The organism is Aquimarina megaterium XH134 (genome assembly GCF_000520975.1).
Lineage (GTDB): Bacteria > Bacteroidota > Bacteroidia > Flavobacteriales > Flavobacteriaceae > Aquimarina > Aquimarina megaterium.
In genome coordinates, this window is the sequence record NZ_JACB01000005.1 from 1 (window position 1) to 194,494 (window position 194,494).

The 194,494-nt window shown below is 33.5% G+C and carries 149 protein-coding genes and 1 riboswitch; of the genes, 90 read left to right on the top strand and 59 right to left on the bottom strand.

Translation table 11 applies throughout. From position 1 onward, the window contains the following. The first annotated feature begins 291 nt into the window (after positions 1-291). The 18 genes from Z053_RS0106060 (at position 292) to argH (ending at position 24,822) form a co-directional block, all read left to right on the top strand. Positions 292-942, top strand: a complete 651-nt coding sequence (locus Z053_RS0106060) for a response regulator transcription factor (protein ID WP_025664145.1) — start codon at positions 292-294, stop codon at positions 940-942. 801 nt (positions 943-1,743) lie between these two features. Further along, positions 1,744-1,965, top strand: coding sequence for a hypothetical protein (locus Z053_RS0106065; protein WP_025664146.1), 222 nt, complete (start codon positions 1,744-1,746; stop codon positions 1,963-1,965). Positions 1,966-2,402: 437 nt separating this feature from the next. After that, positions 2,403-6,632: a GEVED domain-containing protein gene (locus Z053_RS29890; RefSeq protein WP_025664147.1), complete on the top strand. Its 4,230-nt coding sequence runs from the start codon at positions 2,403-2,405 to the stop codon at positions 6,630-6,632. A 714-nt stretch (positions 6,633-7,346) separates the two neighbouring features. Next, a complete protein-coding gene (gene ilvD / locus Z053_RS0106075) occupies positions 7,347-9,023 on the top strand; it encodes a dihydroxy-acid dehydratase (protein ID WP_025664148.1) in 1,677 nt (558 codons plus the stop codon). 159 nt (positions 9,024-9,182) lie between these two features. Beyond that, complete coding sequence (gene ilvB, locus Z053_RS0106080) at positions 9,183-10,916, top strand: biosynthetic-type acetolactate synthase large subunit (protein WP_025664149.1); 1,734 nt, start codon at positions 9,183-9,185, stop codon at positions 10,914-10,916. 78 nt (positions 10,917-10,994) lie between these two features. Beyond that, on the top strand, positions 10,995-11,528 hold the full coding sequence (gene ilvN / locus Z053_RS0106085; protein ID WP_025664150.1) for an acetolactate synthase small subunit: 534 nt from the start codon (positions 10,995-10,997) through the stop codon (positions 11,526-11,528). Between the two features lie 168 nt (positions 11,529-11,696). Next, positions 11,697-13,172 (top strand): ketol-acid reductoisomerase, encoded by a 1,476-nt coding sequence (gene ilvC, locus Z053_RS0106090; RefSeq protein ID WP_025664151.1) that lies wholly within the window; start codon positions 11,697-11,699, stop codon positions 13,170-13,172. Between the two features lie 115 nt (positions 13,173-13,287). Further along, entirely contained in the window at positions 13,288-14,553 is a 1,266-nt protein-coding gene (gene ilvA, locus Z053_RS0106095; RefSeq protein WP_025664152.1) for a threonine ammonia-lyase IlvA, read from the top strand. Positions 14,554-14,732: 179 nt separating this feature from the next. Continuing rightward, positions 14,733-15,287 carry a hypothetical protein gene (locus tag Z053_RS0106100; protein ID WP_025664153.1) on the top strand — a complete coding sequence of 185 codons (555 nt, stop codon included), beginning with the start codon at positions 14,733-14,735 and terminating at the stop codon, positions 15,285-15,287. Between the two features lie 556 nt (positions 15,288-15,843). Then, positions 15,844-16,485: a GNAT family N-acetyltransferase gene (locus Z053_RS0106105; RefSeq protein ID WP_025664154.1), complete on the top strand. Its 642-nt coding sequence runs from the start codon at positions 15,844-15,846 to the stop codon at positions 16,483-16,485. Beyond that, positions 16,473-17,663 carry an argininosuccinate synthase gene (locus Z053_RS0106110; RefSeq protein WP_025664155.1) on the top strand — a complete coding sequence of 397 codons (1,191 nt, stop codon included), beginning with the start codon at positions 16,473-16,475 and terminating at the stop codon, positions 17,661-17,663. Before Z053_RS0106105 ends, Z053_RS0106110 begins: the two co-directional genes overlap by 13 nt. Then, positions 17,660-18,637 carry an N-acetyl-gamma-glutamyl-phosphate reductase gene (gene argC / locus Z053_RS0106115; RefSeq protein ID WP_025664156.1) on the top strand — a complete coding sequence of 326 codons (978 nt, stop codon included), beginning with the start codon at positions 17,660-17,662 and terminating at the stop codon, positions 18,635-18,637. Before Z053_RS0106110 ends, argC begins: the two co-directional genes overlap by 4 nt. A gap of 41 nt (positions 18,638-18,678) precedes the next feature. Next, complete coding sequence (proC, locus tag Z053_RS0106120) at positions 18,679-19,473, top strand: pyrroline-5-carboxylate reductase (protein ID WP_025664157.1); 795 nt, start codon at positions 18,679-18,681, stop codon at positions 19,471-19,473. 13 nt (positions 19,474-19,486) lie between these two features. Next, a complete protein-coding gene (locus Z053_RS0106125) occupies positions 19,487-20,629 on the top strand; it encodes an aspartate aminotransferase family protein (RefSeq protein WP_025664158.1) in 1,143 nt (380 codons plus the stop codon). 9 nt (positions 20,630-20,638) lie between these two features. Then, on the top strand, positions 20,639-21,586 hold the full coding sequence (locus Z053_RS0106130) for an N-acetylornithine carbamoyltransferase (RefSeq protein ID WP_025664159.1): 948 nt from the start codon (positions 20,639-20,641) through the stop codon (positions 21,584-21,586). A gap of 4 nt (positions 21,587-21,590) precedes the next feature. Next, entirely contained in the window at positions 21,591-22,382 is a 792-nt protein-coding gene (gene argB / locus Z053_RS0106135) for an acetylglutamate kinase (protein ID WP_035095280.1), read from the top strand. Between the two features lie 6 nt (positions 22,383-22,388). Continuing rightward, positions 22,389-23,450 (top strand): M20 family metallo-hydrolase, encoded by a 1,062-nt coding sequence (locus Z053_RS0106140; protein WP_035095283.1) that lies wholly within the window; start codon positions 22,389-22,391, stop codon positions 23,448-23,450. 94 nt (positions 23,451-23,544) lie between these two features. After that, positions 23,545-24,822: an argininosuccinate lyase gene (gene argH, locus Z053_RS0106145; protein ID WP_025664162.1), complete on the top strand. Its 1,278-nt coding sequence runs from the start codon at positions 23,545-23,547 to the stop codon at positions 24,820-24,822. 373 nt (positions 24,823-25,195) lie between these two features. On the opposite strand, the gene Z053_RS0106150 is transcribed toward argH, so the two are convergent. Both Z053_RS0106150 and Z053_RS0106155 read right to left on the bottom strand, forming a co-directional pair. Next, entirely contained in the window at positions 25,196-25,417 is a 222-nt protein-coding gene (locus tag Z053_RS0106150) for a hypothetical protein (RefSeq protein ID WP_025664163.1), read from the bottom strand. Positions 25,418-25,531: 114 nt separating this feature from the next. Then, positions 25,532-25,888 carry a hypothetical protein gene (locus tag Z053_RS0106155; RefSeq protein ID WP_025664164.1) on the bottom strand — a complete coding sequence of 119 codons (357 nt, stop codon included), beginning with the start codon at positions 25,886-25,888 and terminating at the stop codon, positions 25,532-25,534. Positions 25,889-26,259: 371 nt separating this feature from the next. On the opposite strand from Z053_RS0106155, the gene Z053_RS0106165 reads away from it, so the two are divergent. Both Z053_RS0106165 and Z053_RS0106170 read left to right on the top strand, forming a co-directional pair. Further along, a complete protein-coding gene (locus Z053_RS0106165) occupies positions 26,260-29,835 on the top strand; it encodes a CHAT domain-containing protein (protein WP_035095286.1) in 3,576 nt (1,191 codons plus the stop codon). Positions 29,836-29,913: 78 nt separating this feature from the next. Next, complete coding sequence (locus Z053_RS0106170) at positions 29,914-30,216, top strand: GIY-YIG nuclease family protein (protein WP_025664166.1); 303 nt, start codon at positions 29,914-29,916, stop codon at positions 30,214-30,216. 1,176 nt (positions 30,217-31,392) lie between these two features. On the opposite strand, the gene Z053_RS0106180 is transcribed toward Z053_RS0106170, so the two are convergent. From Z053_RS0106180 to Z053_RS0106195, 4 genes are all read right to left on the bottom strand, one after another. Then, the gene (locus tag Z053_RS0106180) at positions 31,393-34,194 is read right to left on the bottom strand and encodes an SdiA-regulated domain-containing protein (RefSeq protein WP_035095288.1); all 2,802 of its coding nucleotides are present in this window, start codon (positions 34,192-34,194) and stop codon (positions 31,393-31,395) included. A 367-nt stretch (positions 34,195-34,561) separates the two neighbouring features. Then, positions 34,562-36,103, bottom strand: a complete 1,542-nt coding sequence (locus Z053_RS0106185) for an acyl-CoA carboxylase subunit beta (RefSeq protein ID WP_025664168.1) — start codon at positions 36,101-36,103, stop codon at positions 34,562-34,564. Positions 36,104-36,107: 4 nt separating this feature from the next. Then, complete coding sequence (accC, locus tag Z053_RS0106190) at positions 36,108-37,550, bottom strand: acetyl-CoA carboxylase biotin carboxylase subunit (protein WP_025664169.1); 1,443 nt, start codon at positions 37,548-37,550, stop codon at positions 36,108-36,110. A gap of 47 nt (positions 37,551-37,597) precedes the next feature. Next, positions 37,598-38,083, bottom strand: coding sequence for an acetyl-CoA carboxylase biotin carboxyl carrier protein subunit (locus Z053_RS0106195; protein WP_025664170.1), 486 nt, complete (start codon positions 38,081-38,083; stop codon positions 37,598-37,600). Between the two features lie 208 nt (positions 38,084-38,291). On the opposite strand from Z053_RS0106195, the gene Z053_RS0106200 reads away from it, so the two are divergent. The 3 genes from Z053_RS0106200 to Z053_RS0106210 are packed head-to-tail and all read left to right on the top strand — an operon-like array spanning position 38,292 to position 40,370. After that, a complete protein-coding gene (locus tag Z053_RS0106200) occupies positions 38,292-39,089 on the top strand; it encodes a YHYH protein (RefSeq protein ID WP_025664171.1) in 798 nt (265 codons plus the stop codon). Between the two features lie 50 nt (positions 39,090-39,139). Continuing rightward, positions 39,140-39,706 (top strand): toxin-antitoxin system YwqK family antitoxin, encoded by a 567-nt coding sequence (locus tag Z053_RS0106205; RefSeq protein WP_025664172.1) that lies wholly within the window; start codon positions 39,140-39,142, stop codon positions 39,704-39,706. A gap of 4 nt (positions 39,707-39,710) precedes the next feature. Beyond that, positions 39,711-40,370: an SCO family protein gene (locus tag Z053_RS0106210; protein WP_035095291.1), complete on the top strand. Its 660-nt coding sequence runs from the start codon at positions 39,711-39,713 to the stop codon at positions 40,368-40,370. A gap of 89 nt (positions 40,371-40,459) precedes the next feature. On the opposite strand, the gene Z053_RS0106215 is transcribed toward Z053_RS0106210, so the two are convergent. Continuing rightward, the gene (locus Z053_RS0106215) at positions 40,460-41,473 is read right to left on the bottom strand and encodes a metal-dependent hydrolase (RefSeq protein ID WP_025664174.1); all 1,014 of its coding nucleotides are present in this window, start codon (positions 41,471-41,473) and stop codon (positions 40,460-40,462) included. A 396-nt stretch (positions 41,474-41,869) separates the two neighbouring features. On the opposite strand from Z053_RS0106215, the gene Z053_RS0106220 reads away from it, so the two are divergent. The 11 genes from Z053_RS0106220 (at position 41,870) to Z053_RS28010 (ending at position 71,601) form a co-directional block, all read left to right on the top strand. After that, entirely contained in the window at positions 41,870-42,274 is a 405-nt protein-coding gene (locus Z053_RS0106220) for a response regulator (protein ID WP_025664175.1), read from the top strand. Positions 42,275-42,276: 2 nt separating this feature from the next. Further along, entirely contained in the window at positions 42,277-42,711 is a 435-nt protein-coding gene (locus Z053_RS0106225; protein WP_051475996.1) for a response regulator, read from the top strand. 133 nt (positions 42,712-42,844) lie between these two features. Beyond that, complete coding sequence (locus tag Z053_RS0106230) at positions 42,845-45,553, top strand: TonB-dependent receptor (RefSeq protein ID WP_025664177.1); 2,709 nt, start codon at positions 42,845-42,847, stop codon at positions 45,551-45,553. Then, positions 45,550-47,379: a YfiR/HmsC family protein gene (locus Z053_RS0106235; protein WP_081748221.1), complete on the top strand. Its 1,830-nt coding sequence runs from the start codon at positions 45,550-45,552 to the stop codon at positions 47,377-47,379. Before Z053_RS0106230 ends, Z053_RS0106235 begins: the two co-directional genes overlap by 4 nt. Before the next feature lie 303 nt (positions 47,380-47,682). Next, on the top strand, positions 47,683-50,223 hold the full coding sequence (locus Z053_RS29895) for a TonB-dependent receptor (RefSeq protein WP_025664179.1): 2,541 nt from the start codon (positions 47,683-47,685) through the stop codon (positions 50,221-50,223). A 3-nt stretch (positions 50,224-50,226) separates the two neighbouring features. Continuing rightward, positions 50,227-55,905: a fibronectin type III domain-containing protein gene (locus tag Z053_RS0106245; protein WP_025664180.1), complete on the top strand. Its 5,679-nt coding sequence runs from the start codon at positions 50,227-50,229 to the stop codon at positions 55,903-55,905. Next, positions 55,906-56,379 carry a hypothetical protein gene (locus tag Z053_RS0106250; protein ID WP_025664181.1) on the top strand — a complete coding sequence of 158 codons (474 nt, stop codon included), beginning with the start codon at positions 55,906-55,908 and terminating at the stop codon, positions 56,377-56,379. Between the two features lie 322 nt (positions 56,380-56,701). Beyond that, positions 56,702-61,495 (top strand): hypothetical protein, encoded by a 4,794-nt coding sequence (locus tag Z053_RS0106260; protein ID WP_035095295.1) that lies wholly within the window; start codon positions 56,702-56,704, stop codon positions 61,493-61,495. Next, complete coding sequence (locus tag Z053_RS0106265; protein ID WP_025664183.1) at positions 61,482-63,590, top strand: fibronectin type III domain-containing protein; 2,109 nt, start codon at positions 61,482-61,484, stop codon at positions 63,588-63,590. Before Z053_RS0106260 ends, Z053_RS0106265 begins: the two co-directional genes overlap by 14 nt. Positions 63,591-63,599: 9 nt before the next feature. After that, positions 63,600-69,962: a T9SS type A sorting domain-containing protein gene (locus tag Z053_RS0106270; RefSeq protein WP_035095299.1), complete on the top strand. Its 6,363-nt coding sequence runs from the start codon at positions 63,600-63,602 to the stop codon at positions 69,960-69,962. 178 nt (positions 69,963-70,140) lie between these two features. Then, positions 70,141-71,601, top strand: coding sequence for an AAA family ATPase (locus Z053_RS28010; protein ID WP_025664185.1), 1,461 nt, complete (start codon positions 70,141-70,143; stop codon positions 71,599-71,601). 59 nt (positions 71,602-71,660) lie between these two features. On the opposite strand, the gene Z053_RS0106280 is transcribed toward Z053_RS28010, so the two are convergent. Further along, positions 71,661-74,597 (bottom strand): DUF4132 domain-containing protein, encoded by a 2,937-nt coding sequence (locus Z053_RS0106280; RefSeq protein WP_025664186.1) that lies wholly within the window; start codon positions 74,595-74,597, stop codon positions 71,661-71,663. 456 nt (positions 74,598-75,053) lie between these two features. Here Z053_RS0106280 and Z053_RS0106285 point away from each other — a divergent pair, with 456 nt between their 5' ends. The 5 genes from Z053_RS0106285 to Z053_RS0106305 all read left to right on the top strand — a co-directional run bounded on the left by Z053_RS0106285 (position 75,054) and on the right by Z053_RS0106305 (position 80,411). After that, positions 75,054-75,737: a hypothetical protein gene (locus Z053_RS0106285; RefSeq protein WP_025664187.1), complete on the top strand. Its 684-nt coding sequence runs from the start codon at positions 75,054-75,056 to the stop codon at positions 75,735-75,737. Positions 75,738-75,748: 11 nt separating this feature from the next. Next, entirely contained in the window at positions 75,749-76,867 is a 1,119-nt protein-coding gene (locus Z053_RS0106290) for a TMEM70/TMEM186/TMEM223 family protein (protein WP_025664188.1), read from the top strand. A 35-nt stretch (positions 76,868-76,902) separates the two neighbouring features. Further along, positions 76,903-78,717 carry an OmpA family protein gene (locus Z053_RS29900; RefSeq protein WP_025664189.1) on the top strand — a complete coding sequence of 605 codons (1,815 nt, stop codon included), beginning with the start codon at positions 76,903-76,905 and terminating at the stop codon, positions 78,715-78,717. A gap of 90 nt (positions 78,718-78,807) precedes the next feature. After that, positions 78,808-79,578 carry an ABC transporter permease gene (locus Z053_RS0106300; protein ID WP_025664190.1) on the top strand — a complete coding sequence of 257 codons (771 nt, stop codon included), beginning with the start codon at positions 78,808-78,810 and terminating at the stop codon, positions 79,576-79,578. A 5-nt stretch (positions 79,579-79,583) separates the two neighbouring features. Further along, positions 79,584-80,411 (top strand): ATP-binding cassette domain-containing protein, encoded by an 828-nt coding sequence (locus tag Z053_RS0106305; RefSeq protein ID WP_025664191.1) that lies wholly within the window; start codon positions 79,584-79,586, stop codon positions 80,409-80,411. Between the two features lie 100 nt (positions 80,412-80,511). Here Z053_RS0106305 and Z053_RS0106310 read toward each other — a convergent pair whose 3' ends face one another. Continuing rightward, positions 80,512-81,015, bottom strand: coding sequence for a hypothetical protein (locus Z053_RS0106310; protein ID WP_025664192.1), 504 nt, complete (start codon positions 81,013-81,015; stop codon positions 80,512-80,514). 251 nt (positions 81,016-81,266) lie between these two features. Between Z053_RS0106310 and Z053_RS0106315 the strand changes: the two genes are divergently transcribed. Further along, a complete protein-coding gene (locus Z053_RS0106315; protein WP_025664193.1) occupies positions 81,267-81,677 on the top strand; it encodes a hypothetical protein in 411 nt (136 codons plus the stop codon). Between the two features lie 98 nt (positions 81,678-81,775). Here the strand turns inward: Z053_RS0106315 and Z053_RS0106320 are convergent, their stop codons facing one another. From Z053_RS0106320 to Z053_RS0106335, 4 genes are all read right to left on the bottom strand, one after another. Then, positions 81,776-82,882, bottom strand: a complete 1,107-nt coding sequence (locus Z053_RS0106320; protein WP_025664194.1) for an imelysin family protein — start codon at positions 82,880-82,882, stop codon at positions 81,776-81,778. 2 nt (positions 82,883-82,884) lie between these two features. Further along, a complete protein-coding gene (locus tag Z053_RS0106325) occupies positions 82,885-84,303 on the bottom strand; it encodes a di-heme oxidoreductase family protein (protein ID WP_025664195.1) in 1,419 nt (472 codons plus the stop codon). A 99-nt stretch (positions 84,304-84,402) separates the two neighbouring features. Then, complete coding sequence (locus Z053_RS0106330; RefSeq protein ID WP_025664196.1) at positions 84,403-85,602, bottom strand: imelysin family protein; 1,200 nt, start codon at positions 85,600-85,602, stop codon at positions 84,403-84,405. A 147-nt stretch (positions 85,603-85,749) separates the two neighbouring features. Next, a complete protein-coding gene (locus Z053_RS0106335) occupies positions 85,750-86,109 on the bottom strand; it encodes a winged helix-turn-helix transcriptional regulator (protein WP_035095304.1) in 360 nt (119 codons plus the stop codon). Between the two features lie 109 nt (positions 86,110-86,218). On the opposite strand from Z053_RS0106335, the gene Z053_RS0106340 reads away from it, so the two are divergent. Together Z053_RS0106340 and Z053_RS0106345 are read left to right on the top strand one after the other, a co-directional pair. Then, complete coding sequence (locus tag Z053_RS0106340) at positions 86,219-86,605, top strand: hypothetical protein (protein ID WP_025664198.1); 387 nt, start codon at positions 86,219-86,221, stop codon at positions 86,603-86,605. Positions 86,606-86,621: 16 nt separating this feature from the next. After that, positions 86,622-86,933 (top strand): monooxygenase, encoded by a 312-nt coding sequence (locus Z053_RS0106345; RefSeq protein WP_051475997.1) that lies wholly within the window; start codon positions 86,622-86,624, stop codon positions 86,931-86,933. Positions 86,934-86,984: 51 nt separating this feature from the next. On the opposite strand, the gene Z053_RS0106350 is transcribed toward Z053_RS0106345, so the two are convergent. The 3 genes from Z053_RS0106350 to Z053_RS0106355 all read right to left on the bottom strand — a co-directional run bounded on the left by Z053_RS0106350 (position 86,985) and on the right by Z053_RS0106355 (position 87,986). Beyond that, on the bottom strand, positions 86,985-87,344 hold the full coding sequence (locus Z053_RS0106350) for a nuclear transport factor 2 family protein (RefSeq protein ID WP_025664200.1): 360 nt from the start codon (positions 87,342-87,344) through the stop codon (positions 86,985-86,987). A 17-nt stretch (positions 87,345-87,361) separates the two neighbouring features. Further along, positions 87,362-87,523, bottom strand: a complete 162-nt coding sequence (locus tag Z053_RS31365; protein WP_160170056.1) for a hypothetical protein — start codon at positions 87,521-87,523, stop codon at positions 87,362-87,364. A gap of 85 nt (positions 87,524-87,608) precedes the next feature. After that, positions 87,609-87,986, bottom strand: a complete 378-nt coding sequence (locus Z053_RS0106355) for a winged helix-turn-helix transcriptional regulator (RefSeq protein ID WP_025664201.1) — start codon at positions 87,984-87,986, stop codon at positions 87,609-87,611. Between the two features lie 88 nt (positions 87,987-88,074). Between Z053_RS0106355 and Z053_RS0106360 the strand changes: the two genes are divergently transcribed. Both Z053_RS0106360 and Z053_RS28020 read left to right on the top strand, forming a co-directional pair. Beyond that, positions 88,075-88,872: a hypothetical protein gene (locus Z053_RS0106360; protein ID WP_025664202.1), complete on the top strand. Its 798-nt coding sequence runs from the start codon at positions 88,075-88,077 to the stop codon at positions 88,870-88,872. 64 nt (positions 88,873-88,936) lie between these two features. After that, a complete protein-coding gene (locus tag Z053_RS28020) occupies positions 88,937-89,464 on the top strand; it encodes a TlpA family protein disulfide reductase (RefSeq protein WP_025664203.1) in 528 nt (175 codons plus the stop codon). A 68-nt stretch (positions 89,465-89,532) separates the two neighbouring features. Here Z053_RS28020 and Z053_RS0106370 read toward each other — a convergent pair whose 3' ends face one another. The 3 genes from Z053_RS0106370 to Z053_RS29905 all read right to left on the bottom strand — a co-directional run bounded on the left by Z053_RS0106370 (position 89,533) and on the right by Z053_RS29905 (position 92,835). Continuing rightward, complete coding sequence (locus tag Z053_RS0106370; RefSeq protein ID WP_025664204.1) at positions 89,533-90,288, bottom strand: DJ-1/PfpI family protein; 756 nt, start codon at positions 90,286-90,288, stop codon at positions 89,533-89,535. Between the two features lie 314 nt (positions 90,289-90,602). After that, positions 90,603-91,613: a S1C family serine protease gene (locus Z053_RS0106375; protein WP_025664205.1), complete on the bottom strand. Its 1,011-nt coding sequence runs from the start codon at positions 91,611-91,613 to the stop codon at positions 90,603-90,605. A 169-nt stretch (positions 91,614-91,782) separates the two neighbouring features. Next, positions 91,783-92,835: an adenylate/guanylate cyclase domain-containing protein gene (locus tag Z053_RS29905; protein WP_025664206.1), complete on the bottom strand. Its 1,053-nt coding sequence runs from the start codon at positions 92,833-92,835 to the stop codon at positions 91,783-91,785. A gap of 204 nt (positions 92,836-93,039) precedes the next feature. Here Z053_RS29905 and Z053_RS29910 point away from each other — a divergent pair, with 204 nt between their 5' ends. From Z053_RS29910 to Z053_RS0106445, 14 genes are all read left to right on the top strand, one after another. Next, a complete protein-coding gene (locus Z053_RS29910; RefSeq protein ID WP_025664207.1) occupies positions 93,040-93,693 on the top strand; it encodes a DUF6515 family protein in 654 nt (217 codons plus the stop codon). Positions 93,694-93,720: 27 nt separating this feature from the next. Then, entirely contained in the window at positions 93,721-94,455 is a 735-nt protein-coding gene (locus tag Z053_RS0106390; RefSeq protein WP_025664208.1) for a hypothetical protein, read from the top strand. 275 nt (positions 94,456-94,730) lie between these two features. Next, positions 94,731-94,952 (top strand): hypothetical protein, encoded by a 222-nt coding sequence (locus Z053_RS0106395; protein WP_025664209.1) that lies wholly within the window; start codon positions 94,731-94,733, stop codon positions 94,950-94,952. Between the two features lie 266 nt (positions 94,953-95,218). Next, positions 95,219-95,407, top strand: coding sequence for a hypothetical protein (locus Z053_RS0106400; protein ID WP_025664210.1), 189 nt, complete (start codon positions 95,219-95,221; stop codon positions 95,405-95,407). A gap of 44 nt (positions 95,408-95,451) precedes the next feature. Beyond that, entirely contained in the window at positions 95,452-95,589 is a 138-nt protein-coding gene (locus tag Z053_RS31370) for a hypothetical protein (RefSeq protein ID WP_160170057.1), read from the top strand. Positions 95,590-95,618: 29 nt separating this feature from the next. Further along, positions 95,619-96,275, top strand: coding sequence for a hypothetical protein (locus Z053_RS0106405; protein WP_025664211.1), 657 nt, complete (start codon positions 95,619-95,621; stop codon positions 96,273-96,275). Between the two features lie 22 nt (positions 96,276-96,297). After that, positions 96,298-96,609: a hypothetical protein gene (locus Z053_RS0106410; protein WP_025664212.1), complete on the top strand. Its 312-nt coding sequence runs from the start codon at positions 96,298-96,300 to the stop codon at positions 96,607-96,609. 99 nt (positions 96,610-96,708) lie between these two features. Next, positions 96,709-97,815 (top strand): sensor histidine kinase, encoded by a 1,107-nt coding sequence (locus Z053_RS0106415; RefSeq protein ID WP_025664214.1) that lies wholly within the window; start codon positions 96,709-96,711, stop codon positions 97,813-97,815. Between the two features lie 5 nt (positions 97,816-97,820). Then, a complete protein-coding gene (locus tag Z053_RS0106420; RefSeq protein ID WP_025664215.1) occupies positions 97,821-98,582 on the top strand; it encodes a LytR/AlgR family response regulator transcription factor in 762 nt (253 codons plus the stop codon). Positions 98,583-98,781: 199 nt separating this feature from the next. Next, entirely contained in the window at positions 98,782-99,192 is a 411-nt protein-coding gene (locus Z053_RS0106425; protein ID WP_025664216.1) for a hypothetical protein, read from the top strand. 29 nt (positions 99,193-99,221) lie between these two features. Continuing rightward, on the top strand, positions 99,222-101,597 hold the full coding sequence (locus Z053_RS0106430) for a TolC family protein (RefSeq protein ID WP_081748222.1): 2,376 nt from the start codon (positions 99,222-99,224) through the stop codon (positions 101,595-101,597). A 35-nt stretch (positions 101,598-101,632) separates the two neighbouring features. Continuing rightward, positions 101,633-102,724, top strand: coding sequence for an efflux RND transporter periplasmic adaptor subunit (locus tag Z053_RS0106435; RefSeq protein ID WP_025664218.1), 1,092 nt, complete (start codon positions 101,633-101,635; stop codon positions 102,722-102,724). Positions 102,725-102,745: 21 nt separating this feature from the next. After that, a complete protein-coding gene (locus Z053_RS0106440) occupies positions 102,746-105,856 on the top strand; it encodes an efflux RND transporter permease subunit (RefSeq protein ID WP_025664219.1) in 3,111 nt (1,036 codons plus the stop codon). A 3-nt stretch (positions 105,857-105,859) separates the two neighbouring features. Continuing rightward, the gene (locus Z053_RS0106445; RefSeq protein ID WP_025664220.1) at positions 105,860-106,537 is read left to right on the top strand and encodes a potassium channel family protein; all 678 of its coding nucleotides are present in this window, start codon (positions 105,860-105,862) and stop codon (positions 106,535-106,537) included. A 13-nt stretch (positions 106,538-106,550) separates the two neighbouring features. Here Z053_RS0106445 and Z053_RS0106450 read toward each other — a convergent pair whose 3' ends face one another. The 6 genes from Z053_RS0106450 to Z053_RS0106475 all read right to left on the bottom strand — a co-directional run bounded on the left by Z053_RS0106450 (position 106,551) and on the right by Z053_RS0106475 (position 112,833). Next, on the bottom strand, positions 106,551-107,813 hold the full coding sequence (locus tag Z053_RS0106450) for an NAD(P)/FAD-dependent oxidoreductase (RefSeq protein WP_025664221.1): 1,263 nt from the start codon (positions 107,811-107,813) through the stop codon (positions 106,551-106,553). A gap of 120 nt (positions 107,814-107,933) precedes the next feature. After that, complete coding sequence (locus Z053_RS0106455) at positions 107,934-108,296, bottom strand: rhodanese-like domain-containing protein (protein ID WP_316930163.1); 363 nt, start codon at positions 108,294-108,296, stop codon at positions 107,934-107,936. A 143-nt stretch (positions 108,297-108,439) separates the two neighbouring features. After that, positions 108,440-109,855 (bottom strand): MBL fold metallo-hydrolase, encoded by a 1,416-nt coding sequence (locus Z053_RS0106460; RefSeq protein WP_025664223.1) that lies wholly within the window; start codon positions 109,853-109,855, stop codon positions 108,440-108,442. A gap of 65 nt (positions 109,856-109,920) precedes the next feature. Beyond that, positions 109,921-111,660 (bottom strand): SulP family inorganic anion transporter, encoded by a 1,740-nt coding sequence (locus tag Z053_RS0106465; RefSeq protein ID WP_025664224.1) that lies wholly within the window; start codon positions 111,658-111,660, stop codon positions 109,921-109,923. 70 nt (positions 111,661-111,730) lie between these two features. Then, positions 111,731-112,363: a Crp/Fnr family transcriptional regulator gene (locus Z053_RS0106470; RefSeq protein WP_025664225.1), complete on the bottom strand. Its 633-nt coding sequence runs from the start codon at positions 112,361-112,363 to the stop codon at positions 111,731-111,733. Further along, positions 112,360-112,833: a DUF983 domain-containing protein gene (locus Z053_RS0106475; RefSeq protein ID WP_316930164.1), complete on the bottom strand. Its 474-nt coding sequence runs from the start codon at positions 112,831-112,833 to the stop codon at positions 112,360-112,362. The genes Z053_RS0106470 and Z053_RS0106475 overlap by 4 nt, the downstream gene beginning before the upstream one ends. A 602-nt stretch (positions 112,834-113,435) precedes the next feature. On the opposite strand from Z053_RS0106475, the gene Z053_RS0106480 reads away from it, so the two are divergent. The 11 genes from Z053_RS0106480 (at position 113,436) to Z053_RS0106530 (ending at position 126,363) form a co-directional block, all read left to right on the top strand. Further along, positions 113,436-115,076 (top strand): TldD/PmbA family protein, encoded by a 1,641-nt coding sequence (locus tag Z053_RS0106480; RefSeq protein WP_025664227.1) that lies wholly within the window; start codon positions 113,436-113,438, stop codon positions 115,074-115,076. Positions 115,077-115,108: 32 nt separating this feature from the next. Continuing rightward, positions 115,109-116,425 (top strand): TldD/PmbA family protein, encoded by a 1,317-nt coding sequence (locus Z053_RS0106485; RefSeq protein ID WP_025664228.1) that lies wholly within the window; start codon positions 115,109-115,111, stop codon positions 116,423-116,425. Positions 116,426-116,560: 135 nt separating this feature from the next. Then, entirely contained in the window at positions 116,561-117,181 is a 621-nt protein-coding gene (locus Z053_RS0106490; RefSeq protein WP_025664229.1) for a DUF4159 domain-containing protein, read from the top strand. Between the two features lie 10 nt (positions 117,182-117,191). Then, positions 117,192-118,193, top strand: coding sequence for an AAA family ATPase (locus tag Z053_RS0106495; protein ID WP_025664230.1), 1,002 nt, complete (start codon positions 117,192-117,194; stop codon positions 118,191-118,193). A 27-nt stretch (positions 118,194-118,220) separates the two neighbouring features. Continuing rightward, positions 118,221-119,117, top strand: coding sequence for a DUF58 domain-containing protein (locus tag Z053_RS0106500; protein ID WP_025664231.1), 897 nt, complete (start codon positions 118,221-118,223; stop codon positions 119,115-119,117). A 1-nt stretch (position 119,118) separates the two neighbouring features. Beyond that, positions 119,119-120,420 carry a BatA domain-containing protein gene (locus Z053_RS0106505; RefSeq protein WP_025664232.1) on the top strand — a complete coding sequence of 434 codons (1,302 nt, stop codon included), beginning with the start codon at positions 119,119-119,121 and terminating at the stop codon, positions 120,418-120,420. After that, positions 120,417-122,654, top strand: coding sequence for a hypothetical protein (locus Z053_RS0106510; protein ID WP_025664233.1), 2,238 nt, complete (start codon positions 120,417-120,419; stop codon positions 122,652-122,654). Before Z053_RS0106505 ends, Z053_RS0106510 begins: the two co-directional genes overlap by 4 nt. Further along, on the top strand, positions 122,647-124,410 hold the full coding sequence (locus Z053_RS0106515; RefSeq protein WP_025664234.1) for a hypothetical protein: 1,764 nt from the start codon (positions 122,647-122,649) through the stop codon (positions 124,408-124,410). The genes Z053_RS0106510 and Z053_RS0106515 overlap by 8 nt, the downstream gene beginning before the upstream one ends. A gap of 118 nt (positions 124,411-124,528) precedes the next feature. After that, entirely contained in the window at positions 124,529-124,987 is a 459-nt protein-coding gene (locus tag Z053_RS0106520; protein ID WP_025664235.1) for a COG2426 family protein, read from the top strand. A 133-nt stretch (positions 124,988-125,120) separates the two neighbouring features. After that, positions 125,121-125,621, top strand: coding sequence for a hypothetical protein (locus Z053_RS0106525; RefSeq protein ID WP_025664236.1), 501 nt, complete (start codon positions 125,121-125,123; stop codon positions 125,619-125,621). A 124-nt stretch (positions 125,622-125,745) separates the two neighbouring features. Then, positions 125,746-126,363, top strand: coding sequence for a hypothetical protein (locus tag Z053_RS0106530; RefSeq protein WP_152538271.1), 618 nt, complete (start codon positions 125,746-125,748; stop codon positions 126,361-126,363). A 675-nt stretch (positions 126,364-127,038) separates the two neighbouring features. On the opposite strand, the gene Z053_RS0106535 is transcribed toward Z053_RS0106530, so the two are convergent. The 3 genes from Z053_RS0106535 to mnmE all read right to left on the bottom strand — a co-directional run bounded on the left by Z053_RS0106535 (position 127,039) and on the right by mnmE (position 130,902). Then, complete coding sequence (locus Z053_RS0106535) at positions 127,039-128,190, bottom strand: pyridoxal phosphate-dependent aminotransferase (protein WP_025664238.1); 1,152 nt, start codon at positions 128,188-128,190, stop codon at positions 127,039-127,041. Between the two features lie 86 nt (positions 128,191-128,276). Further along, positions 128,277-129,302 carry an AraC family transcriptional regulator gene (locus tag Z053_RS0106540; protein ID WP_025664239.1) on the bottom strand — a complete coding sequence of 342 codons (1,026 nt, stop codon included), beginning with the start codon at positions 129,300-129,302 and terminating at the stop codon, positions 128,277-128,279. A gap of 208 nt (positions 129,303-129,510) precedes the next feature. Then, entirely contained in the window at positions 129,511-130,902 is a 1,392-nt protein-coding gene (gene mnmE, locus Z053_RS0106545; protein ID WP_025664240.1) for a tRNA uridine-5-carboxymethylaminomethyl(34) synthesis GTPase MnmE, read from the bottom strand. 450 nt (positions 130,903-131,352) lie between these two features. On the opposite strand from mnmE, the gene Z053_RS0106550 reads away from it, so the two are divergent. Then, the gene (locus Z053_RS0106550; protein WP_160170058.1) at positions 131,353-132,984 is read left to right on the top strand and encodes a T9SS type A sorting domain-containing protein; all 1,632 of its coding nucleotides are present in this window, start codon (positions 131,353-131,355) and stop codon (positions 132,982-132,984) included. A gap of 616 nt (positions 132,985-133,600) precedes the next feature. Further along, positions 133,601-135,874, top strand: a complete 2,274-nt coding sequence (locus tag Z053_RS0106555) for a trypsin-like peptidase domain-containing protein (protein ID WP_035095321.1) — start codon at positions 133,601-133,603, stop codon at positions 135,872-135,874. A gap of 226 nt (positions 135,875-136,100) precedes the next feature. Here the strand turns inward: Z053_RS0106555 and Z053_RS0106560 are convergent, their stop codons facing one another. Continuing rightward, complete coding sequence (locus Z053_RS0106560; RefSeq protein WP_025664243.1) at positions 136,101-137,408, bottom strand: leucine-rich repeat domain-containing protein; 1,308 nt, start codon at positions 137,406-137,408, stop codon at positions 136,101-136,103. A 261-nt stretch (positions 137,409-137,669) separates the two neighbouring features. On the opposite strand from Z053_RS0106560, the gene Z053_RS0106565 reads away from it, so the two are divergent. Further along, positions 137,670-138,008 carry a DUF4870 domain-containing protein gene (locus Z053_RS0106565; RefSeq protein ID WP_025664244.1) on the top strand — a complete coding sequence of 113 codons (339 nt, stop codon included), beginning with the start codon at positions 137,670-137,672 and terminating at the stop codon, positions 138,006-138,008. Positions 138,009-138,223: 215 nt separating this feature from the next. Then, the gene (locus Z053_RS0106570) at positions 138,224-140,449 is read left to right on the top strand and encodes an ATP-binding response regulator (protein ID WP_025664245.1); all 2,226 of its coding nucleotides are present in this window, start codon (positions 138,224-138,226) and stop codon (positions 140,447-140,449) included. Positions 140,450-140,516: 67 nt separating this feature from the next. On the opposite strand, the gene Z053_RS0106575 is transcribed toward Z053_RS0106570, so the two are convergent. Both Z053_RS0106575 and Z053_RS0106580 read right to left on the bottom strand, forming a co-directional pair. Next, on the bottom strand, positions 140,517-141,767 hold the full coding sequence (locus tag Z053_RS0106575; protein ID WP_025664246.1) for an ammonium transporter: 1,251 nt from the start codon (positions 141,765-141,767) through the stop codon (positions 140,517-140,519). 66 nt (positions 141,768-141,833) lie between these two features. Then, positions 141,834-142,172, bottom strand: coding sequence for a P-II family nitrogen regulator (locus tag Z053_RS0106580; protein ID WP_025664247.1), 339 nt, complete (start codon positions 142,170-142,172; stop codon positions 141,834-141,836). A 447-nt stretch (positions 142,173-142,619) separates the two neighbouring features. Between Z053_RS0106580 and gltB the strand changes: the two genes are divergently transcribed. From gltB to Z053_RS0106595, 3 genes are all read left to right on the top strand, one after another. Further along, positions 142,620-147,122 carry a glutamate synthase large subunit gene (gene gltB, locus Z053_RS0106585; protein ID WP_025664248.1) on the top strand — a complete coding sequence of 1,501 codons (4,503 nt, stop codon included), beginning with the start codon at positions 142,620-142,622 and terminating at the stop codon, positions 147,120-147,122. Positions 147,123-147,135: 13 nt separating this feature from the next. Then, a complete protein-coding gene (locus Z053_RS0106590) occupies positions 147,136-148,599 on the top strand; it encodes a glutamate synthase subunit beta (protein WP_025664249.1) in 1,464 nt (487 codons plus the stop codon). A gap of 187 nt (positions 148,600-148,786) precedes the next feature. Next, positions 148,787-149,608: a zinc metalloprotease gene (locus tag Z053_RS0106595; protein ID WP_025664250.1), complete on the top strand. Its 822-nt coding sequence runs from the start codon at positions 148,787-148,789 to the stop codon at positions 149,606-149,608. 363 nt (positions 149,609-149,971) lie between these two features. Here the strand turns inward: Z053_RS0106595 and Z053_RS0106600 are convergent, their stop codons facing one another. From Z053_RS0106600 to Z053_RS0106670, 14 genes are all read right to left on the bottom strand, one after another. Continuing rightward, on the bottom strand, positions 149,972-151,651 hold the full coding sequence (locus Z053_RS0106600) for a serine hydrolase domain-containing protein (protein WP_025664251.1): 1,680 nt from the start codon (positions 151,649-151,651) through the stop codon (positions 149,972-149,974). A gap of 388 nt (positions 151,652-152,039) precedes the next feature. Continuing rightward, on the bottom strand, positions 152,040-153,503 hold the full coding sequence (locus tag Z053_RS0106605) for a S41 family peptidase (RefSeq protein WP_081748226.1): 1,464 nt from the start codon (positions 153,501-153,503) through the stop codon (positions 152,040-152,042). A 144-nt stretch (positions 153,504-153,647) separates the two neighbouring features. After that, a complete protein-coding gene (locus Z053_RS0106610) occupies positions 153,648-156,320 on the bottom strand; it encodes a M56 family metallopeptidase (RefSeq protein ID WP_025664253.1) in 2,673 nt (890 codons plus the stop codon). Next, on the bottom strand, positions 156,320-156,679 hold the full coding sequence (locus tag Z053_RS0106615) for a BlaI/MecI/CopY family transcriptional regulator (RefSeq protein ID WP_025664254.1): 360 nt from the start codon (positions 156,677-156,679) through the stop codon (positions 156,320-156,322). Before Z053_RS0106615 ends, Z053_RS0106610 begins: the two co-directional genes overlap by 1 nt. A gap of 229 nt (positions 156,680-156,908) precedes the next feature. Next, the gene (locus Z053_RS0106620; RefSeq protein ID WP_025664255.1) at positions 156,909-157,451 is read right to left on the bottom strand and encodes a hypothetical protein; all 543 of its coding nucleotides are present in this window, start codon (positions 157,449-157,451) and stop codon (positions 156,909-156,911) included. Positions 157,452-157,730: 279 nt separating this feature from the next. Further along, a complete protein-coding gene (locus Z053_RS0106625) occupies positions 157,731-158,387 on the bottom strand; it encodes a fused MFS/spermidine synthase (RefSeq protein WP_025664256.1) in 657 nt (218 codons plus the stop codon). Positions 158,388-158,440: 53 nt separating this feature from the next. Next, complete coding sequence (locus tag Z053_RS0106630; protein ID WP_025664257.1) at positions 158,441-158,851, bottom strand: GlcG/HbpS family heme-binding protein; 411 nt, start codon at positions 158,849-158,851, stop codon at positions 158,441-158,443. 1,093 nt (positions 158,852-159,944) lie between these two features. Beyond that, positions 159,945-160,793, bottom strand: a complete 849-nt coding sequence (locus Z053_RS0106640; protein ID WP_025664259.1) for an alpha/beta hydrolase family protein — start codon at positions 160,791-160,793, stop codon at positions 159,945-159,947. Between the two features lie 25 nt (positions 160,794-160,818). After that, positions 160,819-162,342 (bottom strand): M20/M25/M40 family metallo-hydrolase, encoded by a 1,524-nt coding sequence (locus Z053_RS0106645; protein WP_025664260.1) that lies wholly within the window; start codon positions 162,340-162,342, stop codon positions 160,819-160,821. Positions 162,343-162,568: 226 nt separating this feature from the next. Next, positions 162,569-163,339: a hypothetical protein gene (locus tag Z053_RS0106650; RefSeq protein WP_025664261.1), complete on the bottom strand. Its 771-nt coding sequence runs from the start codon at positions 163,337-163,339 to the stop codon at positions 162,569-162,571. Positions 163,340-163,359: 20 nt separating this feature from the next. Continuing rightward, complete coding sequence (gene gwsS / locus Z053_RS0106655; protein ID WP_025664262.1) at positions 163,360-164,454, bottom strand: grasp-with-spasm system SPASM domain peptide maturase; 1,095 nt, start codon at positions 164,452-164,454, stop codon at positions 163,360-163,362. After that, positions 164,447-164,671, bottom strand: coding sequence for a hypothetical protein (locus Z053_RS0106660; RefSeq protein WP_025664263.1), 225 nt, complete (start codon positions 164,669-164,671; stop codon positions 164,447-164,449). Before Z053_RS0106660 ends, gwsS begins: the two co-directional genes overlap by 8 nt. Next, positions 164,659-165,648 carry a grasp-with-spasm system ATP-grasp peptide maturase gene (gene gwsG / locus Z053_RS0106665; RefSeq protein WP_025664264.1) on the bottom strand — a complete coding sequence of 330 codons (990 nt, stop codon included), beginning with the start codon at positions 165,646-165,648 and terminating at the stop codon, positions 164,659-164,661. The genes Z053_RS0106660 and gwsG overlap by 13 nt, the downstream gene beginning before the upstream one ends. 61 nt (positions 165,649-165,709) lie before the next feature. Then, positions 165,710-165,889, bottom strand: coding sequence for a hypothetical protein (locus Z053_RS0106670; protein ID WP_025664265.1), 180 nt, complete (start codon positions 165,887-165,889; stop codon positions 165,710-165,712). Between the two features lie 314 nt (positions 165,890-166,203). Here Z053_RS0106670 and Z053_RS0106675 point away from each other — a divergent pair, with 314 nt between their 5' ends. After that, entirely contained in the window at positions 166,204-167,139 is a 936-nt protein-coding gene (locus tag Z053_RS0106675; protein ID WP_025664266.1) for a tol-pal system YbgF family protein, read from the top strand. A 34-nt stretch (positions 167,140-167,173) separates the two neighbouring features. On the opposite strand, the gene Z053_RS0106680 is transcribed toward Z053_RS0106675, so the two are convergent. The 3 genes from Z053_RS0106680 to Z053_RS0106690 all read right to left on the bottom strand — a co-directional run bounded on the left by Z053_RS0106680 (position 167,174) and on the right by Z053_RS0106690 (position 170,152). Continuing rightward, the gene (locus Z053_RS0106680) at positions 167,174-168,082 is read right to left on the bottom strand and encodes a TolB-like translocation protein (RefSeq protein WP_035095329.1); all 909 of its coding nucleotides are present in this window, start codon (positions 168,080-168,082) and stop codon (positions 167,174-167,176) included. A gap of 109 nt (positions 168,083-168,191) precedes the next feature. Continuing rightward, positions 168,192-169,310 (bottom strand): DNA polymerase III subunit beta, encoded by a 1,119-nt coding sequence (dnaN, locus tag Z053_RS0106685; RefSeq protein ID WP_025664268.1) that lies wholly within the window; start codon positions 169,308-169,310, stop codon positions 168,192-168,194. A gap of 266 nt (positions 169,311-169,576) precedes the next feature. Beyond that, positions 169,577-170,152 (bottom strand): DUF1572 family protein, encoded by a 576-nt coding sequence (locus Z053_RS0106690; protein ID WP_025664269.1) that lies wholly within the window; start codon positions 170,150-170,152, stop codon positions 169,577-169,579. A gap of 308 nt (positions 170,153-170,460) precedes the next feature. Here Z053_RS0106690 and Z053_RS0106695 point away from each other — a divergent pair, with 308 nt between their 5' ends. Continuing rightward, positions 170,461-172,401 (top strand): tetratricopeptide repeat-containing sensor histidine kinase, encoded by a 1,941-nt coding sequence (locus tag Z053_RS0106695; RefSeq protein WP_035095331.1) that lies wholly within the window; start codon positions 170,461-170,463, stop codon positions 172,399-172,401. A 53-nt stretch (positions 172,402-172,454) separates the two neighbouring features. On the opposite strand, the gene Z053_RS0106700 is transcribed toward Z053_RS0106695, so the two are convergent. The 7 genes from Z053_RS0106700 to Z053_RS0106730 all read right to left on the bottom strand — a co-directional run bounded on the left by Z053_RS0106700 (position 172,455) and on the right by Z053_RS0106730 (position 178,006). Then, a complete protein-coding gene (locus Z053_RS0106700) occupies positions 172,455-173,486 on the bottom strand; it encodes a FecCD family ABC transporter permease (RefSeq protein WP_025664271.1) in 1,032 nt (343 codons plus the stop codon). Continuing rightward, entirely contained in the window at positions 173,487-174,626 is a 1,140-nt protein-coding gene (locus Z053_RS0106705; protein WP_025664272.1) for an ABC transporter substrate-binding protein, read from the bottom strand. Between the two features lie 141 nt (positions 174,627-174,767). Continuing rightward, on the bottom strand, positions 174,768-175,286 hold the full coding sequence (gene cobC, locus Z053_RS28035) for an alpha-ribazole phosphatase (protein WP_035095333.1): 519 nt from the start codon (positions 175,284-175,286) through the stop codon (positions 174,768-174,770). Continuing rightward, a complete protein-coding gene (locus Z053_RS0106715; protein ID WP_025664273.1) occupies positions 175,268-176,032 on the bottom strand; it encodes an adenosylcobinamide-GDP ribazoletransferase in 765 nt (254 codons plus the stop codon). Before Z053_RS0106715 ends, cobC begins: the two co-directional genes overlap by 19 nt. After that, a complete protein-coding gene (locus Z053_RS0106720; RefSeq protein WP_035095335.1) occupies positions 176,029-176,406 on the bottom strand; it encodes a hypothetical protein in 378 nt (125 codons plus the stop codon). Before Z053_RS0106720 ends, Z053_RS0106715 begins: the two co-directional genes overlap by 4 nt. Positions 176,407-176,443: 37 nt before the next feature. Continuing rightward, a complete protein-coding gene (gene cobT, locus Z053_RS0106725) occupies positions 176,444-177,481 on the bottom strand; it encodes a nicotinate-nucleotide--dimethylbenzimidazole phosphoribosyltransferase (RefSeq protein ID WP_035095337.1) in 1,038 nt (345 codons plus the stop codon). 12 nt (positions 177,482-177,493) lie between these two features. Beyond that, a complete protein-coding gene (locus Z053_RS0106730) occupies positions 177,494-178,006 on the bottom strand; it encodes a bifunctional adenosylcobinamide kinase/adenosylcobinamide-phosphate guanylyltransferase (RefSeq protein ID WP_025664276.1) in 513 nt (170 codons plus the stop codon). A gap of 81 nt (positions 178,007-178,087) precedes the next feature. After that, a riboswitch (cobalamin riboswitch) is annotated at positions 178,088-178,388 on the top strand. A 78-nt stretch (positions 178,389-178,466) separates the two neighbouring features. Between Z053_RS0106730 and Z053_RS0106735 the strand changes: the two genes are divergently transcribed. Continuing rightward, positions 178,467-180,410: a TonB-dependent receptor plug domain-containing protein gene (locus tag Z053_RS0106735; protein ID WP_025664277.1), complete on the top strand. Its 1,944-nt coding sequence runs from the start codon at positions 178,467-178,469 to the stop codon at positions 180,408-180,410. A gap of 97 nt (positions 180,411-180,507) precedes the next feature. Here Z053_RS0106735 and Z053_RS0106740 read toward each other — a convergent pair whose 3' ends face one another. Further along, the gene (locus tag Z053_RS0106740) at positions 180,508-181,932 is read right to left on the bottom strand and encodes a S41 family peptidase (protein WP_025664278.1); all 1,425 of its coding nucleotides are present in this window, start codon (positions 181,930-181,932) and stop codon (positions 180,508-180,510) included. A 228-nt stretch (positions 181,933-182,160) separates the two neighbouring features. On the opposite strand from Z053_RS0106740, the gene Z053_RS0106745 reads away from it, so the two are divergent. From Z053_RS0106745 to Z053_RS0106760, 4 genes are all read left to right on the top strand, one after another. Beyond that, entirely contained in the window at positions 182,161-182,670 is a 510-nt protein-coding gene (locus Z053_RS0106745) for an RNA polymerase sigma factor (RefSeq protein WP_025664279.1), read from the top strand. After that, positions 182,657-183,097 (top strand): hypothetical protein, encoded by a 441-nt coding sequence (locus tag Z053_RS0106750; RefSeq protein ID WP_025664280.1) that lies wholly within the window; start codon positions 182,657-182,659, stop codon positions 183,095-183,097. The genes Z053_RS0106745 and Z053_RS0106750 overlap by 14 nt, the downstream gene beginning before the upstream one ends. Positions 183,098-183,168: 71 nt before the next feature. Then, positions 183,169-183,708 (top strand): DUF4252 domain-containing protein, encoded by a 540-nt coding sequence (locus Z053_RS0106755; RefSeq protein WP_025664281.1) that lies wholly within the window; start codon positions 183,169-183,171, stop codon positions 183,706-183,708. Between the two features lie 128 nt (positions 183,709-183,836). Further along, complete coding sequence (locus Z053_RS0106760; RefSeq protein ID WP_025664282.1) at positions 183,837-184,382, top strand: DUF4252 domain-containing protein; 546 nt, start codon at positions 183,837-183,839, stop codon at positions 184,380-184,382. Between the two features lie 72 nt (positions 184,383-184,454). Here the strand turns inward: Z053_RS0106760 and purB are convergent, their stop codons facing one another. Next, the gene (gene purB, locus Z053_RS0106765) at positions 184,455-185,798 is read right to left on the bottom strand and encodes an adenylosuccinate lyase (RefSeq protein ID WP_025664283.1); all 1,344 of its coding nucleotides are present in this window, start codon (positions 185,796-185,798) and stop codon (positions 184,455-184,457) included. Between the two features lie 169 nt (positions 185,799-185,967). Next, positions 185,968-186,522, bottom strand: coding sequence for a hypothetical protein (locus Z053_RS0106770; RefSeq protein WP_025664284.1), 555 nt, complete (start codon positions 186,520-186,522; stop codon positions 185,968-185,970). 462 nt (positions 186,523-186,984) lie between these two features. Between Z053_RS0106770 and Z053_RS0106775 the strand changes: the two genes are divergently transcribed. Then, positions 186,985-187,509 (top strand): heme-binding domain-containing protein, encoded by a 525-nt coding sequence (locus Z053_RS0106775; RefSeq protein ID WP_025664285.1) that lies wholly within the window; start codon positions 186,985-186,987, stop codon positions 187,507-187,509. A gap of 27 nt (positions 187,510-187,536) precedes the next feature. On the opposite strand, the gene Z053_RS0106780 is transcribed toward Z053_RS0106775, so the two are convergent. Further along, complete coding sequence (locus tag Z053_RS0106780) at positions 187,537-188,214, bottom strand: SIR2 family NAD-dependent protein deacylase (protein WP_025664286.1); 678 nt, start codon at positions 188,212-188,214, stop codon at positions 187,537-187,539. A gap of 677 nt (positions 188,215-188,891) precedes the next feature. Between Z053_RS0106780 and Z053_RS0106785 the strand changes: the two genes are divergently transcribed. From Z053_RS0106785 to Z053_RS31385, 6 genes are all read left to right on the top strand, one after another. Continuing rightward, positions 188,892-189,629, top strand: a complete 738-nt coding sequence (locus Z053_RS0106785) for a LytR/AlgR family response regulator transcription factor (RefSeq protein WP_025664287.1) — start codon at positions 188,892-188,894, stop codon at positions 189,627-189,629. A 407-nt stretch (positions 189,630-190,036) separates the two neighbouring features. After that, positions 190,037-190,195 carry a hypothetical protein gene (locus Z053_RS31375; RefSeq protein ID WP_160170059.1) on the top strand — a complete coding sequence of 53 codons (159 nt, stop codon included), beginning with the start codon at positions 190,037-190,039 and terminating at the stop codon, positions 190,193-190,195. A gap of 64 nt (positions 190,196-190,259) precedes the next feature. Further along, the gene (locus Z053_RS31380; protein ID WP_160170060.1) at positions 190,260-190,427 is read left to right on the top strand and encodes a hypothetical protein; all 168 of its coding nucleotides are present in this window, start codon (positions 190,260-190,262) and stop codon (positions 190,425-190,427) included. Positions 190,428-190,553: 126 nt separating this feature from the next. After that, positions 190,554-192,620, top strand: a complete 2,067-nt coding sequence (locus Z053_RS0106800; protein ID WP_081748227.1) for a tetratricopeptide repeat-containing sensor histidine kinase — start codon at positions 190,554-190,556, stop codon at positions 192,618-192,620. Between the two features lie 90 nt (positions 192,621-192,710). Further along, positions 192,711-193,382: a response regulator gene (locus tag Z053_RS0106805; protein WP_025664289.1), complete on the top strand. Its 672-nt coding sequence runs from the start codon at positions 192,711-192,713 to the stop codon at positions 193,380-193,382. An 845-nt stretch (positions 193,383-194,227) separates the two neighbouring features. Next, entirely contained in the window at positions 194,228-194,380 is a 153-nt protein-coding gene (locus Z053_RS31385) for a hypothetical protein (RefSeq protein ID WP_160170061.1), read from the top strand. Positions 194,381-194,494 lie beyond the last annotated feature (114 nt).

Consider the following 194,494-nt stretch of genomic DNA (forward strand, 5'->3'; position numbering starts at 1 on the left):
CCATAATGAAGTTATTTTTTTCAGCATAGCCTTAGCTACGTTGAAAAAAATTAGCAAAATTAGGGTAGAAAATGTGAATTTTGTAGGCTAAAACATTACTTAAGATGAGTTCTTAAATAAGAAGCAATGCTTCGATGTAGATACTTGTAAAATTTAAATATTTAAAAAAAGAGATAATTAATACAAAAAGTAATACAGGTAAAAGGAGCCATTCTTAACTAATATCTATACCATCCAAAATATATAATGGCGAATTTGATCTGACAATTAATAAACAATAAAAAAAAACAGATGAAGAAGAAGACTATAGTTATTGTCGATGATCATCTTTTATTTGCACAATCACTAGAGAGTTTAATATCTAAACTTGAGGAATATGAGGTGTTGGCTATTCTAAAAAATGGAAAAGAGCTTACACAATATTACTTACATAAAAGAAAGACACCAGATCTTATTCTTTTGGATGTAAAAATGCCTGTGATGGATGGTGTGCAAACGATGCAATGGCTTAAAGAAAATCGACCGGATCAAAAAGTGCTGGCACTAACAATGGAGGATGACGAAGAAACCATTATTAGAATGCTTAGGGCAGGAGCCAAAGGATATTTGCTAAAAGATATACATCCCGAAAATTTTGAATTTGCTATGAAGATGGTGATAGAACAAGGATTTTATTATTCGGGTAAAATAGAAACAGCGCTACGTAATTCTGAAGAAGCCGGAAGCAGTAAAAACCTACAGGAGAAATTAACCGATAAGGAACGAGTATTTTTAAAATACGCATGTTCAGAACTTACCTATAGGAGTATCGCCGGAGAAATGGGGTTGAGCCCTAAAACAATAGAGAATTATAGAGAAACGGTTTTTAAGAAGTTAGAAGTAAAAACCAGAGTAGGCTTGGTGATCTATTGCATGAAAAATAAACTTTTTAAGATTGAGTGAAACCCTATTTTGAAAAGCTTGTAAAGCGCATTCAAAATGGCTGGTTGAACCAATCCCAGTGTAGACTGGGATCCATTTGTGGAGAAGAAGGTATCTCTGTTATGAAAAGCTTGTAAAGTGTATCTAATTACATGATGAAAAATCTATATCATAGTATAAGTTATTTGTTTTTAGTGAATTATATGTGTATTCGTTATTTTTTTGTCATTCCAGCAACCTGTCATCCCGTTGGAGAACGGGACTGGAACCCATTTTGGCATAGCGTTATTAATAAGTGGATTCCGTTCTTCAACGGAATGACACATCAACTCACCTCTATGTTGTGTGAATTTTTGTCATGTACTTGCAAAGCGCATTCAAAATAGTAGGTTGAACCAATCCCGGTATAGGCGGGGATATTCATCTTATAGTTAACGTGGGGTCTATATAAGAAAATTTACGTCAGTCAGATTTCTATGACGTTACCAAACGATTTCGCAAAAAAAAAATTGTCTTCCTGGGCTTCACCGAGTGTTTTGGTTGCAAAAAGTATATTTCATTCCGAATACTTTGTGTAGGTATTGATGAATATAGAAAGAAATCTAATTTTTGTATAATGTTAATTATTAAATCAATTAACATTTATATTGATAAAAATGCTTTAAAACATTGTTTTGTTTAGAGGATATTGAATTTTAAATGTTAAAATATTGAAATAAATGCTATTCTGGGTAAGATAGTATTAAGTGTTGCTAGTATAGTATATTTCAGAGGGTTAGAATAGCATTAATTTTGTGAACTAACACAAAACTTAACTATCTAATGAAAACAACAAACACGTTTTTATCGATTCTAATGGGGTTGATAATTTGGCCGATTATGGGTCAACACCAAAAAGAAAAGAGTTGCTCATTCGAGGAAACTCAGCAAGAATACTACAAACAGAACCCAGAGGCTTTTGAAAAAGCTAAAGAATTTGAAAAAATACTTCAAAAACAAGCCTTACTAAAAAAAACAAAACCCTGGCAAAGCAGTAGAGTTTAGTACATCAAAAGAAGCAAACCAAAACAGTTCAGTTTAATGCAAATCAATTAAATATGGGACTGTATTTGGTAACAGTTACGCTAGGAAAATGAACAGATTCAGTAAGAATTATAGTCGAATAATCATTAACTGAAATAGACTGTTTATTTTCGACCTTAGCAGTAAGGTGTAGAACATAACGAGTGGTTTTAATCTAATACAATCCCTCTTGAAATCAAATCAAGAGAGGTTGTTTAAATTCTTCAATTTTTTTAATCACTATTAAGCTTAGGTTATGAATTCACAAAAATTATTAGTAAAGAATGGCAGTATGTGTGCTATTCAACGAAAGTATTGTTGCTAAAAGCTACAGTGAGTTTTCCAATTCATTGCTTGCTTTTGCAAAAGATGTTGATTCTCATTTATCAACAACTTGATTAACTATTAAAAATTAAATCATGAAAAATCAACTTGTCTTATTTATAGGCTTATTTGTTTTCCAATTTGGATTTTCACAAACCCATAATTTTTGGAAAAAAAATAGTAGCCCAATTGAAAACGAAAACATTTCTTCCATAAAGAATAATACAGAAACTTCACACCAAAACACATATCATCTTAGTGTTGAAAAACTAAAAAAAGTTTTGTCTCACTGTCCAAAAAGATTTAATTCATTTGGAAAATCAAATGTCATTATCATACTTCCTACTGAAGACGGAAGATTTAAAAAATACCGTGTAAAGGAAACCAATGTTTTGCATCCGGATTTAGCCAAAAAGTTCCCAGATATTAAATCGTATGTTGGTACATCTGTTAATGGAGAAAACGAAGTAGTACATTTTAGTTTGGCGTATAATAGCTTTAGAGCTATGATTATGAAACCTGATGCTACAATAACGAATATCAAACCTTCTACTAGTACTAGTAAAACGTATATGGTTACTTCAAAAACGGATGGATCAGAACCAATTAACTGTCAAATAATTAATAATGCAGCCGAAACTTTTTCAGAAAAAAGTACAAAGCAAGCTGAAAAATCAAACAAAGCAAGAAAAGACGCTAATGATGGTCGTGTTAGAGTCTACCGAATGGCTATAGCAGTAACAGGAGAATTGTCTAAAATTTATACTGATAAGGCAGGCGTTACAAATGGTTCAACTCAACAAAGGAAAGCAGCAGTACTTGCCGAGTTGAATGCACTGATGACGAGAGTGAATGCGGTTTATGAAAGAGATCTTGGAACTACATTTGAATTAGTACCTAATATTGAGAATTCCATTTTTCTTGATGGAGCAACTGATGGTATTACACATGGTAATACTTCAATATCGGTAAATGAAGGTCAAGGTGTTCTTGATGCCGCAATTGGTAACGCTAACTATGATATTGGCCATGTTTTAGATTCAGATGGGACTGGACGTGGAGCTTTAAGAGCTGTGTGTGATGATAGTAAAAAAGCCCAGGGAGCTACTGGTGCACATCCTTTTACATCTGTCGCAGATTATTTCTATCGCACATTCGTTCATGAAATAGGCCATCAATTCGGTGCTAACCATTCGTTTAACAACTCCTGTGGGGGTAATCGTCTTGACGAAGGTGCCGTTGAACCAGGAGGGGGTAATACTATCATGGCATATACAGGTTGTGCTCCTAATACAGAAAATACGCAATATGTTTTTTTTCATGCGAAACAAATAGATGAAATGTGGAATCATATTTTAAGCATTGAAAGTTGTGCTACCCTAAGATCAATAGGTAATAGTGCGCCAGTAGCTAGTATAGGAGGTAATTATACGATTCCAAGATCTACTCCATTTATATTAGAAGGATCAGCTACTGATCCTAATACAGCCTCCAACCAACTAACATATACCTGGAACCAAATGGATAAAGAAATAGCTCCGATGCCTCCTCGTGCTACGTCAACTAACGGTCCTTTATTCCGTTATAAACCTCCTTCATCCTCTCCAAATCGTTATATGCCTGACCTTTCTACCATAAAAGCTGGAAATGCTTCTTCTGAATGGGAGGTAACACCTTCTGTTGCTAGAACTATGAATTTTAGATTCACAGTAAGGGATAATCATCCGGGAGGAGGTAATACAGATTCTAAGGATGCTGTTATTACGGTAAGTGGAACTGCTGGTCCTTTTGTGATTACTTCTCAAAACACTAGATTTAATGCGCCCGTAGGCTCTACACAAACGGTAACCTGGAACGTAGCAGGAACTACAGGAAATGGGATAAATGCAGCAACTGTTGATATTTTGTTATCTACAGATGGTGGAAATACATACCCAATAACATTAGCTTCGGCAGTACCTAATGATGGTTCTCAACAAATTACTATACCTAACAATGAAGGAGGTGTAAATAGAATTATGGTAAGAGGTACCAATCATATCTTTTTCGATGTTACCAATGCTAATTTTAGTATAACAGATGGAAATCCTGATCCTATGCCTACAAATTATTGTGCTGCGGGTTATCAGGGTAATAACTATATAGCCGAAGTGATCTTTGGGGATATCATTAATAAAAGTGAAAATAGTTCGTATTCTGATTTTACGAATCTGGGAACCAATCTTGTTAAAGGAGGGTCTTATACTTTAACCGTTAATCCGGGAATCGATTTTTGGGACCCTAATTATTTTGGAGCTTGGATTGATTGGAATAAAGATGGAGATTTTGAAGATGCAGGTGAAGAAGTTTTACTGGCAACCAATGGTGCCGGTGGTATAACAAAAACAGTTGTAGTTCCGAATACTGCAAAAAGTGGCGCGACCAGATTAAGAGTACGTTATAAAATACATACTGCCCCTGAGCCTTGTGGAACAGCAAGAACCAATGGTGATGAAGTAGAAGATTATTTTGTGTTTATTAAAGGTGATGGAACTCCCGATACACAGGCTCCAAGTACACCTACTAATTTGGTAGCCTCGGGTGTAGGGAATACTTTTTTAACCCTTAACTGGAACGCTTCTACCGATAATGTAGGGGTAACTGGATATGATGTATATCAAGGAAGTACGAACATAGGTACCGTTACAGGAACTACTTATAATGTTACTGGTTTAACCGCTGGAACTGCTTATAATTTCTCTGTTAGAGCTAAGGATGTTGCGGGTAATGTCTCCAGGTCAAGTAATGTAGTTAATGTGACTACTACTAATAACCCTAATGATACCCAAGCACCAACGGCACCAAGTAATTTGACAGCTTCTAATGTAGCACAAACAACGTTGAGCTTAAGTTGGACTGCTTCTACCGATAATGTTGGAGTGACAGGATATGATGTATATCGAGGTACTACTAGGTTAACAACAGTAACAGGAACATCGTACAATGTTTCCGGGTTAACAGCCAATACAGCGTATTCATTCTCGGTAAAAGCTAAAGATGCGGCCGGAAATGAATCGGCATCGAGTAATACAGTAAATGTGACGACCCAGAACCCAAACGATATCGTCTATTGTAATGCATCTACCACCGGTAATAGTACATTACATATTACTAACGTAACGTTTGGAAGTATTAACAATACTTCGACAAACACAGCATATTCGGATTACACCGGTATCTCTACCAATCTTACCAGTGGTCAAGCTACCTCATTAACCGTGACTTTAAACAATAATACATGGACGTACAATGCAGTAGGGGTTTGGATCGATTGGAATCGTAATGGTGATTTTACCGATGCAGGAGAACTCGTTTATTCAAGATATGCAGGAGGACCCTATACAGCTAGTATTACACCTCCGTCAGGGGCAGTATCAAATACTTCTTTACGTATGAGAGTTAGAGTAGGATATGGATCGCAAGCAAAAATAACACCTTGTGGTACTGATACTTATTTAGGAGAAGTAGAAGATTATACTGTAACAGTAGGAGAAACTACAAGTCCTACTTGTAACGATGGTATCCAGAATGGGGATGAGACTGGCGTAGATTGTGGAGGTTCTTGTAGTCCTTGTGCTACTAATGGAACTGTGGTCTATGTAGATATGAGTGATGAAACAACAAACTCTTCAAGTACCTGGAATTTCTTTAGAATAGAAGTTGGTGATGATAATGATTTTGGAGGATGGTTTACCAATAACTCACTTCGACTAGTGACTTATGGAAAAGATGTTGTTTGTGAAGGAACAACTAATAATGCTACATTTATAGGAGAAGGCATAGAGATTGGTGCAGCCAGTAATTTTGTAGCCAATTCTAATAGTTTTGTTATAAGTTCTTCTTCCTATACAGATTGGAGAGGTAAATCGGGGTATATAGGGTTTACCTTCAAAATAGGGGGAAATACACATTATGGATGGTTTTATGCTACAGTAGCTAATGATGGATTGTCATATACGATCAAGGATTATGCATACAATACTACTGCTGGTCAAGGTTTACTTACAAAAAGGCTAACCAGACAAAAAGAAAGAACTTCAGAAAATAAGGTTAGTATATACCCTAATCCATTTGAAGAAACCGTTACTATAGACGTATCGAGATTAGAAAGTGATACATTTACAATAACCGTATATAATTTGTTAGGAAAAGAATTGATCCATAAAAAATATAGTAAAAACCCAGGTACAATACGATTAGGAGATCAAATAAAATCATCTGGGAATTATTTTGTGAAAATACAAGCTAATAAGCATACAGAAACCTTAAGACTTGTTAAGTTTTAATATAAAATTGAATTCTAAGTAGTCAAAAATCAGAATTTAAAATTGGGCCTTTCATTTTGATGAAAGGTCTTGTTTTTAATGAAATCAAGAAGAGTTTACTTAAAAAATAATTTAGTATTTGTATTTCAAAAAAATATTTTCCTATATTTGACCATATAAATGAATACAAGAAACATAAATATTAATACAGTCATTATTATTGAGGTGATTATTTCACCTCGATAAGGGATGTATTAATACTATACTATAAGATATTAAAATCCCTTTACTCGAGTAAAGGGATTTTTTTTATATAAAAGATTTAAGATTATAATCTAAAATAAAGTATATACAATAGAAATGAGAATATTTAGCAACATAATTAGTAATGTCATTGTCATTATTGTGATTATTTCACCATGATGAAGGGACATTATTGTATATAAATAAATACAGACTCCCTTCAGAAATGAAGGGAGTTTTTTTTGATGTATAAAGAATATTTAAATAAAATTATCAAATAGTGATTGTAAATTATAAAAACATAAAATGCTGTAAATCAACTGTTAGTATGTGTAAAGAGGCTATTGGATATTGTAAGGATATTGAATAATGTACACATGTTTAGCTACAACAAAATAATTTTATACTGTGGTTTATTCAATCTAATGCATACATCATAGGGTAAAAGTTAAAATTTTAAATAATTCGTAAAAACTGATATTCAAAAAAGAAATGAGCATCAATAAGTATAGTAAACAAGTCACTCAAGATGACACGCAACCTGCCGCACAGGCAATGCTTCACGCAATTGGTTTAACCGATGAGGATTTTAATAAACCATTAGTCGGAATCGCCAGTACAGGTTATGAAGGGAATCCATGTAACATGCACCTTAATGATCTTGCTAAATTGGTAAAACAAGGAACAGTAGAAGAGGATGTCGTCGGGCTCATATTTAATACTATCGGAGTAAGTGATGGGATTTCTATGGGAACACCAGGAATGCGTTTTTCATTACCATCTCGTGATGTAATTGCAGATTCGATGGAGACCGTGGTACAGGCAATGTCTTATGATGGTATGGTAACTGTTGTTGGTTGCGATAAAAATATGCCAGGGGCATTAATGGCAATGCTTCGATTAAATCGCCCTTCGGTTTTAGTTTACGGAGGAACTATAGCATCTGGATGTCATGAAGGTAAAAAATTAGATGTAGTTTCTGCTTTTGAAGCCTGGGGAGAAAAAGTAGCCGGTACAATATCCCAATCAGAATATAAAAGTGTCATAGAAAAAGCATGTCCGGGAGCAGGAGCTTGTGGAGGAATGTATACCGCCAATACTATGGCTTCTGCAATCGAAGCATTAGGAATGTCTTTACCCTACAACTCTTCGAATCCAGCAATAAGTAAGCATAAAGAAGAAGAAAGTATCCAGGCAGGTCGTGCTATGCGAACGCTATTAGAAAAGGATATCAAACCTAAAGATATAGTGACCAGAAAGTCACTCGAAAATGCAATACGTTTAGTTACTGTACTTGGTGGTTCTACGAATGCTGTATTACACTTTTTGGCAATTGCCAGAGCAGCCGATGTAGAGTTTACATTAGCAGATTTTCAGAGAATTAGTGACGAAACACCGTTTTTGGCAGACCTTAAACCAAGCGGTAAATATCTTATGGAAGATGTGCATGAAGTTGGAGGAATTCCTGCGGTATTAAAATACCTTCTAAAGAAAGGATTACTACACGGAGATTGTTTAACCGTTACCGGAAAAACAATTGCAGAAAATCTATTAGATGTCCCTGATCTTTCAGAAGGACAGGACGTTATTAAACCAATAGAAAATCCAATTAAACCAACAGGACACCTTAGAATTATGTTTGGTAACCTGTCTGAAGACGGATGTGTTGCAAAAATTACTGGTAAAGAAGGATTGCGTTTTCAAGGGAAAGCCAAAGTTTTTGATGGAGAATATGATGCTAATGATGGTATTAGAGATGGAAAAGTAGAAAAAGGCGATGTAGTCGTCATAAGATACGAAGGTCCAAAAGGAGGACCGGGAATGCCAGAAATGTTAAAACCTACTGCCGCTATTATGGGAGCTGGTTTAGGTAAGGACGTAGCCTTAATTACAGATGGAAGATTTTCTGGAGGAACGCATGGATTTGTTGTTGGACATATCACACCAGAAGCACAAGAAGGAGGTTTGATTGCTTTAGTACAAGATGGAGATATCATTACTATTGATGCAGAGACCAACTCGATTACTGTAGATATTAGTGAAGCTGAGATCGAAAAAAGAAAAGCTTCCTGGGTTCAACCAGCATTAAAGTTTGATAAAGGAGTACTGTACAAATACGCACATACAGTATCCTCTGCATCACAAGGATGTGTAACCGATGAATTCTAATTCTGGCAATATGTAATCCTGTTGAAGAACGGGATCAGAATCTAAAAAAGAACAGCATTTGATGCTGATAAAAGATAAATTATCATTCTGATGAAGATCAGAATCTAAAAAAAGTCTAGACTCTAGTTTCTAAAGGTCTAGCCTCTAAAATAAGAGTGTATGGAAACACAAACGCAAACGTTAAAAAAAGAAACCAAAATATCAACAGAGCGTATGACAGGCGCAGAGGCAGTAATTCGGTGTCTGTTGGCAGAAGGAGTAGATTTAATTTATGGATACCCTGGCGGAGCCATAATGCCAGTCTATGATGAGTTATACAAATATAGGGATCAGTTACATCATGTATTAACCAGGCATGAACAAGGAGCAACTCATGCAGCACAAGGATATGCCAGAACAAGTGGTAAAGTTGGGGTTGCGATAGCTACTTCTGGACCGGGGGCTACTAATTTTGTAACGGGAATCGCAGATGCACAAATAGATTCTACACCCATGGTATGTATTACAGGCCAGGTAGGATCGCACTTGCTGGGATCAGATGCGTTTCAGGAAACAGACATTATAGGAATCTCTACACCAATCACCAAATGGAATCACCAAGTTACCAAAGCCGAAGATATTCCTGCAGTATTGGCAAAAGCTTTTTATGTTGCTCGTTCTGGTCGACCAGGCCCGGTGTTAATCGATATTACAAAAGATGCACAGTTTGGTGAACTAGACTTTGCATACTCAACATGTAAAGGCGTACGTAGTTACAAACCTGTACCCGAAACAGATCTAAAAAGCCTAGAACAGGCAGCTAAGCTTATAAATAAAGCAAAAAAGCCGATGGTTGTTTTTGGCCAGGGGGTAATCCTTGGAGAAGCAGAAGAGGAGTTAAAAAACTTTATAGAGAAATCAGGAACACCATCTGCATGGACTATTTTGGGACTTTCTGCTTTGCCAACTTCACATCCGTTAAACGTAGGAATGGTAGGTATGCATGGTAACTACGGGCCCAATAAGCTAACTAACGAATGTGATTTACTACTAGCAATCGGAATGCGCTTTGATGATAGAGTTACCGGTAATTTAGAGACTTATGCCAAGCAGGCCAAAATCGTACATTTTGAGATTGATCCGGCAGAGATAAATAAAAATGTAAAAGTTGATGTTGCGGTAATGGGTGATGTTAAAGATACGCTGTCACAGATACTTCCAATGATACAGTCAAATTCTCATGATTCTTGGTTACAGGAGTTTAGAGATTATGATGCAATAGAATATGATAAAGTAATTAAAGAAGAATTGTTCCCTAGCCAGGAAGGGCTTTCTATGGGCGAAGTACTTAGAGGAATTAATAAAGAAACCAAAGGCGATGCAGTTATTGTATCCGATGTTGGTCAACATCAAATGATTGCTTGTAGATATGCAGAGTTTAATAAATCTAAGAGTAATATTACTTCTGGTGGTTTAGGTACAATGGGGTTTGCATTACCAGCAGCGATTGGAGCAAAAATGGGAGTTCCGGATAGAGAAGTCGTAGCAATTATAGGAGATGGCGGATACCAAATGACAATACAGGAATTAGGTACGATTTTCCAGACCAAAGTACCGGTAAAGATCGTAGTGCTAAACAATGATTTTCTGGGAATGGTACGCCAATGGCAGCAACTGTTTTTTGATAAGCGATATGCGTCTACAGAGATGGTAAATCCAGATTTTATAAAAATAGCAGAAGGGTATCATATCAAATCTACAAGAGTTACCAAAAGAGAAAATTTGCAAGAAGCAATCGCAGAGATGATAGCAAGCAAAGAACCATATTTTTTAGAAGTATGTGTAGAGAAAGAAAATAATGTATTTCCGATGATTCCTACAGGAGCATCAGTTTCGGATATAAGATTAGAGTAATACGATTTTGTTGTTCTGGTTTGTCTAAATCAGTATAGACTTCGGCCAGGATGTATACAATCATACAATATACTAACAATGAAAAAAGAAAATTATACCATATCGGTGTATACCGAAAATAATATAGGATTGTTGAACAGGATTTCGGCAATATTTTTAAGACGACATATCAATCTTGAGAGTTTTACTGCTTCGGTATCAGAGATTAAGGATGTATTTCGTTTTACAATAGTGGTAAGCATAACCGAAGAACAGGTAAAAAAGATTATCGGACAGATTGAAAAACAAATAGAGGTGATTAAAGCTTTTTATCATAAAGATGATGAGACCATTTATCAGGAAACCGCTTTGTTTAAGATTGCTTCGAAACTGTTATTCGAGGAACGTAAAATCCAGAATGTAATAAAGGATAGTAATGCTAATATCGTTACCGTAACTCCAGAGTTTTTTGTATTAGAAAAAACAGGACGACGTAGAGATGTCGAGGCATTATATGATCAATTAGAACCATATGGTTTAATGCAATTTGTACGTTCTGGAAGAATTTCAATAACCAAAGAAAAGATGCATATTTCTAAAATATTAGAAAATTTTGGAATGGAAGCTGTGTAAGGGATAGTAGTGACATCCTTTTTGGTTGATCGAAGGAGACAAACAAAAAGATATAACGAATAGCCCGACCCTGAACTTGACTCAGGGATACACCATAAAAATTGAAACAACTAAAAATCAAAATTAAATCAAATTTCCTAACGGAAATCACAACAAATTAAGAAAGAAATGGCAAATTACTTTAATACGCTATCATTAAGAGATCAACTAACACAACTAGGAAAGTGCAGATTTATGGATGCTGAAGAGTTTTCGGCAGGTGTAGATGCATTAAAAGGGAAAAAAATGGTTATCGTAGGGTGTGGAGCCCAGGGACTTAACCAAGGGTTAAACATGAGAGACTCTGGTTTGGATATTTCGTATGCGCTTCGTGAAGCAGCGATCAAAGAAAAAAGACAATCTTTCAAAAATGCATCTGATAACGGATTCAATGTAGGAACCTATGAAGAATTGATTCCTAATGCAGATGTGGTTATTAATTTAACACCAGATAAACAACATACTCAAGTGGTAAATACAGTAATGCCACTAATGAAAAAAGGAGCAACTTTATCATACTCACACGGGTTTAATATTGTAGAGGAAGGTATGGAAGTAAGAGATGATCTTACGGTGATTATGGTAGCACCAAAATGTCCGGGATCAGAAGTGAGAGAAGAGTATAAAAGAGGGTTTGGAGTACCTACATTAATAGCGGTACATCCAGAAAATGACCCTCAGGGACATGGTTTGGATCAGGCAAAAGCCTATGCAGCAGGAACAGGTGGTCATAGAGCAGGAGTGTTAGAATCTTCTTTTGTAGCCGAAGTAAAATCAGATCTCATGGGAGAGCAGACCATTCTTTGTGGATTACTGCAAACCGGGTCTATTTTATGTTTTGACAAAATGATAGAAAAAGGAATCGATCCAGGATATGCTTCTAAATTAATCCAATACGGTTGGGAAACCATTACCGAAGGGATGAAGTATGGAGGAATCACAAATATGATGGATCGATTATCAAATTTATCAAAGATTAAGGCATTTGAACTTTCTGAAGAATTAAAAGATATTATGCGTCCATTATTTCGAAAACATATGGATGATATCATGCAAGGACATTTTTCTAAAACTATGATGGAAGACTGGGCTAATGATGATAAGAATTTATTATCCTGGAGAGCAGAAACAGGAGAGACTGCATTCGAGAAAACGCCTGCAGGAGATATTGAACTTTCTGAACAAGAATTCTATGATAATGGTGTGTTAATGGTAGCTATGGTAAGAGCTGGTGTTGAACTGGCTTTTGAAGCAATGACAGATTCTGGAATTATTGAAGAGTCTGCATATTATGAATCGTTACACGAGACTCCACTTATTGCCAATACGATTGCACGTAAGAAATTGTTCGAAATGAATCGTGTGATTTCTGACACAGCAGAATACGGTTGTTATTTATTTGATCATGCTTGTAAGCCTTTACTAGCAGATTTTATGAAAAAAATAGATACCGATGTTATCGGAAAAGCATACGATGAAGGAAAAGAGAATGGAGTAGATAATGCTAAGCTAATAGAAGTAAATGCAATTATAAGAAATCACCCTATAGAAGTTGTTGGTTCTCGATTAAGAGCATCGATGACGGCAATGAAGCCTATAGTATAATACATTTAATTTTGTCAGGCCAGATCTGTTGGAGTTTTGAGATGTGTATTGTGTAACCTTTGATGGATCTGAGCCGGCAAGAATAGTAAGTAAAAGACCAGCGTAAACTTAAATTATGAGCACCATAACCACAACCTATTTTCCTGAATTAGAGGATATCCAAAAGGCAGCTTCAACGATAAAAGAAGTGGCTATGGTTACTCCTCTTATGAATAGTATTCGGTATTCTCGCAGATACGATGCTAATATTTTATTGAAACGAGAAGATCTTCAACGTGTTCGTTCCTATAAGATAAGAGGTGCTTTTAATAAAATAAGTTCGCTTACTCAAGAAGAACTAGAAAAGGGAGTTGTTTGTGCCAGTGCAGGTAATCATGCACAAGGGGTCGCATTTGCCTGCCATCATTTGGGAATAGAAGGCACAGTTTATATGCCTTCGGTAACCCCAAAACAAAAGGTAGCACAGACGCAAATGTTTGGTGGTGATCATGTAAAAATTGTTCTCGAAGGCGATACTTTTGATGATTCGTATAAAGCAGCGATGGAAACCTGTACCTCTGAAGGGAAAACCTTTGTGCATCCTTTTGAGGATCCAAAAACTATAGAAGGACAAGGAACAATCGGACTTGAGATTTTTAAGCAGACCGATGTACCTATTGATTACATTTTTGTGGCTATTGGTGGCGGTGGTTTGGCCTCGGGATTATGCGGAGCAATGAAGGCTTTATCGCCAAAGACAAAAATTATTGGTGTCGAACCAGAAGGAGCACCTTCTATGTTATCATCTATCCAAAATAATAAGAATACAGAGATTTTTAATATTGATAAATTTATCGATGGTGCAGCAGTTCAGAAAGTAGGAGATCTTAACTTTGATATTTGTAAAGAATACCTCTCTGATATGTATACAGTTCCCGAAGGGTTGGTGTGCCAGACTATTTTAGATTTATATAATAGAGATGCTATTGTAGTCGAACCGGCAGGAGCGCTAACTCTGGCAGCTCTAGAATTTTATAAAGATAAAATCAAAGGTAAAAATGTAGTATGTATTGTAAGTGGTAGTAATAATGATATTACCCGTACTGCAGAGATTAAAGAAAGAGCTTTGTTATATGCAGATTTAAAACACTATTTCATTGTTCGTTTTCCGCAACGAGCAGGCGCATTAAAACAATTTGTAGGAGAAGTGCTAGGCCCAAATGATGATATCACTCATTTTGAATATTCGAAAAAATCTAGTAGAGAAAATGGCCCCGCAGTGGTTGGGATTGAACTAAAAGATAAGAAAGATCTGGAACCTTTGGTCTCCAGGATGAAGGCTCTTAATTTCTTTGGAGATTACCTTAATGATAAACCCGATCTTTTTCAGTTTTTAATATGATTTGATCAAACTAACATTGCATAGTATTATCTATCCTTAATCATCAAGTTTTTTATGACCTTCAACAGATTTGTTGTCAATAGGTTATAGTTTTTCTTAGCTTTTTTTGATGAAAATGTGCAATATTTGGCTCTTTATCGATATATTCACGCACTTAAACGATAAAAACTAAATCTATTATGAAAAAACTTTTACTTTTTGCTGTAGTTGCTTTACTAGGATTAACAACAAATGCGCAGGTTAAACTTGGTTTTGGTGTTGGTTATGCTATTCCTTCTGGAGATATTGCCGATATCACAGATGGAGGGTTTTCTGGGCACCTTGAACTGGGATACGGAATAACAGAAGATATTGATGTTTCTGTTTTTGTACATGGAGATTTTTTAACTGGAGCAGATGCAGGTCTATTATCTTATGATACCGTTGCTTTTGGGAGTTATATGGTAAATGGGCGTTACTACTTTAAAAAAGAAGGATTTAGACCTTATGGTAGTCTTGCTATAGGAATTACTGATATCGCACAGATCGAGGCAGCAACAAACGGAACAAGAGTTGCAGCCACGGCAAGAACTTCTAATTTTTCGTTTCGCCCGGCACTTGGTTTTAAATATGGTATTCTTAATGTTAATGCTGCTTATCTAAATGCAGGAGAAATAGGAGAAGGTGATGGAAAGGCTACAGTAAGTGATTTTACATTTAATGTAGGGCTTTTGTTTACTTTTGGAGGAAAATAAAAACAACTCAAGATAAAAATTTAAAAAAGGCGATCTGAAAAGATCGTCTTTTTTGTTAGAGATTCACAATATAGAATATCAATTTAACAGTCAAAACTTTAGAATTTTATAAAAATGATAAAAGTTAATCAGTTTTGTGACTAATTTGTTTCCTGTATTAATTTTTTACGTAATATTGTACCATCTAGTTAACGAAAGGGGCTGCGGCCGACGATTTAGAGTTACTATTATGAAAACGGCAAATTACATATCTACAGAGAGTAAAGTTCAATATTTGAACAATTTTGGTAATACATTTATTCCCACACGCCGCTTTCGTCGCCCCTTGGGGGTCTAATATTCTTTTGAAGTAGGTGCGCCCTACTTCCCCTAGAGACATCGAATCCATTTTAGAAAAACTGAATTTTTAGATAGTTATGTAAATAACCTATTTAAAGTATTTAGTAAGAATTCTTATCACGCCAAATAGCGGGATATGATTCGCATACCAACCTGGGTTCAGAAAAATCAACACTAATTTTAATAGAAAAGCTTCTTTAATAAGCGGGATTCGTTTATGGAAAAAGTAAAAATAATAATTGCTAACGAAAATCATTTTCGTCATGCAAAGGAAATATGCGAAGTAATATCCGACTCTGCCAAAGTAAGAGGAACCGGTATAGCTAAACGTACTCCAGAGTATATACAAACAAAGATGCAAAATAGGAATGCAGTTATAGCCATATCAGGCAATCAATTTGCAGGGTTTTGTTATATCGAAATCTGGGGTCATGAAAAATATGTAGCACATTCTGGTTTAATAGTACATCCCAATTTTAGAAATCAAGGTCTGGCAAAAAAAATCAAAGAATTTACATTCAATTATTCTTTGAAGAAATATCCAATGGCCAAAGTATTTGGTATCACAACAGGATTAGCTGTAATGAAAATCAATTCTGATTTGGGGTATAAACCCGTTACATTCTCCGAATTAACAGATGATCCTAAGTTTTGGGCAGGGTGTAAAACATGTACAAATTATGATATTCTAACTTCCAAAGAGCATAAAATGTGCTTGTGTACCGGCATGCTATACGATCCTTTAAAAGAAGTAAAGAAAAAAGAAAAATGGTACGATAAAAAAGTACTAAAACGATTAAAAAATATTAAACAAACAATGCTTACAAGCAATAAACAATTGTTGTTATGGAAAAAGTAGTATTAGCATATAGCGGAGGACTGGATACCTCATATTGTGTAAAATATCTTATTCATGAAAAAAATCTGGATGTACATACCATTTTGGTTAACACAGGTGGTTTTTCTGAAAAAGAGTTAAAGGAGACAGAAAAAAGAGCATATGAACTGGGAAGTTCATCTCATGTAAATAAGACTATTCTAAACGAGTTTTATGATAAAGCGATTAAGTATCTGATTTATGGTAATGTATTAAAAAATAATACATACCCACTTTCTGTAAGTGCAGAACGAATTTTTCAGGCCATAGAGGTGATTAAATATGCCAAGAAAGTAGGAGCAAAGTATATCGCACACGGAAGCACGGGAGCAGGAAACGACCAAATAAGATTTGATGTGATTTTCCAAACATTAGCGCCGGAGATCGAAATTATTACTCCGATTAGAGATTTAAAACTGTCTCGTCAGGCCGAAGTAGAATATCTGGAAAAACACGAGGTGTACTACAGCTGGGAAAAAGCACAGTACTCAATCAATAAAGGTATTTGGGGAACCAGTGTAGGAGGAAAAGAAACCCTTTCTTCGCATCGTGCATTACCAGATACGGCATACCCAAGTCAACTTCAAAAAGAAAATGAAGAAGTTATCACCTTAAATTTCGAAAAAGGAGAACTCGTAGGATTAGATGGAGTTAAAGATATCCCGGTGAATAACATTCAGAAATTAGAAGAACTCGCAAGTGCTTTTGCCATTGGTAGGGATACCCATGTAGGAGATACAATTATTGGTATTAAAGGGAGAGTTGGTTTTGAAGCAGCTGCACCAATGGTAATCATTAAAGCTCACCACCTTTTAGAAAAACACGTTTTAACCAAGTGGCAACAATATTGGAAAGAGCAACTAGCTAACTGGTATGGTATGTTGTTACATGAAGGAAACTATCTGGATCCGGTAATGAGAAATATAGAAGTGTTTATGGAAGACTCTCAAAAATCAGTAACAGGAGACGTAAAAGTAAAATTGAAACCCTATCACTTTACGCTGGAAGGAATCGAATCAGATTTCGATATGATGAAATCAGACTTCGGGCAATATGGTGAGATGAATAATTCCTGGACATCTGATGATGCTAAAGGTTTTATAAAAATCTACGGTAATGCTAATAAGATATATCATAATGTAAACCCAAGTGAGGCATGATACAAGTAGGAATAATAGGAGGATCTGGATATACAGCAGGAGAACTCTTAAGGTTATTGGTACATCACCCAGAAGTAAAACTGGATTTTGTGTATAGCACAACAAATGCAGGTGTACCAATTCATAAACAACATCCAGATTTGATAGGAGAAATAGATCTTAAGTTCACAGATACCATAAACTCAAATGTAGATGTATTGTTTTTGTGTCTGGGGCATGGTAGGTCAAGATCGTTTTTAGAAACCAATACGTTTTCAAAAATGACCAAAGTAATTGATTTGGGAAATGATTTTAGATTAAACGAGGATCATGAGTTTCTGGGAAGAGATTTTGTATATGGTTTGCCAGAGTTAGAAAAAGAAAAGATTAGGTCAGCAAAAAATATTGCAAATCCGGGTTGTTTCGCTACTGCCATTCAGTTAGGGTTATTACCATTAGCTTTTGCAGGAAAACTTAAAGATACTGTACATATTAATGCTACAACAGGAAGTACAGGAGCTGGTGTGATGCCAGGAGAAACCACTCATTTTAGCTGGAGAGATAATAATTTTTCTAGTTATAAAGTATTCTCGCACCAACACCTGGGAGAGATTAAACAAAGCCTTAAACAGGAGCAACATGATTTTGAAGCCCCGGTTTTCTTTATTCCTAATAGAGGAAATTTTAGTAAAGGAATTTATGCTACGATATACACAAAATATGAGGGTAGCGAAGAAGAGGCAAAAGAACTGTATGCATCCTACTATAAAAAGGCTGAGTTTACCGTGATTTCTGATGAAGAAATTCATTTAAAACAAGTGGTAAATACGAATAAATGTATACTACACATTAGTAAGAAAAATGGAATGTTACTCATCACTTCTGTAATCGATAACCTAATCAAAGGAGCATCCGGACAAGCTATTCATAATATGAATTTAATGTTGGGATTAAAAGAAAAAACAGGGTTAGAATTAAAAGCAAGTGCGTTTTAGTAAAAGAATTTCATATTGAAATAAACGTATAAAAAAATAATATGAACACAATAACAATTATAGGAGGAGGAAACTTAGGCAAATCAATAATTTCTGGATTGGTCAATAGTGATTTGTTTGAAGCTACTGATATTACAGTAGTAGATAAATCAAAATATAACCTAAAAGAAGTTGAAGAAAAACTAGGCGTATCTACCTCACAAAATATAGTAGCCTCTATAAAAAATGCAAAATGGGTAATTCTTTGCGTACAACCAAGACAGTTGGATGCTGTTTTACAGGAAATAAAAAATACAGTAACAACAGAGCAAATATTGATTTCTACGGTAACAGGTACATCCATTGCCGAAATCAATGCAGTAGTTTCTAATAATAAAGTAGTACGGGTAATGCCAAATACGGGAGCTGCCAAAAAACTATCAATGACTTGTATTGCAGCTAATGAGGATGTAAAAGAAGAATTAGCTATAGTACAAAAGATGTTTGATACCATTGGTAAAACGCTAATTATAGAAGAGCGTCTAATGCAAGCTGCTACGGTATTAGGAGCTAGCGGAATAGCATTTTTTCTTAGATTTTTAAGAGCTATGATACAAGGAGGGATTCAAATGGGATTTCACCCACATGAAGCCCAAATCATTGCTGTACAAACCGCGATAGGAGCTGCAACATTGGTAGCAGAGAATGGAACTCATCCCGAACGCGAAATCGATAAGGTGACAACACCTCAGGGATGTACCATAGAAGGTCTAAATGAAATGGAGCACCAAGGATTAAGCTCATCGGTAATAAAAGGAGTGATGGCTTCTTATGAAAAAATAAATACAATTAAATAGAACAACCAATACTATGAAATTATTTGATGTGTACCCTTTATATGATGTAGAGCCTGTAAAAGCTTATGACACTACCGTAGTGGATAAAAATGGAATAGAATATTTGGATATGTACGGAGGACATGCGGTGATTTCAATAGGTCATTCTCATCCTCACTATGTGCAAAACATAAAAAAACAGGTAGAGAAAATAGGCTTTTATTCTAATGCTGTTCAAAATAGTCTACAAACCAAATTAGCAAAAAAACTTGGAGCATTATCGGGATATGATGACTATCAATTGTTTTTGTGTAACTCTGGAGCCGAAGCCAATGAAAATGCATTAAAATTAGCTTCTTTTTATACAGGGAAATCAAGGGTGATAGCATTTCATAATGGTTTTCACGGGCGAACATCTGCAGCAGTAGCTGCAACAGATAATGCTAAAATCAATGCACCACTAAATACTCAGCAAAACGTCACTTTTTTGCCGTTAAACCAAATTGAGCTCGTAAGAATTGAATTAGAAAAAGGTGACGTGTGTGCTGTGATTGTAGAACCTATACAGGGAGTAGGAGGGTTAGATGAGGGTACGACTCCTTTTTTTACAACCTTAGAAACCTTATGTCATGAGTTTGGTGTTGTTTTAATAGCAGATGAAGTGCAATCGGGTTATGGCAGGAGCGGTAATTTTTTTGCACATCAATATCATGAGATTACACCAGATATTATTTCTATAGCAAAAGGTATGGGTAACGGTTTTCCGATAGGAGGTATATTAATTGCCCCACATATAAAACCCAATTATGGGATGCTGGGGACCACTTTTGGAGGTAATCACCTGGCTTGCGTTGCAGCATTATCTGTTCTTGAAGTGATTGAAGCAGAACATCTCATTGATAATGCAAGAATAGCAGGAGCATATTTTGAATCTAAAGCATATCAAATTCCCGGAGTACAAAAGGTAAAAGGAAAAGGATTAATGCTAGGATTAGAGTTTGATTTTGAGGTTAGTGAACTAAGAAAAAGACTCATCTATGAAGAACATATTTTTACAGGAGGAGCAATGAATAAAAAGCTATTGCGAATTCTTCCTCCGCTAACCATTGGGAAAAAGCAGATAGATCAATTTATAAACGCATTACAAAGTGTATTGGTAGAAAAACCAATGATTTAAGAGATAAGAATGAACAACTACTTTTCAATACAAGATATAGACTCTTTACCCGGTTGGGTAGAGGAAGCAATTGCAATAAAGAAAAACCCTTTATCCCATAAGACTTTGGGAAAAGATAAAACGATAGGATTGTTATTTTTTAATCCAAGTCTTCGTACCCGTTTGAGTACTCAGAAAGCAGCCTTAAACCTGGGGATGAATGTTATGGTCATGAATTTTACAGGAGAAGGCTGGTCGCTCGAGTATGGAGACGGCACCATAATGGATCAGGGAAATTCTGAACATATAAGAGAAGCTGCCCAGGTAGTTTCTCAATATTGTGATGTATTAGGAGTACGAGCTTTTGCAAAGCTGGAAGATAGAGATGATGACTACAGCGAAAAAGTACTTCATGGGTTTATAAACCATGCTTCTATACCGGTTATCAATATGGAAAGTGCGACCAGACATCCATTACAAGCATTAACAGATGCTATAACAATTTCAGAATATAAAAAAACAGATAAGCCAAAGGTTGTATTATCATGGGCACCGCATCCAAAAGCCTTACCACAGGCAGTTGCTAATTCTTTTGTAGAGATGATGCAGCGTATGGACGCAGATTTTGTAATAACCCATCCTGTGGGATTTGAGTTAGCCAGTCAGATTACTAAACAGGTGCCCATTGATTACAACCAGGAAAATGCATTAAAAGATGCCGATTTTGTGTATGTCAAAAACTGGAGTGCTTATCAAGAGTACGGTAAGGTCATAGATAATGATCTTTCCTGGAAAATTACAAACAAAAAAATGAAGTTAACCAATGACGCAAAATTTATGCATTGCTTACCAGTACGAAGAAATGTAGTTGTAGATGATGCAGTACTGGATAGTAAAAATTCTATTGTTATAGAACAGGCAAATAACAGAACATATGCTGCACAATTGGTTTTAAAGAAAATACTTGAAAAATCTTAATGTGATGAGAGAACATGTGAAAAAGAGATTATTGGTAGCCAAGATTGGTGGAAATATAATAGAAGATCCAGAAGCATTGACTTCTTTCTTAGAAGATTTTTCTAAAGTAGAAGGCCCAAAGATTTTGGTTCATGGCGGAGGAAAATCTGCTACTCGACTTGCAGCTCAGTTAGGAGTAAAGACCGAAATGATTGATGGTCGAAGAATTACTTCTGCAGAGAACCTGGATATCGTTGTAATGACTTATGCAGGCTTATTAAATAAGACGATTGTTGCAGGTTTACAGCATCGCCATTGTAATGCTCTGGGATTAACTGGGGCAGATGCCAATGTGATTCTGGCAAAGAAAAGACCTGTGCAATTTGTTGATTACGGATATGTTGGTGATGTTGTTAAGGTAAATGGCGATATCATAAAAGCATTTTTGAATCAGGAAATTACACCAGTTTTTTGCGCCGTTACCCACGATGGTCAAGGGCAATTGTTTAATACGAATGCAGATACAATAGCTTCAGAAATAGCTTCTGAAATGAGTGCTGATTATGAGGTATCGTTATTTTATTGTTTCGAATTAAAAGGGGTTCTTGAAAATATAGAAGATAAAGATTCTGTAATCGAACATATTGATTTAGAAAAATATACAGCATTAAGAGAGGCAGAAGTGATTACAGAAGGAATGCTTCCAAAGCTTCAAAATTGCTTTGATGCTTTACAAAAAAGAGTAAATAAGGTACATATTGCAAATGCAGATTTTATAAAGGATAACACAACTAAACATACGACTTTAAGTCTATAACTAATAATGGAAAAACTAACACGTGAAGCGATTGAGCTTTTACATCATCTAATAGAAACACCATCGTTCTCGTCTGAAGAGGAAAAAACGGCTCAATTGATCGAGAATTGGTTCATCCAAAATCATATTCCTTTTGAGAGAGAGAATAATAATATATGGGCATACAATATGTATTTTGACGAATCTAAACCCACTATTTTATTAAACTCTCATCATGATACGGTAAAACCGAATGGAAACTATACAAATGATCCTTTTAACGCTTTTGTAGAAGAAGGGAAACTATATGGCCTGGGAAGTAATGATGCAGGCGGTTGCCTGGTGGCTTTATTAGCTGCATTTACCTATTTCTACAATAGAGAAGGACTACAATACAATTTTGTGATTGTCGCTTCTGCAGAAGAAGAGAGTAGTGGTCCTTTGGGACTAAAAAGTGTATTAAAATATCTTAAGAATGTAGCATTTGGCATTGTAGGAGAACCAACACTAATGCAATTGGCCGTTGCAGAAAAAGGCTTATTGGTATTAGATATATCGGTAAAAGGAACAGCTAGTCATGCTGCTCACCCTAATGAAGATAACGCAATTTATAATGCTTTGCAGGTGATCGAATGGTTTAAAACATATGAATTTAAAAAAATATCAGAAAACCTGGGCAAAGTAAAAGCTACAGTGACACAGATCAATGCTGGGAAACAACACAATGTGGTACCGGCAAGTTGTGATCTGGTGGTAGATATACGAGTGAATGATAGTTATACAAATAAAGAGGTTCTGGATATTGTAAAACAACACATGCCTCAATATGTTGAGGTCATGCCCAGATCCCTGGATTTGGGATCCTCGTCGATTGCTGTAGATCATCCTATTGTAAAATCCGGAATTGCATTGGGAAGAAGCACGTATGGATCACCAACCTTATCGGATCAATCGGTATTGAGTTGTCCTTCATTAAAACTGGGACCGGGAGATTCGACCAGGTCGCATTCTGCAAATGAATTTATTTATGTAGATGAGATAAAAGAAGGAATCGAACTGTATATCAAAATTTTAGAAGGTATAGTATAAATAAGAGACCGTCTGAAAAGGTAAATCTAGGACTTGAATTGTCAGTCTGACATTGAAAATTCTACTTTCCAGACAGTCTTATAAAAAAAATAGAATGAAACTTTGGGATAAAGGGTTACCAACAGATCAAAAAATAGATAGGTTTACCGTAGGTAATGACAGGCAATTGGATATGGTAATTGCCAGGTATGACGTGCAAGCAACACTGGTTCATGCTAAGATGCTGCATAAGATTAATTTACTTTCTGATAAAGAAATTTCTGAAATTGAAAAAGAATTGAATATATTGGGGCGGGAAATAGAAAAAGGAGTTTTTGTGATAGAAGACCAGTTCGAGGATATACATTCTAAAATTGAGTTTGAATTAACTCAACGAATAGGAGATGCAGGTAAGCGAATACATACTGCCAGGTCACGTAATGACCAGGTATTGGTGGCGATGCATCTATATATGAAGGAAGAACTACTTCAAATTAAATCTCTTGTTAACGAATTATCTCAGAATTTACTAACCCTTGCAGAAACGTATAAGGATGTATTACTTCCTGGGTATACCCATATGCAGATAGCAATGCCATCTTCTTTTGGACTTTGGTTTTCTGCCTATGCAGAAAGTTTTATTGATGATCTGTATTTTGTAAATGCTGCTTTAAAAGTTGTGGATCAAAACCCATTGGGAAGCGCTGCGGGGTATGGTAGTTCATTTCCGATAGATAGAGAGTTTACCACAAGAGAATTAGGCTTCGAAACTCTTAAGTATAATGTAGTTGCTGCACAGATGAGTAGAGGTAAATCAGAAAAATCTACCGCTTTTGCCATGAGTAGTGTAGCCGCGACTTTATCTAAACTGGCAATGGATGTATGTTTGTATATGAGTCAGAATTTTGATTTTATGAGTATTCCATCAGAATTTACTACAGGATCCAGTATTATGCCACATAAGAAAAATCCAGACGTCTTTGAGTTAATAAGAGGGAAATGTAATAAAATTCAGGCACTGCCTTACGAATTAAATTTGCTAATCAATAATTTGCCGAGTGGTTACCACAGGGATTTACAATTGCTTAAAGAAGGAGTTGTACCCGCTATTCAGGATTTAAAAGCATCTCTTGAGATGACTATGTATGCACTTAAGAATATAAAGGTGAACAAAAATATATTGGATGATGATAAGTACGATTACCTGTTTAGTGTAGATACATTAAACGAATTAGTAATGCAAGGTATGTCTTTTAGAGATGCCTATGTAAAAATAGGGGTGGATATTGAGAATGGATGTTATACCCCTGAAAAGAATACAAAACATAGCCATAGTGGCAGTATTAATAATTTATGTCTTAACAAAATAAAAAAGAAATTAGAGGAAGTTTGAGGGAACAATACTTTCGAAAAACAGGTGAATTATGTTAGAATACAAGTTACTCTATAGAATTGATTTGTAGTTCTTGAATAAAAAATTGAAAATGTTAATAAAAAGGCATATCTTAATGATATAGAAGAGAAGCTGAAGTATATTTAATTGAGTGTAAGTTGAGTTAGTTTGATTTTTTCGCTTCAGCCTAGACCCCCAGAGGAGTTGTTAACCACTGGGGGTTGTCTTTTTATAATTAGAGATATAGTATGCCTTAGAATTAATAGGAGAGGAAGGTGATGTACTATGGATGGTAAGATTGCATACCAAAAAACTCTACATTAAAAATGCAGAGTAATGTAGTGTTTTGGAAAGAAATTTGATTGAACCCGGATTATGCTATATGTGCTTCACACGAAATCCATTCTTCGTTCCCATCAGAGTCTTCAGATACTCCACAATCCATCATTACAGAACCTTCTGGGTAATATTGCACAAATGTGCAATTATTAACCTGCTCTGCAGTACATTGATCTCTTCTGCCACCACCTATTAATATTAGCTCTTCTCGGGATAAAACTTTGAATTTTTTAAATACTTCTAAAGAATTTTTCATGAGTAAATAATTTATATTGATTAATGTATATACTAAAATACAGTATTAACCAAAGCATAACAAGGTAATAAATGTTATAATTTACTTATTAACGATTAAAAAAATAGATAATGATTACGAAATCAAAGCTTTTAGATCATTGATTACATTGATATTATGTCTAAGATTTGCATAAAGGATAAACAAAATAATAATAGCAACTATAAACCCTAGCAGGATCCCATTATTTCTGCTCGACAATTTTTTAGAAGTCTTAAGATACGCCTTAGAAATCTTCTTTGCGTAATTGGTCACCAGGGCAAAAGCAGGTGCAAAAATTAAAACGATAACCAGCATATCTATTAATACCAGAAGATATCCCTGTTGATGGATATGTTTCTTTACATATTTTAAGATATACTCATTGATTAATGCAGCAGATAAAACGGCTACAGTGTAGATCGCATATTTGGTGGTTTGTCGATTACTCATAGTAGGGCAACTATTCTTAATTTGGGTTCAATACAATTAATTCTGGGGGTAAGGTAAAATCTATAATTTGATATTCAAAATAAAGATGGTTTTTTGATAAAGAGTAATCGGGTAATACAGCATACGAATTAAATAGTTTTTTGAAAATAAGAACACTATACGACATAAGACCTCACAGGTTTTCAAAACCTGTGAGGTCTACCTTACTACTAATTATTTATTAACAAATCATTTATTTAAGTATAACTCGGGGGAATCTAAAATGGTAACATTTTTACGTTCTTTGTTATTAACAAATATAATTGCAATGTCACATCGAGTGCTACGCTTTTGGGCGTAGTGTATCGAGATGTTTTTGAAAAACAAACCTAATGATCATCACTATACAATCAATACTATACAAAAATGCACTTTTATACTGTGTTATTGGTATGTGTTTTTTATACACCACCCTTGGTTATACCCAAGCCGTAACCGACACTACAGTTGCCTCACAACATTTTACCAAAGCAGATGTATTATTAACCGATAGCAAACTAGATAGTGCTGTAGTATATTTTAAGAAAGCCTTACTCATCTACCAAAAGGCCAACGCCTGGGAACGTGTTGCCCGATGTTATAATAAAATTGCTGAAAGCCAATGGCGAGACGGAAAGTATGATAAATCCTATAAAAATGCACAAAAAGTACTAGAAATAAGTAAAAAACATTTGTCAGAACATAATGAAGAAAAGGCTAGTGCTTATGATAATATAGGTAAATATTATGAATCTAATAATTTAGACTATAAAACTGCCTTAGACTATTATGAAAAAGGGTTGAAAATTAAATTAAAAAATTACCCAAAAAACCATCCTGCCATTGCAAATTCATATTCTCGAATAGGAAATATATATTATCTAAAAGGTGATTATGATAAAGCATTGATATATCAGAAAAAAGCTTTTGATATGCGAATTAAAGCTTTTGGTGAACATCATCTTGATGTTGCGATTTCTTATATAAATATGGGTAATACTCTTTTTATGCAACGTAAATATGATAAAGCATTATTGTATTATCAAAAGTCCTTAACTATTCGAGAAGAACAATTAGGATCATATAATCTAAGAACATGTATTTCTTATTTCAATATAGGACTTATATACTATAAGAAAGAAGAATATGATCAAGCATTACAATACTTAGATTTGGTGTTGTCTAATAGGATTCAAATACTTCAAAAAAATCATAAGAGAGTTGCTATATGTTATAGAGTTATTGGGGATATATACCGAAAAAAAGGAGAGTATAACAAAGCTCTTTTTTATTATAAAAATAACTTAACCATTTTGATGTATCTGTATGGAAAAAATCATCATATCCTAATTACAGCTCTCGATCAAGTTGGTGTGTGTTATAAAAAAAGAGGAGAATATGATAAAGCGTTGTATTATTATAATCAAGCTATTAATATTGAAAAAAAATTATCAAGACAAGGCAAAAAAATATACTTTTCGGTTTATAACAATATAGGTGTGGTATATAAGTATAAAGGAGCCTATGATAAAGCACTAACTTATCTTAAAAAAGGACTAACCATTAACATTGAAGCTAAAGGAGAAGATCATCATTCTGTTGCTACTATCAATAATAATATAGGAAATATCTATAGATTAAAAGGAGAGTATGATCAATCTCTATTGTATTATAAAAAGGCTTTAGCCATACGAACACAACTATTTGATCAAAAGAATTCTGACATAGCAGAATCTTATTACGATATTGGGCAGTTGTATACCTTAAAAAAAGAGTATGATAAAGCGTTATACTATACTAATAAAGCTTTAACAATCAGAATTGCTGTTTTCGGTAAAAACCACCCTGGTGTTGCAGATTCTTATGAAAGTATTGGGAACAACATCTATCATGCCCAAACAGATTATAACACAGCTTTAGAATATTATCAAAAAGCCTTGACCATACGACAACAAATATTCGGTGAGCATCATCCCAAAGTTGCACAGTCCTATACTAAAATTGCAAAAGTATATGCTACACAAAAAGAGTTTGCAAGCAGTTTAACGTATTATAATAAAGCTATAGCTGCTAATATTAAGCCTGATACCCAAACCAAGGCAACTTTTACTCCAGAGCACTACTTAAACTTAGATGTTTTGTTAAGCTCTTTATTAGGCAAAGCCAAAACCTATACTGCTTTGTATACAGAAAGTAACAATATTAATGATCTTAACGGTGCAATCCAAACGTACCAAAAAGCAGATGCCCTTATCCATACGATCAGGGAAACTTATACCAATTACCAGGACAAGGTGCGTTTCGCTCAAAAAGCAGCAGCAGTATACCAGGGTGCTATAGCTACACAATTACTAGTATACGATACGAAAAAAGAGCAATCCTCTTTAGAACAGGCGTTTTACTATGCCGAGAAAAGTAAAGCCAATACCTTAAAAGAACTACTTACCGATGCCAATGCTAAGACCTATACAGGATTACCAGCAGATCTTGTGGCATTAGAAAAAGAACTAAGGATTGATAAAGCGTTTTATCAATCTAAAATCACAGAGCTCTACAGTGGATCCAGGATGAGTACTAAAGATTCTCTAAAAATGGTTCGTTATGAGAATACACTATTTGACATTAGCAATAGGCAAGATTCACTAATAGCAGTATTAGAGCAGAACTACCCAAAATATTACCAGCTTAAACATGAAAATGCTATTGTTACGGTTCGTGATATTCAGCATCATCTAAACGATAATACTACAGTACTCGAGTTTTTTACTTCAGAGCGTATTACCTATGCTTTTACGATTTCAAAAGATAAGATCGCAGTACAAGAATTAGCGACTCCCAATCTTACGACTACTATAGAACAGCTACGAAAAGCCATTACGTCACAAAACCTGGCAGCCTATAAAACAACGGCACATGCTTTATATAACCAATTAATGGCCCCGATTGCCAATACTCTTCGACAGGCTCAGAGTGACACGTTTGCTGGTGATGAATTGATTATCATTCCCGATGGACCACTGTGGCATTTAAATTTTGAGTTATTGCTGACTCAAAAAGATACAACAAATAACCCTGCAGACCTATCATATTTGCTTAAAGAATACGCGATTACCTATGCCAATGCGGCTAACCTGTTATTTGCCAAAGATAAAAGTGAACAGCTCACACAACAACGGCAGGAGTGCCTGGCATTTTCGTTTTCAGATAGTACGATAACGACCAATACAATGAGTTTGGCCACGCTAAGAAATACCGGTATTGATCTTCCGGGGACGCGAAAAGAGATCAAAGCGATCTCTAATATTATCGATGGACAATATTACTATGGATCACAAGCTATAGAAGCTAATTTTAAGAAAAATGCAGGTAGGTATGCGATACTTCACCTGGCGTTGCATGGGGATGTAGACAATGAGCGACCAGAGAATTCAAGACTCTATTTTACCAAAAGTAAAGATACGATAGAGGATAACCTGTTGTATAGCCACGAATTATTTGCTTTGGATATTCCGGCAGAACTTACTGTACTTAGCGCCTGTTATACAGGTACCGGTAAGATTGCTAAGGGAGAAGGGATTATGAGTTTAGGAAGTGCTTTTCAATATGCGGGTACTAAAAGTTTGCTCTTAAGCAGTTGGGAAGTATCGGATCAAACCACTCCAGAATTGATGCAATACTTCTATACCAACCTTAAAGCAGGGATGAATAAGGCAAAAGCATTACAACAGGCCAAATTGCAATACTTGGCTACGGCAAATGTCAATCGTACACAACCGTTCTATTGGGGAGGGTTTTACCTGGTAGGAGATTCGTCACCAATTGCTTTTGAGAGTAATACCCTGTGGTATTGGGTAACATTGGTATTACTTGTATTGATCGTAGTAGGTTTGTTTTGGTATAGGAGAAGGGTAAAGAATGTGAAATTTTAATATTGAAGTACCATTGTTTATACTAATAATTATTAGCCTTGTCATCCCAGCGTAGGCTGGGATCCAAAACACACTAATATGCTTAAACCAAAACATCAATATGCCGTATATATAATTACCAATAAGAAAAACGGAACGCTCTATATTGGTATGACCAATAATTTAGAAAGAAGAGTCTTTGAACATAAAAATAAATTGATTGATGGTTTTACTAAAAAGTATGAACTGGATATGCTAGTATATTTTGAAATATATAAATATGTAAATGATGCTATAACTAGAGAAAAAAGATTAAAATCATGGAATCGACAATGGAAAATTAATCTCATAGAAGAAGATAATCCTAATTGGAAGGATTTGGCATGTGACTGGTACGATTAAATGGATCCCAGCCTACGCTGGGATGACAAATTGCTGGGAAGAAAAAAGATAAGAAAACAATAACTTACCTTGCCATCCCAGACTTGATTCGGGATCCATTATCGTGTTATCCAAAGTGGATTCCTGTCTACGCTGGAATGACAGGCGAATTTAGATTTAAAATGTGTTACCCTAAGCCCTTCGATAAACTTATGTAGCGTCAAAGGGTTGTTTTGGACTCCTCACAGACTATTTACCGATCATCGGTACGTGTATAGTAATCCTCGCAATACGAATACCTTTCTGCGCATTCCTTTTATCGGTCATCGGTATAGGTATATCGATCAGCGCAATAGGGATACCCTTCCCCGCATTCTTTTTATCGACCAGCGGTATACCGGCACCTTCCCCCGCAAAGGGGAAACCAATCCCCGCAATAGGGTAAGGCTCCCTCGCTGCGCGGAGATCTCAACCCTGTGCGCGGGCCAGTAATAGCAATAGATTGCTAATAACCTGAGTCCGATTATCTGAAATGCGTCAGCTTGAGACATCCAATAAAAAATTTATCCAGTGTTAAAACTGACGTTCCAAAGCAGAGCTTTGAAATCTTTTTTCACCAGTATAAGATTTGTTTTGCGTTAAAAAATCTTGAAACCTTGGAAAGATTTTAGCACAATAAATCTGGTTTTCAGTGAAATTGAAAAATACCTTGAAAAAAGTGCCTTTTCTTTTGGTTCGTTTTCTTTGGGCAAGCAAAGAAAATGAACAGAAAGCCAAAACAAAGGAAATTAGATGAAATTTAGAAGTATATAAGTTTATGAAAAACAAATCATTATAAAATACGTCAATGGTAGTGAAATTCTATTAAGAATTTTATATCGACCTTTCGATAAATTCAAGGTGGTAAGCATTTCAATGCTAAAAAGCTATTCGAGAAAGCCCTGTTACTGATGTTTTTTTTAGATGTGTATTTAAAACCTGAGTTCGACTTAAGAAAATTTACGTCAGTCAGAGTGATTTTCGGTAGAAAATTGTACTTCGACCTAGCTCAGCAGAACTATCGAAGACAAGTAAATTTTCAAGTAAAAGCCTAATTTCGATACAATTTTTCTCCGTTTCACTATGAAAAATCACTCAATTTGACGGCTTTTTAAAACTAAATCTAGACCGAACTCAGATTTAAAGTGTCTACCTACATTACTTCTTGATAAAACTTTTAACGATATCTTCTTTAGGGTATTTGATTTTTATGAAATAACAGCCTTTAGAAAATCGACTAACATTGATTTGTAATGTATTATCTACAATATCAACAGAGGACTGTCTCAATATTTCTTTTCCCGAAATATCATACATGAAAACTTGTATGTTTTCTGGAAGCTCATCAAAATCAAATGAAACACTAAGGAAGGTGTCTGCCGGATTAGGAAAAACCTGGATAGTATTGGTAGTTTCTACAGGCAATGGTGGCAGAGGTGGAGGCGGATTTTCATTATCCCCTGTCGTAAACGAAAAATAAGATGTCCAATCCCCGGTATCATTGTCTTTTATCCTCCAGCAATATTCTGTATTTATAGTAAGTGTATTTTCTGGAACCACAAACGATTCTTCAGATATATTAGACGCTGTAAATATAGGGGCCATTTTGGTGGCATTAGCAGATGCTGGCTTAGAAAATTTATAAAAAGTATTAGGCTCACTTACGATATAGATAGTCCCCTGATTATCTACCGTTACTCCTTCTGCCTGGCGAATTCTATCGGGTAAGGTACCATTTGCACCGTTAGGACCAAGATCTAAACGACTATATTCTTTTCCGGTGATATCGGTTTCTACTAATGCTCTGGATTCATGACTTAATACAAGAAAATGAGTATTATGACCTATTGTATTGTTTCCTAAATGATGTAAACCAGACAAATCTCTAAATCCAAAATTATTTGTAGCAATATCGAATGGATTGGTAACAGTAGGAGGAGTTGATAGATCTGCGGGTACTTCTAAAGAATATATAGTCAACGGACTTTTTTCTTTCACCAGGATTAATTCGTTTGTATCTGCGGTGTAGCCTACTCCTTCCAGTCCATTATTTGCTCCCCAATTACCGGGAAGTTGAATGTAATCTGTTGGATAAGAAATGGTTGTTGTTGTGTTTTCTACTGTAATTTTAACTGCTCGTCCTCTTTTTTCTTCAATAACAAAAAAATCGGTACCATTTACCCATACCAAACCTTCTGTATCATTAAAACCTTGTAGCGGAATACTTCTTATAACATCACCATCTAAGTTCAATTCATACAGTCGGGGAGGATCGTTGATCACAGCAAAAATTGTATTAGTAGTGCTGTTGTAAGTTAATCCGGATAGATCATCAGGAATTTGCGTAATCGTTTTTGGACCCTCGATAAGATTAAATTGATCCAGACCCAAACCGATTGTAGGATTTGGAGGGGGAGGGGGGTCTATGGGGCTACAATCGGTTATTTCTAAAGTATAAGAACTTGCGGAGCCTGACCATTCTAAAGTAGGAGTAATGGAAATATTTTCTGAAGCATTATCTGGTCGAATTAATGCTAATTCATTATTTTCTACAGCACCTGGTGCTACTGCACCGATATCGGCATTTACCCTTAGCCTGCCTAAAATATCATCTGCAGGAAGCTGATCTGCTCTTGCCATATTAATAGCAGGACTATTGGTCCCGGGTGTTCCATACGTGTTTACTAAACGCTCGAATGCTTCTCTAATGGTAACCGAACCATCTTTAAATTGGTTTAAAGAAGAATTATAATGGGGAATGATTAGATTGTTTTGATCTCCTAACAGTGGATTAGCCGTTATACCATTTGCATCATCTGCACTATTAATTTTATCACTGCTATCTTGAGGTATAGGAGTACCATTATTCCAATATAAGTTAGTGTCTAAAGTATAGGTGTCGGTATGAGATATAGGGCAATCTGAAAAATCATTCATAGTCCCTGTAGGGTCAGACCATATATTATTGTAAATATTAATATTGTTGATAATAGGATTTGTAGGTTCTCTGTTAAATCTAAAAGCAAATGCATTAGCTGGTAAATCTCCTGTTACTGTATTGTTTCTGAATGTAATATCTCTACAGCCCTTAATACCAAAAGGGGCTCGCATAGGATTACTACTATTTCCCAGCATTAGGTTATTTTCGATCATGACATCAAAGGCCTGGTAATGCGGTTCACTGTCTTCTCCTATAAGAACAAAGTTTGTAGCTACTGTTCCTTCCCAATTTAGGAATACATTTCTACGAATCTTAACATTTCTCGAACCAGTATAGATATCATTACTACCACCACTATCTTTAATAACAATAAAACTACTGGTAGCATTGTTATTTGTACGACCACTACTCGAAAAATCGTTTAAGAAAATATTATCCTGTATAACTAAGTTTTCTACACTGTTACCATCGATGTGTTCATCAGATCCGGCTTGATTAAAAAATAGGTTTCCCTGAAAAGTGATATTGTAAGAGGCAGCATTTACTTTTACAAGATCATTATTGTAGCTATCATGTATAATACAATTCTGAAATGTGATATCATGTACATCGCCATTCCCATCTCCATCAATATGAATAACTAAGGGAGCAGCACCAGGAGCATCATGAGCTATATCAAAACCATCAAAAGTAATACCGTGGCAACCATTAGGGTTTTTATACGCGGTAATCACAGTAGTATTGTTGCGTAATTTTGCCATATATGACACTTGTGATTTTACCAAAACACCAGTAGTAAAACTTCCTCGAACTCTAACCCGCCCATTGTATGTACCGGGTTTTACCAAGATTGTACTGCCATCTGTAACCGTATTAAGAGCATGTTGGATGGTTGCCCAGGGAGTATCGTTAGAACCATCGCCACTAGAATCATTTCCTTTTGTAGCTACGTAGTAGGTGGTTTGGCCTGTTAAAGAAATAGAGATAATAAGTAGTAAGAATAATAGTGTTTTTTTCATTTGACTTTTCATTTAATGTTGGGATATGTCACTAAATCAGTAGAAGTCAACTTCTTCTATAGATTTGTTTACAAAAAATAAAGGGACAAAGTGTAAAATTAAATGAATTAATGCATAAAATACCCCCTGTTTTCAGTGAAAAAAAGCTTGATAATTTGAGGATTTCTATTAAAATTAGAGCAGGTAAAGTGTAGTTTTTAGTATAGAAAAGTGTAAAAATCTATATAAGGAAGGAATGCTTTATAATTTTATTTTTTCTGATTTCGGATATGGGGTAATCAGGACGATATTGCTGCATATTCGAAACATACCAGAAAAAATAAACCCTTCAAAAGTTCTTGAACTTGTGAAGGGTTTGTATATACATCTACAAAGGAATATTCCCATGTTTTCGATCAGGACGCTCGACAATTTTATTTTCGAGCATGCTAAATCCTTTAATTAGTTTTCTTCGGGTATTTTTAGGCAAGATAACTTCATCTACAAAACCACGTTGTGCAGCTCTGTATGGATTAGCGAATTTCTCTGCATACTCAGCTTCTTTTTCGGCAAGTTTGGCTGCCGGATCATCTGATGCTTTGATTTCTTTTCTAAAAATAATCTCACTGGCACCTTTGGCACCCATCACTGCAATTTCTGCAGAAGGCCAGGCAAAGTTAAGATCTGCACCAATATGCTTAGAATTCATCACATCATATGCACCACCATAGGCTTTACGTGTAATTACTGTTACCTTAGGTACGGTAGCTTCACTTAAGGCATATAACAATTTAGCTCCGTGTACAATAATACCATTCCATTCCTGATCAGTTCCCGGTAAGAACCCAGGAACATCTACCAATACTAACAAAGGGATATTAAAGCAATCACAGAAACGTGTAAATCGCGCAGCTTTTTTAGAACTATTTACATCCAAAACTCCAGCCAGAAATTGAGGTTGATTGGCTACAATCCCAATACTTCTTCCGCCCAGACGAGCAAAACCTACAATGATATTCTCTGCATAGTCTTTATGAATTTCATAGAAGGAGTCTGTATCAATAATCCCGCTAATTACCTCGTGCATGTCATAAGGTTTGTTGGGATTATCAGGAACAATAGAAGAGAGGTTGTCTCTTACTTCGTCGCTTAAGGTATATTCTAATTTTTTAGGTTGCTCTTTATTACTTTGTGGTAGGTAACTTAATAGCTTTTTTACATCTTCGAGGCATTCTATATCATTAGAAGATGTAATGTGTGCTACTCCTGATTTTGTAGAATGAGTACTGGCACCACCTAATTCTTCAGAAGTAACTTCTTCGTTGGTTACTGTTTTTACCACATTAGGCCCGGTAACAAACATATAGCTGGTATCTTCTACCATCATTGTAAAATCTGTCATTGCAGGAGAATATACAGCACCACCTGCGCAGGGTCCCATAATAGCAGAGATCTGGGGGATTACCCCAGAGGCTTGTACATTTTTATAAAAAATATCGGCGTACCCACCCAGAGAGCGAACTCCTTCCTGGATTCTGGCACCACCAGAATCATTAAGCCCTATAATCGGTGCTCCCATTTTTACAGCCATATCCATAACTTTACAGATTTTCTCGGCATGAGTTTCGGATAAAGCACCACCAAAAACGGTAAAGTCTTGTGCGAAAATATAGATTAATCGTCCGTTTACGGTTCCGTATCCTGTAACAACGCCATCGCCATAATAGATCTCTTTATCCATTCCAAAATCGGTAGTACGGTGTGTTACCAGGATACCAATTTCTTCAAAAGAGCCTTCATCAAGTAGATATGCTACACGTTCACGGGCAGTTAATTTTTTCTTTTGATGCTGTTTTTCAATACGTTGCTCACCACCACCTAATTTTGCCTGAGCAATTTTATCTTGTAATGTTTTTATTTTTGAATCCATAATATTAGAGTGTTGGTATGCGTAACGTTTTTTGATCTTCGATGTATTGTTTCATAGCAATTAAGGCAGCAATTTTGGCTTCTTCTTCCATTGCCGATTGTATGGTGTCCGGGATAAAATATTTCTTTACAAAATGTGTGTCGAAATCACCAGATTTAAAGGCATCATGTTCAAACACGAATTTACCAAACGATAATGTCGTTTGTACTCCTTTAATAGTATAATTGTCAATTGCTTTTATCATTAACTGTATCGCTTCTTCACGAGTTTTTCCGTAGGTAATTAGCTTCGAGAGCATGGGATCGTAGTAAATAGGAATATCCATTCCTTCTTCAAAACCATTATCTACTCTAATGCCTTTTCCAACAGGTAATTGATAGGTTTCTAAGTTTCCTACACTGGGTAAGAAATCGTTAAGCGGGTCTTCTGCATAAACTCTTAACTCGAGAGCGTGCCCTTGTATACTTAGATCTTCTTGTTGTATGGGTAGTTTTTCGCCTCTGGCTACTTTTATTTGTAGTGCTACAAGGTCTGTTCCCGTAATAAGTTCGGTAACAGGGTGCTCTACTTGTAGTCTGGTATTCATTTCGAGGAAGTAGAAATTATGATTTTCATCTAAAAGAAATTCTACAGTCCCGGCACCGAGGTAGTCACAGGCTTTGGCTACTTTTACGGCTGCTTCTCCCATTTCGGATCGTAATTCTGGAGAAAGCACTGCAGAGGGAGCTTCTTCAACTACTTTTTGATGTCGTCGTTGTACACTACATTCTCTTTCGAATAAGTGTACTACGTTGCCATGGCTATCTGCCATTACTTGTATTTCGATGTGTCTTGGCGAGGCAACATATTTTTCGATAAATACAGAACCATCTCCAAATGCCGAGGTAGCTTCGCTAATGGCACGATTCATTTGTGATTCGAGGTCTTTTTCTTCTTCTACCACACGCATCCCTTTTCCACCACCACCTGCAGAGGCTTTAATTAAAATAGGAAAACCTATTTCTGAAGCGATAGCTTTTGCTTTGGCAACATCGGTAATAGCTTCGTCTATACCTGGTACCATAGGAATATCATAAGCCTTAACAGCATCTTTGGCTGCTAATTTACTTCCCATCACCTTAATGGCTTTTGATTTAGGGCCTATAAAGATGATATTGTTTTTTTCTACTTCTTCTGCAAAATCTGCATTTTCACTAAGGAATCCATATCCGGGATGTATCGCATCTACATGTAGTTGTTTAGCAACTTCAATGATTTTGGATCCTAATAAGTAAGATTGGTTAGAAGGAGCTTCACCAATACAGACGGCTTCATCTGCAAATTTTACGTGTGGAGCGTTTCTGTCTACGGTAGAGTAGATTGCTACGGTTTTGATTCCCATTTTGCGAGCTGTCGTCATCACTCTAATTGCAATCTCACCTCTGTTTGCTACTAATATTTTTTTCATATTAAACTATATTAGAACATATTGTTCTGTTTAATGCCTGTGATAGGCTAAGCGAATTCGATTAATAATTGTCCTTTATCTACTGCATCACCTGTAGTGGCCGAAATGGATTTAATAACACCGTCTCTGGGAGATAGAATAATATTTTCCATTTTCATAGCTTCCAAAATAAGTAAAGGATCATCTTCTTTTACTTCCTGGCCTATTTCAACCTGAACATCGAGAAGTAGTCCGGGCATAGGGGCTTTAATCGCATTTACCTGTTTAGAAGATCCAATAGAGAATCCCATTGCTGCAATCCGGGTATCTAATTCATTGGTAATGTCAACCTGGTAGCTGTTGTTATTAACCTTTACAGTATATTTTTTAGTATCGAAATCTGATTGTACAATTTCTGTATGAAAAGATTTATTGTTTTGAAGAATGTGATGGGTTGATTTAGAATTACTTACCATATCTATTTTTGAAATGTCTTCTTCGGTAAATTCAAAATCAAAAATAGTATTTACACTAACTTTATATGTACTACTCATAAATGTGAATATTTGACTTGCAATATAAAAATAGATATTAAAAAGAACCAGATAATAATTAGAAGTTTATTCCTTCAGCTTTTATGGGTTTCCACAACAATTCAATTTGATATGAACTTATCTTTATGTATTCAATATATTATGATTAAACCATTTGTAATTATAAAAGTCTAAAGAAGAAATACAATGAACTAAAAACTAAATATTTATGAAAAAGCCCCAATCAATTTCAATTTTTTTTACTTTCTTTTCCTTTTTTATATTCGCATGTATTGCATGCTCTAACGATGATGATACAACAGCAGGTAGTGATAGTGATGGCGGGACAATAACTTCTACAGATTATGACATAAGTCCGATATTAGCCAAATTTAATGCAGCAGGATTGTCGTATGAGATTAGTGGAGATAACGTAATTTTTACTACGAATAACCTACCGGATCATAAATCTCCGTATTACCTGGGTACCGAATGGGAAGCAGAGTTATACGAGCCTTATACAGGTAGTAATACAAACTTTACTTTAAACCCTAATAGAATTGCAGAGCAAAATATCACGATCACCATCCCGATACGTCCGGCAGAAGCTACTACAAAAGAAGCAACAGCATTAGGTGCCATGGGTATTGCAATTAACGGAGTGGTTTTTTACAATCAATATGCAGGCCCTAATAACCAACCTTTAACTTCAGAGATTAATTCTTTTGATCAATATCTTGGGCATCCTCAACAGCAAGGAGGATATCATTATCATCAGGAACCAGAATATCTTACCAATACGTATGGAGAGGACACGTTTCTTGGCCTATTGGCCGATGGTTTTCCTGTGTATGGTCCCATAGAAAATGGTGAGGAAATTATCAATACGGATCTAGATGAGTATCATGGTCATACGAGTGCTACTACTGATTTTCCTGATGGGATTTACCATTATCATATTACTTCTGAAGATCCATACATTAATGGAAATGGATTTTTTGGTACTCCCGGAAATATTACAAATTAGCAGATGAAACAAGTATTAAGAAATTTCAACAATTACTAAAATTTAAATACGTGAAAAAGCTATTGAGTTTTATCATAATACTAACAATCCTGGTTAGCTGTATTTCTGAAGATACTGATCGTATTGTTGTGACAACAGATACTAATTTGCATCTTGATAATGGTGAGTTGTTTTATAAAACCAAACTGTTTTCGGGAATGTTGATCGATTATTATAAAAATGATCAGATAAAATCAAAAGTAATTTATGTTGATGGAAGAAAAGAAGGAGAAGAACAGTCTTTTTATAAAAATGGAGAGCTTAGAACAAAACGTTTTTATAAAAAAGGAATAAAAGTGGGTATTCATAAAGGATGGTGGCCCGATAACCATCATAAATTCGTGTATCATTTTAATGAAGAAGGAAAATATCATGGTAGTGTAATGGAATGGTATGCCAACGGACAGCTTTTAAAATCTTTTCGGTTTAACCACGGAAAAGAAGAAGGCAAACAACAATTGTTTAGATCCGATGGTAATATTAGAGCAAACTACGAAGTGATTAAAGGCGAACGATTTGGTCTTGTTGGATTAAAAAAATGCTACACCATAAAGAAGGATTCTACAAAAATTTATTAAAAAAATGAGATTATTTTTATCATTATTCATAAGTGCGATTCTTGTATGTTCATGTAAAAGACAAGAAGATAAGGCTATTGTGAAACCTACATTAGATAAGTTGCCATATTTTATTGCTTCTGATTTTACACCACAGTGGCTTACTGCATCTGAGCTTGAAGGAAAACATAAAATATCTCCATTTTCATTTATCAACCAAAATGGGGATACTATTACTAATGATACCTATAAAGGTAAGATATATGTTGCTGATTTTTTCTTTACCATCTGCCCTGGAATTTGTCCCAAGCTGACTAAAAACATGAATTTGATTCAGGAAACGTATAAAAATGATAGTGATATTAAATTATTGTCACATACAGTAATGCCGTGGCATGATTCGGTTCCTGTTTTAAAAGAGTATGCAATAAAGAATACTATAGATGATAGAAAATGGAATTTGGTAACCGGGGATAAAGATGAGATCTATACCATTGCTCGCGAAGGGTATTTTGCAGATGAAGATTTTATAAAGACTCAGGATGAGAATAGCTTTATACATACAGAAAATTTTATACTAGTCGATACACAAGGATATATTAGGGGAGTATATAATGGAACTATACCCTTAGATGTAAAGCGATTAATGCGTCATATAGAAATTTTGAAAAAAGAAAGACTATAATGCCTATCATTTAAGAGAATTTAATAATCATAGGTATTCACATATCGTTTATCGAAAGCTTTACAATAGGATGTTTTAATACGCTCTTTTTATGATTTATTTCCTAATACTCTGCTAAATAATTTTTTAAGAAGGGGAGAAGCATCATCCATATTTCTTTCTCTTTCTTTGGCGGTTAGAATACCATTATCATCATAAAACAGTTCATAGCTAAATACAAATCTATTAGCTTCTTGACCTACTCCCATTTGCCCAAACCTAAGGTCATTAAAAAATAATTTGCCATTCATTTTTTCGATAGTATACCAACCTTCTGATAATTTAATTAATCTGGGAATAAGAGGATCATCTTTCATTTTACCCAACAAATGATGGTTTTTAGGAAATTCTGAAAAAGTAATAATATCTTCTTTTTCTAATAAAGAATAATATGCTATTAAAAAAGAATCTTCGGTTTCTACATTAGCAGTCCATAAAATACTATTGAGAGGAGTTGGTTTTGTTTGAATCTCTTTATATCGAATATGTTGATTTTCTAGATTGGTCTGAAACACCCCATACGTATACCATTTTAATCCCAGTGTTATAAACATATAAATACTACTAATGTATAATCCAAGGGTATTGAACTTTCTTCTTTTGGGATGTGTACGTTTATAGAACATTGCCAGAATCACAAAAATCAAAAATGGTATAGTATACAATGGGTCTACAACAAAAATATTTTTAAAAGAAACTTTATAATCAAAAGGCCAGAATAGCTGAGTTCCCCATGTGGTAAATGCATCTAATATAGGATGTGTGAGAAGACCCAGAAACATAAGTCTTGACCAATCTTTCCAGTCTGCTTCATTATTGCGATGGATTTTAGAAATCATCCAGCCAAATAATGGAGCGACTAGTATACTAAAGAGTATGGAGTGTGAAAACCCACGATGTAATTCATTTGCTGTAATAGGATCAACAAAAAGTTTGGATAGTACATCCAGATCAGGAATAGTTCCTGCAATGGCACCCCAAAGCATAGCTTTGTTACCTACTTTTCTACCCAGAACAGCTTCTCCTACAGCAGCCCCTAACACGATTTGGGTTAATGAATCCATTAATCTAATTGAAGTTTATAAAGAGTTTCTGATTTCATATTTATTGGGAGAAATCAATTTGTTTAAAGGTTTTAAAAGTCTATTTAGAATCAGGTTGGTACGTCTTACATATAATTTTATTCTCATATAGGTTTGACATCTAAAACCATCAACTGAATGCATTTCAAATTTACATCTATTTTTAATAGTCTTTATTAAAAGTATGTCAAAACTAATATTGGATAAGATAATTAAGATTTTTTAAGTTATAAATTGCTTTATTTCAGAAAAGTAATTTTAGAAAATACATTTTACCGTTAAATTTGTGTTGTTAAACGAAAACTATTTCATAAAATTTAGTTTTGTTATGGTCATATCAAATAAGTTTATTTCCTTTGAGCGTAATTGGAAAAGTAAATGAATACATTGGTGAATTGTGTCTTGTTAATAGATGATGACAAGGCTACAAACTTCTTTAACGAAAGGGTTGTTACCAAACACGAAGACTTTTATCAGGTTAATACTGTGCAAAGTGGTATGGCGGCTCTAGATTATCTTAATGCTGTAGAGAATAATACAGCAACAAAACCTGACCTTATTTTTTTGGATATCAATATGCCTGCAATGAATGGATGGGAGTTTTTGACCGAGTTTTCTAAACTGGATCAAAAAGTAACAGCTGATATTAAAGTGATTTTATTATCAACATCTTCTAACCCAGATGATGTAAGAGCATCTGCCAAAAATCATTCGGTCGATGATTTTATCAATAAACCATTATCTATGGATTTGTTGGATGATGTGTTAAAAAACCATTTTTGATAATGAAAAAATTAAAACGTTTTCTTCTCATTGATGATAGTAAAGCAACTAACTTTTTTAATAAAACAATTATTGAAAAAGTACAATGTGTAGAAGAGGTTTTTATTGCCGAAAATGGACAACAAGCACTAGATCATATTCAATCCGAAATTGTTCCTGAAATTATTTTTTTGGATATTAATATGCCTGTCATGGATGGTTGGAAGTTTATTGCCGAATACCAGAAATTAGATGATAAATATAAGGGATCTATTATAATACTTATGCTGGGAACAGAGTTAAGTAAAGAAGATCAGGAAAAAGCAGAGCGTATTTTGGAAATAAAAGAATATGCACAAAAAATGTTAACTAAAGAGATTGTTTGCAAGATTGTGACAAAATATTTTAAATCGTCAGAGTTGGATTCTTGCTCAGAATCATATAAAAAGATACTATAACTTCAGATATTGCCCCCATATATATTTGTATTTTGAATGAACTTATGATAGTTTTGAATGCGCACAAAGCAATCTATTTAAAATCTAAATAAGTAAACATATTAAGACACAGATTAAAAAAACTCCTTCTATTTTGTTAGTTCAGTATAGGTTATGCCTTACTGGGATACTATTTCTTTGTTTTATTTCTGGGGCATTTTCTCAATCGAGAGCAGTAATATCAGGTAATGTCTCTGATCAATTTGGTAATCTGCCAGGAGCAAGAGTCGTTATAGAAGGTACAGATAAAAATACTACAACAGATGTTAATGGTAATTATAGTTTTGATGTTGATGAGGGAGAGTATATAGTTACTTCAGAATTTGTGATGTACACTTCGGTTTCTAAAACAATACTAGTTAAGGTTGGAGATACTGCAAAGGTAGATTTTATCTTAGAAACGGGATTCTCGATCGATCAACCAGTTTCTTTGGGATCAAGGGCTAAACCAAAATCAATCTTAAAAAATACAGCGGCTGTAGATATTATTTCACCGCAACAATTAACGAATTCGTCCCAGGTAGAATTGAGTCACATTCTTCATTATCTGATTCCTTCTTTTCATTCTACACATCAAACAATAGCAGATGGTACAGACCATATAGACCCAGCTACACTTAGGGGATTAGGGCCAGATCAGGTACTTGTGTTGGTTAATGGGAAACGCAGGCATAATAGTTCTTTGTTAAATGTTAATGGTACTGTGGGTAGAGGGTCGGTAGGTACCGATTTTAATGCGATACCCATAGCATCTATAGAACGCATTGAAATATTACGAGATGGAGCGACCTCTCAATATGGTTCTGATGCTATTGCGGGAGTAATTAATATTATCTTAAAAAAGCAAACAGAAATTATTCAACTCGATAATAGAGTAGCAATAAACACCGAAGGAGATGGACTTAATATATATTCTTCTGCAAATTTTGGATTAAAAATAGGAAAAGAAGGGTATATAAATGTTACAGCAGAATATAGAGATAGAGAGTCTATTAATAGATCTGGAGACTATACGGGTACAGTATATTCTAATGATAGTACAACCGATCAAACACTAATCGAGGAAAACAATTTTTTTGCACAGACAGGATATTCTGGTAAACGAGTAATGGAGATCGGAAGTGCAGAAACCCAAAATCTTGCATTATCATTTAATGGAGAAATAATAATGTCTGACTATGCAACATTTTATATGCATGGAGGGAGAAATTACAGAGAAGGAACCTCAAAAGGATTCTATCGTTTTCCTAAAGATGAGAATAGGGTAGTTTTAGAGTTGTTCCCAAATGGTTTTTCTCCAGAAATTCTTACTGATATTCAGGATGATGCAATTACAGGAGGAATACGAGGAATTAAAAACGAATGGAATGTAGATTTTAGCCATTCTATTGGAGTTAATAGGTTAGATTATACTGTAAATAATTCTAATAATGCCTCCTTAGGAGTAACATCGCCCAGAACATTTCATGCAGGAGGGTTTATCTACAAGCAAAATACGACAAACCTTGATATTTCAAGAACATTTGATTGGCTAAGTGGTGTAAACGTAGCCTTTGGAGCAGAACTGCGAGTAGAGAATTATGAGATCGTTGCAGGAGAAGAAGCTTCTTATGTTGATGGAGGAAGTACCTATACCGATACTTCTGGAGTAGAATTGCCTAGAATTGTTGGGGCGCAGGTTTTTCCTGGTTTTCAGCCAGAAAATGCATTAAACCGTTTTAGAACAAATAGTTCTGGATACCTGGATATCGAAGCTAATATAACAGACAAACTTTTAATTAGAGGAGCCGCCAGATATGAAGCATATAATGATTTTGGAGGTCAGGCAATCTGGAAACTATCAGGTAGATATAGGGTTAGGGATGAAATTAGTATTAGAGCAGGATTTTCTACCGGGTTTAGAGCACCTTCTCTTCATCAGGTATTTTTCCAGAATATAAGTACCCAGTTTATTAATGGGGAAAGTGTACAAGTAGGTACCTTTAATAATGAAAGTGCTGTTGCTACAGAGGCTTTTGATATCGGCAACTTAAAACCTGAATTATCAAGTCATTTTAATACTGGTTTCAGCGGAAAACTAAACGATAACATTACGTTTAGCTTCGATTATTACTTAATTAATATACAGGATAGAATTGTTCTTTCGGGAAGATTCGCAGAAGGATATGAGGAAATATTAGAACCTTTTAATGTTGGTGCCGCTCAATTTTTTACGAATGCGATAGATTCTAGAACAACTGGTGCTGATCTATCACTGTTTTTTAAAACAACTCTTGGGACAGGAGAATTTAATGCCTCTCTGGGAGGCAACTTTACAAAGACCAAAGTAAAAGGGCCAATTAACGTTTCGCAAGCATTAGTAGGGCAAGAAGAAGTATTGTTTAATAGAGAAGAAATTGCCAGAGTAGAATTTGCACAACCTAATTATAAAATAAATTCACTGCTTTCTTATGATTTTGAGGAGTTTGGATTTCAGGTGGTAAATACACTTTTTGGTAAGGTTAAATTTATTCATCCAAATGATGGCAATTCTCTAAATTGGGTAGTAAATGATTTTACAGGAAATATAGAATCCAGAGATCAGGTATTCTCTCCTAAACTTGTAACAGATATGGCTATATCATATCAGGTTAGTGATTATATAAAATGTACCCTTGGAGGGAATAATGTTTTTAATGTCTATCCAGATAAACATAAACATGCCGCTAATACAGAAGATGGAAATTTTATGTATAGCAGGAGAGTGCAACAGTTTGGTCTTAACGGATCGAATTATTATGTAAGACTATTACTTAAATTATGATGTGTAAGCGTCAATATATATCGACAGCATATACTAATGTAATAGCTATACTTTTATGCATTTTTACCACGAGTTTTTCTGCAAGAATAAAGGCTCAGGAAACAAGTAATGAAGAAGTAAAAAGATTACAGCGCGCCATATTTGTTTTTAACTTTGCACAACAAATAGGTTGGCCAACTATAGAAGAACAATCAAATTTTAAAATAGGTGTACTTGGACCTGATCGAACAATACTAGATTTAAAGGCAATGTCTCTAAGGCGTAAGATCCATGGTAAACCAGTAGAGATTGTTCGATTTCAATTTGTTAAGAATGTAAAAGATATTCAGTTACTGTATGTAAATCATAAGTATAACTATGATATACATTATATCCTTAGTAAGATTTCAGGAAAAAACATAATGCTTGTCGGAGAGGATTATAACTTTAATGCTTCTATGATTAATATGGTTAATGTAGGAGATTCTTTTGAATATGAGATTAATGAAAGTCGAATAGCAAAAGAAGGGTTTACTATTGTTCCTACATTAGGAAAACACGCTATTACTTCTTCAGAAAAATGGAAACGTTTATACCGAAAAACAGAAAGAACTCTAAACAAGGTACAAGAAGATAAAGATAAGCAAGAGGCGATATTAAAAGACAAAGAAAAACAAATACAATTTCAGGAAGAAAAAATAACAGATCAATTAGAAAAAATTGATAGTAAGGAGGGAGAAATTAACAGAAGAAATAAAAAGATAGAAAGTCTTTATTCTGAGAGTGAAATACAACAAAAAAAATATAAAGAAAAGGTTGTAATCGAAAGAGAGCTCGAAAAAAATATCCAGGAACAAGTTGCTTTTATAAAAAGTCAGGAAGAAAAAATTATACAAAGCAACCGGGAAATTAGTAAGCAAAATGAGTTTCTTAAAGAGCAGAAAGAAAAGATCAAAGAACAGGAGAACGTATTAAACCAACAAGCTTCAGAACTTTATACTCATAAAAAAGTAAATATATTGCTTATTGTCTTGGTACTCCTTACTCTTATTATTAGCTTTTTTATATATAGGAATTATCGAGCTAAGAAAAAATATAATCAAGAGCTGAAGCATAAAAACCAGGAAATATACAAGCAATCTGTAGAGCTAGAGGCAAAAAATAAAGAATTAGAACAATTTGCATACATAGCAAGTCATGATCTTCAGGAGCCTCTAAATACAATATCGAGTTTTATTGGATTATTGGCCGAAGATTATGGAGAAAACTTCGATGAAGCCGGAAAAGAGAGTATGATTTTTATTCAGGATGCCAGTGTGCGAATGAAAAAATTGATTGATGCATTATTAGAATATTCTAGATTAGGAAGAAGTAAAGAATACGATACTGTTGATTGTAATACTCTTATAGAAGAGTTAAAAAAGGATTTAAAGGTTGTTCTCGAAAAAACAGGAACAAAAATTAAGGTAAAGGACCTACCTGTAGTTAAAGGCTCAGAAATAGAACTTCGATTATTGTTTCAAAACCTTATTAGCAACGGTATTAAATTTAGTGCTCCCGATACCATTCCTAAGATAGATATTGCATGTGTCGAAAAAAATGACCCAGAAGACGCATCAAAAGGTTTCTGGCAATTCTCTATAAAAGATAATGGTATCGGGATACCAGAAGAACACCAGGAACGAATATTTGCAATTTTTCAAAGATTACACTCCAGAGATAAGTATGAAGGTACAGGAATCGGTTTGGCGCATTGCAAAAAAATAGTAGAAGCTCACGGTGGTAAGATCTGGCTTACCTCTAACGAAAATAGCGGAAGTACTTTCTATTTCACAATTCCGTATTAAAAATACAACTACAGATCTTTTTATATTCATTTGGTTAGGGTGTTATATCGTTTAAATATAAAAACCCCTGAAAACCGTGAGTTTTTCTTAAACATTCCAAAGTATTTTTGAACCTTATAAATAATATGGTAAACCATCATTTACAATATTGACATGCTAATAAGGTATATGTTTACACAGTTGAGTAATATGACTAATCAAGGAAATTGTTGTGTGTAATTATTTGACTATAAGTTAATTGTTTGGTGGTGTGCTAAGGATATGAATAGTTTTAAGAAGTTTTACTAAAAGTGTTTTAGTTTTTTGGATACCCCATTGAAAAAGGATAATGTCGTAGGTTTTTTATTAGGAAAATATTGTTATTTGGTCCCAAAAATACTCTGTTTTGCTTTTTTATTTTGCTTCTCAACTATTGCATTTGGCCAGGATTTAGGTCAAATAGGAAAAGCAAAATTATTTAAATTAACCGGAGGCGTGGCAGCAAATTCAATCTTTTATGATGGACAATCTAGTAGGGAACCATTTACATACTTCCTTACAGGTAATGTTAATTTAAATATTAGCGGAGTATACAATATTCCTTTCTCATTTTCATATTCTAATCAAAAATTTCAAAGCAGTAACCCTTTTTCCTTTAACAGATTAAGTATACACCCATCATACAAATGGGTGACCACACATATTGGGGATGTAAGTATGACATTTTCACCATATACTTTAAGTGGACATCAATTTACAGGTTTGGGAGTAGATCTTACTCCAGAAGGGCCTTTTAAGATTAGTGCAATGTATGGACGATTGCTTAAAGAATCAGAATATAATCTTAATGATCCACAATCCCAGCCTGCGTATAAAAGAATGGGATATGGAGTAAAAGCGTCTTATGATTTTGAAAAATTTTCTATTGGAGCAATCTTTTTCAAAGCTTCTGATGATAAAAATTCTATTGAGAATCCTGTGCCGGTAGAATACGAGTTGCAACCCAAAGATAACGTAGTTGTAAGTTTAGAAGGAAAAGTAAAGCTTTTTGGTAAAGGAGAGATTCGTGCAGAAGTAGCTTCATCTGCAATAACTGAAGATATAAATGCAAAAGGGGAAGAAGGAACCCCATTTGTGTTATCTGCATTAATAGATAATAACATTACTACCCAGCATTATAAAGCTTATAACGCCAATTTCTCTTACCCGGTAGGACATGGTACAGTAGGTATAGGATATGAATATATAGACCCTGAATATAAAACATTGGGAGCTTATTTTTTTAATAATGATCTCGAAAATATTACACTTAATGCTACCCAGAATTTATTCGGAAATAAGGTTAATATCGCTTTTAATGCAGGCCTTCAAAGAGATGATCTTGATAATACGAAGAATACACAATTGCAGAGAGTAGTTAGTGCTGTTACTATTGGGTACACTGCTTCAGAAAAACTAAGTATAACAGGAGGATATTCTAATTTTCAATCCTATACTAATATTAAAAATCAGTTTGATTATATCAACGAAGTCTCCCAAACCGATAACCTGGATACATTAGATTTTCAGCAAATTTCACAAAATGCAAATCTTAATGTGAATTATCTTTTAAAGGATACCGAAGACCAAAAACGAAATATTAATGTTGGACTATCTTTTCAAAATGCTACAAACAAGCAGGGTGGTCATACTGTAGAAAATGGAGATTCTAATTTCTATAACGGAAATGCATCGTATACCCTGGGATACCCTAATACTGATTTAAATATTTCAGCTGCTGTTAATGTTAGTTATAATACTATAGGTGTGGATAACAGCCTTACTTATGGCCCTACATTATCAGCAACCAAAAAATACTTTGACAAAAAACTAAGAACGACAGCTTCGGCAAGTTATAATCAGAGTAATAGTAACGGAGAAAAACAAGGAGAAGTTATCAATATAAGAATAGGAGGAAATTATACCTACATAAAGAGACATAATTTTAACCTTAACATCTTAACTCAGTTTAGAAATGCCGCAACATCGGGCAGAGATTTTACAGTAACCTTTGGTTACAATTATACTTTTGGCAAGTTTAACCCTCAAATAAAATTACCTAAAAGAAAAAGAAAACAAAAAGCCAGTAAGTTAAAAAGGCGCAGAAAATCCAGAGGACAGGAGATACTTGATTTTAGATATAGAGACTCTTTATATCATGGTACTATGGATGAGATAGACGTCCTTTTAGAGAATGTTCAAAATCATCCTCATTTTAACCATATCCCCGAATATAAGAAAGAAGAACTTACGATGTTACGATTGGTAGTGGCCGATGTAAGAAAAGCAAAAGAGTATAAGCCAGAAGCAATTAATTTCCTAAAAGAATTATACAAATACGAAGATTTTCTCGCAGGGTATAATCAATTGGTTTTTGAAATCCTTACAGAATTAAGAAAGGACATGCTACGTCTTGATTATGCATTTGAAAAAGCTTTTGTAAGGGCAAAAATCGCAGTGGATAACCATAGCATGCACAAGAGAACAGAAGAACAACGCCAGAAATCTTCACCAGAATTAAAAAGTAGATACAAAGAATTTCAACAAAATTCTGAAACCGCTCTGGCCCGATTGATAGGACATCGATGGACATTGCCTATCATAAAAAGTTACAATACTATAGAAAAAGTAGAGTACCCTGATGCGTTCCTCAAAGAAGTAATGGAGCAGGAAAAAGATAATATATTCCGTATGGTAGATAAAGAGGAAGATGATCAGAAAATAAAATTATATATGATCACCCAGATCATTGATTTTTACCTGAAAAAGTCTCTGAATTATACCGACCCGGATAAGTTTGATTTAAAATATATAGAAAAGAACTAACCTATGAGAAAACTGATACTTACCCTGTTTATTATATTGTATGGTTTTGGTCAAATGATGGCACAACGATTTCCTATCACTGTTGTTCCACAAATTAATCCGCCAGCTCCCGTAAATTTTTATAATTACGCAGATCAGGCTACGATCAATAGTCCGTTGCGAGTGCAATTGCTACTTAGCGATATTACCATTTCTAATGAGCAAATTCGATTAAAAGTATATTTTGAAGGTAATGGTATTGCTTTCGAAAGCAGGGATGTTGTTATAGGTGCTTCCTCATTATTTATTGATGGTGGAGTTCCTTTAGTGCTAACCAATACGACATTAGCGCCCTATTTCGAATTTCAAAATATACAAGGTATAAATTCGAATATCTATGGTAGCACTATTCCCGAAGGTAGCTATCAATTTTGTTTTGAAGTTTTTGATTTTTCTACAGGTAACCGTTTATCATCAAAGACGTGTGCAAGTGCTTTTTTATATAATAATGAACCTCCGTTATTAAACCTTCCTTTTAAAGGAGCTAATATAGAGCCAACCGAAACAGAGAATATTGTTTTTCAATGGACTCCAAGACATATTAATGTTAGTAATGTAGAGTATGAACTTAGTATCGTAGAGATTTGGGATGACCAGGTAGATCCACAAACTGCATTTTTATCTCAGGTTCCTGTTTTTGAAACTACTACCAAATCTACCTCATTTGTATATGGCCCCGCACAACCGCAATTGTTACCAGAAAAGCGATATGCATGGCGTGTAAAAGCAAAAGCGTTACAAGGTATTGAAGAGGTTGGTCTCTTTAAAAATGAAGGAAATAGCGAGATTTTTTGGTTTTCTAAAACGTCACCATGTAGTATGCTAGATAATGTAACTGCAGCGCCCAAAGGGATTTCAAAAATCAATGTTTTTTGGGGGGAAGACCCTTCAGAATATAGCGAATATACTATTGCGTATAGAGAAGCCAACAGACCTAATGCCTACTGGTTTACCAAACGTACCAATAGTGGTTGGACAACCATATGGGACCTTAAGCCAGGGACCACATATGAATATAAAGTAAAAGCAAAATGTAAATATCAGTACGGAAAATATTCTGATATACAAGAGGTTACTACCGATACAACACAGGATGAAACTGCAAATTATGATTGCGGGATTACACCAGACCCTATTGCTATTGCTAATCAAGAAGGACATCCAGGTCTAAAGATTGGAGACAGAATTACTGCTGGAGATTTTATCGTTCGAATAGTAGAAATTGATAATCAGGCTGATGGTCGTATTACCGGAAGAGGTTATGTAGGGATACCATATTTGAGGTCAACCCACTATGGAGTAAAATTTAATAATATTCTGATCAATACCGAAAATCAATTGGCAGAAGGGGAGATCGTAACCTTATATGATCCGGTGTATGGAGAAAGTGAAACCATGACTGTAGATATCAATACAGATGTAGTAGAAATTATTACCGGTGATGAAGGAGAAACCAGCCAGGTAGAGGTTGGATTTATTATAGAGAGTATCACTGTCGATGAGAATGGAGCAGTAATTATTACAGGAACCAATGGTGAGGAAGCTCTGGTACCCGGAGGGAGAGATTTACAGATTTCAGGTAGCGATGGTAAGGTCTGGAAAGTAGAGGAAAACGGTACAGTAAGAGCACTAGATGGCGTGATGGCAGAAGATGGGCCAGCTACAGATGATAATACAGAAGGAGTAGAAGACAATAAGGTTATACAGATTTCAGAAACGGGAGTCTTGATTACATTTATAGAATCGGGATACTATAATTTTGATGCACTACCAGACAGCGCCAAGGACAAATTAGGTACAGAAGAATTCTATCCTTCTATTCCTGTAGTGGGAGGAGGAACTTACACTCCGGCCTTTAAAGCAATATCTAATATAAGCGGAAATGATTTTGTTAAAGCCGTAGCAGATTTTAGTGACGATTCGATTGCTAACGAAGATATTGTATTTAAAACAAAAAGCGGAGTAGAAGTTCCAGCTAGCTGGGATAAAAATGTAGCGACATTAACTCTTAAAAAATCTTATGATTATGCAATAACCAAAATATTGGCAACGGTAAAAAAAGGAAAAGGTGAAAAAAGTACGATTGCAGGAGTTCTTAATGTAGTGCATTTGGGTAGCAAAGCATTTACCAATGTTAATATCGTACTGATCCCAGTAAATAAAGCTAAGGTAAACCGTGTCGAAGGAGAAATTAAAAAGATCTATAGTAAAGTTGGTGTTAATTTTAATATTACCGTTGGGCAACGATTTCAGGTGCCAGAAAGTATTTGGGATAAAGAAGAACCGTATGGTGTACTTAATGCCGGAGATAGTGGGGTATTATCTCACTACAGCGCAGAGGAAGCAGCGATCAATGCTTATTTTAAAACGACTAGTGAGTACAAGCAAGACGCATACTATGTTTTTGTCACAGACCTTAAAGGAGTAAACTCTAATGAAAACAGAGAGATAGAAGGATTTATGCCACTCAAAAGTCAGTTTGGGTATATATTTCAAAGTTCTACAGATGATGCCAGAACTATAGCTCACGAACTGGGGCATGGGGTATTTGGGCTCGAACACCCGTTCGAAGAATATGGTACTACAGAAGCAACTACCCATTTTATGATGGATTATAAAGGAGGTACAGCCTTTAACCATATGGACTGGAAAAACATCTTTGCTCCAGGATTTAAATTGTATTGGTTTCAAGGAGATGAAGAGGGGGAGAGTAGTAATAATATCGCCAAAAGAAAAAAAGAAAGAACAGAAGCCATGCTAAAACATATCCAGAACAGATATCATGGAGTTAATGATGTTTTAACCTGGAAACCCTTTTTAAAAAATAGAGCTTCTATTAATATCGTAAACCTTAGCGGTGAGCGTAATTTTAATTTTTCAGGAAATGTATTAAATTTTAACCTTGTAAATTACCCAATTTCGCATAAAACTGATATTAAAATTAGTGTCTCTCCTGGAAAAGAAAAACTCGAAATTAAAAAACATGATACGGGAGGATTATATTATCAATTAACTTTAAGAACAAATTTAGAAGGACAAAATTTTATATTTCAATTTGATCATCATGATCAATTAGAATCATTTTGTAATGATTTTAAAATAGGTCGTAAGGAAAGCTTTAAATCACCTAATCTTTCAAAGTATTCTAAGCATATTATAGCTTATCTGGAGAAGTATTTTTTCCCTGAAAGAGGTATCACTAGAAATACTGATTGTGATAATATTGACACCTATTTTTCTGAAATACCAGCAGGTTATTTAGTAGAGGCTAATAAATTGGATTTTGATCGTGAGAGACTATGGCAAACTTTAAAAATACTGCTAAGTTGTTCGGTTAATGATAAAGGAGTTTCTGAAGAAGATGCAGTGATAACTATTATAAAAGCTATAGCGAAAGATAAAGAAAGTATGTTTCTTTCGGATTTAAAATCTAGGAAGATCAATGATAATAATGCTTTTAGAGAGCTTTATAGCAAGATAGATGATTGGGGTGGTAAGGATAATTTTACAAGATTTATAAATGTTATTTATAAAGCTTGGAAAAACTCTAAATACAATTCAGACATAGTATATGACATACCGTATGAAAGTAGTAAATCTGGAGTTTTTTATTTAAGTGATTATGAAGTTGAGTTCAAAAATGAGAATACTGATGTCGAATTTATAGAAAAAGTTCAGACTTACAGATATGATGATTATGGAAATGTACGGAAAGGAAAAAAAGAGCCTGTTGTTAGAGGAATATATGATATTTATGACCCTATACGATTAACAAAATATGATAAGATTGTCAGTTCGGGTATTAATGTTAAATCGACAAAAGTACCAATGTTCATTCTTAAAGCTATTGACGAAAAGTATAGTACTAATAACATAGAACAAGGAGTACAACTTGCTTTTGAAGTTGCGCTTACAGCTACAGGGGTAGGTAACCTTACCAAGTTAAGGCATATAAAAACATTGGGTAAGTTAGAGCAATTTTTTGAAGGACTGAAATATGCAGAGACAATGGTAAGTGTAACCAATATGGTGCTTAAATACTCTGATTACTGTGCTCCTAGTCAGACTTCAGCAGTACCACCGACTACAAACACAGGAATGAATTTTTGCCAAAAATTTGCTCTTGTGGGAGATATTTTGGGGTCGATAAACGGGATTGCTGATTTTGCCAAAAGAATGGATGAATTGGATGATTTATCCAAACAACTTCGTAATGACGTAGATAATAATCCAGGTCTTCTACCAGATAATATAAGTAAAACTGATTTTAATCGTGTGATGAAAAGGTTGCATGAAAAGATAACGAATGAAAGGCTAAGTATACTTTGGAAATTGAAGGAACAAAGTGCTTTAAAAACTGCCCTTAAGGATTTTCAAAATTATCAGTTTTTATTGTCTAGTACAGAGACCTTATTAAAGTATTCTAAAACCTGTGATGCAGATGAAACGTGTAAGGAAATAAGAACTTATTTAGGACATATTCAAACAGCTATAAAAGTACAAGGTTTAGGAGGTACTATTATAAATAAGGCAAAAGCATTATCAAAGAGACTAAAAGAGGATCCTAATACCCTAAACAAATTACCAGAAGGCGGAAAAAAAGTGACAAACGATCTGGATGTTGTTGGAACTGGTGTGACCCCTTCGTTAAGAACAGTTTTACTAGATGCTAAGTATACAAATACAAAAGTAAAACAAATGTATGATGAGGCATCGCCTACAAGAAAGTCAGAACTCGAACAATCATGGAAAGTTCTTGAATCTTTTGAAAATATTCGATTGGGTAACGATGGTAAAAATTTAGAAATTCTAGCTAAAACCCATAGTCGATTTACGTATGGTGATCAAAACTCTTTTCAAGGATTTGATCAACTTATAAATAATGGTTCATCAGTAAGTAAGAATAACCTGTTTCGTGGACTAGAACAGGCGAACGAACTTTTTAATCTTGATTGGAATTTACCGGTTAAGTTTTCGGGAATCAAAAAAGGAGATGTTATTATTACAACTGTAATAGATGGAAAAAACCAAGAAATAGCACGTATCAATAAAGAAGGAAACCTAATTAAGAAAAAATTTCTGGATGAAGCAGATGGAGCAGAATTTGCTGGTAAATATAAAGAAGATGTCATCTTAAGAAAAGGAAAAGAAGTTGGGTTTAAATTGATTAACAAAGGAAATGTTTTTAAAATTGGAGATGAAATTGAAGGTGTTGCTATACAGAGAGTTAGGCGAGGAAAGAACAATAAGATTATTGTTATAGGAAGAAAAATGGAAGGTCATGTTTTAAAGGTGGCCGAGAAATTAAAATCAGAAGGAAAAAATGTAGAAGTATTAAATGACTTATATTTGAAACCTCTATATGATGATGGTTTTGAGTTTATAATTAATGGCAAAAAGTGGACGGTGGACTCAGCTTGGGAAGATATGGTTAAAAACCCAAAATGGGATCAATTTAAGAATGAAAATGGCCATATTAAACCTGAGCATATAGTCAAAACTCCAATGTATGAAATTAATAAAATGTGGATCGAAAAGGTAGAACTAGATGATGTAACCGTAATAGATATTGGGTATCCAAAAGGAGAAGATACTTCAAGTTCTTTTTATGAAATGGAGGTTAATACTATAAACTGGGATTAAATGAACAAAGAACGAATTGTACTTTTTAAAAATATTGAAAAACTTTTCATACAATTTTTTCAGTTTTATATTGAAGATTTTTCGGATACTTTTAATTCTAAAATTGTAGAAGATTCTAAAGATTTAGGTTGGTTAGAGATAATCGTATTAAATAATACTTTTGATAAACAATTAAAGTTTTTAATCTCTGATGGAATAAATGATAATAAAGATAAATTTAATGGATTAAAGTTTTTTATTGAATGTAATTCTTCCGAATGTCAAAGATCATCATTTTCAATTATTGATTATTGCTCTATGAAGAACATAGAATATTTTAATAAAGACTTCTTTATTAACGAACAAAAATTAAATGAAAATGTAGAAAAATACCTAGCTGAGATAGTAAAAATTCTTGAGTTCGATGAAATTAAAGAACTATTATTCTCTAAGAAATGGTTAGAAGTTCCTCCAGATTACTCACCATATAAATAAATTGATACTATTAAAATAGTATAGATTTTGAACGATATACAAATTCTAGTTTGAAGTACCTTTTTGACTTCTCATAAATAATGACTTCACCTCAACAAAAAGCTCTATATAAGAGCTTTTTTGCTTTAATATAGGAATATGCCATTCCTAAGTTCTACCATTTTTTTAAAGCCGAAATGTTTTTTGTGTTGATAATTAGGGTTTTAACTGTGTTTTTTTACAAAAAAAGTAAGGCAAAAACGTAAAACCCCTGAAAACCGTGATATTTTCTATGAGGCTTATTAATAAACTTGCATAATGTTAATCAACTTATAAAATAACTATGTTTTTTAACAATGGGTTAGAAATAGAAAAACCTGTAAACATACATTTTTTAAAAGATAATTTTGCCCCAGAGCCTATGAATAAAGTACTACGATTCGCATTAGTATTATGTCTTTGTTTATCTACAACAAGTTTGTTGGCAAATGACATGTTATATGCTACAGAGAAAAAAACAGAAGATACAAAAAAGGAAAAGGCAGAACCGGTTAAGGATAGTTTGCATAACAATGCCACGGTTACCAATACCAAAATAGCACCAGCACAACCAGTTAAAACCTTTAGAGAATTTAAATCTCTCGAGAAATTTGATACCCCTATAGTAAAGGAAAAAATATCTGATTTTGAGGTTACAGAAGGTTTTCAGTTTAATGGACCTAATGCCGAACAGGACAAGAATTGGCTTGAGATAGCCAATGGTGTGTTTGAAACCATAGATAATACAAAGAAATATATTGAAGAACTTACTAATGATGAGTTAAAAGAACTACCTGTTGCGATAAAACCGGTAACTATTAGTAATGTAACCTATACCGTTGGGATCGCCAAAGCCGTTTTTAAGCCAGCACATACAGAACTTACAGTTTTTCTTAGGGTAGAATTACCAGAAACAACAACTACATCGACGACCACAGCAGAAGGAACAACCACCACAACAAAAAATAAAAAAGATGTATTGATTTTAGGAGCATCTAATATCAAACTATCTCATGATGGTGGGATAGATGGCGATGCCAGATTACATCTAATTTCGCAATATACCATGAATCTTAATAGTGGTGCCATTCTACTTACTTTAAAAGGAAGTTTCGAAGAACCAGGTACTTATGCGTTGATTGACTGTTTTGGTTTTAAAGAATTTGGAATAGATGCCAATATCAAATTCACCGATGGATTATTATTTCCTGTAGATGAAAACGGTAAAAAGAAAACAGGCTATGTTGATAGTGATTTTAAAATAGTAGCAGAAGATTGGAATGATATGGTAGTCAACATTTCATTACCCGAGTTTGGGATCACAGGAGCAGCAAAGGGCACTACCTTTAAACTAAAAAATGCAGTACTGGATTTTAGTGATCTACGTAATGACGAGTCGATGCCATCGGGATATCTAAATACATATTACGTTGAGAACCCCAATTTGTGGAGAGGAGTATATGTACAAGATTTAGAAGTTGTTTTACCCAAAGCATTCGAGAAACAAAATAATGATAAAAGAGTTGCTTTTGGAGCGCATAACCTGATTATTGATGGTCAGGGAGTAACTGGCAAGTTTACAGGAGATAATATTCTCACGCTAGACGAAGGATCAGCTTCGGGATGGGCATTTTCATTAGATCACTTTTTACTGGATATTGAAGTAAATAAGCTGAAAGGAGGAGAGTTTGAGGGACAGATCATATTACCTGTATCCGAAGTCGATAAGGTAAATTATACTGCAATGATCCAACCCGATGAATATACTCTTAGTGTATCTAATACCGAAGATATTAATTTTGATGTATGGAATGCTGAAGTAACCTTAACTCCTGAATCTTATATAGAACTTAAAGTTAAAGATGATAAGTTTCGGCCTAAAGCAAGCTTAAATGGATCCATAAATATTGCATCCGGGTTAAAAAAAGAAGAAAGCACATCAACAGATACTAAAAAAGATAAGACTGTCGATTTTAAAGGGATTGTATTTGAAGAAATGGTCATACAAACCGAATCTCCAAAATTTTCGGTTGGTTATTTTGGGTATAAAGGAGAAATGAAAATTGCTAATTTCCCTTTAACGGTTAATGAAATAGGATTAGAAACCCCTTCTGATAATAAAGCAGCACTTGTTTTTGATTTTAATATCAACCTTACCTCAGAAGGAGACGGAGCTAATGGTGGAGGAGCCAAACTAAAAATTAATGCGCTCTTAGATCAAAGTGAAGGACGAGATCGCTGGAAATATGATGGCATAGACCTCGAACGAATTTTCTTGCAAATGTCTGTGGCAGGAATGGAGCTAAAAGGAGCCATCTTTATTTTTGAAGATGACCCAACTTATGGTACTGGTTTTGCCGGGGCGGTAGGAGCCAAGTTTACTACAGGAATGAAACTAGAGGTAGAAGCCAAAGCTTTGTTTGGTAAGACCGATAGTTTTAGATATTGGTACGCAGATGCTAGTGTGACTTTACCGCAAGGGATTCCTATTTTTCCCGGGTTTGAGATTAATGCGTTTGGAGGAGGTTTCTATAACCGTATGAAGATGGCCGGGACTACAAATCAGAAAGATGCACAATACACTCAGATAGGAGCATCTAGCTCTGGAGTAATTTATGAACCCTATAATGAGAATGGTTTTGGAATGAAAGCCTCGGTAGGGATTATCACAGCAGGATCACCAGATCTTTTTAATGCAACGGTAGAGTTCGGGATGGCATTTTTACGATCAGGAGGGTTACAGGAAATATATATGAAAGGCCATGGCAGGCTTATTGCTTCGTTACCATCTGATTTTTATGATGCAATTAATGATCAGTTAAGTGATATTGCCAGTAATGTAGGATATGATGGAGAACCACCATTTACTCCCGACGGAGCAATTACAGCGGATGTATTTATCGGTTATGATTTTGTAAATGATGTTTTTCATTCTACGTCAGAGGTATATGTGAACCTTTTCGGAATCCTCGAAGGTGTTGGAGACAATGGACGAGCAGGGTGGATGGACTTTTATGTAGATCCAAACGAGTGGCATATTTTGATAGGAACTCCTAATGACCCTATAGGAGTAGCACTAAATCTGGGGTTTGTTAAAATGAAAACAAAAAGCTACTTCATGTCGGGAGATAATATCCCAGGTAGCCCGCCACCACCTGATATTGTAGCCAACCTTTTAGGAGTAGATGCGTCAAAATTAGATTATACACGTGACCTTAACTCCCTTAAGGCAGGTAAAGGGCTAGCGTTTGGATCTAGCGTAAGTGTGAGTACAGGAGATCTTAGGTTTTTGATTTTCTATGCACGATTTGATGCGGGAATAGGATTTGATCTTATGCTTAAAGACTATGGAGAAGCACATTGTAAAGGCTCTTCAGAACAAATAGGAATGAATGGCTGGTATGCTAATGGGCAATCCTATGCATATATGCAAGGAAAAGTAGGATTGAAAATAAAAGTATTTGGATTTAAAAAGAAAGTATCCATTTTTAATGGAGGAGGAGCTATACTAATGCAATCCCGATTCCCAAATCCGGCATGGTTTAAAGGATATTTAGCAGGTCGTTATCGTATTCTAGGAGGCCTGGTCAAAGGAAGTTTCAGATTTAAAATAGAACTTGGAGATAAATGTGAAATTGAACAAGGAGGTGTACTTGATGGTATGGTAGTTATAGGGGATATGACCCCAGAAGAGAGTTCGGTAGATGTAGATGTTTTTGCTGCACCACAAGTCGTATTTAATATGCCAATAAACAAAGTATTTGAAATCCCAGATGATTCTGGAGATCAAAAGTACCGTATTCTTATGGATAAGTTTGAAGTAAGCAAAGAAGGGCAATTACTTCAGGGAGAAATAAAATGGGGCAACAATAATGATATGGCCGTATTCTATTCTCATGAAATATTACCGCCAAATACCCAACTCAAAGCATTTGTACAGTTACATTTTGAAGAATATAAAAATGGGCAATGGCAGATCATCAAAGAAAATGGAAGTGTTTCTACAGAAACCAAAGAAGTTAGTTTTACTACAGGAGAAGCACCAAAAACAATTCCATTACATAATATCGAATATATGTATCCTGTACTTGGGCAAAAGAATTTCTTTGCCAAAGAATACAACATTGGATATATCAACCTAAAACGAGGACAATCATACCTATTCGATCCTGTACCTAATTGGAATAAAAATATGACAATGAGTGCTGATTCTGGAGAAGATTTGGTTGAAAACTTCGCATATAATACAGGCAAAAAACAACTTACTTATGCTATTCCGGAAACGATAAGTACTCAAACAGCATATCATGTGGAGATTAAATTGATTCCTCCTAAAGAGGATAACTCGGGTAATATAACTGAATCCTATACTAAAACAGAATTAGGGGATGAGGAATCTGGAAATGATGTTGAAATAAGAACCCGAAAAGCTGAAGGAGTGGTTACCCAGGGAGAGGAACGAGAGTTATTGACCTATGATTTTGGAACAAGTGAGTATACCACTTTTAAGAAAAAGATGAAAGCAATGAATACACATCAGGACTTGTATGACCTTATTACAAAACCTTATGGGATGGTTCTTGTATCACAAATAGATCCAATAGAGCCTTTTGATATGGTAGAATTAGCTGGGAATCAGTATTCGGGCGGTACTTCTTTAATTAAGGCAATAGCCACTCATAATGATACATACTATAAAAAAGAGATTAGACCTTTGCTTTATGAAAATTATCCGATAGGGAATAGCATTACGGTAAAAAGAGATGTCACCAAAGTAGGTGTTCCTCCTATAGAAGGTGTGGAGCCACAGTCATGGTATTTGACATACCTGGAGAACGATCTTAATGACAGAATTAGAACATATAATCCATATCGTTATGACTTAACTCTATATTACTATCGAGACTATGTTGACTTAGGATATCAATTAACAAATTCGAATCTTCCCTGGGAAACTATGCAGCAATATAGAGATCTGGTAGTAGGGCCATTTCCGATAATGAAAAAAGAGACTTACAAAACCAAATTGCAATATGTATTACCCGGGCAAATACATAGAGGTAGTGATATAATATCATACAAGTATGGAGATAAGTAAAACCAAAACGATGCAAAAGGTATTCCTGGGGATAGTATTGCTGTTATCGTTCCCGATATGGTGTCAAAAACCTATTGGAGATGAACCTCCATCGGTACAGGTGATTAGTAGGGTGACCAAAGAAGCCATTATGTTGCGATGGGCAGTTACCACCCCTACAGCGTGGAAATATGCTAACAAATACGGATTCACAATAGAACGTAAAACTATTGTGAGAGCGGGAGAAATTCTTAGAGAACCAGAAATAAAAAAAATCACAACAAGACCAATACTGCCTAAACCACTAGCAGCATGGGAAGAATTTGCCAGTAAGAATGATTATGCAGCTATTGCAGCACAAGCTATTTATGGAGATGACTTTGATGCAGAACTGGAAGAAGGAGGTAATGATATGATGAGTATTGTGAACCTGTCTGACGCTATGGAGCAACGCTTCTCTTTTGCATTGTATGCAGCAGATCAAGACTTTGAAGTAGCAAAGTATTCTGGATTGGCCTATATAGATACAGATGTAAAACCCGATGAGCGATATCTTTACAATATTAAGACAGCTATCCCTGAAGAAAAAATGAGTGTAGCACATGGGGGAGTATACCTTGGACTATCAGATTATATCGAATTACCACAACCAATAGATCTTGTTGGAATATTTAAGGATAAAAGTGTGCTACTAAGTTGGAATTCTACATCATTGGCAGACTATTATAATAATTATATTATAGAACGATCAGAAGATAATGGTACTACGTATATACCTGTAAGTGATGTACCCATAATTAATATGGGTGAAAAAGAGGAAAAGACTACAGATCGTATGTTTTATATTGATAGTTTACCACAAAATGATAAGGAATATCGGTATAGGATAAAAGGAATATCGCCCTTTGGGCAAATAAGCCCTCCTTCTAAGACCGTTGCTGGAGTTGGTAAAAAAGCTTTAGAATATAATCCGGCAATACAAGAGGCAAAGTTACAATCTGATAATACCACGGCAATAATCACCTGGGAATTCCCCGAAGAAGGATTAGAATCCCTGAGTCATTTCGAATTAAACAGATCAGATGCTATCAAAGATAACTACCAGATAGTGATTCCTGATATTGCTAAGACCACAAGAAGTCTAGAGTTCAAAAATTTAAGTGTAATTAATTACTTTACAATAACTGCAGTTGGAGTAGACGGTACAAAACGAGTATCGTTTCCAAAGATGGTACAGCCTGTCGATGATACACCACCAGCTAATCCTTTTGGACTTACTGGTGTTATTGACTCTACAGGAATAGTACGATTACAATGGAATGCTAATACCGAACCCGATTTTTTGGGATATCGTGTGTTTAGAGCAAATCTCGAAAATGAAGAGTTTACACAGATTACTTTTCGTACGATACCCCAAAATAACATTGTAGATACGATAAACATAAAAACCCTGAACAATAAAATCTATTATAAAGTTCAGGCTTTTGATAAACGATATAATCCTTCGGGGTTTTCTGAAGTAGTGGCGCTTAAAAAACCTGATATCATACCACCTACAAAACCAGTTTTTAAATCATTTAGTGCAGATAAAGGAGTAATAGAATTACATTGGATAACCAGTAGTAGTATTGATGCTTCAAAAACCCTGGTGTATCGTAAAGAAAAAGGAAAAGAATCCCCCTGGCAGTTGGTGTCAGAAACCGATATCCCCCAGAATCAGTATAAAGATGTCACTGCAATACCTGCGTTAACCTATCTATATACCCTGGTAACCATGGATGAATCTGGATTAGAGTCAGAACCGGTAACTCCTTTAACGATTAGCTTACCGGATAATAAATCCAAACCAGAAATAGATAAGTTTGTCGCAGTTGTAAACCGTGAAGAAAGACAAATAGGGATAAACTGGAGATATACTGCAAAAGGAGTTAAAGAGTTTTTATTATACAAAGCAGAAGAAGGAAAACAACCTACACGATATAAAATATTTTCGAATACAGATACCAAATTTACAGATCACCAACTCACCGTAAATACAAAATACACCTATTTATTACAGGCAGTATTTGATTCGAGGGCGAAATCCCCAATTAAAAAAATTGAAGTAGAATATTAAAGAAAAGATATGAAAAGGATAGTACTAGTTTTAGCACTTTTGATTTCTGCACCCATGATACATGCACAAGATTTTGTGATGAATATTAATGGATATATTGGCTTGGCAGGAAAGGATTGTGGTTCTCCAGGGATACAAAAGGTAACTTTAATATATGCTAATGGAAGTCGAGAGGTAATCCCTTTTGATTATAACAATTTTTATAAAAGATATTATAATCATAAGAAGGAATTTACAGCAAGTAATAAAATTGTTGCAATACAGTTTGATACTAAGAAAAATAAAAAACCAGAATTTAGCGGTTGTAAAATAACTGGTAGATTACAAGAAAGAGTAATTAATATTCGAGAATATTGTGCGAATAAAAAGCGATACGAGAATATTCCGAGAGAAAAGAAAGATGAAATTTATCATCCAGATTTCCCTGGTTTTGTTACTATATCAATAACTCCCAAAATAAGTTTGTCGTATAAAGATGGTAAAGATGTTACAACCAACTATCACATATGCAAGAGTAGTGCTGTAGATATTCAGGCTACTACCGGTTTTGGTATAGGAAATAGTATTTATAAGTGGGAATTTTTTGATATTGTGGGTAAAAGGACTGTACCTCATAGTACTCTTGTTCGGCTACAGGGAGAATTACAAGAAGCACAAGAACTTTTGGATGAATGTATAGCTACAGAAGGCAATGTGAAATGGTGTAGACCACAACTTAGAAGAAGAAATCAAGCTCAACAAAACTTAGACAATTATATGGCTACAGGTCCGTTAACCGAAGAGGTGGATTATGGATGGCGACCTATACGAAATACTAGTAAAATCGGGCAACCTAATATTGCCTTAGCCCTAAGTGATCTGTACCCCAATGCAGCAGATCGTAATCAAGTGGTAAGAAAAAATATGAGGGTAAGGATTAATCCAGATTGTGGAAATGGAAGTGCCTCTAATCAACTTACTATTGTGTATTTGCCAGATTTACCAAAGGTAGTTTCAATACAAGAAAAACACCCTTCGTGCTCAGGTAGTAAAGATGGTGGTTTTACGATTACTTTTGATCGGGCATTGAAAGCGAATGAAACGATGGATTTTGCTTTACGATTAGACGGTATTCCCGATAAAAATAAAACTATTGAGAGTAAAGATTTTTCTGGTAAACAATATACCTGGACACCGACAGATTTGGAAGCAGGTGATTATACTCTGGTCGTTACGGGTGGGACTCTTGATGGAGAATTAATTGAAAATTGCAATACAGGAGCCGATAAGACTTTTGAATTAAAAACCCCTCCTGCAATTAATTTTACAGCATCTCCAACTCATAAAAGATGTTATAGTGATAAAGGTGGTAAAATACAAATAAATGTAACTTCAGGTAGTGCTAATCAATATTCTTTAAATGGAACAGACTGGATTGGTTTTACGGGGTCTGGTGTTCTTATAGAGGATTTACCTCCTGCTACTTACACGGTGTGGGTAAGTAAAAATGGTAATTGTGTAGTTTCTAAACCTAATATTACAATAAATGAGGCTACACAAATCCAGCATGAAGAAGGTGTCATTGTGCCTCCTGGAAAACCTGAAGCCGAAGATGCAAGTATTCGTGTAAAAAAAGTATGGGGAGGTACGCCCAAAACAGATGGTAGTGGTGCGTATTATGATGCTACCATTTTTATTAATGGGTCATCTACTAATACAAAGACACAAAGAGCTGGTGCCAATGGTTTTGATATTCTGAGTTTACCAAAAGGGACGCATGAGATCGAATATAAAGACGCCAATGGTTGTGAACAACGATATACGTTTACAAAAATAGAAGATCCCTTACCGATACAATTCAAAATAAAAAAACAAGATCCGAGTTGTTCAGAAGCAATCGACGGAATACTAGAAGTGATTGATTTGGTAGGAGGGCATCCACCTTATACCATTTCATGGAAGAAAGATGGTAATGCTTATGGAGTAGGTGCTTCTATTGAAGGAGGTCAGGGTAATTATGATGTGGTGATTACCGATAACCGATCTGGTAGGGCAGAGCAAACAGGAATTAAATTTGATAATGTCCCTTTACCGATTACTATTACCAATATCAATATTCAACCCATATTATGTAATGGTGATAAAGCCAAAGTAACCATTACAGCTGCGGGTGGAGGTTCTGGATCCTATCAATATGCGTTATGGACAGGAGCAACAACTTCAGTGTGGCAAGACAGTAATGTATTTGCATTAGACGCCAATACAATATCAGGATATCGTTTTAGAGTAAGGGATCGAAATGAAACTGGCTGTGATTCAGATATATCTGGTAGGCAGCTTATAGATGAGCCCGCTAAGATCGATATCGAGACTGTTAAAGTGGTTCATAATAAAGTTTTTAATGATAACAAGGGAGCAATAGAGATTAATGTAACAGGAGGGAAGCCAAATTACACTATAACATGGGAGAAAGACGGAACTCCTGTTTCTAATACAGGCACATCTATTTCAGGTTTGAAAGCAGGTGATTATATAGCTATTGCAAAAGATGATAATGGTTGTGAGGTAAGATCATTAGCTATATCAGTTGAAGAACCGGGAGAACTTATTGTTACCATAGAAGAAACAGTTCCTATACCATGTTATGATGGAGTAGGAACATTGACAGCGGATGTTAAGGGAGGATCTTTAAGTTATACCTATCAATGGTATAAGGATGGTAGACCAATAGCAGGAGAAGAGTCTAATACGCTTTCAGATATCAAAGCAGGCAATTATAATGTTCATGTAGAGGATGGGTATACCGCTACAGATACTTCTAAAGAATTTGGAGAACCAGAAGAATTAATTTTGATAATAGATAAAACAGAAAATGTTTCATGTTTTTCGGGTAAGGATGGAAAAATCTTTACTAAACCTCAGGGAGGTACTCGTCCTTATTATTTTTCTATAGATGATAAAAAGACGTATATCTCAGAGGATGATTTGACCAATCTAACCATAGAAGGATTAGAAGCAATATCATATACTATTTGGTTAAAAGATGCTAATGGTTGTGAAATTTCAACTCCTCAAACCGTTACATTAACATCACCTAATGAAATTATTGTTACGGCAAAATCAATTGTACATGCAACGACAGTAAACGGTACTAATGGTAGTATTACTCTGGATGATGTTATCGGTGGAGTAGGAACATATACCTATAGCTGGAGTAAACAAGGAGACGTAAGCTTTATCAAAACAACCAGAGATATAGATAATTTATCATATGGTATATATACAATTTCTGTACAAGACACAAATAGTTGTGTGGTCGAAAAAACTTTTGAAGTAAAACAACCTCTTCCTATGTTTGTAAAGATAGAGATAAAAAACCCTATCCTATGTCATGATGATGCTTTGGGAGAACTTGTAGCTACCGTAGAGGGAGGATATCCTATAGAATCAACCCCTGCAGATTTTGAATATCGATGGTATAAAATAGAAAGTAGCGGAGATGTTCCTATCAATACAGATCTTACGCTTGATCGGTTAGAGAGGTTAAAAGCAGGAAAATATAAAGTAGTAACCAATGATTCTCAAGGAGCTACTGCAGAGGCTACTATCGATCTTACTCAACCAGAAGATCTTGTCGTTAAACTTAGCAGTGCTTCTACAAAAATTCTTTGTTATGGAGATACAACAGGAGCTATTGATATCACAGTAGAAGGAGGTCCAAAAGATCCAGGAACAGGAGCTTACCTGCCTTATACTTATAGATGGACAAAAGTTGAGGATCCGGATTTTGAAGCTACTACAGAAGACTTGCAAAACATGCCAGCAGGTACTTATGAAGTAGTCGTTATAGACGATAATCTATGTACAACATCCCTTAGTGAAGCTGTTACTATCGAACAGCCCGATGCTGCATTAGAAATTTATGATGTTGTGGCCGTTAATTTAACAGGTTTTAAAGCGGGAGATGGAAGCATATCCTTAGAGGTAAAAGGAGGAACAACTCCGTATAGTTATGCATGGAAAAACTTGGATGACCCTTCATACACAGCTTCGAGTCAGGATATTAATGCACTTCAGATTGGAAGATACGAATTAGTGGTTACCGATGCTAATGCCTGTAGTATATCAATAACCCGGGAAATCACAGAACCTAATCAATTGATAGTTGCTATTGTGCCATTATCAGAAGATGAAGGAGTTCAATGTTATGGAGAAGATACAGTAGTACCTTTATCTACAACTACGCAGGGTGGTATAGGAGATTATACATATCAATGGTATGAGCAAAAAGATCCAACAGATATTCTTTTTACAACACCACAAACCACAGTCGTTGGTGCCGGAACCTATACAGTTATTGTAACCGATGCCAATGGAAATACACATGATGATACTTATACCGTAGAAGAGCCCGAAGCTCTAGATATTGATCAAGAAGTAACTCATTTGTTATGTAGAGGAGATGCTAATGGAAGTATAGACATAACGGTTAAAGGTGGGGTAGAACCATATTCATATAGATGGAGCACAGGAGAGAATAGCGAAGACTTATCTTCATTACAGGCTGGTAATTATGTACTAACAGTTACCGATGCTAATAACTGTATGATAACAAAAACAATTGAGATTAATCAACCCCCAGGATTATTTGTTAATGGAGATATTATTAGAGTGAATCCTTCATCAAGCGGAGCACGAGATGGGAGTATAACAGTACATATAGCAGGAGGAACCCCTTCTTATCGTTACGAATGGAGAGATTCTGGTAATGTATTGCAAAGTTCTACAACAAATGTGCTTAGTAACATTGGATCAGAAAAGTACTCTTTAACGGTTATCGATGCTAATGGATGTAGTTTGCATATCCCAGATGTTGATGTATATGATCCTCCGATCTTAAAAGTAGAAATAAAACAGGTAAATGTGATTTTATGTAATGGAGATGCTACAGGTAGTTTAAATGCCAGAGCAGAAGGAGGTACACCATTTAGCGGAACAAAACAATATATCTATCAATGGTTTGATGCCGATGAGAATAGCGTTGTTGGTTCTGATAGTTTTTTATTAGAAGGCATTACATCAGGAAACTACAATGTTATTGTTACCGATGCCATGGGAGTCAGAGTAACTAGTGCAGATTTTTCACTAACAGAACCCAAAGAATTAGGATTAAAATTAGATGTAGATTTTAAAAATTGTGGAGATGGAGAAGATTGGACAATTATAGCACAGGTAGAAGGAGGAACAGGGCCTTATACCTATTTATGGAATACAGGAAATACTAGCGATAGAATAGAAAATGTTGTAGGAGGTACATATAGCGTCGAGGTTACAGATAAACGAGGATGTTATGTTACAAACCAAGTTATTACGATTGCCCCAGAAGCATTAAATGTAAATCATTCACAAACAATTCCTACATGCTATGAAGGATGTGATGGTACTATTATCTTAGAAACGTTAGGAGGAACTGCTCCATATAGTTACCAGTGGAGTAATGGGCAGACAGGAAAGAATCTAACCAATATCTGTGCTGGTACATATTCTGCTAGTATTACAGATGCTAAAGGATGTCGGATCACAAGAGAATATGTTCTGGATAACCCGACCCCGTTACTAGTTGATATAGGAGAAGATGTTACATTATGTAAAGACCAAAGTATTGTATTAGATGCAACGATAACAGACCCCGATGCAACGTATCTATGGACTTCAGAAAATGGATATAGCAGCACAGATGCTGTTATTGAAGTAAGTGAGTCAAGTATTTACCAGGTAGTTGTTACCGATTCTAAAGGATGTGTTGGGTCTGATAGCATTTTTATAGATAGTTCTACAGAAGATATCACAGCTAACTTTTTTGCTTCTACTCAGGTGTTTGTAGGAGAGAAATTTGTTATTGTAGATAACAGTGATCCAATACCAGATAATGTAGATTGGATATTCCCAGAAGAAGCCGTTGTAACTTATGAAGATGATAATTATGCAGAGGCGATTTTTGAGACTCCAGGAGAATATGAGATTACACTACAAACTTATCGTGGGTTATGTACTGCTATGACTACAAAAACAGTTATTGTTGTAGAAAAAGAAATTGAAAACGAAGGTGAAGGAGAAGGAAATCCGGATATCCAGAGTTTTATTGACTATCTGGTATATCCAAACCCTACTACAGACGGAAGGTTTAAAGTAGAAGTAGATTTACAAAAATCACAACCTATTAGCGTTAAGATTTTTAATATGATTAATAATACCCTTATCGATTCGAAATCGGGAGAAGGCAATGATACTTATACATTCGACTATGATATGTCGATATTACCATCAGGAATATATTTTGTTCTATTAGAAACTTCATCTGCGAGCCAGGTGAGAAAATTGGTCATAGAATAACAAAGAAAAAACATAATTAGGTTTGAACAGAGCTGTTTGTTTCATCGAAATAAGCGGCTTTGTTTTTTATGATATAAATTACCGGGTATATATTACACATTAGTTATTAAATGAGTTCATTATCTTTGGTGAAAAGATTGAAAACAATAGTATACATTTATTTAAAAAACCAGGGGTATTGGAAATTTCTTCAGCATATCTTGACATCCTTAAAAAAGAAGGAAATAAAGCATTGGCAATTTGCCAAAATTTAAATACAAATAATGAATTTAGAAATACAATCACCTCTATTGTAGATGATAGTTTTCAGAGTGTGGATTATAAAGCAGAACATATACTTTTGCATGATATTGTTAGGGTAGTTGATGATTTTATAGAGATACATGCTGATGCTGCTAAAGTATCAGCAAAAGTGAAATTTATTCTGGTGTATTTTTATGAAAAACTACAAGGAAATGATTTAAGTAAGACTTATGACCTAAAAAAGCTAAATGAACTTCCTTTATCATCTCAGTTTAGTAAAAATGTAGCTACGATCAGAAACACCTCTTTTTTTGAATCTATTGATGAGGTTAAGACCGAATTTGCCTTACCAGTTATTTTGGCAAAATTCAAAAATAACCATTCAATGGGTATAAGTTCATTTTTAAGTCGAATAGCCTCACTGGTCGTTAATGCAGATGGAATAATTACAGAGAAAGAACGAGATTTTTTAAAACGAGTATCACATAAGGCAAATCACCCCAAAATAGTTGTAAAAGAAGCCAGATATAATGAAGTGCCAGAAAATGATACCCTCGAGATTGTACTTCAGGAACTCAATGAACTTATAGGTCTTAATGAGATCAAAAAGAATATTGATGATCTTACTAATTTTCTAAAGGTTCAAAAGATAAGAAAAGAAAAAGGGTTGAAGACTTCTTCTAATTCATTGCATGCAGTTTTTATGGGGCCTCCTGGTACTGGTAAGACTACAATTGCGCGTATGCTAGGAAGAATATATAAACATCTCGGTTATCTGGAGAAAGGACATTTGGTAGAAACAGATAGAGCAGGTATGGTGGCTGGCTACGTAGGGCAAACAGCAATCAAAGCAGATGAGATTATAAAATCGGCTATTGGCGGTGTTTTGTTTATTGATGAAGCATATTCACTTACTTCTGGAGGATTTAATGATTTTGGAAACGAAGCAATAGAAGTTCTGCTAAAACGAATGGAAGATCAACGGGATGATTTAGTTATTGTTGTAGCAGGATACCCAGACGAAATGCAGGAATTTATACAAGCTAATCCAGGGCTTCAATCTCGATTTAACCGATATTTTGAGTTTGATCATTTTACTGCAGAAGCACTGTTAAGCATTTTCAAACTTTTTGCAAAAAAAGCTGATTTTATCCTTACTGAAGATGCAGAAGAAAAACTAATGGAAATTCTGGATAGAATATATGAAAAGAGGCATAGAGGTTTTGGAAATGCAAGAACAATACGAAATCTGTTTGAAAAAATTATAGAACGCCAGGCTAATAGGATTGTTTCGATAACTCCAATTACAGAAAAAATATTGATGATGTTAACCGAAGAAGATATCCCAGAAATATTAAAAACGGTAAAAGAAATTATTCTTTTTGAAGAAGAATAGAAGTACTCATCTTATTATTTTCAAAGTTTTTAAACTTTTCTTTTTGTTTTGATTTTTCTTTACGAGCCGTCATTCATGATTTTTTCGAGATCATTCATTGCTTCAGAATAAATAATCTTGGGAACATCCTGTAATGTGATAAGGCGATGATCTGCTTCATTTCGCGGTTCTGAAAAACAAAAACTATCAGTTTGAACAAACCCCAAGGGAGTGAAAAAGCATTTTCCTAAAATCATCTCTTTATCAAACATCCCTTGGATTTGTAAATTATAAGTTTCTACAAAAACTTCTATTCTACCCTCCTTAAAAGCTTTTTTATATGATAATATACTTCCGCCATCTCCAATACTTCCTCTTCTCCAGCCTCTTTTTTGTGCTCTGGCCTTAAACTTTCCTGCTGTTAAGGTTCTGCCTTTAAAATTTGTGGATAATGTTACCCTATATAACTTCCTGGGAAGTTGTATTATATTTCTATCTAATTGTTGAATAACTGGAGTTATTTTTTGATTCTCTAAATATTTTTTCCATTTCGTTTTTATTTTAGACTTCAGGAAAATAGGGTGTGCTAGTCGTATCTGGTCGTCATGATTAATATTCACAGGTTCCTGCTTATAGTTTTTTAATTTACCACTTGCAGCTACGATGAAGGTGTCTTCATTGTTTTGTTGCCAAATCAGAGTTTGGCCACAGGCAAAAGCAATGGGGTGATTGAGAAATAATTTTTTCCAATCTTTTGTTTTCCAAAACTTCTGTATAACCAGGTAATTCTCTAAGCTATGCTTAAAATGTTGTATGGTATGTTTACGTATAACATTTAAGTTTTTTAACGTTGTTTTGATATCTTCAGATGTTTTGATGATTGATTTCACCTGCTTTCCCCGTTGATTTTTAAAACTATACTTAAGCTGTGGGCCTATACATATTACATACCCGTTACTCAATACTTTTTTCTGATTTATAAAATTGAAATCAGGAATCATACTATCTTTCAATTCAAAATAGGTTAGTCCCAATTGCTCTGCTATAGATTCAAACGCTTCTTCTGCTGCATAGCGAACATTGGGGTGTTTCACATAAAAGTGCTGAATGATTTGATCTAATGCTAATGCAGCTCTACGTGTTCCTATAATCCCCAGAATAATACAGGCGTTTATATTTTTATCATGTATAGCAATATTTTGCAGAGGCACGGCCAATCGGTGATCTCCCAACTTTCCTAAAATAGCAAAACCTGGTTTTGCAGCTACTTTCATACCCGTGTTTTTTACCATATTTTGAAACAAGTCATAAGCAAAGTCAGCACCTTTTTTCTGATCTAGTAGAGCATACATGGGTTCTGCTTCTATATCTACATCAATTTTTTTAGAGCTTATTTGTCTGTAAAACAGGTAGTTTGTTTCGGTTTTTGATAGCGTAGTACCGTCCTGCCATTGTAATTCGGGTAATGTCCCGGTCCATTTAGGGATAGGGTTATCTAGTTTCCCTCTTTGCAATGCTAGGTGAATACGTTTTTTGATATCTTCAATAGATATTTTACTCTGATTCTTGTGATTATAAAATGTACACACAGCAATATTACGTACATCTTCTAAAATCTCTTTTTCGACTATAGGTTGTAATGAAGCGATTGCTTCTTCACATCTTATTTTACTTAAAACAAAAACTCCAGCTCTTTTTTCCTCTTTTTTTTCTGACAAGGTTAGTTCTTTTGCTTTGTGAAAAATATCGTTTGTTGGATATCTAGATAATAAAGAAGCAGCTATATCTGCCAGGTCCTGATATTCAGAACATGCGATATCCCATATCAGATCATAATATTTTGAGAAATCTAACCCTTCGAGCAGTGCAAAAGCTTGCCTGTAATGTGCAATAGTAGTATTATCTTTTATGTTTGTTTTTAATGCTTCTATTGCAATTTCTATAGCATCTTGTTTGTAACAATCAACAATATGCTGAACAACCTCTAGATTTAGTTGTTTTGTATCTTTTGCAAATGAAAACAATTCGGTTTTTGTTTCTTTTCTAAAATGTTTGCATACCCAACCAATAAATTTGGGGATGTCATCCTGAAATAATCCTGTAGTAGAAGGCCAATTAGAAGTACAATTATTTTGACTTAAATTTTTGCGTTCAGAAATATAGGGAAGCACTTTTTTTATATGCGCTACAGTTGGTTTCCTGTACTTTTTTCTGGCACGGGTAAATAAAATCCTGTGACATTGCATCACAGAACAAATACAATCAGAACCTTCCATTTTTTCTACTACGAAGGATTCGAATTTTTTTAGATCAATTTTACACAATTCTTCTAACCAACTAAAGCGAATATGTTTTTGAGCTTCTTTTCCTGTATAGTATAGAGGAAGCTTTTCTAAAAGTGTGTCGAGTAAACTTTGCTCTGTAGTACCTAGTAATGACAATAATGGTTTTATGTAATTTTCGTTTTCTAATAATTGTATGATTCTTATCTCATCTTCTTTGACGAGTTCGAGTATTACTTCTCCCACAGAATTAACAGTTTTATCTTCTCTTAAAAAGGAAACTTGTTCTGTTGCATTTAAATACGCAGAAAGAGAAGTCCACGTATCTATATTAAAAAGACCCAAAACTTTTAGAGTTAAACCAAAGAGATCTTCTTCTTTTTTTTCGACTTTTAGTTGAGGCAGAAACCATTCTTTAAAAAAAACCTTATAATATCCTTCAGCATTGGTATCTTTTACATAAAAAAATGTATCATTACATATAAATGCAAGAAGACGTTGATCGATAAAACTCCATTCTTGTATCGGACTAAATAAGGTAGCTAAACGATCAAAAGTATCTATTTTTGACCTTGTTATTTGTGGTAACTCATCAGATTCTCCAAAAATAAACTTTAAGATATTTTCAAAATTTTCTCTGTCATGGTCATTGTACATTTTTTTACGAAAATCATGAAGTACGTTAACCCATTGTTTTTTTCTTTGAGCAACCAGTTCAATTATATCTTCATTCATTTTTTTTACAAAGGTCAATCTAAATTATAAGGTATCATTTGATCTATATCAAATTCGGTTTTAGGACTTTCGTATCCTGTTTAATATTTAAAATCAGTTGTTTGGCTTTAATGTTTTAGGCCTGTTTAGAAGTGAATATCGTATTGTTTAAAATACATTTTTGGAAATAGATTAAGACATTTGTAATCCTTTTTATTGTAATAATAATGTAAAAAGACGTATTTTAGAATTTTAAGAGTATCGTATATGAGTTGTAACAAATTGTGTTCTTATTACACTAATATAATGAAGTCTATAAATCAATAAGGAAATCATACAAGATCATTTGTTTTGTTAAATGCTTTTAATCCATGGCTTGGTAAGGTTAAAAAAAACAATAATATTTATAAGAATTTATATAAATTTACCTCCTGGATCAGTATTTTAGCAATAATGAGCTCATCAAAAATATTTTAAATGGCTAAAGAAAAATTTAACTGGAAAGGTCTTTTTATTAACGACGAAACTTCAGAAGGAGAAAAACCAATAGAAACAACTTCAACACCACCTAGTTCTAATTCTTTTCCAGAATCGGGGAAATCAGTTTCTAAATTTCCAGTACACCCTCCAAAAGCAACTTTGGTAAGTGATAGTGTGCTTACTACAATTATAGAGATGTACGAATCCGGCTTTGAGTCTCTTAATAAGCCGGGATATGATTTTTATGAATTTTTTAAAGCGATCAAAGCAGTTGGATCTAATGATCCATCTGTATATAAGATGGCTTTTACAATGGCTCAGGGAGTAGACTCGAATGTGTCTAAAAATTCACTTCTTACACAAGCTGATTTTTACATTAAAGAAATCGAGAAAGTACATAAGCAGTACCAGAATCAAGGGAACTCTAAGAAATCTAAGATTTTGAGTACTCAAAAAAATAGAAAAGATACCCTTAATACTGAAATTTCTGATTTAGAAAAAAAATTAATTGAGATTCAGAATCAAATCAGCGTAAAAAAAGACTTACTTCAGTCGGTTGATGCAGATATGATTTCTGAAGTATCAGAGATAGACCAAAAAATTGTTGCTAACGATAAAGCAAGATCAAAAATTTTGGAAACAATATCAGCAGTTGTAGAGGGGATTAAAAATAATATATAAGCAATACATTAATGGATCAAGAATCAAAAAGCCACTTATTAGACTTACCTATTTTAAAACATTTTGATGATGAAAAAGGGGAAATTTCTTTAAACCCTAATAATTGGAGAAATGGAGAAAAGGGACTAAATGCTTTTCTTAAAATAGCATTGTTTGCTGGTTTAGGGTACGCTGCATGGGTGTATGTATTACCACCTTTGTTTACAGCATTAGGGCAGGTAATAGCACTTGCAGGAGTAGCCGTATTTGTGATATTTTTTATCATGATGTTACCAGTAATTTTAAAATTCTTACGCAGAGTAACAAGAGGAATCCATAAATCCTTAATAAAACATGATCCTTTTGGAGAATTACAGGAGCAAAAACAAAAAATGCTCATGAATAGAAAAGTCTTTAAAGATTCTAAGGCTAAGATAAAAGCATTGAAAAGTAAAATGGAACTAGAAGCTTCTAAGGCAGAAAAAGAGTCTAAAGAGTTTCAGGACCATGTGGTAACATTGCAAAAACAGGCAGAAAAGATTAGAAATAAAATGCAAGTTATAGTATCCGAAAAAGGTAATGCAGGTAAGGATACTGATGAATATGTAGAATTGCATAGTGCTTTAGCAAAAAAACTATCACAATCTCAGCAAGTTGCTCATCAATTAAAACAGAGTAAAAGTTTTATCCAAAAATATGGTAGTAGAGCCAATGTTATGGGGAAACTGGATAGAAAACTAACGCTTGCCGGTACGGCAATAGATATTAAGATTTCTGATTTTGAAGTAACGATCAAAATGCTCGAAAAAGAATATCAGTTTGCAAAGTCAGCAAAAGCAGCAACAGATGGAGCAAAATCAGCTATGTTATTTACCAAAGATTGGGAGTTAGAATATGCACTAGATGTGATCACAGAAACCATTGCTATGGATATAGCAAAGACTCAGGAAAACCTAACAGATATCGATATGCTAACATCTAAATATGATATGGATAGTGATGAACTGTACTCGCAATTAGATACTTTGGCAGATAATATTAAAACAGGGAAAGACTATATTCCTGATTCTGAAAAATATAAAAATCCTAACTACAAACTAACCGCTGAAGATAAAGAGGCAAGTGGTGGTTTTGGGAATATGTTTGACTAACTAACCGAAATAAAAACTATAATAAAAATTAAAAAATGGGTAAAATTTTAAGAACAAAAAAACTCACTACATTATCCGAGCTTATCATTGTAATTATTTTACTTGGAGCTATCTTAGGTGCAGTGTATTATTTTGCTCCAGGTTTGCGAGTAGGAGAAGCAAAACAATTAGATGAGTTAAATATAAATAAAGATGAAGTAGATAATGTTACTACATCAGAAAAATTAGAATTGCCTTCTAACAGCCTTTCAAATAGTGTGAAGAATAAACCTCTTGTTAGAATGGCGGCATATGCATGGAATGCTCAGTCGGGTATTATCGTTTCTAACGGAGGACCAAAAACAACCAAAGGTTCTTTGATGGAGCAAAATGGAGTGAATTTAGAGATAATCCGTCAGGATTGGCTTTCTGAATTGAGAAATATGCAAATGAAATTCATTGAAGAATTTGATAGAGGAGAAGAGTTCCCAGACGCAGATAAAAGTGCATTTGCAATTATGATGATGGGAGATGGTGCTCCTTTTTATATCAGTACCATGCAACAGGCTTTAGATGATAAATTTGGGAAAGATAAATACCATGTGCAGGTAGTTGGTGCAGTAGGACTTAGTTATGGTGAAGATAAACTTATTGGCCCGCCAAGCTGGAAAGTTGATCCAAAAAGTATGAAAGGAGCTTTGATATCTGCCGTATTAGGTGATGGAGATTGGGTAACCGCTCTAAACTATGCCTTTGCTAATGGTTTAAAGGTAAATCCTGATGTTACTACTTATGATCCTGATGCTGTGAATTTTTATCCTTCACAGGATGATGATTATATTAAATCTGCAGAAGAGCTTATTAAATCTCAAAAAGCAGGATGGACAGTTCCTCTTAAAGAAGTGAGAAACGGAAAATTAACAGGAAAAACAATTAATAAAAAAGTTGATGGATGTGCTACCTGGACTCCAGGAGATAAAATGGTTTTTGATGAGTTAAACGGTTTCACAGATATTATATCTACACGAGAATTTAACAACCAAATGGCAACTACAGTTATTGCTGTAAAAGAATGGTCTGTAAAACATCCCGAAATTGTTAGTAATATTTTAAAATCGGCGCTAACAGCTTCTAATCAAATGAAGCAATATGACGAATGGAGAGTTAGAGCATCTGAAGCAGTTGCCAAAACATATGATTTAGAAACTCCAAAGTATTGGTATGATATGTTTAAAGGCCAAAAAGGAAGTAAAAATGGTATCGATTATAACATGGGAGGATCACGAGTATTTAACTATGCAGATGTAATGCAATATTATGGTATTACAGATGGAACCAATCGATATAAAGCTGTTTATAATCAGGTATCTTCTTATCTAAATGAACTTAATCCGTTTGGGTTTAATGAATCTGTTAAAAGGATTGTACCTTATGACGAAGCAGTTAATCTTTATTTTATTAAAAATATAAATGATATTGATGCTGGTTCTGCTTACAAACCAGATTACACCAAAGAAGCCGAAGAAGTTTTAGCTTCTGGAGAATGGAATATTAATTTTGATACCGGAAGTGCAAATATTTCGGGATCATCTGCAAATACTTTAGAAACAATTTATAACCTTCTTATTCAGGCAGAGGATACAAAACTTAGATTAGAAGGACATACCGATGATACAGGTTCTGCAGAATCTAATTATGATTTATCACAAAGACGTGCACAATCTGTAGTTAATTTTTTAAGAAGTAAAGGAATCCCTCAATCCCGTTTCCAATCTGTAATCGGAAAAGGTGAAGATGAACCAATTGAAACAAATACTACCAGTAGCGGTAGAGCCAAAAACAGACGAGTAGTTATTACATTATTGAAATAACATGGCATCCAATTAATAAGAGCCGTCTTATGTTTGTAAAATATTGATTTTACATATTAGACGGCTTTCTTTTTTATTAACCAGTGTATTATGAAGTATTTATTTAAACCGTTCGAAAAGGTTAGCAAAAATAGCCGATTACTTATTATAGGTATATGGGTAGCATTAGTGTTGATTTTCTGGTTCGTTTCTAGTATGGGAGAGAGACATTTGTTCCCTTCTCCACAGCAAGTACTAACAGGATTTACAGAGCTTTATAATGAAGGACTGGTGGTACATATTGGCAGCTCACTATTACTTTGTATAAAAGCAATACTTATAGCAGTTATTATTTCTTTAATCGTTACTTATTTATCTACGATTCCTGTAGTAACACCAATAGCAAAAACATTAAGTAAGCTACGTTATCTTCCACTTACGGGTATATCTTTTTACCTGGCGATCCTTATTAGTGATGCCAGAACCATGCAGGTTTGGGTATTGGTGGTATTTATGACCACATATCTTACCACATCATTATTAAGTATGATTAGCTCGATACCACAAGAAGAATTCGATCATGCACGTTCTTTACAATGTAATCGATGGGAAGTACTATGGGAAGTTGTTGTAAAAGGAAGAATAGATCATGTTATAGAAGTAATCAGGCAAAATCTGGCTATCGTTTGGATGATGTTGGTAACCGTAGAATCAATCCTTGTAGCGGCCGGTGGTTTAGGGTTTTTGATTAAAAATTCTGATAAATTCATGAATCACGGTAGAATTATAGCATTACAAATAGTAATATTATTAGTAGGCCTGTCGATAGATTTTGTTTTAGATTACTTGAGAAAAGCTTTTTTTAGATACTCCAAAATATAAGTAGAATGAACTATAGTACGCATAATACATTATTATATGTAGAAAACTTAAGTGTCGCCTATGGTGATAAAACTGTAATAAAGGATATTAATTTTGTAGAAAAAGATGTTATTCGGGAAAACAATATTACGGGTCAGGTTATTGCTTTTGTAGGGCGTTCTGGTCGAGGTAAGTCTACATTGTTTAGAGCGATGACAGGCTTGATCAAGCCAACTACAGGAAAAATACTAATTGCCGATACAGAAACAGATTCAGAAAATGATGCCAAAGAAGTACATGAAGGAGATATTGGTTTTGTAGATCAAAAATATACCTTGTTTAGAAATAAAACCGTGTATCAGGCATTACTGTTTGCACTTCGTAAAAAAGATATTTCTAAAGAAGAAAAGCATACCAAAATAATGAGTTACCTGTCTGATTGGGGTTTGGAAAAAGTAAAAGACCAGTACCCTTGCGAGTTATCCGGGGGACAAAGGCAGCGTACGGCAATAATCGAACAGATACTATGTTCTGGCCATTATATGGTTCTGGATGAACCTTTTTCGGGGCTTGATGTAGGAAATATTGAAGATGTTAAAAACGCATTTAATCTAATTACGTCTACACACGAATTTAATACGATTATTTATTCTACACATGATATAGAATTAGCGGTAGAACTGGCAGATAGTATTTATGTAATTGGCTATCCTACCGTAGATGGAAAACGTGCTGATTATGGTACTATTGTTAAACATTTTGATATGAAAGAATTAAATCTTGCCTGGAAAGATTTTGGACTAGATCATATCGAAATTGTTAAGCAAATAAAGGCGACTATGCTTAATTCGTAATAATCTAGTAATCTACACCTTGTGCTAAACTTGTTTTAGCATCTGGCAGTATATAATCAAATACTTAGAAATTTGCTTGTGGATGAGATGCTAAGATCCTTTATTTTATAATTTTTTTCCAGGCGATTCTTAGAATCAGAAGTAATGCAAGAAAGAATAGTATTAAATATTGAAATCTACCAACAAAAAAGACTCCAAAAAACATACGTTGCAATATATAGGTAATGATAAAAGTTATCGCAACAATGATAAATAAGCCAGAAAGTTTTTCAAAACCTGGAATTCTAGACATAGGTACCGTTTTATTAATAATAAATAAGGTAACAAACATAGAAACGACAGGAACAAAATAGGCCAATATATTGACCTGAAGCAGGTTAATCTTTAAGAAGAAAAAACTGTACAAAACAATAATTAAGGCCAATAATCCAGGAATAGTTACCGCATAGACTAAGATTCCATAAAAATAATTTATCGGAGATCGAAAATTTTTTTGATTTACAAACATTAACCCTAGTAAAGATATACCAATAATAACAGCAAAATACCCAAGTACAAGATTTGGATTATTTGCAAACCAGTTGATAATATCTTGTATCGTCATAGATCTTAATTTATAGAGGGGTGTTATGTTGTAAGATTATAAATGTATAATATATACAGTTAATATAAAAGAAGAGATTAAAAGTTCTGTTTCTTCTTATCTCATCACCCATTTATGATTGCTATTTGAATACCCTGTTTTCAGGGTGTTCTTTTTTCACTGAAAAGGGTGTTTGGCAACCTTTCTAAATGCATCAAATTTGTGGTATCAATATGAATAAAAATCATAAATAATTAACACATAAATAAATCATGAAAAAAGTAATCTTAAATCTTTCATTAGTAATAGCGATACTAGCAGTATCATGTAAGAGTGAAACTAAATCAGATACATCAGATTCTAGAGACGAAGTAGAAAAAGTTGAAGAAAAAACAGAAGAGAATACTTCTTCACAATCTGCTAACGGAGTGCCTAATTTTAGCGACAAAAAAGTTCAGGAATATGTGAACTCTTATGAAGCTTATATCGAAGAGTATAAAAAAGCAGTAGAAAGTAAGGATATGACAGCTTTCGCTTCTCTTGGAGAACAAGGACAAAAATTAGGAACAAAAGCTCAGGAAGTAATGGGGAATCTTTCTGCAGATGATGTAAAAAAACTAAGTGATTATATGCAGAAAAAATCTGCACAGTTACAAGAACTGTCCAAAAAAATGATGCAATAACAAGTTTAGTTATCTATTAGTTTAGTTAGTGGGTTGAGTTTGGCAGGCCTTATTCTATACGTAGAATAGGGCCTGCCTATTTATATATTCGGTATGAATTAATCTCCATCATTATCTGTAGGTGTAATGATAATAGATAATGTACTTCCTACATCGTTATTTAACAATACAACCAAGGTTTTGATTTCGTTATAAACTTCTTCTACGGATTGTTTTTGTTGATCTATAGCAAGATGTAAAGGCATTGTAATTTTGTTTATGGCAGTATAAATTAGATTAAACTGAGTTCTGATACGATCATTAATAGTCGAATTCTTGGTAATAAATTCTACATTATCAGAAATTCCTAATCCAGAAGAGGTAAAATATACACTTTCGATAGTTTTAATATTATTTTCTATCAAATCAAGAGAAATTTCACTTCTAAAAGCCTGTAGAATCTGAGGGTTGGTACTTGATGTGTTTTCAAGGCCTGCGGGTTTTCCTAATTTTGCTTTTTTAATAGTTTCAGCAACATTAAACATGCCATTAAATATCATATTTAATGAGCCATTTAATCCAGTTTCTGTATTTGTTATAAAGGTATTCGAGTAATTTTCTCCATTTTCATTCCATATCTCTGAAAGTAAAATTGCTTTTTCTTTAAAATTGGTTGTAATACTTGTTAGGTATTCAGTTCTTCTTGGGGTAGCGGTAAAAAGAGATACTATATCGGCATTAGATGTACCTCTATTTGCAAATAATAAATATTCAATCCCTGTAAGTCCTTTGGCTCTAGTACTAATTGATTCTGCAATTATTTCGGTATTTTGTGCTATCGAATTATCTATATCTTCTGTAAATGTAGGCCAATTAAATAACAGTTCGTGCATGAATAGATCTTTGGGCCTTCCGATATTAAAGACATATATATTTGCATAAGATTTTGCAGCTTCTTTCCATTTGTTTTGCGCAATTAGTAGCTTTTCTTCAGATTGATCTGAAGCAAAATTGGATACACTTTCTTCTAGTTCTATTGCTTTATCTTTAAATGATGATATAGAAGGCAGAATACTACTCGAAGTGATGTCGGATAACATTTGTGAAGTATTAAATTTACGATCAGGATCCTCATTCGTATTCTTATCATCACTATTGCAAGAGAAGGTAATAAGAACTGAAAGAATAATAATGATGGTGTTAGCTATTTTTAGATATGTTTTCATTGTTATAGTGAGTTTATAAATGCAATAAGTTCTTGCCTTTGTGACTTAGGCAATTTTTTAAATTCATTAAGACTATTTTCAGCTTCTCCACCATGCCATAAAATGGCCTCTTCAATGTTTCTTGCACGACCGTCATGAAGAAAAAAAGTATGGTTGTTTATAGTTTCAATTAGACCTATACCCCAGAGAGGTTGTGTTCTCCATTCTCTTCCATCTGCTTTAAAATCTGGTCTATTATCTGCCAAAGCTTCTCCCATATCATGTAATAAAAAATCTGAATATGGATTGAATACAACACCTTCGATTAATGGGGTAGAAGGTGAATTACCTGCTGTGTATTTGGTTTGATGGCACGATATACATTGCAAATCATTAAAGAGTACTTTACCTTTTAATACATTTTCATCTTCAAAATTTCTACGTATGGGAACTCCTAAAGTTCTTTGGTAAAATAGAACTCTTTCTAATTGTAAATCTGTTACTTCTGGCTCTCCACCATTAGCAGCATCTATACAATCTACCTGGGGAGTTGGACAATTATTTACTGGTAAAAAAGAAGTTGTAAGTCCCATATCACCGTGAAATGCACTAAAAACTTGTTGTTCTAAAGAAGGCTGATTTGCTTTCCAGCCATATTTGCCAAGTCTTAATTGATTTTCTTTTACATCCCATACATAGTTAGGTTTACCAGAGATTCCGTCGTTGTTGGTATCATTTTCATCGGCATGTGCCAAAATAGAGGCTTCTGGTAAAGCATCAATTAATCCCATTCCAATAGTTTGAGTACCTACTCTAGGAGAGGTTAATACACCTTGTAGTGATCCAAACTGCTCATCATAGATTTCATATATAGGTTTTTGAAGCGTATATGTTTCTCCATCTGGATATGACCCTTCTATAATTTCATAGGTTGCTCTTATTTTTGCCTCATGCAAAATACCACTATTGGCTTTATCCTGTATTTGAGTTCCATAATTGGTAACAGGATTGGGGCCTCCATTTTCATCTGCTCCTGGCATGCTTATTCGCATTAAAAAACCATTTGAACCTAAAAAATTATCTGTAATAGGAAGCCCTCGACCATCTTTGCTATGACAACTGGTACATGCTCTGCTATTAAATGTGGGGCCAAGGCCATCTCTGGCTGTAGTAGATGCAGGAGAAGATACCCATGCTTGATTAAATAAAGAATTGCCTATACCAAAAGCGATTTGTTCTTCGTCAGAAAGGCCAGGGATTGCTCTCCCAAAAGCATTACTGGTTTGTGAGTTAATAGTAAGTCTACCAGCCAAGAGTTCTTCTCCGTCCTCATAAACAGCTCGGTTGGTTGGAGTAGGGTCTGTGTATTCATCATCACTACATCCAAAAATTGATAGTAAAGAAGAACTGAAAAGGATATAATATAAAAACTTTTTTTTCATAAAAGTAATAGTGTGGTTTTTTTAACAAGAAAAGCCCCATGCATACGCATGGGGGACTTTTCCACTTTTCAAAACAATAGCATTAATATTGAGTGGCTCTTATAATGTAATGTTTAATTTAGATGCCGAAGCACTTATTTCTTTAGCTTGATCTCTTAATGCAAGAACAGCTTGAATAACAATACCACCAGAAGTTAGAGTTTCTTCTTCTATAAGTTGATCAAACTTTTTGGTGGTGCTAATATTGTTAAGAATTGTATTTATTCTTGATATCGATAATGCCGCAGCAACTTTAAGTTTTTCTGCTTGACCAGAATCAGCTTGTTTAACCAGGTCATATAGAGATGGACCACTAATGTTACCATATTCTCCAAATAACACATTATTTACACCTTTGGCATTGGTATAAATATCTCTATGTGTATTATCAGAAAAACAAGAGTGTTCATCTTCCTGATTTTGTTCTACAGCAACAGCCATTCTTTCTGTAGATAATTCTTCTCCTGTCATAAAAAAGATACCAGACATCATATTTTTTAAGGCTTCATCTTCTGGTAATGCCAGGAACGTATTTCTATATGTACCACCTTCTACCCATGTATCAACAAGAGATTTAAGATCTTTAACCAAAATACTTGTCACTATTTTAAGGTAAGTACCTCTTCGGTCTTGATTTTGATTAGTGCCAGAACTACCTGTTACATAATCGGTATAAGCTCTTTGTCCAGGTAACCCGTTAGACGGATCTGCAAAATCCTGACCCCAAAGCAAAAATTCTATAGCATGATAACCGGTACTGATATTTTTATCAAGCACACCATTACCACCAGCTCCTTCATTTAAACCAATTAGGGCAGTTTCACCTATTGTTATAGAAGTATTGTTTATAATTCCCTCTGAAGTAACACCTCCAGAATTATCACGAACATAGTCTATGTAATTTTCATCAAGAGGCCATGCGTTAAGTTGGCCTTCAGTTTTTCCTTCATCTATTGGTCCGTTAGACTCTCGATAGGCCTCAGTTTGACCATAAGGTTCTCTTGCTGCAAGCCAGGCGTTTTTGGTAGTCTGAAATCCATTCTCTGTAGGGTTATCTACAAAAGCATTAATAGCGGTTTGCATTTCTAAAGCTTTGTCGTATGAATCTTTATACGATTGATATACGATATCAGCATAGTTTTTTATTACAGCAGATTTTGATACAGTTTCGTTAGCTGGAGCATCATCATCACTACTACAACTTACAATACTTAGGATAGCACCTGTAATTAAAGCTATCACTTGAATGTTAAATTTCATTCTACATTAATTTAGACTGGTTATAAATAAGGGGCAAATCTAAATGTTAGAAATTAAGTAAACAAGTTTATTTAGATTAAATTTAAATAAAATATTGTAAACCAAAACGAATTATTATAATAGTACACATTGTGACTACAGAGTATTCTATTTTTTAATAATCTCTTTTCTGTGATTAAGCCCCCAATCTATAATTTCGACTATCAAATTATCTAACGTTTTTCCGTGTTCTGTTAAGGAGTATTCAACGGTAATTGGTTTAGTATCTTTTACTGTTCGGGTGATTAGCTTATTTAATTCGAGTTCTTGTAAATCATTTGATAATTTTTTTGGAGCTATTCCATTTAAGGTTCTTTTTAACTCCATAAATCGCATAGTTCCACCTCGAAGTAATGTACCCATTATTTGTATTTTCCATTTGCCAGACAGTAATTCCATAGTGTCTTTAATAGCTCTTAATTGCTGTATACATTCTTTTGATAATGGTTCTTCCTGCTGTATTTTCATTGTCAAATAATTTAATAGTTTCCTAAAGGAAATTAGTATCTTTTTGTAAATAAGTATCAAAAATAAACTATATACTTTAATTTTGCAGTGTAAAACAAAAAAATACCATATGAGTACTAAAACATTTTTAACAATTCACGGGGTGATTTATACGGTCTTCGGATTGGGGTTGTTTTTTATTCCTAACCTATTATGGCCAAATTATGGACTTGAACTAAACGATAAATACTCGGTTTTTTTATCACAACACACTACTATTTTCCTGGGAGGAATTGCAATTATTAGCCTTCTATTTAGAGATGTAGAAGAAAAGAGTGTGTATGCCAGAAAAATTTTAACGAGTTTATTGTGGACAAACATTTTGGGAGTACTTATAACACTCTATGCAATTTACACCGGTGTTTTCTACGGTTTTGGTTGGTCAGACCCTGCATTTTTTACTTTACTATCCATACTAAGCTATGTAAAGTTGAAGCATAATCAATACAAACAATAATTAAAACTTAGGAACAATGAGTATACTAAAGATTTGGGATCTCCATTTAAAATATGATGGTCCTGTAACACAAGAGTTTATGGAAGGCAATACAAGTTTAGCAAAAAGTATTACTGAAGAAGAAGGTATTATTTGGAAAATATGGACTCATGAAGAAGGAACGTCTCATTTTGGCTCGACTTATTTATTCAAAAATGAAGAGTATTTAATGAAGTATAGAGAAATGCATATTAAAAGACTTAATAGAATTGGTATCACCGAAATAACAGACCATATCTTTGATGTGTTAGAAGATTTAAGTAAAATTAATAACGCTCCTTTAAGTTAAAAAGTAATGAATAGTAATTTAACTTTATTATGGTTTATTTGTTTTTATGATTTATTCGGTCGGAATCGGAAGGTTGTGCATTTTTAAAAATGATAATTTATCCCAATACCCACGTTGGAATTTGATTTTTTCATCAATTACTTGAAAAAATCCACACCCTCTTAACCCCAAAGGATCTTTCCATTCCAGAATAACACAATCTCCATCAGAAAATATATTTTCAGGAATACAAGTCATATCTGCTGTGCTGAATTCGGCAGCAAACATTTCTCTAATGGCTTTTTTTCCTTTAATAGGAGTATTAGCTACTTGATGATTAATTGCATCTGTATGATACAATTCTGCTATTTTGTCTGCATTTCCTTCGTTGAATATTTCAACCCATTTTTCTATTAATATTCGTGGTTTCATTATTTTTGTAATATGTTTTATGATACAACAATCGAGTAATCTAACGGGATAGATTTCTTCATCATATGAGTCTGAGCATCCAATATTCTTCGCTCTACAACAGGAAATACATTCTCATAGAGTTTCCAGGCCTGTTGGAAATAATTATCTGAAATATTTTTAAGTCTTATCAGATTCATTGTGTGACTTGCTACTAACGGTTTGTGTAAGAAACGTAGTATGTAAAAAGATGCTAACTTTTTGGATTAACACAAAGCCGAATTTTTATATTTTGTTTTTTACTTCTTCCAATCTGGTAATATCTCTCACCTTACTTCCCCATTTACATAACATGTTTAAGACGGGAACTAATTGATTGCCAGCTTCAGATAAGTAATATTCTACGTGTGGAGGAATTGTTTTAAAGTCTTTTCTAATAATCAATCCATCCGTTTCCATATCACGAAGTCTTTGAGTTAGCATTTTTTCTGATATTCCCGGAATACTTTTTTTTAATTGCCCATAACGGTTTACTCCTCTATTAAGATTCCAAAGAATGTTTACTTTCCATCGTCCTGTTATTAACTCAACAGCATATGAAAGACCACATGACATTTCTAAAATTTTTTGATTCTCAAAATTTGTTGATGTTTCTTTTCTCATTACACGAACTTATTTGTATGTACCTGTGTTTTTGTGCTGTATACAAACATAAAATATATTTGTGTAATAAATAAATAAAATTATAAAAATGAAGAATTTGAAAAAAAAGAAAATGGTAGCTATAGGCTTAGCTTTATGTATAGGTTTTACTGTTTTAGCTAAAGATAAAGAGTTTAAAGTTAGAACCATGACAAGTGATAAAATAGAAAATAATATAAAAGAAGCTAATATTCTTTTAAAAGCCGGAAAAGTGATTGAAATAGCTTATGCCACTGTAGAAGGAGGTAAAGAAGCACACCTTAACAAAGAATATTTTTCTAAAATCTTACCAATTGCTGCAAAATATGAAGGAAAGATGCTTGGAAGTTTACAAGTTACAGCCGTAGTAGGAGGAGAAGTAGTCCCACAAATGGTGGCTATTTTTGAATGGCCAAATATTGAAGCGCGAGATAAGTTATTAGCAGATCGTAAAGCTCAAAAACTATTTCCTGTAAGAGATGCAATTTTAACGTCTATTAAATTAGCGTATTATACTGTAGATAAAGATGTGATGATTACTTTTAGAGAAGACAAAACATATGAATTTTTTAATGCTTGGTTAACACCAGAAGCAGAAAAATTATTGCCCGAGTATTTCAAAAAATCCGATGATGTCAAAAAAAAATATGGATCACCAGCTTTCCTAGCAAACCTAAAGCCTTTAAAGGGGTTATCGACAGCAGATTATCTTTTACAGCCTCATATGGCAGGTATTGTTGAGTGGAATAATACGAATGCTTATTACGGATTAATTGCAGACCCAGAATTTAAGAAAGTAGCACCATTATTAGTGAAATCTCTTACGAGGATTGATGGAATACATGCTAAATTTAATTTCCCACAATAATTACAAAACATAAGGATTGATACTTTAGGTTGTCAATCCTCATTTTTTATAAAAATTTAAAAAGATGAAAAAAATTATATCAATAGGTATCGTTGCCTTATTTGCAATAAGTATAAGCGCATTTTCAACTACTAAAATAAAGAATCATAAAAAATCAGAAACAAGCATTAAAATGCCATCAGTTTTAATTAAAACACTTAATGGAGAATCTATCAATTCTCAGAATATAATTAGTAATGAAAAACCAACACTACTCATATTTTGGGCCACCTGTTGTGCTCCTTGCAAAAAGGAACTTTCTACAATCTCTAATGTTTATAAGCAATGGAAAAATGAAACTGGAATTAATATAGTAGCTATTTCTGTAGATATACCACGATATGCAAATGGAGTAGCTCCTTTTGTTAAAAACAATAAGTGGGACTTTGATGTATATTTAGATGTCGAAAGAAATTTAATGCATAAAATGAATGCTACTAGTACGCCACACTCTTTCTTAATTAGTAAAACTGGAGAAATAGTATGGGAAAAACAAGGTTTTACATCTGGAGATGAATTGGATATCATTAAAAAGATAAAAGAATTAATTTGATGATATCAAATACTGAATTCAAATTACCTATATCTTTAAATATATACACGTCTTATGGCTCGCAGTACTTAGTTGCTCCAATCTTGAAGCCGATCAAGATATAAATAACTTATGACAAACTCTTTATGTTCTCGGCTAGTCATTTTTTCTAATAAGTTCAAAGCGGAAACATAACTAGCTAAATTTCCGTTTGAGGAGCTGAATTTTCCGTCCTCGACAAAAGTTACTAAACTATCATTCTGTACTTTTAAATTTGGATAATCTTTTTGTAATTGTTTACCACCACCAATCCATGTTACGATTTTGTGTCCGTCTGCAATTCCAGACTTTCCGATTAGTTGAGCTCCAGCGCAATTGCTCACGATATATTTAGTTTCGTTATTTTTCTCTTTTATAAAATCCACAATTTTGTCATTATGAACCTGTGCGTACATGTCATAGGCACTCGGTATAAACAGGGCTGTTAGTTTAGGACAATTCTCGAAAGAGTAATCAGGCACAATTCTAATTCCTTCTTCTGTTATTATTGGATTTTCAGTTTCTGCTATTGTAATGACATTGAAAATTTGTTCTTTATCTATAGTCGGTTTTGCAAAAACATCAGATGTCGCAATAACTTCACCTTGAAGTACACCATTATACATTAAAAGTCCAATTGTAGGCAAATCCGTTTTGAAAGGTTTTAGGTATTTGGCCTGGGGATCTGTTTTTTTTTCGGTGTAATTTGTTTCTTGATTTTCGGCCTTAGGTTTTGATTTATCCGTATTGCAACTCATCAGTATAGTCACAAGAATTATTGTTGTTACAATTCCAATTTTTTTCATTTATCTCGGTTTTTCTTGTAGTGTTGGTAGATTACTATCTATTACTTCTTTTTCGCTTTGTATAACGAATATTTATTAACTCAATATTAGATGCTATTGTCTCTATTTTAAATTAATTTAAAGCAAAGGTATGAGGACACTAGTAGATATTTCTTAATCTTGATTAAGAAATTGAATTATTTTCCTTTGTTTATTGTTTTTTAGGATTATGAATATTGATAAAACAATGACAATTATATGACCTATTATCAATAAAGTCAATAAATAAGGATGTGTTGCGTTGCATTACTTTTAGTAATGAAAATAATCAGCAATTACCTTTTTAATTCTATAATCTTTCCGTTTCGTAATACTTTTAGTGTAAAAGAGCTATTGGGTGTTAAATTTTTGGCAAATTCCCCTAGCCTAACCAAAGCCTCATCGGTAAGATCAAATTCTATAGTATCGAATGCCAAAATAATATCTCCACCTATGATTAATTTTTGACCATCTATACTAACTTCTGTATCACCTCCCTGTAAGCCCATTTTATATAAGATAGATCCAAACACAACCCGTTGTACTAGCAGTCCACTGTTTTGAGGGACATTTAGCAATCGTTTTGTTTTTCCTGTTAATGGATATGCATCTAATCCCAACCAGGGAGTTTTATTATTCATCATTAGGTTTTTGGTAATATTGGCAGTTGCTGCGAATCCAATACCTTCGAAACCACCAGATTTGGTTAGTATCTGACTTACAACACCGATAACCTCACCTTTCATATTAAACATAGGCCCACCAGAATTACCGGTGTTAATAGCCGCATCGGTCTGAATAAACTCGGAACTGGTAAATGGATTAGTACCTAATTTATTTTTTATAATTCCGCTTACATAACCAGAAGATAAAGAATGGCCGTATCCAAAAGGAGCACCTACAATAAACACCTGTTCTCCTATTTTTACTTGATCAGAATCTCCAAAAGTTACGGTAACAGCATTTCTTTTGGGAGTATCTAATTTAATTAAAGCGACATCTGCCGATTTGAATGTAGAAATCACTTTTGCAGCTATGATTTGGCCATCCAGGAACCTAACTCTCAACTGTTCTGCAGCATCAACCACATGTGCAGCAGTAATGATATCGGTTTCAGAAATCATAAAGCCAGAACCTAACCCCTCTGAAGTAACAGTTTTGGTGATACTACCGATTGATTCTAATTTTGCTTCTTGAGTAAAAATTACAACTACTGCCGGATTTACTGTTTCATAGATCTTAGAAAGATCTTGTGCAGTGCTTATGATCGTAAAAAATAGTGTAATGATGGTTGTAATAGGCTTCATAATGTTGATTTATAAGTAAATATAACAAAAATGAAGAGGCTAAGATAGGAACTAAAGCTGTAAATCTACTTCAAAGATATTTGCAAAAAAACTAGCAGCGCAAATGATTAATGATAAGGTAGTAAAATCTAAAAAGAGAACATCAGTTATAGTTTAATTTTATTCGTTTTTACTTTTTTGATACACTAAAAATAGAAGTCGAATTCTCTTTGCCTCTTAATGTGGTTTCTTTCATCTTTTCATATTTGTACTTCGGTATTTGATGTACATATTCATGAATAGCACCAGAAATCAAGATTGCTTTATCAAAGACTTTGCATTGTTCCTGGATTCTGGCAGCAATATTTAGTGTATCCCCATGATATGCTATTTCTCTTTTTAATGTACCCACCTCGACCACAGTTACCATACCAAGGTCCGTTCCTGCTTTAAAAAAAGGGATGCAATTATAGGTAGATTGATAATAATCAGATCTTATTTTTAATTGATTGGTGTATGCGAAGAAAGCATCCAGGCAGTAATCAATAGAATGATTTTTTTTTATTTTCCAGGTCAAGACGACTTCATCACCTACGTATTGATACACTTCGGCTTTATATTTTTCGATAACCGATAAATCAAAAAAACAATCTTGTATAAATCTACTATATTTTATATGCCCTAATTTTTCGGCAATAGAGGTAGATGATTTTAAATCCAGAAACATAAATACTCTAAACTCTTCACGAGGAGTATAAAACTTTCCGGTTATTAACTTTAGCAAATTACCATTACCTAATAATTTGTTGATTTGTAAAACAATTACAATAACACTATTTGTAAGTATCGAATAGATTAAATTGACAATAATGATAGGGTTATCCAAAAAATCGATAAATAATAGGTCAGGACTTAGCCCGGTAATTCTTAGAGATATGTAAATAAACAAATAGATAATTACCATAATTAGAACATGAATAATAAGCCCTTTGAGAAGAGTGGCTCTAAAAGACATTATTTTCCTAATAGATTGATCACTAAAGTATTGTACGCTGCCAAATGTAACTCCGGCGAATAATGAAACAAAGAGTAATATGGGAAGAATAGTTAAGAATGGAAAATCAATATTTATTTTGGAGAGAAGAGGTTCGAAACTGAACCCTCTTGTTATTTCCCAGATAAGGGAAGAAGCTATCCACCCAATTGTAAATTTAGAGACAGTGCTTAGCCATTTAGGATTCATTCATATACTATTTTGATAGTATCACGAAAATACAAAAAGATTAGGTATAATTTTTAGCACTATAAAGTTCACTTCGAGATTAGTTCGTTTCACCTTCAAATTTATCCGTTTCAGTATATAATCGGTATAAAACCGTATGAATTGCAAATACATTTGTACAAAGAAACCTAAGAGATTTAGAGTATTAACTATAAAACAAATCATATGAAAACTATATACAGAATTACAGGAATTATTTTGATCCTTGTTTCATTTCTCGGTACAGATACGATTCAGGCACAAAGAAATGAAGGTAAAAGAAGCAGAGGGACTAATACACATCGTAATTATAATACCAAAGCATCTGTAGGAACGAATCATTACAGAGGAGATCGATACAGAACACAACCCATTTACAGGAATCCACATTACAGATACCCAAGACACCATAGGGTTATCAGAACATTACCCAGACACCATGTACGTGTAGTATATCGTGGTTTACCATATTTCTATTATGCTGGTATCTACTATACGGTGTATAATGATGCATATGTAACAGTATTACCTCCGGTTGGGTTTAGAATAACCGTTTTACCTGCAGGTTATACACGAGTGACGGTAGGACCTTCGATATATTATTATCACTCTGGAGTATATTATGTAGATACTAATGAATCTTCTTCTGAAGAACAAAAATATGAAGTGACCCAACCTCCTGTAGGAACACTTTTAACCACTATTCATGAAGATGCAGAAGAAGTAGTAATCGATGGTAAAATATTCTATGACTACAATAATATTTTATACAAAAGAGTGTCCACTTTTGATGGTAATACTGCTTATGAAGTAGTTCATGTACATAAAGAAAATAAATAAATATAACTTTTAAATCTTATAAAACCGATGAAAGCGATTAACAATCTAATACTAGTCTTATTACTTATAAGTAGTAGTGTGAATGCGCAAAATGCAAAAGAAGCTATCCAAAATACAAGACAAATTGCTGAAGGAAAAAGAAACCTGGAAAGAGATATTAAAGAATTGAAAGCTTTACAGCTAAAAATAGCAACATTTAAAAAAGCGTTTGCTATCCATGATCTATCAAAAACTAATATGCTGAAACAAGATATTATTACCGATATGATAAGAGAGGTAAAGCAAAGTGAGGCCAAGGCAAAACAAGCAAGAATAGAGATTGCTCAAAGCTCGGCAGAAATTAGATCAGACAGAAGAGAGATTAGAAAAGATAGAGATGACAGCAATATAGGTAGATATGATCGACGTGATGATCAAAAAGATTTGGCAAGAGATCAAGCCAATAAACGGGATGATAAAAGAGATAGGAGGGACGACATACGTGATTTTAAAGCACAAATAGCACGGGCAGAATACCAGGCATCATTACTGAAAAAACTAAAAACATTTAACTTTTCATTTGATCCCAAAATGATAGAGAAATCAATTGCAAATAAAAAACTGATTCAGGAATTTGTACAATCTCTTAATGAAGATATTATGGCCACAAAAAGAGAACTGGCAGAAGATAATCGTGAAAGACGAGAAGATAGAAGAGAGCGTTATGACGATAGAAACGAACGTAATGAATATGATTTTGGCAAGAAAAGACGGTTGAGGTAAGATGTTTAGGTATAGTTTTTTATTAAAAACGTCCTTTGTTGATTTTAACAAAGGGCGTTTTGTATGACATGTAATTTAAACCTAAAAGTAGTTTTTGATCACGAATAGAGGTCATAGGTTTTAAAGAACTCTCTTTTTCATGAATACTTCAAATAAGAATATAGAAGCTTCATAGTTGATTATGGTTACTTCACTTATAAACAGCAGATAAAGACTAGAAATACGCATTAGCTTTGATTGTATAACCCGAATTGATAATCTAAAACTTAGAAAATATGAGAACGATAAGCATATACATTATAACCGGTATTTTAATAAGCTTTTTTTTAAGAACAAGTATAAAAGATGATTTAGAAATATATACTCATTTTGAAGTAACAACTGATGCATATGAAACAATAGTAAATAATATAAATGATGATATATATACAGAACCCAATAGAGGTACCCAGATATCATCAATCACTAATGAAAGTGATTTTAAAACTGAAGAATAGTAAAAAAATGTATTCCTTATGTGTAAGATCCTTAACTAACTGTTAAGGATCTTTTTATTAGATAGATATATTAAAATTATATAGTAACAAGAAACTTAAATACCTTGTTTTTGTGCTTTAAACACCTCACCGTACGATTAGGTTACTTCACTTTTGATTTTGGATGCTTCACCCAAAAAACCAATAATTCTGGCTCTATCTCGAGATACATTTGTATAAGAAAATAAAAATAAACTCTAATTATAAACAAAATAAAAAAGATAATCATGGAGACAACAAACCTAAGAGTAGTATACAATCATAAAAGAGGATATACAGCAAACACATTAACAAATAAGAATAGAACCACTCAGTTTTTGATAACATTAACCAAGAGATATAAAGTATGGATAAAGAGTATGTATAGTACACTAGAAGAATTCGGTACTGCAGCAGGTATGGCTATTAGAAATTAAACAAACCAGAAAAGGATTAATCACAGCATAATAAGATATAAAAGATGAAAACGATACAAGCAATTTTAGGAAATATTTCAAAAAAGATATGGAATAGCATATTACGAAATGGAGGGTATATAAATCATAAAGATTTTCTTTCTAGCTATGAGAATGATGAAAACACCTTTTTGTTCATTTAATAAAACAGCAACCTTAAAATTAATAAATCATGAAAACAATAAATAAAATATTAGGAATCACGATGGGGATGACACTCTTGTTTAGTTGTTCTGCCGTGAAAGTAACAGACTCATGGAAAGATGTAAAAACATCAGATATCAAAGAAAAAAATATTATGGTAGTTAGTAAAACAGATAACGAAGTTGTAAGAACCAGATTTGAAAAAGATATGGTATCGACTCTTAATCATAAAGGATATCAATCTGTAGAAAGTTTTGTGGTCTTTCCTGCGTCTAGATCTACAAAAGAGATGAGTAAAGATCAAGTAAAAGAAATAAAAGAAAAGTTAAAGAAAAGTGGAATAGATGTGGTAATAATGACCGTATTAAGAGATTGCCAGGAATATACAGAAACCATTACAACGGGTACTACATATCAATTAAATACTTACCCAACATTTTATAGACGAGGATATTACGGAGGGTTTTATAGGTATTATGGTACTGTATATATACAATCAGATCCAATTACGACAGTGACCTCTTTAGGGAAAAAGTACATACTAGAAACAGTGGTGTATGACCTTTCTCTACCCGAAGAAAAACAATTGCTTTCTGTGATTACAACTGTTTTAGATAACCCAGAAACCTTGAGTACCACATCTGAGGATTTTTCTAAAAAAATAGTAAAAGAGCTTATTCAATAAATAATAATTAAAAATAATAGATATGAAAGTATCCAATATAATAACAATGGCCATGCTTATAGGAGGATTAATTGTATTAACCTCTGGAAAACAAAAAGTAGAAAGCTATATATCTTTTAATAAAGAAATTAAAACAGAAACTATTCTTGAAGAGGAATTAAACAAGGAAATCGACGAGTTGGTAAAAAAAGAGCTAGAACCTGTGATGAGTTTTGAAGATGTATTTGAAACAACCAAAGAAAAGCTAATAGAACCCATTGATATACACGATGTAAAGGAGGAAGAAGTGATTGTGTATGATGTAAGTGAAGGCATATATACCTCAGGATCTTGATCCGTATAGTAGTTAATCACCCCAGACCTTCACTTCGTTTGAAGAAGTCTCTAACCCCCATACAGAGGCTTCTTCTTTAATTATTGAGAACTAAATATTATGTTTCAGAAATTAGAATATTCTTTCAGCTTAATTTTCCGTAAATTTAAGAATCAAAAATTAGGAACTTTACTATTTATCTTGGGCTTAAAAAAGGTTAAATACACTGTAATTTTAAAGATAGCACTGCTTGTCTCTGTACTTGTTAACCTGCCAAGGACGTTGTCATTATTTAAGTTGACAGATAAATTAATAGAGTCTTTTACCGAGGTATCTATAAAAGACATTATCATACGTGTACTTTTTATTTTTATACTTTCGTTTTTAATACTTCAATTAAATGCCAATTGGAAAAATAAGTATGCAGAGTATTCTATCCTATTAAGAAGTAGTATAACAATAGTTCTTAATGCAATTATTTTTTTAGGAGTTGTTCAGTTATTTTTTATTGTATATCCTCTATTTGTAGGAGAATTACTGTCTGGACCCGAGAAAGGATTGATCTATTTTATTTATTTTGTAGTCTTATTAATAACCCTTTTTATTGCTAGAATTCTTAGATATCAGATCCTTCATCAAGAAGATCTTTTAGAAAATGAAAGACTAAAACAACAAAACCTTCAAAAGGAATTAACAGCATTAAAAAATCAAATCAACCCTCATTTTCTTTTTAATTCTTTAAATTCTTTAAACTCAATTATTCGCGATAATAAAGAGGCCACAACTTTTGTAAACAAGTTATCTTATATGTACAGATATATTTTGCAAAGTGGGGACAAAGATCTGGTTTCCTTAAAAGAAGAGTTGAAATTTTTGAGCAGCTATATTCATTTAATAAAAGCCAGGTATAGAGATCGATTTATGATTGATATTGCTATAGATGATATGTATTTGCAACAAGAAGTACCTCCATTAGCGTTACAGTTATTGGTAGAAAATGCAGTAAAACACAATGAAATTTCAGAAGAAAACCCTTTGAAAGTTAGGGTTTTTTCTAAAGAAGAAGCGATTTGTGTCGAAAACATAATAAAACCAAGAACCTCTTTTGTAGATAGTACTGGTAACGGACTAATGAATTTGGATAAGCGATATTTTTTGCTGAAAAAACAACACATTAGTATTAGTAATGCTAATAATGCATTTAGAGTAACACTACCTTTAAGTTAAACCATATGAAAGTAGTACTAGTAGAAGACGAAATAGCAGCAAGTGATCATCTTACTTTTTTGCTCAACTCTATCAATTCTGATATTGAAATTTTAAAAGTATTAGACTCTGTAAAATCGGTAATTGACTATTTTTCTGAACCCAATCGGGCAGAATTAATTTTTATGGATATTCATCTGGCAGATGGAATTTCTTTTGAAATTTTTGATGAAATAGATATAAAAATCCCCATCATTTTTACAACAGCTTATGATCAATATGCTATCAAAGCATTTAAAGTAAATAGCATAGATTATTTGCTTAAACCTATAGATGAGGATGAATTAGCAGAAGCGTTGAAAAAGTTTAAAACTAAATCCGGAGAAAATGATGCTATGAATGCTCAAATGAGTGGAATGTTACAACTACTCCAAGCAAAAACAAAATCATATAAAACTACCTATTTGGTGCATCAAAGAGATGAATTAATTCCTGTTAATACAGAAAGAATAGCCTATTTCTATATTGATACAGGTGTAGTTAAAGCAATCACTATCGAAAATAAAACGTATATTATAGACAAGAAACTTGAGGATATAGAAGAGGAATTAAATCCCGAGAATTTTAATAGAGTTAATCGTCAATTTATAATTCAAAAAAATGCAATCTCGAATATTAAGCATTATTTCAATGGGAAGTTGATTATAAATATAAGCCCAGTATCAAAAGAACGTATAGTTGTAAGTAAAGCCAAAGCCACAGAGTTTAAGAAATGGGTAAACTCATAGTTATAAAATCAGAGATTCTTTTAAATCAAAATTTATAAATAAGAAACGAAATTATAATAGATACACCTGCTTTAGCGCTATCAAACCCCAAAATCAAAACATTGCTGTATTCATTAGAATAGTTCTTAAAAAAACCTAAATTTATAAATCTGAAAATCTTTTTTCAGAGAATATAACATTAACCAACAAAACACAAATCATGAGAATTACTATCACCGCAATACTTTTATTAATGTTTATATCTGTATCTGCACAAACACAAAAAGAGAAAGAGCAACCTGGAGAAAAAAATAAAACAGAAATATTTACCTCTGGCGAAAAAGACAACCTACAATTTTTCTTTAAAGAACAAGTAGATAAAATGAAGCTTTCAGAAGATTTAAGCAATGACTATTATGGTATTATCCTGTATTATTCTAATAAAATGGGACGTATAGGAAATAAGGATAAAGGATATACCGAAGCAGAGAAAAAAACAAAATTTGATGCTATGGTAATCCAACTCAATGATGAGGTTAAAGAGATCCTGACCAAGGAGCAATACCAAATGCATAAAGAAAACTATGGAAAAATCATCACCAGCGTATATAACAGAAAAGGCTGGAAATAAGAATACATTAAGCTTGTAAATATGAGCTTATGTCAACTATAATTACACATCATCTTATGTATATGAAAAAACTAAAGTTAGTATTTCTACTTGTTTTCATAAACCTATTAGGGTATTCTCAAATCTCGAAAACAGTCACTATTGGTATTCTTGCAGATAAATCATCAGAAGAGACCCAGCCGTTATTAGCAAAACTACAGAATGAAATAAAATCAGTAGTGGGGCGTGATGCAACTGTTGTTTTTAAAGAGGTGTTAGAAAACAGGTTTAATGTTGCCACAGCAAAAACCAACTATCAAACACTCCTAGATACTGATACCGATCTTATTCTGGCTTTCGGAGTTGTTAATACTATTGTACTATATCAGGAAAAAAATTACCCAAAACCTACTATTGTTTTTGGATCTGTAAATGGTGATTTTTATGACTTACCAGAAGGTCAGCAAACTTCAGAGATAGATAATATAACGTACCTTATCACTCCTTTTTCATATACAAAAGATCTGGATGTCTTTAAATCACTATATGATTATAAAAAAGTAGGTATTGTAATCGATGAGGTGATTACAGATGTATTACCTGTTAAAGCATTGTTTGATGATTATTTTTCTAAAAAGGAATCTTCTTACACATTAATTCCGCTTAAAGATAAGGGAAATATTGAAGCAGATTTAGATGGTGTAGATGCTGTATATATAGCAGCGGGATTTTATTTAAGTGATGATGAGTTTTCTAAATTAGTTACTACTGTTAATTTAAAAAAACTACCATCTTTCTCTGCCTATAATCAAGAGGATGTCGAGAAAGGAATTTTGGCTTCTAATCAGCCAGAAACCAATATAGATCAGTTTTTTAGGCGTATTGCTCTTAATGTAGAAGCAATAATAAATGGTACAAACCCCTCTAAGTTACCGATGTATGTAGAGTACAAAAATAAACTTTCGATAAATACCAATACAGCAAAACAGATTGGATTCCCATTGCGATATAGTCTTATAGCAAAAGCAGATTTTATAGGGGAAGAAAAAAGAGTAACGTCAGATATTTCCTATTCGATTCTTGATATTATGAAAGGAGTGGTAGAGGAAAACCTTTCACTTGATGCAGAACGAAAAAATATTGAGTTAAGCACGCAGGATGTAAAAACGGCAAAAAGCAGTTATTTACCAAATGTAACTGCCAATGCTACTGGTGTATATCTCGATCCTAAAGTAGCAGAGATTTCTAATGGTTCGAACCCAGAGTTTTCGACCTCAGGAAATATAGCTCTAGAGCAAGTGATTTATTCTGAAAGTGCAGGAGCCAATATTACGATTCAGGAAAATTTGCAAAAAGCACAACAAGAAACCTATAATGCAGCCGAATTAGACGCCATCCTTAATGCTGCTGTAGCATATTTTAATGCCTTAATCCTGAAAACTAATTTACAGATTCAGAATCAAAACCTGCAAGTAACCAAAAAGAATCTGGAGCTTGCAGATCAAAACTTTACGGCAGGTGAGTCAGGAAAATCAGATGTGTTACGTTTTAGAAGTCAGTTAGCACAAAATACTCAGAGTTTGATTGATGCAGGTAATCAAATGCAACAGGCGTTTAATGCCATAAACCAATTAATGAATAATTCTATTTCAACAGAAATTGACATTGATGATGCAGAAATTTCACAAGGGTTATTTAAGAATTATAAGTATGAAGACTTTTTAGAGATTCTTGATGACCCAAAACTAAGGCCTGCATTGATCGACTTTTTGGTTGAAGAAGCTAAGAGAAATGCTCCCGAATTAAAAAATATCAATTATAATGTTGAAGCTACCCAAAGAAACTATAGGCTAAATAATACAGGACGATTTATTCCTACGGTAGCATTGCAAGGTAAATATAGCCTTGCTATTTCAGAATCAGGGAAGGGTTCTACAGTACCTGTAGGAATCCCTACTGTACCAGACGGCACATACAATGTAGGGGTAAATGTATCACTACCTATTTTTAAGCAAAACCAACGAAATATCAATAGGCAAACTGCAAGAATTCAGGAAGATCAGTTACTGATACAAAAAGGGAATGTGGAGTTGACTATTGAAAAAAACGTAAATGATATTTTATTAGATATGATCAATCAAATTGCCAATATCGAAATATCCAAGGTTTCAGAAGAAGCTGCAAGAGAGAGCCTGGATCTCACGCAAAATGCATATGCAGAAGGAGCTGTACCACTTATTCAGTTGATTGACGCACAAACCAATTACTTACAAACACAATTAGCTAGTGCAACAGCTAATTACAATTATTTATTAACTTCTATGCAGTTAGAAAGAGCCATTGGTTATTTTTTTCTAATGAATACAGAGGCGAGTAATCAGGATTTTATTCGAAGAATTAATGAATTTATATTAAGTAGGGAATAACTATAAAACGATAACTGACTAATACACCATCAAGTATGAAACTCACTAAATACATAATACTAGCAGTACTTACATCTCTGATGTTAAATGCCTGCAAAGATAAAGAAGTCGTAAAAGAAGAAATACTGCGCCCTGTACAATTTCAAGTTGTAGGTAGTTCTGATGCCCAGAAAATCAGAACTTTTAGTGGTATTGCCAAAGCAGGTGATGAGATCGAATTAAGTTTTAGGAGTAATGGGATAATTACAGCACTAAATATCAAAGTTGGACAGAAGGTAAATAAAGGGGATCTTATTGCGAAATTAGACAATGTACAGGCTAACCTGGCGTATGAACAATCGGTTTCTGCACTAAACAGTGCGAAGTCTGCAATGAATACCGCAAAATCTAGTTTAGACCGTATCAAGTCTTTGTATGAAAAAGGAAGTAATTCTTTGAGTGATTATGAAGCAGCAAAAAATTCATATCAAAACGCATTGGATCAATACGAGTCTGCAAAACGTAATAAAAGCATACAGCAATCACAGATTAGTTACGGATATATCAAAGCCCCGAAAGCAGGTATTATTGCAGCAAAGAATAGTCAACTTAATGAAAATGTAAGTGCTGGACAGGTAATTGCAATACTAAATGCGGGGGATCAAACTAATATTGAGGTTGGATTACCCGAAAATGTGATTAATAAAGTGCAATTAGGAATGAACCCGGAGATTTCTTTCTCTGCTCTAACAGGAAAAATTTTTAGAGGCACTATTATCGAAATTTCACCTATTGTAAATGAGGACTCTGCAACATATCCTGTAAAAATAGATATTGCCGATGCAACAGAAGATATTAAACCTGGGATGACAGCAAATGTGACTTTTAATTTTGTAGATCCTCAAAGCAAAAATGATGCGGCGCTGGTTATTCCTGTAAAATCTGTTGGTGAAGATGGCGACGGTAATTTTGTATTTCTTATTGAATCTGAAGACGGAACCACAGGAATAGCAAAGAAACATCGTATAGAAATAGGAGAACTTACAACAAGTGGTTTTAAAATCAAAAACGGACTTACTGAAGGGCAAAAAATTGCTACAGCAGGACTACAAACCTTGTTGGATGGTCAAAAGGTAAAATTACAATAATCGATATCAAAAGAATCAACTATGAATTTTGCTAAATTTTCTATAGAGAAAAACCGGGTTGCGTTAAGTATTCTTGCGGTAGTGATGATTATGGGGATGGTATTTTATGCCTCTCTTTCTCGGGATAGTATGCCTCCTTATACCATACGTATTGCTTCTATTGTTTCTTCATTTCCCGGGGCAAGCCCAGAGCGGGTAGAAGAATTGGTAACCGATAAAATTGAAAAAATAGCTCAGGAACTTCCAGAGTTAAAAAAGGTGACAAGTACTTCGCGTACAGGACTGTCGGTAGTGAGTGTAGAATTAAAAATGGAAGTTACTCCAGAAGAGTTACAGCCTGTTTGGGATAGATTACGTCGAAAATTAGACGCTATTCAGGGATTGCCCAATAATGTAATTCCACAACTTAATGATGATGGAATAGGAGAGGTATTTGGAATTGCGGTTGGGATTACCAGTGATGGATATTCGTATGCAGCAATGAAAGAAAAAGCAGACGATCTTCGTGATGATTTGATTAAACTCGAAGATGCTGCAAAAGTAGAAATTAATGGAGCCCAGGAAGAACGCGTTTTTGTGAAATTTGACAATGCAAAACTTAAAGCATATGGGCTAACCTCAAGCAGTTTGCAAGGAATTATAAGTAGCACTAATATTTTAAATTCTGGAGGAGAAGTTAATATCGAAGAAGAGCGTATCATATTAGAACCCACGGGTAATTTTAATGCTATTGCAGATATCAGAAATATGTTGATTCCTATTGGTCAAAATGGTCAGGTAGTTACCTTAGGAGATATTACGACTATAGAAAAAGGATATATCAATCCTCCAAAACAAAAAGTACGAATTAATGGTAAAGATGCCATTTCTCTTCATATATCTTTAAAAGAAGGAAGAAATATTATCAAACTAGGAGAAGAAATAGATGTACTGTTGACCAAATGGCAAGAAAAACTTCCTGTAGGATTAGAAGTAGCCAGATTGGCATCAATTGATGAGTATATTGATCTTAAAATCAATGATTTTCTTGGGAACCTGTTACAATCTATTGCAATAGTACTTGCAGTGATGTTAATCTTTTTAGGGTTTCGTACCGGGATGGTGATTGCCAGTTTGATTCCTATTGTAACCATTACGACTTTAATGGTTATGGGGCTTATCGATGTAGGACTTAACCAAATTACCCTGGCGGCCTTAATTATGGCATTAGGGATGATGGTCGATAATGCTATTGTGGTTGCAGAATCCATTATGGTAAAAATGGAAGACGGTATCGATGTAAAAAAAGCTGCTATTGATTCTTGTGCAGAGTTATTTATGCCGCTACTAATTTCTACATTAACAACGTCGGCGGCATTTCTTGCTTTCTTTATGGCAGAATCTGTAATGGGGGATATTATGGGACCTATTTTTGTGGTTATTACCATTGCACTATTATCCTCGTGGATAATTTCCTTAAGTATCATCACTTTGTTTTGTGTGTTCTTTCTTAAAATCAAAAAGAGAGAAGATGGAAAAGCTGGGTTTTTAGACAGAATGATCAATAGTCTAAAAACCAAATATAAAGATCTTATTTTATTAGCATTATCCTGGAAAAGATCCGTTTTAATAAGTATAGTCGCTTTATTCTTTTTATCGATCTATGGGTTTACAAAACTAGCATTTGTATTTTTTCCCGATAGTGATCGTAATATGATTACAATTGATATCAATTTACCTCAAGGAACTAAAATCGAAAGCACTACAGCAACAGTATTGACCATCGAGGATTATATAACCAAAGCATTAAAAGTAACTTCAGAAAGGCCAGACGGGATCGTTGATTGGTCATCCTATATTGGCGAAGGCCCATCATCCTATGATCTTGGGTATAATGCAGATGAGCCTAATTCTAATTATGCTCATATTCTGGTAAACACCTCATCTTTTTTAGTGAATTCTGATATGGTAAAACAAATTGACGCATTTTGTTTCGATACCTTTCCTAATGCCGATATTAAAGTAGGGTTTTTAGGATCAGGAGGAGGAGGTACTCCAATTGAAATAAAAGTATCTGGTGATAATCCGGATAAACTCGCTAGTATATCAGAAGAAATAAAAGCCAAACTGTTTAGCATTACAGGAACCAAAAATATCAAGGACGATTGGGGCCCAAAGGGCAAGAAGTTTGTAATTGATATTGATCAAAACAAGGCACAAGCAGCAGGAATTACAAATCAAGATGTGGCTGTATCATTACAAACCGTTTTAGATGGTTTTCGAGCAGGAGAGTTTAGAGAAAAAGATAAATCGATTCCTATAATAATGACCAGTAATCAAGGAAAACAGCAATCACTGGCTTCTTTAGAAACATTAAATATATACGGGCAAAACTCGGGAAAAAGTGTTCCTTTATTACAGGTAGCTAATATTATTCCGCAATGGCAATATTCTAAAATCAAAAGATTAGATCTCACCCGTACTATTAACGTATCTAGTGAATTAACAGAAGATGGAAATGCTTCTGAGGTTACTAAAATTATGAAACCTTGGCTTGTCGAGGAACAATTAAAGTGGGGAGAGGAGTATACATATCAACTTGGTGGTGATGCAGAGAATAGTGCCGAGAATATGGGAGCTGTTGCTAATTATTTACCACTATCTGCATTCATTATTGTAATGCTGTTAATTATTCAGTTCAATTCTTTTAGAAAAATGACAATGATTGTTACAACAATTCCTTTAGGAGTGATCGGTATGGTGATAGGGTTATTGATATTTGGTGTTCCTTTTGGATTTATGGCATTCCTGGGTGTAATATCATTGGCCGGAATTGTAATCAATAATGCAATCGTATTGATTGATAGGATAGAGATCGAAGAAAATGAACTTCGCCGAAAACCACAAGATGCCATCATAGCAGCATGTTTACAACGTTTTAGGCCAATTTTGCTAGCAACATTTACAACAGTATTAGGATTGATACCATTATATCTGGGCGGAGGAGAAATGTGGGAACCTATGGCAGTTACCATTATGATAGGATTGCTATTTGGTACAATAATCACATTGTTATTTATTCCTGCGTTTTATAGCGTGTTGTATAAAATAGAGTATAAAGAGTATACCTTTAACGAAGAACTCCTTAAATAAAGTATGATAGAAAAGTTATACCCATATCGTTTTGAGATCTTCTTTTTTAGTCAGGTCACAATTCTTTTTGGATCATTAATAGTTCCATCTGCTATATTCGAAAATATTGTATCTCCCATTTTGTTTTTGATTAACCTTTTAGCTGGTATTTTACTACTGTCGACAAAGAAAAACCTGATGTGGTTTTTTGTAGTATTACTACTTGTTTCAGGTGTTGTTTTTGGTTCGAGCCTATTCGAAAACAGGAATGAGAAGTTTTTTAATTTTATAAGAATGATCACCTATTTTTTGTTTTATGTGGTGGTTACTTTCGAAATTATAATGCAAGTTTGGAAAGCTGAATTTGTCAATAAAAATGTGATCTTAGGCCTGATAAGTGGTTATGTCTCATTAGGACTTATTGGTTTTTTTATTTGTATAAGTATAGAAATGGCAGATCATGGTTCGTTTAAAGGATTGATGCTTGACAGTTCTAACCGTGGTGAGATGATTACAGAAGAACTAATGTATTACAGTTATATCACGATGTTAACTATTGGTTATGGGGATATAGTTCCGGTAACGAGTTTATCTAAAAAAGCAGCCATACTTATTGGATTAATTGGACAGTTTTATTTAGTGATTGTTACTGCCATTGTTGTAGGGAAATATATCAACCAGTTACACCGTAAAAAGGACTAGTTTATACAGATTGTTATACATCTTTTCCTTTTAACATCTTATTCCAATATAAATACGGTAACATGACTTTTTTGAATATGTATAACCTACGGTGTTCTTTAGCACTATTAAAGACCAACATTCGTTTTAATTTTGGATCAGGAGTAAAATTACCATCATAATCAAATTCTGCTAATGTCATTTTTCCATACCCTGTAACCAAAGGACAAGAAGAGTACCCGTTATATGCTTTATTATTGGCTTCTTGATGTTTCATTAGTTTTAAAATATTATCAGCTACAACTGGTGCTTGTTTTCGTATGGCAGCACCAGTTTTTGCTGTAGGAAGTGCAGCCACATCTCCTAATCCAAATATGTTGGGATATGTATTATGCTGTAGTGAATGATGATCTACATCAAGCCACCCAGCATCATTCACTAAAGAAGAAGTTCTTACAAATTTTGGTGCTGCTTGTGGAGGAGCGATATGCAACATATCGAACGGAAGTTTAATAATATTATCATCTGTAGAAATTTCTCCAATTGTAGTATCTTCATTGATAACACATTTGTTTTCTTCGGGAGCTACATGTCTGAAATAGATAAACTTATTTTCTGCATCTATTTTATGAGGTGCATAGAAAGGTTTAAAATGAATACCATATCTGCCTATAACCTTCATTAAAGTTTCTCGAATGGGCTTTACTCCAAAAATAACAGAACCAGGAGTTGCAAAAACTACGTTTGATGTATGTGCAAGCCTCTTTTTTCTTAAATAATCTGCAGCCAGGTAAGCAATTTTTTGAGGAGCACCTCCACACTTAATAGGAGTTGTTGGTTGTGTAAAAATAGCATTTCCTCCTTTAAAATTTTTAAGAACTTCCCAGGTGTGTTTAGGGTTTGTATAATTACTACAAACAACACCTTTGTCTAATGCTTCCTGAAGACCTTCTATCATCGATGGTTCCATAACTAGCCCAGTTGCAACGACCAGATATTTATATGTTATATTTCCACTTGATTTTGTAGATACAGTATTATTTTCAGGATCAAAAGCAATAGCAAAATCCTTAATCCAATTTACTTTTTTAGGCATTATAGATGCCATGGACTTTGCAGTTTTTTTATAGGAATACGCTCCTGCACCTACCAAAGTCCAGGCGGGTTGATAGTAATGTGTATCAGCAGGTTCTATAATTGCAATATCTAATCGACTATCTTTTTTGAGTAGACGAGCCGCTGTCATAATTCCTGCAGTACCCCCTCCTATAACGACAATTTGATAATGTGATTTCATTTATGTCTTCTTTGTATTAGGAAATTAAAAGTACCTTCAATAATTTATTATTACGGTAACTTTGGTTACACAAACAAAAAAATCGATGGTTTTATACTTTTAATTCAATGTTTTGGTGTGTTAGTTTTTGCACTTTTCCCAAGCGATATACCCACCTTTTAGGTCTATAATATTTTTAAACCCTGTTTTGGCTAATAGTATTGCTGCTTTCTTACTTCGATTTCCACTTCGGCAGTATACATATAAGGGTTCATCTTTATCAAATTTATTGAACGAAGATTTGAATGTTGTTTGTTTAAAAAAATCAATATTAATAGCACCATTAATATGTTTGGTATTATATTCATGCGATGTTCTTACATCGACTAATTGTAGATCTTTTTTTTGTGAGATGGCTTCTTTGAAAGCAAGAGCATCAATTTTGGTGATGGCATCCGTTTGTTGGTTTTGTATTTTAAAAAGAGTCTTAAAAATTGACATCATAGCTGGAGTATATTAAAGTAGTCATTTTACAATAACTTTTGTTTTATATGAATAGTAACTTAAATGCAAACAATACATTTAAAAATAAACACCCAAATCTGTTCATTTTTAAATTCAGGTGTTTTACTTCTAATTTCTATATATTAAAGCATTGTAGTTGGGCAGATATATTCTGATTTTGGAATATCAGTTTTTGCAATTTCTGCAAATCCACCAATCACATCAACAAATTGATGCCAACCTCTTTGTTTTAAAATAGAGGATGCTATCATGCTTCTGTATCCTCCCGCACAGTATAGTACAAAAGATTTGTCTTTTGGAAACTTTGCCAAATGCTTATTAATTTCGTTTAAAGGAATATTTATCGCATCAATAATGTGTTCTGAGTCGTACTCACTTTTTTTACGAATATCAAAAACCAAAGGCTTTTCTTTGGTATAGGATTTTTCAAATTCATTGGCGGTAATTCTTTTCGAGGTTTCGAACTCTTTTTTAGCATTTTTCCATGAATCAAACCCGGCATCAAGATATCCTATGGTATTATCATATCCTACTCTTGATAATCTGGTGATTGCTTCTTTTTCCTTTCCTGGATAGGTGATTAGTAATATTTTTTGTTTCACATCGGGAATCATTTCTCCCACCCATTGAGCAAAACTTCCTTCCAGACCGATATTAATACTATTAGGAATGAACCCTTTAGTAAAATCTTCTGCATTTCGGGTATCAAGCATTAGTGCATCTGTTTCGGTGGCCACTACTTCGAAAGTATCAGGAAGCAAAGGTCGTATTGCTCGATCCATTACTTCATCAAGGCTGTCATATCCTTTGATATTCATTAAAACATTTTGAGGAAAATATCCGGGAGGAGCGGTTAACCCAGTAAGTAAAGCATCAATAAACTCTTCTTTTGTCATGTCTTCGCGTAAAGCATAATTTACTTTTTTCTGATGCCCAAGAGTGTCAGTAGTTTCTGTACTCATCATTTTACCACAGGCAGAACCAGCCCCATGATTAGGATACACTATCAAATCATCACTTAGAGGCATAATTTTATTGCGAAGAGAATCATACAAATGACCAGCCAATTTTTCTTCGGTTAACTCAGATACAACATGCTGAGCTAGGTCGGGTCGTCCTACATCACCTATAAATAAGGTATCTCCGGTAATAATCCCATGCTCTTTTCCCTGATCATCGATAAGCAAGTATGTAGTACTTTCCATAGTATGACCCGGAGTATGAATCACTTTTATTTTATACTCTCCGATTTCAAAAACCTGTCCATCTTCTGCAATGGTAGCATGATATCCAGGTTTTGCACTGGGGCCAAAAACAATTTCTGCTCCTGTTTTTTTACTTAAGTCAAGATGCCCACTTACAAAATCTGCATGAAAATGGGTCTCGAATACATATTTTATTGTTGCGTTATCCTCTTTTGCACGATCGATATAGGGGTGTACTTCTCTAAGGGGGTCAAAAACTGCAGCTTCTCCGTTATTCTCAATATAATAAGCAGCGTGGGCTAAACAGCCCGTATAAATCTGTTCTATTTTCATAAGTATTTACTTTTAAAAGGTTTAATAGTATAAAGGTAGTATGGATGTTATTCTTCTACAGTTACTTATGTTACAGAAGGTGTTTTTTTTGTTTGAAGAGAAATCTTTTCTTGTATAGCAGTTTTTTTACTTGCATTATTGCAGTGATCATATGCTTCATAAACTTTTACAAAAAGATTTTCTGGACCTATAGTATTGATAAGACCACTGCTAAATATAATATCCCTTGTAGGTCCTATGGCTCCGGCAATAATAAACTGAATGCCTTTACTTTTGAGATCTTTAACGAGCTGTTTGAGTACATGGGCGGCACTGCTGTCGATATAATTTATGGCTTCTGCATTAAGTATAATGGTGTTAAGCTCTTTTCCTTTTAAATCAACCTGTTTATAGAGTTCTTTTTTGAAATAATCTTTATTTCCGAAGTATAGTTGAGCATCAAAACGAATAATCAAAATATATGGTTGTATTTCAATATCATTACTAAAACGAGTAATGTTTTTGAAGTAATTGGTTCCTTTTATTTTCCCCAAAACTGCAATGTGAGGTTTTGAAGTTCTATAAACTAATATCAATAAAGAAAACAATACTCCTGATAATATTCCTTCTTTAATACCAATAATAAGAGTAATCAAAAAGGTAAGAAGGAGAAGGCCAAATTCATCTTTTCTGTTTTTAAAAAGTACAATGGGATATTTTATATCGATCAATCCAAATACCGCTACCATAATTATGGCTGCCAGAATCGCGTTGGGCAAAAAATAAAAAAGAGGAGTAAGGAATAATAAAGTTAATCCAACTACGACTGCGCTTATGATTGGGGCTATGCCTGTTTTTGCACCAGCCTGATCATTAACTGCTGTTCTGGAAAAGCCACCTGTTGTTGGATAAGATTGAAATAAGGAACCGACAATATTAGACGTTCCCAAAGCAATTAATTCCTGATTAGGATCAACCTCATACTCTGTATGTTTTTCTTCTACTGCTTTGGCTACAGAAATAGCTTCCATAAAGGCAATAAGAGCTAAAGTAAGAGCAATGGGAACAAGCTCCGAAATTCTGGAATACTCAACAATAGGTACCTCAAATTCGGGTAACCCCTTTGGTATTGCACCTACAATTTTTACTCCCAGATCATCTATACCAGAGGCATAAACACTAACGATTCCAAGAATAACTACAATTAATGCTGCAGGAATTTTTGGATTTATTTTTTTTATGGTTTTGATAAATACAATGGCAAGAATTCCAATACCTAGAGTTAAAAAGTTAGTTTGATCTATGGTTTTGAATGCATTGTGTAACAAGATATGTACTTGATTACTACGCTCGATTTCTGTTCCTAATACATGTTTTAATTGGCTAAGTCCAATAATAATTGCAGCAGCAGACGTAAAACCACTTATAACAGGTTTGGATAAGAAGTTTACCAAAAACCCCATCTTTAATATCCCCAAAATAAGCTGAATGCTTCCCATGAATAGAGAGAGAAAGATTGCCATCGTTATATATTCTTCAATACCCGAAAGTGATAGTGCTCCCAATCCCGATGCTACAAGAAGAGAATCCATTGCTACGGGGCCTACTGCCAATTGTCGCGAGGTACCCATAATAGCATAGACTACTTGTGGGATCAATGCGGCGTATAGCCCAAATACAGGAGGAAGACCTGCAATCATGGCGTATGCCATTCCTTGCGGAATTAACATTATCCCTACAGTTAAACCTGCTGCAATATCTCCCGATAAAAACTTTTTTTTATAATCAGGAAGCCATTGAAAAACAGGGAAATATCGCTTTAGCATGTATGCGTGAATTTATAACCAAAAGTAGTAGAACATAAATCTATAATCAGTAACATTGGTTACATAGCTTTTATAAATCAAGAATTTTGATATAATTCCTATGTAATTCTATTTTATCAATTTGTTCCAGTTTTTTTAACAAGCGGGATATCACTACTCTAGAACTATGTAATTCCTGTGCGATTTCCTGATGTGTATTACGAATAATATATTCGTTATTAACTCGAGCTTTTTCCTTCAGGTAATTTACCAGGCGTTCATCCATTCTATCAAAAGCTATACTATCTAAAGTAATAAGAAGTTCATTTAATCGGTTATGATAACTTTCAAAAACAAAATTCCTCCAGGATTTGTATTTGGCGGTCCATTCTTCCATTTTTCGAATAGGAATCATGATAAGTTTCGTATCTACTTCTGCGATTGCTCTAATTTCACTGCGAGTTTGGCCAATACAACAAGTCATTGTCATCGAACAGGTATCTCCTTGTTCTAAATAATATAATAGCAATTCGTCTCCTTCTTTATCTTCTCTAAGTACTTTTATTGCTCCCGATACGAGTAATGGCATTCCTTTGATATAATCTCCAATTTCAATCAGCTTATATCCAGTAGGAACTTCTCTAAAAGTTCCGACTTGTAGTATATCGTTTATCAAAGCATTTTCAAACTGGCGTCCGTAACTGTTTTTTAGCTCCTGAATCATTTAGAATCTTGTTTAGCTTTGGCGATAGATGCATCGTAGGTAAAGAAGAGGTTGGCCCAAATCAATTTTGAAATCGCTCCAATGTATGGCATTAAAAGTATAAGGGTAATAACAATACTGATAAAGATGTGTATTGGGGTTAGATTTAACCCAAACAGTTGTATCAAGGTAAAAACAGCTGCACTTATCGCTATACCAACTGCATATGAAACATACATTGAACCATAATAAAAACTGGGCTCTATACTATATTTTAATTGACATGAAGGGCATCTTTTTTTTACTTTATTAAAACGTTTTAGGTCATATGGGTTAGCTTCTAAAAATGCTCCATCATGACACCGTGGACATTTTAAAAACAATATGCTATATAGTTTTGAACCTCTACCAAACATGTTGTTGAATTTTGGATAAAAGTAATGCACTACAAAATATTTATCAGTAACAAAGGTTACATATGCAAAGATCATTTTTTGCTCTATAAGGTAGAATGAGACTATAACTTCTTAGATATGTCGATAGACACTGTTTTAAGTTGTAAAAGAGCAATTTTGCTAAAGGTATTTTATGATTTTGATAACAGTTGCGTTAAAAATATAAAAGTTTAACAAAATTTTAAATACGCTCAAATCTAGGGATTCAGGCATTTTATTGATAATTTTTTGATTGTATATTAGATCAGCTTTGTTTTTGTAAATATCTGTATGTTAGGCGTTTATGTTCTTTCTTAAGTTTTAAACCTCTCTGTATACGAAAATTCTTACTCTTTTTTTAACATTTTTGGGCACTATTGTTATTTGACATAAATTTTCTACTTTTAGTGCTGTACTAAAAATAAAAAGTAGGCATAATAAGCTTCTTTTTGGTATGATATGATTTTAACTTGGGGGATCTTAAAAGAATGAAAAAACTCATATGTTTTTTAAGTTTTTTAGATAAAAACAATCATATTTCCTCACGAAAAAATGATATATACTATAGCGTTATGTTTCTAAATTTAGCATTAGTATACATTAAAAACTAAAACACCATAACTAAATAAATATTCATTCAATCAAAAAAGGAGGTTTATATGAAACGAAGAGATTTTGTTAAATACGCTGGATTAGGATCTGGCGCATTAATGATGCCATCCATGCTTATGGGAAATAATATTTCCGCAGAAGCTTTGCTAAATCCTGGGATGGACGTCGCAATCAAGAAAAGCCTTGCAGACATAGCATTAAATACTGCCAAAACTTTGGGAGCATCTTATGCCGATGCAAGAATAGGAAGATATCTAAATCAATATGTATTTACCAGAGAAGATAAGGTTCAGAATGTAGTAAATACAGAATCTTTTGGAATTGGTATACGAGTTATTACCAATGGAACCTGGGGGTTTGCTTCTACCAATAACGTAACAGAAAAAGGAATTAAAAAAGCAACAGAACAAGCGGTTGCAATAGCAAAAGCAAATTCAAAAATTCAGAAGGTGCCTGTGAAACTGGCTCCGGTAAAATCTTATGGAGAAGTAACCTGGAAGACACCTATTAAAAAAGATTTCAAAAAAGTACCTATTTCAGAAAAAGTAGATCTATTGCTTAGTGCTAATGCAGCTGCAATGAAAAATGGAGCTAATTTTGTGAATTCTGGTCTTTTTATGGTAAATGAGCAAAAATATTTTGCATCTACCGATGGGTCGTATATAGATCAGGATGTTCACCGTATATGGCCAACATTTACGGTTACGGCAATTGATCGTGCTAATAATAAATTTAAATCACGCCAGGCAATGAGTGCTCCTATGGGAATGGGATATGAATATATGGATGGTTTGGATTCAGAAAAATTAGATGGGCCAGCAGGAATGAAGTTATATAGAGGAAGCTACGATATGGTAGAAGACGCTATTATGGCAGCCAAGCAGGCCAAAGAAAGACTTAGCGCCAAATCGGTAGAGGCAGGTAAGTATGATTTGGTATTAGAACCAAATCACCTGGGATTAACTATTCATGAATCGGTAGGGCACCCTCTCGAGTTGGATCGTGTACTGGGATATGAAGCCAATTATGCAGGAACAAGTTTTGCTACTCTTGATAAATGGAAAACCAAAAACTTCAAGTATGGTAGTGATATTGTTAATCTGGTAGCAGATAAAACGCAAGTAGGATCTCTAGGAGCTGTTGGGTATGATGACGAAGGAGTAAAGACAAAACAATGGGATCTTGTACGTAATGGTGTATTAACCAATTATCAGGCAATAAGAGATCAGGTTCATATGATAGATCAGAATGAATCACATGGTTGTTGTTATTCTCAGAGTTGGAACGATGTGCAATTTCAGCGTATGCCTAATGTTTCGTTAGAACCAGGTAAAGAAAAATATAATGTTAATGACATGATAAAAGATGTAGAAAAAGGAATTTATATTGCGGGTAGAGGTTCGTACTCTATCGACCAGCAACGATATAATTTCCAGTTTGGCGGTACTGCTTTCTACGAAATTAAAAACGGAGCGATTGTGGGTATGTTAGATGATGTTGCTTATCAATCTAATACACAGGAGTTTTGGAATTCTTGTGCCAAAATATGTGACAAAGATGACTATAGGTTATTCGGATCGTTCTTTGATGGTAAAGGACAGCCTTCTCAGATAAGTGCTGTATCACACGGAAGTTCTACTACTAGGTTTAATAATGTAAATGTGATCAATACAGGTAGAACTATTTAAAACATCTTTTTCCAACAAATAATAAAAATATCATGGCAATATATACAAAAGAAGAAGCAAAGCAAATTATGGAAAAAGCACTGAGCTTTTCTACTGCTGATGCTTGTGAAATAAATATGAGTGGAAGCGAAAGCGGAAATATCCGCTATGCGCGTAATACGGTTTCTACTGCGGGTCATCGATCTAATCAAAATCTGGTTGTACAATCTAATTTTGGAAAAAAATCGGGTACAGCTACGATTGATGAGTTTGATGATGAATCCTTAAAGAAAGTAGTCAAAAGAGCAGAAGAGTTAGCAAAACTTTCGCCAGAGAATCCAGAGTTTATGGGGCCTTTGGGACCTCAAACCTATGATAAATCAATAACCTATAACAAAGCATCGGCCAATATCTCACCAGAGTATCGTGCTACTGTAGCAAGTAGTAGTATTGAGCCAGCTGCAGCAAAAGATGTTACCGCTGCGGGATTCTTTAACGATTCTTATGGGTTTAGTGCAATGATGAATTCTAATGGTCTTTTTGCCTACAATCAATCTACAGATTCTAATTTCACGGTTACAATGAGAACTAATGACGGTACCGGATCAGGATGGGTATCTCGTGATTTTAATGATATCAGCAAGTTTGATGCGGCAAAAGCTTCTAATATAGCGATAGATAAGGCAGTAACATCAAGAGAAGCTAAAGCTATAGAACCAGGAAAATATACTGTAATTCTTGAACCTGCAGCGTCGGTTGGATTACTACAAAATATTGGTAGTGCCCTTAGCGCACGAACTGCAGATGAAGGACGAAGCTTTATGTCTAAAGAAGGCGGAGGCACTAAACTAGGAGAGAAGATTGTAGACGAACGTGTAAACATTTGGTCCGATCCTTTAAATCCAGATGTACCTACAAGTACATGGAATGGAGCAGGACAGGCTCTAAAGAAGATGAGCTGGATAGAGAATGGAGTAGTGAAAAATTTAGCATATAGCCGTTATTGGGCAGAAAAGAAAGGAGTCGATCCAGTACCTTTTCCATCTAATTTCATTATGCAAGGAGGAGATGCCTCTTTAGAAGATCTTATTAAAGGAACCAAAAAAGGGATTTTGGTTACCAGATTATGGTATATCAGAAATGTAGATCCTCAAACTCTTTTATATACTGGTCTTACCCGAGATGGAACGTTCTATATCGAAAATGGAAAAATAAAGCATCCGGTAAAGAACTTTAGGTTTAATGAGAGTCCGATTATTATGCTTAATAATCTCGAAACACTCGGTAAACAAGTTAGGATAAATGGTAATTTGGTACCTTATATGAAGGTAAGAGATTTTACCTTTACCAGCTTGTCTGATGCGGTCTAAGTATAATTCATAATATAAACTGGTCATTTTGATTAGCTTCATTATGGCCAGTTTTTTCTTTCAATACTATTTTAACCATTAATCGTAACAGTTTTGTGGGGCAATATGTTTTTGAAAGCTAAAATAATAACTGCATTGAGTAACAAGTTTTTCTTTACAAGATTGCAATATGAGTCAGGAGATTGGGATGTAGATCAAAGAATGCCTTCAAACCTTTTAAATTCTCTAGTGGAGTATACTACCCTAAAAGTAGATACACAGGAAAGAATTATAGCCCTTAGTAGCGATGAAATATTTAAAAGTCCATTTTGCTATATATCCGGACATAAACTAGTACAATTTACAAAGAAAGAAAGAGAGAATTTTGAGAAATATGTCAGGAACGGAGGCTTTGTCTTTGCAGATGATTGTAATCACGATATAGATGGCTTGTTTTCAAAATCATTTGAACGACAAATGGAGGATATCTTTGGCCCTAGGCAGTTAAAAAAAATCCCTAATACTCATGAGATATATAACGTTTTCTTCGAATTTGAAGATGGTCCACCCACGACTTCACAAGAACTTAACGGATGGGGAGATGATATTGTACATGATTACCTAAAAGCTATTGAAATTAATGGTAGAATAGGGGTCTTATTTAGCAACAAAGATTATGGTTGCGAATGGGATTATGATTTTAGAAATAAGCGATGGTATAAAATAGATAATACCCGTTTTGGAGTAAATATAGTGATGTATGCTTTAACATCATAAAAGAAGATGTATGGATAAAAATTTAGCAAGTATTGAACAAGAGGTGAATGTACTTACCGAGAAACTTACCAAGTTAAAGAAAGAAATTGGCAAGGTAATCACAGGACAGGAGGAAACCGTAGAACAATTACTGATTACTTTTCTGGCAGGAGGACATGCATTATTAGAAGGAGTTCCCGGGTTGGCAAAAACGTTAATGATACGAACATTAGCGCAGGCTATTGATCTAAAGTTTAAAAGAATACAATTTACTCCCGATCTAATGCCTTCTGATATTATTGGTACCGAAATACTTGAAGAAGATTATAGCACCGGAAAGAAGTTTTTTAAATTTAATAAAGGACCCATCTTTGCTAATATTATATTGGCAGATGAGATTAACCGAACGCCACCAAAGACTCAGGCAGCGCTGTTAGAAGCCATGCAGGAGTTTGAAGTAACATACTCTGGTAAAACCTATACTCTGGATAGACCATTTTTTATTCTCGCTACCCAAAATCCCATTGAGCAATCGGGTACGTTTATGTTGCCAGAAGCACAACAAGATCGTTTTCTGTTATATATAAAAATTGGATATCCCAGCGAATTAGAAGAGACCACCATTTTAAAAAATACAACAGGTACCAAAAAAGAAACACTTCATAAAGTGATTACCGGTGATGATATATTAAGATTACAGAATCTGGTAAGAGAAGTGCCTATAAGCGATGATCTTATCACATTTGTAAGTAAGTTAATACGAGCGACAAGGCCAGAAACTACTACAAACGCATATGTAAAAGAGTGGGTAAATTGGGGAGCAGGACCAAGAGCGGGTCAGGCAATGATATTAACAGCCAAAGCTCGTGCTTTGATGAAAGGACGTTTATCGGTTACATTAGAAGATATACAGCATGTCGCTATACCAGTATTGCGCCATAGAGTTATTGTAAATTTTAGAGCAGAATCCGAAGGGATAACATCTGATGATGTTACTCATCAACTGTTAAGCGCTATTCGGGTAAAGAACTGATATGCGATATTTTAAAGTTAAATTGGTATGAAACAGGACTATCATCAATTATTAAAACCAGAACTTGTAAAAAATGTATCTGGATTAGCACTCATCGCACGTGTAATAGTTGATGGATATTTGTCTGGACATAATCACAGTAGAAGTGTAGGTCCAGGGATGGAGTTTAGTCAATTTCGTAATTATGAACCGGGTGATGATTTAAGACTACTGGATTGGAAAATGCTTGCCAGATCAGGTAGATACTATATTAGACAATCAGATATAAAAAGTAATATTGCGGTAAAATTTATTGTCGATGCTAGTATGTCAATGCTTCATAAGGAAGAAGATCTGTCTAAAATGGATTACACTAGAGTGTTGGTCGCCTCATTAGCATACTTATCCCAAAATCAAGGAGATGCCGTGGGTCTTTTTGCACTTAATGATCACCAATTACACAGTGTATATCCCAAAATTCAGAAAAAACATTATAATCGTCTGTTGTTAGAATTGATTAATATTAAGAATGAAGGAAAATGGCCAGAGGACCCTGGAGCGTCAAAAAACCTTCATGATCGTAACCATAAAGAATTGATTTTCTTTATTACCGATTTATATGAACACAGTGAAGAACTAACTTCTTTTGTTAAGCGGTTGAAAACACCTAAAAATGAAGTTGTAGTATTTCATTTGATGGGTAAAAACGAACTGGAATTTGATTATAAAGGTACCATTACATTTGAAGATTTGGAAACAGGAGCAAGGCGTAAAATAGATGCTAAGACAGCAAAAAAACAATACCTCATTGCATTAGAAGAAATGATAAAAAATACAAAAAACACCCTGCTTGCTAATGATATTGGTTATCATTTGTTTAAGCTAAATGAGAATATCGGAGAGGCTTTACAGGTGTTTTTGAAGAAACGAAATAGATTGATTTAGTATGTTTTTTCTTACTCCCACATATTTATGGGCTTTATTAGGAGGTATTGTTCCTATTGCAATACATCTGTGGAGTAAAAAAGAAGGGAAAACAATTAAGATAGGAAGTATTCAGCTACTTGATGAATCTGATTCTAAACAAACGAGTAGTGTTCAAATCAATGAGTTGTGGTTATTACTTTTACGATTGTTATTGATTACTACACTTGTTATGATCATAGCAGAACCACAGATAAAAAGAAAAGTTACTGCAGTACCCATTACTTATATCGTAGAACCTTCTCTACTCGAATATGAAGAGGTAAATGCAATTCTGGATACTATAGAAACCGAAGCACCAATACGGCTTTTGCAACTTGGTTTTCCAGAGTATCAAAACGATCCAGCATATGAAATTCCTACTGTAACTCCGGGGTATTGGCAATTGGCCAAAGAAATGGAAACATTAGAAACCGATAGTATTGTTGTTTTAACGAATGCATTTGTATCGGGTATAAAGGGGAAGAGACCACAGGTTCATAAAAATATATCATGGGTAATTCTAGATCCCGGAAAACCAACTAAGAATATGCTTAGTGCTACTAAAAAAGAAGATGCAATACAGTTGCTTTCTGTATCAAGTGATGCTCAACATGTATTTTTTGAGAAAGAACTTGTTGCTACGAGTAGTAATCGAATCGAATTTAATAAAGAGAAGGATAGTATAGTTTTTTCTGTAAACGGAAATCAAGAGCAGCATCCTCTTATTACCGAATCACCCGTTAGCGTATTAGTATTTTATGACGATAGTTTATCTACAGAAAAGAGATATATTGAAGCTGCTTATCGCGCAATATCAAAACATCTTAACGCACCTGTTAATGTTCGTGCCGTACAGAATATAGATACGATACACCTTGATGCTTTTAATACAGTAATATGGTTAAGTAAAGATGAAACTCCGCAAACTTCTTCGACATTACTCCTGTATAAACCAGATGATTTATCCCATAATATCATAGAAAAAGGATCTTCAAAAGAAATCTTCTATCTTACAAAACCTCTTAGTACAGAACGTGTCGTAAATGAGTATTTTGCAGAACATCTCCTGGCAATACTCAATCATAATGAAGATCTCGAAGAAAAAATGAAACCGTATGATAAACGAGTTACACATGTAGGAGAATTACTTCCGATAGTAGCTACAGATGTTAAGAAAAACAAAGAAAATTCTGCTACTTTAGAGTTATCTAAATGGTTATGGTTTTTATGTATATTATTCCTCATCACAGAGCGTGTCGTAGCAAAATATAGAAAACAATGATAGCGTCTGGAGATAAAATATTGATTCGGTTTAAAAAGCGTTGGCAACTCATGCTTTGGATAGAGATTTTGCTCTATGCACTAGGCCCCGCTATTCTTATATATTTTTTGTTCTTTAACCTTATTTTTTCAATTGCTACTTTGATATCTGCTGCTTTATTGATTGTAATTTTTGTGAAACCCTGGAAACCCGGTTTAAAAATGGTGAGTAGTTATATTGATCAACACCTCGATGTTGCAGAATATAGCACAGGTCTTTTGCTACTACCTAAAGAACAATTATCTGATCTCGCAAAATTGCAACAATATAGAATAACAAAAGAACTTGTCGAAAAATTAAAAACGATCAAACCTCCTAATCATTTATTTAGAGCCTGTATCGTAATGAGTTTATGTACACTGGTTGGCTTTATCGGATATAGATATCATATTCTTGATCATTTACAATGGCCACAGCATAGGGAAGTACATCCAGATGCAATAATCTTTAACCCCATTGATTCTACAATGACTACCCAACAACCTAAATTAAAAAGTCAATTGTTAACCATACAGTATCCTTCTTATACAAGAAAACCTTCTATTGAAACTTCAAAAATGGAAATAAAAGCAGTAGAAGGATCGCGATTATCGTGGCAAATAACATTTGATAAAGAAGTTAAAAGTGTATCTATGGAAAGTATGGGAAATAGCTACCCTATGAAATTGACTGATAACGGATATGTAAGAACTTCGATTTTAAATACATCGGGATTCTACAATTTCAAATTTACAGATATACTGGGCACATCATATACTTCTGAATTATATTCGATTGAAGTTATAAAAGATAAAAGGCCGGATATAAAAATTACTGATTTAAAACAGTTTACTTCCTTTTCTTATGATGAAAACAAAAGAATAGCATTTACAACCTCTGTTACCGATGATTTTGGTATTGCAGAAGCATATATTATAGCAACGGTAAGTAAAGGATCTGGTGAATCTGTTAAGTTTAGAGAGGAAAAATTAAGTTTTGATAATAAAGTAGATAGAGGATACAAAAACCTAAGCTTATCAAAAAATATAGACCTGGATCAAATGAATATGGAACCGGGAGATGAGCTTTATTTTTATATTGAAGCACTGGATCTTAAGCAACCCAAACCTAATACTTCTAGAAGTGAAACCTTTTTTGCCGTTATAAAAGATACTATTTCTGATGCATTTGCCGTAGAGGGAACAATGGGAGTAGATTTAATGCCAGATTATTTCAGAAGTCAACGCCAGTTGATTATTGATACAGAAAAATTGATTAAGGATAAGCCAAAATTATCAGAAAAAGACTTCAAATTTAAAAGTAATGAATTAGGGTTCGATCAAAAAGTACTACGCCTTAAGTATGGTGAATTTATGGGAGACGAATCAGAGTTTGGACCGGCAACACAAGAAAATACGGCAATTCCCGAGGAGGAAGATGAACATGACGATGAAGATCATGAGAAAGAAAAAGATCCATTAGCAGCGTATACTCATGACCATGATCATGAAAATGAACATAACCTGGTACCTCACGAAGAAGAAGAGGATGATGAAAAAGCAAATGACCCTTTGCATGAGTACTTACATAATCATGATGATCCCGAAGAGTCAACGCTTTTTACGCAATCTTTAAAAAGTAAGTTACGACAAGCTTTAAATGAAATGTGGGATGCCGAGTTATATTTACGGTTGTATACTCCAGAAAAGTCCTTACCGTATCAATATAAAGCACTTAAATTGATTCAGGAAATTAAAAATAGTGCCCGAGTCTATGTACACCGTATTGGGTTTGATCCTCCACCGATTAAAGAAGATAAAAGACTTACGGGTAAAATTGACGAAGTGTCTAATTTCAGAAAAAAAGAAGAACTACAACTCCCAGAACTATATCCGTCTATATATAAAACTGTTTTAAGGCTTGAGCAATTGATATCTAATAAAACGATACTTACCGATGAAGATAGACTCCTTTTTAAACAGGCAGGAAATGAACTGGCAGTCAAAGCTATTGAAAGCCCTGGGGAATATTTAAAAACCTTACAACAGTTAAAACAGATTACAGATGGTAGGGCTATATCACCTTCAATTTTGATCGAGGTACAGAGAGGTTTGTTTTATGCGCTTCCCGAGCTGCAACCCAATCCATTTAAAAAGAAAGTATTAACAAGTGAGATTAATGAATTACTACTAAAAGAGCTTCAAATTCATGATTGATCAAATAACTTTTTTGAATGATAACTGGATATTGCAAATCGGTATTGGCGGGATAATACTATGGACTGTTTTTATATGGAAAGAATGGCCAGAGTTTGGGAAACGTAGATTTTGGATAAAAATAACAATATCCTTTTTGGCAATTACCTCACTTGCTATCATAGCATTAAAACCTGCAATTTCTACTGCCAATACTATAACTACTAAAATGGTTTTGCTTACCGAGGGCTATGATAAAGAACAATTAGATAGCCTGGCGAGAATTCATAAAAAACTAAAAAAACATCTGTACAAAGCTAATCACCCTATTTTTGATGGCGTAGACACTCCAGATTCTGTTTTTGTACTTGGGTATGGTGTGAAACCTTATGACCTCTGGAAATTAGATAATTATAACGTTAGCTACCTGGGAAGAAAGACTCCTTCTGGGGTAATTAGATTTAAATATGATTATAAAAATACAGTTGGTAAACGACAGGTGTTTACAGGATTATATGCTAATCCACAAAAAGGGAATAGACTTATATTAGAAGGACCGGGAGGAGCAGGTTTAGATTCTGTTTCTTTACTTGTTGGAGAACAACAAAAATTTGAATTCACAACTAACCTTAATGTAAAAGGAAACTATCTCTTTTCATTAGTCGAAAAAGATACTTTAGGGAAAATTTTGTCTACAGACCCTATCCCTCTAATTGTAGAGGATTCTATTCCGTTAAAAATAGTAGTGATAAATGGTTTTCCCACTTTTGAAACCAAGTACCTTAAAAACTACCTGGCAGAAATGGGGCATCAAGTACTAGTTAGGAGTCAGATCACCAAAGGAAGATATAAGTTCGAGTATTTTAATATGGAAAGAATACCTATGGGAACTTTCTCTAAAAAGAATTTAGAACCTTTTGATCTTGTCATTATTGATGCCAACTCATTCAAAAATCTGGGAAGAGCATCACGTATTGCTTTAGAGAATTCGGTAAAAGAAAATGGCCTGGGTATTTTTATCCAGCCAGACTCTAATTTTTTTAGAGCTTCAAACGGATTAGGAGCTTTTAATTTTGTTTCAGAAAAAAATACAGAAACCCGATTGGATAGTGAGACAAAAATTAAACTTTCTAAACATGCTTTTGTTTTTGAAGACGAATTTCTGCTGCAGCATATTCATACTAAACCTAATACCAAAATCATATCTGGATACAAATACATCGGAAAAGGTAGAATTGGAACTACAGTGTTAGAAAATACATACGAACTAGTATTAGATGGTCATACCACTGCTTATCAACAAATATGGTCTAAACTCATTACTAGTTTAAGTCGTAAAGAAACTTCACTGGTAGAATGGGGGGCAACTTCAATAATTGCGTATAAAGATCATCCTTTTGCATTCGAGGTAAGAACATCAATACCAAAACCAATAGTCAAAACCAATAAGAAACACAGTATTTCGATGCGTAGTGATATTGATATAGCAAACCTTTGGAAAGGAGTTATTTATCCAAGAGATTTTGGATGGAATACTCAATGTATAGAACAGGATACAACAAAAGTGTTTGAGTATTTTGTAGCAGATACCTCTCATTGGAGATCACAGATGTTGTATAAAACAATTGAAGAAAATAAAAGGCGTTATAAAAAATCGTTGAAGAATGAAATAATCCAGAATTATACGATACGACCGATACCACTTTTAGGTTTTTATCTTCTGTTTTTATTGTGCGCAGGATATTTATGGCTGGAACCCAAGCTGTTGAAACCATAAAAAGAGCTTTATTGTTAAAATAAGAGCTATAAAGCTAATTTAGAGCTTTTTTAAGATTTAAAATTATGGTACAAACCATTTAGAACGTTACCTTTGCAAACTGTAAGAAAAATTGTTTGTGATTAAGGATATTATTATAGCTGTTTTGTGGAGTATTTCCCCTTTTGGTGAAGCTAAGGTTGGGATTCCTTATGGTATGCTTAGTGGATTAAATATCTATTTGGTATTTGTTTTATGTTTTTTATCTAATGTATTGGTGTTTCCTCTAATGATGTTTTTTTTGGAAAGGATGAATACCTATTTACTAAGATGGACATTTTATAAAAAAGCTGCGATATATGTAGCACGAAGAGCAAAGTTAGGATCAGGGAGTAAAATTCAAAAACATGGGTTTTGGGGACTTCTTTTATTTGTTATGATTCCAATTCCTGGAACAGGTGTGTATGCAGGAAGTATTGCTACATATTTATTTAAGGTTAAAAAACGAAAAGCTTTTATCGCGAATAGCGTGGGTATATTTTTCTCTTCTGTTATTGTGTGGGTAACCACATTACTCACTATGAAAGGAATCTCCTAAACCATTATGTTATAATCATACGATCTTCATTTTATAGTATAGTTCTAATAGATTCATATTGAGTTTTCTAAAACTGATAAAAATCAGTAATAAGAATTAAAAAATATAGTAACATTGATGCTTAAATGCATCTATGGAAGTCTCAAATGATATTGTTTTACGTCCCCGGTTTTTTCAGGATTTAGATATACCATCAGAAAAAGCGCTTGAAGCTTTTGAAAAAACGAGTGAGACTTGTCAGGATTTTAAAGTAAGCCGGATAGACCATCATGTTTTTATACGTATTCCTAAAAAAGAACAACACTTCTGGTCACCACAACTTCATCTCGAGATTTATGAAGTTGATGAAAACCAACCAAAACTTAAAGGGCTTTTTGGTCCCAGTCCTACGGTATGGACACTTTTTATGTTTCTGCATTTTGTAGTAGCAACATTATTTATAGGTGCTCTGGTCTGGATGTATGTAAACATACGCCTGGATAAATCGTATTTATTTTCTATACTTACTATGTTTTTCCTTCTCATTACCTGGTTTGTACTCTACTTTGCTGGTCGTTTGGGAAGACAAGCTGGTAAAAAGGAAATGCAAAAGCTATATTCCTTCATGAAGAGCACTTTAAATTCTGTGGCATGATATATGTTATGTTAAAAATAGCAGCCCTATTAAGCCAAATTTTAAAATAATAACAAATCAATATTGTTAGAGTTTTGAAAACAGCTTATGAAATTATAAATTTGAACACCTAAAATAATTTGCCATGATCTACAGAATAAACATACAGAACCTAAAGAAAATAGTACTTATGCTAGTGATGTCTTGCTTTTTTATGCAAGTAAATGCACAAAATGAGCTTGTTTCTATTCAACCTATTAGTGATCAGGAGTTTGAGGTAAGAAGTCTTAATGGTATTCCTTTTACGATAGTTCTGGAAGAAAGTAACAATGATGGACAATTTCATTTAGGGATTAATAATAGTCTTATTTTTAAGACTGGGGATATGATCGGTAAAAGAAGTACACTTAGGATTGTATTTGAAGATGAATTATATCACTCTTTAGAGAATAAATTGATTAAGCAATACCAAACAGATTTGCAATGGATCGAAAACTTACTCGGGGTTAAAGAAGGAGAATTTAAAAAACTGCCTTCTCGTCCTGTCTTTACCGATAATGGTTTAGAGAAACTAAAAGGGACAGTATTTGAATATGTTAACACCGATCAAAAAGAAGAAGACTTCTATAAATGGATAGAAAAAATAAACTATTCTGTTGGCGCAGTGAAATACTTTAGAGATTTATATGCTGCATCTAATGGTGAAAATAATGAGCAAAGACGTCATTTTTTACCAATTAATATATACGATGCACTTCAGTAAAATAGATAGAATAATCATACTTATCTAAAAGAGAATCGATACTTTATAACAAATAAAGTATCGATTTTTTTTGCCTTTTAGTGAACTCTACATCAATCCAAAAGGAGAAATTTGGTTAGAAAGCGAAATAGGAAAGAGCACCACATTCTATTTTATGATTAGTAAATAGATAATCTATTAAAAAAGTGGATCATATCCAGGCCATTTGTAGGTAAAATAGTATTACAAACCATCGCGATTTCCTTTAATCAAACACATGACATCTATTAAGATATTTTTAACAAAAAGGAGAGGTATTAACTTCATAAGTACTCAAGACCCACTTGTTATAGTGGGAGGGGGGTACTTATATAAGTACCCTATCCGATGGTTGATGTCGAGTAGGGGTACTTAGTGTAGTGGGGGTATTATAGTAAATACCTTGCTTGGGGTACTTCAAATGTAGGTCAGGGGTACTTCAAACAGAGGTGGTACCTGTGTTAAACAGAAGTGTGCCCTATGTTAAACACAAGAGTTGCTTGTCTTTGTACTGGGGGGAGGGTACTTCTGAAGTAGGGAGGGGGGTACTTCGTAAGTACCCTTCCGAGAATCAAAATGTGTTAATTTTTTAACAAATAAGATATGTTTACAGTTAGATATGATCTAGAAAAATAAAATAAGAAAGGAAAGAAATGATTATAACCATTTCTTTCCTTTCATTTTATCAAGTAAGAAACTTATATCAGCCTCAGACCCCATAGTTACTCGTGCCCAATTCGATTTCGTTGGCCAACCACCAGCAAGTAAAATTTTGTTTTTCAACATAAGCTCTTTGTAAGCTTTAAAGTTTTTAACATCAAAATAGACGAAGTTGGCTTCACTGCGAATGTAATTGAAGCCAAGTTTTTCAAGTTCATTGTAAAATGTATTTCGTGTATCGATATTGTTATTCTTTGATGTTTTTAAGAAGACATCATCTTTTAATGCAGTAATTGCAGATGCAACGCTAAGCGAATTAGGCATGTTGCCAGGAAATCCTAAAGTGAATTTTTTCTCCATTTCTGCTATAAGTGATTCTGGTCCCAGCATAAAACCAATCCGTAAACCCGCCAAACCGTATATCTTAGAGAAAGTACGAGTAACAAGAACATTTTTTCCTTCTGCAATGAGAGGTGCCATTGATTTGTTTCGCCAGGAATTCATAAAATGAATATACGCCTCATCAACAAGTACGGTAGTCTTATCAGACACAAGCCTGCAAAACGATTTTAATTTTTCAGTTTCTATGACAGTCCCTGTTGGGTTATTAGGATTGCAGAGTGTTAAAAGACTAGTTTCAGAACTAATTCTGGATTCCATTTCTGTTAAATTCATTTTGAAATCTGAATCTACTTCAACCGGTGTGACTTTTGCTCCAATCTTTCTGGCAAAAAGTCCAATTACATCAAATGTTGGACTGGGAACAATTATTTGTTCTCCTTTACTTCCAAAATGAGTTGCTGTCCATATTAAAGGTTCAAAAGATCCATGACCCAGTAGCACATTCTCGGGCTTCAATCCCTCTTGCTTTGCTATCAATTGTTTTAAGGCTTTTGCATCATATTCATGAAAAGTTGAGTATCGATTGCTACGAAATATAACTTCCTTAATTATATTTTCTACACTTTTACTCGGACCAAGATGGTTTTCATTGTAAAGTAATCTTCTTATATCACTTTTGTTAGTATTGTAATCTTTTCTATAATGATCTCCGTTATTTTCAGAAAAAGCATTCAGGGGAAATAGACTTAAACCTGCAGATGTTGCCAAAGAGTTTTTTAACCATTGTCTTCTATTTATTGTATCCATAATTTTAAAGTTTTTTCTAAATCAACTAAAAATTAGGCGTACTGTCTATCGAATTCATGAATCCAATAGAGATTTAATAGTAAATATTAAGAAACTATTCTGGTAATATTTTTTAATCGGTATTCAGATGGTGTAGATTTTGTAAATGACTTGAACGCTACATTAAAGGATGAAAGACTGTTGAAACCTGAATCTAAAGCAATAGCTAAAATTTTTGTATCCGGATGACTGGTACTTAGGAACTCCTTTGCCTTTTTTATTCTATATTCATTAATGAAACTTGAAAAATTCTTGTTGGCGTGTTTATTGACTATCATAGAAATATCTCTAGAAGATAAATTAAGTCTGGAAGATAAAGATGCTAATTTTAAATTAGGATCTAAATAAAGATTTTCTTCCTCGATTAATTTTCTTATCCGGTTTAAATGAACCTCACCATCTTCTATGGTAATATTAGAATTAAGATATTTTTCTTTATAGGTATTATCAAATATTCCTTTTCTATCAAAAGCTAAAAACAGGATGATAAACATTAGAATTGAGAATGCAACTATACCAGCAGAGTAGACAGGGATTAACTTAATAAATATTAAAGTATAAACTATCCACACTAGACAAAGAGCCAAAACCAATAGAATATACCACTCTCTTACTTTTTTGTCAATTGTAATTTGTCGTTTCTGAGAGATAAACAGACTTGCTATTACATAAGAAAATGAATGCACTAAAATGAAACTATAACTCAATTTCCAAAAAACACTATTAATTTCATTAGGGATACTATTGCAAAAAATTAAATAAATAGAACTAGGGATAAAATGAAATAGTACAAACTTCAGTTGAGTCTTTGTTTTTATAAAGAGTGAACGCCCATAAATATATAATAAAGGACCTACTGCTAAATTAGCTGCTAGCCCTAGATTCTTAATAAAAACAGGAAGTTCTATATAATTATAGAAAACAGATTTGGTAATCCTTAACGTTAGCACGATAAGTAATACTCCTAATATTGTGTTCTGAACTTTTTTAAGTCTAAGTAAATAAATTCCAAAGAATAAACTTATTCCAAGTCCAATACCACTTATAATTGCTATTAATAATTTGATTATCATTTTTTTCAAAAACTATCCATAAAGATAAACTTATCAAACTGCAAAATTGAATTTCACTGTTGTTTTTTACCTTTTGTTAACTATCTGTAATAAACATAGTTCTTTTGAAGGATAGGGACTTTCCTAACATAGTTATAATACTTCGGAAGGTTCAAACCTGAAGAATTTCATCTCTACTTTATTTTATAAAAGTCAGACAAACGAAAACCTACTTCCCAATACAGAAATTAGCAAAGATGTTTCCGAGTAAGTCATCACTGGTAATTTCTCCTGTAATTTCTCCAAAATGATATAACGCCTGGCGAATATCTATAGCCATTAGATCTCCAGAAAGCCCGGTATCTAATCCATATTGTACTTTCTGTATTTCTTCTAAGGCTTTTAATAAGGCATCATAGTGACGAGAATTGGTAACAATAGTCTCATTACTACGTAAAGCGCCGGTGTTTACATACTCAAGAAGTTTATTTTGTAAGGCCTCGACACCCGTATTTTGTTTTGCAGAAAGCAAATGGATATTTTCGATTTCAGATGTTAGCGTCAAAATTTGATCATTATCAAGCTTATCTACTTTATTAGCAACAATAATTAATGGTTTTTGCGGGTACTTATTTTTTATTTTTCCTATTTCGGTTTTTAGCTCCTGTAAACTATCAGCAGTCAATAGAGAACTATCTACCAAATAGATAACTACCTGTGCTTGTTCAATTTTTTCAAACGTCTTTTGGATGCCTATACTTTCTACAACATCTTTGGTTTCTCGTATCCCGGCAGTGTCTATAAACCTAAAACCGATTCCACCAATAGTAATTTCATCTTCTATAGTATCACGAGTTGTTCCTGCGATATCCGATACGATGGCTCTTTCTTCGTTTAGTAATGCATTAAGCAACGTAGATTTTCCAACATTAGGCTCTCCGACAATAGCTACCGGAATTCCGTTTTTGATAACATTACCCACTGCAAAAGAATCAATAAGGCGTTTTAATACATTTGTAATTCTGGCGATTAGATCTTTAAACTGAGTGCGATCTGCAAATTCTACATCTTCTTCGGCAAAATCTAACTCTAGCTCTATCAAAGAAGCAAAATTAAGGAGTTCATCTCTCAGTTTTTGAATTTCATTAGAAAAACCACCCCGCATTTGTTGCATTGCAATTTGATGAGAAGCTTCAGAATCAGATGCAATAAGATCGGCTACAGCTTCGGCTTGAGAAAGATCTAGTTTCCCATTAATAAATGCACGTAGTGTAAACTCTCCGGCATTAGCCATTCTACATCCTTTCCGTAGTAATAATTGAATAATCTCTTGTTGTATGTATACAGAACCGTGGCAAGAAATCTCTATAGTAGGCTCCCCGGTATACGAATTAGTGCCTTTAAAAATAGAGACCAAAACTTCATCAAGCATTCTGTTTTCATCAACAATATGTCCCAGGTGGATGGTATGACTTTTTTGAGCACTTAATTCTTTTCCGCTAACAGATCGAAATAAAGGAGAGCAGATCGTAATAGCTTCTTTTCCAGAGATGCGAATGACCGCTATAGCCCCGGCTCCTGATGGGGTTGCTAATGCTACTATGGTATCTTGTGCGATCATATATTTTATCTATAAAAAAGCAAAAATAGGTATTAATACATGTATTTTAAATTTTGATAGCCAAACTTTTTTGAGGAGTTGTTTTTCTTTTCTAACTTGCAGTAGGAAGAAGAAAAAATACTTCAGTATTAACCAACTTATTTCCTTCGGAAAAAAAAGAATAAGAGAAAATCGCTGGTTTTTGATTGATTAAAAATTAGATGACCAGTTAGTGGAATACAATTTTGTAGCAATTAAAGGTGCTACAAGAGTTTTTGTACTAACTAAATTTAATATCTAACCTAACATTTTAATCTTATTCCTATGAATTCAAACATCACAAACTCAGTTCACACTAATTATCGGTACTCGATACATCGAATATGTATGCTATTATGCATCATTTTTATGTTGATACCCTATATTAATTTTGCTCAGGATGAGCTGCCACGACATTATACAGCGTATAATATGAAAATAAAACCTGATGGTAATCAAAGTAAAAGTAACTCACAAATTATTACAGAAACTATATCAGAAAAAGGAGCTACGTGGTTACGTTTGTTCCTTAAAGATGTAAACCTTGGAAACAAGAGTACACTAACCATTACATCGACGTTAGACGGGGCTACACAAACACTAACATCAACGACTATTAAAGAGTGGAAGAATACCACAGCATATTTTAATGGTGATAAAGTAATTCTAAAACTAATTGTAGCGCCGGGAGAATCAGCTATAGGTTTTACTATTCATGAAGTAGGAGTTGGTGAAAATGATCCGGGATCAAAATCTCAATGTGGTTCGACTGATGATAGAGTTGATTCTACTGATAATGCAATCGGACGAATAGTACCTATTGGTTGTACAGGTTGGATTATTACTAATGGTAGATTGGTTACTGCAGGGCATTGCGTAGGGAGCAGAGCGCAACTTATAGAATTTAATGTGCCTAAATCTAATCCAGATCGTACCATTGTACACCCAGGGCCAGAAGATCAGTATCCAATAGGTAATTTTGTTACCAATTATGTTAGAGGGAGACCCGAAACAGACTGGGCAGTATTTACGGCAAGCGCAAATTCGCAAACAGGTCAAACACCTATACAGGCACAGGGTAAATCATTTAATGTAGTGCAAAGTGCTCCCGGAAATAATATAACCATAACGGGATTTGGTACAGATACAGGTGTTGATAACCAAACACAGCAAACCCATACAGGGCCATTATCATCTGTTAATAATACATTTGTTAGATATAGAACAGATACAACAGGAGGAAACTCAGGAAGTCCTATTATTGACACCGCAACAGGAAATGCAGTTGGAGTTCATGCCTATGGAGGATGTTTTGGGTCTGGAGGTTCTAACTTTGGAGAAAGAGCTACAATACCTGCTTTTTGGAATGCAATGGGGTTAGGAGGGACCTCACAAACTGGTCCATTTTATATTCAAAGCCCTGATGTGGGTAGAAGATTGCAAGCCACTGCAACTGTTCTAAGACACAGGCCTACTACAAATGCTGGTAATTGGGTGCAATGGTATAAAATTGATGCAGGTAATAATAGATATTACTTAAAAAATAAAAAAAATAGTAAGTATATTCAGAGAACTTCTAGTAACGCACTAAATATGGTTACTAACCAAAGTAACGCTACTAAATTCTTTACAACCAATGTAAGCAATGGTTTTAGTAACATAAGAGTAGATGGCTCTAACCAAAATATTAGAAGAAACAATAGAAACGGACAGAATAATGACATAAGCTGTTCTACTGTAACTACAGTAGGTAGCTTTACTAAATGGAAGTTTATAAATGTTAGTTCTTCAATAATAGCAGAATCTGGGCAATCAGAAGCTGCTGAAAATACTAATACTTTCGGTATGTATCCTAACCCAACGAATGATATTGTTACTCTAAAAGGAATTTCTGACGGATCTAGTATAAGTATTTATTCACTTGCTGGTCAAAAAATTAAAGAAATTGTTTCTACTGGTACAAATCTAGATATCAATGTTAGCAAATTAAGCAGAGGTATCTATATGGTTAGAATAGTAGATTCTAATGAAATAGTTAGATCACAAAAATTAGTCATTAAGTAAACAAAAGAATAATAGACTAATCAATAAAACAAACAATAGATATTAAATTTAGTTTTTAAAGTAAAGCATCTCAGAATCTTTTCTGGGATGCTTTTATGATAATATATCTTATTAGATAGCTCCTGATAGGATTGCTGATGCTACTATGGTACCTTATGCGATCATATATTTTATCTATAAAAAAGCAAAAATAGATATTAATACATGTATTTTAAATTTTGATTGCCAAACTTTTTTGAGGAGTTGATTTTCTTTTCTATCTTGTAGCAGGAAGAAGAAGAAATACTTCAGTATTAACCAACTTATTTCCTTCGGAAAAAAAAGAATAGGAAAAAACCACTGGTTTTTGATTAATTAAAAATTAGATGACCAGTTAGTGGAATACAATTTTGTGGCAATTAAAGGTGCTGCAAGAGTTTTTGTACTAACTAAATTTAATGTCTAACCTAATAATTTTTTTAATCTTATTCTTATGAACTCAAACAACACAAACTCAATTCACATTTACAGGTATCCTGTACATCGAACATGTATGCTGTTATGCATCATTTTTATGTTGATACCCTATATTAATTTTGCTCAGGATGAGCTGCCACGACATTATACAAAGTATAATATGGAGATAAAACCTGATGGCAATCAGAGCAAAAATAGTTCACAAATTGTTACAGAAACCATATCAGAAAAAGGAGCTACTTGGTTACGTTTATTTCTTAAAGATGTAAATCTTGGAAATAAGAGTACACTAACCATTACATCGGCGTTAGACGGGGCTACGCAAACATTAACATCAAAGACCATCAAGGAGTGGAAGAATAGCACAGCTTATTTTAATGGTGATAGAATAATTCTAAAACTAACTGTAGCGCCGGGAGAATCAGCTATAGGTTTTACTATTCATGAAGTAGGAGTTGGTGAAAATGATCCGGGATCAAAATCTCAATGTGGTTCGACTGATGATAGAGTTGATTCTACTGATAATGCAATCGGACGAATAGTTCCTATCGGTTGTACAGGTTGGATTATTACTAATGGTAGATTGGTTACTGCAGGGCATTGTGTAGGGAGCAGAGCACAACTTATAGAATTTAATGTACCTAAGTCTAATCCAGATCGTACCATTGTACACCCAGGGCCAGAAGATCAGTATCCAATAGGTAATTTTGTTACCAATTATGTTAGAGGGAGACCCGAAACAGACTGGGCAGTATTTACGGCAAGCGCAAATTCGCAAACAGGTCAAACACCTATACAGGCACAGGGTAAATCATTTAATGTAGTACAAAGCGCTCCCGGAAATAATATAACTATAACGGGATTTGGTACAGATACTGGTATTGATAATCAAACGCAGCAAACACATACTGGGCCATTATCATCTGTTGATAATACGTTTGTAAGATATAGAACAGATACGACCGGAGGAAACTCTGGAAGTCCTATAATAGATGCTGCAACAGGAAATGCAGTTGGGGTTCATGCCTATGGTGGATGCTCGGGATCGGGAGGTTCTAACTTTGGAGAAAGAGCAACCATACCCGATTTTTGGGATGCTATGGGACTAGATGGAAACCCACCACCAACCGATGAATGTACAGGTGATGTTGCTTCTTTCCCTTACAGTGAAAGTTTTGAAGGTAATATAGGAGATTGGAAACAAGCTAGCGGAGATGATTTAGATTGGACTGTAAATTCTAATGGTACTCCTTCTACTGGTACCGGACCAAGTGGTGCTATAGATGGCAATTCATATATTTATGTAGAAGCATCTGGAAACGGAACAGGATTCCCTTCTAAAAGAGCGATCTTAAATTCCCCTTGTTTAAATTTTACAAGTCTTACAACGCCTAAACTAAGTTTTCAATATCATATGATAGGTAACGCAGTAGGAACATTGACTGTAGAAGCCAGAACAAATAATACAGGAAGTTGGTCTAGTGTGTTTACCAAAACAGGAGCACAGGGAACAGATTGGAATGCGGCAGATATAGACCTCTCTGCGTATGCCGGTAATGCAAGCGTACAGTTAAGATTAAATGTAGTGACAGGAAGCAGTTGGCAAGGAGATATTACTATCGATGCATTAAATATATCTAATGGTACAGTAACACCTCCTGTATGTACGGCTTTAGATTTTAATGATTTTACAATCACAGCATTCTCTAATCAGGATACTGCAGGTAATTTCTCAATCCAAAACGGGGGAGCTGCACTTTCTTTACAAAATAATACATGGAAATATATTGCTATGAATTATACAGTAACTGCTAATACGGTAATAGAATTTGATTTTAGCAGTACTTCTGAAGGAGAAATTCACGCAGTTGGTTTTGAAAATGATAATACATTAACCTCTACCAGATATTTTAAAGTTCATGGTACTCAAAATTATGGAGTAACTAACTTTGATGATTATTCTAGTGGTACAAAAAAGTATGTCATTCCGGTAGGGAATTTCTATACTGGTAGTATGGATAGATTGGTTTTTATAAATGATAATGATGCTGGTAGTGGTAATACCTCTGTTTTTAGTAATGTGAAAATATATGAAGGTTCTTGTGGGCGATCAGCAACTTCAGAAAGTTTAATAGCTCAGTTAGAATCAGTTTCACCAATTATCGGAGACGAGAATGAAGGTGATCTTGCAGGATTAAGTATCAAGCCAAACCCTGCAAAAGATATCTTTTCGTTACATCTAAGCCAATATATAAAAGGAAATGTAACTGCAACCATTTATACGATTCTGGGGAGTAAAAAAGCTAGAATAAGTATGCAACCAGGTATCAATACAATTTCGGCCCGAAGCCTATCGTTGGGAAGAGGAATTTATCTGATTAAAATTGATAGTAGTACTGGGGAATCTGCTACCAAGAAACTAATCGTGAATTAACATCTTACATAGAAGACATTAAATTTAGTAATTAGTAAACACCTCGGCTTTGTGTCGAGGTGTTTTTTTAGCTAAAATATATCGTATTAGATGTGTTATTGTAACAAATTCCTATTTTTCAATCATATACATTGCTAATGCTATATTTAAGCAAATCATTGTGAAAAAAATAGAATTGGGTATGGTGGTTATAAAACTTATTGAACTTAAGTTTCTACATTATTTTTTAATAAATCTTAAACTTTGCTTTTTCCTTTATTTCTTTCAGATTAGATATTTCTTCATTTCCACGACTAATTATCACTCTTTTTAAATTTGGTAATTTTAAAAGAGTCAAAGGGATTTTACCAGAGATTTTGTTAGTATTAAGGTCAATTTCTTTTAACTCTTTATTGTTCCCCAGGTTTTTAGGAAATACATTAATTAGAGAATTGGATATCCTGAAATATTTCAGATTTTTAAGTTTAAATATTGAAGCAGGAACATCTTTTAAGCTAGTGTACTCTATAGATAAATGAGTGATATTTGCCAAGTTATCTAAACCTTCTATAGATTTTAATTTATTGCCAGAGATAAATAGCTTAGTAAGTTTTTCAGATGTATTAGCCTTAAAACTAATGAATTCATCTGTATAAAGATAAATAAGTATAGATGACAAATCCGACATGCCAGAAATGTCTAATTGGTTGTTTTTTATACCCGATAAGGAAAGATCAAGTTTTTTTAACTTTTTAAGTTTATCTATACCAGAAAATGTACCTATCAATTGTGGACTGTGAATGCGAAGGGCTTTAAGATTTGTCAAATTAAATAAATTAGTGGGTAGCTTACTGAATTTACCATATAAATTTAAGTCAATAAGAGCCGTTAATTCAGATAATCCTTCAGGAATCGAATTCAATTCACTAGAGTATACTTTGAGCTTTTTAAGTTTTTTTAAGTTCTTGATACTTTCTGGTAAGGCTATTAAATCATTTGTTAGCGAAACGGGATCGAGTATAAGTGACTCCAGGTTTGATAAATTTCCGATTTCCTCAGGAATACTTTTTAGAGCAAAAGAACCTACATGCAGAGATTTTAAACTTTTTAATTGACAAATTTCCTTGGGTAGAGTTTCAAGGGAATGAGAACTATCGATATGTAACGATTCTAGCTTTTTAAGATTTTCAATTTCTTTAGGTATTTTTTCAAATTTTCTACCTCTGATTTTTAATCGTTTAAGATTAGTGGCTAAACCTATAGCAGGAGGAAGAGAGTTCGTTGTAGCTTTAACTCCAAAACCCAAAATAGTTAAACTCTCAAGAGAATTATGTAGAAGAAGTTTAAAATCAACATCACTTAAGTGCTCATACCCACTAACTCTTATTATTTGATATTGATTAATATCTGTGGGTAATTTTTTTGATGCTTTAAGATTAATTGTAATGCTTTTAGCTATTTTTTCTTTTTCCTTTGGTGGAGCAACTTCTTCAACAATAAGTTGACCATAAGATTGGAAGAAAGATATTATAAATACCAATGTAAATAATCGCATTGAGATAAAATTTTAGACGAGTTAAAAGTTTTCTAAAATAGCAATAAATTATGCTATTTTAAAAGAAAAAATTATAAACACAAGATTTTAAGCTGCTAATATCTAGGTCTTTCTTCATGAAAACGTCTTTGTCTTAGTGATAGGTAAAATACATGTTTTTATATATACACTGTAACAAATTGCTATTTTTATCGTCATATAAATATAGATTGCTAATATTTTTAGCAATTTCATCAATCATCAACCAAAAACGTAGAAATCATGAGACAGGACAGATCATTATTAGTTATTACCCATTTATCACAATTATTAGACCTTATCACAGGGTTTGGAGGATTTATAGTACCTCTAATATTATGGTTAACCCAGAGAGAAAGAGTTTCTGCTATGGATGAACATGGAAAATCAATTATGAATTTTCAGATAAGTATGTTTATTTATGCAATCGTATGTGTTCCTTTAATATTATTATTTGGACTGGGATTATTAGGTTTAGCCCTTATTGCACTATTATGCTTTATATTTCCTATTATTAATGCAATAAAAGCAAATAATGGAGAAGAACCCTCATATCCGTTATCTATGCAGATTATAAAATAAAATGTTAAACTTTTATATAACCATCATTGTGTAAAACAATGGTGGTTTTTTTGTTGATTATGAAAAGATTATACTTGATTTCTATTTGATTTTTGTTAAAAAAAACACCTGTTTCATGTATTCATGGCTTGTTATGCGTAGCTCTTCCTAATATGAATAGATATATAATCGTTATCTTAGTAGAAGGGAAAACAAAAGAGTAAGAGAAGGAGTTCATGAGAATATGGGATATACATATAAGAGTAATTGCTATTATGTTACTTCTAAGTAATGTAGGTTTTAGCCAAAAAAACACCACCACAGATAGCTCTATATATGATATTGAAAAAACAATTTCCGGTTTAATAAAGAATGATAGTATTATAGAAGCCAGAATCTTATTAGATAGTGCTTTTAATATACGTCAAGATACTACTGACAATAATTTCTTGGTAATGTATCATTATAATTATGGAGTACTTTTTAACAGCTCTGGAAAATTTAGTGAAGCTCTGAAATACTTGACAAGAGCGCAAAAGTATTCGGATAAAACACCAGATAAATTGTACAAAACAAGAATTTCTACTATGAAGCTGAGAATTTATAGAGAAATTAATATGTATAAAGAACTGGATAGTTTATATGCAAAAAACATTTCCGAAAATAAAAAAAACGGTAATCTAGCTATTTTTTTAAATTATAACGATTATGCAATTAGTTGCATGAATAGAAAGCAGTATAAAAAAGTAATTCATACTACACGCCAGGCTATCTCAGAACTTGATGAAGTAGACTTTAGTAATAGGAGTCAACGTATTACTAATTCTGTGAATAAAGGAGTTCGTAATGAGCTTAAATTATATTTGGCCTTAGCTCTTATCGAAGAAAAAAAAGAATACGAGAAATCTTATCAGTTACTCAATGAAACAGGAAGAGATTCCCTCTTTTTTGTAAAAAGAGAACGGGATGAATATTTGAGACTTATAAAGCAATATAAAGCACGTTATTTTTATGAGTATGATAAGAATATGGATTCGGTATCTTATTATCAATCTTTATCAAATAAATACCATGAGATCTATATAAGGAAATTAAGAGAACGTGCTTCTAATGCTGATATATTCATTTATGAAATTGCTAAAAATAAAAACGATTTCGAGAAGCTTTCTATTATCAATGAGAAAAATATTCAGATTCAAAAAAGTTATTTTCAAATTAGTTTTTTAATTGGATTTTTGTTGTTGTTGGCGATTATTTTTAGCATCTATGTATATAGGTCTAACCGCCATAAGAATAGGATTAATGAGGAGTTGAAAGAAAAAAATGCTGAGTTGTTAGCTGTTGACGAGGAACGTAATCAATTTTTTTCTATGATAAGCCATGAATTGAGAACGCCTATCTATACAATACAGGGATTGGTAGAAATTATAGAAAACACAAAAAACCAAAAACAGAGGGAAGAATTTCTAAATACACTAAAGTTTTCGAATAATCATTTATCAGGACTGGTAAATAATGCTCTAGAATATTCTAAGTTCCGTCTGGGAAATGTTAGACTAAATAAAGATGCTTTTTCCTTAGATGAAATGTTAACGAATATTTGTAATTCGTTTTCGTATCAATCACATAAGAGTAATACAGAATTGCATATCAATATAGCAGAAAATGTAGAAACAAATGTTTTAGGAGATCGTTTAAGACTTTCTCAAATTTTTATTAACCTTATTTCTAATGCTATTAAGTTTACTACAAATGGAAATATCTGGATAGAGGTTACACAGGTTACAAGTTTCGAAAATATGATCAGGCATCGCTTTGTAGTGAAAGATGATGGGATCGGAATTAAAAAAGAATTGATATCAGATGTGTTTGATGGATTTAAAGGAATACACCATATAGATAAACACAAAGGAGGCTCGGGCTTAGGATTGTATATAGTAAAACGGTTTATAGAAGATTTATATAAATCCTCAATAGTCGTAGAATCTGAAGAAGGTAAAGGAACTTCATTTTCTTTTGAGATTGAAATGGAACGAAATCTAAAAAATACAAAGGTACCGATTGTAAATGATGAAGATTATAATAATGTATTAGAAGGATATAATATGTTGGTTGTAGATGATAATACAATTAACCTAATGATTACAAAAAAGATTCTAGAAAGTGCAGGAGCAGCATGTACAACTGTGGATAATGGTTTTGATGCAATACTATTAATACAAAAAAATGACTATGATGTGGTGTTTATGGATATTCATATGCCAGAACAAGATGGTTTTGAAACGACTCAAAAAGTAAGAAGTTTTAATAAAAACGTTATCATTATGGCATTAACAGCTGTTGATTTAGAAAAGGTAATTACAAAGGTTCATGAATCTGGGATGAATGGTATTGTTACTAAACCTTATAAACGAAGTGATTTGTTTCAAAAAATCTTGTCCTTTTCTCTAAAGAAAGACTAAAAAATGAGCTTCCTAAATACTATAAGAAAGCTCATTAATTAAAAACAGTTTGGATCTTTATTATTTTTTAATGTTGATTAATTCTAAAATCAGGATAAGCATCCATGCCGTGCTCGTGATTGTCTAATCCGTCAATTTCTTCTTTTTCCGAAACTCGGATTCCTATAGTTTTTTTAAGTATGAATATGATAACAAAAGCAGTTGTTGAACAAAAAGCTCCTACAATAAGAACGCCAAGCCCTTGAACTAAGAATTGATCAAATCCAGCTTTCGACCCAAAAAATCCTACAGCCATAGTTCCCCAGATACCACAGATTAAATGAACAGCTATTGCACCTACAGGGTCGTCTAGTTTAAATTTATCTACCAGTGCTACACCAAATACGATGATTATACCTGCACATAAACCAATAATTACAGCTTCATTCGGAGACATGAGATCAGCTCCGGCTGTTATCCCTACCAATCCCCCTAGAATACCATTTAGAAACATGGTAAGATCATAGTTTTTATGTAAGACAGTAGAAAGTACAAATGCTCCAACACCACCTGCTGCTGCTGCAAGGCAGGTAGTTACTAATACTAATGAGGTGCCGGCAGGATCTGCAGAGAGTACAGACCCACCATTAAAACCAAACCATCCTAACCAAAGAATGAGTACGCCAGCTGCAGCTATAGGTATATTGTGCCCGGGAATCGCTTGTGGTTTTCCTTCAGAATTAAACTTTCCAATTCTTGCACCTAATAAGATAATCGCTATCATAGCAGCCCACCCACCAACAGAATGTACAAGTGTAGAGCCTGCAAAGTCATAAAAACCTTCAGCTTCACCAATTTTTAAAGTAGATAAAAATCCGCTTCCCCATTGCCAGGACCCTACTATAGGGTATACTAAACCTACATAGAGTATAGTAAATATCATAAATGCTTCTAACTTAATACGTTCTGCTACGGCACCAGAAACTATAGTAGCAGCAGTTGCGGCAAACATTCCCTGAAATAAGAAATCTGTCCACCAGGTGTACCCTCCGCTGGCATATTCTGGGGTCATTCCATTTTCGGGAGCAGAAATACCAAATCCCGCAAATTTTAAAAAACCAACGTCTCCATCCTCAAATCCTGGATACATAAGATTAAAACCACCGATGTAGTATAATAATAAACCTATACAGATGATAAATACGTTTTTGAATAATATATTAATTGTGTTTTTTTGACGAGTTAATCCTATTTCTAAAAAGGAAAACCCTAAGTGCATGAAAAATACAAGTGCTGTACACACCATCATCCATACATTGTTTGTGGTTAAAAGTTCCATAGTTTAATTACTATTAAAATTGTTTTTAGTTTTTGATTGGTTAATTTTTATGAGCAGTGAGACCTATTAGTTTAATGTTTCACCACCCTTTTCCGAAGTACGAATTCTATAGGCCTCTTTGATGTCGGAAACAAAGATTTTTCCGTCACCAACTTCTCCGGTTTTTGCAGCTTCTAGAATTGCAGAGATTGCAACTTCTTCAAAATCATCATTTACAACAATAGATAAATACCTTCTTTGGATATCTGTAGTACTATAAGAAATTCCTCTATAGACACTTCCTTTTTGTTCATGTCCAACTCCAGTTACATCCCAATACGAGAAAAACATAACACCTTTGTTGTGTAAAGCCTCTTTTACAACCCGGTATTTTGATCTCCTGATAATTGCTTCTATTTTCTTCATAAAGAATAAAAAGTTAAAATTAATATTGAATTACATTCAAAAGTATATTTTTTTAAAATATACTGTCAAATAAATAGGGTATATGTGTATATTTTTATCATTTTATGTTTTTTAACCCTATCAAAATTGGGGTTAAATATTTTTTTGTGTAAAAAAATAATAATTTAATACTAGAGGTATTCAAAATATTATCGAAAACGTTTTCGTTAAAATTGGCTGATAATCAATTGTCTGTGATTTGTTTTTAATTCTTGATTTATTTAGGTTTTTTATCAAAAAACGCATTGTCAAATTCATAATTTGAAGCTCTTATTTTGTGATTATTTTATTCTGGAAGGTCTTTTTTTATGTAGCTCAGAAAAGTGATTGCGAAAGCAGTTTTTTTCTTCCTCTATACTTAATGATTTGTTAATTTCATCTGCTTGAAACACTTTTAGATCAGAAAATATGATGAAGAAACAAGGAATGTATCTACCAGAATTTGAGCATGACGCATGTGGTGCAGGATTCATTTGTAGCTTAGAAGGAAAGAAATCAAACGACATTATTCATAAAGCATTAGAGATTCTTGAAAAACTAGAACATCGAGGTGCTGTAAGTGCAGATGGAAAGACAGGAGATGGAGCAGGGATTCTAATTGATATACCACATGATTTTTTTACCGAGCATTGTGATTTTAATTTACCAGCTGCCGGAGAATATGCAGTAAGTAATGTTTTCTTGCCTAAGAAAGAAAATCAAAGACAGTTTTGTATAGATACCTTCGAACAAAATATTATTGATCAAGGACTTACTTTATTGGGATGGAGAGATGTTCCTGTGGATCATATTCATATTGGTGAGATTGCAGCAACGACAGAGCCATTTATAAAACAAATATTTATTGGTAAAGAAAATGAAGATCAAAGTTATTTTGACTTTAATTTAAAACTATTTATAGCGAGAAAAGTAACAGAGCATACTATATATAAATCTAAATTATCAGAAAGCAAGTTTTTCTATCTGCCTAGTTTGTCTACAAAAACCTTGATATTTAAAGGTTTATTGATGCCAGAAGATATTAAGTTGTATTATAAAGATTTATTGAATCCAAAAGTAGTCACACGATTGGCTTTGGTACATCAACGCTTCTCGACCAATACATTCCCAACCTGGGATCTAGCACAACCTTTTCGATATATGTGTCATAATGGAGAGATTAATACTTTAAGAGGGAATGTAACCAGAATGCGATCTAGAGAAGAGTTATTAGAGAGCAACTGGTTTGGTGAGGATATCAAAAAAATACTTCCGGTGATATTAAAAGGTAAATCAGATTCGGCTTCAATGGATATGGTTGTAGAGCTGTTATTAATGACAGGAAGATCATTACCAGAAGTAATGATGATGATGGTACCAGAAGCCTGGGAGAAAAATCCTGAAATGTCTGAGGCTAAGAAAGCATTTTATGAATATAATTCTTGTTCTATGGAGCCATGGGATGGCCCAGCTTCAATTCCTTTTACAGATGGTAATTATATAGGAGCAGTGTTAGATAGAAATGGATTAAGACCTTCTCGTTATAGTGTAACCAAAGACGGTTATGTAATCATGTCTTCAGAAACGGGAGTGGTGGATATTAAACCAAATAATATCGAATATCACGGAAGGCTCGAACCTGGAAAAATGTTCTTGGTTAATATGGATGAAGGTAGAATTGTAAATGATGAAGAAATTAAAGAAGAAATTGCAGCAAAACACCCTTATCGAGAGTGGTTGGATGATAATCTGGTACATTTAAAAGATATACCTTATAATGATTGTCCTTTGTTTTTAGGCGAAGAAACAGTTGCCAAACGAAAAGAAATATTTGGATATACTCAAGAAGATATAGACACTATTATTTCTCCTATGGGGCAATTAGGAAAAGAACCCATTGGTTCTATGGGATCTGATACGCCAATTGCAATACTTTCTAAGCGTCCGCAATTGATCTATAACTATTTTAAACAATTATTCGCACAGGTGACAAATCCACCATTAGATGGTATTCGCGAAGAATTGATTACTGATATTAGTTTAACGCTGGGGTCTGATTATAATATATTTGATATTAATGAGAAGCATTGTAATAAACTAAAGATCCAAAACCCCGTAATATCAAAAGAAGATCTGGATAAGATCAAAACCTACACAGGTAAAGGGTTTAAATCTACTTCTGTATCGATGTTGTACAACATTAATAGAGGGTTAAATGGTCTTGAAGATGCATTAGAGATACTACTCAAAAATGTATCAGAAGCTATTGACGAAGGAACAAATATCATTATACTTTCTGATAGAAATGTGAGTAAACACAGAGCGCCAATTCCTGCGTTATTAGCATGTTCTTATGTTAATAGTGGATTACAAAAGTTAGGAAAACGATCCAAAATCAGTACTATTATTGAATCTGCAGAACCAAGAGAAGTACATCACTTTGCTTTGTTGTTTGGGTATGGAGCTAGTGCCATTAATCCATATATGGTAAATGAAATTATAGGAGAAGAAATTAAAGAAAATAATATTTCGGGACTCACTTTTGAAGATGCCATATATAACTATAATAAAGCAGTAGGTAAAGGAGTATTGAAAGTGATGAATAAAATCGGGATTTCTACCTTAAACTCTTACAGAAGTTCTCAACTGTTCGAATGTATAGGTATTCATACCAAAGTTGTTGATCAGTATTTTCCAAATACCGCCACACGTATAGAAGGAATAGGGTTATATGAAATCGAAAAAGAAATATCCAAGCGTCATAAAAGAGCTTATATAGGGCAAGAAGTAGATGCTAATTTAAGCTTAGAGATAGGAGGGCAGTACCGATGGAGACGTAATGGAGAAAAACATCAGTTTAACCCTTTATCAGTAGCGAAACTACAAAAATCGGTTAGAGATAATGATCCCGAAACCTATGCAGAATATGCCAAATTAATCAACGAACAATCAAAAGCTCTGATGACCATTAGAGGAATGCTGGAGTTTTCTAATTATGACCCTATTTCGATAGATGAGGTAGAACCATGGACAGAGATCGTAAAACGTTTTAAAACGGGAGCTATGTCATATGGGTCTATTAGTCAAGAGGCACATGAAAACCTTGCTGTAGCAATGAACCGTATCGGAGGGAAAAGTAACTCTGGAGAAGGAGGAGAAAATCCACTTCGCTTCTATAAAGATGTAAATGGTGATTGGAAAAACAGTGCAATTAAGCAAGTGGCTTCTGGTCGATTCGGAGTATCTTCAAACTATTTAACGAATGCTGCCGAGATTCAAATAAAAATGGCTCAGGGAGCCAAACCGGGAGAAGGAGGGCAATTACCAGGACCAAAAGTAAATCCCGAAATAGCCAAAACCCGTAATTCTACACCTTATGTAGGATTAATTTCACCACCACCACATCATGATATTTATTCTATCGAAGATTTATCACAGTTAATTTATGATCTAAAATCTGCAAATAGGAACGCCAGGATAAATGTAAAACTAGTGTCAGAAGTTGGTGTAGGAACTGTTGCAGCAGGAGTGGCTAAAGCAAAGGCAGATGTAGTACTAATTTCTGGATTTGACGGAGGTACCGGAGCATCACCATTAACATCGTTAAAACATGCCGGACTTCCATGGGAACTTGGTATTGCAGAAGCACAGCAAACATTGGTGGGTAATAACCTGCGTAGTCGTATTGTACTAGAGTGTGATGGACAGTTAAAAACTGGTCGGGATGTTGCGATAGCGTGCCTTTTGGGGGCAGAAGAATTTGGTTTTGCAACAGCGCCTCTGGTAGCATCAGGATGTGTAATGATGCGTGTATGTCACTTAAATACCTGTCCGGTTGGTATTGCCACACAAAACCCAGAACTACGTAAAAAATTTAAAGGAAAACCAGAACATGTCGTAAATTATATGTATTTCGTAGCTCAGGAATTGCGAGAGATTATGGCACAACTAGGGTTTCGTACTATCAACGAAATGATAGGGCAAGTGAGTAAGTTAAATCATAAAAAAGCCATTGATCATTATAAAGCTGCAGGGGTAGATCTTACACCAATTCTTCATCAAGTAGAAACACCTTCTGGAGTAGATATCTATAATACCGAAAGTCAGGATCATGGTTTAGAGAAATCTATAGATTTTGAAATTATAGAACAAGCACATCCAGCACTCTTCCGTAAAGAAAAAACAGCATTAGATTTTGATATTTGTAATACCGATCGAGCAGTAGGCGCTATCTTAAGCAATGAAATATCAAAAATATATGGCGCACAAGGATTGCCCGATAATACCTTGAAATTAAACTTTACAGGGGCAGCCGGACAAAGCTTCGGAGCATTTGCTACCAAAGGATTGACTATGGTGGTTAATGGGAATACCAATGATTATCTCGGAAAAGGGCTTTCGGGAGCAAAACTTATTATTAAAGTACCCGAAGAAGCTACGATAATTCCCGAAAATAATGTGATTACAGGTAATGTAACTCTATATGGAGCTACAGCGGGAGAAGTATATATTAATGGTAAAGCAGGAGAACGATTTTGTGTACGTAACTCTGGAGCAAAAGCTGTAGTTGAAGGCATTGGCGATCATGGATGTGAGTATATGACTGGGGGTATTGCAGTGATTCTGGGAGAAGTAGGAAGGAATTTTGGAGCCGGAATGTCTGGTGGAATAGCGTATATCTATGATGAAAAAAAGACATTTGAAGCACATTGCAATAAAGAAGCGCTAAACCTGGACCCCGTGGTAGAGAAAAAAGATATTGAAGAGTTAAAAACACTAATCGAGAATCATTACAATACTACCTTAAGTCCTTTGGCTCAAAGAATTTTGGAAAATTGGGGAAGTGAATTACCAAAGTTTATCAAAATCTTCCCTGAAGAATACAAACAAGCATTACAGCGATTAAAAGAAGAAAAATTAGCACAAGTATAAAACGATATTGAACATGGGAAAGATAACTGGATTTTTAGAATTTGAAAGAGAGATAGAAGAGTACCAACCGGTAAAAGATCGTATCAAAGGGTATAAAGAGTTTACCGTGGAAATGCCCGAGGGAAAACTCAAAAATCAAGGAGCACGTTGTATGGATTGTGGGATACCATTTTGTCATAGCGGATGTCCATTAGGTAACCTGATTCCTGACTTTAATGATGCTGTGTATCGTGGTAGATGGAAAAAAGCAGCAGAAATCCTGCATTCAACCAATAATTTCCCTGAGTTTACAGGAAGGTTATGTCCTGCACCATGCGAAGAAGCTTGTGTGTTAGGTATAAATGAAAATCCGGTAACTATTGAGAATATAGAAAAAAATATCGTAGAGCAAGCTTTTGAAAATGATTGGATTAAACCTAATCCTCCAACAGAAAGAACAGGCAAGACCGTGGCTGTAATTGGATCTGGCCCTGCTGGATTAGCCACTGCTCAACAATTAAACCGTGTAGGGCATTTGGTGACCGTTTTTGAAAGAGATGAAAAAGTAGGTGGTCTATTACGTTATGGTATTCCTGATTTTAAGATGGAAAAATATGTGATTGATCGTCGTGTCGCCATTTTAGAAAAAGAAGGTATTGTTTTTAAAACAAATACTCATATTGGAAAAGAGATCAAAGCAGATGAGTTAAAGGCCGATTTTGATGCTGTAGTATTGTGTACAGGAGCTACAGTTCGTCGTAATTTACCAGTTAAGGGAGCTAATCTTAATGGAGTAGTGCAGGCAATGGATTTTTTACCCCAAAATAATAGAAGAGTCGATGGGGTAAAAGATTTAGGAGAGGAAATCCTGGCTACAGAAAAAGATGTGATCGTAATTGGAGGAGGAGATACGGGGTCAGATTGTATTGGTACTTCTGTGCGTCAGGGAGCAACTTCTGTAACTAATTTTGAGATTATGGGCAAGGGAACTATAGAACGTCCTGCGCATCAACCCTGGCCATTTTGGCCAATGCGTTTGCGCACAAGCTCATCTCATCAAGAAGGAGTAGATCGTAATTGGAGTATCTCTACCAAGGAGTTTTTGGGGGATAAAAACGGAAATCTAAAAGGTTTAATCACGACCGAAGTAGAATGGGTAAAAGAAAATGGTCGTTTTGCACTAAAAGAAATTCTGGGTACAGAGAAAGAATGGAAATGTGAATTAGCGTTGTTGGCTTTGGGATTTACGGGCTCAGAACCTACTATTGCAGAACAACTAGGGGTAGATATGGATGCAAGAACCAATATTAAAACGAATGAACAAAATTATGCAACCAATGTAAAAGGAGTTTTTGCGGCAGGTGATACTCGTAGAGGGCAATCTTTAATTGTTTGGGCAATTGCAGAAGGTAGGCAAGCTGCATATCATATTGATACCTATTTGATGGGAAGTTCTAATCTGCCACTTAAAGGGGAAGGAGATTTGCCTAGAGTATAAAAAGTATAGGGTGTTTTTTATTTTGCTATAATGAGTGTTGTTAAAAATATCTAATAAGTTAACTTTATTGTTTTTTAACATTATAAATAAAATATTAGCAAGTTTTGTATTGAGATATGGTAATATAATGTAATTTTTAAGTTAAATAATTGTATAATTTTCAATAGTAATTTTAAACTATATAATTATGTTAACACACAAATTCAAACTCAGTATTTTTTTGACTACTATTTTCTTATGTGTCAGTTGTCAAAATGATGGTTTAGATCAGGAAGATTTAAATCAAGAACGACCATTATCTAAAGAGGCTACGGCAACTTTGGATTATTTGATTGAAAAAGGGTTTTCTAAAGAAGATCTTAAACCAAATTTTGAGGACGAAGCTTTTATGCACGGAGACATGATGATTCCTTTTGCATTAAAAAGTAATAGAGACGCAAACCCACCCAAAAAGGGAAGCATTCAGGAAAAAAACAGATGGTTTTTTGGTGGAGTTGGGGTATACTACAGTAACTCTAGAGATGTTAGATATTATGTTGAAAATAACTATCCAAGAAATTTAGAGTACGCACTTTCCTGGGCTGCTTGGCATTGGAGTGTTTCTAGTCGTAATATTAATATAAGTAGAACGTATAATAGATCGAGTGCAGATATTTTGGTAGGGTCTTGGTATAATTCTAATGAAGGTGCATGGGCGAGAGCACTGTTGCCTGATGGTAGAGGAAATGTTGGCTCTTGGATGAGAGTAAATACAGCTAAACCTCACCCAGGTGATGAATCTACAATGGCGTTACTGATACATGAATTAGGACATAATCTAGGTTACCACCATTCTGATCAAACTTATGGAGGTCATATACCTGGTACTAATGGCGTAGCTTATCATCAAAGCAATAATTGTGGTTCTGTCATGAAAAGCTCTATATATACATGTAATTGGAGATTCAGTTCAACACCAGGATGGTCGAGAGATGATAGAACGGCTATCACTTGGGCCTATGGAAACTAATGATCTAACCTGTAATGTATTCATTATTTAAATGCCTGCATCACTTTAATTAAGATGGCTCTATGACCATAATCATAGAGAGTATAAATATAACCTTGTCTGAATACTAAAAGATTAATTTATACAGTATTCAGATACGGTTGTATTTACATTCATTCTTGTTAATAGTGGAGCAGCATCTGTAATGGTTTTTAAATCTATAGAATTTGCTTTTTATGAGCTCTTTTACTTCAATATAAAGATCTTGAAAACCTTATCGTAATACGAAAAGAAATAAAAAAAGCCTCTTATTAGAGGCTTAAAAACGACTCGTTTTTATAACAAATTATAAATTTGTATAACGATTACCCATGTTACCGCATATTATTTCTTTTGAAATTTCAAATTTGTTACTCTTCCGGTGTCCAATCTAAAATCTGAAACTTTACCATAACTGTCCCTTTTAAAATGAAAAACTCCATATTCTTCATTAGAGAAAAGGTTCGTCATAATCGAATTGAGAGGTGAAATTTCGATTTCATTTATATAAAGTACCAACAATTTATTTTTTATTTTTAATGTGTAATTAATATCTAATTCTTTGCTATAATAAGTACCTACAAAATCAATTAATTCCTCATTAGTATAATTTTTGGGGTGATACTCTTTTGAAATTATCGGCTTTCCTCCGTTTGCACTAAAAACCATAGTGTAATTTCCTTGTTCATTTTTGTCAAATTTCACCAGTACATCAGATCCAACATTAATCATTTTGAACTCATGCTTACTGATAGGGATTAAGTCACTTTCATTAGCCTCAGATCTATAATATCTTAGAGTGTCATTCTTTACATAAATCTTTCTAGTATATGAACCCTCGTCGTTCCAATAATGTCCAGAGAAATTTTCAAGATCGTTAGTTTTTAAATGAATAAATTCTTGCTTAATATTGACTTTTTTGTCTTGGTTTTCAACTTCAGCATTTATAAAATTTTCTTTAAGAAACATATCAGTGATTTGAAAGGATTTACGCGTTGGGTTTGCATCATTTCTGTTAGCTAATATAATTACAGAAAACTTCTGTTTAGGAAATCGTATTAATTGTGCTTGATAACCAGCGAGGGCCCCACCATGGCTCACAGTTTTTAATCCTTTATAAATTCCGTTATTCAATGCAAAAGCATATCCACTACTTTTTCCATTATTTAAAAGCCCTTCTTCATGCATTCTTTCAATAATTTCTTGTCCTCCTTTTCCAAGTTTATTATTATAAAAATTCTGATCCCATAAAAACAAGTCCTCTATGTTTGAATATATTCCACCAGAGCCAACAAGGTCAAATCTCATAATTAAATTATTAAATCCCTCTCCATTACTTTTTCTGTTATAACTGAAAACACGATTTTTAATCAGGTCAGTATTATCATCATAGAAAAGTGTGTTTTTCATACCTAGAGGCTGGAAAATATTCTCATGCGCAAATAATTTTAGGGATTGACCAGCCACTTTTTCTACAATCATCGCCAGCATGAAATAGCAAGAATTGCTGTATAAATGTTTTTCTCCTGACAAAAAATTTAACTCTTCCTGTTTCTTTATAAGGCCATAGATCTCATCTGCATTTGTATCGTCAAGATAGTTTCTGCCTTTTAAATACATAAGGGTAAAATAGTCTCTAACACCACTCGTATGATGTATAAAATGTCTAATAGTCAAAGGAGTATCGTATTCTGGAAAATCAGGAAGGTATTTTTGAATTCTATCATCTAAGTTTAGTTTCCCTTGTTCTTCAAGAAGTAAAATACTAAATGTTACAAACTGTTTAGAAACAGAACCAATATAAAAAACAGATGAAGGAGTTATTTCTATGTTGTGTTCCAAGTCACCAATTCCATATCCATTGGAATAAATCAGCTTACCATTTTTAATAATTCCTATGGCACCGCCTGGAACATCAGGTTTATTCCATTCCGAAAAGAGGTTGTCTATTGCTAGGTTTTCTTTAGGCTGTCCAAATGAGCAAATAGAAAAAGAAAGAAGGAATAATAATAAAATTTTTTTCATAGTCTGTTTTTATTAATTGTTGTTAATGATTAGTATAAAAATTTTTGAAATTACTAGGAGGTGCAAATTTTCTATAGGAAAATGAGCCTTAGCAAACAGGTAAATAATTGAGATGAAAAATCAGCAATTGTTTATGTACTTTGCAGCCAGACGGTATATTTTTTGGCTTAGTTTTTAGCGCGATTTAGGTCTTAATTTTTCAATTTAGTTTTATCATGTCAGTTTTATCTTCAATAGAGTTCATCCATTGTCAAATATTTTAGCATGGGTAATGGTCATAGAACCATCTCGTTTTTTGATTGATTGAATTTTGGCTAGTGTATCATTTATGAATATTCAATTTTAGATGTTAAGAAAGAAGTTACTAAAAACCGTTTTAATAATTTTTTTACATTTTTGGTAATAGTTTTTTCAATGCAAATTCCAGAACAGCGTCATTACCCTCTAGAATATCATATATAGAGTTTGATACATTGTAATCCGGGACAACACTTCTTTTCTGGATATGTTCATCTATAGTATACTCTGCATGTAGTAAAGGTAAATAGATTGCTGTTTCAGTATGATCTCCTTTGATAGAAATTTGACGCACACCGTTACTAATACCTGCATATCCATAGGTTTCTGTTCCAACTAAGTCTGCATTTGTATATTCTTTTAGTAAGCCAGCAGCAATACCAGCAGCTGAAGTGGTACCACCATTGATCAGAACGATCAGCCTTCCTTTATAACGATACTCTTCAATTGGATCATAACTCATCAAATCACGTAATAATTCATGTTTTGTTACTTTGAAAGTACCGTCTTTTTTTCTCTTTAATCCAAAGGATTCATTCAAATTAAGTGTATTGCCAGTTATTTCTACAAGGTATTTATCATCCACCAAAGTCATTATTTCTTTTGCAGGAATGATAGGTTGATCAATAAAATATTGAAGCAAGTAAGCTGCATTACTTGCTTTTCCACCTCCATTATTTCTTAAATCGATTATTAAGTTTTTAATATTTTTATCAGAAATTTTTTTGAAACATTGCTTATAAAAATCAGGATAAGTATTTTCGGGTTCATCGTAACCATCTTTTATAAACTGGTTTATTTTCAGATAAGCATAATTTTCCTTATTTATCTCAAAGTTAAAAGCTTTTTCAGGCGCTGTTTCTGGCAGATATTTCTTAGATGCTCTAGTTTCATAAACCTCTTTTGAAATTGCTTCAATTTTTGTCTTTATAATTTTCTTGGTTTTATAGTCTCTATACACAAGGTTATATGTAGGTTGTTCTCCAAATATCTCGGGATAGAGTCTGTAAAACGATTTGTATGGCCCTCCTAACCAATGTTGCATACCACTTTGACTTTCACCATCAGAAGAATAATGTGCTAAAATGTTAACAATAATCTCATTACTCAAGTTGCTATCAATAGATAGGATTTCGGATCCTTCGGGAATTTCTATAGAGCTAAGATTTTTCACTATAAAAATACGTTCATCCTTAATATATACTTGAAAGGGGAGTCTTTTTTGATTATTGATAACACTTCCGAGTTTGCCGAATGTATATGCTTGTGTATGTCCATCATGTATATTCGCTATCAATTGAAGAACAATTCTATAAAATATCTTGGCTTCCATTGGTTTGGAAGTTTGCAACATCAAATCGTTCATCATTTGATTAAACTCTTCGTGGTTTTGATGTGTATAAGTTCCAGGGTGAATTTTAATGAGCGCCGTTTTAAATTTTTCTAAGTCAGCCTGCATTTGTTCAGGTTGATAAACTATGGACTCTTGTGCTCTTCCTGTAACCATATACATGCTCAAGAAGCTTATTAGTACTACCCAGTACATCCTATTCATTTTTATTGTTTTAATAATAATTGAAAACTCCTGAAATAGTTTAATGTTATGGTTGATTATTAGTTCATTGAAAAAACGGGAATGGAATTAATAACCATTCCCGTTTTTTGATTGATTGAATTTTGGCTAGTGTATCATATATATTTAAAAATAAATTTTGATTCTAATAGCTTGCTCTAACGAAATATCTTTATCCTGTTCTTTTAAGGATTTTATAAATTCTGGTGTAACATTATGGATTTTAAGACTCTTGGCTTGGTCAGCTGTTATATTTTTAAACCCTATATCTTTAAAAGATTGTACAAACTCTGGGGTAACTCTGTGAATTTTAAAACTCATGATATCATCTAGAGGAAGGTCACCGAATTGTGTCTTTTTGAATTCCTTAATATACTCTGGAGATACATTATGAATTTTAAGAGATATTAATTTGCTTATAGAGATATTAGAATATCCTATTTTTACATATTCTGAAGCGGAATTAGGAGATACGTTATGTATTTTTAATGATTTTGCATCATCTAAAGAGATATTTTTATATCCAGCTTTTTTAAACGAATCAATAAAATCTGGAGTTACATTATGAATTTTTAAAGCAACTACATCATTTAGAGGAATGTTGTTGTAACCAGCTTTATTGAACATTTTAACAAATTCTGGTGTAACATTGTGTATTTTTAATTTGATAATATCATCAACAGGTACATTGTCATAACCAAGTTGTTTAAATTGTTTTATAAAATCATTTGGTGTTTGTTGATTATCCTGTGAGGCACCACGGCTATTGGTAGAACTGGATAAGGTATTTTGATCTCTTTTGCTCTTAGAGGAAGAAAAACCTTTAGCTGTTTTTACCTGACCTGGTGTGATATCATGAATCTTTAGTTTTATAGCTTCTTGTAATGAAATATTATTTTGCCCCGCTTTTTTATAAGCCTGTATAAGTTCTGGAGTTACTCCATGAATTTTTAATTTTTTAGCTTCCTGTAAAGTAATATTAGGATATCCAGCTTTCTTGAAATTATTTATGTATACCGGAGTAACGTTATGAATTTTAAGATTTTTAGCTTCTCGTACAGTGATATTAGTATGCCCAGCCTTTTTAAATGACTCAATAAAATCTGGAGTCACATCATGAATCTTTAATTTCATATAATCATCAAGAGACAGGTTCCCGTAACCATTATTTCGATACGATGTAACAAATTCAGAGGATACATTATGGATTTTAGCTTTTGTAATCTTTTTTAAAGACGTTTTATTACCATTTAAAGTATTGATAAATGAAATATAGGCAACATCAACGTCAAATAAATTAAGCTTACTTACCTCTTCCATTGTATAATTCTCATAACCTAATCGTGCAAGTTCTTTTCTATACATTTTTAGTTTATCAAGAGGAAGCGATTTATGAATAATATCTTCAAAATCATCTTGATCTATTTTTAGATTTTCACGCTTTAAATAACTAAGGTAATTGTTGTCAAAACCAGTAAGGAAACAATGTACCAAATCTTTGTTGTCTACATGTAAACCATAAGCTTTGAGCGATTTAATAAACGATTCATTAGGAGTAAATTCATATCTTCCGTCACCTATTTTGTTGTCAAACCGCCCCACATAAGTTATAGTTCCGGCATCTTTGGTGATTTTAAATTGTTGTCGATCTCCACTGGGGAAATCTTTAAAATATATGGGGTCATAGCATCTGGTCATAGACCAGAAATTTCGTTTAAGAGGCTCTGCACTTCTGTACATAATGCATAATTTACCTCCACCAACTTCGGCATCCCATACTCCTTTGGTAAAGTTGTTCTGAGCACTAGATGATATAGATTCTTTTCTCGAATCTATAGTCGTATCTATAGAGTCTTTATCATGATCGGCTAATGTTTCATTGGGTTTTACCGGATTAAAAGAAAATACGGTGATAGCTAGTAGTGGAATAATGATTAGGTATTTCCACCCTGATTTTGATGTTGATTTTTTAGAATTCATCATAAGGATTCGTTTTTTGAGAAATGATTGATTGTAACTTGTTGCCAAACCTGTTGGCATATTTGGGGTGGAGACTTTTAAGAGATTCATTTGATAAATTTCTCTGTCTTCACCTATATTAAGCATATTATTGTCGGTTAGGTATTCTAGATTGTTATCGATAGCTCTGCGATATAACCAGGCAAAAGGATTAAACCATTGCATCATCACTAATAACTCTACTAATAACATATCGATACTATGTCTACCTTTGATATGTACTTGTTCGTGTTTTAAGATTTGTAAATACGTATCAGGGTTATATTGACTGGGATTCATAAAAATTCTATTCCAGAACGAGTAGGGGGCATGTTTTTTATCGGTTTCTACAATTTTATAGTCATCAACTTCTATGGTTGGATATTTAGAAATACGATATAATAAAACTCCTAATTGGATGATAAAATGAATACCAAATACCAATATACCTAGTATATAGATGTATAGTATAACCGATTTCCAATCTAAAAATTTGCTAACAGAAGTAGTACTGATGCCAGAAGTATCTGTGGTCGATATATTTTCAATTTTTGTGGTTGTTTCTGGTATTTTATAATCTGTAACAACAGAATTTGAAGGTTGTACTTCTACTTCTTGAAATAGAGCACTTTTAAATGATAAACTTTCAGGGATCGTAATAAAAGGTAAAGTAAATGAAAGTATAACTAATGATATCAATACCCATCTGTTTAAATGGTAAAAGGTCTCTTTGGAAAGAAAAAATCTATAAATAATATAAGATAATCCTATTAATGCCGAGCTATGTATGATATAGTCCATTATTTCTTGTTTTTTATCAGTTGAATTATTTCTTCTAATTCGTCGGTATTTATCTTTTCTTCCTTAGCAAAGAATTTAACCAAAGCCAAAGGAGAATTGTCAAAATAATTGTGTACTACCTCACCTAATACTTCTTTTTGATACTCATCTTTTGATACTAGAGGATAATACTGAAAACTGTTTCCGTAGGCTACATGACTGATAAATCCTTTTTCTTCTAAAATTTTTACAATCGTAGCAGTAGTATTGTAATGCGGTTTAGGGTCAGAAAGCTCTTCAATGATTTCTTTTATAAATGCCTTTTCCAATTTCCACAGACTTTGCATAATCTGTTCTTCTCTTTTGGCTAATTTTTGCATAGTATCAATTTTATGAAGCAAACTTACTACTAATCTTTTAGTTTTGCAACTAATTAATTAGTAGTACAACTAATTAATTAGTAGTTTTGCTGTGTTAAGTACCGATTTTAAAAGGTTTTTAGAGGATGTTAAAAAAATGATAATGTATTTTAGAAAAGTAAATTTCTAAGAAAGGTATTACGGTTTTAAAAATAATTATTGTTTTTTTTAGAGTATAAGAGGTACATATCTATTCTAACAATAACTGTAAATCATCACGATTGAGTAGTTCGGGGGTATATTCTGTTACAACCCCATAATTAAAAAATGCACTTTTCATCTTTGTGCTATCTTCAATTAGGTCAAATATATTGGTGTAAAAACGTTCTACTTTATCACCTTTGGTATGCATGATAAGCGATGAAGCAGTAGTGATATATTCATCTTCTTGATATTCTTTTAACTTTAATAGTTTAAAATCGATCTTGGGTGCAATTGATGTGATATTGGCTAACTTAATTGATTTAGAATATGATGTACAATCAAAACAAACTATTAATTTTTTCTGATTTGATTTTAACCGATAGGTAATGGTGATTTCTTTATTAACTAATTTTTCAAAACCATTCATATCTATAAATGCCAAGGTATCCTTAGTATTTGTTTTAACTGTTAGAACTGTGGTGAGGTAATCATCGGGCATGATTAATGTTTCTTCAACCGATAAAACTGTTGCTTTTATAGTATTAATTTTGTCATCCTGACTATGAGTCGTAACTATCTGGTTGGTCATTTTTGATTGGCTACTACTTTCTTTTGAGTTTTTATTAGTGTTACAAGAGAAGCAACAAATCAGGATAATAGATAAAAAGCATGTATTTATTTTCACGACATTGTTTTATATAACATATAATTTGTTATAAATGTAATACATAAATGCTATACGAGAATACCCTGTTTTCTGGGAAAATGTTGTTATCGTATTTTAAGAGTAGGAAAACAGAATATTTCTAAGATCTGTACCGTTTCAGATTAAGAATATATCGAATTCGTAAAAAGTATACCGTAGTTTTTAATCTTTATCTCTTGATTTTTTCTTCCCGATTAACAGTGTGTTGGTTCCTTGAACTTGATTGTGTTGTGAAAATTCTATATCGGGCTTAACCATAGATGTAAGAGAATCGATTTTGATGTTTTCCTTCAAATTAATTCCAGCATTAAACACGATTTGTCCTTCAGGTTTTAATAAGGGAATAAGGTTTTTCCAGAATTGATTTTCATAAAACTGCTGAGGGACTTGATTATCGATAAAAATATCGATGATTATAATTTCAAATTGTGATGCACAACGACCAACATAGAAAAAAGCATCTTCACAAATGATTTCGAGATTGTGATTATTGGTTATATTAAATTCATTTTTAGCAATTTCGATAACTACTTCATCAATTTCTACAGCGGTAATTTTTCCTTGATGGTCAAATGTATTTCTAAGAGGTTCTATTACACTCCCACCGCCAAGTCCTAGTAAAAGAATTTCGCTATTAGCAGAAATATCTATTAGTGAAAGTCCGTAACTAAGTAATTTTTGTAGCGATCCGTAGGAGTAATTTGCATTTTGACTATCCAGTACTTTTTTACCATTTATCCATGTGAGTTCTAATGTTCCATTAATTTGTGAGGAAACCTCTTTGGTGAATGGCCATAGATAACTTAATAATCTCTTCATGTATTTCTGTACGTAAAACCTGGTTATTTAATGCCTCGCGATCGATATTGTCTTTAAGCATACATACCTAGTGCTGTAATACCAGCTTCGGCTACCGCATGATCGTTTTCTATGCTACTACCACTTACTCCAATAGCTCCTATTATAGTTCCCGAATTGTTTTTAATAGGAACACCCCCAGGAAAAGTAATTAGCCCGCCATTAGAATGTTCTATATTATATAAAGGACCTCCAGGTTGTGAAAGCTCCCCGATAACACCAGTATTTTTACCAAAAAGACAAGCCGTTCTTGCTTTTTTAATTGAAATATCAATAGAACCTATCCAGGCCTGATCCATACGTGCAAAGGCAATAAGATTTGCACCAGAATCTACTATTGCAATATTCATTTGTGTATGTATAGCGATCGCTTTTTCCTTTGCAATGGTAATGATTTTTTCTGCTTGTTCTAGAGTGATGTTCATTATTGTTTTGTTTGTAAAATTGCGATTCAAAAATAAAGCTAAATGTTTAATTTTATGATCTAGAAAAGAAAAGATTATTAGATTTAAATCTAATTAGTATTGTTTAGGAGTTTTGCCCATTTTTTTGTTTTTACGGTACCCATACATAATAATACCTCACACTTTTGAATAGGTTGAAAATCAACTATAAATCATTTAATCAAGCCGAAAACCTTAGTTTATTTGCTTGATCTTAATGGGTGTATACTGTTGATTTACATTAATTTAGGTTTGTATTAATTTAAAAATATTTACACGATGAAAAAAATTCTTAATGTAACAGGAGTTACAAAACTTAGTAAAGAACAACAACAAGATATTATAGGATCTAGTACAAGACAGGGTTGGTGTTGCCCAAGTGGAAAAGGTTGTCGCATTCCAGGATTAAATTTTTGTGAACCAGGCTTTTGCCTTCCTACTGGTGTCTGTATATTTCATTAGTAAATGAAAAATAATAAATGAGAAAAGGATAAACATATGCTTATCCTTTTCTCATTTATTATCTAAGGGTAATCTGCTTTTTTAGTGAACATTTCGTTTACTTTTCCTATATGAAACATAACAATGTTTTTTTTGATACTGTTATCGGCTTTTTAAGAGTGTATACTGTTGTTTTAGAAAGTTTTAACCCTATGTAAATCATGCAAAACCTCAATTTGTTTGTGTAATTCACGTATTTGGTTATCAGTAATTTACATTAAATTTAGGTGATATAAATTTAAATATATACACAATGAAAAGCATTCTTAATTTAGCTGGAGTCACAAAACTCAGCAAAGAACAACAACAAACTATCACAGGGTCGAGTATGAGATGGGCTAGATGCTGCCCAACTGGAAGAGGTTGTCGGGTAGGTCCTCCCGGAGGAGGGTTCTGCGAACCGGGCTACTGTCGTCCTAATGGCTACTGTATCTTTGCATAGTACATATAAAGAGAACGAACATCATTGTTCGTTCTCTTTTTTTAATATTTGATTTATCCTTTTAGAATTAATAGTAAGACTATATCATCTGTAAAGAGAAGTCGATATAAGAATTATGTAGAATGGGTTGACTTATATGGCATCAAACCAGATTAAAGTTTTTGCCCAGAGGGTATGTTTAAATTTCCTACTAAAAAAACCAAAATGTCCTATTTTATCTGTCGGAATCTCATGTAGTTGTATCATTTTGATTTCTTTATCAGACTTCTCAAATAGATCATGTATTCTGGTAATGGCAGGTCTTGTCCCGATAGGATCATCTTCTACACCTAGAGTAAGAAGTTTTGATGTGCAGGTATCATAATAAAAAGTAATACCAATAGCTTCCATTTGTTTTTTCATATCGGCATGTCGTCTTCGATTGTTCCATTGTTCGATTACACCTTTAGGAACGTCTTCTAGTAATCCCAACTTTTTTCCGGGGAAATAACCAAATAGATTTGTAATCATGGGAAAAACAATATGCCATAAAAAATAAATTTTGGTTCTCTGTTTCTTAGACCAATCTTTATAATATGCTGTCTGCGCTCCAATATTAATAATTCCACTAATTTCAGTACTCTTTTCGGTCATCCCAATAATTGTTCCTCCAATGCTATGGCCAAGAGTTACTATTTTGTGATTTGGAAACTTTTTTTTAGCATAATCGATTACTCCAGAAAAATCTTTTTGCCCCCAATCTGTAAAAGAAGCTTTAAAACCACTAAGTTTTTTAGGTCTAGAACTTGCAATTCCTCTATAGTCATAGGTAATTACCTGATATCCATTTTTTGCCATGTAAGCAGCATAGTGATGATATAATTTTTTATCTACAGCTGTAGCAGAATTAATAATCAGTACTTTGTTTTTATTGATGATCCCTTCGCATGGGTATACCTTTCCTGATAAGGAATAATTATCTATGGCAGGAATACTAATCATATATGAGTATTTGGTTAATGTAGTATTACAGTTTTTGTGTTAATATTGCTGTAATCGTTTTAATACCTTCAATATAATTGCCAAGCCTAATATTTTCATTAGGGCTATGTTGGTTGTTATCCTTGTTTACGGTAGGGACAATAACAGCGGGAATATTTAAAGTATTTACAAAAGGTGAAATGGGAATAGAGCCTCCGCCAGTACGAATTTGTATAGGAGGTTTGCCAAAAGCTCTTGTCAATGCCTTTCTTAACCATTTCCCTATTTCAGTATTAAAATCGGTTCTAAAAGCATCATAGGCAATTTGATAATTAAAACGAATAATTTTTGAATATTTCATCCGCTCATCTTCAGTAGGGATACTATCTATAATATGATATCCCTGATCCAAAATATGTTGTCTCACCATATCAACCATATGTTGTGCATTGGTTTCTTTAACAAGTCTTATATTCATTTCGGCGATAGCACTAGAGGGGATTATTGTTCTTGTTTTATTGCCTACCCAACCCGATTGTAATCCAAGAATTCCTAAAGAAGGGTATTGTATAGATTCTTGATATGTATTTGCTATGTTATCTATTGAAGCTATCCCAAGCTTTTTTCTAATCATTTTTTCATCATCAGGTACTTGACTTAAGATTTTTTTTGTTTCCTCAGACATTTCAATTCCATCATACCAACCAGGTATGGCAACTCTTCCGTCTTCTTGCATCATCGAACCTAATAGTTGAGCAAGACGTAATGCCGGATTGGGAACATAATTACCATAATGACCACTATGTTGTGGTGCTTTGGGACCAAAAACCTCGAGAGATAATGTTGTTATTCCTCTTGCTCCATATACTAATGTGGGTTGATTAGAAATATGCCTTGGACCATCAAAAATGACAAGCATATCCGAGGCCAATTCTTCTTTATAGTCTAATACGGCTTTGGGTAACCTGGGAGAACTAATTTCTTCCTCAAAATCCATAATGACTTTAATGTTATAATTAGGCTCATACTCAAATTTATTAATAATATCCATCGCTTTTAGAAACATAACAACAGGCCCTTTGGCATCAGACGTTGATCTGGCAAAAATTCTCCAGTCGGGATTAATCTTACCAGTTAATTTATGTAATGGGATGGTATTCCATTTTCCAGCATTATCTTGTTCTTTTAGTACTGCTTTATATGGGTTTTCCTGAAACCATTTGGTTGTATCAACAGGTTGCCCATCTATTTGAAGGTAGACTAACACGGTTTTTTTTGCATTCTTATGTTGCCTATTGGCGAGTAGTAAAGGAATTTTCTCTGTTATAAGGCGTTTGGATGTAAATCCACGGTCTTTAAATGCTTTTTCACACCACTCTATATTTTTTGCTATATCCTTTGGATAGTGAGCATCATTGGGTAAACTCAAAAGTTCTATCAATTCATTAAAAGAATTCTTGGCATAGGTGAGTGAAAGTTTATCCAATTCACTGTCATGTAACGATTGCGCAGTAGAGGAGAAGGTGAGAAAAAGTAGAGTAGTTGTAATGATACATCGAGTTATAATCATATGCGTAGAAGAATTAGATGTTACCGATAATTGTAAATGTATATAAAAGATTAGAATAGCTATTTTTATTTTAAATAACCTTAACAAGTTTTGTAAACAAAATATGAGGAGAGATTTTAAAATACTTATACTATTATCAATCAGATATCTCTTTAACCGTTTATTTTCTTAATTACCTTAAGCTGAGGAGTTTTTAAATTGGTTTCTAAAACAATAGTTTTAACGTTTAGATATTTTCTTTATTCGTAAAGAATTCAATAACTTCTGTTTTATGAAGTAGTATATCTGTATACTCATCAATTTCTTTACTAGATAGTTTGGGAGACATTATTTGCATTGAACGTAATGATTTATCTTTTTGTGGGGCTATTAGAATAGTTTTTCCATATTTTAGGTCAAAAATCCTTGTATTTATAATAGCATAGGAATTTTGATCATGTGTTAAAAATGCGACGTAATCTATTTTATTATTTTTTGTTTTATAAAAACCTTGCCCAATATAATCAGGATGATTTCTTGAAATAATTTCACTTCCTAAGTGAGTGAAATTTTGAGAATCTATATAATCGGTAAGTACAATTATTTGGAAGAAGATTAGGTTTTCTTTTTCATCAATATGTATATCATTTAATGTATTCTTCATCACAAAAAAACTATTAAACAATATTTTTTTATCTTTTACTTTCTTAAAATATCCTTGAGCTCCGGTATATCCATAGTTACCCAAACCCGTAAAACTACCTTCACCAATTAAATTATAGCTAGGAACAGGGAAAACACCATATTCGAATGGGCCATTTTTCTTGGTATTTCGAGATAAATCACTTTGGAGTAGTTCATTATTCCAAGTAGTTGAATCATTACGATTAGCTAAGTGTTTTAATATTTTCTCTTTTGAGATAGAATTATTATTTAAAGTTTTTTTTTCATAGCCAGATGTTTTGCTTTTGCAGCTAATAAGCAAAATAGAAATTAATAAGTAAAAGTGATGTTTCATTTGCTAACTTTTTTGTAATTCTATAGATGGTTTAGCTCATAGTATTTAATTGCTTTTTTCTTTAATGGATTATTACTCCAGGGTTCCCATTCATTAGTATATGGGTTGTATCCGCATTTTAAAGGTTTAGAATAAATATTATCAGGATTCTCGATGTACGCTCTACAATCGGTACATATATACCTAAATTCACAATCTTTACATGATTCTATTTGATCTTTAGAAATATTCCAATATTCTTTAGCTTTTTGATTAGCTAAAACTTCTTTTAAAGGTGATTGTTTAACATTGCCGAAACTTTTATTTAGTGAGGGGCAGTTTCTGATTTCACCATTTTCATCAATAGATATTTTTCCGTTTAAGCAGCCATTGAATTTAGTGTTTTCGAAAAAATCATGAAGACTCTCATAAGAAAATGAAAGATGATTAATTTGACCACAAGATTTTGATGAACCAATTATTTCTTTAATGAAATAAATCCTGCCCATCCCATCAAGTGTTACGAAATCTTCATGCGATACTACTTTATTATTTGGCGAACTATGGATGCATAAGATACTTATTCTAGGATGTTTTTTTGTTAAAAGCATTAATTGCTTAATGTTATTAACCGTATCACTATATTTAATTAAGAATTCTACCGATTTTATTGAACTAGATTTTAAATACCCCATAATAGAATCGATCAATTCATAACTAGCTGTTTCATAAAATCGTATTTGTACATCTTCGCATCCCAAATCAGCTAATTGCCTAAAAATATTATCAAAGTCGTGTATGATATACCTTACATCAATTATAGCATTAGAAATAAGCGACGGTGATTCCCATTTAGTATCTATTTCGGGAAATTTTTCAATATCATCAACCCAAGTGCCTAATTCGCTATCTATCAAGAATTTGAAATATTCTTTGAGTTTATTGTCATCTTTGTTAAGATTTAATTTTTTAATTAAATCAGTATAAGTGTATTTTCTTGTTTCTAACAATATTGAGTATAAAGAATTTGGGATAAAATGAATTTCTGTTCTACCCAGATCACAAATTACTGATCTCGTAGCTCCTTTTACCGGAATACAATCGGCAAATAAATAAAAGTATTGATCATTATTCATTCTTCAATTCTTTTTGTATTGGAGTAAAATCAAAAATTTTGGAAATAGGTTTTGTTGATCTGTATGGCCCCATTTCTGAATTGTATCTTTTAATTTTTATAACGTAATACTCTTCACTTTTTGGAACTGATAAATGATTATATTTTATAAAGTTATATCCTAAAGGAAATGTTTTAGAACTTTCTTTTGCTATTTTATATTCTTTTATTTCAAACATTCTGCTACTTTTTTTTCTAAATTATAGTTACATGGTCTTGATGTCATACCAAATTGCCCAACAGGATTTATTTCAAGAAAAATATAGTTGTTATTTTTATCAACAATCATATCAATCGAACCAGTATCCAACTTGAAAAAATCTAATAGTTTTGTCAATTTATTTGCTATATGATCATCTATGATAAAAGGAACATTTCTGTTAGGTTTTTCATGATTGTATTTTCTGAAATCTACCTCGGTTTGTTTATCATTTTGTGAGAAGATAGCCATAGAATAAAACTCACCTTTTAAATAAAAAATCCTTAATTCATATTTTTTATCTATTTTGGTTTGAATTAGAGATGGAAAGAAGTTGTTTGGAATAAAACCTTGGATATCATCTTTTTGAATCTCTTCGGTATATGAATAATAAGCTTTTTTTTCTGAAAAAGTATAAATACCATTACTTAATGCTTTGGTAATTATCCCTTCCTTGGATTTGTCAAGTATTGTTGAAAGACCTTCCTTATTGTTGGTGATAAATGTTGATGGGATATTTAATCCTAATTCTTTGGCTTTATGTAATACAATTAGCTTATTTAAGTTTGCATTAAACCTGCTTCCTAATTTCTTTTTTGTTTCCAAAAAGAAATGTAGATATTCTGAAATGGTTCTTGTCTCATTGGTAAGGTTTTTAGAGACAGATAACTCTAACTCCTGATCCTCTCCAAAGGCTGATTTTATAATTTGTTTAGACAAATTTTCAACAAAAATAGCCATACCTGATTTTCTATACCAGATTGCATCTACATTTTTCAGGTTATAAGTTTCACCATCTACATCAATAATAATATCATCGGTATCCATTGAAAAGTATACCAACTTAACTCTATTATTTTCTACATTTAGTCTTAATACCTTTTTTCCAAAATAATGAAGCCATTGCATTACATCTGTTGTAGTACCATCATACTTTATACTTAAAATTAGAATCATTCCTTTATTATTTTAATACCTGCTTTGTTAAACAAACAAAGCAGGTATTAATTTAATTAGATTACGCTGAGATAACAGGTTTTTCTGGCTTCCCATCATCTAAATCCCCATTCACACTATCGGCATCATTTCCTGTAGTTGCAGTTGTATGACCGTTTGATGAGGTCCCACCACCTTTAGCAATTTTTGCTAATTGTTTTCTTTCAAGTTTTTCACCGAATTTGAAATCTTCTAATTTCATAATTAAAGGTTTTAAAAGTAAGTCCCTACTCTATTTTAGGCTTTTCAGGTTACGCCTTTTTTAACTAAAATTTATTGCTTTAACTAGTGTTGTGGGGTAAATTTTCAGAATGATCGACTAATGTCTTTTTCTTGTGTAATGATTTGAAAATCAAACATTCAAATATAAGAGGTTTTAAAAAAGATTGGATACGGTTAAACCACATTTGTGATATCATTAAGAATTTTTGATTTTTTAATATTATGTGAGTTTTGTTATTTTAAATAACCTTAATAAGTTTTCTTATATTCGATTTAAATTAAATCATTTAGGCTATGCATATTCATAAGTTAATCTTGGTTTCTTCATTTGTATTAGCATTGTGTTTTTCTTGTAAAGATGAAAAAACACCAGAAGTTATAAAAAAGGAAGAAAAGCCTGCTGTAGAGGCAGTAGATAAAAAAGATCCTGTTACAACACTTTTGCAAAAGATGAACAATCAATATGAGAAAGCAAAACAGGATTTTCTTACAGATTCAACCAATATAGATAATATCATTTGGTATGGAAGAAGAACTGCATATTTAGGGAAGTATAAAGAAGCTATAGAAATTTACTCTAATGGAATTAAAAAATACCCTAATGAAGCTCGGTTATACAGGCATAGAGGGCACCGTTATATTTCTATAAGAGAATTTGATAAAGCAATACATGATTTAGAGTTTGCAACAACATTAATAAAAGGAAAGGAAAATACTATTGAGCCTGATGGGCTACCTAACGCTATGAATATCCCAGTAAGCAGCCTGCATGGGAACATATGGTACCACCTGGGATTGGCATATTACTTAAAAAACGATATGAAAAAAGCGTATCATGCCTACCTTAATTGTAGAAATTTAAAATCTAATGATGATAATACAGTCTCGAGTACAAACTGGTTATATATGATCCAAAGAAGAATAGGAAACGAAGACAGGGCGAAGGAACTATTAGATTTGATAACGAATGATATGACGATTATCGAGAATACCAGTTATTATAATCTGTGTAAATTCTATAAAAAGATAATTCCGATTGATTCATTACATACAGGAAAAGATGCACCTCAGGATGATGCAACTCGGTATGGGATTGCCAATTGGTTTTTTTATAATGGGAACAAAGAGAAAGCAAAAGTACACCTACAAGAAATCCTGAAAGGTAAATCACGAAACTCTTTTGGATATATTGCAGCAGAATCTGATTTTGCGAGATATTTTGGTGAGTAAGTCTCGTTTAGGTTTATTGTAATAGGAACAGATATTAGTTTTGGTTTTTCTTCAATTCGGATGCAATATTTACCCACTTTACAGACCAATTTTTCTCTATATGATCACCAGTTGCATAAAAGAGAAACTTATTATCGGGTGTTATATATGGGTTTCCTTGTCCAAGATTATTAATTTTTTCAGATAGTTTCTTTGTGTGTGTCCATTTACCATTTTTATCCATAAAACTTATGATTAAATCTAGCTGATTTCCAATAGAGGCAAAGATGATATAATCTTCTTTAGGAGAAATATAAGGAGTGCATTTTCCAACTTTTGCATACTGAGGAACTATAAGTTTTTGAGCATTTTGAAATTTGCCATTTACAGCTTTAGATAAATAGATATCCATTTCACTATAATCTGAATTGCTTACATGAAAATAAAGTACTCCCGAGTCGGTGATAGAAGGGTGAGATGCTAACTTATCTCTCAGATTTGGGATATCTACATATTCTGGAGTACTCCATACATTATCTTTTTTTTCTGATTTCCAGATATGCCATGTAGATGCAACTCCCTCGATATTAACGGGTCTGGTAGAACTAAAATAAAGCGATTTTCCATCAGAAGAAAAACTCATTCCGTGATCATTATAATCACTGTTAAAAAATGCTTTTTTGGGGATAGCCCATTTTCCATTTATTTTTTGAATACTATAAATAGTAAATTGTTTAAAATTTTTATCAGAAATGGTATAATAATATTCTTCAAAGTTTGGCGAAAAGACACCTCTATGTATTATTTTATCGTTAGGAACCAGATCTTGTTTAAATACTATAGGAGTAGTAGTATCTGGAATTTGATCTACCAAAAACCTCACTTTATGGTTTTCTATCGAATTTGAATTTTTGCAACTCAAAGCAGTTGTAATTATAAGTAGTATACTTAAAATTTGTTTCATGTTTTTAATCATGCAAATAAGTTAAGAAATTATACGGCATCTTTAAAAAGCAAAATTCCAACCACATCAATATGGTTGGAATTTTAGATACAAATAATTATTTATGACCTTAGTTGTTCAACATCACTGGCATTACTAGCATGGTTACATGTTCTCCTTCGTCTAATCCATCGATTGGAGTAAGGATTCCTGCTCTATTTGGTAATGACATTTCTAGTTGTACTTCATCTGCGTTAAGGTTATTTAGCATTTCACTTAAAAAGCGAGAGTTAAAACCGATCTGCATATCATCACCTTGATAATCGCATGTTAAACGTTCTTCTGCTTTGTTAGAATAATCGATATCTTCTGCAGATATATTTAATTCTGCTCCTGCAATCTTTAATCTAATCTGATGAGTTGTTTTATTAGAGAAAATAGAAACTCTACGTACAGAATTTAAAAACTGTGTGCGAGCTATCGTTAATTTATTAGGGTTCTCTTTTGGTATTACCGCTTCATAATTTGGGTATTTTCCATCAATTAATCTACATATTAATTGTGTTTCATCAAAAGAGAATTTAGCATTAGATTCATTGTATTCTATCAATACTTCACTATCACTGCCTGCCAAAATTCCTTTGAGTAAGTTCAACGGTTTTTTAGGCATAATAAATTCTGCAGATTGAGAAGCTTTAATATCTTCTCGAGTATACTTAACCAATTTATGAGCGTCGGTAGCAACAAAAGTTAAGCCTTCTGTAGAGAATTGAAAAAACACACCACTCATTACTGGTCTTAAATCATCATTACCCGTTGCAAAAATAGTTTTGCTTACTGCAGTGGCTAAAATATCCCCTAGTAAATTGGTAGCACTAGGATCTTCTAATTCTACTGCTTTAGGAAATTCTTCGCCGTTAGCATAGGCCAGTGCATACTTACCATGATTAGAACTTATCTCTATTGTATTATTATCTGCGGCGACAAAAGTTAAAGGTTGCTCAGGAAAAGTTTTAAGCGTCTCTAACAATAATTTAGCTGGTACTGCAATAGTTCCCTGATCAGAAGATTCTACTTCTAACTTTGCAGACATAGTGGTCTCTAAATCAGAGGCAGAAACGGTTAGTGCATTATTGTCTAATTCGAACAAAAAGTTGTCTAAAATTGGTAACGTATTGCTATTACTAATTACCCCTCCTAATACCTGTAGTTGCTTAAGTAAGTAAGAACTGGATACTATAAATTTCATCTGTTTTTTCTTTATTATTTTTTAGTTGTCAGATTTATGCTGATACCGATCAGTATGAAATTTGCCAATAATCATTTTAACTTATCTACGGTGAGGTATGTAAGAATCAATGTAGTTGGCATGACTTAATTTCATATATATGTGTGACTAATTACGTACAGTTTTACGCAAATATAATCGTAATCTATTTGGGATTTGGTATTGAGAAAACCATAGTTATTAACAAACCAAAGAGAGTTATTGACTATTTTATGAACTCAGGACAATTAATTGGTATCATCTTTCATAAGCTTATCTGTATAATGTGCTTTATGCTTGGGTGTAGCAAAGCGTTTTTGGTTATAAGCTATAGATTTTCCTTTTGGGATAGATAAACTTTGCCATTCTTCACCGACAATCATTTTTCCTATACATACGATTTGTCCTATATGATATGAATAATGTGCCAATTGTCTATTGATTGCCTCAGTAATACTATGTTCTATGTTACGTATATAAATAGGTTGGTTAAAATTATCTTGATTAATACTTTCTAATGCTTCAAAAAGGCATTGCCATCCATCGTTCCATTTATTTAGAAGGTCTTCTTTAGATGCAATATCGTTTTCAAATTCTGCATCACGTTGCCTCCAATCTTTTTCCCCATCGGTAGTTAAAAAATCTGTCCACCTGGATTTCATATTACCCCAAAGATGCTTTACAATAATTGCTATACTATTACTCTCGTTATTATATTGCCAAAAAAGCTTCTCTTCTGGAATTTGATCTATTGTTTTTTCCCCCAGAGATTTATAATAAGCAAACTGTTTTTGTATTCCTTCTAGATATTCAGATGATTTCATTGTTGTATACTTTTACTTTAAAGATAGAACTTTAAATTAATACTTGATTTTTAATTGTTCGAAACCAGAGTATTGGGATTCGAGTTAATTACGAGTAAGATATTCTGTGTAGGTATTTTAGACAGAAGAATATAATACATATAACCTTGTTTGTAATTGTAAATAACATCATTTTTTGTGATGCTTAATTTCTCTTACTATAGAGATAGATAATAGGAATAAAAGTTAATTCCTTATTTTTAAGGATACTATTGATCTTTTTGAAGAGAAAATACTATAAAGTCCCATAAAAATATTTACTATACCATATGATAATATTTTCAAAACCTACACTTGTATTTATTTTGTTGATGATATGCAGTATTGCAAAAGCCCAGACAAATGAAAAAGAGGATATAAAGATTGCCAAAAAGGATAGCATACTGCTTGAACATGCCAGAAGTTTTATGAAGGCAGAAAACCAGGATCGGGAAAAAGCCTTTAGTATAAGTCATGAGGTATTAAAAAGAACTAAAAGTGAAAGTAATACAGTTTTGGCGCATTATGTTTTGGCAAATTATCATTATTACAAATATGCTACAGATTCTTCGCTGGTATATGCAAAAAAAGCTATTGGGTTGATAGAGGGTAAAGAAGATTCTGTATCTCTAAACCGATTATCATATTTTTATTTACTTCTTTCGAATGCATCTAGAGATAAAAACTTAATCGAAGAAAGTAAAAAATGGGCTTTAAAAGGTATTGAAATTGTTCAAAAAACTAAAGATTCTGATACTAAGGATAAGTTAGTTATAAGTTTGGCAATGAATTATAAGCTTAACGGTGATTATACAAAATCTTTAGAACTTTTAACATCTACTGTTGTAGATAAAGAAGATCCGAACTATTGTGAAGGTGTTGCTTTGTGCTATATGGAGTTAGGGAACTATGAAAAAGCATTATTTTATCATAAAAAGGCACTGAAGCGTCGTAAAACAATAGGTAATAATAGAAATATAGCGGTTACTTTATTGAATATTGGTGTAGTGTATTTAAATATGTACGAAGACGATAAAGCTTTCATTTATTTTAATAAATCATTACCTATTGCGAGAGAATATAATTACCCTTTAATTATCCTGAATAATATACTTAATATTTGCGAAATTTATCGAGAGAAGAAGGATTTTAGAAATGCGAAAAAAGGGTATAATGAGGTATTAGAAATAGCCAAAAAATCAGGATATCTTAAGCAACAATTATATGTATATCAAAGTTTGAAAAATATAGCTTTAGAAGAAAAAAACTACAAAGAAGCTTTAGAGAATACAGAGAAAAAGATTCAAATACAAGATTCTATAAAAAAACTACAAAAAGATAAGGAAGTAGCTAAGCTGGAAATAGAATATGAGACATTAAAGAAAGAAAAAGAAATAACAATTTTAAAAAAGAATCAAGAACTTAAAGTTTTAGAAATAGAAAGACAACAATTTCAGAAACAAACACTTACATATGCGTTTGTTGTAATCTTGATACCTCTGGCGGGTTTACTTTTCCTATATTATCAAAAATTAAAAAGTCAAAACTTATTGCATAAAAAAGAAAAAGAAATAGGAGAACAAAAGATAGAAGCTTTAATAAGAGACCAGGAGTTAAAATTGATCAAAACCTCGATTAGTATTCAGGATAAAGAAAGAAACCGTATTGCTCAAGAGCTTCATGACAGGATAGGGGGGAATCTGGCAGCAATAAAGCTTCAGTTTGGTTTGGCCAAAGAAAACTTAAGAAAAATGGATGCTATTTATCAGCAGATTGATGATACTTATAAGCAAGTTAGGACACTATCTCATGATCTTATTCCTAAAAAATTTAGACATAATAACTTTATACAGTTGTTAAAGGAGTATATGCAAAATATTGGAAATGCGAGTAAATTAAGTATTCATATTTCAACTTATTCAGAAAATAAAATTAATGAAATAGATCATTCATTTCATAATGAATTATTCTCTGTTTTTCAGGAACTCATTACAAACACCATAAAACATGCTAATGCCCGTAAAGTTGAAATTCAAATCGATCTTATAGACAACTATATTCATATTATTTTTGAAGACAATGGTAAAGGGTTTGATACCTCTGTTACATCTTTAGGTATTGGATTAACAAATATAGAAAGTCGGATACAAAAATTATCAGGTGTAATGCATGTCGATTCGCGTCTTAAAAGAGGAACTATTATTACTATTGAAATACCAATACTGCAATAAATATTTTGGCACCATGTCCGAGGGTAATCGCCAGGATAAATATAAGGAGAGGTCTAAAACAACATTTTTCGTTTTCGAACTAATAGCCAAATGACTACAGGAGCACCTATTAATGAAGTAATAGCATTAATAGGAAGTGTATATTCGCTAGATGGTAACTGTGCAATACTATCACACACCAGCATAATGATACTACCTAATAATATTACGGCAGGAATTAATGTTTTATGATCTGAGGTATGAAATAATTGTCTTGTAAGATGAGGAACAGCTAAACCAATAAATGCTATTGGTCCGGTAAAAGCAGTAATGCTACCAGCCAATAATCCCGTAGCAACAATAATTAGAAAACGACTTGTCTTGATATTTAATCCAAGACTACGAGCATAGTTTTCTCCCAATAGTAATGTGTTTAAAGGTTTTATGGCCAGTATGGATAACAGCATTCCTAATACTACTACTACAGAAAATATAAGCACATCGTACCAGGATAAATTACCTAAGCTCCCAAATCCCCAAAAGATATATCGTTGTAATTGATCTGCAGGAGCAAAATAGGCCAATACGCTTACTACAGCAGCTGTAATGCTTCCGAACATAAGCCCGATAATAAGTATTGCCATTGTATCTCTAACTCTAATAGAAACGAGCATCACAGCAAATAATACAAGTATACTGCCCAAGCTGGCAGCAATAACCAATCCCCATTTTGAAATTAAAAAAGTAGATACAGCGACTCCTGTAAATGCGCTTCCTAATATAAGTAGTGCTACTCCCAGACTTGCTCCAGAACTTATACCCAGTACAAAGGGGCCTGCCAATGGATTTCTAAACAAGGTTTGCATTAGTAATCCAGAAACTCCAAGCCCACTACCTACAATTATGGCAGTAATCGCTTTTGGTAATCGATAATCGATAATGATATGTCTCCAGGCTTCTTTTTCTACTGTTCCGCCTACCAGACTACTTAGCGTATCTAACCACGGAATAAATACCGAACCTAAACTTATATTTGCAGCAAAACAAATGAATAGAAGTATGACAATACTTATAAAAACACGTTTATATGATTTGGTTGGGGTCAATTAGTTTAGTTTTTCGAAAAAAAAGGGTTCATAATCGATTAACAATTCTGGATGAGCAATTTTAATGATATCTTTTAAAATTAAGTCTGGCCGCATAGGTCCTAATTCATAATATACTAACCCTCCTTTTGAACCCATCTTTAATGTTGAAGAATATACGGCTTTATTTTTAAAGGCATCGAATAAAGTATACCGATGATTTTTTTCTTTTAGTTCGTCGAGTGATTTAGAATTTCCAGATCCTATCCAAAGCTCTGCATTTTGAGCTTTTTCAAGTACACTTTCAAAACTTAATGTCAGGCTTCCTGTTTGTGAATTGTCTGCCCATAAATATGTAGTATTTGCATCTTTTAAAAATTTGGCAACAAAGCTGTTTCCGCCAGGAACATGCCATACATCCTTAAACATATTACCCGATAATACTGTTGGAGAAGAAGTTGTATTTTTGGCCAAAGTAGTTGCTTGGTTGTATTCTTTTTTAATATTTTGAAAGATATCTTCTGCCATTTTTTCTTTACCAAAGAAAGCTGCCATAAACTTTATCCATTCTGCCCTACCTAGGGGGTGTTCTTCTAACCAGGAACCATTAATTACCACAGGAATTCCGGTTTTTTGTATTAGATCATAAGCTTTTGTATCTCCAGAGGAAGAAAACCCAACAACTAATTCGGGAGAAAGCTCAAGAACAACTTCTGTGTTTAAATTCCATTCCTCACCAAGTTCTTTAATCGCACCATTGTTAATCAAAGCTCGTGTTTTCTCAGAAGAGATATAATCTGTATGAGGAAATCCTACTAACTTCTCTTCAAGATTCATATACTCCAACATTGGAATATCTGTGGTAGAAGTCACAACGACTCTTTCTACAGGTACTTCAATAAATATTGCATTTGGAGATTTAAATGGTTTTTCTGTTCCCTTTGGGTGTAAAATATAGGTAAGCTCTTCTTTTGCATCTGGCCAGGGTGTTGAAACCTTAATCTCTTTATAATTTTCTTGGTTTTTAATAGTAAACCCCGAAGCGTACTCAATATTTTGAGGAGCCAGATACATCACAGTGAGTGGAGTTGTATCTTTTGGTGTTTTCTTACAAGAAGAACTTAATAAGAATAGTAAAGAAATGATAAATATAGTACGCATGAGCATCATTTTTTTGTAAAAATAGTAAATCAGAATAAGTTTAATCCCGAAATGATTTTAAACCCGTATGCCGTAATAGAAAATCTGTTACAGCATATTAAATTAAGACTAGATTATTTTTTCTACTAAAATTTTATCAGATTAGATGTTAAATACTTCTCCGTATGCAATCTTGATACTAAAAGAGTCTTTAAGCTCTATTTGTTGTAGCTTAGCAAGCAATGCCCTCATAGGTCCTGCATGTGTTATTACCACAATTTTTTCTTCAGAAATATGATCCAGGGAGGTATAAAAATCCAAAATACGTTCTTGTAGCTTGATATATGACTCTCCATTTGGGACTTGCACATTTACAAAATCGTTCATCCAGGGATCTATTTCTGAACTATGTATAGCATCCCAAGGCTGTAACTCCCAATCTCCAAAATTTAGCTCTTTAAGTCGATGATCGTAGATGATTTCTTTTTTGAATGTTTGAGCTAATAGTTTACACCGCTGTAATGGACTGCTATATATAGTAGTAATTTCATGAACAGGAATAGATTGATGTATTTTTTCTACTTCGGCAGTAAAGGTATTTGTAATTCCTATATCACTTTGTCCGTAGCAAATTCCTTTTTCGATATTTGGGGTGGTATGTCTTACCAGATAAATTTCCATAATGCTACGCTCGTAAGATAAAATACAATTTCGCTCAGTTGTTGTACGGCACCTGCACAATCTCCTGTTTGACCACCAATCCATTTTTTGAATTTGGCTGCTAAGAACATTTTTGACAGGTACATTGGGATTAAGGTAAGAAATATCATGGGATTTTTGAAGAAAAATAAAGGAGCAATACCAAATATACCACTTACTAATAATGAATGTATACTCATGCTTTTTGCTGCTGGTTTGGCCTTACTGTTCTCTGTATCTCTTACATAAGGATGCGTAAAGATTAAGGTGGTAGCAATAAAACGGCTTAGGGCATGTCCAGAAATTAATAGGAATGGGATGTAATACGTTTCTATTTCTCTTAATGCTGCAAATTTTATGCTTAGCATTAACAATAACCCAATAGTACCATAAGTGCCTAAACGAGAGTCTTTCATGATCAAAAGAATCTTATCTTTGGTCCACCCGCCACCAAATCCATCACATACATCTGCAAATCCATCTTCATGAAATGCACCTGTAGCATAAATGGTAGAAAACATAGATAGAATCACTGAAATTTCTACCGAAAAAATAAAAGAAGCTCCATAAAAAACAATAGCACCAATACTTCCGACAATGATTCCCACGAGAGGAAAGTACTTGGAGCTAAGATGTAAATATTCTGGGTCATGACTTACCCATTTTGGGCAAGGAATACGGGTAAAAAACATCAATGCAGTAAAAAAGATGTGAATTTCCTTTTTCATAAATCGTATGTTTCTTCTATCATTTTTGTAGAGATGGTAACTTTTTTAGCATGAAAATTGGTGTTAATAGCAGAATTTTTCTGCAGATATTTAGAAAATGGTATACATGCTAAAATAATGAGAACAATTGAAAATACGATACCTAAAATCCCTATTTTATTTTTTTTAAGAGCAGAAATAACTCCTAAATATAAACTTAATAATCCTATACAAAGAGTAGTAATTTTATATAGCTTGCTAAGAATTTGTGTTGTAGGAGCAATTTCTGTATTCTCTTCTATTCCTAAAAATGCATGATGTCCCGATAGATTAATTTTATACATGAAATAAAAACCTATGCATGCGATAATAACAGATAACACACCTCTTTTCATATGTTTTCATATTTTTAATTTAGGTATTTTAGAGCAGTTAATTATTACCAGAAACTCCAGCACTTTCAAAACTAGCCATAGTATTAAGAAAAGCAACTGCGGATTCTATAATAGGATATGCTACAGCAGCTCCTGTTCCTTCTCCTAAGCGCATACCAAGGTTGATCAATGGTTTTTTATCTAAAAACTCATACATTTTTTGGTGTCCTTGCTCTTCAGATGTATGTGCAAATATGCAATAATCTAATACATTTTGATGCATAGCATGTGCAGCTAACAAAGCAGAAGTAACGATAAACCCATCGATGATAATAGTCATTTTGAGTTCTGCTGCTTTTAAAATTGCACCTGTGATCATTGCAATTTCGAATCCACCAAAAGTTGTTAAGGCATCAAGAGGAGAAGAAGGTGTGTGTGTTTGGTAAACTTCAGATAAAATTTTTTGCTTGATTTTAATAGCTGAAGTATCCAGTCCTGTTCCAGAACCCACGCATTCTGCTATCGGAATCTCTGTGAAATATGACATTAATAATGAAGCAGCAGAGGTATTTCCGATTCCCATTTCGCCAAAACCTATAGTATTGCAACCATTATTAAATGTATCTGCAACCAAATCAGCACCTTTTTGTATAGCTTCATTACATTGTGCTATGGTCATAGCAGGTTTTTCCTGATAATTTTGAGTACCATAATCAATTTTTGCATGAATAATGCCAGAAGTATTTTCAAAATCGTGATTAACCCCGGCATCTACTATTTTAAGAGCTATTTGGTGTTGTTTACAAAAAACATTTATAGCCGCTCCTTCATTTATAAAGTTATAAACCATTTGTGCAGTCACTTCCTGGGGGTAAAGGTTGACTTCTCTTTTTTGGGCAATACCGTGATCACCCGCAAAAACGAGGATCGTAGATTGGTTTAAACTCGGTTGGTCTGTGTTTTGGATCATACCTATTTGTAAGGCGACTGTCTCAAGTACCCCCAATGCTCCAACAGGTTTTGTTTTAGTATTAATTTTGTTTTGAAGAGTAGCCTCAAGGCTATTGTTAAAGATAGGTTTTATAGTAAATTCCATGCGTATTTTTGGTTAATTAGGTTCTTTGATTTCTACAGGAATACCAGAAATCATTAATATTGCTTTATCGGCATGACTGGCTATATGCTGATTCATCCAACCCTGTAGTTCGGTAAATTTTCTACCCACTTTAGTAGTAGCATGAACTCCCATTCCGATTTCATTAGAAATGATAATTATGGTCGCATTTATATCTAATAATTTATCAAATTCTGCTTTTGCTTGTGCCAGAGAGAGTTGGACATCATTTTTTGTATCCATATAGTAGTTGGTAAGCCACAAAGTTACGCAATCGATTACAACGACGCTATCCTTTTTTACAACTTTAGAAATTTCTTTTTCTTCTTCTATAGAAGTCCAACGTTCGTCGCGATCTGCAATATGCCTATCTATACGTTTGCGATGATCATCATCCCATACGCGTGAAGTAGCTAGATAATAAGGAGTATCAGATAATTGTAATGCCAAACGTTGTGCATATCCACTTTTACCAGAACGTTCTCCTCCTGTAATGTAATATAACATTGAATTGGTTTTAAAGAAAGCAAAGGTAATCGAATACATTATTTATTTGTTAAAGTAATCCGAAATTCGGTAAAATATAATACATTCGCGCAGAATTTTGGTTCTGATACTCCTTAATCATGGGAGTTGAGGATTAAAAGGGAATCAGGTACAATGAAAAATGAAAATAGAGATATGAATAACGATTTTTTAATTTTTAATCGTATTTCTAACCTCTAGCATCGTTAATCAATATTCCTGAGCTGTTCCCGCAACTGTATGCTGTGTCCACATTAAAAAGGATGCTTGTTGTTAATTCTTTATAACCACTGCTCGTTATGGCGATCGGGAAGGTAAACAACAAGACGCGAGCCAGGAGACCTGCCTTTATTCGATGTAATCAAACTTTCGGGACAAAGGTTTGGGTATGGGTAAACTACATACTTTTTTCCGGTAATTGTAAAAATTAAGTGTTTAAGTAATGAACAAAAAAGTATTTTTTGGAACCGCATTTTTAATGCTGGGATCTTCTTTTGTATTTGGACAGGAGATCCAAATAGATGAAGAGGTTAACGAACTAGACGAGGTAGTTATTTCTGACTCTAAGTTTAGTTTAAAACGAGAACAAAGTGGTAAAGTAATTACTAAAATTACTGCCAAGGAACTAGAACGTAGCCAGGGACAATCGGTAGCTACAGTGCTTACAAGAGCAACTGGCTTATTTATTAATGGTAATGGCAGTGCAGCAGGACAAGATCTTGGAGTTTATGTACGAGGAGGGCGTAACCGCCAGGTAGTGATTAGAGTAGATGGGGTAACGGTTAGTGATCCTTCTACTTCTTCTGGAGATTTTGATTTACGATTATTATCTGTTAATCAAATACAGGAAATTGAAATTCTTAAAGGAGCATCGAGTACGTTATATGGTTCGGGAGCTGCGGCTGCAGTAATTAATATTATTACAAAATCTGAGAGTAAGAAAAAAATCGCTGCTAGTTTTCAATCTAGTATAGGGACTAATCAATCTCAGGAAGATCAGGATTATGATATTAATGAATTTGTAAACTTGGCTTCGATTAACGGAACCTTAGGAAAGGTAAACTACTTGGCAAGTATAGGAAACCAATTTAGTGATGGATTATCGGCAGCAGAGGCCGAAGGAGCAGAAAGTGATGCGTTTTCTAAATTTAATGTATATGCCAAGTTAGGATATCGATGGAATGATAACTTCAGGTTTCATTTTTTTGGAAATTTAGATCAATATAAAAATGATTTCGATGCTGCTGCAGGAATCGATGGAGATAACCGGTTTGAAAGTCAACAATTAAGAGCAGGATCTTTTTGGGAGATCAAATATCCTAAGGGAAGTTTTACATTTACAAACAGTTTTGCTTCTTTAGAAAGAGATCTTACCAGGTCTAGCTTTCCTTCAAAATATGAAGGTAATGTACATACTTTTGATGCATATAATAAATATACCTTTAACAATACGCTACATACGGTTATTGGAGCTAATGGTTCGTATAGTAAATTTAGCTTACTAAATATTCCTTTTGGTACAACAAATCTAGAAGAAACAATTAGTGATAGTGATGCAGAGTTTGATATAATAGATCCATATATTAATGTAGTATACGCTTCAGATTTTGGTTTTAATCTAAATGTGGGAGCGAGATATAATATTCATAGTACCTATGATAATCATGTTGTCTACAATATAAACCCATCATATACACATACATTTGGAGATAATTATATCAAAGGATTAGCATCGTATAGTACAGCATATATTACGCCGTCGTTATTTCAATTGTACGATACTGCATTCCTTACCGGAAATCCAGATCTTAAACCAGAAGAGAGTACAACTATAGAAGGGGGAGTAGAATTATCTCATAAGAAGAAAGCTACAGTGAGTGTAGTGTATTTTAATCGTAAATCAGAAAATTTTATCACATTTAACCCTACTACTTTTATGAACTTTAATTCGCAAGACGATATTAAGGTAGATGGAGTAGAAGTAGAGGTGTCTACATTGATGTTAGAAGATAAACTATCTGTAAAAGGAAATTATACATATACTAATATTGACAAATTAGATGATAATATTAGAATTCCTAAACATATGATTAATGCCAGTATAGGTTATCAACTAGGAGAAAAAACATATACTTCGTTAAACTATCAATACAATACTAAGCGTATAGATAATGATTTTGCTAATACAGACCCGGTTACTTTTGCCCCAACACAAGTTTCTCTCGATAGTTATGGGATTTTAGATTTTTATATTAGTCATCGATTACTAAAAAATCTAAATGTTTATGCAGCGATGCATAATATTACCAATGAAGATTATCAGGAGATTTTAGGATTTAGTACCAAAGGTAGAAATGCCAGAGTAGGAATTACTCTAGAATTCTAAATACTTCCCGGGTTTAATCAAAAAACTCCTAAACGAATAGTTTAGGAGTTTTTATTTTTTTAGAGATTATAGTTTTTATTCTGTAGCAGGAAGAGTATTAATCCCGATACATGCGTTCATAAACAGGAGAAAACATTTTGCTATTTCCAACACTTTCTAGTTGTAGCAAATTATAATTTTTAGCACTTTTTGTACCTAAAATATTGTCTATTGCAGCTTTAAAAAGAGGCTCGTTTTCGTCACCTAAGACACCAAGATTAGAGTAATCTTCTTCGATTTCTATTTCTGGGGCAAAACCACCGTGATAATCTGTAAAGCCAACAGAGTTACTCGATTTAAGAACTAAAGGTTGCATAGCATATGTATGTCCTGTATTAGCTCCTTGTCTTCCATAATTATCAGAATCATATAATGTTATTGATGCTTGAAATTTTCCTCTTGTAGTAGTTCCTACCTGCATCACATTTATATGCGGATCAAGCCCATTAATTACCAGTTCACTAGCCGAAGCAGAGCTTCTGGTTGTTAAAATATAAACTCTGCTCAAATTAAGGCTGTTAATAGCCTCACCTGTTCTAATTTGAGTATCAAAAAGATTGGTACTTCCAAATTGTGCCTGTCGATCAGAGTTCCATTCTTCTGTCGAAAAAACCTGACCATTAAACTGCCCTGTAATCATACTCGATAAATCAATTGCAGTCGTAACGGATCCACCGCCGTTATATCTTAGATCTAATATTAAATCACTTACATTATCAGATACAAATTTTGCAAAAGCAGCATTAAGCTGGGCATCAAAATCCCCGGTAAAAGAATTGTACATAAGATATCCCACCGGGCTACCACCTACATCAATTGTTTTTGATATAAAGACAGGATTCTCGGTATATTGAACTTTGGTAAGAGAAACAGAAGTTCCCGTAGCAGTAACATTAGTACCATCAAAAGTAGCGAGACCTATAGTATAACTATCGGGAGCTAGTAATTGTCTGAAATTTTGATCATTCATTTGGGTACCATTAACGGTATTAAAGATATCTCCTCTCTTTACTCCTTTGGCTTCGGCATCTGTTCCTGGTAGCACATAACGTACATATCCAAACACAAGAGATTGGTCGTTTGGATAACGTACAAGACCATACTCCATACCATTATTCCTTGTAATCCCATCAAAAGCTTGTTCTAAAGCAACATAATCATCTACAATCCAACTAAACTGATCAACTTTTACCTGCTCTCCGTTTACTAATACAGTTTGTTTAGATTTTAATTCCTCAAAAATAGCTTCGGGAGTAGAAAATCCTTCTAAAAACTGTGCGTATTCCTGACTAGAAGGAAAACGATTGTTTGCCAAATCAGGAACATCTGCTTTATATAAGTAATAAAGGTTTAATCCTTTCCAGATAAAATCATTTATTTCTGTAGCACCAGAAATACGGGGTACATCATCGTTATCATCAAAACATGCAGTAAGCAGGTTACCAATGAAAAGCAATAGTGCAAAATACTTTATGTACTTCATCTATTTTATATTTATTGTTTTTATTTGTCTAAATGAAATCCATCAATAATCATTCCGTGAAGAATAAAAATGAAGGTTATACTTATTCCATAATGACCTATACTTCTTATTATAAAGTGATAAATGTAACTACTTTATTATAATTTTAAAAAAGATTGTAACAAATTACTTAGATAGTCGTCTCCCTAATATAAAGCTGACAAAGTTTTATGAAAACCACCAACCAAAATGAAAGAAGGAGCATTTATAACGCTTACAAACGGATTTAAAGATAAGCTTTTTAGGTTAGCTAAACGTTTGCTTGTAAGTAATGAAGAAGCAGAAGATGCTACACAAGAAGTATTACTGAAGCTATGGAAGAATAAAAGTAAAATGGCTGAGTATAAAAATGTAGAAGCTTTTGCGATGACAATGACTAAGAATTATTGTTATGATAAGCTTAAGGCTAAAGAAACAGGAAACCTAAAAATTGTACATAGTAATTATAAGGACGAGAGACCTTCATTACAACGACAAGTAGAAGCTAGAGATAGCTTAGATTGGGTAGGTAAGATTATGGATAGTCTGCCAGAACAGCAACGAATGATTATCCAACTTAGAGATATAGAACAATATAATAATGCAGAAATAGCTGATATGCTAGGGCTTAATGAAACGGCAGTTAGAGTTGCATTATCAAGAGGAAGAAAAAAAATTAGAGAAGAATTATTAAAAAAACACAATTATGGAGTTGTCTAACATAGAAAAATTACTAGAGAAGTATTTCGAAGGAGAAACGACCATTTCTGAAGAAAAAGAATTAAAGGTTTACTTTACCAGAGAAACTGTGCCGTCGCATTTAGAGAGATACAAAGATCTATTTCAATATTTTTCTCAAGAGAGTACCATAACGGCTACCAAGGATCTAAAATTAAATACCAGTAGTAGAAAATCCAGATATGCCTGGATGGGTATTGCAGCATCAATAGCTTTGATTGCAGGGATATTTTTAACAAATACACCATCAAACCCAGACAAAACTCTCGGAACTTATGAAGATCCAGAAATAGCTTTACAGGAAACCAAAAAAATCCTCAATATGGTTTCGCAATTAATGAATGAGGGCAAACAGGAATTAGTGTACCTGAACGAGTTTGAAAGCACTACCGAAAAATTAACAAAATAAAAATAAACAACTACCTGAAAAATACTGTTGATAAAACAGGGTGTAGTAAGGAGATTAAAATTTTAAATATTATGAAAAAGTTAGCAATTATTTTAGCCTTTGCAATATTACCATATGTGTCTATCGCACAAAGTAATTTTGATAAATATGAAGATATGAAAGGAGTATCTTCTGTAGTAGTAACCAGTAAAATGTTTAAGCTACTAAGCCAAATAAAATTAGAAAGTAATGATGCCGAAGTACAAGAGTATATGAACCTTGTAGAAAACATAAAAAACATCAAGGTCTTTGCTACAGAAAATAAAGAAGTAGGACAAAAGATGAGATCAGATGTAAGTAACTATCTTAAAAGTTCTTCTCTTGATGAATTAATGAGAGTAAAAAGTGATGGGAAAAATGTAAAATTTTATTCTAAACCAGGAAAAGACGATGATCATGTAAGTGAATTGTTTATGTTTCTTGATGGCGTAAAAGAAGATGGAGATGGGCCCAATACTGTAGTACTTACGATAACAGGAGATATTGATTTAAAACAAGTCTCTAAGATTGCAGATCACCTTAATGTACCTGGCGGGGAAGAATTAAAGCACGTAAAAAAGAAAGGAAACTAATCAAGTATTAGGATAAAAAAGAATCAGATTTCTTCTAACCGTGAGGTTAGAAGAAATCTGGTCTAAAAACATCAATCAAAAATAATCAACCAACCCACCAGCTTAGGCAGGTGAAAAAAATTAGAGAAATGAAAAATGTGTATAAAATTTTAGGTATTGTAAGTATATCACTAATGATGAGTTGTAGTAGTGAACCCTCACTACAAAAGTATTTTGTAGATCATCATGGTGATGCTGATTTTATAGCAGTCGATGTACCGACTAGCCTTTTGGATAAGGAAACAGTAGAACTTGATAGAGATGAAAGAGAAGCTTTAGAAAGTATTAAAAAAGTTAACTTTTTGGCTTTGCAACTTACCGAGAGTAATCAAGGTAAATATGAAGAAGAGAGTGCAGCGATAAAAAAGATATTAGATTCAGATAAGTATGAAACCTTAATGCGATTTGGATCAGACGGAACCAAAGCAGTACTTAAATATCAAGGAGAAGAAGATGATATTGATGAGGTTATCGTTTTTGCCAAGAATAATGAAAAAGGATTAGCATTAGTACGTGTATTGGGAGATAATATGAGACCCGAAAAAATGGCTATGCTTATGAAATCTGTAGAAAAAGGTAAAATCAATCTTAATGCATTTAAAGAAATAGCACAGACTATAGATATTGATGATTAATCAATAACAATGATGTAAAAAAAAGAGGCTGTTGAAAAACAGCCTCTTTTTTTATGGTTTAAAATCTATTGTTTATATCCCTGTATAGTTAGAAGGGGTAATTTGTTTTAACTCTGATTTTATAGATTCAGAAACATCTAGAGTTTCAATAAAATCAGCAATAGAATTTTGATTTATCTTTTCGTTGGTGCGCGTAAGACCTTTTAAGGCTTCATAAGGATTAGGATATCCTTCTCGTCTTAGTATGGTCTGTATAGCTTCTGCAACAACAGCCCAATTATTCTCAAGATCTTCTGCAAATTTGGTTTCATTCAATAAAAGCTTATTTAGTCCTTTAAGTGTCGCCTGAAAAGCAATTAGTGTATGACCAAAGGGTACACCAACATTTCTAAGTACCGTACTATCGGTAAGGTCACGTTGTAATCGACTTACAGGTAGTTTTGCAGCAAGGTGTTCGAATATGGCATTTGCAATTCCCAGATTACCTTCACTATTTTCAAAATCAATAGGATTTACTTTATGCGGCATAGCCGAAGAACCAACTTCTCCTTTTTTTATTTTTTGCTTAAAATAATCCATAGATACATAAGTCCATACATCACGATCCAGATCCAGTATAATTGTATTAATACGTTTTAAACCATCAAACAGCGCAGCCATATGATCATAGTGCTCAATCTGAGTGGTAGGAAAAGAATGATGAAGCCCCAGTTTTTCTTGTACAAAATGAGTCCCGAAAGCTTTCCAATCGATATCAGGATAAGCTACTTTATGTGCGTTGTAATTTCCTGTAGCACCACCAAATTTTGCAGCACTTGGTATATCCTTTAATAAATCAAACTGTGCTTCGATTCTGGTAACATATACCTGAAACTCTTTTCCTAATCGGGTAGGAGAGGCAGGTTGCCCATGAGTACGTGCAAGCATAGGTACAGCAGACCATTCTTCTACCAAAGATTTTAACTTTGTTAATAATGCATTGTATTCTGGAATATAAACACTACTAATAGCCTCTTTGATACTTAATGGTACCGCAGTATTATTAATATCCTGAGAGGTTAATCCAAAATGGATAAACTCCTTGTATTCTTGTAACCCAAGAGCATCAAATTTCTCTTTGATAAAATACTCTACAGCTTTTACATCATGATTGGTTACTTTTTCTATGTCTTTTATTGCCGAGGCATCCTCGCTAGAAAAATTAGTATAGATTTCCCTTAGCTTATCAAATAACGAGGTATCAATACCTTGTAATTGTGGTAATGGTAGCTCACATAAAGCGATAAAATATTCAATTTCTACGAGTACACGATATTTGATTAAGGCTTCTTCACTAAAAAATGCACTAAGAGATTTGGTCTTTGATGCGTAACGCCCATCTATTGGTGAGATTGCTTGCAAAGGGAATAATGACATAATTTTCTTTTTTTGAAGCTGCAAAGATAATTTAATTAATTGCGAATTACGAAGTACGAGCAACGAATTTTAAAAGTTTCGGGTATTGAGTATTGAGTATTGAGTATTGAGTATTGAGTATTGAGTATTGGTTTTTTTTAAATATTTTTCAACTATCAACCAATAAACACTACCCAATTTTTTTCAATACCATTCGAGAACGTGCTTTATAAGCTGCGCTACCGGTATTGTAATTGTTTTCTAGTGTGATTTTTAGCTCGGGATGTACCCAATCGAATTCTGTGCCCAATAGATATAATGATGTCATAGAATATGCTTTTGGAGCTACTTTTTGATCTGTAATGATCCAGTCGAAGCATAGTTCTGTTATTTTTTCGCGATGTTGTGTAGTTAAGGCTGCTCTAACCTTAGGATTCTTTTTTTGGTAATAGGCAATGCTTAGATATTCGAATATTTTTGCCATTGGTCGTACAGCGGAATGTTGATATACATTAGGTACAATACCAATAAGCTCATCAAGATAGGGGAGAATAGCAGTTAGATCGTGCTTGCATAAAAATTCGAGGCCCCAGGAAGCTCTACACGAGATTTCATCATCTACCCGGGCGCAGATATTTAGCAAATCAGGAAGCAATTCTGGATTCTCAAGGATCATATTAGCAAAATACTTCCTTTTTTCTCGAGAATGATCTACGGTATTTAATACGTCTTCAAGCGATGTCATAAATAAAGGTATGTCTTCAGAATAAAAGCACAGGTTTTTTCAACTTCAAAAATAAACGAACTTATTTAGATTTTTTGGTTTTAAGTAAAAATTAAATGTTTTTAGTTCTGTTGTCCCGAGCACTCAGGATTGATTAGCATAGCAGGGCTACAGAAAGAAAAAAAGATAAAAATAGGACTGAAAACAACAATTTTTTAGCAAATCAAAAAGTTTTAAATGAGTTCAATAAATATACATATAGATTCCAAACGTTGTCTGCGTTCTATACGTTAGATAGTCTAATGTTATAACTTTAATCTGTATAGGATAGATGGTTATGATTCATTCTCGGTAAGTTTAAGATAATAATAATTACTTGTTAAAATCGTTATACCTTCTATAACAGATAATTATCACCTTATTTGGGAGTAAACCCCTGGTAAGTGCTTGTTTTTGATAAGTATCTTTTTAAAGTATAATAAAATGATAAAAAGAATTCTTTTTCTACTCGTGTTGGTTTTTTTGATATCACAGTTTTTAAGACCAACGAAGAACGAGGCAAGCTACGATAGTATTGCTACGTTCGAAGCAGCTACTATGGTTCCTGCAGAGGTTAAAACAATTTTGCAGAATCAATGTTATGATTGTCATAGTAATGTTACACGATACCCCTGGTATATGGAGGTTAGCCCCATTTCACATTGGATGGCCTATCATATAAAAGAAGGAAAAGAGCATTTTAATGTCTCTGACTGGGAGTCGTATACCGATAAGCAAAAGGATCATAAGCTAGAAGAGTTTATAGAAATGATAGAGAAGAAAGAAATGCCTTTAGAATCCTATACCTGGATGCATGGTAAATTACCAGCTAATGATGCAGAAAAACTAATCAATTGGGCCAAAGAAACCCGTGATGCAATAACCAAAGATAAAGAAGATCCACAGGAAAAAGTAACAGATTCGTTGCCAGTAAAAGTATCAGATTCTACTGTTGTAGATAGTATTTAACCCGAATTATCAATACCTTTTATTAAATCACCCTAACAACTCATTCACCACTTTTGCCACTCCTGTAGTTGCTTTCTCAGATAGTATGGTAAGATGCTCTGTAGGAGAAATTGCCGGATTAGGATCGATAAAGTAAACAGGAGTTTGGTATTTGGCATATTGTAGCAGCCCGGCAGCGGGGTATACCTGCATCGATGTACCGATAATCATAAGAATATCTGCCCGTTCTGTAATTTTTATAGCCAGATCCATCATAGGCACTGCTTCGCCAAACCATACAATATGAGGTCGTAGTTGCGAATTATGCTCGCAATGATCCCCGAGAACCAGGTCGTGTTTCCAGTCGAGTACCAATTGCTCGTCGAACTGACTTCGCACTTTTAGCAATTCGCCATGTAGATGTATCACATTACTGCTTCCTGCTCTTTCATGCAGGTCATCTACATTTTGAGTAATGATAGAAACGTTAAATTTCTCTTCCAAAGTGACCAGATCCAGATGCGCTTTGTTAGGAGTTACTGTATGTAATTGGCTACGTCTTTTATTATAAAAATCGAGGACCAATTCTGGATTGTTTCTCCATCCTTGCGGAGAAGCTACCTCCATAACATCATGCCCTTCCCATAAACCATTTGCATCTCTAAACGTATTGATCCCGCTCTCTGCGCTAATTCCTGCTCCTGTAAGTACAACTATGTTTTGCATAGATTAATATAATGTGTGATTTTATTGTAACCACGTTGTGCATTTGAGGTTTTTTAACTTGAAATTCGTCAATTCGAGTGCTTCGATACTTCGGCGTAGCTCAGTACAGGCCGAAGAAGTGTATCGAGAATAGAATTTTAAATCAAAAAAGTTATTCTCGATAGTTCTACAGAGCCTGTCGAAGACCGATTGATTATGAATAACATAAAAACTTCGACAGGCCTGTCCTGAGTTTATCAAAGGGCTCAGTTTGACATCACAATAATAGAAAAAAAACAAGAGTTTTATGTATAATTATTGCCTTTTTATATCCCAAAAACTTGTGTTAAAATCATAAGCAGAAGTTAAAAATAGACAGATTTAGATGATATATTCTCAAAAAAAGGATAAATCAAAGGTGTTTTATCGCAATTTTTTGACTACTAAACGTAGTTTTTGGCTTTTTTTAACAAAACCATAAGTGTATTGTTAAATTACTTCATTTAGTTTATTTACAATTTTATCCGATAAAAAGCGTTTATATGTCGATAAAGAACATTATGTAACCCCTTGACACCAAAGGGCTTCCGTAATTTTATTACGGTTTTACCGTATACAAAAAAAGTGTAAATACCCTATCTTGTAAGTAGAATAATTCAGCATATATTAACCGACACAAATTTTTTAACTCATACCCTATGAAATATCCTTATGTAATCATTGATAATGATCAGAAAATTGCAGATTCTATCCAAATCTCTTTAGAAGAGCAGCCAGATTATATCTGCACGGGAATAGCAAAAGACGAGCAGGATGCATTGGATTTAATTTTAGAGAGAAGACCCAGACTTGTTTTTTTAGAGCCAGAAGTGCCAGGAATAGATACAGTAACGACAAAGTATTCTTTAATGACCGAGCTTTCTAAGTATATGTCGCGGTTACCAGAGTTTATTGTAATCACCAAAACATCGGATTATGCTATAGAAGGCATACGTAACAGAATCATGGATTATATCCTTAAACCCTTTAGCAAAGGGCAGATAAATAGAACTCTAATGAGGTTCGAAAAAGACTTTGGACAAAGCGGGGATAATACCCTGTGTTTTAAATCTTATGGGGACTATCGATTTGTAGATGTAGATGAGATATTATACCTAAAAGCAGATAACAATACTACAGATTTTATAATGAGTAACGGTACTAAGGTAGAGGCTTTTAAGACCTTAAAACATTTTCAGAACCTGTTGCCCGATCATTTTGTGCGTATACATAACAGTTATATTATTAATACCGATTATGTATCGAGAATACATTTTGGAAAAGCAAAATGCGCCATCAAAAATACAGATGATTTAATCCCCTTCTCTAAGTCGTATAAAAACAATGTAGAAGAAATTAAAGACTCTCTGGCAAAGAAAAGTTTAATCTATATATAAAACAGATATAGTTTACTATATATAGCAACCGATAAATTGTAGGATTTATCGGTTTTTTTATGGGATAAAGCCAGTAATAGTATTACAAAACCCTTAGTACAGGGTTTCCTACAAAAAAGTGTAAAATTAAAAATATGTTCATTTACCCGTATAATCGGTTCATGTACATCTCATAGGGTGCCAGTTACTAAACACACCTTAATATATTAGGCGCGAGGGGGATATCGACCTACATTTGTAGTGTACAATTAGAGATACACATCATAAAAAATGTATATAAAAAGAGTACTCTAAAAAATAAAAGTCGTATGCGCAACGACAACCAATAATTAAATAAAAATAAACATACCCCGTTAAAGACCAATAGGTCTTTTGAAAAGTAAATTCAAACTAAAAAAACTAACATTATGAAAACTGTAAAAACTATATTCGCTATACTATTCTTAAGTACTATGTTTATCGCTTGTGAAGCTGATGCTGTAAATGATGAAGTTGGAATTGAAGTAAATGACCAAATTGGAGAAGAAGAAGAAGAGGATACAATAAAACCTGGAAATCAAGGATAATACATTCAATACTTTGGATTATTTAAAGTACTAGAAAACTTACAACTTAAAAACTAACTATACTATGAAAACTATAAAAACATTATTTGCTATATTATTTTTAACTACGATGTTTATAGCTTGCGAAACAGATACTGTAAATGATGAAATTGGAATTGATCTAAATGACCAAATTGGAGAAGAAGAAGAAGAAGATAGTGTTACTCCTCCTCCTCCTCATTCAGGAACATAAAAAATAATAAAATAGATGATTTTGAATAAATCAAAAACTTATTATACAACAAAAAAGTTCTAATTTAAATTAGAACTTTTTTGTTGTATTTAAATTGATTATTTTTAAAAATAAATTAATTATAAAATGCTTAGACTATTTTTCAGATTTATGACTTTTTTTTCTTTTGTGATAGTTGTCGGATGTTATAATTCTGATCAAAATATTGAAAGTGAAGAGTTAAAATCAAATTTGATAGAATCTTATATGGATGAATCTGTTAATAAGCAAAATTCTATTGAAGAGAGAAAAAATAGTTTGGAAAAGGCATATAGTATTTGTTCTACACTAAATAATAGTACTTTTAAAATTGAAAAAATTCAAAATATATCATTCACATATTATTCGCTTAAGGACTATGAGAATTATAAAAGAATGAATGAGAAGGCACTAAAATTGTCTACTGAAATTAATGATTCGTTGAATATAGCTAGATCTTACGCCTATTTAGGGATTTACTATAGACCATCAAAACTAGATATTGCTTATGAGAATTTTTATGAAGCAGAAAAAATATATGCTTCTTTAAGTGGAAATATTAGTAGAAAAGAAATTGCTTTTGATCATGGCAAAGTATTAGTTGATTTGGCTCAAATATTACGAAAAACTAAAGACTATGGTAAGAGTGAATCTATAACTATTAAGGCGATAGAAAGTTTTGAAGAAGCCGAAAATGATTTGTATATACCTATGTGTTATACTAATTTGGGAAATCTTGCTAACTCTTTAGAACATTATGATGAAGCGATTGAATATCATTTGAAAGCAATTGAATACGCTAAAGGGACCGATAAAGAAATTCCACAGACGTTAACATCTTTTAATAATATCGGTATAGTATATAAATCACAGCAAAAATATGATAAAGCAAAAGAGTATTACCATAAAGCCTTATCCTATACAGAGTTTTTAAGTAAAAGGCCAAGGCGTCATGCTAGATTACTTGATAATCTAGCGTATGTTAATTTTTTATCTAAAGATGAAGCTGATATCCCTGATTTGTTTTATATGGCATTAAAGATACGGGATAGTATTAATGATCAAAATGGTATTGCAACTAATACCTTACACCTTGCAGAGTATTATAAATCTATTGCTAAAGATAGTATTGCTAGAGTATATGCAGAACGATCTCGAGATTTGTCTATAAAAATACAAAATAATGGAGATTTACTAAAAGTTTATCGTTTGTTATCTGATATTTCTGACAGTAAAGAAGGTTTAAGTTATGCTAATAAATATATAGTGTTAAATGATAGTTTGATTAAAGAAGAACGTCTGTTTAGAGATAAGTTTGCTCGTATTCGTTTTGAAACAAAGGAAATAGCAAAGGAAAACCAGCAAATCAGTAGAGAAAATCAGATCCTAATCATTGCTATATTAGGACTAACCGCTTTATTTTTATTGGGGTATATTATCTTTAGACAGCAACAGAGCAATAAAGAACTGCTATTTGCCCAAACCCAGCAAGAATCTAACGAGGAGATTTATCGATTACTGCTTAATCAACAGATCAAACTAGAAGAAGGTAGACAGATGGAGCAGCAACGTATGTCTGAGGAGTTGCATGATGGCGTACTGGGTAGATTGTTTGGGGTACGACTAAGTCTCGATGGGATTAACCAGCGTGCCAACGATGGCTTTACAGAAGCCAGGAATAAATATATAGACGAGCTTAAAGCGATAGAAAAAGAGATACGGTTAATCTCTCATGATCTGGGTGCAGAGACCTTACCGTCTGATGTGGCCTATATCGATGCCGTAGAAAACCTGATCAAGGATCTGTGCGAAGTGCATAAAATAGAGTTTGAGTTTAATAATGACGAGGATATCGATTGGGAGGGTATAGACGACCAGAAAAAGGTAAACTTTTTTAGAATTTTACAGGAGTCTATGCAGAATATCTTTAAACATGCCCATGCAGATCATATAAAAATTAATTTCGATTATGTGGATAGTACCATAAATCTTACTATTTTAGATGATGGAATAGGATTTAAAGCAAATAAGGTTAAAAAAGGAATTGGTTTAAAAAACATTACATCAAGAGTTAGTCAGATGAATGGAGAAGTTCAATTTCTAAGCAACGAAGGCTCTGGTACCAAAGTATCGGTACATGTACCTATAGAAGCCAAAGTTGAAGAAGTGTACTAATATAATCTATGCTCATACTATTTTACATATTATTAAGTTTAAATAGCAGGAGGTGAAAATTTTAAAACCTAAAAAACAACAAATTTTAAGATGAAGAAAAAGCTAAAAGTTCTTATGATTGATGATCATCCTATGATTATCGAAGGGTATAAAAATACCTTATTAGGAGAAAATCAAAAAGAATATCAAATTAAGATTGACATCGCCTCTAATTGTGATGATGCATATGCCAGTATCGTAAAATCTTCAGAGACGGTTCCTTATGATATGCTTTTTGTAGATATTAAATTACCTCCTTCTTCAGATGGATCGATTACCTCTGGTGAGGATTTGGCAAAGCATGCAAAAGAACTGTTGCCAAAATCAAAGATCATTATCTTAACCATGCATAGAGAAGATCATAGAATACATAATATCCTTAAGAATATTAATCCGGCAGGATTCTTAATCAAGAGTGATCTTACTTCTAGCGAATTATTATTAGCATTTAATAATATCTTAAAAGGTAAAGCATATTATAGTGCTACGGTAAATGATCATTTTAGAAAAATGATGACGAATAAATTTTCTTTAGATGAGAAAAACTTAAAGATTTTATATCATTTATCTCGTGGTGTTAAGACCAAGAATTTACCTAATTATGTAAGTTTATCATTAAGTGCAATCGAGAAAAGAAAGAACCAGATCAAAGAAATGTTTTCTATTGCCAAAGCAGATGATCAAATGTTATTAGAAGAAGCTAGAAAAAGAGGATTTATATAGAGAAAAAATACGATACAGGAGAGGCTTAATTCTTTGTTTATACTTAGAATTAAGCCTTTCTTTTTTAATGTACTCAATTACTAATCATTCAATTCACTTTATCGTCATGTTAAAGAATGGATTAGAAATTTTCGTCAGTTTGAGTGCCAAGTCTCTGATTTGGTGTATCAAAAACAAGAAAATGTATAGCTAAAAAGTACTTCTCAATACTAAATTCTTACAGGACTTCACTCGAAGTGACGTATTTAACCTTAAACATTATTCATATTACATTAAATAAAGCAACTATTTAACGTGAATTCGATGTAAGGATTTAGTTTAAAAAAGCCGTCAAATTGAGTGATTTTTCATAGTGAAACAGAGAAAAATTGTACCGAAATTAGGTTTTTGCTTGAAAGTTTACTTGTTATTGATAGTTCTGCTGAGCTTGGTCGAAGTACAATTTTCTACCGAAAATTACTCTGACAGACGTAAATTTTCTTATGTCGAACTCATGTTATTTATAAATACCTACATTTTTTATTTTATAGATTTTACTTGTATTCAAGCATATAAATATATAAAATACGGTTTTACCTTACTTATTTTGAGGGTTTAAATTGCTCTTAATCAAAGTTTTATATATACATTTATAATGTTAAAAAAAACTTAACAGAAACCTGGATGTAAAATAGTTTAGTTATTAAAGACAGTAGTACCTACCCCAACTACTAGATATAGTCTTTTTTAAGTATACGATATCATCAAATTACAATTGTCATAATGTAAATAATACTAATCATGTACCCAATCACATGTTTAGGTTAATGAGCTAATTTTTAGATATTAATTAAATTATTCTACTTATGACTACATTTACTTTTTTCTTTGTAAAGGTGATGCAAATGCTTTTTAAATCATCTTTTTACCTCGTATATAACATCTATACCATTAGTGTTGGATCTGATTCTTTTTCAGATCTAAAAGCAATGGATATGACCAATTATAGCACCTCTTAAAAAATATAAGAGCATATATGCTGCATTAGCATACGAACCAGTTTGTTATCATTATATAACGTTAAACAACAGGATATAAAATAACACTGCAACTGTAAAACTTTGGCGAGCCAA

Coding starts and splice junctions, on each gene's coding strand:
- Z053_RS0106060 (WP_025664145.1), top strand. CDS start 292: ATGAAGAAGAAGACTATAGTTATTGTCGATGATCATCTTTTATTTGCA.
- Z053_RS0106065 (WP_025664146.1), top strand. CDS start 1,744: ATGAAAACAACAAACACGTTTTTATCGATTCTAATGGGGTTGATAATT.
- Z053_RS29890 (WP_025664147.1), top strand. CDS start 2,403: ATGAAAAATCAACTTGTCTTATTTATAGGCTTATTTGTTTTCCAATTT.
- ilvD (WP_025664148.1), top strand. CDS start 7,347: ATGAGCATCAATAAGTATAGTAAACAAGTCACTCAAGATGACACGCAA.
- ilvB (WP_025664149.1), top strand. CDS start 9,183: ATGGAAACACAAACGCAAACGTTAAAAAAAGAAACCAAAATATCAACA.
- ilvN (WP_025664150.1), top strand. CDS start 10,995: ATGAAAAAAGAAAATTATACCATATCGGTGTATACCGAAAATAATATA.
- ilvC (WP_025664151.1), top strand. CDS start 11,697: ATGGCAAATTACTTTAATACGCTATCATTAAGAGATCAACTAACACAA.
- ilvA (WP_025664152.1), top strand. CDS start 13,288: ATGAGCACCATAACCACAACCTATTTTCCTGAATTAGAGGATATCCAA.
- Z053_RS0106100 (WP_025664153.1), top strand. CDS start 14,733: ATGAAAAAACTTTTACTTTTTGCTGTAGTTGCTTTACTAGGATTAACA.
- Z053_RS0106105 (WP_025664154.1), top strand. CDS start 15,844: ATGGAAAAAGTAAAAATAATAATTGCTAACGAAAATCATTTTCGTCAT.
- Z053_RS0106110 (WP_025664155.1), top strand. CDS start 16,473: ATGGAAAAAGTAGTATTAGCATATAGCGGAGGACTGGATACCTCATAT.
- argC (WP_025664156.1), top strand. CDS start 17,660: ATGATACAAGTAGGAATAATAGGAGGATCTGGATATACAGCAGGAGAA.
- proC (WP_025664157.1), top strand. CDS start 18,679: ATGAACACAATAACAATTATAGGAGGAGGAAACTTAGGCAAATCAATA.
- Z053_RS0106125 (WP_025664158.1), top strand. CDS start 19,487: ATGAAATTATTTGATGTGTACCCTTTATATGATGTAGAGCCTGTAAAA.
- Z053_RS0106130 (WP_025664159.1), top strand. CDS start 20,639: ATGAACAACTACTTTTCAATACAAGATATAGACTCTTTACCCGGTTGG.
- argB (WP_035095280.1), top strand. CDS start 21,591: ATGAGAGAACATGTGAAAAAGAGATTATTGGTAGCCAAGATTGGTGGA.
- Z053_RS0106140 (WP_035095283.1), top strand. CDS start 22,389: ATGGAAAAACTAACACGTGAAGCGATTGAGCTTTTACATCATCTAATA.
- argH (WP_025664162.1), top strand. CDS start 23,545: ATGAAACTTTGGGATAAAGGGTTACCAACAGATCAAAAAATAGATAGG.
- Z053_RS0106150 (WP_025664163.1), bottom strand. CDS start 25,417: ATGAAAAATTCTTTAGAAGTATTTAAAAAATTCAAAGTTTTATCCCGA.
- Z053_RS0106155 (WP_025664164.1), bottom strand. CDS start 25,888: ATGAGTAATCGACAAACCACCAAATATGCGATCTACACTGTAGCCGTT.
- Z053_RS0106165 (WP_035095286.1), top strand. CDS start 26,260: ATGATCATCACTATACAATCAATACTATACAAAAATGCACTTTTATAC.
- Z053_RS0106170 (WP_025664166.1), top strand. CDS start 29,914: ATGCTTAAACCAAAACATCAATATGCCGTATATATAATTACCAATAAG.
- Z053_RS0106180 (WP_035095288.1), bottom strand. CDS start 34,194: ATGAAAAAAACACTATTATTCTTACTACTTATTATCTCTATTTCTTTA.
- Z053_RS0106185 (WP_025664168.1), bottom strand. CDS start 36,103: ATGGATTCAAAAATAAAAACATTACAAGATAAAATTGCTCAGGCAAAA.
- accC (WP_025664169.1), bottom strand. CDS start 37,550: ATGAAAAAAATATTAGTAGCAAACAGAGGTGAGATTGCAATTAGAGTG.
- Z053_RS0106195 (WP_025664170.1), bottom strand. CDS start 38,083: ATGAGTAGTACATATAAAGTTAGTGTAAATACTATTTTTGATTTTGAA.
- Z053_RS0106200 (WP_025664171.1), top strand. CDS start 38,292: ATGAAAAAGCCCCAATCAATTTCAATTTTTTTTACTTTCTTTTCCTTT.
- Z053_RS0106210 (WP_035095291.1), top strand. CDS start 39,711: ATGAGATTATTTTTATCATTATTCATAAGTGCGATTCTTGTATGTTCA.
- Z053_RS0106215 (WP_025664174.1), bottom strand. CDS start 41,473: ATGGATTCATTAACCCAAATCGTGTTAGGGGCTGCTGTAGGAGAAGCT.
- Z053_RS0106220 (WP_025664175.1), top strand. CDS start 41,870: ATGAATACATTGGTGAATTGTGTCTTGTTAATAGATGATGACAAGGCT.
- Z053_RS0106225 (WP_051475996.1), top strand. CDS start 42,277: ATGAAAAAATTAAAACGTTTTCTTCTCATTGATGATAGTAAAGCAACT.
- Z053_RS0106235 (WP_081748221.1), top strand. CDS start 45,550: ATGATGTGTAAGCGTCAATATATATCGACAGCATATACTAATGTAATA.
- Z053_RS0106245 (WP_025664180.1), top strand. CDS start 50,227: ATGAGAAAACTGATACTTACCCTGTTTATTATATTGTATGGTTTTGGT.
- Z053_RS0106250 (WP_025664181.1), top strand. CDS start 55,906: ATGAACAAAGAACGAATTGTACTTTTTAAAAATATTGAAAAACTTTTC.
- Z053_RS0106260 (WP_035095295.1), top strand. CDS start 56,702: ATGTTTTTTAACAATGGGTTAGAAATAGAAAAACCTGTAAACATACAT.
- Z053_RS0106265 (WP_025664183.1), top strand. CDS start 61,482: ATGGAGATAAGTAAAACCAAAACGATGCAAAAGGTATTCCTGGGGATA.
- Z053_RS0106270 (WP_035095299.1), top strand. CDS start 63,600: ATGAAAAGGATAGTACTAGTTTTAGCACTTTTGATTTCTGCACCCATG.
- Z053_RS0106280 (WP_025664186.1), bottom strand. CDS start 74,597: ATGAATGAAGATATAATTGAACTGGTTGCTCAAAGAAAAAAACAATGG.
- Z053_RS0106285 (WP_025664187.1), top strand. CDS start 75,054: ATGGCTAAAGAAAAATTTAACTGGAAAGGTCTTTTTATTAACGACGAA.
- Z053_RS0106290 (WP_025664188.1), top strand. CDS start 75,749: ATGGATCAAGAATCAAAAAGCCACTTATTAGACTTACCTATTTTAAAA.
- Z053_RS29900 (WP_025664189.1), top strand. CDS start 76,903: ATGGGTAAAATTTTAAGAACAAAAAAACTCACTACATTATCCGAGCTT.
- Z053_RS0106300 (WP_025664190.1), top strand. CDS start 78,808: ATGAAGTATTTATTTAAACCGTTCGAAAAGGTTAGCAAAAATAGCCGA.
- Z053_RS0106305 (WP_025664191.1), top strand. CDS start 79,584: ATGAACTATAGTACGCATAATACATTATTATATGTAGAAAACTTAAGT.
- Z053_RS0106310 (WP_025664192.1), bottom strand. CDS start 81,015: ATGACGATACAAGATATTATCAACTGGTTTGCAAATAATCCAAATCTT.
- Z053_RS0106315 (WP_025664193.1), top strand. CDS start 81,267: ATGAAAAAAGTAATCTTAAATCTTTCATTAGTAATAGCGATACTAGCA.
- Z053_RS0106320 (WP_025664194.1), bottom strand. CDS start 82,882: ATGAAAACATATCTAAAAATAGCTAACACCATCATTATTATTCTTTCA.
- Z053_RS0106325 (WP_025664195.1), bottom strand. CDS start 84,303: ATGAAAAAAAAGTTTTTATATTATATCCTTTTCAGTTCTTCTTTACTA.
- Z053_RS0106330 (WP_025664196.1), bottom strand. CDS start 85,602: ATGAAATTTAACATTCAAGTGATAGCTTTAATTACAGGTGCTATCCTA.
- Z053_RS0106335 (WP_035095304.1), bottom strand. CDS start 86,109: ATGAAAATACAGCAGGAAGAACCATTATCAAAAGAATGTATACAGCAA.
- Z053_RS0106340 (WP_025664198.1), top strand. CDS start 86,219: ATGAGTACTAAAACATTTTTAACAATTCACGGGGTGATTTATACGGTC.
- Z053_RS0106345 (WP_051475997.1), top strand. CDS start 86,622: ATGAGTATACTAAAGATTTGGGATCTCCATTTAAAATATGATGGTCCT.
- Z053_RS0106350 (WP_025664200.1), bottom strand. CDS start 87,344: ATGAAACCACGAATATTAATAGAAAAATGGGTTGAAATATTCAACGAA.
- Z053_RS31365 (WP_160170056.1), bottom strand. CDS start 87,523: ATGAATCTGATAAGACTTAAAAATATTTCAGATAATTATTTCCAACAG.
- Z053_RS0106355 (WP_025664201.1), bottom strand. CDS start 87,986: ATGAGAAAAGAAACATCAACAAATTTTGAGAATCAAAAAATTTTAGAA.
- Z053_RS0106360 (WP_025664202.1), top strand. CDS start 88,075: ATGAAGAATTTGAAAAAAAAGAAAATGGTAGCTATAGGCTTAGCTTTA.
- Z053_RS28020 (WP_025664203.1), top strand. CDS start 88,937: ATGAAAAAAATTATATCAATAGGTATCGTTGCCTTATTTGCAATAAGT.
- Z053_RS0106370 (WP_025664204.1), bottom strand. CDS start 90,288: ATGAAAAAAATTGGAATTGTAACAACAATAATTCTTGTGACTATACTG.
- Z053_RS0106375 (WP_025664205.1), bottom strand. CDS start 91,613: ATGAAGCCTATTACAACCATCATTACACTATTTTTTACGATCATAAGC.
- Z053_RS29905 (WP_025664206.1), bottom strand. CDS start 92,835: ATGAATCCTAAATGGCTAAGCACTGTCTCTAAATTTACAATTGGGTGG.
- Z053_RS29910 (WP_025664207.1), top strand. CDS start 93,040: ATGAAAACTATATACAGAATTACAGGAATTATTTTGATCCTTGTTTCA.
- Z053_RS0106390 (WP_025664208.1), top strand. CDS start 93,721: ATGAAAGCGATTAACAATCTAATACTAGTCTTATTACTTATAAGTAGT.
- Z053_RS0106395 (WP_025664209.1), top strand. CDS start 94,731: ATGAGAACGATAAGCATATACATTATAACCGGTATTTTAATAAGCTTT.
- Z053_RS0106400 (WP_025664210.1), top strand. CDS start 95,219: ATGGAGACAACAAACCTAAGAGTAGTATACAATCATAAAAGAGGATAT.
- Z053_RS31370 (WP_160170057.1), top strand. CDS start 95,452: ATGAAAACGATACAAGCAATTTTAGGAAATATTTCAAAAAAGATATGG.
- Z053_RS0106405 (WP_025664211.1), top strand. CDS start 95,619: ATGAAAACAATAAATAAAATATTAGGAATCACGATGGGGATGACACTC.
- Z053_RS0106410 (WP_025664212.1), top strand. CDS start 96,298: ATGAAAGTATCCAATATAATAACAATGGCCATGCTTATAGGAGGATTA.
- Z053_RS0106415 (WP_025664214.1), top strand. CDS start 96,709: ATGTTTCAGAAATTAGAATATTCTTTCAGCTTAATTTTCCGTAAATTT.
- Z053_RS0106420 (WP_025664215.1), top strand. CDS start 97,821: ATGAAAGTAGTACTAGTAGAAGACGAAATAGCAGCAAGTGATCATCTT.
- Z053_RS0106425 (WP_025664216.1), top strand. CDS start 98,782: ATGAGAATTACTATCACCGCAATACTTTTATTAATGTTTATATCTGTA.
- Z053_RS0106430 (WP_081748222.1), top strand. CDS start 99,222: ATGTCAACTATAATTACACATCATCTTATGTATATGAAAAAACTAAAG.
- Z053_RS0106435 (WP_025664218.1), top strand. CDS start 101,633: ATGAAACTCACTAAATACATAATACTAGCAGTACTTACATCTCTGATG.
- Z053_RS0106440 (WP_025664219.1), top strand. CDS start 102,746: ATGAATTTTGCTAAATTTTCTATAGAGAAAAACCGGGTTGCGTTAAGT.
- Z053_RS0106445 (WP_025664220.1), top strand. CDS start 105,860: ATGATAGAAAAGTTATACCCATATCGTTTTGAGATCTTCTTTTTTAGT.
- Z053_RS0106450 (WP_025664221.1), bottom strand. CDS start 107,813: ATGAAATCACATTATCAAATTGTCGTTATAGGAGGGGGTACTGCAGGA.
- Z053_RS0106455 (WP_316930163.1), bottom strand. CDS start 108,296: ATGATGTCAATTTTTAAGACTCTTTTTAAAATACAAAACCAACAAACG.
- Z053_RS0106460 (WP_025664223.1), bottom strand. CDS start 109,855: ATGAAAATAGAACAGATTTATACGGGCTGTTTAGCCCACGCTGCTTAT.
- Z053_RS0106465 (WP_025664224.1), bottom strand. CDS start 111,660: ATGCTAAAGCGATATTTCCCTGTTTTTCAATGGCTTCCTGATTATAAA.
- Z053_RS0106470 (WP_025664225.1), bottom strand. CDS start 112,363: ATGATTCAGGAGCTAAAAAACAGTTACGGACGCCAGTTTGAAAATGCT.
- Z053_RS0106475 (WP_316930164.1), bottom strand. CDS start 112,833: ATGATCTTTGCATATGTAACCTTTGTTACTGATAAATATTTTGTAGTG.
- Z053_RS0106480 (WP_025664227.1), top strand. CDS start 113,436: ATGAAACGAAGAGATTTTGTTAAATACGCTGGATTAGGATCTGGCGCA.
- Z053_RS0106485 (WP_025664228.1), top strand. CDS start 115,109: ATGGCAATATATACAAAAGAAGAAGCAAAGCAAATTATGGAAAAAGCA.
- Z053_RS0106495 (WP_025664230.1), top strand. CDS start 117,192: ATGGATAAAAATTTAGCAAGTATTGAACAAGAGGTGAATGTACTTACC.
- Z053_RS0106500 (WP_025664231.1), top strand. CDS start 118,221: ATGAAACAGGACTATCATCAATTATTAAAACCAGAACTTGTAAAAAAT.
- Z053_RS0106505 (WP_025664232.1), top strand. CDS start 119,119: ATGTTTTTTCTTACTCCCACATATTTATGGGCTTTATTAGGAGGTATT.
- Z053_RS0106510 (WP_025664233.1), top strand. CDS start 120,417: ATGATAGCGTCTGGAGATAAAATATTGATTCGGTTTAAAAAGCGTTGG.
- Z053_RS0106515 (WP_025664234.1), top strand. CDS start 122,647: ATGATTGATCAAATAACTTTTTTGAATGATAACTGGATATTGCAAATC.
- Z053_RS0106525 (WP_025664236.1), top strand. CDS start 125,121: ATGGAAGTCTCAAATGATATTGTTTTACGTCCCCGGTTTTTTCAGGAT.
- Z053_RS0106530 (WP_152538271.1), top strand. CDS start 125,746: ATGATCTACAGAATAAACATACAGAACCTAAAGAAAATAGTACTTATG.
- Z053_RS0106535 (WP_025664238.1), bottom strand. CDS start 128,190: ATGGATACAATAAATAGAAGACAATGGTTAAAAAACTCTTTGGCAACA.
- Z053_RS0106540 (WP_025664239.1), bottom strand. CDS start 129,302: ATGATAATCAAATTATTAATAGCAATTATAAGTGGTATTGGACTTGGA.
- mnmE (WP_025664240.1), bottom strand. CDS start 130,902: ATGATCGCACAAGATACCATAGTAGCATTAGCAACCCCATCAGGAGCC.
- Z053_RS0106550 (WP_160170058.1), top strand. CDS start 131,353: ATGAAAATAAAACCTGATGGTAATCAAAGTAAAAGTAACTCACAAATT.
- Z053_RS0106555 (WP_035095321.1), top strand. CDS start 133,601: ATGGAGATAAAACCTGATGGCAATCAGAGCAAAAATAGTTCACAAATT.
- Z053_RS0106560 (WP_025664243.1), bottom strand. CDS start 137,408: ATGCGATTATTTACATTGGTATTTATAATATCTTTCTTCCAATCTTAT.
- Z053_RS0106565 (WP_025664244.1), top strand. CDS start 137,670: ATGAGACAGGACAGATCATTATTAGTTATTACCCATTTATCACAATTA.
- Z053_RS0106570 (WP_025664245.1), top strand. CDS start 138,224: ATGAGAATATGGGATATACATATAAGAGTAATTGCTATTATGTTACTT.
- Z053_RS0106575 (WP_025664246.1), bottom strand. CDS start 141,767: ATGGAACTTTTAACCACAAACAATGTATGGATGATGGTGTGTACAGCA.
- Z053_RS0106580 (WP_025664247.1), bottom strand. CDS start 142,172: ATGAAGAAAATAGAAGCAATTATCAGGAGATCAAAATACCGGGTTGTA.
- gltB (WP_025664248.1), top strand. CDS start 142,620: ATGATGAAGAAACAAGGAATGTATCTACCAGAATTTGAGCATGACGCA.
- Z053_RS0106590 (WP_025664249.1), top strand. CDS start 147,136: ATGGGAAAGATAACTGGATTTTTAGAATTTGAAAGAGAGATAGAAGAG.
- Z053_RS0106595 (WP_025664250.1), top strand. CDS start 148,787: ATGTTAACACACAAATTCAAACTCAGTATTTTTTTGACTACTATTTTC.
- Z053_RS0106600 (WP_025664251.1), bottom strand. CDS start 151,651: ATGAAAAAAATTTTATTATTATTCCTTCTTTCTTTTTCTATTTGCTCA.
- Z053_RS0106605 (WP_081748226.1), bottom strand. CDS start 153,503: ATGAATAGGATGTACTGGGTAGTACTAATAAGCTTCTTGAGCATGTAT.
- Z053_RS0106610 (WP_025664253.1), bottom strand. CDS start 156,320: ATGGACTATATCATACATAGCTCGGCATTAATAGGATTATCTTATATT.
- Z053_RS0106615 (WP_025664254.1), bottom strand. CDS start 156,679: ATGCAAAAATTAGCCAAAAGAGAAGAACAGATTATGCAAAGTCTGTGG.
- Z053_RS0106620 (WP_025664255.1), bottom strand. CDS start 157,451: ATGACCAACCAGATAGTTACGACTCATAGTCAGGATGACAAAATTAAT.
- Z053_RS0106625 (WP_025664256.1), bottom strand. CDS start 158,387: ATGAAGAGATTATTAAGTTATCTATGGCCATTCACCAAAGAGGTTTCC.
- Z053_RS0106630 (WP_025664257.1), bottom strand. CDS start 158,851: ATGAACATCACTCTAGAACAAGCAGAAAAAATCATTACCATTGCAAAG.
- Z053_RS0106640 (WP_025664259.1), bottom strand. CDS start 160,793: ATGATTAGTATTCCTGCCATAGATAATTATTCCTTATCAGGAAAGGTA.
- Z053_RS0106645 (WP_025664260.1), bottom strand. CDS start 162,342: ATGATTATAACTCGATGTATCATTACAACTACTCTACTTTTTCTCACC.
- Z053_RS0106650 (WP_025664261.1), bottom strand. CDS start 163,339: ATGAAACATCACTTTTACTTATTAATTTCTATTTTGCTTATTAGCTGC.
- gwsS (WP_025664262.1), bottom strand. CDS start 164,454: ATGAATAATGATCAATACTTTTATTTATTTGCCGATTGTATTCCGGTA.
- Z053_RS0106660 (WP_025664263.1), bottom strand. CDS start 164,671: ATGTTTGAAATAAAAGAATATAAAATAGCAAAAGAAAGTTCTAAAACA.
- gwsG (WP_025664264.1), bottom strand. CDS start 165,648: ATGATTCTAATTTTAAGTATAAAGTATGATGGTACTACAACAGATGTA.
- Z053_RS0106670 (WP_025664265.1), bottom strand. CDS start 165,889: ATGAAATTAGAAGATTTCAAATTCGGTGAAAAACTTGAAAGAAAACAA.
- Z053_RS0106675 (WP_025664266.1), top strand. CDS start 166,204: ATGCATATTCATAAGTTAATCTTGGTTTCTTCATTTGTATTAGCATTG.
- Z053_RS0106680 (WP_035095329.1), bottom strand. CDS start 168,082: ATGAAACAAATTTTAAGTATACTACTTATAATTACAACTGCTTTGAGT.
- dnaN (WP_025664268.1), bottom strand. CDS start 169,310: ATGAAATTTATAGTATCCAGTTCTTACTTACTTAAGCAACTACAGGTA.
- Z053_RS0106690 (WP_025664269.1), bottom strand. CDS start 170,152: ATGAAATCATCTGAATATCTAGAAGGAATACAAAAACAGTTTGCTTAT.
- Z053_RS0106695 (WP_035095331.1), top strand. CDS start 170,461: ATGATAATATTTTCAAAACCTACACTTGTATTTATTTTGTTGATGATA.
- Z053_RS0106705 (WP_025664272.1), bottom strand. CDS start 174,626: ATGCGTACTATATTTATCATTTCTTTACTATTCTTATTAAGTTCTTCT.
- cobC (WP_035095333.1), bottom strand. CDS start 175,286: ATGGAAATTTATCTGGTAAGACATACCACCCCAAATATCGAAAAAGGA.
- Z053_RS0106715 (WP_025664273.1), bottom strand. CDS start 176,032: ATGAAAAAGGAAATTCACATCTTTTTTACTGCATTGATGTTTTTTACC.
- Z053_RS0106720 (WP_035095335.1), bottom strand. CDS start 176,406: ATGAAAAGAGGTGTGTTATCTGTTATTATCGCATGCATAGGTTTTTAT.
- cobT (WP_035095337.1), bottom strand. CDS start 177,481: ATGGAATTTACTATAAAACCTATCTTTAACAATAGCCTTGAGGCTACT.
- Z053_RS0106730 (WP_025664276.1), bottom strand. CDS start 178,006: ATGTTATATTACATTACAGGAGGAGAACGTTCTGGTAAAAGTGGATAT.
- Z053_RS0106735 (WP_025664277.1), top strand. CDS start 178,467: ATGAACAAAAAAGTATTTTTTGGAACCGCATTTTTAATGCTGGGATCT.
- Z053_RS0106740 (WP_025664278.1), bottom strand. CDS start 181,932: ATGAAGTACATAAAGTATTTTGCACTATTGCTTTTCATTGGTAACCTG.
- Z053_RS0106745 (WP_025664279.1), top strand. CDS start 182,161: ATGAAAGAAGGAGCATTTATAACGCTTACAAACGGATTTAAAGATAAG.
- Z053_RS0106750 (WP_025664280.1), top strand. CDS start 182,657: ATGGAGTTGTCTAACATAGAAAAATTACTAGAGAAGTATTTCGAAGGA.
- Z053_RS0106755 (WP_025664281.1), top strand. CDS start 183,169: ATGAAAAAGTTAGCAATTATTTTAGCCTTTGCAATATTACCATATGTG.
- Z053_RS0106760 (WP_025664282.1), top strand. CDS start 183,837: ATGAAAAATGTGTATAAAATTTTAGGTATTGTAAGTATATCACTAATG.
- purB (WP_025664283.1), bottom strand. CDS start 185,798: ATGTCATTATTCCCTTTGCAAGCAATCTCACCAATAGATGGGCGTTAC.
- Z053_RS0106770 (WP_025664284.1), bottom strand. CDS start 186,522: ATGACATCGCTTGAAGACGTATTAAATACCGTAGATCATTCTCGAGAA.
- Z053_RS0106775 (WP_025664285.1), top strand. CDS start 186,985: ATGATAAAAAGAATTCTTTTTCTACTCGTGTTGGTTTTTTTGATATCA.
- Z053_RS0106780 (WP_025664286.1), bottom strand. CDS start 188,214: ATGCAAAACATAGTTGTACTTACAGGAGCAGGAATTAGCGCAGAGAGC.
- Z053_RS0106785 (WP_025664287.1), top strand. CDS start 188,892: ATGAAATATCCTTATGTAATCATTGATAATGATCAGAAAATTGCAGAT.
- Z053_RS31375 (WP_160170059.1), top strand. CDS start 190,037: ATGAAAACTGTAAAAACTATATTCGCTATACTATTCTTAAGTACTATG.
- Z053_RS31380 (WP_160170060.1), top strand. CDS start 190,260: ATGAAAACTATAAAAACATTATTTGCTATATTATTTTTAACTACGATG.
- Z053_RS0106800 (WP_081748227.1), top strand. CDS start 190,554: ATGCTTAGACTATTTTTCAGATTTATGACTTTTTTTTCTTTTGTGATA.
- Z053_RS0106805 (WP_025664289.1), top strand. CDS start 192,711: ATGAAGAAAAAGCTAAAAGTTCTTATGATTGATGATCATCCTATGATT.
- Z053_RS31385 (WP_160170061.1), top strand. CDS start 194,228: ATGACTACATTTACTTTTTTCTTTGTAAAGGTGATGCAAATGCTTTTT.